This is a genomic window from Microbacterium testaceum StLB037 (assembly GCF_008763945.1).
GTDB lineage: Bacteria > Actinomycetota > Actinomycetes > Actinomycetales > Microbacteriaceae > Microbacterium > Microbacterium testaceum_G.
Genome location: NZ_VTQH01000001.1, coordinates 552,716 through 744,013 on the forward strand (window position 1 = coordinate 552,716; position 191,298 = coordinate 744,013).

The 191,298-nt window shown below is 70.1% G+C and carries 172 protein-coding genes, 1 tRNA gene and 1 riboswitch (1 of these 174 running past the window's edge); of the genes, 82 read left to right on the forward strand and 91 right to left on the reverse strand.

Annotated features, from left to right (window positions below):
* The 7 genes from F9B98_RS02585 to F9B98_RS02615 all read right to left on the reverse strand — a co-directional run.
* On the reverse strand, window positions 1-944 hold the 5' portion of the coding sequence (locus tag F9B98_RS02585) for a thymidine phosphorylase (RefSeq protein ID WP_150952449.1). Its footprint begins 346 nt before the window's first position; only the first 944 of its 1,290 coding nucleotides appear in the window; the start codon lies at window positions 942-944; its stop codon lies off the left edge, out of view.
* Window positions 941-1,342, reverse strand: a complete 402-nt coding sequence (locus tag F9B98_RS02590; RefSeq protein ID WP_013583709.1) for a cytidine deaminase — start codon at window positions 1,340-1,342, stop codon at window positions 941-943. The genes F9B98_RS02585 and F9B98_RS02590 overlap by 4 nt, the downstream gene beginning before the upstream one ends.
* A gap of 36 nt (window positions 1,343-1,378) precedes the next feature.
* Window positions 1,379-2,656 (reverse strand): ABC transporter permease, encoded by a 1,278-nt coding sequence (locus F9B98_RS02595; RefSeq protein WP_150952452.1) that lies wholly within the window; start codon window positions 2,654-2,656, stop codon window positions 1,379-1,381.
* Entirely contained in the window at window positions 2,653-3,981 is a 1,329-nt protein-coding gene (locus F9B98_RS02600; protein WP_150952455.1) for an ABC transporter permease, read from the reverse strand. The genes F9B98_RS02595 and F9B98_RS02600 overlap by 4 nt, the downstream gene beginning before the upstream one ends.
* A complete protein-coding gene (locus F9B98_RS02605) occupies window positions 3,978-5,495 on the reverse strand; it encodes an ABC transporter ATP-binding protein (protein ID WP_150952458.1) in 1,518 nt (505 codons plus the stop codon). Before F9B98_RS02605 ends, F9B98_RS02600 begins: the two co-directional genes overlap by 4 nt.
* A 153-nt stretch (window positions 5,496-5,648) precedes the next feature.
* Window positions 5,649-6,722, reverse strand: coding sequence for a BMP family lipoprotein (locus F9B98_RS02610; RefSeq protein ID WP_150955783.1), 1,074 nt, complete (start codon window positions 6,720-6,722; stop codon window positions 5,649-5,651).
* 259 nt (window positions 6,723-6,981) lie between these two features.
* Entirely contained in the window at window positions 6,982-8,100 is a 1,119-nt protein-coding gene (locus tag F9B98_RS02615; protein ID WP_150952460.1) for a mannose-1-phosphate guanylyltransferase, read from the reverse strand.
* 224 nt (window positions 8,101-8,324) lie between these two features.
* Here F9B98_RS02615 and sdhC point away from each other — a divergent pair, with 224 nt between their 5' ends.
* The 7 genes from sdhC (at window position 8,325) to trpS (ending at window position 15,372) form a co-directional block, all read left to right on the forward strand.
* A complete protein-coding gene (gene sdhC, locus F9B98_RS02620) occupies window positions 8,325-8,759 on the forward strand; it encodes a succinate dehydrogenase, cytochrome b556 subunit (RefSeq protein WP_013583715.1) in 435 nt (144 codons plus the stop codon).
* On the forward strand, window positions 8,759-9,217 hold the full coding sequence (locus F9B98_RS02625) for a succinate dehydrogenase hydrophobic membrane anchor subunit (RefSeq protein WP_150952463.1): 459 nt from the start codon (window positions 8,759-8,761) through the stop codon (window positions 9,215-9,217). Before sdhC ends, F9B98_RS02625 begins: the two co-directional genes overlap by 1 nt.
* Window positions 9,218-9,263: 46 nt before the next feature.
* Window positions 9,264-11,093, forward strand: a complete 1,830-nt coding sequence (sdhA, locus tag F9B98_RS02630; RefSeq protein WP_150952466.1) for a succinate dehydrogenase flavoprotein subunit — start codon at window positions 9,264-9,266, stop codon at window positions 11,091-11,093.
* A gap of 1 nt (window position 11,094) precedes the next feature.
* Window positions 11,095-11,880 (forward strand): succinate dehydrogenase iron-sulfur subunit, encoded by a 786-nt coding sequence (locus tag F9B98_RS02635; protein ID WP_116536175.1) that lies wholly within the window; start codon window positions 11,095-11,097, stop codon window positions 11,878-11,880.
* Window positions 11,881-12,136: 256 nt separating this feature from the next.
* On the forward strand, window positions 12,137-13,336 hold the full coding sequence (locus F9B98_RS02640) for a YihY/virulence factor BrkB family protein (RefSeq protein ID WP_150952469.1): 1,200 nt from the start codon (window positions 12,137-12,139) through the stop codon (window positions 13,334-13,336).
* A gap of 86 nt (window positions 13,337-13,422) precedes the next feature.
* Window positions 13,423-14,271 carry an exodeoxyribonuclease III gene (locus F9B98_RS02645; protein ID WP_150952472.1) on the forward strand — a complete coding sequence of 283 codons (849 nt, stop codon included), beginning with the start codon at window positions 13,423-13,425 and terminating at the stop codon, window positions 14,269-14,271.
* A gap of 96 nt (window positions 14,272-14,367) precedes the next feature.
* On the forward strand, window positions 14,368-15,372 hold the full coding sequence (gene trpS, locus F9B98_RS02650) for a tryptophan--tRNA ligase (protein WP_150952475.1): 1,005 nt from the start codon (window positions 14,368-14,370) through the stop codon (window positions 15,370-15,372).
* 446 nt (window positions 15,373-15,818) lie between these two features.
* On the opposite strand, the gene F9B98_RS16065 is transcribed toward trpS, so the two are convergent.
* Window positions 15,819-16,091, reverse strand: coding sequence for a DUF559 domain-containing protein (locus F9B98_RS16065; RefSeq protein WP_225310197.1), 273 nt, complete (start codon window positions 16,089-16,091; stop codon window positions 15,819-15,821).
* Window positions 16,092-16,811: 720 nt separating this feature from the next.
* Between F9B98_RS16065 and F9B98_RS02660 the strand changes: the two genes are divergently transcribed.
* From F9B98_RS02660 to F9B98_RS02690, 7 genes are all read left to right on the forward strand, one after another.
* Entirely contained in the window at window positions 16,812-17,369 is a 558-nt protein-coding gene (locus F9B98_RS02660; protein WP_150952482.1) for a GNAT family N-acetyltransferase, read from the forward strand.
* A gap of 52 nt (window positions 17,370-17,421) precedes the next feature.
* Window positions 17,422-18,285 carry an Fpg/Nei family DNA glycosylase gene (locus F9B98_RS02665; RefSeq protein ID WP_150952485.1) on the forward strand — a complete coding sequence of 288 codons (864 nt, stop codon included), beginning with the start codon at window positions 17,422-17,424 and terminating at the stop codon, window positions 18,283-18,285.
* Window positions 18,286-18,715: 430 nt separating this feature from the next.
* Entirely contained in the window at window positions 18,716-19,762 is a 1,047-nt protein-coding gene (gene ribD, locus F9B98_RS02670; protein ID WP_150955786.1) for a bifunctional diaminohydroxyphosphoribosylaminopyrimidine deaminase/5-amino-6-(5-phosphoribosylamino)uracil reductase RibD, read from the forward strand.
* A complete protein-coding gene (locus F9B98_RS02675; protein ID WP_150952488.1) occupies window positions 19,762-20,418 on the forward strand; it encodes a riboflavin synthase in 657 nt (218 codons plus the stop codon). The genes ribD and F9B98_RS02675 overlap by 1 nt, the downstream gene beginning before the upstream one ends.
* Window positions 20,415-21,683: a GTP cyclohydrolase II gene (ribA, locus tag F9B98_RS02680; RefSeq protein ID WP_150952491.1), complete on the forward strand. Its 1,269-nt coding sequence runs from the start codon at window positions 20,415-20,417 to the stop codon at window positions 21,681-21,683. The genes F9B98_RS02675 and ribA overlap by 4 nt, the downstream gene beginning before the upstream one ends.
* The gene (gene ribH, locus F9B98_RS02685) at window positions 21,683-22,156 is read left to right on the forward strand and encodes a 6,7-dimethyl-8-ribityllumazine synthase (RefSeq protein ID WP_150952494.1); all 474 of its coding nucleotides are present in this window, start codon (window positions 21,683-21,685) and stop codon (window positions 22,154-22,156) included. The genes ribA and ribH overlap by 1 nt, the downstream gene beginning before the upstream one ends.
* 171 nt (window positions 22,157-22,327) lie before the next feature.
* Entirely contained in the window at window positions 22,328-23,281 is a 954-nt protein-coding gene (locus F9B98_RS02690) for a hypothetical protein (RefSeq protein WP_150952497.1), read from the forward strand.
* 14 nt (window positions 23,282-23,295) lie between these two features.
* On the opposite strand, the gene F9B98_RS02695 is transcribed toward F9B98_RS02690, so the two are convergent.
* The gene (locus tag F9B98_RS02695) at window positions 23,296-25,944 is read right to left on the reverse strand and encodes an MOP flippase family protein (protein ID WP_191966641.1); all 2,649 of its coding nucleotides are present in this window, start codon (window positions 25,942-25,944) and stop codon (window positions 23,296-23,298) included.
* 231 nt (window positions 25,945-26,175) lie between these two features.
* On the opposite strand from F9B98_RS02695, the gene F9B98_RS02700 reads away from it, so the two are divergent.
* Entirely contained in the window at window positions 26,176-26,913 is a 738-nt protein-coding gene (locus tag F9B98_RS02700; protein ID WP_150952503.1) for a hypothetical protein, read from the forward strand.
* Here F9B98_RS02700 and F9B98_RS02705 read toward each other — a convergent pair.
* The 3 genes from F9B98_RS02705 to F9B98_RS02715 form a co-directional block, all read right to left on the reverse strand.
* Window positions 26,865-28,247, reverse strand: coding sequence for an O-antigen ligase family protein (locus tag F9B98_RS02705; protein ID WP_150952506.1), 1,383 nt, complete (start codon window positions 28,245-28,247; stop codon window positions 26,865-26,867). The genes F9B98_RS02700 and F9B98_RS02705 overlap by 49 nt on opposite strands.
* Entirely contained in the window at window positions 28,244-29,434 is a 1,191-nt protein-coding gene (locus F9B98_RS02710; protein ID WP_191966642.1) for a glycosyltransferase, read from the reverse strand. The genes F9B98_RS02705 and F9B98_RS02710 overlap by 4 nt, the downstream gene beginning before the upstream one ends.
* Window positions 29,435-29,723: 289 nt before the next feature.
* Complete coding sequence (locus F9B98_RS02715) at window positions 29,724-30,053, reverse strand: DUF4190 domain-containing protein (RefSeq protein WP_150952511.1); 330 nt, start codon at window positions 30,051-30,053, stop codon at window positions 29,724-29,726.
* A 114-nt stretch (window positions 30,054-30,167) separates the two neighbouring features.
* Between F9B98_RS02715 and F9B98_RS02720 the strand changes: the two genes are divergently transcribed.
* The 3 genes from F9B98_RS02720 (at window position 30,168) to F9B98_RS02730 (ending at window position 34,295) form a co-directional block, all read left to right on the forward strand.
* Entirely contained in the window at window positions 30,168-30,521 is a 354-nt protein-coding gene (locus tag F9B98_RS02720) for a Fe-S protein (protein ID WP_150952514.1), read from the forward strand.
* Between the two features lie 201 nt (window positions 30,522-30,722).
* Window positions 30,723-32,174 carry an MFS transporter gene (locus F9B98_RS02725; protein WP_150952516.1) on the forward strand — a complete coding sequence of 484 codons (1,452 nt, stop codon included), beginning with the start codon at window positions 30,723-30,725 and terminating at the stop codon, window positions 32,172-32,174.
* Between the two features lie 255 nt (window positions 32,175-32,429).
* A complete protein-coding gene (locus tag F9B98_RS02730) occupies window positions 32,430-34,295 on the forward strand; it encodes an ABC transporter ATP-binding protein (protein ID WP_150952519.1) in 1,866 nt (621 codons plus the stop codon).
* A gap of 107 nt (window positions 34,296-34,402) precedes the next feature.
* On the opposite strand, the gene F9B98_RS02735 is transcribed toward F9B98_RS02730, so the two are convergent.
* Window positions 34,403-36,298 (reverse strand): phosphoenolpyruvate carboxykinase (GTP), encoded by a 1,896-nt coding sequence (locus F9B98_RS02735; protein WP_150952522.1) that lies wholly within the window; start codon window positions 36,296-36,298, stop codon window positions 34,403-34,405.
* Between the two features lie 118 nt (window positions 36,299-36,416).
* Here F9B98_RS02735 and F9B98_RS02740 point away from each other — a divergent pair, with 118 nt between their 5' ends.
* Window positions 36,417-37,856: an XRE family transcriptional regulator gene (locus F9B98_RS02740; protein ID WP_150952525.1), complete on the forward strand. Its 1,440-nt coding sequence runs from the start codon at window positions 36,417-36,419 to the stop codon at window positions 37,854-37,856.
* A gap of 373 nt (window positions 37,857-38,229) precedes the next feature.
* On the opposite strand, the gene F9B98_RS02745 is transcribed toward F9B98_RS02740, so the two are convergent.
* Both F9B98_RS02745 and F9B98_RS02750 read right to left on the reverse strand, forming a co-directional pair.
* Entirely contained in the window at window positions 38,230-39,702 is a 1,473-nt protein-coding gene (locus F9B98_RS02745) for an NAD-dependent succinate-semialdehyde dehydrogenase (RefSeq protein WP_150952528.1), read from the reverse strand.
* A 238-nt stretch (window positions 39,703-39,940) separates the two neighbouring features.
* Window positions 39,941-41,779, reverse strand: coding sequence for an FAD-dependent monooxygenase (locus F9B98_RS02750; protein WP_150952531.1), 1,839 nt, complete (start codon window positions 41,777-41,779; stop codon window positions 39,941-39,943).
* Between the two features lie 96 nt (window positions 41,780-41,875).
* Here F9B98_RS02750 and F9B98_RS02755 point away from each other — a divergent pair, with 96 nt between their 5' ends.
* Window positions 41,876-42,580 carry an IclR family transcriptional regulator gene (locus F9B98_RS02755; RefSeq protein ID WP_150952534.1) on the forward strand — a complete coding sequence of 235 codons (705 nt, stop codon included), beginning with the start codon at window positions 41,876-41,878 and terminating at the stop codon, window positions 42,578-42,580.
* Between the two features lie 290 nt (window positions 42,581-42,870).
* The gene (locus F9B98_RS02760; protein ID WP_150952536.1) at window positions 42,871-44,529 is read left to right on the forward strand and encodes a thiamine pyrophosphate-binding protein; all 1,659 of its coding nucleotides are present in this window, start codon (window positions 42,871-42,873) and stop codon (window positions 44,527-44,529) included.
* Between the two features lie 165 nt (window positions 44,530-44,694).
* Here F9B98_RS02760 and F9B98_RS02765 read toward each other — a convergent pair whose 3' ends face one another.
* Window positions 44,695-46,077, reverse strand: coding sequence for an MFS transporter (locus tag F9B98_RS02765; protein ID WP_150952538.1), 1,383 nt, complete (start codon window positions 46,075-46,077; stop codon window positions 44,695-44,697).
* 118 nt (window positions 46,078-46,195) lie between these two features.
* Here F9B98_RS02765 and F9B98_RS02770 point away from each other — a divergent pair, with 118 nt between their 5' ends.
* The 6 genes from F9B98_RS02770 to F9B98_RS02795 all read left to right on the forward strand — a co-directional run bounded on the left by F9B98_RS02770 (window position 46,196) and on the right by F9B98_RS02795 (window position 53,217).
* Window positions 46,196-47,917 carry a fumarylacetoacetate hydrolase family protein gene (locus F9B98_RS02770; protein ID WP_150952542.1) on the forward strand — a complete coding sequence of 574 codons (1,722 nt, stop codon included), beginning with the start codon at window positions 46,196-46,198 and terminating at the stop codon, window positions 47,915-47,917.
* On the forward strand, window positions 47,914-48,600 hold the full coding sequence (locus tag F9B98_RS02775; RefSeq protein WP_150952545.1) for a GntR family transcriptional regulator: 687 nt from the start codon (window positions 47,914-47,916) through the stop codon (window positions 48,598-48,600). The genes F9B98_RS02770 and F9B98_RS02775 overlap by 4 nt, the downstream gene beginning before the upstream one ends.
* A 104-nt stretch (window positions 48,601-48,704) precedes the next feature.
* Window positions 48,705-50,225, forward strand: coding sequence for a 5-carboxymethyl-2-hydroxymuconate semialdehyde dehydrogenase (gene hpaE / locus F9B98_RS02780; RefSeq protein WP_150952548.1), 1,521 nt, complete (start codon window positions 48,705-48,707; stop codon window positions 50,223-50,225).
* A 173-nt stretch (window positions 50,226-50,398) separates the two neighbouring features.
* The gene (hpaD, locus tag F9B98_RS02785) at window positions 50,399-51,553 is read left to right on the forward strand and encodes a 3,4-dihydroxyphenylacetate 2,3-dioxygenase (protein WP_150952551.1); all 1,155 of its coding nucleotides are present in this window, start codon (window positions 50,399-50,401) and stop codon (window positions 51,551-51,553) included.
* Between the two features lie 93 nt (window positions 51,554-51,646).
* Complete coding sequence (locus F9B98_RS02790) at window positions 51,647-52,432, forward strand: fumarylacetoacetate hydrolase family protein (RefSeq protein ID WP_150952554.1); 786 nt, start codon at window positions 51,647-51,649, stop codon at window positions 52,430-52,432.
* Entirely contained in the window at window positions 52,417-53,217 is an 801-nt protein-coding gene (locus tag F9B98_RS02795; RefSeq protein WP_150952557.1) for an HpcH/HpaI aldolase family protein, read from the forward strand. Before F9B98_RS02790 ends, F9B98_RS02795 begins: the two co-directional genes overlap by 16 nt.
* Window positions 53,218-53,272: 55 nt before the next feature.
* Here F9B98_RS02795 and F9B98_RS02800 read toward each other — a convergent pair whose 3' ends face one another.
* The 3 genes from F9B98_RS02800 to glyA form a co-directional block, all read right to left on the reverse strand.
* Window positions 53,273-53,758: a cytochrome C5 gene (locus tag F9B98_RS02800; protein WP_150952560.1), complete on the reverse strand. Its 486-nt coding sequence runs from the start codon at window positions 53,756-53,758 to the stop codon at window positions 53,273-53,275.
* 90 nt (window positions 53,759-53,848) lie between these two features.
* Complete coding sequence (locus F9B98_RS02805; RefSeq protein WP_150952563.1) at window positions 53,849-54,733, reverse strand: bifunctional methylenetetrahydrofolate dehydrogenase/methenyltetrahydrofolate cyclohydrolase; 885 nt, start codon at window positions 54,731-54,733, stop codon at window positions 53,849-53,851.
* A gap of 93 nt (window positions 54,734-54,826) precedes the next feature.
* Window positions 54,827-56,101, reverse strand: coding sequence for a serine hydroxymethyltransferase (glyA, locus tag F9B98_RS02810; protein ID WP_150952565.1), 1,275 nt, complete (start codon window positions 56,099-56,101; stop codon window positions 54,827-54,829).
* Between the two features lie 57 nt (window positions 56,102-56,158).
* A riboswitch (ZMP/ZTP riboswitch) is annotated at window positions 56,159-56,244 on the reverse strand.
* 126 nt (window positions 56,245-56,370) lie between these two features.
* Here glyA and F9B98_RS02815 point away from each other — a divergent pair.
* From F9B98_RS02815 to F9B98_RS02825, 3 genes are all read left to right on the forward strand, one after another.
* Window positions 56,371-56,757 (forward strand): YrdB family protein, encoded by a 387-nt coding sequence (locus F9B98_RS02815; protein ID WP_150952573.1) that lies wholly within the window; start codon window positions 56,371-56,373, stop codon window positions 56,755-56,757.
* Window positions 56,754-58,151 carry an FAD-binding oxidoreductase gene (locus F9B98_RS02820; RefSeq protein ID WP_150952575.1) on the forward strand — a complete coding sequence of 466 codons (1,398 nt, stop codon included), beginning with the start codon at window positions 56,754-56,756 and terminating at the stop codon, window positions 58,149-58,151. The genes F9B98_RS02815 and F9B98_RS02820 overlap by 4 nt, the downstream gene beginning before the upstream one ends.
* Before the next feature lie 124 nt (window positions 58,152-58,275).
* Window positions 58,276-59,676, forward strand: a complete 1,401-nt coding sequence (locus F9B98_RS02825) for a L,D-transpeptidase family protein (RefSeq protein WP_150952577.1) — start codon at window positions 58,276-58,278, stop codon at window positions 59,674-59,676.
* 269 nt (window positions 59,677-59,945) lie between these two features.
* On the opposite strand, the gene F9B98_RS02830 is transcribed toward F9B98_RS02825, so the two are convergent.
* Complete coding sequence (locus tag F9B98_RS02830) at window positions 59,946-62,165, reverse strand: NADP-dependent isocitrate dehydrogenase (protein ID WP_150952579.1); 2,220 nt, start codon at window positions 62,163-62,165, stop codon at window positions 59,946-59,948.
* 183 nt (window positions 62,166-62,348) lie between these two features.
* Here F9B98_RS02830 and F9B98_RS02835 point away from each other — a divergent pair, with 183 nt between their 5' ends.
* Window positions 62,349-62,801: a GNAT family N-acetyltransferase gene (locus F9B98_RS02835; RefSeq protein ID WP_150952581.1), complete on the forward strand. Its 453-nt coding sequence runs from the start codon at window positions 62,349-62,351 to the stop codon at window positions 62,799-62,801.
* Between the two features lie 177 nt (window positions 62,802-62,978).
* On the opposite strand, the gene F9B98_RS02840 is transcribed toward F9B98_RS02835, so the two are convergent.
* The 10 genes from F9B98_RS02840 to F9B98_RS02885 all read right to left on the reverse strand — a co-directional run bounded on the left by F9B98_RS02840 (window position 62,979) and on the right by F9B98_RS02885 (window position 76,482).
* Entirely contained in the window at window positions 62,979-64,796 is a 1,818-nt protein-coding gene (locus F9B98_RS02840) for an ABC transporter ATP-binding protein (protein ID WP_150952584.1), read from the reverse strand.
* Window positions 64,793-66,649, reverse strand: a complete 1,857-nt coding sequence (locus F9B98_RS02845) for an ABC transporter ATP-binding protein (protein ID WP_150952587.1) — start codon at window positions 66,647-66,649, stop codon at window positions 64,793-64,795. Before F9B98_RS02845 ends, F9B98_RS02840 begins: the two co-directional genes overlap by 4 nt.
* Window positions 66,650-66,946: 297 nt before the next feature.
* Complete coding sequence (locus F9B98_RS02850; protein WP_150952590.1) at window positions 66,947-67,444, reverse strand: methylated-DNA--[protein]-cysteine S-methyltransferase; 498 nt, start codon at window positions 67,442-67,444, stop codon at window positions 66,947-66,949.
* Window positions 67,441-69,042, reverse strand: coding sequence for an AlkA N-terminal domain-containing protein (locus F9B98_RS02855; protein WP_225310198.1), 1,602 nt, complete (start codon window positions 69,040-69,042; stop codon window positions 67,441-67,443). The genes F9B98_RS02850 and F9B98_RS02855 overlap by 4 nt, the downstream gene beginning before the upstream one ends.
* 127 nt (window positions 69,043-69,169) lie before the next feature.
* Complete coding sequence (locus F9B98_RS02860; protein WP_150952593.1) at window positions 69,170-71,173, reverse strand: hypothetical protein; 2,004 nt, start codon at window positions 71,171-71,173, stop codon at window positions 69,170-69,172.
* Window positions 71,174-71,264: 91 nt separating this feature from the next.
* Window positions 71,265-72,332, reverse strand: coding sequence for a glycosidase (locus F9B98_RS02865; RefSeq protein WP_150952596.1), 1,068 nt, complete (start codon window positions 72,330-72,332; stop codon window positions 71,265-71,267).
* A 2-nt stretch (window positions 72,333-72,334) separates the two neighbouring features.
* Window positions 72,335-73,162: a carbohydrate ABC transporter permease gene (locus F9B98_RS02870; protein ID WP_150952599.1), complete on the reverse strand. Its 828-nt coding sequence runs from the start codon at window positions 73,160-73,162 to the stop codon at window positions 72,335-72,337.
* The gene (locus tag F9B98_RS02875) at window positions 73,159-74,133 is read right to left on the reverse strand and encodes a carbohydrate ABC transporter permease (RefSeq protein WP_150952603.1); all 975 of its coding nucleotides are present in this window, start codon (window positions 74,131-74,133) and stop codon (window positions 73,159-73,161) included. Before F9B98_RS02875 ends, F9B98_RS02870 begins: the two co-directional genes overlap by 4 nt.
* A gap of 1 nt (window position 74,134) precedes the next feature.
* Complete coding sequence (locus F9B98_RS02880) at window positions 74,135-75,418, reverse strand: extracellular solute-binding protein (RefSeq protein ID WP_150952605.1); 1,284 nt, start codon at window positions 75,416-75,418, stop codon at window positions 74,135-74,137.
* A 38-nt stretch (window positions 75,419-75,456) separates the two neighbouring features.
* Window positions 75,457-76,482 carry a LacI family DNA-binding transcriptional regulator gene (locus F9B98_RS02885; protein ID WP_150952608.1) on the reverse strand — a complete coding sequence of 342 codons (1,026 nt, stop codon included), beginning with the start codon at window positions 76,480-76,482 and terminating at the stop codon, window positions 75,457-75,459.
* Window positions 76,483-76,842: 360 nt separating this feature from the next.
* Between F9B98_RS02885 and F9B98_RS02890 the strand changes: the two genes are divergently transcribed.
* Complete coding sequence (locus F9B98_RS02890) at window positions 76,843-78,270, forward strand: dihydrolipoyl dehydrogenase family protein (RefSeq protein ID WP_150952611.1); 1,428 nt, start codon at window positions 76,843-76,845, stop codon at window positions 78,268-78,270.
* Between the two features lie 191 nt (window positions 78,271-78,461).
* Window positions 78,462-78,983, forward strand: coding sequence for a DUF1697 domain-containing protein (locus F9B98_RS02895; RefSeq protein ID WP_150952614.1), 522 nt, complete (start codon window positions 78,462-78,464; stop codon window positions 78,981-78,983).
* 503 nt (window positions 78,984-79,486) lie between these two features.
* On the opposite strand, the gene purH is transcribed toward F9B98_RS02895, so the two are convergent.
* The 9 genes from purH to F9B98_RS02940 form a co-directional block, all read right to left on the reverse strand.
* Complete coding sequence (gene purH, locus F9B98_RS02900; protein ID WP_150952617.1) at window positions 79,487-81,097, reverse strand: bifunctional phosphoribosylaminoimidazolecarboxamide formyltransferase/IMP cyclohydrolase; 1,611 nt, start codon at window positions 81,095-81,097, stop codon at window positions 79,487-79,489.
* Window positions 81,098-81,162: 65 nt separating this feature from the next.
* Entirely contained in the window at window positions 81,163-81,762 is a 600-nt protein-coding gene (gene purN / locus F9B98_RS02905; RefSeq protein ID WP_150952619.1) for a phosphoribosylglycinamide formyltransferase, read from the reverse strand.
* Window positions 81,763-81,885: 123 nt separating this feature from the next.
* Window positions 81,886-83,481 (reverse strand): DUF6350 family protein, encoded by a 1,596-nt coding sequence (locus tag F9B98_RS02910; protein WP_191966643.1) that lies wholly within the window; start codon window positions 83,479-83,481, stop codon window positions 81,886-81,888.
* A gap of 40 nt (window positions 83,482-83,521) precedes the next feature.
* Entirely contained in the window at window positions 83,522-84,301 is a 780-nt protein-coding gene (locus F9B98_RS02915; protein WP_150952623.1) for a sirohydrochlorin chelatase, read from the reverse strand.
* On the reverse strand, window positions 84,298-85,437 hold the full coding sequence (locus tag F9B98_RS02920) for a uroporphyrinogen-III synthase (RefSeq protein ID WP_150952625.1): 1,140 nt from the start codon (window positions 85,435-85,437) through the stop codon (window positions 84,298-84,300). Before F9B98_RS02920 ends, F9B98_RS02915 begins: the two co-directional genes overlap by 4 nt.
* A complete protein-coding gene (gene cobA, locus F9B98_RS02925; protein ID WP_150952628.1) occupies window positions 85,434-86,681 on the reverse strand; it encodes a uroporphyrinogen-III C-methyltransferase in 1,248 nt (415 codons plus the stop codon). Before cobA ends, F9B98_RS02920 begins: the two co-directional genes overlap by 4 nt.
* Window positions 86,678-87,166 carry a nitrite reductase small subunit NirD gene (nirD, locus tag F9B98_RS02930; protein WP_150952631.1) on the reverse strand — a complete coding sequence of 163 codons (489 nt, stop codon included), beginning with the start codon at window positions 87,164-87,166 and terminating at the stop codon, window positions 86,678-86,680. Before nirD ends, cobA begins: the two co-directional genes overlap by 4 nt.
* Window positions 87,163-89,742, reverse strand: coding sequence for a nitrite reductase large subunit NirB (gene nirB, locus F9B98_RS02935; RefSeq protein WP_150955789.1), 2,580 nt, complete (start codon window positions 89,740-89,742; stop codon window positions 87,163-87,165). Before nirB ends, nirD begins: the two co-directional genes overlap by 4 nt.
* A gap of 307 nt (window positions 89,743-90,049) precedes the next feature.
* Complete coding sequence (locus F9B98_RS02940; protein ID WP_150952634.1) at window positions 90,050-90,487, reverse strand: nitroreductase family deazaflavin-dependent oxidoreductase; 438 nt, start codon at window positions 90,485-90,487, stop codon at window positions 90,050-90,052.
* A 64-nt stretch (window positions 90,488-90,551) separates the two neighbouring features.
* Here F9B98_RS02940 and F9B98_RS02945 point away from each other — a divergent pair, with 64 nt between their 5' ends.
* On the forward strand, window positions 90,552-92,003 hold the full coding sequence (locus tag F9B98_RS02945) for an NCS2 family permease (RefSeq protein ID WP_150952637.1): 1,452 nt from the start codon (window positions 90,552-90,554) through the stop codon (window positions 92,001-92,003).
* 337 nt (window positions 92,004-92,340) lie between these two features.
* Here the strand turns inward: F9B98_RS02945 and sucD are convergent, their stop codons facing one another.
* The 3 genes from sucD to F9B98_RS15835 all read right to left on the reverse strand — a co-directional run bounded on the left by sucD (window position 92,341) and on the right by F9B98_RS15835 (window position 95,042).
* The gene (gene sucD, locus F9B98_RS02950; protein ID WP_150952640.1) at window positions 92,341-93,243 is read right to left on the reverse strand and encodes a succinate--CoA ligase subunit alpha; all 903 of its coding nucleotides are present in this window, start codon (window positions 93,241-93,243) and stop codon (window positions 92,341-92,343) included.
* Window positions 93,244-93,262: 19 nt separating this feature from the next.
* A complete protein-coding gene (gene sucC, locus F9B98_RS02955) occupies window positions 93,263-94,426 on the reverse strand; it encodes an ADP-forming succinate--CoA ligase subunit beta (protein ID WP_103206613.1) in 1,164 nt (387 codons plus the stop codon).
* A gap of 166 nt (window positions 94,427-94,592) precedes the next feature.
* Window positions 94,593-95,042, reverse strand: a complete 450-nt coding sequence (locus tag F9B98_RS15835; protein ID WP_191966644.1) for a MarR family transcriptional regulator — start codon at window positions 95,040-95,042, stop codon at window positions 94,593-94,595.
* A gap of 99 nt (window positions 95,043-95,141) precedes the next feature.
* On the opposite strand from F9B98_RS15835, the gene F9B98_RS02960 reads away from it, so the two are divergent.
* Window positions 95,142-96,023 (forward strand): bacteriorhodopsin, encoded by an 882-nt coding sequence (locus tag F9B98_RS02960; RefSeq protein WP_191966645.1) that lies wholly within the window; start codon window positions 95,142-95,144, stop codon window positions 96,021-96,023.
* A gap of 187 nt (window positions 96,024-96,210) precedes the next feature.
* Here the strand turns inward: F9B98_RS02960 and F9B98_RS02965 are convergent, their stop codons facing one another.
* Window positions 96,211-96,795 (reverse strand): hypothetical protein, encoded by a 585-nt coding sequence (locus tag F9B98_RS02965; protein WP_150952645.1) that lies wholly within the window; start codon window positions 96,793-96,795, stop codon window positions 96,211-96,213.
* Window positions 96,796-96,923: 128 nt separating this feature from the next.
* Here F9B98_RS02965 and F9B98_RS02970 point away from each other — a divergent pair, with 128 nt between their 5' ends.
* Both F9B98_RS02970 and F9B98_RS02975 read left to right on the forward strand, forming a co-directional pair.
* Window positions 96,924-98,237 carry a hypothetical protein gene (locus F9B98_RS02970; RefSeq protein WP_150952648.1) on the forward strand — a complete coding sequence of 438 codons (1,314 nt, stop codon included), beginning with the start codon at window positions 96,924-96,926 and terminating at the stop codon, window positions 98,235-98,237.
* On the forward strand, window positions 98,237-98,722 hold the full coding sequence (locus tag F9B98_RS02975) for a hypothetical protein (RefSeq protein WP_150952651.1): 486 nt from the start codon (window positions 98,237-98,239) through the stop codon (window positions 98,720-98,722). Before F9B98_RS02970 ends, F9B98_RS02975 begins: the two co-directional genes overlap by 1 nt.
* Window positions 98,723-98,724: 2 nt before the next feature.
* Here F9B98_RS02975 and F9B98_RS02980 read toward each other — a convergent pair whose 3' ends face one another.
* Both F9B98_RS02980 and F9B98_RS02985 read right to left on the reverse strand, forming a co-directional pair.
* A complete protein-coding gene (locus F9B98_RS02980; protein WP_150952654.1) occupies window positions 98,725-99,327 on the reverse strand; it encodes a DNA-binding response regulator in 603 nt (200 codons plus the stop codon).
* Window positions 99,324-100,505, reverse strand: a complete 1,182-nt coding sequence (locus F9B98_RS02985; protein WP_225310199.1) for a sensor histidine kinase — start codon at window positions 100,503-100,505, stop codon at window positions 99,324-99,326. The genes F9B98_RS02980 and F9B98_RS02985 overlap by 4 nt, the downstream gene beginning before the upstream one ends.
* Before the next feature lie 152 nt (window positions 100,506-100,657).
* On the opposite strand from F9B98_RS02985, the gene F9B98_RS02990 reads away from it, so the two are divergent.
* Window positions 100,658-101,158, forward strand: coding sequence for a small multidrug efflux protein (locus tag F9B98_RS02990; RefSeq protein WP_150952660.1), 501 nt, complete (start codon window positions 100,658-100,660; stop codon window positions 101,156-101,158).
* Here the strand turns inward: F9B98_RS02990 and F9B98_RS02995 are convergent.
* On the reverse strand, window positions 101,130-101,693 hold the full coding sequence (locus F9B98_RS02995; protein ID WP_150952663.1) for a hypothetical protein: 564 nt from the start codon (window positions 101,691-101,693) through the stop codon (window positions 101,130-101,132). The two genes, F9B98_RS02990 and F9B98_RS02995, sit on opposite strands and share 29 nt — an antisense overlap.
* 78 nt (window positions 101,694-101,771) lie before the next feature.
* Between F9B98_RS02995 and F9B98_RS03000 the strand changes: the two genes are divergently transcribed.
* The 5 genes from F9B98_RS03000 (at window position 101,772) to F9B98_RS03020 (ending at window position 104,534) form a co-directional block, all read left to right on the forward strand.
* Complete coding sequence (locus F9B98_RS03000; protein ID WP_150952667.1) at window positions 101,772-102,353, forward strand: helix-turn-helix domain-containing protein; 582 nt, start codon at window positions 101,772-101,774, stop codon at window positions 102,351-102,353.
* 66 nt (window positions 102,354-102,419) lie between these two features.
* Window positions 102,420-102,761, forward strand: coding sequence for a hypothetical protein (locus F9B98_RS03005; RefSeq protein WP_150952669.1), 342 nt, complete (start codon window positions 102,420-102,422; stop codon window positions 102,759-102,761).
* Complete coding sequence (locus tag F9B98_RS03010) at window positions 102,758-103,027, forward strand: DUF1653 domain-containing protein (RefSeq protein WP_150952672.1); 270 nt, start codon at window positions 102,758-102,760, stop codon at window positions 103,025-103,027. The genes F9B98_RS03005 and F9B98_RS03010 overlap by 4 nt, the downstream gene beginning before the upstream one ends.
* A 59-nt stretch (window positions 103,028-103,086) precedes the next feature.
* Window positions 103,087-103,329, forward strand: coding sequence for a hypothetical protein (locus tag F9B98_RS03015; protein WP_150952675.1), 243 nt, complete (start codon window positions 103,087-103,089; stop codon window positions 103,327-103,329).
* Window positions 103,330-103,622: 293 nt separating this feature from the next.
* Window positions 103,623-104,534 (forward strand): Ltp family lipoprotein, encoded by a 912-nt coding sequence (locus F9B98_RS03020; protein ID WP_191966646.1) that lies wholly within the window; start codon window positions 103,623-103,625, stop codon window positions 104,532-104,534.
* Window positions 104,535-104,651: 117 nt separating this feature from the next.
* Here the strand turns inward: F9B98_RS03020 and F9B98_RS03025 are convergent, their stop codons facing one another.
* Complete coding sequence (locus tag F9B98_RS03025) at window positions 104,652-105,401, reverse strand: alpha/beta fold hydrolase (RefSeq protein WP_225310200.1); 750 nt, start codon at window positions 105,399-105,401, stop codon at window positions 104,652-104,654.
* A 113-nt stretch (window positions 105,402-105,514) separates the two neighbouring features.
* On the opposite strand from F9B98_RS03025, the gene F9B98_RS03030 reads away from it, so the two are divergent.
* Window positions 105,515-106,117: a hypothetical protein gene (locus F9B98_RS03030; protein WP_150952681.1), complete on the forward strand. Its 603-nt coding sequence runs from the start codon at window positions 105,515-105,517 to the stop codon at window positions 106,115-106,117.
* A gap of 90 nt (window positions 106,118-106,207) precedes the next feature.
* On the opposite strand, the gene F9B98_RS03035 is transcribed toward F9B98_RS03030, so the two are convergent.
* The gene (locus F9B98_RS03035; protein WP_150952684.1) at window positions 106,208-106,501 is read right to left on the reverse strand and encodes a VOC family protein; all 294 of its coding nucleotides are present in this window, start codon (window positions 106,499-106,501) and stop codon (window positions 106,208-106,210) included.
* 171 nt (window positions 106,502-106,672) lie between these two features.
* Here F9B98_RS03035 and F9B98_RS03040 point away from each other — a divergent pair, with 171 nt between their 5' ends.
* Window positions 106,673-107,074, forward strand: a complete 402-nt coding sequence (locus F9B98_RS03040) for an aldehyde dehydrogenase (protein WP_225310201.1) — start codon at window positions 106,673-106,675, stop codon at window positions 107,072-107,074.
* A 47-nt stretch (window positions 107,075-107,121) separates the two neighbouring features.
* Here F9B98_RS03040 and F9B98_RS03045 read toward each other — a convergent pair whose 3' ends face one another.
* Window positions 107,122-107,379 (reverse strand): nuclease, encoded by a 258-nt coding sequence (locus F9B98_RS03045; RefSeq protein WP_150952688.1) that lies wholly within the window; start codon window positions 107,377-107,379, stop codon window positions 107,122-107,124.
* Between the two features lie 164 nt (window positions 107,380-107,543).
* On the reverse strand, window positions 107,544-108,413 hold the full coding sequence (locus F9B98_RS03050; protein ID WP_150952691.1) for a hypothetical protein: 870 nt from the start codon (window positions 108,411-108,413) through the stop codon (window positions 107,544-107,546).
* Between the two features lie 849 nt (window positions 108,414-109,262).
* On the opposite strand from F9B98_RS03050, the gene F9B98_RS03055 reads away from it, so the two are divergent.
* From F9B98_RS03055 to F9B98_RS03080, 6 genes are all read left to right on the forward strand, one after another.
* Window positions 109,263-110,582, forward strand: coding sequence for an RNA-directed DNA polymerase (locus tag F9B98_RS03055; protein ID WP_225310277.1), 1,320 nt, complete (start codon window positions 109,263-109,265; stop codon window positions 110,580-110,582).
* Window positions 110,554-111,102: a hypothetical protein gene (locus F9B98_RS03060; protein ID WP_150952698.1), complete on the forward strand. Its 549-nt coding sequence runs from the start codon at window positions 110,554-110,556 to the stop codon at window positions 111,100-111,102. Before F9B98_RS03055 ends, F9B98_RS03060 begins: the two co-directional genes overlap by 29 nt.
* A gap of 248 nt (window positions 111,103-111,350) precedes the next feature.
* Window positions 111,351-112,730, forward strand: a complete 1,380-nt coding sequence (locus F9B98_RS03065) for an MFS transporter (RefSeq protein WP_150952702.1) — start codon at window positions 111,351-111,353, stop codon at window positions 112,728-112,730.
* A gap of 4 nt (window positions 112,731-112,734) precedes the next feature.
* Window positions 112,735-114,918 (forward strand): molybdopterin oxidoreductase family protein, encoded by a 2,184-nt coding sequence (locus F9B98_RS03070; protein WP_150952705.1) that lies wholly within the window; start codon window positions 112,735-112,737, stop codon window positions 114,916-114,918.
* Window positions 114,911-116,476 carry an FAD-dependent oxidoreductase gene (locus tag F9B98_RS03075; RefSeq protein ID WP_150952708.1) on the forward strand — a complete coding sequence of 522 codons (1,566 nt, stop codon included), beginning with the start codon at window positions 114,911-114,913 and terminating at the stop codon, window positions 116,474-116,476. The genes F9B98_RS03070 and F9B98_RS03075 overlap by 8 nt, the downstream gene beginning before the upstream one ends.
* A gap of 193 nt (window positions 116,477-116,669) precedes the next feature.
* A complete protein-coding gene (locus F9B98_RS03080; protein WP_150952711.1) occupies window positions 116,670-117,302 on the forward strand; it encodes a LysE family translocator in 633 nt (210 codons plus the stop codon).
* A gap of 142 nt (window positions 117,303-117,444) precedes the next feature.
* Here the strand turns inward: F9B98_RS03080 and F9B98_RS03085 are convergent, their stop codons facing one another.
* Window positions 117,445-118,920: an FAD-dependent oxidoreductase gene (locus F9B98_RS03085; protein ID WP_150952714.1), complete on the reverse strand. Its 1,476-nt coding sequence runs from the start codon at window positions 118,918-118,920 to the stop codon at window positions 117,445-117,447.
* 167 nt (window positions 118,921-119,087) lie between these two features.
* Between F9B98_RS03085 and F9B98_RS03090 the strand changes: the two genes are divergently transcribed.
* From F9B98_RS03090 to F9B98_RS03105, 4 genes are all read left to right on the forward strand, one after another.
* The gene (locus F9B98_RS03090) at window positions 119,088-119,756 is read left to right on the forward strand and encodes a TetR/AcrR family transcriptional regulator (RefSeq protein WP_150952717.1); all 669 of its coding nucleotides are present in this window, start codon (window positions 119,088-119,090) and stop codon (window positions 119,754-119,756) included.
* A 148-nt stretch (window positions 119,757-119,904) separates the two neighbouring features.
* On the forward strand, window positions 119,905-121,146 hold the full coding sequence (locus F9B98_RS03095) for an acyl-CoA dehydrogenase family protein (protein WP_150952721.1): 1,242 nt from the start codon (window positions 119,905-119,907) through the stop codon (window positions 121,144-121,146).
* A gap of 147 nt (window positions 121,147-121,293) precedes the next feature.
* A complete protein-coding gene (locus F9B98_RS03100) occupies window positions 121,294-122,472 on the forward strand; it encodes an AI-2E family transporter (RefSeq protein ID WP_150952724.1) in 1,179 nt (392 codons plus the stop codon).
* Window positions 122,473-122,476: 4 nt separating this feature from the next.
* Window positions 122,477-123,520: an ATP-dependent DNA ligase gene (locus F9B98_RS03105; protein WP_191966647.1), complete on the forward strand. Its 1,044-nt coding sequence runs from the start codon at window positions 122,477-122,479 to the stop codon at window positions 123,518-123,520.
* A gap of 738 nt (window positions 123,521-124,258) precedes the next feature.
* On the opposite strand, the gene F9B98_RS03110 is transcribed toward F9B98_RS03105, so the two are convergent.
* Window positions 124,259-125,536 (reverse strand): MFS transporter, encoded by a 1,278-nt coding sequence (locus tag F9B98_RS03110; RefSeq protein WP_191966648.1) that lies wholly within the window; start codon window positions 125,534-125,536, stop codon window positions 124,259-124,261.
* Window positions 125,537-125,591: 55 nt separating this feature from the next.
* Between F9B98_RS03110 and F9B98_RS03115 the strand changes: the two genes are divergently transcribed.
* Window positions 125,592-126,542 (forward strand): DUF5937 family protein, encoded by a 951-nt coding sequence (locus F9B98_RS03115; protein ID WP_150952729.1) that lies wholly within the window; start codon window positions 125,592-125,594, stop codon window positions 126,540-126,542.
* On the opposite strand, the gene ligD (F9B98_RS03120) is transcribed toward F9B98_RS03115, so the two are convergent.
* A complete protein-coding gene (ligD, locus tag F9B98_RS03120) occupies window positions 126,539-127,564 on the reverse strand; it encodes a non-homologous end-joining DNA ligase (RefSeq protein ID WP_150952732.1) in 1,026 nt (341 codons plus the stop codon). The genes F9B98_RS03115 and ligD (F9B98_RS03120) overlap by 4 nt on opposite strands.
* A 308-nt stretch (window positions 127,565-127,872) precedes the next feature.
* Here ligD (F9B98_RS03120) and F9B98_RS03125 point away from each other — a divergent pair, with 308 nt between their 5' ends.
* Complete coding sequence (locus F9B98_RS03125) at window positions 127,873-128,499, forward strand: DUF1684 domain-containing protein (RefSeq protein WP_150952734.1); 627 nt, start codon at window positions 127,873-127,875, stop codon at window positions 128,497-128,499.
* Between the two features lie 55 nt (window positions 128,500-128,554).
* Here F9B98_RS03125 and F9B98_RS03130 read toward each other — a convergent pair whose 3' ends face one another.
* From F9B98_RS03130 to F9B98_RS03140, 3 genes are all read right to left on the reverse strand, one after another.
* The gene (locus F9B98_RS03130; RefSeq protein ID WP_150952737.1) at window positions 128,555-129,649 is read right to left on the reverse strand and encodes an SseB family protein; all 1,095 of its coding nucleotides are present in this window, start codon (window positions 129,647-129,649) and stop codon (window positions 128,555-128,557) included.
* 419 nt (window positions 129,650-130,068) lie between these two features.
* Complete coding sequence (locus F9B98_RS03135) at window positions 130,069-132,504, reverse strand: ATP-dependent helicase (protein ID WP_150952742.1); 2,436 nt, start codon at window positions 132,502-132,504, stop codon at window positions 130,069-130,071.
* 267 nt (window positions 132,505-132,771) lie between these two features.
* A complete protein-coding gene (locus F9B98_RS03140) occupies window positions 132,772-133,248 on the reverse strand; it encodes a general stress protein (RefSeq protein ID WP_150952745.1) in 477 nt (158 codons plus the stop codon).
* 140 nt (window positions 133,249-133,388) lie between these two features.
* Here F9B98_RS03140 and F9B98_RS03145 point away from each other — a divergent pair, with 140 nt between their 5' ends.
* Window positions 133,389-133,796 carry a YccF domain-containing protein gene (locus F9B98_RS03145; RefSeq protein ID WP_150952748.1) on the forward strand — a complete coding sequence of 136 codons (408 nt, stop codon included), beginning with the start codon at window positions 133,389-133,391 and terminating at the stop codon, window positions 133,794-133,796.
* Window positions 133,797-133,799: 3 nt separating this feature from the next.
* Here the strand turns inward: F9B98_RS03145 and F9B98_RS03150 are convergent, their stop codons facing one another.
* Window positions 133,800-134,738, reverse strand: coding sequence for a hypothetical protein (locus F9B98_RS03150; protein ID WP_150952751.1), 939 nt, complete (start codon window positions 134,736-134,738; stop codon window positions 133,800-133,802).
* A 145-nt stretch (window positions 134,739-134,883) separates the two neighbouring features.
* On the reverse strand, window positions 134,884-135,252 hold the full coding sequence (locus tag F9B98_RS03155) for a VOC family protein (RefSeq protein ID WP_150952754.1): 369 nt from the start codon (window positions 135,250-135,252) through the stop codon (window positions 134,884-134,886).
* 54 nt (window positions 135,253-135,306) lie between these two features.
* Between F9B98_RS03155 and F9B98_RS03160 the strand changes: the two genes are divergently transcribed.
* The 9 genes from F9B98_RS03160 (at window position 135,307) to F9B98_RS03200 (ending at window position 139,870) form a co-directional block, all read left to right on the forward strand.
* A complete protein-coding gene (locus F9B98_RS03160) occupies window positions 135,307-135,744 on the forward strand; it encodes a MarR family winged helix-turn-helix transcriptional regulator (RefSeq protein ID WP_150952757.1) in 438 nt (145 codons plus the stop codon).
* A 172-nt stretch (window positions 135,745-135,916) separates the two neighbouring features.
* Window positions 135,917-136,822 (forward strand): DMT family transporter, encoded by a 906-nt coding sequence (locus tag F9B98_RS03165; protein WP_150952761.1) that lies wholly within the window; start codon window positions 135,917-135,919, stop codon window positions 136,820-136,822.
* On the forward strand, window positions 136,803-137,507 hold the full coding sequence (locus tag F9B98_RS03170; RefSeq protein ID WP_150952764.1) for a GntR family transcriptional regulator: 705 nt from the start codon (window positions 136,803-136,805) through the stop codon (window positions 137,505-137,507). Before F9B98_RS03165 ends, F9B98_RS03170 begins: the two co-directional genes overlap by 20 nt.
* Window positions 137,508-137,599: 92 nt before the next feature.
* Window positions 137,600-137,672, forward strand: a tRNA-Met gene (locus F9B98_RS03175).
* Window positions 137,673-137,724: 52 nt separating this feature from the next.
* The gene (locus F9B98_RS03180) at window positions 137,725-138,195 is read left to right on the forward strand and encodes a helix-turn-helix domain-containing protein (RefSeq protein WP_225310202.1); all 471 of its coding nucleotides are present in this window, start codon (window positions 137,725-137,727) and stop codon (window positions 138,193-138,195) included.
* Window positions 138,192-138,608: an antitoxin gene (locus F9B98_RS03185; protein ID WP_150952767.1), complete on the forward strand. Its 417-nt coding sequence runs from the start codon at window positions 138,192-138,194 to the stop codon at window positions 138,606-138,608. Before F9B98_RS03180 ends, F9B98_RS03185 begins: the two co-directional genes overlap by 4 nt.
* Window positions 138,609-138,719: 111 nt before the next feature.
* Window positions 138,720-138,944: an RNA-binding S4 domain-containing protein gene (locus F9B98_RS03190; protein WP_150952770.1), complete on the forward strand. Its 225-nt coding sequence runs from the start codon at window positions 138,720-138,722 to the stop codon at window positions 138,942-138,944.
* Between the two features lie 20 nt (window positions 138,945-138,964).
* Complete coding sequence (locus F9B98_RS03195; protein WP_150952773.1) at window positions 138,965-139,423, forward strand: hypothetical protein; 459 nt, start codon at window positions 138,965-138,967, stop codon at window positions 139,421-139,423.
* A gap of 45 nt (window positions 139,424-139,468) precedes the next feature.
* Complete coding sequence (locus tag F9B98_RS03200) at window positions 139,469-139,870, forward strand: nuclear transport factor 2 family protein (protein WP_150952776.1); 402 nt, start codon at window positions 139,469-139,471, stop codon at window positions 139,868-139,870.
* A gap of 123 nt (window positions 139,871-139,993) precedes the next feature.
* Here F9B98_RS03200 and F9B98_RS03205 read toward each other — a convergent pair whose 3' ends face one another.
* The 3 genes from F9B98_RS03205 to ykgO form a co-directional block, all read right to left on the reverse strand.
* Window positions 139,994-140,290 carry a hypothetical protein gene (locus F9B98_RS03205; RefSeq protein WP_150952779.1) on the reverse strand — a complete coding sequence of 99 codons (297 nt, stop codon included), beginning with the start codon at window positions 140,288-140,290 and terminating at the stop codon, window positions 139,994-139,996.
* Entirely contained in the window at window positions 140,287-140,595 is a 309-nt protein-coding gene (locus F9B98_RS03210) for an ArsR/SmtB family transcription factor (RefSeq protein ID WP_150952782.1), read from the reverse strand. The genes F9B98_RS03205 and F9B98_RS03210 overlap by 4 nt, the downstream gene beginning before the upstream one ends.
* A gap of 91 nt (window positions 140,596-140,686) precedes the next feature.
* Window positions 140,687-140,809 (reverse strand): type B 50S ribosomal protein L36, encoded by a 123-nt coding sequence (gene ykgO / locus F9B98_RS03215; RefSeq protein ID WP_056226526.1) that lies wholly within the window; start codon window positions 140,807-140,809, stop codon window positions 140,687-140,689.
* Window positions 140,810-140,888: 79 nt separating this feature from the next.
* Between ykgO and F9B98_RS03220 the strand changes: the two genes are divergently transcribed.
* From F9B98_RS03220 to F9B98_RS03230, 3 genes are read left to right on the forward strand one after another with little or no spacing between them, the layout of a single operon-like run.
* Complete coding sequence (locus F9B98_RS03220) at window positions 140,889-141,884, forward strand: GTP-binding protein (protein ID WP_150952785.1); 996 nt, start codon at window positions 140,889-140,891, stop codon at window positions 141,882-141,884.
* Between the two features lie 49 nt (window positions 141,885-141,933).
* The gene (locus F9B98_RS03225) at window positions 141,934-142,143 is read left to right on the forward strand and encodes a hypothetical protein (protein ID WP_150952788.1); all 210 of its coding nucleotides are present in this window, start codon (window positions 141,934-141,936) and stop codon (window positions 142,141-142,143) included.
* On the forward strand, window positions 142,140-142,973 hold the full coding sequence (locus F9B98_RS03230) for a DUF72 domain-containing protein (RefSeq protein ID WP_150952791.1): 834 nt from the start codon (window positions 142,140-142,142) through the stop codon (window positions 142,971-142,973). The genes F9B98_RS03225 and F9B98_RS03230 overlap by 4 nt, the downstream gene beginning before the upstream one ends.
* 13 nt (window positions 142,974-142,986) lie before the next feature.
* Here the strand turns inward: F9B98_RS03230 and F9B98_RS03235 are convergent, their stop codons facing one another.
* The 4 genes from F9B98_RS03235 to F9B98_RS03250 all read right to left on the reverse strand — a co-directional run bounded on the left by F9B98_RS03235 (window position 142,987) and on the right by F9B98_RS03250 (window position 147,442).
* On the reverse strand, window positions 142,987-144,075 hold the full coding sequence (locus F9B98_RS03235; RefSeq protein ID WP_150952794.1) for an ABC transporter permease: 1,089 nt from the start codon (window positions 144,073-144,075) through the stop codon (window positions 142,987-142,989).
* Complete coding sequence (locus F9B98_RS03240) at window positions 144,072-145,124, reverse strand: ABC transporter ATP-binding protein (protein WP_150952797.1); 1,053 nt, start codon at window positions 145,122-145,124, stop codon at window positions 144,072-144,074. Before F9B98_RS03240 ends, F9B98_RS03235 begins: the two co-directional genes overlap by 4 nt.
* Before the next feature lie 132 nt (window positions 145,125-145,256).
* Window positions 145,257-146,186 (reverse strand): NAD(P)/FAD-dependent oxidoreductase, encoded by a 930-nt coding sequence (locus F9B98_RS03245; RefSeq protein ID WP_150952800.1) that lies wholly within the window; start codon window positions 146,184-146,186, stop codon window positions 145,257-145,259.
* A 266-nt stretch (window positions 146,187-146,452) separates the two neighbouring features.
* Window positions 146,453-147,442: a glycerophosphodiester phosphodiesterase family protein gene (locus tag F9B98_RS03250; RefSeq protein WP_150952803.1), complete on the reverse strand. Its 990-nt coding sequence runs from the start codon at window positions 147,440-147,442 to the stop codon at window positions 146,453-146,455.
* 142 nt (window positions 147,443-147,584) lie between these two features.
* Between F9B98_RS03250 and F9B98_RS03255 the strand changes: the two genes are divergently transcribed.
* Window positions 147,585-148,457 carry a Bax inhibitor-1/YccA family membrane protein gene (locus F9B98_RS03255; protein WP_150952806.1) on the forward strand — a complete coding sequence of 291 codons (873 nt, stop codon included), beginning with the start codon at window positions 147,585-147,587 and terminating at the stop codon, window positions 148,455-148,457.
* 221 nt (window positions 148,458-148,678) lie between these two features.
* The gene (gene ligD, locus F9B98_RS03260) at window positions 148,679-149,911 is read left to right on the forward strand and encodes a non-homologous end-joining DNA ligase (protein ID WP_150952808.1); all 1,233 of its coding nucleotides are present in this window, start codon (window positions 148,679-148,681) and stop codon (window positions 149,909-149,911) included.
* A gap of 155 nt (window positions 149,912-150,066) precedes the next feature.
* On the opposite strand, the gene F9B98_RS03265 is transcribed toward ligD (F9B98_RS03260), so the two are convergent.
* The 8 genes from F9B98_RS03265 to guaB form a co-directional block, all read right to left on the reverse strand.
* Entirely contained in the window at window positions 150,067-151,434 is a 1,368-nt protein-coding gene (locus tag F9B98_RS03265) for a glycosyltransferase (RefSeq protein ID WP_150952813.1), read from the reverse strand.
* A gap of 446 nt (window positions 151,435-151,880) precedes the next feature.
* Window positions 151,881-153,461, reverse strand: a complete 1,581-nt coding sequence (gene guaA / locus F9B98_RS03270; RefSeq protein ID WP_150952816.1) for a glutamine-hydrolyzing GMP synthase — start codon at window positions 153,459-153,461, stop codon at window positions 151,881-151,883.
* The gene (locus F9B98_RS03275; RefSeq protein WP_150952818.1) at window positions 153,458-153,979 is read right to left on the reverse strand and encodes a DUF3817 domain-containing protein; all 522 of its coding nucleotides are present in this window, start codon (window positions 153,977-153,979) and stop codon (window positions 153,458-153,460) included. The genes guaA and F9B98_RS03275 overlap by 4 nt, the downstream gene beginning before the upstream one ends.
* 10 nt (window positions 153,980-153,989) lie before the next feature.
* Window positions 153,990-154,859 (reverse strand): SURF1 family protein, encoded by an 870-nt coding sequence (locus F9B98_RS03280; RefSeq protein WP_150952821.1) that lies wholly within the window; start codon window positions 154,857-154,859, stop codon window positions 153,990-153,992.
* Window positions 154,860-154,872: 13 nt separating this feature from the next.
* Window positions 154,873-155,988: a GuaB3 family IMP dehydrogenase-related protein gene (locus F9B98_RS03285; RefSeq protein ID WP_150955804.1), complete on the reverse strand. Its 1,116-nt coding sequence runs from the start codon at window positions 155,986-155,988 to the stop codon at window positions 154,873-154,875.
* 15 nt (window positions 155,989-156,003) lie between these two features.
* Window positions 156,004-156,696, reverse strand: a complete 693-nt coding sequence (locus F9B98_RS03290) for a TMEM175 family protein (protein WP_150952824.1) — start codon at window positions 156,694-156,696, stop codon at window positions 156,004-156,006.
* A gap of 31 nt (window positions 156,697-156,727) precedes the next feature.
* Window positions 156,728-158,416: an ABC-F family ATP-binding cassette domain-containing protein gene (locus tag F9B98_RS03295; protein WP_150952829.1), complete on the reverse strand. Its 1,689-nt coding sequence runs from the start codon at window positions 158,414-158,416 to the stop codon at window positions 156,728-156,730.
* 208 nt (window positions 158,417-158,624) lie between these two features.
* Complete coding sequence (gene guaB / locus F9B98_RS03300; protein WP_150952833.1) at window positions 158,625-160,127, reverse strand: IMP dehydrogenase; 1,503 nt, start codon at window positions 160,125-160,127, stop codon at window positions 158,625-158,627.
* 344 nt (window positions 160,128-160,471) lie between these two features.
* On the opposite strand from guaB, the gene F9B98_RS03305 reads away from it, so the two are divergent.
* The 4 genes from F9B98_RS03305 to F9B98_RS03320 are packed head-to-tail and all read left to right on the forward strand — an operon-like array spanning window position 160,472 to window position 164,459.
* Window positions 160,472-161,761, forward strand: a complete 1,290-nt coding sequence (locus F9B98_RS03305; protein WP_150952837.1) for an ABC transporter permease subunit — start codon at window positions 160,472-160,474, stop codon at window positions 161,759-161,761.
* A 7-nt stretch (window positions 161,762-161,768) separates the two neighbouring features.
* A complete protein-coding gene (locus F9B98_RS03310) occupies window positions 161,769-162,752 on the forward strand; it encodes a branched-chain amino acid ABC transporter permease (RefSeq protein WP_150952840.1) in 984 nt (327 codons plus the stop codon).
* A gap of 13 nt (window positions 162,753-162,765) precedes the next feature.
* Window positions 162,766-163,740 carry an ABC transporter ATP-binding protein gene (locus F9B98_RS03315; protein ID WP_150955807.1) on the forward strand — a complete coding sequence of 325 codons (975 nt, stop codon included), beginning with the start codon at window positions 162,766-162,768 and terminating at the stop codon, window positions 163,738-163,740.
* Complete coding sequence (locus F9B98_RS03320) at window positions 163,737-164,459, forward strand: ABC transporter ATP-binding protein (RefSeq protein ID WP_056226465.1); 723 nt, start codon at window positions 163,737-163,739, stop codon at window positions 164,457-164,459. Before F9B98_RS03315 ends, F9B98_RS03320 begins: the two co-directional genes overlap by 4 nt.
* Before the next feature lie 550 nt (window positions 164,460-165,009).
* On the opposite strand, the gene F9B98_RS03325 is transcribed toward F9B98_RS03320, so the two are convergent.
* The 3 genes from F9B98_RS03325 to groES all read right to left on the reverse strand — a co-directional run bounded on the left by F9B98_RS03325 (window position 165,010) and on the right by groES (window position 167,905).
* Entirely contained in the window at window positions 165,010-166,359 is a 1,350-nt protein-coding gene (locus F9B98_RS03325; protein ID WP_150952843.1) for an ABC transporter substrate-binding protein, read from the reverse strand.
* Between the two features lie 167 nt (window positions 166,360-166,526).
* The gene (gene rarD / locus F9B98_RS03330) at window positions 166,527-167,468 is read right to left on the reverse strand and encodes an EamA family transporter RarD (RefSeq protein WP_150952846.1); all 942 of its coding nucleotides are present in this window, start codon (window positions 167,466-167,468) and stop codon (window positions 166,527-166,529) included.
* Window positions 167,469-167,608: 140 nt separating this feature from the next.
* Complete coding sequence (groES, locus tag F9B98_RS03335) at window positions 167,609-167,905, reverse strand: co-chaperone GroES (protein ID WP_039394204.1); 297 nt, start codon at window positions 167,903-167,905, stop codon at window positions 167,609-167,611.
* 350 nt (window positions 167,906-168,255) lie between these two features.
* Here groES and F9B98_RS03340 point away from each other — a divergent pair, with 350 nt between their 5' ends.
* From F9B98_RS03340 to F9B98_RS03355, 4 genes are all read left to right on the forward strand, one after another.
* Window positions 168,256-170,196, forward strand: a complete 1,941-nt coding sequence (locus F9B98_RS03340; RefSeq protein WP_150952851.1) for an Hsp70 family protein — start codon at window positions 168,256-168,258, stop codon at window positions 170,194-170,196.
* A gap of 28 nt (window positions 170,197-170,224) precedes the next feature.
* Entirely contained in the window at window positions 170,225-172,774 is a 2,550-nt protein-coding gene (locus tag F9B98_RS03345) for a helix-turn-helix transcriptional regulator (RefSeq protein WP_191966649.1), read from the forward strand.
* A 115-nt stretch (window positions 172,775-172,889) separates the two neighbouring features.
* A complete protein-coding gene (locus tag F9B98_RS03350) occupies window positions 172,890-173,630 on the forward strand; it encodes an IniB N-terminal domain-containing protein (protein WP_150952857.1) in 741 nt (246 codons plus the stop codon).
* On the forward strand, window positions 173,617-174,321 hold the full coding sequence (locus tag F9B98_RS03355; protein ID WP_150952860.1) for a hypothetical protein: 705 nt from the start codon (window positions 173,617-173,619) through the stop codon (window positions 174,319-174,321). The genes F9B98_RS03350 and F9B98_RS03355 overlap by 14 nt, the downstream gene beginning before the upstream one ends.
* Here the strand turns inward: F9B98_RS03355 and F9B98_RS03360 are convergent.
* From F9B98_RS03360 to F9B98_RS03375, 4 genes are all read right to left on the reverse strand, one after another.
* On the reverse strand, window positions 174,253-175,809 hold the full coding sequence (locus tag F9B98_RS03360) for a dynamin family protein (RefSeq protein ID WP_150952863.1): 1,557 nt from the start codon (window positions 175,807-175,809) through the stop codon (window positions 174,253-174,255). The two genes, F9B98_RS03355 and F9B98_RS03360, sit on opposite strands and share 69 nt — an antisense overlap.
* Window positions 175,806-177,737 (reverse strand): dynamin family protein, encoded by a 1,932-nt coding sequence (locus F9B98_RS03365; protein ID WP_225310203.1) that lies wholly within the window; start codon window positions 177,735-177,737, stop codon window positions 175,806-175,808. Before F9B98_RS03365 ends, F9B98_RS03360 begins: the two co-directional genes overlap by 4 nt.
* Window positions 177,738-177,863: 126 nt before the next feature.
* Window positions 177,864-178,709 carry a hypothetical protein gene (locus F9B98_RS03370; protein WP_150952866.1) on the reverse strand — a complete coding sequence of 282 codons (846 nt, stop codon included), beginning with the start codon at window positions 178,707-178,709 and terminating at the stop codon, window positions 177,864-177,866.
* Between the two features lie 29 nt (window positions 178,710-178,738).
* Entirely contained in the window at window positions 178,739-179,581 is an 843-nt protein-coding gene (locus F9B98_RS03375; RefSeq protein WP_150952869.1) for a hypothetical protein, read from the reverse strand.
* 219 nt (window positions 179,582-179,800) lie between these two features.
* Between F9B98_RS03375 and F9B98_RS03380 the strand changes: the two genes are divergently transcribed.
* Window positions 179,801-180,988 carry a class I SAM-dependent methyltransferase gene (locus F9B98_RS03380; protein WP_150952872.1) on the forward strand — a complete coding sequence of 396 codons (1,188 nt, stop codon included), beginning with the start codon at window positions 179,801-179,803 and terminating at the stop codon, window positions 180,986-180,988.
* Between the two features lie 9 nt (window positions 180,989-180,997).
* Here the strand turns inward: F9B98_RS03380 and F9B98_RS03385 are convergent, their stop codons facing one another.
* From F9B98_RS03385 to tsaB, 4 genes are read right to left on the reverse strand one after another with little or no spacing between them, the layout of a single operon-like run.
* Window positions 180,998-181,477: a hypothetical protein gene (locus F9B98_RS03385; protein ID WP_150952875.1), complete on the reverse strand. Its 480-nt coding sequence runs from the start codon at window positions 181,475-181,477 to the stop codon at window positions 180,998-181,000.
* Window positions 181,474-182,574 (reverse strand): tRNA (adenosine(37)-N6)-threonylcarbamoyltransferase complex transferase subunit TsaD, encoded by a 1,101-nt coding sequence (gene tsaD / locus F9B98_RS03390; protein WP_191966650.1) that lies wholly within the window; start codon window positions 182,572-182,574, stop codon window positions 181,474-181,476. The genes F9B98_RS03385 and tsaD overlap by 4 nt, the downstream gene beginning before the upstream one ends.
* A complete protein-coding gene (gene rimI, locus F9B98_RS03395) occupies window positions 182,574-183,119 on the reverse strand; it encodes a ribosomal protein S18-alanine N-acetyltransferase (RefSeq protein WP_150952880.1) in 546 nt (181 codons plus the stop codon). The genes tsaD and rimI overlap by 1 nt, the downstream gene beginning before the upstream one ends.
* Window positions 183,119-183,751 (reverse strand): tRNA (adenosine(37)-N6)-threonylcarbamoyltransferase complex dimerization subunit type 1 TsaB, encoded by a 633-nt coding sequence (gene tsaB / locus F9B98_RS03400; protein ID WP_150952883.1) that lies wholly within the window; start codon window positions 183,749-183,751, stop codon window positions 183,119-183,121. The genes rimI and tsaB overlap by 1 nt, the downstream gene beginning before the upstream one ends.
* A 65-nt stretch (window positions 183,752-183,816) precedes the next feature.
* Between tsaB and F9B98_RS03405 the strand changes: the two genes are divergently transcribed.
* Complete coding sequence (locus F9B98_RS03405; RefSeq protein ID WP_150952886.1) at window positions 183,817-184,776, forward strand: alpha/beta fold hydrolase; 960 nt, start codon at window positions 183,817-183,819, stop codon at window positions 184,774-184,776.
* Here F9B98_RS03405 and tsaE read toward each other — a convergent pair.
* The 7 genes from tsaE to F9B98_RS16075 form a co-directional block, all read right to left on the reverse strand.
* Window positions 184,754-185,257, reverse strand: coding sequence for a tRNA (adenosine(37)-N6)-threonylcarbamoyltransferase complex ATPase subunit type 1 TsaE (gene tsaE / locus F9B98_RS03410; RefSeq protein ID WP_412177023.1), 504 nt, complete (start codon window positions 185,255-185,257; stop codon window positions 184,754-184,756). The two genes, F9B98_RS03405 and tsaE, sit on opposite strands and share 23 nt — an antisense overlap.
* Window positions 185,254-186,375, reverse strand: a complete 1,122-nt coding sequence (gene alr, locus F9B98_RS03415) for an alanine racemase (RefSeq protein ID WP_191966651.1) — start codon at window positions 186,373-186,375, stop codon at window positions 185,254-185,256. Before alr ends, tsaE begins: the two co-directional genes overlap by 4 nt.
* Window positions 186,372-186,779: a holo-ACP synthase gene (locus F9B98_RS03420; RefSeq protein ID WP_150952890.1), complete on the reverse strand. Its 408-nt coding sequence runs from the start codon at window positions 186,777-186,779 to the stop codon at window positions 186,372-186,374. Before F9B98_RS03420 ends, alr begins: the two co-directional genes overlap by 4 nt.
* A 103-nt stretch (window positions 186,780-186,882) precedes the next feature.
* A complete protein-coding gene (gene glmS, locus F9B98_RS03425; RefSeq protein ID WP_150952893.1) occupies window positions 186,883-188,733 on the reverse strand; it encodes a glutamine--fructose-6-phosphate transaminase (isomerizing) in 1,851 nt (616 codons plus the stop codon).
* A 10-nt stretch (window positions 188,734-188,743) separates the two neighbouring features.
* Window positions 188,744-189,781, reverse strand: coding sequence for an HTTM domain-containing protein (locus F9B98_RS03430; RefSeq protein ID WP_150952897.1), 1,038 nt, complete (start codon window positions 189,779-189,781; stop codon window positions 188,744-188,746).
* Window positions 189,778-190,587 carry a DUF5819 family protein gene (locus F9B98_RS03435; protein ID WP_150952900.1) on the reverse strand — a complete coding sequence of 270 codons (810 nt, stop codon included), beginning with the start codon at window positions 190,585-190,587 and terminating at the stop codon, window positions 189,778-189,780. Before F9B98_RS03435 ends, F9B98_RS03430 begins: the two co-directional genes overlap by 4 nt.
* Window positions 190,588-190,589: 2 nt before the next feature.
* The coding region (locus tag F9B98_RS16075) for an LPXTG cell wall anchor domain-containing protein (protein ID WP_225310204.1) at window positions 190,590-191,298 on the reverse strand (709 nt) is incomplete at its 5' end.

Below are 191,298 nucleotides of genomic sequence, written 5' to 3' on the forward strand. Positions count from 1 at the left end.
TGCGCACGGATCATCCGGTTCCAGACGTCCATCGCGCGGCCGTCCTTCAGCGCGGCCTCGACGTCGGCGTCGGGCTTGCCCGCCAGCGTGAGCATCTCGCGGGCGAGCGCGACCGTCAGCTCGACGACGTCGGCGGGGCCTCCGCCGGCGAGCACCTCGACCGATTCGCGCACCTCGTTGGCGTTGCCGATCGCGAGCCCCAGCGGGGTGTTCATGTCGGTCAGCAGCGCGGTGGTGTTCACGCCCGAGTCGGTGCCGAGGGCGACCATCGTCTCGGCGAGCTCGCGCGCGCGGTCGATGTCCTGCATGAAGGCGCCCGAGCCGAACTTCACGTCGAGCACGAGCGAGTCGGTGCCCTCGGCGATCTTCTTCGACATGATGCTCGAGGCGATCAGCGGGATCGCCTCGACCGTGCCGGTGACGTCGCGCAGTGCGTAGAGCTTCTTGTCGGCGGGGGCCAGGCCCGTACCGGCGGCGCAGATGACCGCGCCCACGTCGCGCAGCTGCGCCATGATCTCGTCGTTCGACAGCGCCGCGCGCCAGCCGGGGATCGACTCGAGCTTGTCGAGCGTGCCGCCGGTGTGGCCGAGTCCGCGACCCGAGAGCTGCGGCACCGCGACGCCGAAGGCCGCGACCAGCGGGGCCAGCGGCAGGGTGATCTTGTCGCCCACGCCACCGGTCGAGTGCTTGTCTACGGTGACCTTGCCGAGCGAGCCGAAGTCCATCCGCTCGCCCGAGGCGATCATCGCGTCGGTGAGCACGCGGATCTGATCCCGGCCCAGGCCGTTCAACAGGACCGCCATCGTGAACGCCGACATCTGCGCGTCCATCACGTAGCCGCGGGTGTAGGCGTCGACCAGCCAGCGGATCTCGCCCTCGGTGATGGCGCGTCCGTCGCGCTGGGCGCGGATGATGTCGACGGCGTCGTACTGCTCGGCGCTCATCGTGCCGCCTCCTCGAGGTCGCGGGGGCCGAAGGCGTCGGGCAGCACCTCGTCGATGGTCCGGATGCCGCTGACGGTCTCGAGCAGCATGCCCGGGATGGCGTGCTCGAACAGCAGCTGACGGCAGCGGCCGCACGGCATGAGCGTGCGCCCCTCCCCGTCGACGCAGACGAAGGCCACGAGCTGGCCGCCCCCGCTCATGTGCAGGTCGGACACCAGTCCGCACTCGGCGCACAGCGTCACGCCGTAGGAGGCGTTCTCGACGTTGCACCCCGAGACGATGCGCCCGTCGGCGACGAGCGCTGCGGCGCCCACCTTGAAGCGCGAGTAGGGCGCGTACGCGCGGTGCATGGCATCCGTGGCGGCCGAACGGAGTTCGTCCCAGTCGATGTCGGTCATCGTGGAGTGGTGGATCCTCTCGTGAAGGGAAGGGGGTCAGCCCTTGATGTAGGGCTTTCCGGCAGCCGCGGGGCCCCGGATCTGTCCGGCGAAGCCCGCCACCGCGATGATCGTCACGACGTAGGGCAGCATGAGCATGAACTCGCTGGGGATGGGGGTGCGCAGCACGGTCAGCAGGTTCTGCAGGTTGGTCGCGAAGCCGAACAGCAGCGCGGCGAGGGTCGCGCGGATCGGGTCCCACCGGCCGAAGATGACGGCGGCGAGGGCGATGAAGCCGAGGCCCGCGGTCATCTCCTTGGTGAACTGCCCCACCGACACGAGGGTGAAGTACGCGCCGCCGATGCCGGCGATGGCGCCCGCGAGCGAGACGTTCCAGAAGCGGCTCGAGTTGACCTTGATGCCGACGGTGTCGGCGGCCTGCGGGTGCTCGCCCACGGCGCGCAGGCGCAGGCCCCAGCGCGTGCGGTACAGGCCCCACGCCACGACGGCGACCACGGCGTACATCAGGTAGACGATGAAGGTCTGGTTGAACAGCACCGGTCCGATGATCGGGATATCGCCGAGCAGCGGGATCTCGATGCGCGGGAAGCGCTCCGGGCGGTTCAGCACGTCCTCGTTCGGCACGAGCAGCGCGCCGTAGAGGAAGCCCGTGAGGCCGGTCACGAGCACGTTGAGCACGACACCGACGATCACCTGGTCGACGAGGTACTTGATCGAGAACGCCGCGAGCACGAATGCCACCAGGACGCCGCCGACCATGGCCGCGACGAGTCCGAGGAAGGGGTTGCGGGTGAGGGATGCCACGAGCGCGGCGCTGAACGCCCCGAACAGGAACTGGCCCTCGATGGCGACGTTCACGACGCCGACCCGCTCGCCGATGACACCGCCCAGCGCGCCGAAGATCAGCGGCACCGACAGCGAGACCGCACCGAACAGCAGACCGGTGACCGGCACGAGCCCGTCGGCGGCGGCCCACACGAGGAACGCGAACACGGCCAGCGCCCCGAAGGCCACCGGCAACCACAAGGGGGTGCGGCGGTAGCTCACGGCGTCCCAGACCGACCACGCCGTCAGCAGCACGAGCAGCACGAGCACGCTCCAGCTCGTGACCGCGGTGGGCACCGCGACGGTGCCGAGGTCGATGTCCGACGCCGGGTCGCCGAGGCGGAAGCTGCTCTGGCCGTCGCGCGGGACGAGGGCGAACAGCAGCGCGAGCAGGACGGTCACGACCACCAGGCTCACGGCCAGCTTGATGTGGCGCACGCGCACCGTGGTCAGCTGGATCGCGTCATCCGCGAGATGCGTCGCGGTCATGCCGCCACCGCCTTCTTGGCCGCCTTGGCCCGGTCCTTGGCCGCGCGCTCGGCCTCGCTCTTGGGGAGGAAGAAGATCGTGCGCACCAGCGGCGGGGCCGCGATGAACAGCACGATGAGGGCCTGCACGACGAGCACGATGTCGACGGGGATGCCCTGCGACGCCTGCATCGTGAACGAGCCCGACTTGAGGGCACCGAACAGGATGCCGGCGGCGAACACGCCCCACGGACGACTGCGGCCGAGCAGGGCCACGGTGATGGCGTCGAAGCCGATGCCCGAGTCGATGAGACCGTCGAAGCCCGTGGTCACCGCGCCCTGGATCTGGTTCATGCCGGCCAGGCCCGCGAGGCCTCCGGCGAACAGCATCGCGTAGACGTACATGCGGGGCACCGAGATGCCCGCCGCGCGTGCGGCGTGCGGGTTCTCGCCGACGGCGCGCAGGCGGAAGCCGAGGCTCGAGCGCTCCATGAGCCACCACACGAACACCGTCGCCGCGATCACGAGCACGAAGCCGAGGTCGAGGAGCGGGAACTGGGGTCCGAACAGCTCGGGGAACTGGGCGCCCGCCGGAGTCGCCGACGAGATCGGCTGGTCACCCGCGGGACGCTGCAGCAGGCCGGGGGTACGCACCATCCACGTCACCAGGTAGTAGGCGACGTAGTTGAGCATGATCGTGAGGATGACCTCGTGCGCCCCGGTGCGGGCCTTGAGCAGACCCACGATGCCGCCCCACAGCGCTCCGCCGGCGATGCCGACGATGAGCGTCAGCGGGAGCTGAATGATCATGGGCAGGTCGAGGTTGAAGGTGATCAGACCGGCGAACGCGCAGGCGATGAGGATCTGACCGCGCCCACCGATGTTGAACAGGCCCACGCGGAAGGCGAGGGCGACGCCGAGACCGGCGGCGATCAACGGGGCCGCGAACCCGAGCGTGTTCGTGAGCGGGCGGATCTGCGCGCCGAAGTCGGAGACACGGGAGTTGAACACCGCACCGCGGAACAGCGCCTCGTATCCGCCGTAGACGGAGTTCCAGATCGCGGCCAGCATGTCGCCGGGACGGGCGAAGAAATAGCCCGCGGTCACGCGCACCTGGTCGTTCGTGGCGGCCATCAGGATGCCGCCCACGATCATCGCCGCGACCACGGCCAGCACCGTGGTGATCCACGACGAACGCAGCAGCTCGGTGAGGAACTGGTTCGTGCGCGGCGGGGCGGGCGTCTCGGCCGGGGTGTGACCGGTCAGCGGACCCGATGCGGTCGGCAGCTGCTCGGGCGGGAGACCGGAGTCCCCGTTCGCACCCGTGCTCGGGATGTGGCCGCTCACGCTGTCTCCTCCGCGGGCTGCTCGCCCGCCATCATGAGCCCGAGGACCTCGCGCGGGGTGTCCCCCGGGACGATTCCCACGATGCCGCCGCGGTACATCACCGCGATGCGGTCGCCGAGGGCGGCGATCTCGTCGAGCTCGGTCGACACGACGATCACGGGCACGCCCGCATCGCGCGCGGCGACGATCTGCTTGTGGATGAATTCGATGGAGCCGACGTCGACGCCACGGGTGGGCTGGGCGGCGACGAAGAGCTTCAGGGGCCGGCTCATCTCGCGGGCGATGACGACCTTCTGCTGGTTGCCGCCCGAGAGGGTGCCGACGGGGGTGGATGCCGACTGCGTGCGGATGTCGTACTCGGCGATGCGGTCGCGGGCGAACGAGTTGAGCGCTGCGCGCTTGATCGTCCCGCCGGAAACGAAGGCGGAGTCGGAGGACCGGTCGAGGATGAGGTTCTCGGCGACGGAGAACCCGCCGACCAGGCCGTCTTCCTTGCGGTCTTCGGGAACGAAGCCGACGCCCGCGTCAAGGATGGCGCGCACGCTCTTGCCGACGAGGTCGGTGCCGTCGAGGTCGACGGTTCCGCTCACGCCGTCGGCGAGACCCACGATGGCCTCGACGAGCTCGGTCTGGCCGTTGCCCTGCACGCCTGCGATCGCGACGATCTCGCCGGGGCGCACGTCGAGATCGACGCCGTCGACGACGACGGTCCCCTCGGGCGTGACGACGCGGAGGTCGCGGATGGACAGACCTCCGGATGCCGCGGCCTTCGGGGCTTCCTTCACGACGGTGAGCTCGACGGCGCGGCCGACCATGAGGGAGGCGAGTTCACCGTTGCTCGCGGTGGGCTCCGCCTCGCCGACGATCTTGCCCAGGCGGACCACGGTGATGCGGTCGGCCACCTCGCGCACCTCGCGGAGCTTGTGCGTGATGAAGACGATCGAGGTGCCCTCGTCGCGCAGCTGCCGCATGATGCCCATGAGCTCGTCGGTCTCCTGCGGAGTGAGCACGGCCGTGGGCTCGTCGAACACGAGCACCTTGGCATCCCGAGACAGAGCCTTGATGATCTCGACGCGCTGCTGCACTCCCACGGGCAGGTCGCCCACGAGGGCGTCGGGGTCGACCTCGAAGCCGAAGCGCTGCGCGACGTCGCGCACATGCTGGCGGGCGGCGTTCAGGTCGAGCGCACCCAGCGCCTTGGTGCTCTCGTGGCCGAGCATGACGTTCTCGGCGACGGTGAAGACGGGGATGAGCATGAAGTGCTGGTGCACCATGCCGATTCCCGCGGCCATGGCGTCGCCCGGGCCGCGGAAGCGCTGGACGACGTCGTCCAGCAGGATCTCGCCCTCATCGGCCTGGTAGAGGCCGTAGAGGACGTTCATGAGTGTGGATTTACCGGCACCGTTCTCTCCGAGGAGAGCGTGGATCTCACCAGGCTGGACGACCAGATCGATGTGGTCGTTCGCAACCAGGGACCCGAACCGCTTGGTGATACCGCGGAGCTCGAGCTTCATGCTGTGCACCCTATTCGAAGACGTTGAGAAGACGGAAAGAAACCGCGGTCGCTCGGACTGCTGGTCCGAGTGACCGCGGCTGATTCCCTGGGGCCTCACGGCCGCGGTCGCCCGGACTCGACATCCGGGCGACCGCGGCTTCGCGAGCGCTGCTTACGGCGAGCTGGGCGAGGTGACCTTGAGCGAGCCGGAGACGATCTGCTCGCGCAGAGCCGACAGCTCGTCCTGCAGACCGGCGGGCAGCGTGAACTTCGAGTTGAAGTCGGCCAGGCCGACGCCGTCGTTCTCGAGCGTGCCGACGTAGGGGGTCACGTCGAAGTCGCCCTTGGCGGCCTGCGTCACCGAGTCGTAGACGGCGCTGTCGATGCGCTTGAGGACCGACGTCAGAACCAGGTCGGCCACGTTCGGGTCGGCCTTGGCGAGGTCGGAGTCCACACCGAGCATGACGCTCTTCGAACCGCTGTCGCGGATCGCGTCGGCCGCGCTGCTGTAGATCGGGCCACCGACGGGCAGGAGCACGTCGACACCCTGGTCGAGCAGACCCTGAGCGGCCTGCTTGGCCGCGTCGTTGGCGGCGAAGCCACCGGTGAACGAACCGTTCTGGGCGGCGACGTCCCATCCGAAGGTCTGGACGCTCGCGCCCTTGTCCTCGTCGTACTTCTTCACGCCGTCGACGAAGCCGTCCATGAAGATGGTGACGGGCGGGATCGGGATGCCACCGACGGTGCCGACCTTGTTGACACCGTTCTCCGCCGAGTAGGCGGCGGCGGCGTAACCTCCGAGGTATGCGGCCTGGACGGTGTCGAACAGCAGCGGCTTGATGTTCGGGGCGTCGGTCTTGCCGTCGTTGTCGGTGTCGGCACGGTCGTCGATGATCGCGTACTGCAGGTTGGGGTTCGCCTTGGCGGAGGCCACGGTGTCGGCGCTCAGCTTGAAGCCGACCGCGACGATGAAGGTGCAGCCCTCGGCGACGAGGTTCTCGAGGTTGGGGGCGTAGTCGTTCGCCGAGCTGGACTCGACCTCGATCGCCTTGACGCCGAGCTCGCTCGCCGCCTTGTCGATGCCCTCCTTGGCCGACTGGTTGAACGAGCGGTCGTTCCAGCCGCCGTCATCCGAGATGATGCAAGGGGTGAAGCCCTCGACGATGTCTCCCCCGGCGGCAGCGGTCGAGCCGGTGCTCTCGGGCGCAGCGCCGCAACCGGCGAGCAGCACGGCGGCGCCGATCATGGCGAGACCGCTGACGACGGCCTTCTTCGTGGTCTTCACGAATGGTCCTCCAAGACGGATGCCCCCAACGGGTTCGGGGGACGATCCCGTCACGTTACCTACTGTGTCGCCGGGCTTGCGCCCCGGGAGCCCCCGCGCGGGCCAATGGTTACAAAGACGCAATCTCGCGTCACGCCCCCGCCACACGCGCGGACAGGAAGAGACCGGATGCCATGAGGTATGGCATCCGGTCTCAGAACTCGTCAGGGGGTACGCGATGTCAGAGGACGTCGCCCCGCCCGGTCAGCTTGAGGGCGTCCACGACGCCCTTCACGCGCTGGGCGTTCTCGCTCGTGGTGACCAGCAGAGCGTCGGGGGTGTCGACCACGACGATGTCGCGGACGCCGATCAGGCTGATGACGCGCTTGGTCTGCGAGACGACGATGCCGCTCGATGCGTCGGAGAGCACGCGCGCATCTTCGCCGAGGATGGCGAGCTCGTTGCGTCCGCCCGAGGAGTTGAGCTTGGACAGGCTCGCGAAGTCCCCGACGTCGTCCCAGTCGAAGTGGCCGGGGATCACAGCGAGCCGGCCCTTCTCGGCGGCCGGTTCGGCGACGGAGTAGTCGATGGCGATCTTCTTCAGGCCCGGCCAGATGCGGTCGACCGCGGGGCCGCGGCGGTCGCGGTCGTCCCACGCCTCGGCGAGCTCGAGCAGGCCCGCGTGCAGCTCGGGCTCGTTGACGGCGAGTTCGGCGAGCAGGACGTCGGCGCGCGTGATGAACATGCCCGCGTTCCACAGGTAGGCGCGGTCCGCGAAGTACTGCTTCGCGGTGTCGAGATCGGGCTTCTCGACGAAGCGCTCGACCATGTAGGCCTCGGGGGCGCCGTCGACGATGAGCTCGTCGGCCTGCTTGATGTAGCCGAATCCGACCGACGGTTCGGCGGGCTGGATGCCGATCGTGCAGATGTAGCCCTCGCGGGCGACCGCGACGGCCTGACGCACGGCGAACTCGAACTGACGGGTCTGGCGGATGACGTGGTCGGCCGCGAACGAGCCGATGATGACGTCGGGCTCGCGGCGGACGAGGATCGCGGCGGCGAGGCCGATTGCCGCCGAGGAGTCGCGCGGCTCCGATTCGAGGAAGACGTTGTGGTCGGGAACGCCCGGCAGCTCGCGCTCGACCGCGGCGCGGTGGGCACGGCCGGTCACGACCGCGATGCGCCCGTCGCCGGAGAGCGGGGCGAGCCGGTCCCACGTGTCGCGCAGCAGCGTCTGCCCCGACCCGGTCAGGTCGTGCAGGAACTTGGGCGCGTCCGCGCGGGAAAGGGGCCACAGGCGGCTGCCGATCCCTCCGGCGGGGATCACGGCGTAGAAGTCGTCGATAGCGGGGTCTGCCATGCTTGCGACCCTATCGGTCGCGCCTGCGGGTACCCTCACGCCCCGAGGCCGAGCGGGGGTGAACGCGCGGGGTGAACCGACCCCCGAGATATCTCGATATCGAGAGAGTCTTAGGCGGCCCTAATCCCCGCCGTTCATAGCCCGGACGTAGTATTCATTGGCGCCCGTGTGACGCTCGGGGCCCGTGCGAGGCCCCACACCGTGTTCGATCAGGGAGGACGACCGTGTCAGCACCAGCACGCGCCACGCCGTCGGTGAAAGAGACCACCTCGAAGAGGCCGCGCGGCACTCTCTACCGGGGCCGCGAGGGAATGTGGTCGTGGGTGCTTCACCGCATCACCGGTGTGGCCATCTTCTTCTTCCTCCTGGTGCACATCCTCGACACGGCGCTCATCCGCGTCTCGCCCGAGGCCTACGACGCCGTCATCGGCACCTACAAGAACCCGATCATGGGCCTCGGCGAGGTGGCCCTGGTCGGCGCCATCGCTTACCACGCCTTCAACGGCCTGCGCATCATCCTCGTGGACTTCTGGCCGTGGGCCACGCGTCACCAGCGTCAGCTGTGGTGGGGCGTGCTGGGCCTCTGGGTCGTCACGATGCTCGGGTTCACCCCGCGCCACCTGATCAACGTCTTCAGCGCCGTCACCGGGAGCCACTGATGTCCGTCGCCCAAGAAGCCGCCACGATCCCCGCCCCTCGCACGCCCAGCGTGCGCAAGAAGGGCTCCAACCTCGAGAAGTGGGGCTGGATCTACATGCGCGCCTCCGGCGTGCTGTTGATCGTCCTGATCTTCGGCCACCTCTTCGTCAACCTCATGACGGGCGACGGCATCCACCAGATCGACTTCGCCTTCGTCGCGGGCAAGCTCTCCACGCCGTTCTGGCAGTGGTGGGACGTCCTGATGCTGTGGCTGGCTCTCATCCACGGTGCCAACGGCATGCGCACGATCGTCAACGACTACGTCGGCAACGCCACCGTCCGCAAGATCCTCATCGGGTCGCTGTGGGCGTCGGCCGGATTCCTCATCCTGCTCGGCACGCTCGTCGTCTTCACCTTCGACCCCTGCCTCGGCGTGACCGAGAGCAGCTCCCTGTGGGACGTGTGCCAGTCGGCCTGAGCCGGCGGCACCCCTTCTTTCCCCTGACAGCAGAGGCATTGCACACGTGAGCACTCAGACCGCTTCGGACTCGATCGTCAAGGACGGCGTCCACTACCACCAGTTCGACGTCGTCATCGTCGGCGCCGGCGGCGCCGGCATGCGCGCGGCCATCGAGGCCGGCCCCGGCGCGAAGACCGCCGTCATCTCCAAGCTCTACCCCACGCGTTCGCACACCGGTGCGGCGCAGGGCGGCATGGCCGCGGCCCTCGCCAACGTCGAAGAGGACTCCTGGGAGTGGCACACCTTCGACACCATCAAGGGCGGCGACTACCTCGTCGATCAGGATGCCGCGGAGATCCTCGCCAAAGAGGCCATCGACGCCGTCATCGACCTCGAGAACATGGGCCTGCCGTTCAACCGCACGCCCGAGGGCAAGATCGACCAGCGCCGCTTCGGCGGGCACACCGCCGACCACGGTAAGACCCCCGTGCGCCGCGCGTGCTACGCCGCCGACCGCACCGGCCACATGATCCTGCAGACGCTGTTCCAGAACTGCGTCAAGCTCGGCATCAACTTCTTCAACGAGTTCTACGTGCTCGACCTCGTCACCGTGAAGGACGCCGCGGGCAAGACGCAGGTCGCCGGTGTCGTCGCCTACGACCTGGCCACGGGCGAGCTGCACGTGTTCCAGTCGAAGGCCGTCATCTTCGCGACCGGCGGCTTCGGCAAGATCTTCAAGACCACCTCCAACGCCCACACCCTCACCGGTGACGGCGTCGGCATCGTGTGGCGCAAGGGACTGCCGCTGGAGGACATGGAGTTCTTCCAGTTCCACCCGACCGGCCTCGCCGGTCTCGGCATCCTGTTGACCGAGGGTGCACGCGGTGAGGGCGCGATCCTGCGCAACGCCAGCGGTGAGCGCTTCATGGAGCGCTACGCCCCGACCATCAAAGACCTCGCGCCCCGCGACATCGTCGCCCGCTGCATGGTTCAAGAGGTCGCCGAGGGCCGCGGTGCCGGCCCCCACCGCGACTACGTGCTGCTGGACTGCACGCACCTGGGCGCCGAGGTGCTCGAGACCAAGCTCCCCGACATCACCGAGTTCGCCCGCACGTACCTGGGCGTCGACCCGGTGGTCGAGCCGGTGCCGGTCATGCCGACCGCGCACTACGCCATGGGCGGCATCCCCACCAACATCAAGGCAGAGGTCCTCGCCGACAACGACACCGTCGTCCCCGGTCTGTACGCCGCCGGCGAGTGCGCGTGCGTCTCTGTGCACGGCTCGAACCGCCTCGGCACCAACTCGCTGCTCGACATCAACGTCTTCGGCAAGCGCGCCGGCCGCAACGCCGTCGAGTACGTCAAGACCGCCGACTTCGTGCCGCTGCCCGAAGACCCCGCCGCCGAGGTGCGTGGCCTCATCGAGAGCTTGCGCAACAACAGCGGCACCGAGCGCATCGCGGTCCTCCGCAAGACGCTGCAGGACGAGATGGACAAGGGCGCGCAGGTCTTCCGCACGCACGAGTCCCTCGCCCACGTCATGGACGTGATCGCCGACCTGCGCGAGCGCTATAAGAACATCCACGTCGACGACAAGGGCAAGCGCTTCAACACCGACCTGCTCGAGGCCGTCGAGCTGGGCTTCCTGCTCGACCTCGCCGAGGTCGTCGTCTACTCGGCGCAGAACCGCGAAGAGAGCCGTGGCGGTCACATGCGCGACGACTTCCCCACGCGCGACGACGAGAACTACATGCAGCACACGATGGCGTACCTGTCGGGAGACCCCCACTCGTCGCACCCGGCCGACCACATCGAACTCGGCTGGAAGCCCGTCGTGTTCACCAAGAACGAGGCCGGGGAGCTGCGCTACCCGCCGCTGGAGAGGAAGTACTGAGATGGCATCCACCGTCATCGAGCAGGTCGATACCTCGGAAGAGGTCGAGCAGACTCCCGAGGACACCGGCATCCAGTCGTTCCTCGTCACCTTCAACATCCGCCGCTTCGACCCCGAGGTCGACGACGAGCCGCGCTGGGTCGACTACGACGTGGAGCTGTACTCCACCGACCGCGTGCTCGACGCCCTGCACAAGATCAAGTGGGAGGTCGACGGCTCGCTGTCGTTCCGCCGCTCGTGCGCGCACGGCATCTGCGGTTCCGACGCGATGCGCATCAACGGCCGCAACCGCCTGGCCTGCAAGACGCTGATCAAGGATCTCGACATCTCGCAGCCGATCTACGTCGAGGCGATCAAGGGCCTGCCCCTCGAGAAGGACCTCATCGTCGACATGGAGCCGTTCTTCGCCTCCTACCGCGAGGTGCAGCCCTTCCTCATCTCGAACTCGAAGCCCGAGGCCGGCAAGGAGCGCGTGCAGTCGATCGTCGACCGCGAGGTCTTCGACGACACCACCAAGTGCATCCTGTGCGCCGCGTGCACCTCGTCGTGCCCCGTGTTCTGGACCGACGGGCAGTACTTCGGCCCGGCCGCGATCGTCAACGCGCACCGCTTCATCTTCGACTCGCGCGACGACGCGGGCGATGTGCGCCTCGACATCCTCAACGACAAAGAGGGCGTGTGGCGCTGCCGCACCACCTTCAACTGCACCGAGGCATGCCCCCGCGGCATCGAGGTCACAAAGGCCATCGCCGAGGTCAAGCAGGCCGTCCTGCGCGGCGGTCGCTGACCCCACTCCCTCGAACGGCGGGTGCGCTCCGGCGCCCCGCCGTTCGGCGTTCCCGGGGCGCGCCCGGTCTGCGGAGCTGTCGGCGCTCGAGGTCCCCTCCGTGCTCCCGCTCGCAGAGACACACGTTTCTCGCAGACCTCGCCCGGAAAGATGCGAGTTTCGCGTCGTTCTCCGAGATTCCGGATGCCACGACCCCGCGCGACCCGCATCGGACGCGACGACGGGGCCCCGGCATCCGGTCATCTAGGCTTTCCGGGTGACCGAGACCTCTGCCGATCCGCGTCCGCTGCCCGCGGTGCGCGCCGACGACACGTCTCTGCGCGAGCGGCTCGCGGAGGCGCAGACCGCGGTTCGGGAGCGACTCGACCAGCCCCTCGCACGCGCGCAGCGCATCGCGCAGTGGTTCCCCATCCGGGTGTGGCGCCACTTCCTGCAGCACAACGGCTTCCTGCTGGCGGCGGGCATGAGCTACCAGGGCCTGTTCGCGGTGTTCTCCGCGCTGTACCTCGCCTTCGCGGGCGTCGGGATCTGGTTGGGCGGCAGCAGGGCCGCCGTCGACGGACTCATCCGCATCGTCAACAGCTACATCCCCGCGCTCATCAGCGAGAACGGGCTGGTCTCGCGCGAGCAGGTCGAAACCGCCACGCAGGAGAGCGGGCGCCTGCTCACCATCACCGGCGTCGTGGCCGTCATCGTCGTCATCTGGACGGCGATCGGCTTCGTCACCTTCACGCGACGTGCTGTGCGCGACACCTTCGGCCTGCCGTTCGACACGCGCAACTACGTCATGCTCAAGGCCCGCGACTTCGTGGCGTCGGTGCTGTTCGGCATCTCGCTGCTCATCGGCGCGCTGCTCGGGTCGATCACGACGGGAGCCGTCGATCTCGTCTTCGGGCTCATCGGCTGGGACCGCGAGACGCTGGGATGGTCGGTGGGGGCCCGCGTCGTCTCGCTGGTCGTCGCTTTCGGGGTGAACACGGTGGCCCTCGCCTCGCTGTTCCGGTTCCTCACCGGGACGAGCCTCACCTGGCGGCGCACCTGGCCCGGTGCCGTGGTGGGCGCGACGGGGATGGTCGTGCTGCAGATCGGTGCGGGCTTCCTGTTCGTCTACTCGCCGTCCAACCCGCTGCTGTCGACGTTCACGGTGCTCATCGGCTTCCTGCTGTGGTTCCGCTTCATCGGCATCGTGATCCTCGTCTCGGCGGCCTGGATCGCCGTTGCCGCGGGCGATCGAGACGTCCCCCTGCGCTCGCCCGAAGACCGCCGGGCGATGGAGCAGGCCGCGCTCGTCATCGCCGCCCAGGTGGGTCTGCGCGAAGCCGAGAAGGCGCTCGCACTGTCGCGATGGCCGTTGCGCTGGCGGGCGAAGCGCCGGGTGATCGCCGCCCGGAAGACCCTCGCGCGCGCCGAGGCCGACGTCCCCGCCCCGCGCCGGACGTCGCTGCTGCCCGACTGAGCGGGTTCGATGTCTCCCGCGAGCCTCCCGCCGGTGCGCTCGGGGACGGCGGGCTCGATGTCGGAGGCCGCGGATAGGCTCGTCGGGTGGCTCGTTCCGTGCGTATCGTCTCCGTCAACGTCAATGGCATCCGTGCCGCCGTCCGCAAGGGCATGCTCGAATGGCTCGACGCCTCCGGCGCCGACATCGTCGCCCTGCAAGAGGTGCGGGCGACCGCAGAGCAGCTCGCCGAGGCCCTCCCCGGGTGGCAGATCGTCAACGACGAGGCCCTCGCGAAAGGGCGCGCGGGCGTGGCGATCATCAGTCGGCTGCCCGGAGTCGAGACCCGTACGCACCTCGGCCCCGAGCCGCTCGACGCATCCGGCCGCTGGATCGAGACCGACTTCGACATCGACGGCGAGGCCGTCACCATCGTCAGCGCCTACGTGCACAGCGGCGAGGTCGACACCCCCAAGCAGGACGCGAAGTGGCTGTTCCTCGACGCGATGGAGCGCCGCCTCGCCGAGTTGAGCGCCTCGACCGAGCTGGCCCTCGTCACGGGCGACCTGAACGTCGGCCACCGCGAACTCGACATCAAGAACTGGCGCGGCAACCGCAAGAACGCCGGGTTCCTGCCGCGCGAGCGTGCCTACTTCGACCGCTTCTTCGGCCCCGCGGGCGAGAAGGTCGAGGGCGTCGACGGCTCGATCGGCACTGGTCTCGGCTGGGTCGACGTGGGCCGGCGCGCGATGGGCGAGGTCGAGGGTCCGTACACGTTCTGGTCGATGCGCGGTAAGGCGTTCGACACCGACAGTGGCTGGCGGATCGACTATCACGTCGCCACGCCCGCCCTCGCCGAGCGCGTGAGCGCGTACCGGGTCGACCGCGCCCCGTCGTACGACACCCGGTGGAGCGACCACTCCCCCGTGATCGTCGACTACACGCTGGGGCGCTGACGCCGGAGGCTCTCCGAGGGCGGCGGCGCGTCCGGCTGCAGGCGGGCGGCGCGCCGGCGGCGGGTGTGCGCCGCCGGCGCGGCCTAGGATCGTACGGTGACCACCGAGCGCCTCTATTCCGGAATGCAGCCCTCCGCCGACAGCCTTCAGATCGGCAACTACATCGGGGCTCTCCTGCAGTGGCGCGACCTCCAGGACGAGTACGACGCCTTCTTCTCGGTCGTCGACCTGCACGCCCTGACGCAGCCCGGCGACCCCGCCGAGCGCCGCGAGAAGACCCGCCGCACCGCCGCCCAGTACATCGCCGCCGGCATCGAGCCCTCGCGCTCCACGCTGTACGTGCAGTCGCACGTGCCCGCGCACGCCGAGCTGCAGTGGGTGCTCTCGACCCTCACGGGCTTCGGCGAGGCCGGGCGCATGACGCAGTTCAAGGACAAGTCGGCCCGCTACGGCACGGATGCCACCAACGTCGGACTCTTCACCTACCCGGTGCTGATGGCCGCCGACATCCTGCTGTACCAGACCGACGTCGTGCCCGTCGGCGACGACCAGAAGCAGCACATCGAGCTCACGCGGGATCTCGCGGAGCGCTTCAACCAGCGTTTCGGTGAGACCTTCACGGTGCCCGAGCCGGTGATCCAGCGCGAGACCGCCCGCATCTTCGACCTGCAGAACCCGACGTCGAAGATGTCGAAGTCGGCCGAGTCCGACGCGGGCGTGCTGTGGCTGCTCGACGACCCGAAGGTCAGCGCGAAGAAGATCATGCGCGCGGTGACCGACTCCGAGGGCGCCGTGCGCTTCGACCGCGACGAGAAGCCGGGCGTATCGAACCTGCTCGTGATCTACTCGGCCCTCACCGGCCGCGAGATCACCTCGATCGAGGACGAGTACGCGGGCCGCGGCTACGGCGACTTCAAGAAGGGCCTCGCCGACGTCGTCGTCAACGAGTTCGAGCCGGTGCGCACGCGCGCCCTCGAGCTGCTCGACGACCCCGCCGAGCTCGACCGGGTGCTGGCCGTGAACGCGGGCAAAGCGGCATCCGTCGCCGAGACGACCCTCGCCGACGTCTACGACCGCATTGGCCTGCTCCGCCGCGGCTGACCCTTCCGCTCTCCGGCGCCCGCACGACTCGCCGAGTCGTGCGGGCGTCGTCGTCCGTGCGGTGACCGATGTGTCCGGGGTGCCGGGGGCGTCGGGCGTCGGCACTTCGGCGTGCACAACTCCTGCAGATGCCGCTGGGGCGCCGCTCGAACCGACCCACACGCACGATGTGCAGGAGTTATGCGCGCCGGGGCGGCGGCCGGGTGTCCGGTACCCACGCGCCCTGGCCCGCACAACTCCTGCAGATCAGGCCATACGAGGGCCGACCCGGGCACCCACCGCGACATCGCAGGAGTTGTGCACGCCGACCTGCGCCGGGCCCCCGCACCCCACCGCGCACAACTCCTGCAGATCAAGCCATACGAGGGCCGACCCCGGGCACCCACCGCGACATTGCAGGAGTTATGTACGCACGGGAGGGGGTCGCGGCCGCTCCGACCGTCAGATCAGCGCAGGAGTCGAGTCTTGAGCCCGGCGATCGCGGCTCGAACGCTGTCCGGCTTGTACAGGATCTCCTCCGCGATGAAGCGGAGGGTGAGGTAGCCCGCCGCCGCGGCAGCACGATCGCGGCGGCGATCCTCGCGCTGTGCGTCCCACGAGGAGTGGTGCGTCTTGCTGTCGCATTCGATGATCAGCCACTTCTCCACGACGAAGTCGACTCGACCGACGAGCGGGATGGAGACCTGTGCTTCCCAACACAGTCCGAGGCTGCGGAGCATGAGCCGGACCATCGTCTCCGGCCCGGACTCTGCGGAGGGATCGACGAGCCGCCGCAGAGATCGGAAGCGACGCGGCAGACGTCGAAAGACATCACCCACCTCGTTCTCCCGGATCAGCCCCGCGTACCACGCGCTGTCGAGGGATGCGACCAGGCTCCGTGGCGGCTGACACGAAGCGGATTGCACGAGCGCCTCGAGCAGAGGTGCACACGTCGCGCGTACCGCTGCCGAGCTCGAACGCCAGTGTCCTCGGACGTCAGGGCTGCGCGCCGGGAGGCGGCTGGCGTCACGCTCGAACTGCACGTGCAGATGGTCGGCATCGTGAGCGAAGACGCCTCGTGCTCTGAGCAGGGAGAGGCAGTCGAGCCGACCTCCGTACCCGACCGCACACACCACGTCCTTCGGCGAATCGGCCGGCAGGTAGTGGTCGCGGCGGGGGCGGAGCAGCTGTCCGGCCGCGACGGCCCTCGCGATGTGTGCGCGCGTGAGGCCTTGAGCACGGAGGTCGCGGGAGGAAGCGGAAACGGCGGACATGGGTCGAGACTTCCGCCTCGAAGGGGGCACGAACGGGCGGGAAAGACATCTGGGGATAACTCGTCTGCATGAACGACCGTGCGCAACTCCTGCAGATCTGGGCGCATGAGGGCTCATCCGGGCGGCGATCGCGGGATTGCAGGAGTTGTGCCCGATGCCGGGCGCGGCCGCGGGTAGCGTGGCGGAATGGAACCGGAGATCCTGCGGACCACCCGTCTCGAGCTGTCGGCCCCGCACGAGGGAGACATCGCCGCGATCCACGCAGAGTGCCAGGATGCCGACATCCAACGCTTCACGACGGTCCCCTCGCCATACCTCCCCGCCGACGCCGAGGCCTTCGTCGAGCTGACGCGCGGCTGGTGGGCCGAGGGGTCGGAGGCGACCTGGGCGATCCGCCTCGAGGGGAGTCTGGTCGGCATGGCGGGGCTCGCGAAGCTGCCGAGCGGCGGCCCGGAGCTCGGGTACTGGGTGTCGGCGCACGTTCGAGGGCAGGGTGTCGCGACCGAGGCGGCCCGCGCCGTCGTCGACTGGGGCTTCGCCGAGGACCGGCCCGCTGTGCAGCGCATCGAGTGGCGCGCGGTCGTCGGCAACGTCGGGTCGGCTCGCGTGGCCCGAGCGCTGGGCTTCCGCTACGAGGGACTGCTGCGGCAAGCGGGCGTCAACTCGCTCGGGCGCTCCGACATGTGGGTGGGCGGGCTGTTGCGCACCGACGACCGCGACCCGCAGCCCTGGCCCGTCCTCTAGGCCGGATGCAAGGCCCCGACCCGATGTCGGAGGTCGGTGGCACCATGGGCCCATGCCGGAGATGCCAGAAGTCGAAGGGCTCGTCGAGTTCCTGCGTGGGCGAGTGGCGGGACTGCGCGTCGACAAAGCCACCGTGTCGGCGATCAACGCTCTCAAGACGTACGACCCGCCCCTGACCGACCTCATCGGGGCGCAGGTCGTCGCCGTCGACCGGCATGGCAAGTTCGTCGATCTGGCGACCGACGGCGGGATCCATCTCGTGTTCCACCTCGCCAAGGCGGGGTGGCTGCGGTGGTACGACGCGCTTCCGGCCACGCTCATCAAGCCCGGGAAGACGCCTATCGCACTGCGCGTCGGGTTCGACGACGGCTCGGGCTTCGACCTCACCGAGGCGGGCACCAAGAAGTCGCTGGCGGTGTACGCGGTGACCGACCCCGCGGAGGTGCCCGGTATCGCCCGTCTCGGTCCCGACCCCCTGGGTGACGAGTTCGGTCGCACAGAGTTCGGGGCGCTGCTCGCCGGGCGTCGTACCCAGATCAAGGGCGTCCTCCGAGATCAATCGATCATCGCCGGCGTCGGCAACGCCTACTCCGACGAGATCCTCCACGCGGCCAAGATGTCGCCCTACGCCCTGGCTGCGAATCTGTCCGACGCCGAGGTCGATCATCTCTTCACCGCGATGACGACCACCCTGACCGAGGCGGTCGCCGCAGCCCGGGGCAAGCCGCCCGCCGAATTGAAAGACGCGAAGAGGCGGGGCATGCGGGTGCACGGGCGCCGCGGCGAAGCCTGTCCGGTGTGCGGTGACGAGGTGCGCAGCGTCTTCTTCGCCGACAACTCCCTCGAGTACTGCCCGACCTGCCAGACGGGCGGCAAGCTGCTCGCCGACCGCCGCCTGTCCCGGCTGCTGAAGTGAGGCTGGGTCGCCCACGGCCTCGGGCGGGCCCGGCGCGCGGCTGAGCCCGACGCGCGAGCCGCGGTACGCACGCGAGGCCGGACCGCCCGGACGGCCGACCCGCGAGGGCGTCGTGAATGCGCAAAAACAGGACGAAACGTCTCCGCGTGACAAGGAATGAAATCGCGCGACGCGCGTTGGATAGACTCCGAAGAGCAAAACGTGCTCCGGGGTCGGTGAGAATCCGAACCGGCGGTGATAGTCCGCGAACCCTTCCCTCTCGGGGGTGGGGCTGATCCGGTGGAATTCCGGGACCGACGGTGATGCGAGGGGTTTCCGTCGCTAGTCCGGATAGGAGGCAGCACGGACGGCGCATTTGCGCTTTCCCGCTGGCCCTGCCCCGATCCGCGGGAAGGACAGGGAATTGGCATCCGCCGTCGAGATCGACGCCATGCGGCGAGCGCTCCAGCTCGCCCGGCGCGGCCCGCGCGGGCTCAATCCCCAGGTGGGCGCCGTCATCCTCTCCGCCGACGGCCATGTCCTCGCCGAGGGGTACCACCGCGGCGCCGGCACCGCCCACGCCGAGGTCGACGCCCTCTCGCAGCTGACTCCGGATGCCACGCGTGGCGCCACCGCCGTCGTGACCCTCGAGCCCTGCAATCACACCGGGCGGACGGGCCCGTGCGCCGTCGCGCTCATCGACGCCGGCGTCGCGCGCGTCGTCTACGCCCTGGACGACCCCACCGACGCCGCGTCGGGCGGCGCCGACCGGCTTCGGGCGGCCGGCGTCGACGTCGAGGCGGGCCCCGAAGCGGATGCCGCCGAGCATCTCGTGCGCGACTGGACGCACCTCCAGCGCACGGGCCGCCCGCACGTGACTGTCAAGTGGGCGCAGAGCCTCGACGGTCGCGCCGCTGCCGACGACGGCACCAGCCAGTGGATCACCGGTCCCTCCGCACGCCGCGACGTGCACGCGCGACGCGCGCAGGCCGACGCGATCGTCGCCGGCACCGGCACCGTGCGCTCCGACGACCCGGCGCTCACCGCCCGCGCCGACGACGGTTCGCTCCTCGAGGGCCAGCCGACGCCCGTGATCATCGGCGAGAGCGAAACGGCTTCGGATGCCGCTGTGCGCCGCCACCCGCGCGACCCCCTGTTCTATGCGACCCACGACCTGCGCGCGGTGCTCGCCGACCTCGCCGAACAGGGCGTGCAGCGGGTCTTCGTCGAGGGCGGTCCGACCCTCGCGAGCGCTTTCGTGCGCGAGGGTCTCGCGGACGAGCTGCTCGTGTACATCGCCCCCGTCCTGCTCGGCGGCTCACGCCTCGCCCTCGGCGACGTGGGTGTTCCGAGCATCGACGCGGCGCGGCGGCTGGCCGTGGCATCCGTCACCCCCCTCGGTGACGATCTGCTGATCGTCGCCGCACCCGCGGGAGCCTCGCCCCGAAGCCCCGAGACTGTGCCCGCGGCCGCGGGAGAGAACGAAGGAGACGCCTGATGTTCACCGGAATCGTCGAAGAGATCGGCGCCGTCACCGCCGTGGAGCCCTCGGGTGACGGCGTGCGACTGACGGTGCGCGCCCCGCTGTCGGTGTCGGACGCCGGGCACGGCGACTCGATCTCGGTCAGCGGCGTCTGCCTGACGGTCGTGGATCAGGGCGAGGACTGGTTCACCGCCGACGTCATGAAGCAGACGCTGGACATGTCGACCCTCGCCGACGTGGCCCCCGGCCGCTCCGTCAACCTCGAGCGCGCCACTGCCGCCCACGGGCGCCTCGGCGGTCACATCGTGCAGGGGCACATCGACGGCACCGGCGTGGTCCGCGAGGTGCGGCCGGGCGCGCAGTGGAGCGTCGTGCGCGTCGGCATCCCGTCTCATCTCGCCCCGCTCGTGGTCGACAAGGGCTCGATCGCGATCGACGGGGTCTCGCTCACCGTCAGTGCCGTCAGCGCAGCCTCCGAGACCGAGCCGTGGCTGGAGGTCTCGCTGATCCCCGAGACGCTCGAGGCCACGACCCTCGGCCGGGCCGAAGCGGGCACGCCCGTGAATCTCGAGACCGACATCCTGGCCCGTCATGTCCAGCGCATGCTCGCCTTCCGCACGACAGAGAATCCCGCGGTGACCGCCGCACAGACCGAGAGGGGCTCCGTATGAGCCTGTCCACCATCCCCGAGGCCCTCGAGGCCCTGCGTCAAGGCCGACCGATCCTGGTCGCCGACGACGAAAACCGCGAGAACGAGGGCGACGTCATCCTGTCCGCCCAGTTGGCGACCCCTGAGGCTCTCGCGTGGACGGTCCGCTGGTCGAGCGGATACGTCTGCGCCCCCATGCCCGCCGAATGGGCCGACCGGCTCGAGCTGCCGCCTATGGTGGCGGTGAACGAGGACGCCCGCGGCACCGCCTACACGGTGAGCGTCGATGCCGCGTCGGGTGTGACCACCGGCATCAGTGCCGCCGACCGCGCGCGAACCCTCAACGTGCTGTCCGACCCCGAATCGGTTCCGACCAGTCTCATCCGCCCCGGGCACGTGCTTCCGCTGCGCGCCGTCGACGGCGGCGTCCGCGAGCGCGCCGGCCACACCGAGGCAGCGGTCGACCTCATGCGTCTCGCCGGACTCGAGCCCGTCGGAGCGATCGCCGAGGTCGTCGCCGAGGACGGCAGCATGATGCGTCTGCCCGGACTCTTCGAGCTCGGCGAGCGCGACGGCATCCCGGTCATCACGATCGAACAGCTCATCGGCTACCTCGACGAGACCGACCCGCTGCCGGCCACCGCCCCCGCGCGGCGCCGCGTGAGTCTGCGCGCCGAGTCGAACGTGCCCACCTCGCACGGGACGTTCCGCTTCCTCGCCTACAAGGACCGCGTCACCGGTACCGACCACCTCGCCGTCGTGTCGGGCGACCTCACGGAGCAGGCGCCGCTCGTGCGCGTGCACTCGGAGTGCCTGACCGGTGAGGCGTTCGGCTCGCTCAAGTGCGAGTGCGGCCCGCAGCTCGACGCCGCCCTCGACACGATCGACCGAGACGGCGGGATCGTGATCTACATGCGGGGTCACGAGGGTCGCGGCATCGGCCTGATCAACAAGCTGCGGGCGTACAACCTGCAGGAGCGGGGCCTCGACACCGTCGACGCCAACCTCGCGCTCGGCCTCCCCGCCGACGCACGCGATTACGCTGCCGCCGCTGGCATCCTCACCGACCTCGGGGTCGAGAAGGTCCGACTGCTCACGAACAACACCGATAAGGTCGCGCAGTTGCGCGGCTTCGGCCTCGACGTCGTCGAGCAGGTCCCCCTGCTGGTGGGTGTCGGACCGAACAACCACCAGTACCTCGAGACGAAGCGCGATCGAATGGGTCACATCATCGCCGAGGACGACCTGCGCGACGCCCTCGCGCACATGAAGGAAGAGAGCGCCTGATGGCCGGTAGTGGAGCACCCGAGACCGGCGGCGTCGACGCGTCGGGTCTGAACGTCGTCGTCATCGCCGGCACCTGGCACGAGGTGATCACGAACGGTCTGGTCGCCGGGGCGAAGAGGGTTCTGGATGCCACGGGCGCCACGTACCGCGTCGTGCGCGTGCCCGGTTCGTTCGAGCTGCCCGTGGCCGCTCGCGCGGCCTTCGACGGCGGAGCGGATGCCGTGGTCGCCCTGGGCGTGATCATCCGCGGCGGCACGCCGCACTTCGAGTTCGTCTCGTCGGCCGCGACCGACGGCCTGACCCGCGTCGCCCTCGACGCCGGCAAGCCGGTCGGCTTCGGCGTGCTCACCCTCGATGACGAGCAGCAGGGTCTGGACCGGGCGGGTCTGGAAGGGTCGAAGGAGGACAAGGGCGAGGAGGCCGCGGATGCCGCGATCCGCACCGCCCTCGTGCTGCGGGAGCTGCGCGGCTGACGTCGCCGGCGCAATCGCATCGCGCACGGTCGAGGATGCGTGCGCGGACGCCTCGACTCACCCCCGGGATCACCGGTCCGCCGTCTTCACCCCGGATAACGCAACTTTTCACCCGCGGATGTCGAACTGCGCCCCGGCTTCGCATGAGGTAAGCCGAGTCAGACTCGATCCGTGAACGATCCTCTCAGCGCTCCCGTCCTCCACGTCGTGCTCCGTACGACGCCCAGCGAGAACCGTAAGAACCGCCCTTCGTGGTACAGCAAAGACCGGTGCATCGCGTCACTTTTCGCGGCGGTGGACCGGGCTCGCGAGGCGGGTCTCGACGTGCGCGTGACCGCGGCGATCGATGTCTCTTCAGGCCGCCCTCTGCCCGGCTCAACGGCGCACCTTCTTCACCGAGCGGACGCCTTTCTCGCTGTCAGGGGCGGCACGGCCGCCAAGTCGTGGCGACCGGTCGTGCGGGCGGTCCGCTCGCAGATCCGGCCCGCCGACGCGGACCTGGTCTATTTCGTCGAGGACGACCACCTCCACCATCCCGATGCTCTCCAGCTCCTGGTCGACGGCACCGCCGATTACCGGCTTCTCTACGCGCTGGAGTCGGAGCACGGCGCGATCAGTCAGATTCGTCCGGGGTGGGCTCACGTCCCGGGAGGGACGTCGAGTTTCGCCGTGACGGGCCGCGCCTTCCGTTCGGACTTCCGCCGGCACCTCTTGATGTCATGCGGTGGCGGCGCATGGGACGAGCTCTCATGGCGCGCGCTCGGATCGCACGCCACACCACCGGGCGTCGAGTACATCCTGGCCCCTTTTCATCGGAGCTCGAAGTGGACGCGTCCGTGGGGGCTCAGACCCCTCCGGCACGCGGTGTTCCGGGCGTTGAGCCTTCTTCTCGCGCGCGGGCGCCGCAGGTCGATCGAGCTGCGGACGCCCATTCGAGCCACCCACTGCGAAAGCATCATGCTTGCGGGAGAGGAGGACTGGGGTGCTCTCGCCCGCTCGCTCGACTTGACGAGCGGCACGAGACCCCGACCCGGCGAAGCGGACGCCGCGGGGAAGATCCTCCTCAGAACCCGAGCCCGTGACGCACACACCGTCCTCGCTGCCCTTCTCGCCGAACCTCGCTGATCATGAGGGGCTGATCACGAGGGGTCGATGACGGGGAGCAAGCGCTCCGCGATGGCTCGCCAACCAAACCGCTCCGCCGCGACCTCTCTGGCGGCCCGACGCCGATCGAGGTAGCGCGTGTCCCCCGCCACTGTCTCGACCGCCTTGGCGAGTTCGGCCACGCTCGCCGCCGGCGAGAGGACGACGCCCCCGGCCTCGGTCCTCACGATCTCGGGGATGCCGCCTCGGGCGACGGTGACCACCGGCGTCCCGACGATCATCGCGTCCAAGAGAACCATGCCGAAAGGTTCGTCCCACTGACAGGGATAGAGGAAAACGTCGGCCTGCGCCAATTCCTCGGTCATGACGTCGGGCGGGACGAACCCGTGGACGTTCACCGCACTGCCGGGGTGGGCTGCCGAGACCTCCGCGGCGAGTGCGCGGAGTGCGCGGGTGTAAGCCGACTCCCCCACCGCTGCACCGGGCGCTTTCCCTCCATAGATATCGAGCACCACCGCGCGGCGTCGAGCGAGCTCGGAAACCGTCTGCACCGCTTGGAGTGCCCCCTTCTCCGGGATCAGACGACCGGCGAAGGCGATCCGGAGGAGATTCCCGACTTCGTGCCACAGGGGAACGGCGTCAGGCACCGTCGCCCCGTTCGGAACGACAACGGTCGCGGTGATTCCGAGATGTGCGCGCGCCTGAGCAGCCAAGTGCTCGCTGCAGAAGACCCACGCATCGACGGCCGACAAGAGCTCTTCCGTGGAGCCTCGCGGCCACCTCCGGCCGCGGATCCGACCGACCGCACCGATCGGGTCGTTGTGCATATGCAGGACGATCCGACCACGGTACCCGGCGCGCCGGAGCGCCAGCGCGTACCCCGGCTCGTTGTGCAGATGCACCGCACGGGACCGACAGACCAGGGGTGCCAGCCACCAAGCCCAGATGCGGCCCCCCATCGTCGCCACGCGGACGATGCCGTCCGGGTTCCGGCGCACGAGTGCCGCCGCCCCTCGGGCGGCGATTCGGACGAGCGCGTCGATAAGGTCGAAAAGCCGCAGGCGCACCCGCGGAACCCTTCCATGAAAGCGCATGTGTCCTCGGGGGCAGAAGACCCCGACTTCGAGTCCCTCGGGCATGACCGAATAAGCGTTGCGCACCCAGGAAGCGACGGCGCCGCCCGTCCCATCGAACCGCTCGTCGGCGGGCAGGACGACCGCGACGTCGAGCTGAGGAGCCCGGACACCCCTGCGACGAACGGCCTGCACCATCTCACCGACGGTTCGGTCGGGGCAGAGCACGAGGGACACGACGAAGGCCCCGATGCCCGCAGCGACCTGAGCCGAGAGACGGACGGCCGTCGGAAGCGACTCCGCAGACCAGCCGACGACCATCACGGCCACCGCCGGCGGAATGGCGAGCAGGATCGGCGTCGACGTCGCCCGAAGGTAGGCGCGTACCGGTGTGGCAACGACGTGGTTGAGGCATACATAGCCCAGCCCGTAACTGACCACGGCCATGACCACCAACGACCATGCGGCACCGTCGACGCCCCAGAAAAGCGTCATCAGCAGAATCAGCGGCACATTCACGACGGTGCGGCCCATGTTCAGGTACACACCGAGGCGAAGCTTGTCGGTGCCCGCCAGAAGGGAGCCGACGGGGTAGCCGAGTGAACGGATGGCTCCGGCGATGGCGAGGACGCCCAGCACGGGTCCGAAAGCCGCCCACTTCTCGCCGTAGACGACCGTCATGACGTCGCGGGCGGTCAAGCTCACGCAGACCAACGCGGGGATATTGAGTACCCCAACGAGCGTCAGTAGCTTGAGGTATGCCTCTCTCACACGTGTTCGATCGTCTTGAATGATCGCGAAATAGGGGAACAGGACGCGCGTCAGGATCGGGCTCACGCGCCCCGCCAAACTCACCCCCAGGGTGAAAGCGAGGTTGAAACCGCCGAGTGCGGCCGTGCTCACGAATCGGCCCGTCGCGATCGTGGCGAGTGTGTTGCCGACGTAATTCAACACGCCGTCGGTCGACTGCCAGACGCCATAACGCAGGAAGCGGCGCAGTTCGGAGAACCGGAAGTGCAGGCGGATTCGCGCCACCCGTCTGCCCGCGAGGACGAAGACGGCCGTCCGTGCTGCGGATGCAAGGACGAGAGCGGCAGCCGCGCTCATCCCACCCCACCCCGCAAGGGCGAGCAGAAGAGCGGAGGTCAGGGAGACAACGGCGAAAGCCACGTCGGCCAGACCGAGCGGCCGGAAATCGAGGCGCTTCTCCAGCACAGCGCGATGCGCTTGTCCCGCCGCGGTGAAGACGAACGCCAGCGCACTCACCACGACCAGGGGTGCTGCAGACGGCGCGCCGAACAGCGACGCGATCGGCGCGGACACGGCCCACACGATGATCAGCCCGACGAGGGCGAGCGACAGGTTCGCCCAATGCACGCTCGCGAGTTCACGCGAGGTGACCCGACGACGCTGGATGAGCGCCGCGGTGAGTCCGAGACCCACGAAGACCTCGAGAAATGAGGAGAAGATCAGGACCGTCGAGACCAGTCCCATCTGTTCGATGTCGAGAATCCGCGCGAGGAGCAACATCATGACGAGTTGCGCGACAGAGGTGGACAGGACCGATATCGCCGTCCAGCTCGTGGCGGTCGTGGCGCGCGCAGCTGTCACTCGAGACCTCCGGGTGCGAGAGAGAGAAAGGGTCGACAGCGATCGCGACGTCGCTTCACGACGTTCTCAGTGAAACAGTGGTGTCCCGCGTCTCTCGGGCCGCCTGTTACGTTCCCACCCGTGCATGCACGAAAGATCACCAACGCTGTTCGCAAACGCCTCCGCATCGCGAGCTGGCGCGTCACGGCCTCGGCCCGCCGTCGGCCTGTGACCGGTGAGGCGCCGGCTGTCGTGAGCCTCACCTCTTTCGGCCATCGCATCTCGACGGTGTTCGCGACCATCGAGTCCATCGGAGCGGGCTCAGTGCGCCCGCAGAGGCTGATTCTCTGGCTGTCGAACGGCGACCTGCAGGAGGGTGTTCCTCGCGAACTCCGCGCGCTATGTCGACGCGGCCTCGAGATCCGTGGATGCGAAGACTTCGGCGCGCACAAGAAGTATTACCCGTACGCGACCTCGCTCCCCGTCCACGAGTTGCCCTTGGTCACCGCCGATGACGACGTCTTGTACCCGCGCCGCTGGCTCGAGATCCTGCTCGAACGTCACAGGGAGTACCCCGACAGCACGATCGGCTACCGAGGCGAGGTCATGCGATTCTGCGACGACGGCACAGTCGCCCCCTACCGTACTTGGCACCTGAGCACGACAGCCGCCCCCGACCTCCGCCTTGTTCTGAACGGCGTCGGCGGCGTCCTCTATCCGTCCGCCGTCATCGAGGAAGCGCGCGCCTACGGCACACGGTTCTTAGAGGAGTGCCCCCGCGGGGACGACCTCTGGCTGCATCGCGCGACACTGCGAACCGGGCTGTTCCCTCGTCAGGTCTTCGACGCGCCCGTCCACCACCCGGCAGTTCCGGGCTCGCAACGATCTGCTCTCATGGCGACCAACGTCCCCTCGGGCAACGACGAGCAGATCCGTCTGACCTACCGCGACGCCGACCTCGACCGGATGCGCGAACCTGGGACCACGTAGGGTTCGTGTCCCGCCTCGCCGCCCGAGACGGCTACCAGGGTTGCGAACAGGCTGAACCACGTGAGCCACCCGAGTGAATCGATCGCGTCGATGCGCAGAGGGGTCTCTGCGATGCTGCACCCCAGGAGAACGAGGATCGCGAAGAACGCGGTCCGCCGCCCGCGGCCCCGGAAACGGAAAGATCCGAACAGTGCCGTTCCGATGATCGTGAGAAAGGCGGCAAGAGAGATGAGACCCGAGGTCGTCATCGTGCTCACCAGTTCGTTGTGACCGTGGTAGGTCGGGGATCCATGGTCGAACAGGGCGAAGTGGCCACCGATCCCGTAATAGCCCAAGCCCTGACCGAAAAGCAGGGACTCCGTCGAGGTTCCCCACGTTGCGCGGGAGATCATCCAGATCGAGCCCCGTTGGGTGAAGGCCTGCGGGTCGTTGGTCGTGAGCGGCACCCACATCCCCAGTGCGAGCAGCGCGCCCGCACCCAGAAGGCCGATGATGCCCGACAAGAGGCGATCGCGAACGCACGCCATCACCAGAGCGATCACGAGGGCACCCGCGATACCGACGAGCGTGCTTCGACTGCCCGTCAGTACGAGGAAGAACCCCATGAGCCCGAATGCCGCCAGGCGTGTCCCCACTCTGCGGAAGAGGAAGACGAACGGCATCGTCACGCCAAGAGCCATCCCGAGGACGTTGCTCTGTCCGAACGGGCCGGCCAGCAGCTGGGTACCGATGATCGCCTTTTCCTGGAGGACGATGTCCGCGGCCGGCATCCACGCCTTGCCGGAAGGCAGGAGGGCGAGCGAGATGGCGACGATCACCATGCCGGCGATCCCCAGGAGACGGAGGTCTTCCAGCTGCGGCTGAATGGACCAGATCGTGAGCGCCAGGAGGAGGGCGATCCTCGACCCGGACCGCACCTCACCGCCCGAGGCGGCCAAGTTCGCGAACGCGATCGAGGCGAAGAAGAAGCCCATCGCCACGAGTGGCCACAGTGGCCGGACTCGGATCGGGTCCCGAAGAAGATTCCAGAGGACGATGCTCAAACAGCCGAAGACGCAGGCGGGCAGCCCGATGCTCTGCACCTGCGCTCCGAGAGCGGTTTCGGCAATCCGTCCTGTCGACATCCGGTCGGCCGGAAGGCGCTCGGCGACGATCAGGCTGACGAGCGGGCCCGCCGCGCACCACCAGGCGCCAAGCAGGAGGACGACAGCGAGCTGTATGCGGCGCGTTCGAGCGAAGGTACCGTCCGAGGGTGACACGCCGGCGTTGGCGCCCGTTTCCCTGCGCCCGTATCGCCGAAACCCCGCAGTGGCGGTATGCGCTGGAGCCGTCATGCGTGCTGCCGCGCGTCCGCGAGGAGGTCCCGGAAGAGCAGGCCCGTCGTCTCGGGCCGGTGAGAGCGGAGGACCGCAGTACCGACTCGCGACAGCTCATGGCACAGCGCGTCGTCCCGCAGAAGCATGGAGATGCGCCTGCGCATCGTCGAGGCGTCGTCGGCAATCGTCAGGGCTGGTCGAAGGGTCGACAAGCCGCGCGCGCCGACGGTCGTCGTGACGACGGGAAGTCCGTGGGCGATCGGCGGGCCGATCTTCATGTTGACACCGCTCCCGGAGAAGATCGGGTTGACGAAGATCCGGGCCCGCTCGTAGACCGTCGCGGGGTCATCGACCTCCCCGAGGAACACGACGCCCGGCGTCTGCTCGAGGTGCCCCCGCAGCAGGGGACTCGCCCGTCGTCCCGCCACGACGAGGCGCGTCGACGAATCGCCCCCGTGCAGCGCGGCGAACACTTCGTCGACGAACCAGCGGAGGCCCTGCTCGGTGTGAGACGAGTCCAGAGCGCCCACGAAGCCGATTGAGCGATCCGGCAGGGGAAGGTCGCGTGCGTGAGGCGCGACGGTGTCGAAGGTCGGGGGAATGACCGACACCGGAACGCCGACCCGCGCGTACGCTTCTCCGTCTGCGGGCGAGATGACAGCGGCCGCGATGACTCCCCTCCACAAGCTCCGTTCACGCAGTGCTCGATCGATCCGGCGGCTCTCGCCGCGCAGATACAGCCGCTTCGCACCGGTCGCATGCTCGGCAAGGGACTGGTAATAGGCCGCTTCGTCGTTGTGACTGCGCAGAAGGATGGGAACGTCCCCCACCGCGGAAGCGAACCGCTGCGCGGCGGGCAGCGTCCATTCATGGCTCGCCAGGACGGCATCCACTCGACCCTGCGCCGCACGGATGACCTCGGTGACGACGCCGGACGAAACGGATCGCGAACTCAGCTGGAAGGGGTGCAGGGGATCACGCAAGGTGGACGCAACGAACCCCCGACGCGGAACGAATGTCGCGGATGCCACGAGTTCGGACGTCCTCTCCTGGTCCTCCGCCGGGACCGCTTCGCGGTGGAACGCCACGAGATGTACGACGATGCCGGCCGCGGAGAGGGCTCTCAACTCCCCGAGGAGTTCCAGCCGGCCCCCGCTCGTGACAGGGTGGACGGCGTCGTCGGAGACGAAAACGATCTGGGGCACCTGTTCCTCCGGACTCGCGCGCTCAGGCGTGCGCGCACCGCTCAGGCTTTCACCGGACGCGAAGGTTCTCCGCGGACGGGACCACGATTTCGCCCGTCAGCACGAGGAGTTCATCCTCGCGGATGCCCCGATCCGCACCGCGCTCGTTCTGCGGGAGCTGCGCGGCTGACGTCGCCGGCGCAATCGCATCGCGCGCTCGCCGGGGCATCCGCCCGAGCGAGCGCGCGACGTCAATTCGTCCGCGGGTGAGGCCTTCGGGATGGCGTTCCCACCCTCGTGTCGTGCTCCGTCAGTTGCAGGTGATCGTCTGGCCCGCGATCTCGTAAGTGCCGGGTCCGAGCTCGGCGCACTGCCCGAGCGCGGCGGTGGCTCCGCCAACGACGACCACCATGACGACGATCGACAGGATCAGGAAGACGGCGCCGACGATGATGGCCGCGACGGCGGGCCCGTTGCGAACACCGGCCTTCCGACTCTTCACGAGGGCGACGATCCCGAGGATCAGGCCGATGAGATTCGCCGGGAACGCGACGACGAGAGCGATGATGCCGAGCGTGCGCCCGGGGATGCTGGTAGTGGTCGCCGGCGGGACGGCCTGCGGGTAGGTGGTCTCGGACATGAAATCCCCTTTCCTGGGAGTTATCGGGGAACACATATTGATCGGCTGAACGCCCTCCCGCAGTGAGGCCCCCCTTGCTGGCGGGTGAAGCCCGGCCTGCTTACCCTGACCGGTATGGAGATTCTGCGGAACGTCGTCATCCTGATCCACCTCGTCGGCTTCGCCGTCCTCTTCGGGGCCTGGGTCGTCGAGGCCGTCGGACGCCGCGTACGCGTCACCGCGTTGATGAACTACGCGCTCGTCATCTCCCTCGTGACCGGACTCGCGCTCTCGGCGCCGTGGGGCCTCGACCACGACCTCAACTACGCCAAGATCGGCATCAAGCTCGTCGTGCTGCTGATCATCGGCGCACTGCTGGGCATCGGTTCGGCTCGACAGAAGCGCAACGGGTCGCTGTCCCCGGCGATCTTCTGGCCCATCGGCATCCTGACCCTGCTGAACGCCGGCCTCGCGGTGGTCTGGCGCTGACGGCGGGTGCCGGCGGCGTGGAACGACGACGTTCGGCGCGCACTCAGCGCACGCATAGACTGGAGGGTCTAGAACGCCCCTCACTCGGGGACGTTCCCGGTGCTCCTTCGCGCACCCGCTCACACACACCCCCGTGATCGCGGCGCGCCACCGCTGCGCCCCATCCCGGACGCGATTGATCGACCTTCTCGTCAGGCAGTCATGACCACCTCATCCCCCTCCACCCGATCCGCCGCGGCTCCCGCGAACCCCCGTTCGCGCGTCATCACCGCGAGCCTCATCGGCACCACGATCGAGTTCTACGACTTCTACGCGTACGCCACGGCCGCGGTCCTCGTCTTCCCCGTCCTCTTCTTCCCGACCGGCAACGAGACCACCTCGCTCCTGCTGTCGTTCAGCGTCTTCGGCGCGGCGATGGTCGCGCGCCCCCTCGGGGCGATCGTCTTCGGCCACTTCGGCGACCGTTTCGGTCGCAAGGCCACCCTCGTGGCATCCCTTCTCACGATGGGTGTCGCGACCTTCCTCATCGGGTGCCTCCCGACCTTCAACGAGATCGGCGTCTGGGCCGCGGTGTTGCTGCTGATCATGCGCCTCGCGCAGGGCTTCGCCCTCGGCGGCGAGTGGTCGGGCGCGGCGCTGGTCGCCACCGAGAACGCCCCGAAGGGCAAGCGCGCCCTGTTCGGCACGTTCCCGCAGCTGGGCGCCCCGATCGGCTTCATCATCGCCAACACGGTGTTCCTCGTGATCAACTTCGCGCTGCCGCACCCCGACGGTACGGCCCAGCGCTCCGCGGAGTTCCTGACCTGGGGCTGGCGCGTGCCGTTCCTGTTCTCGGCGATCATGGTTATCGTCGGCCTCTACGTGCGCCTGAAGCTCGTCGAGAGCGAGTCGTTCGCGAAGGCCGAGAAGAGCGGCGCGATCCGCAAGTTCCCGCTCGGCGAGGTCATCCGCCGCAACTGGAAGCAGCTGATCCTCGGCACGTTCATCATGCTGGCGACCTACGTGCTCTTCTACCTCATGACGAGCTTCACGCTGTCGTACGGAACCAAGCCCACCGCGGAGGTCGCGGCCGCCGCGGCAGAGAAGGCCGGAACCGCGTTCGACGCCGCCACGTACGTGCCCGGTCTCGGCTTCGGCTACACCGACTTCGTGATCATGCAGATCATCGGCGTGGTTTTCTTCGGCGTGTTCACGATGCTCTCGGGCCCGGTGGCCGACGCGATCGGCCGCAAGCGTCTGTTGATCGGCGTGACCATCGCGATCATCGTGTTCGGTCTGCTGTTCTCGGTGTTCCTGCTGCCCGCGGCCGACCCGAAGTTCACAGGAGCCCTCGTGCAGGCGTTCCTGGTGTTCGGATTCCTCCTCATGGGTGCGACCTTCGGTCCCATGGGCGCGGTGCTGCCGGAGTTGTTCCCGACCAACACGCGCTACACCGGCTCGGCCATCTCGTACAACGTCTCGTCGATCCTGGGCGCCGCCCTCGCGCCCATCGTCGCGGTCGCGCTGTGGGCCGCCGGCGACGGCAGCCCCTGGCTCGTCGGCGTCTACCTCTCGGTGATGGGTGTGCTGACCCTCATCGCCCTGGTGCTCTCGCCCGAGACGAAGGACGTCGACTACGACGACAACATCGCCGCCGGAGCGACCGCGCCGTAACGCGTTCGGTTCTGAGACACCGGATGCCACGGGGCCTGCGCCTCGTGGCATCCGGTGTTTCCGGGGCCGGGGTCGGCGGCGGCGCGGCCTGGGGCCGGGCTCCGGTGGTTTCGCGGCGGGGGACGGGCGCGGCGGCCTCGGAACGACCTGGGGCACCGATTTCTCCGGAGTTTCGCACGCCGTCGAACGGACCGGCCGGCGGTGTCGGTGGTGCGGGGTACGGTCGAAGCACCCCATTCTTCTCCCGAGGTGAGCATGTCGTTTCCCGCTCCCGCGCGCGGTCGGCGCGGCCGCCGCGTGCCCGAGGGCCCGCGCGCGTCGTTCCGTCAGCTGGTTCCGTTCCTCCTCGAGCACAGGCGCACGCTCGCGGTCGTGGCGGTGCTCAGCATCCTCGGTGCCGCCGCCACCCTCGCTCAGCCGCTGCTGGTCGGCGAGGTCATCTCGCGCGTGCAGAACGCCGTTCCCCTCGGCGCTCTGGTGTGGCTCCTGGTCGCGTTCGTCGTGTTGTCGTCGGTCATCTCGGGTTTCCAGCACTATCTGCTGCAGCGCACCGGTACCGCCGTCGTCTTCTCGAGCCGGCGGCGGCTCATCTCGCGCATCCTGCGCCTGCCCATCAGCGAGTTCGACGCACGCCGGACGGGCGACCTCGTCTCGCGCGTGGGCACCGACACGACGCTGCTGTACGCGGTGCTCACGCAGGGATTCGCGGATGCCGTGGGCAACGCCCTCATCCTCGTCGGCGCGGTCATCGCGATGGCGTTCATCGACCCGCTGCTGCTCGTGCTCATCGTGGTGGTCGTGGGCGCCTCGCTCGCGGTGGTCGTGCTGCTGAGCACGCGCATCCGCTCGGCATCCGCGGTCCAACAGGCCAAGGTCGGCGAGCTGTCGTCGGGCGTCGAGCGGGCGGTGGGCTCGATCCGCACCATCCGCGCATCGGGCGCCACCGATCGTGAGATCGCCGCCGTGACCGAGAACGCCACCGCCGCCTACGCCGCGGGAGTGCGCATCGCGCGCGTCTCGGCGCTCATCGTGCCGATCGCGTTCGTGGCGCTGCAGGTGTCGCTGCTCGTCGTGCTCGGCGTCGGCGGGTACCGCGTGGCATCCGGGGCCATCGATGTCGCGTCCCTCGTCACGTTCGTGATCTTCCTGTTCCTGCTCGTCCAGCCCCTCGCCTCGGCCATCGGGGCCATCACCTCGGTGAACCAGGCGTTGGGAGCGCTCGGGCGCATCCAGGAGGTGCTCGACCTGCCCCTCGAGGACCAGGACGACCGGCCGTCGACGGCGATCACGACCACCGACGCCCCGGCGATCGAGTTCCGCGAGGTGCGCTTCCGCTACCCCGACCACGTCGTTCGGGCGCGCGAGGCCGCGGCGCAAGAAGCGCGTTCGGTGCTCGCCCAGGTGCACCTGGGCGCCGGAGACGCAGAACCCCCGCACGACCACGAGGTGCTGCGCGGGGTGTCGTTCACCGTTCCGCGCGGAGCGCGCGTGGCCCTCGTCGGCCCGTCGGGTGCGGGCAAGAGCACCATCCTCTCGCTCGTCGAACGGTTCTATGACCCCACGAGCGGCACCATCCTCATCGACGGGACCGACGCGCGCGACCTCGCCCGCGACGACCTGCGCGCGCGGTTCGGTTACGTCGAACAGGACGCCCCGACCCTGGCCGGCACGATCGCCGACAACCTCCGACTCGCCTCCCCCGATGCCACCGACGACGCCTGCGAGCGGGTGCTGCGCGCCGTGAACCTCGGCGACGTGCTCGAGCGCAATGCCCTCGGGGTCGACGCCCCCGCGGGCGAGGACGGCGTCATGCTGTCGGGCGGCGAGCGTCAGCGCCTGGCGATCGCGCGGGCGTTGCTGGCCGCTCCCCCGGTGCTGCTGCTCGATGAGTCGACCTCATCGCTCGACGGGGTCAACGAGCAACGCATGCGCGAAGCCATCGACGCCGTGGCGACCGACCGCACGCTGCTGGTCATCGCACACCGTTTGTCGACCGTCGTCGACAGCGACATGATCGTCGTGCTCGAGGACGGCCGAGTGGTGGGGCAGGGCACGCACAGCGAGCTCGTGGCATCCACCCCGCTCTACCGCGACCTCGCCAAGCACCAGCTGCTGGTCTGAACAACCTCGCACGGACGCACCGACGCCCCTCCCGCGCGCCAAGAACGGGAGGGGCGTCGATTCGAGGGTCCGCCGGCCGCGCCGAACGGCGCGGGGGCGAACCGGTCTCAGGACCGCTGCAGGCGGTAGCGCAGCGCGGCGAGCTCGGCACGCAGCGCGGCCGGCAGGTGCGAGCCGAAGGTGTCGTAGAACTCCTCGGTCAGGTCGGCCTCGGCGAGCCACGACGCGCGGTCGATCGAGAACAGTTCCTCGAGGTCGGCGGCGGGCAGGTCGAGACCCGTCAGCTCGAGGTCCTCGATCTTCGGGAGACGGCCGATGGGGCTGTCGACGGCGTCGACCTGTCCGTCCACGCGGCGAATGATCCAGTCGATCACGCGGGCGTTGTCGCCGAATCCGGGCCACAAGAACCGGCCGTCGTCGCCCTTGCGGAACCAGTTGACCTGGAAGATGCGGGGCGCACGGTCGAAGCGCAGCTTCTGGCCGACCTTCAACCAGTGTCCGAAGTAGTCGCCCATGTTGTAGCCGCAGAAGGGCAGCATCGCGAAGGGGTCTCGACGGAGCTCGCCGACGGTGCCCTCCTGCGCCGCGGTCTTCTCGCTCGACACGGTCGAGCCGATGAACACACCGTGCGACCAGTCGGTGGCCTCGACGACCAGCGGGACGTTGGTCGCGCGGCGGCCGCCGAACAGGATCGCGTCGAGGGGCACGCCCTCGGGTGCCTCCCAGTCCTCGGCGATCTGCGGGCACTGCGCGGCACCCACCGTGAACCGCGAGTTGGGGTGCGCGGCCGGGCGGCCCGCCGTGGGCGTCCAGGGCTTGCCCTCCCAGTCGATGAGGTGCGGGGGCGCCTCGTCGGTCAGGCCCTCCCACCACACGTCGCCGTCGGGGCGGAGCGCGACGTTGGTGAAGATCGTGTTGCCCCACAGGGTCTCGATCGCCGTGACGTTGGTCGACTCGCCGGTGCCGGGGGCGACGCCGAAGAAGCCCGCCTCGGGGTTGATGGCCCACAGGCGGCCGTCCTCGCCGGGGCGGATCCACGTGATGTCGTCGCCGAGGGTCTCGACGCGCCAGCCGGGGATCGTCGGACGCAGCATGGCGAGGTTGGTCTTGCCGCAGGCCGAGGGGAACGCGGCGGCCACGTGGTACGCCTTGCCCTTCGGGTCGATGACGCGGATGAGGAGCATGTGCTCGGCGAGCCAGCCCTCGTCGCGGCCGATGACCGAGGCGATGCGCAGCGCGAAGCACTTCTTCGCGAGGATCGCGTTGCCGCCGTAGCCCGAGCCGAACGACCACACCTCGAGGGTGTCGGGGAAGTGGACGATGTACTTCTCGTCGTTGCAGGGCCATGCGACGTCTTCCTGGCCCGGCGCGAGGGGCGCACCGACCGAGTGGACGGTCTTGACCCACGGGGCCCCGTTCGCGATCTGCTGGGTGACCGCGGTGCCGACGCGCGTCATGACGCCGATGGATGCCACGGCGTAGGCGCTGTCGGTGATCTGCACGCCGATGTGGCTGAGGGGCCCGCCCACCGCGCCCATCGAGAAAGGCACGACGTACATCGTGCGACCGCGCATCGAGCCCTCGAAGACGCCATTCAGCGTCTCGCGGATCTCGGCGGGGGCGATCCAGTTGTTCGTGGGGCCGGCGTCCTCTTCGCGGTTCGACGCGATGAAGGTGCGCGACTCGAGGCGTGCGACGTCGCCGGGGTGCGAGCGGGCGAGGTACGAGCCGGGGCGCCACTCGGGGTTGAGCTTGATGAGCTTGCCCTCGTCGACCATCTCGTGCAGCAGGGTGTCGTTCTCGGCAGCCGAGCCGTCGACCCAGTGGATGCGGTCGGGCTGGGTGAGGGCGGCGACCTGATCGACCCACGCGATGAGCGCGGCGAGACCGGGGCCCTCGACGGCGGGGCGGTCGCCGTGACCGGCGCGCTGCACGCGGCCGGAGCGGGCCGTGGTGGGCGCTGCGTTGCGCGGAGTGGAGCTGAAGATGTCGGCGAGTGCCATGTCGTTCTCCTCGCTTGAGAGCGAAATCGGTGGTCTTCCCCCATGGTGCGCCGAGCGACAGGGTTCTTTCGGACAAATGCGCCGTTAAAAACCCTCAATCTTTCGATATGGTCAAGGAATGGCATCGTCGTTCGAACTCACGACCCTCGGGCACCGCATCCGTCACCATCGACTCGCCCGCGGCTACACCCTGGACGAGCTCGGTGCGATGGTCGGGGTCGCCGGCAGCCAGCTCAGCCTCATCGAGAACGGCAAACGCGAGCCGAAACTCTCCCTTCTGCAAGAGATCGCCCGCGCCACCGAGACCGAGGTCACCGAGCTGCTCTCGCGCGAACCGCCGAACCGGCGCGCCGCTCTCGAGATCGAGCTCGAGCGGGCCCAGACCAGTCCGTTCTTCCGTCAGCTCGGCATCCCTCCCGTCAAAGTCACCAAGGGAACCAGCGACGACACGATCGAGGCCCTGCTGGGACTCCACCGCGAATTGCAGCGTCGCGAGCGCGAGACGATCGCGAGCCCGGAGGAGGCGCGCCGGGCCAATACCGAGCTGCGCCTGCGCATGCGCGAGAAGTCGAACCACCTGCCCGAGATCGAGAAGCTGGCCGAGAAGCAGCTCAAGGCAGCGGGCCACTCCATCGGGGCGCTCACGCACCGCACCGTGAGCATCATGGCCGAGCAGCTGGGCTTCGAGCTGATCTACGTCAGCGACCTGCCCCACTCGGCTCGCTCGGTCACCGACCTCGAGAACGGCCGCATCTACCTGCCCCCGGCGTCGATCCCCGGCGGACACGGCCTGCGCTCGATGGCGCTGCAGGCCATGGCGCACCGCCTGCTCGGGCACCGCCCGCCCACCGACTACGCCGACTTCCTGCAGCAGCGTCTCGAGATCAACTACTACGCCGCGTGCTGCCTCATGCCCGAGACGAGTTCGGTCGCCTTCCTCACGCAGGCGAAGAAGGACCGCAACCTCGCCGTCGAGGACTTCCGCGACGCCTTCGGCGTGACGCACGAGGCCGCCGCGATGCGCATGAGCAATCTGATGACGGCTCATCTCGGCATCCGTCTGCACTTCATGCGGGTGGACGGCGACGGCGCCATCTCGCGCGTCTACGAGAACGACGACCTCCCCCTGCCGACCGACGTCACCGGCTCGGTGGAGGGGCAGATCGTCTGCAAGAAGTTCTCGGCGCGCTCGGCCTTCGACGAGCACAACCGCACCACCGAGCACTACCAGTACACCGACACCCCGGCCGGCACCTACTGGTGCTCGACCCAGACGGGGAGCACGTCCAACGGCGACTTCTCCATCACCGTCGGCGTGCCCTTCGACGACGCGCGGTGGTTCCGGGGCCGCGAGACCACGAAGCGTGGAATCTCGCACTGCCCCGACGATTCGTGCTGCCGCCGGCCCGACGCCGAGGCGGCGGAACGCTGGGCGGGCAAGGCCTGGCCGAGCGCCCGCGTGCACCAGTACATGTTCTCGCCGCTTCCACGGGGCATGTTCCCGGGCGTCGACGACGCCGAGGTCTTCGCCTTCCTCGACCGTCACGCCGACGGCTGACGCCGGTCCACAGGGGATGTCGGCACCCCTGCCCACGTCGACACGATGCAGGGTTTTCGGTCGCCGAGCGCTTCCCCGGGGGTCGGATCGGCGACCGGGACCGTGATCTCCTGCGTTGTGTCGCGGAACGGTGAGCGCCGCGGATGGCGCGAACCGGGCACGCCGAGCAACGCGGGGCTGTGACATCCGCCCGCTTTCGCCGACATGACGCAGGACTTCGGCTCGACCGGGACTCTCAACGGGTCGGACGGGCCACCGGCGAACCGGATCTCCTGCGCTGTGTCGCGGGGTCGGCGACGCAACGACGGATGCCACGACCCCGGGCCCTCGTGGGGCGCCGGGGTCGTGGCATCCGGTGTCTGGTCCTGCCCGATCAGGCGTAGGGGTTGGCCGTCAGCGTGTACTTGGTCTGCAGGTACTCGTGGATGCCCTCGTCGCCGCCCTCGCGGCCGAGGCCGGACTGCTTCCACCCACCGAAGGGGGCCGCGGCGTTGGAGACGACGCCGACGTTGAGGCCCATCATCCCGGTCTCGAGCTTGTCGATCATGCGCTGACCGCGCGCGAGCGACTCGGTGAACACGTACGAGACGAGGCCGTACTCGGTGTCGTTCGCGAGGCGGACGGCGTCGTCTTCGTCGTCGAAGGGGATGATCGCGAGCACGGGTCCGAAGATCTCCTCGCGGAGGATGTCGCTGCCCGGCTGGACGCCCGCCACGACCGTGGGCTCGAAGAACGTGCCGGGGCCGTCGATGGGCGATCCGCCCGTGGTCACGGTCGCGCCGCGCTCGACGGCATCCCCCACGAGGGTCTTCGCCTTGTCGACCGCGCGGTCGTCGATGAGGGGTCCGATCTGCACGCCCTCCTCGGTGCCGCGGCCGATCTTCATGCCCTGCACGCGCTCGGTGACCCGTCGGGTGAACTCCTCGACGACGCTGCGCTGCACGATGAAGCGGTTAGCGGCGGTGCAGGCCTGGCCGATGTTGCGGAACTTCGCGAGTATCGCGCCCTCGACCGCCTTGTCGAGGTCGGCGTCGTCGAACACCACGAAGGGGGCGTTGCCGCCCAGCTCCATCGAGGTGCGCAGCACGCCGGGCGCGGCCTGCTGCAGGAGTTTTACGCCGACCGGGGTCGAGCCCGTGAACGAGAGCTTGCGCAGGCGCGGGTCGGAGATGATGCGCTCCGACACCGGGCCGGTGTTCGTGGTGGTGACGACGTTGACGACACCGGCGGGCAGGCCCGCGTCCTGCAGGATCTGCGCGAAGAACAGCGTGGTGAGCGGCGTGAGCGTCGCGGGCTTGATGACGACCGTGCAGCCGGCGGCGAGCGCGGGCGCGATCTTGCGGGTGGCCATCGCGAGGGGGAAGTTCCACGGGGTGATCAGGTAGCACGGGCCCACGGGGTGCTGCGAGACGATCATGCGACCGGTGCCCTCGGGGTTGGCGCCGTAACGGCCCTGGGTGTGCGCGGTGACCTCGCTGAACCAGCGGAGGAACTCCCCGCCGTAGCCGACCTCTCCGCGGGCCTCGGCGAGGGGCTTGCCCATCTCGAGCGTCATGAGCAGCGCGATGTCTTCCTTGCGCTCCTGCAGCAGGTCGAACGCGCGGCGGAGGATCTCAGCCCGCTCGCGCGACGGGGTGGCCGCCCACGACGGGAACGCGTCGGCCGCGGCATCCATCGCCGCGATGCCGTCGTCGACGCTCGCGTCGGCGATCTCGTGGATGACCTCGCCCGTGGAGGGGTCGTTGACCGCGACGGTCTTGCCGCCGGCGGCGGCGCGCCACTCCCCGTTGATCAGCAGGCCGGTCGGTACGGATGCCAGCAGCTCGCTCTCGCGCGAATCGGTCATGAATCCTCCTGGATCGATGCGGGGGTGTCCCGCCCATTCTTCTCAGCACGCGGGCGCGTGCCGATATACGTGATGTACAACGGGGCCGGTGTGGTCGCCGCGGTGGCCGGTGGGGCGCGTCCAGCGCTCACCCCGCCTGATAAACGCTCGCTGCACCGGGAAACACCCTCGGCGCGCGTTTGTCAGTGCCGCGAGCGTTTATCGGCGGGAGAGGGGGCGGATGCCGCGCGTCACCGGATCAGCGGACCGTCGCCGCCTCCGCCATCACCCCGGCGAAGAAGCGCTCGAGGCCGGCCGGGTCGGTCAGCGGCAACACCTGGGCGACGTACTGGTCGGGGCGCACGACCACGACGGCTCCCCCGACGCCGATCTCGCGCTCGGCGAAGATGTCGGCACTCGTCCACGCCGAGGGGGCGGCGGCGAAGACCTTCTCGAGGTCGGTGAGGCCGAGGGGCCCCGAGCGCGGACGGAAGAGCGCGGGCACGTCGACCACGTCCTCCCAGCGACCGGGGTACACCGCCTTCACGTCGAACACCGCATCGAGGTCGGCGCCCTCGGGGGTGAAACGCTCGACGATGGCCCGCGCGGCCTCGGCCCATTCCCGGAGCGCCGAGCCGTCGGCATCCGCGAAGGCATACACACGCCAGCGGCCGTCGGCTCTCGCGTGGTGACCGAGGTGCACGGAGTTGCCGTCGCACACCCGCACGACCTCGACGCTCTTGAAGCGCTTGCCGACGGGGAATCCGGATGCCAGCTCCTGGGCCGCATCCGCCGCGACGATCTGCGACGGGGCGTAGTGCGTGCCGAAACCGGACGGGAACTCCGCGGTGGCGAGGTAGTAGGTCGCGAGCTCGTCGGGGTCGGTGATCTCGTCGGGCTTGCGGGCCATGAGCGACGACCACTCGCGGTCGAAGTCGATGAGCTGCTGGGCGACCGGGCGCCGCTCGGCGTCGTAGGTGCGCAGCAGCGCCTCGGGAGCCAGCCCCGTGAGCACGTGCCCGAGCTTCCAGCCGAGGTTGAAGCCGTCCTGCATCGAGACGTTCATGCCCTGCCCGGCCTTCGCGCTGTGGGTGTGGCACGCGTCGCCGGTGAGGAAGACCCGGGGGTTCTCGAGATCGTCGACGAACTGATCGGTCACCCGGTGGCCCACCTCGTAGACGCTGTGCCAGGCGACCTGCTTCACGTCGATCGAGTAGGGGTGGAGGATCTCGTTCGCCCGGCGGATCACCTCGTCGATCGGGGTCTGCCTTACCCGGTGATCGTCGTCGGCCGCGACCTCGCCGAGGTCGATGTACATGCGGCTGAGGTAGCCGCCCTCGCGCGGGATGTGCAGGATGTTGCCCGCCGCCGCGTTGATCGCGCACTTGATGCGCCAGTCGGGGAAGTCGGTCTCGACCAGGACGTCCATCACGCCCCAGGCGTGGCGGGCCGCGGCCCCGACGTGGGTGCGGCCGATCGCCTGGCGCACGCCGCTGCGAGCGCCGTCGCACCCGGCGACGTATCCGGCTCGGATGGTGCGCTCCCCCTCGTCGGTGCGGACCCGCACCTCGACGTGGTCGTCGCGCACCTCCAGTCCGAGGAACTCGACGCCGTAGTCGGGGGTGATGCGCGCGGGCCCGTGCGCCGCCGCCTCGGCGAAGTAGTCGAGCACGCGCGCCTGGTTGACGATGAGGTGCGGGAACTCGCTGATCTTGAAGCCGTAGTCCTCGGTGCGGGTCGTGCGCACGATCCGGTCGGGGTTCTCGGGGTCGGGTGCCCAGAAGTTCATCCAGCCGATGTTGTACGCCTCGGCGGTGATGCGGTCGGCGAAGCCGAAAGCCTGGAACGTCTCGACGCTGCGGGGCTGGATGCCGTCGGCCTGACCGAGGGCGAGGCGCCCGTCCCGCTTCTCGATGAGGCGCGTGGTGAGCTGCGAGAACTGCGACATCTGCGCGGCGAGCAGCATGCCGGCGGGTCCGGAGCCCACGATGAGCACGTCGACCTCGTCGGGGAGGCGATCGGGCCGGTCGATCCCCGTGCCCGCGGCGTTCTGCACGCGCGGGTCGCCCGAGACGTAGCCGTGGTGGTGGAACTGCATCGTTTCTCCTGACGTCGATGTCGGGTTGCGGCCTCGGCGGGCGCATTCTATATTCGAACACACCGTTCTGCTATCGAACGAAAGGCTAACCGACCGATGCCCCCACGGCAAGACGCTCCGCCCGCCTCGCAGACGCTCAGTCGTGGCATCCGCCTCCTCGAAGTGCTCGCTGACGCCCGCGCTCCCCTGACGATCGACGACCTCGCCGCTCGCGTCGAGTTGCACCGCTCGGTCGCCTATCGCCTGCTGCGCACGCTCGAAGACCACGGTCTGGTGACGCGGGATGCCGCGGGCGCGGTGCGCTTGGGAACGGGACTGGCCGCTCTGGCCGCGGGCGTCGCCGCCGACCTGCAGGCCGAGGCCCTGCCCGAACTCACCGCGGCCGCGAACGACCTCGGTATGACGTGCTTCCTCGTCGTTCTCGATCACGACGAGTGCGTGACCCTCGCGAGCGTCGAGCCCCGCCACACGGTGACCGCCGTGGCGCAGCGGCCGGGGTCACGGCATCCGGTCACCCGGGGTGCTCCCGGCCGCGCGATCCTCGCGCAGCTCCCGCCGCGCCGGTGGCCCGACGAGGTCGATGCCCGACTCGCAGCGGAGGTGGCGGAGGCCGCCGAGCGCGGGTGGGCGACCAGCCACGACGAGGTGATCCCGACGCTGCGCGCGGTGGCGGTGCCCCTGCAGGTGCAGGGCCGCGAGCCCGCCGCGGTCGCCGCCGTGCACGTGGCCACCGACCTCGACGACGCCGCGATCGCCGCACGGCTCGAGGCCGCGGCATGCGCGATCCGGGGGGCGCTGTAGGGCGGATCCGCGCCCGGCGCACCGCCCGGGACCCGCGCCAGGTCCTCCGCCCACGCCCGAAACTGGCCGAGACCGCATCTCGCTGACGACTCCGCGTCAGCCTGCACCCGACGTGTCAGCGAGATGCCGTCTCGCGCCCCGAGAAGTCGACCCGGCGGGCAGCACCCCTATACTCGATCCCGTCAGGCGCACGAAGCCGTGCGTCGCTGCTCGAAAAAAGGGCACGTAGCGGGGTTCCCGCGAGACACATACGGCATCCCTCCGTCCTGTCTCGAAAGGCTTTCCTCGTCATGCCCACCGTCTCCGCGCACGTCGCGCACACCCTCGCCCGCCACATCGACACCGTCTTCGGCGTCATGGGCAACGGCAACGCCTACTTCCTCGACGCCCTCGGGCGCGAGACCCCGTCAGGCTTCGTCGCCGTCCGGCACGAGGCCGCGGGAGTCGTCGCCGCCGACGCGCACTACCGCGCGTGCGGGCGCCTCGCCGCCGCCACCGCCACCTACGGCGCGGGCTTCACCAACACCCTCACGGCGCTCGCCGAGGCCGTCCAGGCGCGCACGCCCCTCGTGCTCATCGTCGGCGACGAGCCCACCTCGGGCCCCCGCCCCTGGGGCGTCGACCAGATCGCCCTCGCCGCCGCCGTCGGCGCGCGCACCTATACCGTCGGCCACCGCGACGCCGCCGCGACGATCGTCATCGCCGTCGAGCACGCCCTCACTTACCGCCTGCCCGTCGTCCTCGGCATCCCATACGACGTCGCCACCCGCGAGGCCGGTTCGATCCCGGATGCCGAGGCCCCCGGGGCCGCGCCCGAGGTCACGCCGGAGCACCCCCCTCTCGGCGCCTTCGCCGACGCCGTCATCGACCAGATCGCCGACGCGCTGGCCTCGGCCGAGCGCCCGCTGCTGCTGGGCGGACGCGGCGCGTGGCTGGCCGGCGCGGGGGCGGCCCTCGACGACCTCGCCGCGACCGCCGGAGCGCTGACCACCACCAGCGCCCTGGGCCGCGGCCTGTTCTCGGACCTCGCGCGCGATCTCGGCGTCGCGGGAGGGTTCGGTGCACCCGGCGCAATGGAGCTCGTCCGCGAGGCCGACGTCGCCGTCGTGTTCGGGGCGGGCCTGAACCAGTTCACGATGCGCTTCGGGGAGCTCTTCGCCCCCGGCACGCGCGTCTTCCAGGTCGATCTCGCGCCGACCGCGACGCACCCGAGCATCGGCGGATACGTGCGGGGGGATGCCGCGGACGTCGCCACCGAGATCACGCGACGCCTGCGTCGACGCGGCGTGGCCGGGTCGACCTGGGGTCGGGGCCTCGACCTCGTCGCCGCCCGCCGCCAGCCCGAGGGCCAGGGGCTCGGCCCGGACGGGCGCCTGGACCCGCGCACGGCCGCCGCCCGCATCGCGGAACTCCTGCCCGACGACCGCGTGGTCGTGTCCGACGGCGGGCACTTCCTCGGCTGGTCGAACATGTACTGGCCGGTGGCCTCGCCCGACCGCATGATCATGGTCGGAACGGCGTACCAGTCGATCGGCCTCGGCTTCCCGAGCGTTCCCGGGGCCGCGGTGGCCCGCCCCGACTCGACGATCGTGCTCACCACCGGCGACGGCGGCGGACTCATGGCCCTCGCCGACCTCGAGACGGCGGTCCGGGTCGCGGGTGGCCGCGGCATCGCGGTGGTCTGGAACGACGCGCAGTACGGCGCCGAAGTGCTCAACTACGGCCTCAAGGGCCTGCACCCCGACCCCATGCTGATCCCCCAGGTCGACTTCGCCGCGGTCGCGCGCGGGTTCGGCGCCGAGGGCGTGGTGGTCGAGTCGGTCGACGACCTCGAGGCGCTGGCATCCTGGGTCGCACGTGCGCCTGCCGAGCGGCGATTCCTGCTGCTCGACCTCCGCGTCAGTGCGGCGGTCGTGGCGCCGTACTGGGAGGAGATCGCGGCGCGCTGACCGCGGCGGCCGGTGCCGCGCTCCGGGGATTTCTCCGGGACCCCGGGGTTTCCGCCGCCGGAGCCGCCCACAGCACCGCTGTCGCCCCGATCCTCCGGAGCCCGGCCCGCCCGCGCACGCCGAACGGCCCCGCCGCACCGCAGCGCGACGGGGCCGTGCTCGAGCTCAGACCTTCGACAGCCCGCGGACCGGGCTCACCTCCTGCTCGGCCTCGTGGTCGGGACCGAGGGGGATGCCGCTGCGGTCGCGCAGCAGCAGCGTGGCGATGGCGCCGAGCACGACCATGCCGGCCAGATACCACGTGACCGACATCGTCGACCCGGTCTCGCGCACCAGAGTCTCGGCGATCGTCGGCGCGAACGCCCCGCCGAGGATCGCGCCGAGGGCGTACGAGATCGACACACCCGAGAAGCGGATGGATGCCGGGAACAGCTCGGCGTAGAGCGCCGCCTGGGGTCCGTAGGTGAGGCCGAGGCCCACGGTCAGCACGATCAGGCCCAGCGTGAGAAGGCCGATGTTCGCGGTGCTGACCAGGGGGAACAGCAGGAAGACGCCCACCAGCAGCGCCGCCCAGCCGATGAGGTAGGTCGTACGGCGCCCGATGAGGTCGCCGATCCATCCGCCGATCCAGGTGAACACGAGCCACGACACCGCCGAGAGTGTCACCGCGCCGAGCACGTCGGCGGTCGCCAGGCCCACCGGCCCGTCGGGGTTGGTGGCGTAGCGCTGGATGTATCCGCCGGTGGTCATGTAGCCCACGGCGTTGTTGCCGGCGAAGACGAACGCGGCGATGATCACGAGCAGCGAGTGCTTGCGGAACAGCTGCACGATCGGCATCCGGGTCTGCTCTTTGCGCTCGGCGAGCTCGACGAACACGGGGCTCTCTTCGACCTTCTTGCGCACGTAGTAGCCGACGAGAATCAGCACGAACGACAGCAGGAACGGCACGCGCCACCCCCACGCGAAGAAGGCGTCTCCCGGGGCGATCACGGCCATGAGGCCGAGCATGCCGCTGGCGAGCAGCAGGCCGAGGGGCACGCCCAGCTGGGGCGAGGCGCCGAAGAGACTGCGCTTGGTCTTGGGGGCGTGCTCGACGGCCATGAGCACCGCGCCGCCCCACTCGCCGCCGGCCGAGATGCCCTGCAGCACGCGCAGCAGGATCAGCAGCACCGGGGCGGCGACGCCGATGACCTCGTAGGTCGGCAGCACACCGATGAGGGTGGTCGAGGCGCCCATCATGATGAGGGTCAGCATGAGCACCACGCGGCGGCCGTACTTGTCGCCGAGGTGCCCGGCGAGGAAGGCGCCGAGCGGGCGGAACAAGAAGCTCAGACCCACCGTCAGGAACGACAGGATCTGCGCGATTCCGGGGCCGGCGGGCGCGAAGAACAGCTGGCCGAAGACGAGGCCGGCGGCCGAGGCGTAGAGGAAGAAGTCGTACCACTCGACGGTGGTGCCGACAACGGTGGCGAAGACCACGCGGCGGCGGTCCTTCGGGGTGGAGATGGTGCCGGTGGGCGTGAAACCCTGCGGCTGAGAGCGGGACATGGGGACTCCTTCGAGACGTCATCGTCAGGCCCCGGGACGTCGTCGTCGGCGACGAGGCGCGGTGTTGCTGGGGCGTTCGTCATCGTATACGATTTCAAATACGACGCAAGGGAGCTTCATGAACGACACCACCGACCCCCGGTTCACCGTCCTCGGTGCACGCCCGGGCAAGATCGTGGCCGTCCACCTCGCCTACGGCTCGCGCGCCGACCAGCGCGGTCGGCGACCGGCCGCCCCGTCGTACTTCTTCAAGCCGTCGAGCTCCATGGCCCCCTCGGGCGCCGAGATCGAGCGCCCCGCGGGCACCGAACTCCTCGCCTTCGAGGGCGAGATCGCGCTCGTCATCGGCGACCCCGCGCGATGGGTGACTCCGGATGCCGCGTGGTCGCACGTGGCATCCGTCACCGCCGCCAATGACTTCGGTCTCTACGACCTGCGCGCGAACGACAAGGGCTCGAACGTCCGCTCCAAGGGCGGCGACGGATACACCCCGCTCGGCCCCGCGCTCATCGACGCCCGCGAGGTCGATCCCACCGCCCTGCGCCTGCGCACGTGGGTGAACGGCGACCTCGTGCAGGACGACTCCACGGCGGGCCTCATCTTCCCCCTCGCCCAGATCGTCGCCGACCTGTCGCAGCACTTCACCCTCGAGACCGGCGACGTGATCCTCACGGGCACCCCCGCCGGTTCGTCGGTGGTCGTCCCGGGAGATCTCGTGGAGGTGCAGGTGGATGCCGGCGCCCGCTCGACCGGCCGACTCCGCACGACCGTGACCCAGGGCGCGCAGTCCTTCAACCCTGCGATCGGCTCGCTGCCGGCGGTGGACGACACCCAGCGCACCGAGGCGTGGGGCTCGGCCGAGGCGGCCGCCGCCGCTGGGACTGCCACGAGAACAGGCGATGTCACCGCGACAGGCGAGAACCCGGCGCATCCCCCTGTTCCCGTCGCATCCCCTGTTCTCGTGACGGAGGCCCCGGCGCCCCACACCGCGCCGAGAACAGGCGATGTCACCGCGACAGGCGAAAACCCGGCGCATCCCCCTGTTCCCGACGCATCCCCTGTTCTCGGGACGGAGGCCCCGGCGCCCCACACCGTCGACGCCGCTGACACCGACGGGGAAGCGACGGAGGCGGCGACCGATACCCTCGCCCTCTCCCCCGCCCTGCGCGCCAAGCTCGAGCGCGTTCCCGTCGCCGCGCTCAGCGGGCAGCTGCGCAAGCGCGGCCTGAACGACGTCACGATCGACGGCGTGCACCCACTCACCCCGGGCAGCCGCTTCGTCGGCACGGCGCGGACGCTGCGCTTCGTCCCCCACCGCGAAGACCTCTTCGCCTCGCACGGCGGCGGGCAGAACGCCCAGAAGCGTGCCTTCGACGAGGTCGGCGAGGGCGAGGTCATCGTCATCGAGGCCAGAGGTGAGACCGGTTCGGGCACGCTCGGCGACATCCTCGCGATCCGCGCGCACGCCCGGAAGGCCGCAGCGATCGTCACCGATGGCGGGGTCCGCGACGCCGAGGCCGTGGCCGCGGTAGGCATCCCCGTGTTCACCGCGGGTCCCCACCCGGCCGTCCTCGGCCGCCGCCACGTGCCGTGGGAGACCGACGTCGCCGTCGGCTGCGGCGGCACGACCATCGAGCCCGGCGACATCCTCGTCGGCGACGGCGACGGCGTGATCGTCATCCCGCCCGCGATCGCCGAAGAGGTGGTCGACGCCGCCCTCGCGCAAGAGGCCGAGGATGCCTGGATCGCCGAGCAGGTGGCATCCGGTCACCCGATCAAGGGACTGTTCCCGATGAACGCGGAATGGCGCGCTCGCTACGAGAGCGAGGTCACCCGATGAGCGACGTCACCGCGAGCAGGAGCAAGTCGCAGCAGGCCTATCACTGGATCAAGCAGCGCATCGCCTCGCAGGACTTCACCCCCGGCTACCGCCTGGTGCTCGGCTCGATCGCCGGCGAGCTCGGCATGAGCGTCGTGCCGGTGCGCGAGGCGATCCGCCAGCTCGAGGCCGAGGGCCTGGTCATGTTTGAGCGCAACGTCGGAGCACGCGTGTCGATGGTCGACGACACCGCGTACCGCTTCAGCATGCAGGCCCTCAGCCTGCTCGAAGGCGCCGCGACCGCCCTGTCGGCTCGCGCGCTCACCGCCGACGACGTGCGCCGTGCCCGCCAGGTCAACGAGCTCATGGTCGAGACGCTCGAGCACTTCGACCCGCGCGCCTTCACCGCACTGAACCAGGAGTTCCACGCGATCCTCTTCGAGAAGTGCGCAAACCCGCGGCTGCTCGAGCTCGTCGAGGCGGAGTGGGCGCGCCTCGGGCACCTGCGCGACTCGACGTTCAGCTTCGTGCCGGGCCGTGCGGCGGAATCGGTGCGCGAGCACGAGAACATCCTCGTGCTCATCGAGAACGGCGCCCCGCTCGGCGAGATCGAGAAAGTCTCGCGCCGCCACCGCTCGGCCACCCTCGACGCCTACATGGTCCACGAGCACCCCGACGAAGTGCTCGGCCTGCCCGCTTTCTGACCTCGATATTCGATTCCGGATGCCATGACCCCGCGCCCCGACGACATCGCCGTCGCGGATCGCCCGGCGCCTGGCATCCACCCCTCTTCACCGAAGGAGCACCCATGACCACCCCGCTCACCACCGCCCGCCGCGTTCCGGCCGATCTGCCCGAGCGCATCCAGCACTACATCGGCGGATCGTTCGTCGACTCGGTCGACGGCGACACGTTCGACGTGCTCGACCCGGTGACCAATCAGACCTACCTGCGGGCCGCCGCCGGCAAGAAGGCCGACATCGACCTCGCCGTCGCCGCCGCGCGGAAGGCTTTCACCGAGGGACCCTGGCCCCGCATGGTGGCGCGCGAGCGCTCGCGCGTGCTGCACCGCATCGCCGACATCGTCGAGTCGCGCGACGAGCGCCTCGCCGAGCTCGAGTCGTTCGACTCGGGCCTGCCGATCACGCAGGCGCTCGGGCAGGCCCGGCGTGCGGCCGAGAACTTCCGCTTCTTCGCCGACCTGATCGTGGCGCAGACCGACGACGCCTTCAAGGTGCCCGGCCGCCAGCTCAACTACGTCAACCGCAAGCCGATCGGGGTCGCGGGCCTCATCACGCCGTGGAACACCCCCTTCATGCTCGAGTCGTGGAAGCTCGGCCCCGCTCTTGCCACCGGCAACACCGTGGTGCTGAAGCCCGCGGAGTTCACCCCCCTGTCGGCCTCCCTGTGGGCGGGCATCTTCGAAGAGGCGGGCCTGCCCGAGGGCGTGTTCAACCTCGTCAACGGCCTCGGCGAAGACGCCGGCGACGCGCTCGTGAAGCACCCCGAGGTGCCGCTCATCTCCTTCACCGGCGAGAGCTCGACGGGCCAGCTGATCTTCGCCAACGCCGCGCCCTTCCTGAAGGGCCTGTCGATGGAGCTGGGCGGCAAGAGCCCGGCCATCGTGTTCGCCGACGCGGATCTGGATGCCGCGATCGACGCCACGATCTTCGGCGTCTTCTCACTCAACGGCGAGCGCTGCACCGCGGGCAGCCGCATCCTCGTGCAGCGCGAGGTGTACGACGAGTTCGTCGAGCGCTACGCCGCCCAAGCCGACCGCGTGAAGGTCGGCTACCCCGACGACCCCGAGACCGAGGTCGGCGCCCTCGTGCACCCCGAGCACTACGCGAAGGTCATGTCGTACGTCGAGCTCGGCAAGACCGAGGGGCGCCTGGTGGCCGGCGGCGGCCGGCCCGCGGAATTCGACGAGGGCAACTTCGTGCGCCCCACGGTCTTCGCCGACGTCGCGCCCGACGCGCGCATCTTCCAGGAGGAGATCTTCGGCCCCGTCGTGGCCATCACCCCCTTCGACACCGACGAGGAAGCCCTGGCCCTCGCGAACAACACGAGGTACGGCCTGGCCGCCTACGTCTGGACCAACGACCTCAAGCGCGCGCACCTGTTCGCGCAGAACGTCGAGGCCGGCATGGTGTGGCTGAACTCCAACAACGTCCGCGACCTGCGCACCCCCTTCGGCGGCGTGAAGGCCTCGGGCCTCGGTCACGAGGGCGGCTACCGCTCGATCGACTTCTACACCGACCAACAGGCCGTGCACATCACGCTCGGCCCCGCTCACAACCCCACCTTCGGCAAGGCGCAGGCGCACTGAGCCCCGCGCCCGCGCCACGGCACACGTGCCCTGCGCACAGGCGGCCCAGATCACGTGACCTCGGCGAGATCACCCGTCATGACACGTCGTCTCGCCGACATCACATGATCTGGACGCCCTCCTCCACTACACACCACCCACAGACGCCGATACACACGCAAGGACGCGACCCCATGGCAAAGCACACCGAAGAACAGAAGACCTCCTCCGGGTTCTGGGTGACCGAAGAAGCACCGATCCACTCGGACGACCCCATCCCCACGCCCACCTCTCCCGCGCCCGACATCCTGCGCTGCGCGTACATGGAGCTCGTGGTGACCGACCTCGCGGCATCCCGTGTCTTCTATGTCGACATCCTCGGCCTGCACATCACCGAAGAGAACGACGAGGCGATCTACCTCCGCTCGACCGAGGAGTTCATCCACCACAACCTCGTGCTGCGCCAGGGCCCGGTCGCGGCCGTCGCCGCCTTCTCGTACCGGGTGCGCAGCGCGGACGACCTCGACAAGGCCGTCGCGTTCTACACCGAGCTCGGCTGCGACGTGCGCCGCGAACCGAACGGGTTCACGAAGGGCATCGGCGACTCGGTGCGCGTGGTCGACCCCCTCGGCTTCCCGTACGAGTTCTTCTTCGACACCGAGCACCAGGAGCGCCTGTCGTGGCGCTACGACCTGTACTCCCCCGGCGAGCTCGTGCGCCTCGACCACTTCAACCAGATCACCCCCGACGTGCCCCGCGCGGTGAACTTCATGCAGTCGCTCGGCTTCCGCGTGACCGAGGACATCCAGGACGATGAGGGGACCGTCTACGCGGCCTGGATGCGCCGCAAGCCCACCGTGCACGACACCGCCATGACCGGCGGCGACGGACCCCGCATGCACCACGTGTGCTTCGCCACGCACGAGAAGCACAACATCCTCGCCATCTGCGACAAGCTCGGCGCCCTCCGCCGATCGGATGCCATCGAGCGCGGCCCCGGCCGCCACGGCGTCTCGAACGCGTTCTACCTGTACCTGCGCGACCCCGACGGTCACCGCGTCGAGATCTACACGCAGGACTACTACACCGGCGACCCCGACAACCCGGTCATCACGTGGGACGTGCACGACAACCAGCGCCGCGACTGGTGGGGCAACCCCGTCGTGCCGTCGTGGTACACCGAGGGTTCGCTCGTTCTCGACCTCGATGGCACCCCGCAGCCGGTGCGCGCCCGCACCGACTCGAGCGAGATGGCCGTGACCATCGGCGCCGACGGCTTCAGCTACACGCGCGCCCCCGAGCCCGCGGCATCCGCCCCGGCCGAGTTCAAGCTCGGCAACCAGCTCTGACCCACCCCCTTTCGCGTGAGGCGCCAAGATCTGTCGCCTGGGACCCCTCCGAAGCGACAGATTTTGGCGCCTCACGCGGCTCGAAAGGAACGCATGCTCACCGACGCACAGATCGACGTCATTGCGGCCGAGCTCGCCGAGGCCGACCGCACGCACGCGGTCATCCCGCGCATCACGGCGAGATTCCCGGATGCCACGGTCGACGACTCCTACCGGATCCAGGGTCGCTGGCGCGATACGCAGCTCGCCGCGGGCCGCACCCTCGTCGGGCGCAAGATCGGCCTGACCTCGAAGGCGATGCAGCAGGCGACCGGCATCACCGAGCCCGACTACGGCGTGATGTTCGACGACACCGTCTATCGCTCGGGCGACGAGATCCCGGTCGCCCTGTTCTCGAACGTGCGCATCGAGGTCGAGCTGGCCTTCGTGCTGAAGACCCCGCTCGAGGGCCCCGACTGCACGCTGGAGGACGCCCTCGCCGCGATCGACTACGCCGTGCCTGCGCTCGAGGTGCTCAACTCGCACATCGAGCTCGAGGGTCGCACAATCGTCGACACGATCAGCGACAATGCCGCCTACGGCGCGATGGTGCTCGGCGATGTACACAAGCGCCCCGACGAAATCGACCTGCGGTGGGTTCCGGGCGTGCTCAGCCGCAACGGCGAGATCGAAGAAACCGGCGTCGCCGCGGGCGTCCTCGGCCACCCGGCGACCGGGGTGGCGTGGCTGGCGAACACCTTCCACCAGCACGGCGCGCGCCTGGAGGCGGGCGAGGTCATCCTGGCAGGATCGTTCACGCGCCCGATGTGGGTGTCGCAGGGCGATGACGTGCTGTGCGATTACGGACCGATGGGAACGATCTCGTGCCGCTTCGTCTGACCCCGACCTTCCGCGCCGCCCTCGCGGCATCCGACCGCCCCCTCGCCGGCATGTGGGTGTGCTCGGGCAACGCCACGATCACCGAGGTCGCCGCGGGCTCGGGCCTCGACTGGCTGCTGCTCGACATGGAGCACTCCGCGACCTCGCTCGAGGCGGTGCTGACCCAGCTGCAGGTCGCCGCCGCCTACCCGGTCACCCCGGTCGTGCGCGTGCCGTGGAACGACCCCGTGATGATCAAGCGGGTGCTCGACCTGGGCGCGCAGAACCTCATCGTTCCCATGATCTCGACCGCCGACGAGGCCCGTGCCGCGGTCGCCGCCACGCGGTACCCGCCGCAGGGCGTGCGCGGTGTCGGCAGTGCGCTGGCCCGCAGCGCCCGCTGGAACCGCGTCGACGACTACCTCGCCGACGCCGCCGAGCACGTCTCGCTCACGGTGCAGATCGAGACGACGACGGGCGTCGACAACGCCGCCGAGATCGCCGCGGTCGAGGGAGTGGATGCCGTCTTCGTGGGCCCCAGCGACCTCTCGGCGTCGATGAGCCTGCTCGGCCAGCAGTCGCACCCCGACGTCGTCGCGGCGGTGCACCGTGTGTTTCAAGCGGCTCGGGATGCCGGGACCCCGGTCGGCGTGAACGCCTTCGACCCCGCGGTGGCCGAGGCCTACCTCGACGCCGGTGCCGATTTCGTGGCGGTCGGCGCCGACGTGGCTCTGCTGGCCCGGGCGTCCGAGGCGCTCGCGGCGCGGTTCGTCACCGCCCGCACGGAGCAGCGCGACAGCTACTGACCTGGACGACGACGGGCCGGACGATCGCTCGCCCGGCCCGTCGTCGTTTCGAGGGTCAGTCCTCGTCTTCGTCGTCTTCCTCGTCGTCGTCGCCGATGATCTCGATGTCCTCGACCTCGAGCTCGGGCGTGAGCTGCACGTGCACGAGAGCGTCGGGGAACGAGGTCTGACCGGCGAAGACCACGATGATCGCGTCGGCGAACACGCCCACGCCGATCGCCTCGAGGTCGGTGCGCAGGTCGACGTCGGCATCCAGCTCGTCGTCGTCGAGGGCGTCCTCGATGTCGCTCGAGATCTCCTCGACGATCGCGCGCCAGCGCTCCTCGCTGACCGAGAGCACGTCCTTGAGGTTGCTCATGATCGCGTCGAGGTCGGGCGCCTCGTCCTCGTCGACCTCGGGGTCGAGGTCGACCTCCACCTCGACGCCGGCGGCATCCAGGTGTCCGGAACCGATGACGCTGTCTTCGTCGATCTGGGCGTCGTCGAGCAGGCCGCTCTCGGTGACGCGGCGGAGGAGGTCGTTCAGCACGGACTCAGTCATGAGAAAACCTTGCCACGTCGCGCGCCCGTGCGCCTCCCCATTGCGTGCGACGCTCCGTCTGTTCAGCCCGCGGCACGCCGCGGTTCACCCTCAGACGGATGCCGCCCGCTCGGCCGCCTCGACCACGTTGGTCATGAGCAGGGCCACGGTCATCGGCCCGACCCCGCCCGGGTTGGGCGAGACGAAGCCGGCGACGTCGGCGACGTCGGGGTGCACGTCGCCGTGCACACGCGACTTTCCGGTCTCGGGGTCGGTCTCGCGCGTGACGCCCACGTCGAGCACCGCGGCGCCCGGCTTGACGTCTTCCGCGCGCACGATGTGCTTCACACCCGCGGCGGCGACGATGACGTCGGCCTCGCGCAGGTGCTTCGCCAGGTCGGCGGTGCCGGTGTGGGTGAGGGTGACGGTCGCGTTGATCTCACGACGGGTCAGCAGCAGCCCGATCGAGCGGCCGATCGTGACGCCGCGGCCGACGACGACGACCTCTTTGCCCGTCAGGTCGTAGTCGTTGCGAAGCAGCAGCTCGATGACCCCGCGCGGCGTGCACGGCAGCGGCGTGTGGATCGGGGCGTTGACGTTGAGCACGAGACGCCCGAGGTTCGTGGGGTGCAGGCCGTCGGCATCCTTCGCGGGATCGATCCGTTCGAGGATCGCGTCGGTGTCGATGTGCTTCGGCAGCGGCAGCTGCACGATGTAACCGTGGCACTCGGGGTCGGCGTTGAGCCGGTCGATGACGGCCTCGACCTCTTCCTGCGTGGCCTCGGCGGGCAGCTCGACCTGGATCGAGTTCATGCCGATCGCCTCGGACTGCTTGTGCTTCATGCCGACGTACAGCTGCGAGGCGGGGTCGGCGCCCACGAGCACCGTCGCGATGCCCGGGACGACGCCCTTCGCGCGTAGGGCTGCGACGCGCTCGGTCAGCTCCGCCTTGATCGCCGCCGACGCGGCCTTACCGTCGAGAATCGTCGCCGTCATGGCATCCCTCGTTCTGAATCCGTCATTCGTGTCGAGCCGTGCAGGTCGCCCGCCGGAACGGGGCCGCCGCAGCAGCCCCGCCCCGGCCCGGGCTCACTGCTGCAGGTCGGGGTACAGCGGGAAGGCGTCGGCGAGCTTCGCGACGCGCGCGCGCAGGGCCTCGACGTCGGCGCCGGGGATCAGCGCGAGCGCGATGATGTCGGCCACCTCGGTGAACTCGGTGTCGCCGAAGCCGCGGGTCGCGAGCGCCGGGGTGCCGATGCGCAGGCCCGAGGTCACCATCGGCGGACGCGGGTCGTTCGGAACGGCGTTGCGGTTGACCGTGATGTGGATGTCGTGCAGCAGATCTTCGGCCTGCTTGCCGTCGATCTCGGCCTCGCGCAGGTCGACGAGCACGAGGTGCACGTCGGTGCCGCCCGAGCGCACGGCGATGCCGGCGTTCTTCACGTCGTCCTGGGTGAGGCGGTCGGCGAGGATCGACGCGCCCCGCAGGGTGCGCTCCTGGCGCTCCGTGAACTCCGGCGTCATCGCGAGCTTGAACGCCGTGGCCTTCGCGGCGATGACGTGCATAAGCGGACCGCCCTGCTGGCCGGGGAAGACCGCGGTGTTGATCTTCTTCGCGATGTCGGCGTCGTTGGTGAGGATGAGGCCCGAGCGGGGGCCGCCGATCGTCTTGTGCACCGTGGTCGAGACGACGTGCGCGTGCGGGATCGGCGAGGGGTGCACGCCCGCGGCGACCAGGCCGGCGAAGTGCGCCATGTCGACCCACAGCAGAGCGCCCACCTCATCGGCGATCGCGCGGAACGCCGCGAAGTCGAGCTGGCGCGGGTAGGCCGACCAGCCGGCGATGATGACCTTCGGCTTGTGCTCGACGGCGAGGCGACGCACCTCGTCCATGTCGATGACGCTGGTCTCGGGGTCGACGCCGTAGGCGACGATGTCGTAGAGACGGCCGGAGAAGTTGATCTTCATGCCGTGCGTCAGGTGACCGCCCTGGTCGAGGGCGAGGCCGAGCAGCGTGTCGCCGGGGCGCGCGATCGCGTGCAGCACGGCGGCGTTGGCCGAGGCACCGGAGTGCGGCTGGACGTTGGCGTACTCGGCGCCGAACAGCTGCTTCGCGCGCTCGATCGCGAGCGACTCGGCGACGTCGACCTCTTCGCAGCCGCCGTAGTACCGGCGACCGGGGTAGCCCTCGGCGTACTTGTTGGTGAGCACCGAGCCCTGCGACTGCAGCACCGAGACGGGAACGAAGTTCTCCGACGCGATCATCTCGAGGAAGCCGCGCTGGCGGTTGAGTTCGCGCTCGAGGACCTCGGCGATCTCGGGGTCGACCTCCGACAGAGGGGCGTTGAAGTACGGATCGGTCATGCGATCTCCTTGACGATGGTTCCGGATGCCGCGGGCTCGGCGAGCCCGCAGTGTTACCGCATCGACCCAGGCGTGCGGTCGAATACCGTCAAGCGGTCGCTCCCCGGTGGTGTCCCACCTCAACGCCAGTCGCGACGGTGCCACTTTAGCGGGAAAACCCTCCCGCGACCCGCGTGTCCCGGCATCCACCGTTCCTCCACAGGAACGCGATCGGCTCGACGGTGAGGGATCCCGGATGCCGTGTCCCGGTGCCCGCGTAAAATGGCGGGGTGACCGACTCCCGCAACGTCCGCGCCCAGGCGCCTCTCGCTCCCGGCATGCGCCCCCGGCCGTCGGCGCTGGAGATCGGCAGCGTCGTCTGCGGCCTGTTCGCCTTCGTGACCCTCGCCATCTGGGGCTTCCTCGCCTGGCCGTTCCCCTGGAACATCGTCGCGGGCATCGGCGCCCCGGCCCTGGCGATCCTCGTGTGGGCCCTGTTCGTCTCGCCGCGGGCCGTGCTCGCGGTGCACCCGTTCGTGCGCGCCCTGGTCGAGCTGTTTGTCTACGCGGCCGCCACGGTCGCCTGGTGGAGCATGGGCCAGGCGTGGATCGGCCTGGTCTTCGCGATCGTCGCCGTCGTCCTCGGCGCGCTGAACGGCCGACGGCGTCTGGCATGACCGTCGACGGCGCGACGGGGTCCGCGCCTTCGCGCGAGCACGTTCTCGCGCTGCTCCGGGCCGAGCTCGGCGCGCGCCTCGACACCGCCCCCGCCGCCCTCGAGGCGGCCCGCGCCGACAAGTCGGGCCACGCGGCCGAGGGCCTCCCCCTCGCGGTGGTGCACGCGGCATCCATTGCCGATGTCCAAGCGGTCATGCGCATCGCCACCGCCACCCGCACGCCCGTCGTCCCGCGCGGAGCCGGCACCGGACTCGCGGGTGGAGCCAACACCGGCGGCGGCGAGATCAGCCTCTCGGTGCGCGGCATGGACCGCGTGCTCGAGGTCCGCGCCGACGACCTGCTGGCCGTGGTCGAACCCGGCATTCTGAACGCCGACCTCAACGCGCAGCTCGAACCGCACGGCGTGTGGTGGGCGCCCGATCCCGCGAGCCGGGCGATCTCGACCGTCGGCGGCAACATCGCCACCGGCGCCGGGGGCCTGCTGTGTGCGAAGTACGGTGTCGTGCGCGATGCGGTGCTCGGGGTCGACGTCGTGCTCGCCGACGGGCGCCTCATGCATTTCGGTCACCGCAGCGTGAAGGGCGTGACCGGCCTCGACCTGACCTCGCTCGTCATCGGGTCGGAGGGCACGCTCGGGGTCGTCGTGGGTGCCACCCTCAAGCTCCGCCGACTCGTCGAGGGCGAGCGCGTGACCCTTACGGCCCTGTTCGAGGGCGTGCGGGCCGCAGCCGTCGCCTCCGCCGCCGTCACGGCATCCGGAATCCAGCCCGCGATCATGGAATTGATGGATGCCACGAGCCTCGCGGCCGCGCATCGCCTGCTGTCCCTGCCGGCCCCTCCCGTCGGCGCCGCGCAGCTGACCATCCAGACCGACGGGCCCGTCGCCGCCGACGAGGCCGCCGCGATCGCCGAGGTTCTGCGCGCAGCGGGTGGCGCCGTCGCCGTGGCCGCGGACGCCGCCGAGGGCGAGGCGCTCCTGGCCGTCCGCCGCGCGATGCACCCCGCGATGGAGACGCTCGGCACCGCTCTCATCGAGGACGTGTCGGTTCCCCGCAGCGCTCTGCCCGACATGTTCGACGAGATCGCGCGGATCGAGCGGCAGTTCGGTCTCGTCATCCCCGCTGTCGCGCACGCGGGGGACGGCAACCTGCACCCCAACTTCGTCTTCGAGGGGCCCGACGTGCCGCCCGTGGTCTGGGAGGCCGCCGAGGAACTGTTCCGCGCCGCCCTCTCCCTCGGTGGGACGCTCACCGGCGAGCACGGGATCGGGGTGCTCAAGCGTCGATGGCTCGCCGACGAACTGGGCGACGACCAGTGGCGGCTGCAGCGTGACATCGCGCGGGTCTTCGACCCGCTCGGCATCCTGAATCCGGGCAAGGTCTTCGAGCCGTGAGCGCGTTCCGCGGCCGTCCTGGCCGTGTCGCGCCGTCGCCGTGATCAGACCGTGATAGATCTCGCGGGCAATGCCCACCCGGCCCCTCTACCATGAGAAGACTGACTATCGGGGGGTTTGACTTATGACCGACGGCGCACCTGGCACCGACGGCGCGACGTACGCCTGGGCTCCGCCCGAGCCCGTGAAGCGCAAGAACCGCTCCGGCCTGTGGATCGGCATCCCCGCCGGTGCGACGGCCGTGGCGCTCATCGCCGCTTCGCTTGTGCTGATCGCCCCGGGCGCGTCGGTCGCGGGCGTTCAGATCGGCGGTCTGACCGCCGGCGCCGCCGCCCAGGCCATCACGAACCGCCTCGCCGAGACGAAGGTCACCGTCGATTCGCCCGCCGGCTCGGTCACCGTTACCGGTGCCGACCTCGGCGCGACCGTCGACGCCTCGGCCCTCGCCGACAAGGCGTTCGCCGACAACCCCATGTGGAAGCCCGCGTCGTGGTTCCCCGAGGGCACCGGCGTGCAGGTGCAGGTGAACGCCGACGAGGCCGCCACCGCCCTGAAGAACGGCGCACCCGGCACCTACCGGGCCCCCGTCGACGCGACCATCGCCTACGACGCCGGTTCGCAGGCCTACGTCTCCACCCCCGCCGAGGCGGGCGAGGGCATCGACGTCGCCGCCGTGACCGCCGCACTGCAGTCCGCCTTCGACGCCGGTCAGACCACCACGACCGTCGATGCCGCCCTCGTGCCCGTCGACGCCCCCGTCTCGACCGACGACGCGAACGCGGCGGTGGCCAGCCTCAACGGCATCCTGGATTCCGTCGGCTTCTACGTCGGCGAGGAGCGCACCGTCGCCGTCGATCGCGCGACCGCCGCGTCGTGGCTCACGATCACCCCCGACGGCAAGGGCGACTTCGCCGTCTCGGCCGACCAGGCCGCGATCCAGTCCGCCGTCGAGGGCCTCCCCGGAGCCGTCGACCGCGCCGCCGTCAACGCCGACGTGATCGTCGACACCGGCGGAGAGGTCATCAAGGCCATCACCGAGGGCCAGACGGGCCGCTCGCTCGGCGACACGAGCGGGGTGGCCGCCGCCTTCGCGAAGCAGCTCGCCGAGGGCAACGGGCGCTACGCCCTGCCCGTCACCGAGACGCCGTTCGAGACCACGAAGACCGAGCGTCGCATCGACGTCAACCTCAGCACCCAGACCACGACCCTCTGGCAGAACGGCCAGGTGTACCGCACGTACACCATCTCGTCGGGCGCGGGCGACCACGCCACCCACACCGGCAACTTCCGCATCGGTTGGAAGACCCCGATGCAGGACATGGGCTGCGTGCCCGGGTACGACTACTGCACCAAGGACGTCCCCTGGGTCGCCTACTTCAACGGCGACGAGGGCTTCCACGGCACCTACTGGCACAACAACTTCGGCACCCCGATGAGCCACGGCTGCATCAACATGACGATCCCGCAGGCCAAGGAGCTCTACGACTGGGCCTACCGCGGCACGGAGGTCTCGGTCCACTACTGAGCCCGGGTTCCTGAGAGGGGCGGATGCTTCGGCATCCGCCCCTCTCTCTTTTTCCGCCCGCGTGAGTCGCCGAAATCTGTCGCTTCGCGAGGCGTCCAGGCGACACATCTTGGCGACTCACGCGGGCTCCGGCGGGCCGGTTCGGAGCGCACGTGAGAGCTCGAGAGGTGTCGCCTCCGGCGCTGCACAGCGACACCTCGTGACCCCTCACGCAGGCAACAAAGAAGGGGCGGATGCCGTGTGGCATCCGCCCCTTCCGGGTTTCGGGATCAGCGCAGGGCGTCGACCACCGCGTTCAGCGTGGCCGAGGGGCGCATGACCTTCTCGACGAGCTCGGTGTTCGGGCGGTAGTACCCGCCGATCTCGGCGTGGTGGCCCTGGACGGCGTTGAGCTCGGCGACGATCGTCTGCTCCTCCGCGGCCAGCTTCTCGGCGACCGGGGCGAAGACGGCGGCAAGGTCGGCGTCCGTCGTCTGCTGCGCCAGCTCCTGCGCCCAGTACAGGGCGAGGTAGAAGTGGCTGCCGCGGTTGTCGATCGTGCCGAGGGCACGGCCGGGCGACTTGTCGTTCTCAAGGAACGTGCCGGTCGCGGCATCCAGCGTCTGCGCGAGCACTCGCGCGCGGTCGTTGCCGGTCGTGTCGGCCAGGTGCTCGAGCGAGGCCGCCAGGGCGAAGAACTCACCCAGCGAGTCCCAGCGGAGGTAGTCCTCCTCGACGAGCTGCTGCACGTGCTTGGGGGCCGAGCCGCCGGCGCCGGTCTCGAACAGGCCACCGCCCGCGAGGAGCGGGACGATCGAGAGCATCTTGGCGCTCGTGCCGACCTCGAGGATCGGGAACAGGTCGGTGAGGTAGTCGCGCAGCACGTTGCCGGTGACCGAGATCGTGTCCTCGCCACGACGGATGCGCTCGAGCGAGTACGTGGTCGCCTCGGCGGGCGCGAGGATCTCGATCGTGAGGCCCTCGGTGTCGTGGTCGGCGAGGTACTCGTGCACCTTCGCGATGAGGTTGCGGTCGTGCGCGCGGGTCTCGTCGAGCCAGAACACGGCCGGCACACCGGTGGCGCGGGCGCGGGTGACGGCGAGCTTCACCCAGTCGCGCACCGCGACATCCTTGGTCTGGGTCGCGCGCCAGATGTCGCCCGTGTTCACCTCGTGCTCGAGCAGCACGTCGCCGTTCGAGGCGACGACCTGCACGCGGCCGGGGGCGGCGATCTCGAACGTCTTGTCGTGGCTGCCGTACTCCTCGGCCGCCTGGGCCATGAGACCGACGTTTGGCACCGAGCCGATGGTGGCCGGGTCGAGGGGGCCGTGGGCGATGACATCCTCGATGGTCGCCTGGTACACACCGGCATACGACGAGTCGGGGATGACCGCGAGGGTGTCGTCCTCTCCCCCGTCGGCACCCCACAGCTTGCCGCCGTTGCGGATGAGTGCGGGCATCGACGCGTCGACGATGACGTCGCTCGGCACGTGCAGGTTCGTGATGCCCTTGTCGCTGTTGACGTACGACAGACGGGGGCCGGATGCCAGGGCCTCACGGATCTCGGAGGCGATGGCGTCGCCGCCCTCGACGTTCGACAGACCCGCGAGGATCGAGCCGAGTCCGTCGTTGGGAGTGAGGCCGGCCGTCGCGAGGGCGTCGCCGTGGCGGTCGAACACGTCGGCGAAGAACGCCTTGACGACGTGACCGAAGATGATCGGGTCGCTGACCTTCATCATCGTGGCCTTCAGGTGCACCGAGTAGAGCACGTCGTCGGCCTTCGCCTGCGCCAACGTGTCGGCGAGGAACGCGTCGAGCGCTGCGGCCGAGAGGAAGGTGGCATCCACGATCTCGCCCTGGAGGACCTTCAGCCCCTCCTTCAGCGTGGTGGTGGTGCCGTCGGCGGCGACGTGCTGGATCGTGAGGACGCCGTCGTCGGAAAGGACGACCGACTTCTCGTTCGAACGGAAGTCGTCGTGGCCCAGGGTCGCGACACGGGTCTTCGAGCCCTCACCGAACGCCTTGTTGCGGTGCGGGTGCTTCTTGGCGTAGTTCTTCACCGCGAGCGGGGCGCGGCGGTCGCTGTTGCCCTCGCGCAGCACGGGGTTCACGGCGGAACCCTTGATGCGGTCGTAGCGCGCGCGCACGTCCTTGTCTTCGACGCTCGTCGCCTCGTCGGGGTAGTCGGGGATGTCGTAGCCCTGCGACTGAAGCTCCGCGATCGCGGCCTTCAGCTGCGGGATGGATGCCGAGATGTTAGGCAGCTTGATGATGTTCGCCTCGGGGAGCGTGGCGAGTCCGCCGAGCTCGGCGAGGGCGTCGCCGACCTGCTGCTCGGGCGTGAGGCGCTGCGGAAAGGCCGCGAGGATGCGGCCGGCGAGCGAGATGTCGCGGGTTTCGACGTCGACACCCGCCTGCTTCGTGACGGCCTGCACGATGGGCAGGAACGACGCGGTGGCGAGAGCCGGCGCCTCGTCGGTGTACGTGTAGATGATGGTGGAATCGGGCACGTCAGATCTCTCCGTAGAGGCGGCCAGGGTTGCGATTCAGCCTATCGCACGTGGGCAAAGTCTCTTGATGTCGAGATAGTTCGCGGCATCCGTTTCCCGTCTTCTCCGAGCCGACAGCCCCGGCAAACGCATGCGCGGACATGCGATCTTGGGTCGAGGTGTCGGTGCCGCTAGCCTGTGAGCATGGCTGACCTGCGTCTCGTCGAACTGTCCGCCGCCACGATCGTGGCCGTGAACACCCTGTCGCTCAAGCCCGGGCAGGAGCAGTTCCTCGCTCCGGTCAGCTACGGCATCGCCGCGACCGTCAGCAACCCGCAGACGTCGTGGCAGCGCGTCGTGCTCGACGGCGACGAGGTCGTCGGCTTCGTCAGCGCCAACTTCGACCCCGACGCCCACGAGGAGCACTTCCGCTCCGTGCTGTGGCGCATCAACGTCGACGCCGACGAGCAGGGCCGCGGCGTGGGCAGCTACGCCATCGCCGCCGTGCTCGAAGAGGCCCGTGGCCGCGGCATGGACCACGTCGACGTGATCTACGAGCCCGGCGTCGGCGGTCCCGAGGCGTTCTTCCAGCGCGTAGGCTTCCAGCCCGTCGGCGAGACGGAGTACGGCGAGATCATCGCCCGCGTCAACGTCTGACGCGTTCCGGGTGCGCCCGGTTGCGCGCGGTTGCGTCGGTGGGCTCTGCGGGCAGCGCGCACCGAGCTGCCTCTGACTTGCGGTTCCGCGTCGAATGGCATCCACGTCTGCTCTTCGGGCGCGGGGAAGACGGATGCCACGCCCCCGGGGAGCGTGGCATCCGGTGTTCGCGGTGGATCAGACGAGCGACTCGCGCCAGGCCGCGTGCAGCTGGGCGAACTTGCCCGTGCCGGCGATCAGGGCATCGGGGGTGTCGTCCTCGATGATGCGCCCGTGCTCCATGACCAGCACCCGGTCGGCGATGGCGACCGTGGACAGGCGGTGCGCGATGATGATCGCCGTGCGGTCGGCGAGCAGGGTCTGCAGCGCGTTCTGGATCTGACGCTCGCTGGGGATGTCGAGCGAGGCCGTGGCTTCGTCGAGGATCAGCACGGCCGGGTCGGCGAGGAACGCGCGCGCGAACGAGATCAGCTGGCGCTGACCCGCCGAGACGCGGCCTCCGCGCTTGTTCACGTCGGTGTCGTAGCCGTCGGGCAGCTTCGAGATGAAGCTGTCGGCGCCGACCGCGCGCGCTGCGGCGCGGATCTCGTCCATCGTGGCGTCGGGCTTGCCGAGCGCGATGTTGTCGGCCACGGTCCCGCTGAACAGGTAGGCCTCCTGCGTGACCATCACGATCGCGCGGCGAAGATCCTTCGGGTGCAGGCGGCGCAGGTCGACGCCGTCGAGCGTGACCGCCCCCTTCGACGGGTCGTAGAAACGCGACACGAGCTTCGCGAGCGTCGACTTGCCCGCACCCGTGGTGCCCACCAGCGCGACGGTCTGACCGGCGGGGAGGTCGAGGGAGAAGTGCGGCAGGATGACCCGGTCGTCGGAATAGCCGAAGGTCACGTCGTCGAAGCGCACGTGGCCCTTTGCGGTCCACAGGTCGATGGGGTCGGTCGGGTCGGGAACCGTCGGCTCCTCCTCGAGCACGCCCGAGACCTTCTCGAGCGCCGCCGTCGCCGACTGGTACGAGTTCAGGAAGAACGCGACCTCCTGCAGCGGCGAGAAGAAGTTGCGCACGTAGAGGACGGCGGCCGTGAGCACACCGATCTCGAGCGGTCCGGCGATGACGCGACCGCCGCCCCACAGCAGCACGACGGCCACCGAGACCGCAGCGACGGCCATGATGCCCGGCTCGAAGGTTCCGAACAGCTTGATCGAGCGCATGTTGACGTCGCGGTAGTCGGCGGCGAGCTTTCCGAACTCCTCGTCGTTGCGCGGCTCTTTGCGGAAGGCCTTGACGGCGCGGATGCCGGTCATGGACTCGACGAACTTCACGATCACCTGCGCACTGATCACGCGCGACTCGCGGTAGATGACCTGCGAGCGCGAGTAGAACCAGCGCATGAGCAGGTACATCGGGATGCCCATCACGGTCAGGATCAGACCCGACTGCCAATCGATGAGGAACAGCGCACCGAGGGTGAACAGACCGTACAGAACGCCGGACACCAACTCGTTCAGGCCGCCATCCAGCAACTCGCGGATGGTGTCGAGGTCGCTCGTCTGGCGCGAGATGATGCGGCCCGACGTGTACGACTCGTGGAACTCGAGGCTGAGCTTCTGCGTGTGCAGGAAGATGCGCTTGCGCAGGTCGAGCATGACGGCCTGCGTGAGGCGCGCGGCGACGACGACGTACCACCCGATGAGGACGGCGCCACCGATGCCCGCGAGCAGGTACACGCCGACCACGCCGATGGTCGGCATCCAATCCGAGCGTTCGATGACGGCGGGCAGGGCGTTGTCGATTCCGAAGGCGATCAGGGCCGGGCCCGCGACGCGCAGCGCGGTCGAGACCACGAGGACGGCACCGGCGAGGATCAGCTGCCAGCGCAGCGGCGAGACGAGCGAGCCGAGCAACCGCAGCGAACGCCGACGGATGGAGCGGCTCTCGTCGCGCGTGTAGTCGGAGCGGTCTTCGCCGCTGGTCCCGGAGACGGTGGCGGTGCTCATCGGGTCGCCTCCTTCTCAGTGAGGGCGTCGTCGGTGAGGACGGGGATCGCCCCCGTCCGGGCTTCGCGCTCGGCCTCTTCGAGGCTCGAGATGACGTAGCGGTAGTGGTCGCTCTGCCGGAGCAGATCGGAGTGCGTGCCGACCGCGGTGATGCGGCCGTCCTCGAGCAACGCGACCCTGTCGGCGAGCGTGACCGTCGAGGGACGGTGCGCCACGACGAGGGCGGTGGTCTCGCTGAGCACCTCGCGCAGGGCGTCCTCGACGAGGGCCTCGGTGTCGACGTCGAGCGCCGACAGGGGGTCGTCGAGCACGAGCACGGCCGGGCGCGCGGCGACCGCACGGGCGAGGGCGAGGCGCTGACGCTGACCACCGGAGAGGCTGAGCCCCTCTTCCCCGATGACGGTGTCGAGTCCGTCGGGCAGGTCGTAGACGAACTGCGCCTGAGCGACCTGCAGCGCTTCGCGCAGGATCTCCTCGGCCTCGTCCGACCCGGGCGTGAGGTCTTCACGGCCCAGCAACACGTTGTCGCGCACCGTCTGCGAGAACAGGGTCGCGTCCTCGAACGCCATGCCCACATGACGGCGCAGCTCCGCGAGCGTGAGGTCGCGCACGTCGACACCGTCGATCAGCACGCGACCGCCCGTGACGTCGTAGAGGCGTCCCGGCAGGGTCGTGAGCGTGGTCTTGCCCGAGCCGGTCAGGCCCACGAGCGCCATGGTCTCGCCCGGGTGCAGCACCAGGTCGACGCCGTCGAGCAGATCGCGCTCGGTGTCCGCGGCATCCTGGTAGCGGAAATGCGCGTTCTCGAACGTGAGCTCTCCGCGGGGCTCGGCGATGGTGCGGGGGTTCTCGGGATCGACGATGGTGTTCTGCTCGTCGAACACCTCGAAGATGCGGTCGGTCGCCGTGCGCGCGTCGAGCAGGAACGAGAAGAGGAAGCCGATCGACTCCATCGGCCAACGCAGCACCGTCGCCATCGCGAAGAACGCGACCAGCTCGGGCACCTGCAGCTGTCCGAGCTGCGTGAGCACGATGCCCGCCCCCAGGCACACCGCGAACGCGATGTCGGGCAGCAGCACCAGCCAGAACCAGATCCAACCGACCGCGCGGGCCTTGTCGATCTCGGTCTCGCGCAGGGACTCGGCCTGACGCGTGAACTTCTTCAGGGCGTGCGCACCCCGACCGAACGCCTTGAGCACCCGGATGCCGTGGACGCTCTCTTCCACGGAGGTGGCGAGGTCGCCGGCCTGGTCCTGGCTCTGACGCGTGAGCGCACCGTAGCGCTTCTCGAAGCGGAACCCGACGTAGATCACCGGGGCCGAGGTGACGAGGAAGAGCGCGCCGAGCAGCCAGTGCCAGCGGAACAGCAGCACGGCGCCGATGACGATCGTGAGCATGTTGACCACGAGCAGGATCACGCCGAACGCCAACCACCGGCGGAGCATGCTGATGTCCTGCATCATGCGCGAGAGCAACTGGCCCGACTGCCACCGGTCGTGGAAGGCGACCGGCAGGCGCTGCAGGCGGGAGTAAAACGACTGGCGCAGGTCGTACTCGACCTTGGTGGCGGGCGCGAGAACGAACCAGCGACGCAGCCACACCATCGCGGCCTCGGCGAGGCCGAGCCCGAGCACCGCGAGCGAGCCCCACACCAGGGCCGTGGGGTCGAGCGAGGCGATGGGACCGGCGACGATCTGCTCGAGCACCAGGGGGATCGCGAGGGCGAGAAGGCTGGCGACGAGCGCGGTGACGGCACCCGCGATGAGACGCGGGAGCACGGGTCTGGCGATGGGGAGGAGCCGCGCGAGCGCGCGCGGTGTGGAGAGGCGGGGCGGGGTGGAAGAGGGAGTCATGATCCTCGTGGGGTCGAAGCGGGCGCCGGGATCGGGCGCGGAGAGGGATGCCAGGGGCGCGACGAAGCTCGTCGGTCGGGGCTGTGCGGGGGCGCCGGAGCGCGAACGCGGGGCCCTACGGGCGTCGGCCGGGGCGCGCGGCGACGGAGGGCGCAGCGACGGCCGGGGCGACGGGGGCGTCGGTCTGGTCCATGGCATCCTCCTTGTTCGGTGAAGCGTCCGCCGGGGGGACGGCAGCCCTCCAGAGTATCCCTGTGAGAACGCTGGGGGCAAGAGTGTCTTCGATAAGGCCGCTGATCAGACGGCGGATTCACGAGCCAGCAGGCTCTCTTTCACCCGCGTTCCCCACGCGAAGCCGCCCATCGTTCCGTCCCCGCGGAGGACGCGGTGGCAGGGGACGAAGAGCGCGACGGCGTTGCGCGCGCAGATGGACGCCGCCGCGCGCACGGCCGTCGGAGACCCGAGCGCCGTGGCGAAACCGGTATAGGTGAGGGGGATTCCCGGGGTGATGGCGCGCAGGGCCTCCCACCCGGCGAGCTGGAGGGGGGTCCCCCGCTGAGCGACGGCGACGGAGTCGATGGCCCCGATCTCGCCCGCGTAGTACGCGTGCACGGCGTCAGCCGCCGCCGTCCGCCCCGCCTGGATCTCGGCGGGGCGGCGGTCGGGCCGGAGCCGCGCGAGCACGGACGCGGGGTCGTCGGTCCACCCCGAGACGATCACCCGGTCGGACTCATCGGCGAGGATCGCGAAAGGGCCGTCGGGGGTGTCGATGAACTGCAGGGTGGCGGCGCTCATGCGGGATTCTCGCTCTCGGTTTCGGGTGTGGAGGTGAGCAGGACGTCGGCGCGCACGCTCGCACCTCGCCGACGAGTGGGCGACGCGGCGACCGCGGCGGCCGTCTCGGCGGGGGCCCGCCAGGCCTGGGTGACCGGGGCGGCGTACCAGTAGTGGGCCATGGCGTAGCTGCGCCACGGCGCGAGGCGCTCCGACCAGGCGGTGAAGCCCGCCGGATCGGAGGGAAGCCCCAGGGCCGCGGCGCCGGCGCGGGCGGCGACGTCTCCCGGAAGCAGGACGTCCGGGTCGCCGAGCACCCGCATGCGCACGTAATCGGCGGTCCACGGGCCGATCCCCCGCATGGCCAGGAGGCGCTCGCGCTGCTCTCGGCCGTCGTCGCCCGCACTCAGTTCGAGGCTGCCGTCGGCCAGGGCCCCGGCCGCCTCGACGATCGCCCGCATGCGCGCCGCCGGCCCGCGCAGGACCTCGAGTCCGCGCTCGGCGATCACCGCTGCCGAGGGGAAGAGCATGCGGGGCTCCGGACCGACCGCGGTCGGCTCGCCGAGCTCGGCGGTCAGTCGCCCCTGCATCGTGCGGGCCGAAGCCACGCTGATCTGCTGCCCGATCATGGCGCGCAGCAGCATCTCGCCGGCGTCGATCGCACCGGGGACGCGCACCCCGGGGATCGCCGCCACCGCCGGGGCGAGCTCGGGATGCCGCGCCAGGGCCTCGTCGATCGCGATCGGATCGGCGTCGAGGTCGAACAGGCGCCTCACGCGCGAGATGAGCGTGCCCAGGTCGGCCAGCGCGGTGAGCCGTGCGCGCAAGCGCAGGCGTCCGTCGTCGGCGAGGCGCACCTCGAACCACGCCGGTCCGCCGGCCAGACGCACCACGCGCGCGAACGACCGGTCGTCGCCGTCTTCGACCCCGGGGATCGCGTGCGCCCGCATCCAACCGAAGAGGCCGGTGGTGTCGATCGGCCCGCGCACGGGCAGAGCGAGATCGATCTCGCCCGCCGACGCCTCGACCCCCGAGTCGGGCGAGCGGCGTGCGCGCAGGTCGCGCGGCGGCATCCCGAACACCTCCCCGATCGTGTCGGTGAACTGGCGGATGCTCGAGAACCCGGCCGAGAAGGCGACGTCGGCGGAGGACAGGTCGGTTCCCACGAGCAGCGCGCGAGCGGTGTGGGCGCGGTGCGCACGGGCGAGAGCGAGGGGGCCGGCGCCGAGTTCCGCGGTGAGCAGACGCGTGAGGTGACGCGACGAATACCCCAGGCGACGTGCCAGCCCGGGCACACCCTCGCGGTCGACGACGCCGTCGGCGATGAGACGCATCGCGCGCGCGGCGACGTCGGAGCGGACGTCCCACAGGGGGGAGCCGGGCGCCGCCTCGGGCAGGCACCGCTTGCACGCGCGATAGCCCGCTTCGTGCGCCGCGGCGGAGGTGGCGTAGAACGTGACGTTCTCTTCTTTGGGCGTGCGCGCGGGACAGCTCGGCCGGCAGTAGATGCGCGTGGACCGCACCGCCGTCACGAACTGCCCGTCGAAGCGGCGGTCGCGCGATTGGATGACGCGATAGCGCTCGGCGAAGCCCGGGAGCGGAGCGACGGTGGTGGTCATGGCATCCACCCTGCCATCGACCTCCGACATCGGCTGGCGGAAATCGGACACGGCCGTGACCCGTGCTGCGCCACCCTCGACGCCCTCGCGCCGGCCGAGACCCCGAAGGGCTCGGCCGGCGCGGGACTCAGCCCTCCGCGACGGCGAACCCGCCTGCGGGCAGGACGACCGTCACCACTCCCGGGGTCGCGGTTGTCCGCAGCAGGGAGCCCTGGTCGTCGTAGACCCTCACCGTCGAGGGCACGCCCTCGGTGCCGATCGACGTGCGTTGCGGCGCGATCGCACTCGAGTGCACCAGCTCGCTGCGGGCGTCTCCGCCCAGGACGAGTCGCGAGATCCACGGCCGCACGATCAGTCCGTCGAGGGTCAGCGCGCCGCTCTGCGCGGTCACCCGCACGTCGGAGCCCGACACCGGGGCGGTCAAGCTGGCGGGCAGCAGGGCCCCCGGCGTGGGCGAGATGCCCTGCGCCGGGCCGGTGACCGAGAGCACCCCGCCCCCGCGCCACGTGGACAGCGACTTCTCCCCCGGTTCCGTCAGAATCACCGGCTCGATCCACCGGCGCGTGTCCGACGGCCCGAGGTCCCAGCTCGCGCTCTGACGCGGCTGCAGGGTAAGGCCGTCACCCGACCAGCTCGACTCGCCCGTCCACGAGGACTCCGGCGTGAACACGGTTCCGTCGGTGCGCACGGCGTCCTCGGCCTCGACGTACGACAGGCCCACGCGGCTCTCAACCGAGGTCAGGGCCGTCGCCCGCTCCGCCACCGCGGGGTGGGCGTCGAGGGCGAGCGCGGTGAGCAGGCCGTGGATGGTCGACTCGGCGCCGCTGTTGCGGTTGACCGTGCCGTCGGGCTGGAGGCCGTCGAAGGTGACGCCGGTCGCGGGGTCGTACATCCGCGCTCCGGCGTGATTGGCCCCGAAGAACCAGGCGGCCTGCATCCCCGCGAGTTCCGCGAATGCGGCGGACCCGGTCGTGTCGGCGAGCGCGAGCAGCGACTGCACACGCGAGTCCGCCCCGTAGGCGATCTGCACGCGGTCGGTCGGGCTGGGATACCAGCCGTTGTCGGGCCCGCCGGCGGTGAGGAGCGTCGTCGTGAAGCCCGTGGCATCCGCGATCGCCGGCTTCACCAACGCTTCGTCGTCGAACAGGTCGCCGGCCTCGGCGAGCGCGGCGGGCATCTGCGAGCCCCACGCGTGCCACATCGCGGGCGACTGCGCCCACGGCAGGATGGCGCCGTACGGCCACTGGCGGGTGTTCCCGGATGCCATGGCCGCCACGCCCTCGGCGAGCTGACGCGCCGCGGTGGCGGAGGTGTCGTCACCGGCGCGCCCGGCCGCGGTGAGTCCGAGGACCGCTTCGGCCGTGGCATCCGCCCCGTCGACGATCAGCCACGCGGGAACCTTCTTGCCGTCGGACTCGACGTACTGCCCGTACTTCGACAGCGCGTCGCGCTCGATGGCGCCGCGCGAGAGCGCGAGGCGGTCCTTGAGGAACGACGCGAACGCGGGGTCGTCGTCGGCGAATGCCGCGTACCCCTCGCCGAGGGCCCAGACCGTGCGGGCGGTCCAGTAGCTGGGTCCGGAATCGGACGGATCGGGCAGCTCGACGGGCTCGGCCGAGGGGTTGAGCTCTCCGTCGGGCTGCATCCACAGCACGACGTTGCCCGCCGAGGGTCCCTCGGTCGTCTGGTGGTAGGCCACGGTGCGCAGCAGCTCGTACGCCTTCTGGCGGCTGTCGGCGTCGCCGGTCAGCTCCCAGTGCCGCGTGTAGACCACGGCCGCGCGGGTGTTGTCGTCGGCGTTGTACGCGCCCTGGCCCCAGTCGCCGGTCGCGGCATCGAGCGGACCGCCGCCCACGCGCTGGAACGTGCCGCCGTCGCGCGCGTCGGCATAGGTCCAGGGGGCGAGCAGGGTCGGCTCCTCGGTCTGCCGGTAGGTCGAGTGACCGGCCACATCGGCGGGCGGTGTCGCCTCGTCGAGCAGGAAGTCGAGGTGCTCGAGGTTCGTCAGGGCACCGGATGCCGTGGCGGCGGGCGCCGGAGCGGGGGCGGCCGCAGCGGCCGTGGTCAGCGGGACGGCGAGGGCGGCGGTGCCCAGGACGGCCGTCAGTCGCGCACTCCATCGTGCGTTCATGGGAGGGGGATCCTTTCGATGGGTCGGGTGCGCGGCCCCGGCCGACGCGGCCCCGGCGAAGGGACCCGCGCCGACCGGAGCCGCGCCGTACTCAGTCGGTGCGCTCGAGAAGGGCGACGCCGATCTTCGAGTCGGCCATGCCGTAGAACACGAAGTGACGGCCGTCGATCTCCTCGATCGCGGTCGGGAACACGACGTTGGGCACGATGCCGCTGCGCTCGTCGTCGGTCTCGGGAGCCAGCAGCGGCTCGGGCGTGCGCGCGATCACGCGGCTGGGGTCAGCGGCATCCAGGATCAAGGCCCCGGCGGCGTAGTTGACCTTCTGCTGCTGCGAGAACGCGCTGTCGATCACGCCGGTCACCCCGTGGTGCAGAACGAGCCACCCCTCGGGGATGCGCAGCGGCGGCGGACCGCCACCGATCTTGACCTCTTCGAAGGGGTACTGCGGCCCCGCGACGAAGCGATGCTGCTCCCACAGGGCGAGCGTCGAGAGGTCGTCGCGGACCGCGGCGAGGGGAACGTAGCTGATCCAGATCGACTGCCGCTGATCCTCGACGCCCGCGGGCACGCGCACGCCCTGACCGGGCTTCGTCTCGCCGAGATCCCACATCGGACGGTGCAGCACCGCGAGCGACTCGGTGCCGTCGGGCGCCGTGACGGGCTCGGGGAAGAACACCGTGTCCTTGTTGTGGAACAGGTTGAGGTCCATGTCGAGGTCGTCCTGGTAGCGGAACATCGCGGGCCCCAGGCGCTTCCACTCGCGCAGGTCCTCCGAGACGGCGACGGCCGTGCGGGGTCCGAGCGGGCCGTACGCGACGTACGTCATCACGTGCAGGCCCAACGCCTCGATCCACGTGGTGCGGGGGTCTTCGGTGCCGGCGTTGCCGACTCCGCGCTCCCACCCGCGATCGGGCTGCAGCACGACGCCCTCGCGCTCGACCGAGACCGGCACGCCGTCCTCGATCACGACGCGGGCGATGCCCACGCGCGAGACGTTGCCCTCCGCGACCAGGCGGGGCAACAGGTACAGCTGTCCGTCGGGGCCGCGACCGGATGCCGGGTTGAGCACGCCCTCGGCCTCGTCGGCGTTGCCGGGCTCAGGGGTCATCACCACCCCGACGCGCGTGAGGCGGTAGGGGACGGGGGATTCGGGGGTCATTGTCATCCTTTCACTCCGGATCCGAGGTCGTTCGAGGTGAAGTAGCGCTGGAAGATCAGGAACAGCGCCACCGCGGGAGCGGCGAGCACGACGGCGCCGGCCATCATGGCGCCGAAGGGATTGGTGGTGGATGCCGCGATGTTGGAGATGAAGTTGGCCAGGGACACCGCCAGGGGCTGCATCGTGGCGTCCTTCGTGATGAGGAACGGCCAGAGGAATTCGTTCCACGGACCGATGAAGGTCAGGAGCACCGCCGTCAGAAGAGCCGGGCGCACCAGCGGCAACGCGACGCTCCACAGCAGCCGGAACTCGTTCGCCCCGTCGATGCGGGCGGCGTCGAAGAGCTCCTTGGGCAGTTGCAGGAAGTACTGGCGGAAGATGACCACGGCCGTGGAGTTGATGAAGAACGGCAGGATCATGCCCAGGTAGCTGTCGCTCAGGCCGTAGTCGCGAGCGATCATGACGTAGAGCGGGATCATCAGCAGCTGGAACGGGATCACCTGTACCAGCAGCACGAGCGCGAAGGTCGCGGAGCGCCCCCGCCAGGTCAGCACCGCGAGCGCGTACCCGGCGAGCACGCCGAACACGATCGTGCCGAGGATCACGCCCCCGGTGAAGATCCCCGAATTCGCCAGTCCCTGCAGCAGGTTGATGCGCCCGTCGATCGCGGTGTAGTTCTCCACCGTCAGGTTCGACGGGTTCGGGAAAGCTCCCGCAATCGAGGTGTCGGGATTCGTCTGCAAGGATCCCGCGATCATGTAATAGAAGGGGAACAGGAAGGCGAGCGCGCCGACGGTCAGGACGCCGTACGTGACGATCTTGCTTCTCATGATTCCTCCCTTCCGACGAACCGGCGCTGCAGCAGCGCGATGACGAGTACGAAGATGATGAGCACCACGCCGATGGCCGCGGCCACGTCGGGGTTCTGCTGCTCGATGCCCTTCTGGTAGATCAGGAGCACGGGCGACGTGGACGCGCCGTTGGGTCCGCCGCCGCTCGTGAGCAGGTAGGGCTCGGTGAAGAGGTTCGCGCCCGTGATCGTCGACAGCAGCACCACGAGGAAGGTCGCCGGTCGCACCCCGGGCACGGTGACCGCGAAGAACTGGCGGATGCGCCCGCCCCCGTCGACCGCGACCGACTCGTACAGCTCGCGCTGCACGTTCTGCAGGGCCGCGAGGTACAGCAGGATGTAGAACCCCAGCCCCTTCCACGTGACGAACAGCGCGATCGTGGGCATCGCCAGCGCGGAGTTGACCAGCCACGACGGGTTCGGCGCGAGAGGCCCGAGCACGTTGTTGACCAGGCCCGTGTTCGAGAACAGGAACAGCCACACGGCGACGACGGCGACGGATGCCGTGACGTAGGGCACGTAGAAGGCGACGCGGAAGAACGTGCGCGCGCGCACCACCCTGTCGAGCGCCGTCGCGAGCAGGATCGACAGCACCACGGTCAGCGGCACGTTGATCAGGAGGAAGACACCGACGTTGCCGAAGGCCCGCCAGACAGCGGGATCGGTGAGGGCGGTGACGTAGTTGTCGAGCCCGACGAAGGGCCGGTCGACCTGCGCGCCCGGGGCGGTGAAGAAGTAGTCGTGGAACGACATCCACACCGCGAAGATGATCGGGTACGCGAAGACGACCCCGATGAAGATCAGGTACGGGGCGGAGAACAGGATGCCGAGTGGCTGCGCTCCGAACGGGCGGCGCCGCGTCTTCGTGGTGTTCTCCGCGCCGCCCCGACGGCCCGACCGCCCGGGGTCGCCCCCGGTGCGGCCGGCCGTGCCGGCGACGGACGTGGTCATGTCACTTCCCCGCCGCGAGCTGGTCGATCTGGGTCTTGGCATCCGTCAAGAAGGTCTTGACGTCGCCCTCGCCGAAGATGACGGCCTTGGAGTAGCCGTCGCGGAAGGCCTGCCAGATCTCCACGGAGTTCTGCACGTTCGGCACCTCGACGGTGCGAGCGGCCTGGTCCCCGAACTGCTGGTACGAGGGGTTGGCCGAGAAGTAGTCGGCGTAGGTCGTGGTGAGGTCGGTGCGCAGCGGCATCTGGCCGGTCTCTTCGAGCCAGGTACCGTCCTGCTCCTCGCTGGTGGCGAATTTCAGCACCTCCCACGCGGTGGCCTTGTTCTCGCACGCGGTGAACAGGCCGACGTTCTTCGCGTCGCTGAAGGTCCACGTGTCGCTGGCGGCGGTGCCGTTCTCGGTCGGCACGGGCACCGAGCCCCAGTTCACCTTGTCCTTGTAGACCGAGATGGCCCAGGGCCCGACGATCGCCATGGCGGCTTGACCGTCGGCGAACGCGTCGCCCTGGTACTGCTCGTTGCCGGCCAGCTGGTCGCTGTAGATCGTGCGCCAGAAGTCGGCGACCGCTTCGCCGTTCGCGTCGTCGAAGGTCGCCTGGCCGTCCTCGACCAGCTGCTTTCCGCCCGTCTGCGCGGCGTAGAGCGGGTAGAAGTCGAACCACGACTGGAAGAACTCGCTCGTGGGCGCCGGGTTGATCGCGTACGGCGCGACTCCTGCCGACTTCAGCGTCTGCGCGGTCTGGAGGAAGTCGGCGTACGTCGACAGCTTCGGGTTCTCGGCGTCGAGCCCGGCCTGGGCGAAAAGGTCCTTGTTGTAGAAGATCATGACCGGGTTGCTCTTCCACGGCAGCTGGTAGAAGCCGCCGTCTTCGGAGCGATACTGGTCGGCGAGGTCGCCGCTACGGTCGGTGATGTACTGCTCGCCGTCGGGGAAGTCCGACAGGTTGACCAGGCCGCCCTGCTTCTGGAAGCCGGGGACGGCCGCGGGCGAGGTGTTGAAGATGAGGCACGGGGCGTTGCCGGCGGTGATCGCCGCGCCGATGACCTCTTCGCTCGACGACCCGGCGGGGATCTCCTGCGCGGTGATCTGCTGGTCGGGGTTGGCGTCGTTCCACGCCTTGACCATCTGCTCGCCCCACGCGATCTCGGCGTCGTTGTTGGAGTACCAGATGGTGATGGGGCCCTTGGCATCCATGCCCGAGCTGGCTCCTCCCCCGCCGCTGCAGGCGGACAGTGCCAGGACGCCGGTGGCGGCGAGGGCTGTGGTCAGAATGCGTCGTCGCATGTCTTCCTCCTTGTGTGTGCGGGATCCCCCGCGGTGCGTCAGACGGTCGGCGGCGCCCCGGTCGAGGCGCGGACGATGAGTCGGGGATCGGGGAGCTGCCGGGATTCCGGCGCCGCTCCCGCGATGGCGGCCAGCAGAGCGCGTGCCGCGGCGGCTCCCCACCCGCGGGCGTCGGTCGCGACGCTGGTCAGCGCGGGGTAGAGGTGACGGCCGATCTCGGCGTCGTCGAATCCCGTGATCGACAGGTCGCGGGGCACGACGAGGCCGCGGCGCTGCGCGCGACCGAGGCCGGCGATCGCCATGTTGTCGTTCGAGTAGACGATCGCGGTCGGGGGCGTGTCGGCGTCGAGCAGCGCGTCCGTGGCCCGGGCGCCGTCGGCGGCGCTGAAGTCGGTCGCGACGACACGGGACCGGATGCCACGGGCCTCGGCCGCCGCCTCGAAGGCCGCCGTACGGCTGCGGCCGTGGAGCATCGCGGTCGGGCCCGCCACGTGGGCGATGTCGGTGTGACCGAGGTCGGCGAGGTGGTCGACCGCGAGGCGGATACCGGCGCCGTCGTCCACCGCGACCGAGGTGAAGGGGCTGTCGACATCGGGGACGCCGAGAGTCACGGCGGCGATGCCGAGTTCGGCGACGAGGGCGACGCGCGGGTCGCCCGCGCGCAGGTCGGAGAGGATGACGCCGTCGACACGGCGGTCGGCGACGAGCCCGCGATAGGTCTCGTCCTCGTGGCGCCCGGGGGTGGCCGCGGCCAGCACGAGCACCTGGCCCGACATCGAGAACTCGTCTTCGACCCCGGCGATGAACGAGGGGAAGAAGGGGTCGGCGGCGATGACGTCGGGACTGCGGCCGATGACGAGTCCGCACGCGAAGGCGCGGCCGACGCTCAGCGACCGCGCCCGCAGGCTCGGGCTGAAACCCATGTCGGCGGCGACCGAGAGGATGCGCTCGCGCGTATCGGGGGCGACGCCGGCGCGACCGTTCAGCGCGAACGACACGAGGCCCTTGCTCACGCCGGCGCGCCGCGCGACGTCGGCGATGGTGGGTCGCGTGTCGTTCGTCATCCGTCACTCCGTCGTGTCGCGGGCACCGGGCCGTTCTAAACCGGTTCAGTGCCTCGACTCTAAACCGGTTCAGAAGACGTGGTCAAGGGCTTGCAGGAACCGCCCAGACTGCGCTGGAGTAGGGACCTCTGTGCTCGCGCGTCCGGGCGGGGCGCGTCCCGGGCTTCATTCCCGCGGACCTGTCTCCCGCAGGATCACGACCCCGGCCCACACGACGAGGGCCAGGACGATCACGAGGAACCCGAGGAAGACGGGCACGAGCGGCAACACGTGCGCGCCCTGTTGGAGGCGCTGCGCGGGGTGTGATGGGCGTCTCGCAACCCCCGCCCGATGTCGGTGGTCCTGAGTACCGTGGGCTCCATGAGCGAACGCGAATACGACCTCATCGTCATCGGTGCCGGCCCCGTCGGCGAGAACGTGGCCGACCGCGCCGTGCAGGCCGGACTCACCGCCGCCATCGTCGAGTCCGAGCTCGTGGGCGGAGAGTGCTCCTACTGGGCCTGCATGCCGTCCAAGGCGCTCCTGCGCAGCGCCGCCGCCCTGCGGGCTGCGCGCGATGTCGACGGGGCGAAGCAGGCCGTCACGGGCGAGCTCGACGTCGCCGCGGTGCTCCGCCGCCGCGACACCATGACCAGCAACTACGACGACTCGGGTCAGGTCGAGTGGCTGCAGGGCGCGGGCATCGACCTCGTGCGCGGCCACGGCGCACTCACAGGCGAGAAGACCGTCCGCGTGACGGCGGCCGACGGCTCGACGATCGACCTCGTCGCTCGCCACGCGGTCGCGGTGTGCACGGGGTCGGCGGCCCTGCTGCCCGACATCCCCGGTCTCGCCGACATCTCGCCCTGGACCAGCCGTGAAGCCACCGCGGTCGAGCAGATCCCCGCATCTCTCGCGATCATCGGCGGGGGCGTCGTGGGCGCCGAGATGGCCACCGCCTTCCAGAGCCTCGGCACCGAGGTCACGATCATCGCGCGCTCGGGCCTTCTCGGCGGCAACGAGCCGTTCGCGGGCGAGCTCGTCGCAGACTCCCTGCGCGAGCGCGGTGTCACGGTCAAGACGGGGGCGGATGCCGTGTCCGCCCGCCGCGACGACGACGGGCGCGCGGTGCTCGAGTTGTCCGACGGCACCACGGTCACCGCCGCGGAGGTGCTCGTCGCCACCGGTCGCACCCCTCGCACGCAGGATCTCGGGCTGGATGCCGTGGGCCTCACGGCCGGGGAGTGGCTCGACGTCGACGACACCCTGCTCGTCCGCGGCTTCGACTGGCTCTACGCCGTCGGCGACGTCAACCACCGCGCGTTGCTCACCCACCAGGGCAAGTACCAGGCGCGCGCTGCCGGAGACGTCATCGCCGCCCGCGCGAAGGGCGACGAGGTCGACGACGCTCCCTGGGGCGCCCATGTCGCGACCGCCGATCATGACGCGGTCCCCCAGGTGACCTTCACCGACCCCGAGGTCGCCTCGGTCGGCCTCACCGCGAAGAAGGCCGAGGAGAAGGGACTGAACGTCAAGGTGCTCGACTACGACCTCGCGAGCATCGCCGGCTCGAGCGAGCAGTCCGATGCCTACGTCGGAAAAGCCCGTGCGATCGTCGACCTCGACCGTGGCGTGCTCGTCGGCGCGACCTTCGTGGGTCCCGACATCGCCGAGCTGCTGCACTCCGCCACCATCGCGATCGTCGGGGAGGTGCCGGTGAAGCGCTTGTGGCACGCCGTGCCGTCGTACCCGACGGTCAGCGAGGTGTGGCTGCGCCTTCTCGAGACCCTGGGCCGCGACTCCGCCTGAGACCCTTCGCCGGCGCCGGTCAGCGCTTGCTCGGGTGAGACACGGCGCCCCTCGCCGCGTCTCATCCGACGGTGCGTCGTGCCCGGCTGGACTAGGTGAGACGCGGACCTCCTCGCCGCGTCCCACCGGCGGGGCGTCGCGCTCCGCTGACCGCGTCCCGCGCGGGGGCACCCGCGGCGTAGAGTCGCCCCATGCCCCGTACGGTCGCCCTGATCCGTGGTGTCGGCGGACCCACGGCGATGAAGATGCCCGCGTTGCGCGAGGTCCTGGCATCTGCGGGTCTCGGTGAGGTCGAGACCCTGCAGGTCGCCGGCAACGTCGTGCTCGACGACGGCGGGCGCTCCCCCGACGAGACCGCCGCCGCGGTGCGCGACGCCGTGCGCGGGGCGTTCGGGTTCGACCTCCCGGTGATCGTGCGGTCCCACGCCGAGCTGGCGGACGCCCACGCGCGGAACCCCTTCGCCGATGCCGCCGAGGGACGGTGGGTGCAGACGGTGTTCCTGGACGATCCGCCGCCCGCGGGGGCGACGTTCGAGGTGCCGGCCGAGTGCCCCGAGCAGGCCGTGCTCGACGGACGGGAGGTGTTCGTGCGCTATCCCGAGGGCATCGGCGGCTCGAAGCTGCAGGCCGGCTGGTTCGAGAAGCGCCTCGGCGTCACGGGCACCGCGCGCAACCTCAACACGGTGGCCAAGCTCCTCGCGATGAGCGCCTGACGCCGCCCCGCGCCCCGCGCCCTCACCCCGGTAGGCGCGCGGCCCCCCGCCCGCGCCCCCACCCCCGCGCGATAAACGCTTCCTGCACTGATAAACGCCGGGGGACGGCGTTTCCCGGTGCAGCGAGCGTTTATCAGGGCACTCAGCCGACCCCGCCCCACCCCGGCGCCCCCGCCCCCACCCGCGCCCCCCACACCGCGCAATAAACGCTTCCTGCACTGATAAACGCCGGGGGACGGCGTTTCCCGGTGCAGCGAGCGTTTATCACGGCCCTCAGCCGACCCCGCCCCACCCCGGCGCCCTCGCACAGCCCACAGCCGACCCCACCCCACGCCGGCGCGCTCGCTGGCGCCCACCCCCGCGCGATAAACGCTTCCTGCACTGATAAACGCCGGGGGACGGCGTTTCTCAGCGCAGCGAGCGTTGATCAGCGCGCAGGAACCACCCCAACGCCGAGCCGCCCCCGCGACCGAGGTCACGAGGGCGGCACGCAGCACGACGGCTCAGTGGAAGAAGTGGCGCTCTCCCGTGAAGAACATGGTCACCCCGGCGGCGCGCGCGGCGTCGATGACCTCGGCATCCCGCACCGAACCGCCGGGCTGGATGATCGCCGAGATGCCCGCGTCGATCAGCACCTGGGGGCCGTCGGCGAAGGGGAAGAAGGCATCGGATGCCGCGATCGAGCCGTGAGCACGATCACCGGCGCGCTCGACCGCGAGGCGGCACGAGTCGACGCGGTTGACCTGGCCCATGCCGATGCCGACGGTGGCCGACCCCTGGGCGAGCACGATCGCGTTCGACTTGACGGCGCGGCACGACTTCCACGCGAAGATGAGGCTCTCCATGTCGGCGTCGGCGGGGCGCTCGCCCGAGACGAGCTCCCAATTTTTGGCGACCGACTCGATGTCGTCGGGGAAGCGGTCGGCGTCCTGCAGCAGCAGACCCCCCGAGACCAGGCGCACGTCCATGCGCTCCTGCTGCCAGTCGGCGGGCAGGCGCAGCACGCGCAGGTTCTTCTTGAGCTTGAACACCTCGAGCGCCTCGGGCTCGAAGTCGGGGGCGATGATGACCTCGGTGAAGATGTCGCGCAGGTTCTCGGCCATCTTGAGCGTCACCGTGCGGTTCGCGGCGATCACGCCGCCGAACGCCGACACGGGGTCGCACTCGTGCGCGCGCAGGTGCGCCGAGGCGATCGGGTCGAGGGCGTTGGGGGCGGCGACGGCGATGCCGCAGGGGTTCGCGTGCTTGATGATCGCGACGGCGGGCTTGACCATGTCGAAGGCGGCGCGCAGGGCCGCGTCGGCGTCGACGTAGTTGTTGTACGACATCTCCTTGCCCTGCAACTGCGTGGCCTGGGCGATGCCGTGTCCGCCCACGCGCGTGTAGATCGCCGCGCGCTGGTGCGAATTCTCGCCGTAGCGCAGGGTCGACAGGCGCTCGGCCTGGATCGTCAGGTGCGCGGGCAGGTCGATGTCGTCGGCGAGGGTGCCCTCGGCGAACCAGGTCGACACGGCGGTGTCGTACGCGGCCGTGTGCGAGAAGGCGCGGGCGGCGAGCTCGCGGCGCTGCACGAGGTTCGTGCCGCCCTGCGACTGCAGGGCCTCGATGATGGCGGGGTACGACTCGGGCGAGACGACGATCGCGACGTTCGCGTGGTTCTTCGCCGACGCGCGCACCATCGCGGGGCCGCCGATGTCGATCTGCTCCACCACGTCGTCGCCCTGGGCACCGGATGCCACGGTCTCGACGAACGGGTAGAGGTTCACGACCACGAGCTCGAAGGGGCGGATGCCGAGCTGGTCGAGCTGCGCCTCGTGCGAGGCCAGGCGCAGGTCGGCGAGCAGACCGGCGTGGACGCTCGGGTGGAGCGTCTTGACGCGCCCGTCGAGCGACTCGGGGAAGCCGGTGACGGCCGAGACGTCGGTGACGTCGTACCCGACGTCGCGCAGCAGGGTGGCGGAGCCGCCGGTCGAGACGATCTCGACGCCCGCGGCGGCGAGGGCCGCGCCGAGCTCGAGCAGACCGGTCTTGTCGCTCACCGACACCAGCGCGCGGCGGATCGGGACGACGTCGCGGGGGCGGTAGTCGGCGGGGTCGTGGCGGGGTCCGGCCATGGCGTGCGGCTCCTGTGTCTCGAGTCGGGTTCGGATGCGCGACGGGCCGGCGCCCGTCGAGCGGGTCAGGCGGTTCGGGATGCCGTGGCGGCGAGGTCGAGCTCGCCCTCGGCGATGCGACGGACGACGTCGATGAGCAGACGGCGTTCGACGGGCTTGATGCGCTCGTGCAGCGAGGCCTCGTCGTCACCGGGCAGCACCGGGATGCGCTCCTGAGCCAGGATCGGGCCGGTGTCGACGCCGGAGTCGACGACGATGACGCTCGCCCCGGTCTGGTCGACGCCCGCGGCGAGGGCGTCGCGCACCCCGTGAGCTCCGGGGAACTCGGGCAGGTACGCCGGGTGCGTGTTGATGATGCGCGGCTCCCACGCGGCGACGAGGTCCGCCGGGAGCAGGCGCATCATGCCGCTGAGCACGACGAGGTCGGGGTTCCACACCGCGAGCTGTGCCCCGAGTTCGGCGCCCCACTCCTCGCGCGACGCGAACGCGTTGAAGGGGACGAGGAAGGTCGGGATGCCGAAGTGCTCGGCGTGCGCGAAGCCGTCGGCCTCGCGATCGGCACCGACCGCGACCACGCGCGCGGGAAAGTCGGGGGCGGAGGCCGCCTCGAGCAGGGCGCGGAGGTTCGAGCCGGTGCCGGAGATGAGAACGGCGACCGTGAGCACGCGCTCAGTCTACGCAGGTGCGTCCGCGCGCGCGGGCCGGTCGGGGGCGTCGGGACCCGGGATGCCGCGATCGGGCGAGCCCGTCGAGCGACGGGGTCGCGTCGGGTCGGGGCCGCCCCGGTCTCAGCGGGTGCCGTCGGGCTCGCCGCCGTGCTCCGACCAGGCCGCGCGGATCCGCGCCCGCACCTCGTCGTCGCTGAGCTCTCCGACCGGGTCGTCGCCGGCGGTGCCCGCCGCCCGCGCGCCGAGGGGCGACGTCGACACAGACCCCGCGGAGGTGGACGGCCCGGAAAGGGACGCCGTACTCCCCCGCACCCCCAGCGCGGTATCGGTCGCCACGGCATCCGGCTCGCGGTACGAGCTCGGCCACACGTCGTGCGAGATGCCCGCTCCGACGGGCGTGCCGGTCGGGGTCGGGCCCGTCCAGTGCTCGTCGCGGTCGAAGGGCCTCTGCTCGCGCGCCGCGAACGAGAAGGGGCGGTCATCGCGCTCCTCGTATCGGTCGTCGTCGTCCACGCCCGCACCGAACCGCGGGCTGAGCAGCAGGATCGCCAAGCCCACGAGCACCTCGAGACCGAGGGTCAGGGCGAGCGGACCGGGCTGCGGACCCGTGTCGGCGAGCCGGCCGGGCCCGATCGAACCCGACGAGACGACGGCGGCGAGCGCGCCCATGCCACCGGTCAGCGCGGCGACGGCGACGGCGAGCACCAGCCGGGGCCCGAGGGGCTCGGGGCCGGTGGTGAGCGGCATCCGGGATCGAAGGATCCACCCGGTCACCGCGCCCACGGCGATCGGCAGCAGCACGAGCAGCAGCAGCCACGACGACGTCGAGTCGGGCACCGCACCGAGCACCGGGATGCCGGGGAGCGCGCCGACCTGCGTCGCGGCCGGGGTGACCGCGGTGTCGGTGCCGAGGGCGAAGCCGGGGCCGGCGGCGAACGACATCGCCCAGAGCACGAGCGTGGGGAGGTAGAGGAGCTGTCCGAGCGCGATGACGGTGGCCCCGATGCCGTCGGCGTTGCTCGCCTGGTAGAGGCCGATGACCTGCGAGGCGCGGGCGATGAGACCGGCCGTGACGATGACTGCGCCCACGGCGATGAGTCCGAGGGTGGCGATCGCGAGTCCGCGCAGGGCCAGTCCGGGCACGGGTGCCCAGGCCCTCGGCATCCGCTCGATCCATCCGCGCACGGCGTCGACCGGTCCGTCATCGCCCACGCGCCACGCGCCGACGATGGCGCCGACGAGCGCGGGGACGCAGAAGATGAGCGAGGGCAGCAGGATCGCCAGCCAGGTCTCGGATGCCACGAGGGAAGCCTGCGAGGTCAGCACGATGCCCGCGGAGAGCGCCGCGAACACGAGCGAGCCCGAGACCCATCCGGTGAGGCCGGAGCCCGCCTCGGCGGCTCGGGATCCGGAACGGGCGGCGAACAGGCCGGTGAAGGCGGCGAAGGCGAGGGGCGCGAGCGAGAGCGTGAAGGTCGCGAAGCTCGGGTCGATGCCGGTGGCGGCGAGGTAGGTGTCGGGCAGCGTGATGGTCACCGGCACGAGGTGGCCGAGGTGCCAGACCGCGGCCGACGCGGGCCACAGCGCGCTCCAGTCGGGGTTGCCGACGCCGAACACCCAGAGCAGCGTGAGGGGCGCGAGCACGACGGCGATGCCCCCCGCGGCCGCCAGGACGGCGTCGAGGGCGGCGAGCAGGGCGATGAGGAGGCGATGCATGGGCGAGAGGAACCCTACCCGCGCCGCCCCAGCCCGCCTCTCAGGCGCGGCGGCGAGCGCCCGAGACGAGCCCGCGCACCGCGGCGAGCAGCCCTCGGGGAGAGGACCCCGCCGCCGTCGACGGGTCCGGCGTCGACGCGACCCGGCTGCCGCGCGCCGCGGCCCACCGCTCCCACACGACCGTCGCCAGCCGCGGGTCCGCACCGATCGGGGCGGTGGTCAGGTCGGCATCCGCTTTCTCGATCACGCGTGAGAAGTGCCCCGGGGCGAGGACGTAGCTCGCCGCGACCGTCCGTCGCCCGGCCGAGCGTGCGGCCTGCACAGCGTCGAGGATGCGGGGATCGGATGCCGCGGCGTACGCCGTCACGACGGGTCCGGCGACCCCGGCCTCGGTCATGAGCTCCGCCATGCGTTCGACGTCGACCACGGCGCCCGGGCGGGTCGATCCCGCCGCGGCGAGCACGACGGTGTCGTCCGCCCCGGCCCCCGCCTCGCGCACGCGGTCGACGAGGATCTCGGCGAGCACCGGGTGCGGCCCGAGGGCCGGGGCGACCGGCAGCCCGTCGGCGGCCTCCACCAGGTCGACCTCGGTGTGGTAGCCGGTCGACAGCAGCAGCGGCACGATCACGATGTCGTCGGTCCGCTCGCGCGCTTCGGCGACCACGTCGGTGACGTACGGACCGTGCACGTCGACGTAGGCCTCGAGCACCTCGACCCCCTCGGGAGCGGTGGAGCGCAGCACCTCGAGGAGCTCGCGCACGACCACGCGCCCCTCTTCGAACCGGGTGCCGTGGGCGCAGGCGATGAGTACCGCGGTCATGAGTCCTCCTCGTCGATCACGTCGAGCCGGTAGCCGCGCTTGTAGACCGTGCGGATCAGGTCGGCTCCCCCGAGCGCTTCGCGGGTTCGGGCCACGGCGACCTCGACCGCGTGGCCGCTGGCCTCGGCGCTCGACAGCGCCGCCACCAGATCCGCCCGCGACACGACCGCTCCGGGGTGACGCGCGAGAGCGCGCAGGATCTCGACGCCCGTGCGCGGCAGCGGGGTGAACTCCCCGTCGAGCACGATCCCCGACGACCGGATGCCGAGCACCCCGGCCGTCGTGCGGATCACGGCCGCGTCCGCGCCGCCGTAGTGCGTGACCACCGCGCGCACGAGCGCGCCCAGGCGCCCGCGGTCGGGAACCAGCGGAACGATCCCGGCCTCGAGCAGGGGGCCCGCCGTGATCGGACCGACCGCCGCGACGAGCACGCGTCCGTCTCGTGCACGGGATGCCACCCCGTCGAGCGCCTCGGCCCGTTCGGCGGCGAGGATCCACTCGCGGGCCGCGGGAGCCGAGGTGAACAGCACGGCGTCGATCTCGCCGCGGGCGACCTGCCGGGTCGAGGCGGCGACCGCCTCGGGGTCGGGCGGCGGGCCCCAGCGGTAGATGGTGAGGCTGGTGACGCGTGCCCCCGCCTGCTCGAACGCCTCGTCGAGGCCGTCGGCCCCGGAGCCGTGGTGCTGCACGGCGACGTGGAGACCCGCGATGCCCTCGGCGACGAGAAAGTCGCGCAGCTCCGCCGAGGTCTCGCTCTCGGCGACCCAGTCGGCCTCGAAACCCGCCTGTTGGATCGCCCCGCGCGCCTTGGGTCCGCGCGCGACGATCCGCGCTCGGTCCATCACCGTGCTCAGCTCGTCGTGCAGGCCCGCCTCGTCGGCGGTCTCCATCCACCCGCGGAAGCCGACGCCGGTGGTGGCGACGACCACGTCGGGAGGATCGGTGACCAGGTGTCGGGTCTGCGCGATGAGCTCCTCGTCGTCGACGTGCGGGATGATCGTCAGCGCCGGCGCGACGCGCACGCGCGCGCCGTGCCGCTCGAGCGCGGCCGACAGCTCCCCCGACCGCCGGTCGACGGGAAGCAGCACGGTGCACCCCTGGAGCACCGTGCTGATCGTCCGCGCGGGTGCGGTCACCCGATGCCCTCCCCGTGCGCCGCGACCGCGGCCGGCGCGGCGGTCGGCAGCAGCAGGTCGGCCCGCGCCACCTCGCCGAAGACGAGCACCGCGGGGTTGGCGAGGCGGTGGGTCTCGGCGTCCTGGATCGCCGTCCCGAGCGTCGTGCGGATCGTGCGCTGAGCGGGCGTGTGGCCGTTCTCGACGAAGGCCACCGGCCGCGTCTCGGGGGCGCCGGCGGCGTGGGCGGCGGCGACGAAGCGCGGCAGGGCGCTGACGCCCATCAACGCGACGACGGTCGCGGTGTCGTCGCGGAGCGCGGCGAGGGTCGCTTCACTCGGGGTGTCCTGACCGTTCACAACGTGCAGGGTACCGGCGACGCCGCGGTGCGTCACGGGCACACCCGCCGCCGAGGGCACGGCGATCGCGCTCGAGATGCCGGGCACGACCTCGACCGCGATCCCAGCCTCGCGGCACGCGAAGACCTCCTCGCCGCCGCGGCCGTAGACGAACGGGTCGCCGCCCTTGAGCCGGACGACCCGCAGTCCCTTCGCGGCACGGTCGACGATCAGAGCGTTGATCTCGTGCTGCGGCACGGGGTGGTGGTGGGGGCGCTTGCCCACGTCGATCAACTCGACGTCGTCGCCGAGTTCGGCGAGCACGCCGGTGGGTCCGAGTCGGTCGTGCACGACCACGTCGGCCTCGGCCAGTAGAGCGCGGGCCCGCACGGTCAGGAGGTCGATGGGGCCGGGGCCGCCGCCGACGAGCGCCACGCTCCCCACGAGCGGGCGACGTCGACGGCGGAGCGGGAGGGCGCCTTCGGCGAGGCGCTGGGCGATGGCGTCGCGCACGGCGACACTGCGGCGGGGGTCGGCGCCGGCGGTCGAGACGACCCCGACCATGACGTCGCCGCTGGTGGTCTCGGCGGCCAGGCGCGCGGTGCCCTTGCCGCCGTGGCCCGCGTTGACGCACCACACGCGGCGGGCTTCGGCTGCCTCGACGACGGCGGCGTCGACGGATGCCGCGCCCGTGGCCGTGTGGCAGAACCAGGCGTCGTCGAGGTCGGTGTCGGCGAAGGCGCGCGCCCGCCACTCGATGTCGCCCACGGCGGCGAGCGCGGCGAGCCCGGGCGTCACGACGGGCGCGACGACCCGCACCCGGGCGCCGGCGGCCCGCAGCCGCGCGATGCGCTTCTCGGCGACGGAGCCGCCGCCCACGCACACGACGAGCTTGTCGGTGAGGTCGAGTCCTGCGAGAGCGATCATCGGGCGTCTCCTTCTGCGGGGTCGGCGTGCGCGGGGTCGGCGTGCGTGCTGCCCGCCGGCCCCGAGCCGGTCACGAGCTTCACGAACACGTCGCCCTCGGCCACGGTCACCGGGTGCACGGCCACGGCCAGGGGCTCCTTGCCCTGCGTGTCGAGGCACGCTCCCGTTCGCAGGTCGAACACCTGCTTGTACATGGGCGAGGCGACGGTGGGCACTCCCCCGCGGTCGCCGACGATCCCGCGCGAGAGCACCGCAGCCCCGCTGAACGGGTCGATCTGGTCGGTCGCGAAGATGCGGCCGTCGAACGTGCGGAACAGCGCGATCTGCCGGTCGCCGAGGAGGGCAGCGGCCCCACGCTCGACGAGCAGATCGTCGACGCGGCAGACGCGGGTCCAGCCCCGTGCCGCCGGCCCATCGGGAGCGCCGGTCGAGTCCGACGTCACGGCCGGGGTCCCGGCATCCGGAGTCGTCTGCACGAGAGTCATGACCGCACCGCCAGCGTCGTGCCGCCGATGAGCACCGCGCCCGACGCGCGTTCCTCAGCCGTGGCGGGTCGGGCCTGGCCGCGCTCGGCGACGTAGGCGAGCGAGGGGTCGGCCTTCTCGGGGGCGTTGACGAAGCTCTGGAAGCGCTTGAGCTTCTCGGGGTCGGCGAGGGTGGCGGCCCACTCGTCCTCGTAGGCGTCGATGTGGGATGCCATGGCCCGGTCGAGATCGTCGGCGATGCCGAGCGTGTCGTCGAACACGACGCCCTTGAGCGCCTCGAGGCCGCCCTCGTACTCGCCGGCCCACGGCGCGGTGCGCTGCAGCCGGTCGGCGGTACGGATGTAGAACATGAGGAACCGGTCGATCGCCCGCAGCAGCCCCTCGTCGTCGAGGCCCTCGGCGAACAGCTCCGCGTGGCGCGGGCTGAAGCCGCCGTTGCCGCCGACGTAGAGGTTCCAGCCGGCTTCGGTCGCGATCACTCCGATGTCCTTGCCGCGGGCCTCGGCGCACTCGCGCGCGCAACCCGAGACGCCGAACTTGAGCTTGTGCGGCGAGCGCAGACCCCGATAGCGCAGCTCGAGCTGCACGGCCATGCCCACCGAGTCCTGCACGCCGTAGCGGCACCAGGTCGACCCGACGCACGACTTCACCGTGCGCAGCGACTTGCCGTAGGCGTGGCCGGATTCGAAGCCGGCGTCGACGAGGCGCTTCCAGATGTCGGGCAGCTGGTCGAGGCGCGCGCCGAACAGGTCGATCCGCTGGCCGCCGGTGATCTTCGTGTAGAGCCCGAAGTCGCGCGCGACCTCGCCGATCACCACGAGGCCCTCGGGCGTGATCTCACCGCCCGGAATGCGCGGGACGACGCTGTAGCTGCCGTCGCGCTGGATGTTGGCCATCACGTGGTCGTTGGTGTCCTGCATGGTCGCGAGTTCACCGTCGAGCACGTGCCCCGAGTAGAGGCTCGCGAGGATGCTCGCGAGGGCCGGCTTGCAGATGTCGCAGCCGCGCCCCGTGCCGAAGCGCTCGACGATCGAGGTGAAGGTGCGCAGCCCCGAGACCCGGACGGCGTCGAACAGCTGCGCCCGGGTGAACGAGAAGTGCTCGCACAGTCCGTTCGAGACTTCTTTTCCGGATGCCGCGAGCTCGGTCGCCACGAGCTTCTTCACGAGCGTGAAGCACGAGCCGCACGCCGCTCCCGCCTTGGTGCAGGCCTTGACCTCGGCGGCATCCGCGCACTGGTGCTCGGTGACGGCCTCGCGCACCGTCCCGGCGGTGACGCCGTTGCACGAGCACACGATCGCGTCGGCGGGCAGGTCGCCCTGCGGGGCCGGGGCGAGATCGGAGGGCATGAGGTACGCCGCGGGGTCGCCGCCGAGCGCGCGACCGACGAGCGGACGCAGGGAGGTGTATGCCGAGGCGTCGCCGACCAGGATGCCGCCGAGAAGCGTCTGCGCGTCATCGCTCAGCACGAGCTTCTTGTAGACGCCCGACACCGGGTCGGCGTAGGTGACGTCGAGGGCGTTCGGCGTCTCGGCGAACGCGTCGCCGAAGCTCGCGACCTCGACGCCGGAGAGCTTGAGCTTGGCCGAGGTGTCGAAGCCGGGGAAGGCCGCCTCGCCGCCGAGCAGGCGGGTCGCGGCGACCTCGGCCATCGCGTAGCCGGGCGCGACGAGCCCGATGCACTGCCCGTCGAAGCTCGCGACCTCGCCGATCGCCATGATCGCGGGGTCGGACGTGTCGCAGCCCTCGTCGATCACGACGCCGCCGCGGGCGTCGACCCGCAGCTCCGCCGCACGGGCGAGTTCGTCACGGGGCCGCACGCCGACCGTGAAGACCACGATGTCGACGGCCTCCCACGTGCCGTCGCGCAGCTCGAGGCCGCACACGGCGCCGGTCTTGTCGGCATCCACCCGGGTCGTCACCGAGCTCGTGCGCACCTCGATGCCGCGCGCTTCGATGAGCCGCTGCAGCGTGCGCGCCCCGCCCAGATCGAGCTGAGCCGACATGAGGCGCTCGTTCGACTGCAGCACGAACGGCGAGACGCCCTCGGCCTGCAACGCTCCCGCCGCCTCGAGTCCGAGCAGACCGCCGCCGACGACCGCGCCGCGCAGGGGGCGACCGAGCTGCGCCGAGCGCTTCGCGACCCAGGCGCGCATGCCGGCGACGTCGTCGAGCGTGCGGTAGACGAAGCAGCCGCGGTGGTCGAAGCCGTCGAGGGCGAGGCGCGCGGCGTACGAGCCGGTCGCCAGCACGAGGCGGTCGTACGCGTGCGTCGACCCGCCGGCGGTGGTGACCGTGCGCTGTGCGCGGTCGATCTTCGTCACGCGGGCGTCGGTCTCGACACGCACCCGCTCGTGGTCGAGCACGGCGGGGTCGAGGGCCAGATCGTCGGGCGTCTTGCCGCTGAAGATGCCGGTCAGACCGACCCGGTCGTACGGGCCGCGGGCCTCGTCGCCGAGCACCGTGATCGACCAGCGGCCGTCGGTGTCGCGGCTGGTGAGGCTTTCGACGAAGCGGTGGGCCACCATCCCCGCACCCACGACCACGACGGATCCGGATGGAGCGGGGTGGAGCATGCCGTCACGGTACGCGGCGGAGTTTGCCGCGGCGTCAGCGGCAGGTTTCGTTCCGGTTGCGGGGTGCGAGCGGGCCATGCCCCGACGCTAAGCAGCCGAGGTTTCCCCCGCCCGCGCCCCGGCGTTACCCCCGGCGAACGTTTCTCTCACGCGGCGGCGAAGTACGTGTGAGGTTTGGGTCAGGCATCCGCAGCCCTCGCGCGAAGCGCGCCCAGCCCCCACCCGTCGAGTGTCCGAGACACACGGACGAACTCTCCCGAGGTCCGGGTGTCGTGAACACTCACGTCGATGAGCGAACCGCGAAGACTTACTCGACCGGCTCCAGCACGAACAGCTCGATCCGGCGGTCGGTCTTCTTCTGGTACTCGTCGTAGTCGGGCCAGACCTCGGTCGCGTAGCCCCACCACTCGTCGCGCTCGGCGCCCTCGGCCTGGTGGGCAACGTACTCCTTCTTCACGTCGCCGTCCTGCAGGGCGACGCAGGGGTTCTTCACGAGGTTGTAGAACCACGCGGGGTGCTCGGGAGCGCCCCCCTTGGATGCCACGACCGCGTACTTTCCGTCGTGCTCGACGCGCATGAGGGCGGTCTTGCGCAGGCCGCCCGTTTTGGCGCCGACGGTGGTGAGGACGATGATGGGTACGCCCCGCAGTTCGGCGGACTCTTTGCCCCCCGTGGCTTCGAAGGTCTCCGCCTGCTGACGGGCCCATTCGCTGGTGCTGGGTAGATACTCTCCTGAGAGTGACATAGCTCACACGATACGTCGGCGTCTTCCCCTCCGGTCTAGCCCCTCCCCTTTTTCTGGAGCCTTCATGAGCGCTTCTGCTCCCGAGACCACGGCCGTCCCCGAACCGAAGAACCGCTTCGACCGGTTCTTCGAGATCACCGCCCGCGGCTCGACCGTCGGCGGAGAGATCCGCGGCGGCGTCGTCACCTTCGTCACGATGGCGTACATCGTCATCCTCAACCCGATCATCCTGTCGGGCACCCCCGACGTCGCGGGCAACGCCCTCGGGTTCTCGCAGGTCGCCGCGGTCACCGCCCTCACCGCGGGCGTCATGACGATGCTCTTCGGCCTGGTCACGCGCCTGCCGTTCGCCTTCGCCGCAGGCCTGGGCATCAACTCGTTCCTCGCGGTCGGCATCGTGGGTCAGGTCACCTGGCCCGAGGCGATGGGGCTCGTGGTGATCAACGGCCTCATCATCGTGCTGCTCGCGGTCACGGGCCTGCGCCGAATGATCTTCGAGGCCGTGCCCCTCGCGCTCAAGACGGCGATCACGGTCGGCATCGGTCTGTTCATCGCGTTCATCGGCTTCGTCGACAGCGGCCTGGTCACCTCGACCGGGCTCAGCTCGCCTCCGGTCGGCCTCGGCGTGGGCGGCTCGATCACCACGATCCCCACCGCCCTGTTCGTGCTGACCCTGGTCATCACCGCCGTGCTGCTCGTGCGTAAGGTCAAGGCCGCGCTGCTGATCGGTCTGCTCTCGGGCACCGTCATCGCGGTGATCGTCCAAGCCGTCACGGGCCTCGGCGCCAAGGCCGACGGCAACCCCGGCGGCTGGGGCCTGAGCGTTCCCACCCTCCCCGCGCAGTGGGTGAGCCTTCCCGACCTGTCACTCGTCGGGCAGGTCGACCTGGTCGGATCCTTCGGCCGAATCGGCGTGCTCGCGGCGCTCATGCTCGTCTTCACGCTCGTGTTCACGAACTTCTTCGACGCCATGGGCACCATGACCGGCCTCTCCCGCGAAGCGGGCCTCGCCGCCCCCGACGGCACCTTCCCGCGTCTGCGCTCGGCGCTGGTGATCGAGGGAATCGGCGCCGTGGCGGGTGGAGCGACCTCGTCGTCGTCGAACACCGTCTTCATCGAGTCGGGCTCGGGCATCGGCGAGGGGGCCCGCACGGGCCTTGCGAACGTCGTCACCGGCGGTCTGTTCCTGCTCGCGATGTTCTTCACCCCGCTGACGAGCATCGTCCCCACCGAGATCGCCGCCGCGGCCCTGGTCATCGTCGGCGCGCTGATGATGGCGCAGATCCGCCACGTCGACCTCAGCGACATGTCGGTGCTCATCCCGGTGTTCCTCACCGTCACCGTGATGCCCCTGACCTACTCCATCGCCAACGGTATCGGCGCGGGCTTCGTCAGCTGGGTGCTCATCCAGGCCCTGTCCGGTCGCGCACGCCGCGTCAGCCCGCTGCTGTGGATCGTCGCCGCCGGCTTCGTGGTCTTCTTCGCCCGCGGTCCGGTCGAGGCGCTGCTCGGCTGAGCTCGCGAGCTTTTCGGGGCCCGGATGCCATGGCATCCGGGCCCCTCTTCCGTCGCTGCCGAGGGGCGGGCTCGCCCACGTGCGCGAGGCCCGCGCCCGGCCGACGCCACGCGCCCCGCACCCGGCCGCCGTCGCGCGCCCCGCGCCTGGCCCGCGTCGAGATCACGCAGGTTCGCCGAGATGACCCGCATTCAGCGCGAATGGCGGGTCATCTCGCGAAAGCCCCGTCATCTCGTCGTCCCACCAGCCCCGCGGCCCGCCGCCCCACACCGCACCCTGCGTTCGGACACGCGAAAGGGCCCGGATGCCATGGCATCCGGGCCCTGAAAGCGAAACGTCAGAGCGCTTCGATGATCTCGCGCATCAGCGAAGCGGCCTCGGACGGCGTCTTGCCGACCTTGACGCCGGCGGCCTCGAGGGCCTCCTTCTTCGCCTGGGCGGTACCGGCCGAGCCCGAGACGATGGCGCCGGCGTGGCCCATGGTCTTGCCCTCGGGGGCGGTGAAGCCGGCGACGTAGCCGACGACCGGCTTGGTGACGTTGGCCTTGATGAAGTCGGCGGCGCGCTCCTCGGCGTCTCCACCGATCTCGCCGATCATGACGATGGCCTTGGTCTCGGGGTCGGCCTCGAACGCCGCGAGGGCGTCGATGTGCGTGGTGCCGATGACCGGGTCGCCGCCGATGCCGATAGCGGTCGAGAAGCCGAGGTCGCGCAGCTCGAACATCATCTGGTAGGTCAGGGTGCCCGACTTCGACACGAGGCCGATGGGTCCCTTGCCGGTGATGTTCGCGGGGGTGATGCCCACGAGCGCCTCGCCGGGCGTGATGATGCCGGGGCAGTTCGGGCCGATGATGCGGGTCTTCTCGCCCTTGGCCTTCGAGTACGCCCACGCCTCGGCGGTGTCGCCGACGGGCACGCCCTCGGTGATCACGACGAGCAGCGGGATCTCGGCGTCGATGGCCTCGACCATCGCGTCCTTCGTGAAGGCCGGGGGCACGAACGCGATCGAGACGTCGGCGCCGGTCTCGCGGATGGCCTCTTCGACCGATGCGAAGACGGGGAGCTCGACGTCGTTGCCCGACGCGTCCTTGTGCGAGACCGTGGTGCCGGCCTTGCGGGCGTTCACGCCACCGACGACCTGCGTACCCGCCTTGAGCATGAGGGCGGTGTGCTTGGTGCCCTCACCGCCGGTGATGCCCTGGACGATGACCTTGGAGTCCTTGTTGAGGTAGATCGACATGATTCTGTTTCCCTATCCCTTACGCGTTGGCCAGTTCGGCGGCCTTGTCGGCGCCCTCGTCCATACCGGCGGCGAGGGTGACGAGCGGGTGGTTGGCGGCGGCGAGGATCTGGCGACCCTCTTCGACCTGGTTGCCGTCGAGGCGCACGACGAGCGGCTTGGTCGCGGCGTCTCCGAGGATCTCGAGGGCCTTGACGATGCCCTCGGCCACGGCGACGCACGAGGTGATGCCGCCGAAGACGTTGACGAAGACGCTCTTGACCTGCTCGTCACCGAGGATGACGTCGAGGCCCGCGGCCATGACGGTCGCCGAGGCGCCGCCACCGATGTCGAGGAAGTTGGCGGGCTTGACGCCGTTGTGCTTCTCACCGGCGTACGCGACGACGTCGAGGGTCGACATGACCAGACCCGCGCCGTTGCCGATGATGCCGACCTGACCGTCGAGCTTGACGTAGTTGAGGTCGTGCTGCTTGGCCTTGGCCTCGAGCGGGTCGGCGGCGTCCTTGTCTTCGAGCGCCTCGTGGTCGGGGTGACGGAAGCCGGCGTTCTCGTCGAGCGAGACCTTGCCGTCGAGGGCGATGATGTCGCCGTCCTCGCTCTGGATGAGGGGGTTCACCTCGACGAGCGTGGCGTCCTCGCCCTTGTAGACGTTGAAGAGCTTGACGAAGACGTCGGCCACCTTGGGGGCCAGCTCGTCGTCGAACTTCGCGGCCTTGGCGATCTCGAGGGCCTTCTCGGGCGTGATGCCCTCGATCGGGTCGACCTCGATGCGCGCGAGCGCCTCGGGACGCTCGACGGCGAGCTCTTCGATCTCCATGCCGCCCTCGACGCTCGAGAGGGAGAGATAGGACCGGTTGGCGCGGTCGAGCAGCACCGAGAAGTAGAACTCCTTGGCGATGCGGGCGCCGGCGGCGACCATGACGCGCTTGACGACGTGACCCTTGATGTCGAGGCCGAGGATGGCCTGGGCCGCCTCGAACGCCTCGTCGGGGTTCTTCGCGACCTTCACGCCGCCGGCCTTGCCGCGGCCTCCGGTCTTGACCTGAGCCTTGACGACGACGACACCGCCGAGCTTCTCCGCGGCCGCCTTCGCCTCCTCAGGGGTGTCGGCGATGATGCCGGCGAGTACCGGCACCTCGTACTTTTCGAACAGGTCACGTGCCTGGTACTCGTAGAGATCCACGGACAATCCTTCGCTGGGCGATCGGTGGTGGGAGGCGGCGAACTCTCTCGATATCGAGAGATCTTCGCCAGTGGACCACCCTACTAGACGGGGATGAATCACTCCGACGTTCACCCCTTCGATGGGAGGGAGTTCCCGGATGCCGGGACCCCGACCGCCCTGTCCGTCAGAGGTCCAGCGCGGGGTCGATCTCCGCTTCGAGGCGACTCGTGATCAGTTCCGCAGCGCGAGCCAACGCCTGTTGCTCCTCGACGTCGAGCGAATCGAGCAGCGCGGAGACGGCATCCATTCGCCGCTCCAGAGCGTCCATCACCAGCTGGCGACCGGGCGTCGTCAAGGTGATCTCGCTCTCTCGGCGGTTCTGGGCACTCGTGGCACGGGTGAGCAGACCCTTCGTCACAAGACGCTCGATCATGCGCGTGACCGTGGGTGCCGACACGTCCATCGCCTCCGCAATGTCGACCTGTCGCACACGCTCGACGCGATGGACGAGAGCGAGCACGCGCCACTGCGGCAGCGTCACGGTTTCGAGCGTCGGTCCGAGCGAACGCAGGGTGAGTCCCAGCATCGCCCGCGTTCCCCGGGCAACGGAGGCGGCGGCATCGGGGTACTGCACAGAATCCTCCTCGGCGCCAGGGGCGGAATGCACCGACCCTACCTCGCTATAAATCGGGAGCAACAGTTGCCCTTCTGCAACTTTCGAAATCGAGGAACTATGAACACCAATGCTCTGTGGGACGTCACGCTTACCGACGGTCAGCATTCACTCGTCTTCTACGCGCTTTCCGTCGCCGGGCTCGCCCTCTTCGCCTTCGCCCTGCGGTCATTCACGACGCAGCACGAGGTGTCGGTGCGTTACCGACCGGCGATCATCGCGGGCATGTGCGTGGCCGCCGTCGCCTTCCTTTCGTACGTCGTCCTCGTGCTGAAGTTCGACGCTGGGTACACGCAGACGAGTGAGGGATGGGTCGCCACCTCGAATGCGGTTCTGAGCTGGGCGCCGCGCTACTTCGACTGGACCGTCACCGTCCCCCTGCTCGTCACCGAGTTGATCGCTGTCTCGACGCTCGTCGGCTCCACCGCTTCGCGATACCGGACCATCGGCGTCTCCCTCGCCGTGGGCATGATCGTGACGGGCTTCATCGGCGGAGTCGCGATCGATGACGGCACGAATCTCGGTGCCCTGTGGATCTGGGGCACGCTCAGCGCCCTGTGCATGGTGGGGCTGTACGTGATGTTCATCTTCATGATGATGCGTGCCCGTCGAGACATGGCCGGGTCCTCAGCCCTTCCGACCTTCAACCTCACCATCGCGCTGCTCTGCGTGATCTGGTTCGCGTACCCCATCGTGTTCGCGTTGCAGGGGTTCACCGTCACCTCCGGAAGCTACGTGACGGCGCAGGTGCTGCTGAGCGTGGCAGACATCATCGCCAAGATCGGCTTCGGCGCCCTGATCCACAAGATCGCAAAGCAGCGCACAGCCGAGGACATCGCCGCGGGCATCGACACCGGTCACACAGGTCCGATCTGGATGAACGGCGAGCAGGTCGCGGGCCCCCGCGCCGGACGCCAGAACCCGCGCACCGGTCGGCGCTGATCCGCGGCCTGGGGATCGGCTGCTCCCCCGGCTTCAGCCCGGCGTCGCGCAGGCCCGCCGCGAAAGTCGCCTCCATCCGCTCCAACCACCCCGGCCGGTCCGCTGCCTCCAGGTCCGACAGACGCACATCGCTCAGCCCCCGTCGATGCTGGCGCTGGTCGGAGGGGGCATGGGCATCACCCTCACGTCATTTCTCGTCGTAGCGACAGGTGACCGTACCCGTGCCCGAGCTCTCTTCGACGACGACCTTCTCGTTCCAGAGGATCTGGCAGCTGACGCTCTGATCCGCCGCGTCGGCGGGCGCGGTGATTGTGATCTCCGCCCATGAACCCGAGGTGTTGAATTGAGCACGCCCCTCGGGGCCCCACTGAAGCGTTCGCTGCTCGGTGGCGTTCGCGAAGGTGACCGTGTTGTCCTCGGGACCCGTGCCCCTCAACTCGACGCTCGCAACGCCGAGACCGGCGATTGTCACAGCGAAGACGACGATCAGGACCACGTCCACGATCAGAGCGGCCAGCGTCGAGACCAGGGCCGCGCGTCCTCGCGCCTTCTGCCCCGGCTGTCGACGTGCACGTACCGCGAGCACGATGCCCGATACGGCGAGCACCAGCGCGATCGCAGGCAGCACGACCAGTCCCGGGCGGGCGAGGTAGGGCACCACCAGCAATCCGGCGACGATGGCGGCCGCAATGCCGACGATGAGAGCCGCAACAGTCTGACGCCGGCCCGTCGACCGAACACCGGAGACCCGTGTCGCGGCCTCGTTCGACATGGTGACCTCCGTGAATGTCGGGGACGGGTTACGTCATGACGACGCCTCGATATCCGCGAGGCATGTGCCTACTCTAATAAGGGGCGCAATTTCACGTCCTTCGATCAACCGAGCCAGCGGGGGATGTAATGGCTGACTACGGCGATTTGACGACCATCATCGGGCAGATGAAACGTGCCGCCATCGACTGCTGGATGGCGGATCAGGATTTCTTCCCCACGTGGGGGTACGAAGAGACCTACACGAAATGGCATTTCGCCCCCTACCAGTATTTCCGCCCTGCCGCGGACGGTTCTGGCGGCGGCGACGGGGTGGGCTACGACGTCTCGTGCGCTGACGCGTTCGACGGCATCCGCTCCTCCATCGACAGCGTCGTCTCGAAGTGGCACGGCCTGCCCGACGGTGCGGAGGCGAGGGCGTATGCCGACGCGGGACGTATCACCGCCTCGCTCCTCGGCAGCAACGGTGCGGGGTCCTCCGTGCAGAACAGCGGGAGCATCTCGACGTCGTCGGGCACCATTCAGGACGTCGTCGTCGGGAATATGGAGGGAGCGTTCCGACGACCGTTCCTGAGCAAGTACTTCACGGCATTCTCGAGCGTTCAGAACGGCTTGGGGCAGGCTGCGGTCATCCTTGCGGCTAACTACGCCGCCCAGCAGGCGATGTGGGGCGCAGTGAAAGCCGATGTCGCGACGATCTGCGACAACGCTCGCCTCGCCTGGGAGAAGCAGGCGGCAGAAGAATCGGCCGCGAACACGACATTTCAGCTACAAGTCGTGGGCGCCGTCGTCACGGCCGTGGCTGCGGTCGTGACCGCACCGGCCGGACTGACCGGCGCGGTGGCGGGTTTGAGCGCGACATCGGCAGGCATCAGCATGGCTCTGTCCGAGGTCGCCAGAGACGGCATCGACATCGGCGGCGAGTCTTACGAGGACATTCTCGCCTCGCTCAGCGACGCGCTGGACAAACTGAACACCACGATCACCGCGCAGGAGAAGATCCTCAACGATGCGATGCAAGAGGCCATCGCGGCGATGACCTCGGACGCCCAGAACTACAACCTCGACGCATTCCAGCTCGGGGAGTACCCGCTCGGCGACGGATCGATGCGGATGGATGCGACGGACGCCGGCATCGTGTCGGACAACATGCGCTTGGTGCACGAGGAACTCGCCGAAGCGGCGTCGGCCATCGGGACGGGACCGGCGTCGAGCCCGACGCCCCGCAGCGCCGGGATCGGCGTCGCCCCCACCGGGACCCACGCGGCAGCCAGTCAGTTGCACGGCATCACGTCGAACTACCTGCAGGACACCCGTGACGAGTACGAGAGAGGGCACCGGCTCTTCGACGCCACCGTCGCCGACTTCTTCGCCACCGACGCGGCGGCACGCCAGACGGTGCAGCAGTTGCTCGCCGACGAAGCACTGACAGGACAGTCTTGATGAGCGATCTTACGAGCAGGGTCTTGGGGCCGATCGATCTCGACGGCGGCCCCGGTGGCGGGGCGATGGAGTGCGATGTGCCCTTCGGATCTCGCCTCGTCCCGACCCGTCTCGAGATCGATTACCCGGGTCGCCTCAGCCAGAAGATGATCGAGGACCTCGACATCGTGTTGGAGCACCTCGACATTCCCGACCGCCTGGCGCGCGAGGCCATCGCCCGTGCGGTGCTGCGCGACGGCACCGCGCCGCACAGCCTCTTCACCTCTTGGGCGGGCCGGACCGCCGTCGGCACCGAAGACGTGGACTCTTTCGTCGCCGCTCTGCGACCGATGCACATGCTCATCACCCCTGACGGCGGCCGGGTGAATCGCGATCGCGTCGTCCTACGCTACGGGCTCGACGGGGCGACGGACGAGGTGACGGTGCGCCTTCCCTCTTCCCCCACCGGTCCTGAGATCGATCGAACGCTCCGCCGCGCCGGCTGACCTCAGATCCATCCCCTCTCCCGCGCGTGAATCGTCGCCTGCTGGCGACTCGCGAGCCCCAGCTTGCCCAGGACCGACGACACGTGGTTCCGCACCGTCCCCGCCGACAGGTGCAGCGACGCCGCGATCTCCGCCACCGTCTGCCCCCTCGCCCCCGCGCGCAGCACGTCGAGCTCGCGGTCGGTGAGCGGACTCCGCTCGTCGCTCAGCGCGTCTGCCGCGACCTCGGGGTCGACATACCTCCGCCCCGCCGCGACCTCGCGGATCACCGCCGCCACGTCATCCGCGGGCCTCGATTTGGGAAGGAACCCGCTGACCCCGGCGCCCAGCGCGCGCCGCAGCACTCCGGGCCGCGCGTGCCGCGTGACGATCACACAGCGAGACGGCACGCTCCGCAGGATCTTCGCGGCCGTGTCGACGCCGTCGAGCCCGGGCATCTCGAGATCCAGCAGGCACACGTCGGGCGTCAGCCGCTGCGCCTCGGCCACGGCGCTCTCTCCGTCGCGGCATTCGGCCACCACCTCCAGGTCATCCTCCAGCCGCAGCAGGGCGGCGAGCGCCGTGCGGATCATGTCCTCGTCGTCGGCGATGAGTACGCGGATCACGCGGATACCTCCTCGGGCACTCGAACCGTCACGCGGAACCGGTCGCCGAGGCGGGTGGCATCCACTGTCCCTCCCACCGAACCCACGCGTTCGGCGATCCCCGACAGTCCCGCGCCGTCGCCGACCGGAGACGCAGCCCTCCGCGCGTCGTTCTCGACGGTCAGCACCCACGCTCCCTCGTGACGCGCGAGGGAGAGGGATGCCGACACCCCACCGCCGTGCTTGAGCACATTCGTCGTGGACTCGCGGACGACCGGCCCGAGCACATCCGCCGGTGCGCGATCGGCCGCGGTGTCGACCAGCAGGTCGACGGTCAGCCCGGCAGCACGCAGCAGATCGGCGGCGTTGGCGAGTTCGTCGGGCAGGGGCACCCCGCGGAACCGCGCGGCCAGGTCTCGCGTGCCGCGTCGCGCCTCGTCGACGCTCACACGCGCCGCGCGGACCTGTTCGGCCGCGGCATCCGGATCGCGTCCCATCATCTTCTCGGCGAGCTCGAGCTGCAGCGCGATCACCTGCAGATGGTGGCCCTGCAGATCGTGCAGGTCTCCGGCGAGGCGCAGGCGTTCTTGCGCTGCGGCGAGACGTCCCTCGGCGCGGCGGGCGCGGTCGAGCTCTCGCACGATATCCCACCACCAGAGCGAGGTCGCGGTCAGCGGAGCGAGCATCGCGGCGAACAGGGGCAGGGCGAACGTGAGGGTGAGGTAGCCGTCGGGACTCAGCCGCGTCGCCTCGATCACCCACACCGCCACGATGGCGACGAGCACCAGCGCGACGAGCCGCACGCGAATGCCACCCCGCCACCGCACCGTGCACAGCGCCTGCGCCGCGAGGGCGATTGCGACGAGTAGCGACCCGGCACCGACACCGAGCACAACCGCCGACGCGACCCCCAGCAGCACGAGCGGCCACACGGGCCTGCGCGCGGAGTCGTCGCCGTCGTCGAGGGGCTCCCGCCGGTAGTGGATGAGAAGAAGAACTCCGGATGCCACCGACCCGGCGGCCCCGATCAGCACGAGGACGACGTCGAGCGGCGTGCCCCGCAGCACGACCACGAACGCCCAGAGGAACACGGCGAAGACGTGGAGGAACATCACGGATGCGGCGGTGTACCACCAGGTGACGCGGACGTCGCGGGCGTACGTCGCCGCGGGACTGCGGACGGGTGCGGGGGCGCTCACACCCGCCACTGTACGGGCGTGACATTCGTCACGGGTGGGCCGCCACATCCTCCCGCTCGCTCGTGACACCGCGACACTGCCGCCGGAAGCCGCTCGCCGATGGGATGGAATCACCGCGGAACACGCCGCGACCTCATCCCCCAGGAGTCCTCATGTCGAACCCCGTCTCCGACCTCATCCTCGATTTCCAGGGCCTCGTCGCCGACGTGCCCGACCTCGTCCAGCCGCTCATCGTCGCCCTCGCCGGGGCCGTGCCGTTCATCGAGGGTGAGGGGGCGGCGGCTATCGGCATCCTGGGCGGCATCCCTCCCGTGGTCGCGGCGCTAGCTGGGGCGATCGGCAACCTTCTGTGCGTGGCGGTCGTCGTCATGGCGTCGTCGCGCGTCCGCACCGCCGTCACCACGCGTCGCGGAGCCGTCGAGAAGCCCACCTCCGCCCGCCGGGCGAAGTTCGAGAAGGCCTACCACCGGTACGGAACGCCGGGTGTGAGCCTGCTCGGCCCCCTGCTGCTGCCGACGCAGTTCACCGCTGCGGCCCTCACGTCCACCGGCGTGCCCCCGATGCGTGTGCTCGCCTGGCAGGCCGCCGCGATCGTGCTGTGGACGACCGTGATCACGCTGATCATCACGGGTGTGATCCGCGCGGTGGCGTGAGGCTGTCGTTCGCCTCGACCGGGCCGAGCGGGCGCATCAGCCGCCTTGCTGGGCGCGAGGCGCGCCACCATCCGTACAGCACGCAGGTGCCCGTGACGACCGCACTGATCGGGGTGAAAGGTGTCGCCAGCAGGAACCCGCTTTCTGTCGGCGCGCTGAAAACCGCGATAACCGAAGGCCCGACGAGCAGACCGAAGACGCTCCACACCACCACGTGGAACGCGACCGACCGCCGCCTCCGCATCGAACGAGCGCACAGCCAGGCCAGGGGCATGCCGGTCAGCATCACGAGCAAGGCCACGCTGCCGCCGATGAGCGCGGTCCAGAGCATCGACTGAGCGACACCGACGGCACCGGTGGCCAGGTCGCTCGCCGTGTCGCTGACCCCGACGATGGCCGTCACGGCGACTGCGCTGAGAAGCAGAACCATGAAGAGCAGCAGAGCGTGCCCGGCGCCGCTCAAGACGTCCGACCACGTCGCGGTCATCGGGGCGTCGGGATCGTGCGCGCGGCCGTGGTCGTCGTTATCCCCCATTCCGCGAGCCTAGGGCGGTGAGGTTCCCGCGATCCATCGTGCGACTGGTGTCATCGTTTTAGATAACAGGGGGCGGACATGAGCATCGTGAACTCGCTGCGCAGGGCGCGTAAGCGCTCGGGCGCGAGCCTTCGGAGCGTGGCCTTGCTGTCCGGAGTCGGGGCCAACAACCTCAGCGCGATCGAGAACGGCCAGCGTGAGCCGACCTCGTCGACAGTGGATCGACTCGCCGTCACGATGGGAATCGATTGGATTCCGTTCGAAGCCCACGGCCGCACACCCGCCGCCATCGCGGCCGATCAGATCACCCGTGCCGAAGACGAAGGGCGGCATGCGCAGGCATACCGCCGCTTCATTCAACTCGCCGACGATCTGGCCTCCGCCGACCCCGTGGCGCGGGTACTCCTCTCCGCGGAGCAGCCGGACGAGTCATCCTCACGATGGCTCGACGCAGTCGCCGCGGTCGTGGAACTGCGCCTCCACGAAGTTCACGCTCCGGTTCCGACGTGGGCGAAAGAGCGTTCGGGTCGACCGGATGCCGTGTGGCACCCTCAACGCGGTTCACGCGCGCTTACCCTGACCGCAGATCACGAGCAGGTTCCCGAGGAATTCCTTCGAAGAGGGGTCGCAATCGAGCGAGGGGAGTTGCTCAGTGTGTAAGAGCCACCCTTCCCGCCGGTCGACATCGAGCAACCTGCTGCCCGCTCCCGTGGCTAGGCTCGACACATGACTTGCTCCGCTCGCCCCACCTTCACCGAGATCCACGAGTGGGTGACCGAGTACGAGAAGCACGACAGCGTCGCTCACGCCACGGTGCACGTCCTCCGCCAGGACGACCCCGAACACCTCGAGTCGGGCATGGTCGCGATCCACCTCAATCACGGGCCCGCGTCCATCTCGCTGAACGTCAACTGCGAGCGGCAGTGGACGGCCGCCCTCTCGGAGCGCTCGGGAGAGTTCCCCCTCTCCGGCTCGCACCTCGTCGCCCTCGGCGAGGAGCTGTACACGACGGGCAAGCTCTGCGAGTACCTGCAGGCGCGCACCGACGAGGCCGCCGTAAAGTCGTGACGCACACCGAGCTGCCGCATATCGAACCCGGTATCTACGAGCACTTCAAGGGCCAGCGCTACGAGGTCTACGGCATCGCACGCCACTCCGAGACCGAAGAGGTCTTCGTCTCGTACCGCACGCTCTACGGCGACCACTCCCTGTGGGTGCGCCCGATCGCGATGTTCACCGAGGTCGTCGAGCGCGACGGGTACTCGGGGCCGCGGTTCCGGCGCGTTGGCTCGCCTCCCGCGGGCGATCGACCGGATGACGCGCGCCAGAAGTGACTAAGCCGGCGCGGCCCAAGATCGTCTGCATATGCGGTTCGGCTCGATTCGCCGAGTACATGCGCGTAACGAACCGCGAGTTGACGCTCACCGGCGTCATCGTGCTGGCGCCCGCCGAGGTCGACGGGCCGGTCGATGACGAGCAGAAGGCCATTCTCGACGAACTGCATCTGCGGAAGATCGACCTCGCTGACGAAGTGCACATCGTGAACCCCGGCGGCTACATCGGCAGCTCCACGCGTCGCGAGATCGCCTACGCCCGCGCGGCGGGCAAGTCCGTAAGTTCCACGGACCCCCTGTGATCTCAAAGCGCTCGACCGGGAGGCCGACGGGCGGCGAAGCCAGCAGGTCCTGACCCGCCTACTCCCTCGCTCTGCGGTCTAGGCAGCTGCAAACGATTCACATAGCGAATTCATCAGCACTACGGCATAATCACGAGAGCGAGCGTGGGGGGCGCGTTTCGTGGATGCCGCTGGGGCGGTCTCTTCGTTCACTTTTCCCGGATACAAACGTGCGCGCTCGGTCGTACGTCCTTCAGTCGATGACGCGCTGAGCGCGGATGCGTTCGCGCACATCTCAGAACCGAAGGAACCCGATGAACGACAACAACCCGACTTACGCCGCTGGCTGGTACGCCGACGTCAACGCCCCCGGCACCGAGCGTTATTACGACGGCGCCGCGTGGACCGAGCATTCCCGTCCGGCATCCGCTCACGCTGCGGCAGAACCGACTCCCGTGGCCGTTCAGAATTCCTCGGCAAAGGCGCCGTGGTTCAAGCGTAAAGCGATTGTCATCCCGGTCGGCGTTCTCGCCGGGCTCATCGTTCTGGGCAGCATCGGCTCGGCTATGGGTGGCGGAAAGCGCGAACCCGTCGAGGCCGCCGAGAAGGAGGTCGTCGTGGCCGCGCCGGTGACCGAGGAGGTCGCTGCCGCCGAGGTTTCGGTCCCTGAAACGACCGGCCTGACCGCCAAAGAGGCGGCTGCCCTCATCGAGAACGCAGGCCTCGAGTTCGAATTCTCCGCCGACAAAGGTGTGGTCATCGACCGGGACAACTGGACGGTTCTCAGCACCACGCCCGCTTCGGGAACGACCGCAAAAGCCGGCGACACCATTGTGGTGAACGTCGAGAAGAAGGCGGCTGCTGCCGCACCCGCTCCTGCGCCTGCTGAGCCGGCCAAGCCGTCGATGACCACCGCACAGTCGAGCGCCGTGCGCTCGGCCGAGTCCTACCTCAAGTTCAAGGGCTTCTCGCGCGCAGGCCTCACCGAACAGCTGACCAGTGAATATGGTGAGGGATTCGCGGCGGAGGATGCGGAATTCGCCATTGCATACATCGAGTCGGCCGGAAAGGTCGATTGGAATGAGCAGGCTGTGAAGTCGGCGAAGTCTTACCTCGACTTCAAGGGCTTCTCGCGCGATGGACTCTTCGACCAGCTGACGAGCGAGTACGGCGAGAAGTTCACCGCGGACCAGGCGAACTTCGCTCTTTCGGCCGTCGGACTGTGACCCGGCGCGGAGGGGTGGGCGCGGGCGCCACCCCTCCGCGTTCCCCTTCGTTTGCATGGCGACAGAACCGACGCAGTCGGCGGCACCGACACAGAGCGAATATCGCAACAGTGACCCTCAGCCCGCCTTTCCTTCGAACGCCCGGATCAATTCGCCCGACGTCCCCGCAGCGGTGAACTGCGCGAGGTGACGATGCCCCTCGATGGCCACCACCTCCCCCGCCGCAGCACGCCCACCGAGCCGGTCCGCCCAGGTCTGACGCGCGATCGGATCGCTCCCCCCGCGCATCACGAGCAGCGGAACGCCCACCAGCCGCACCCGATCCTCGAGCGGGTACCGCAGCATGTGCCGCGCCTGCCGCAGATACCAGACCGGCCCACACCGCACGTAGTCGGCGAACACGATCCCGTTCGGTCGGGGCGGCTCGAGCGCCGAGTCCCGCGCCAGCAGGGCCGCCTGCCACAGCAGCCCGCGTCGCCGGTCGTCGGTCACGGGCCCGAACGCGACGACCCCGCGCGCCAGGTCTGGACGCCGGATCGCCAACTCGACGACCCACTGGCTCCCCATCGAATGCCCCACGAGCACCGCGTCGCCCACGCCCAACTCGTCGAGCACGACACCGAGAGCGTCGACCATGTCCCGGATGCCAGGACTCCGGGCCGGCTTCGGCAGGCCGCCGAAGCCGGGCAGATCGATCGAGTGGACTTCGGCATCCGTCGACAATTCCTCGTGCAGAGGTCGCAGGTAGCGGTGCGACATCCCGATCCCGTGGATGAGGACGTACACCGGGCGCCCGGGCCTGCGGGTCGAGCACGAGCGGAAGACGAGGTCACCGACCGTGTGATCGGAGATGTCGAGGCGGGGCACGGTGGCCACCGTACGGCGGATCGGCGGCGACGCGATCGAGGGTTGCGAACCCCTCGCTCGCCGGGTGACGTGACCAGCACGTGCGACGTCCGACCGCGTGGGAGAGTGACGACGTGAAACTGTATTCCGACTTCGCCGCGCAGCGGGTCCGCCAGATGACCGCCGACGTGATCGCACTGGCGCTCATCACGGTAAGCATCGCCACCGGCATCATCGTGTTCTCGACGGTGAATCAGCTCGCGCAATTCGGCGTGCAGATGCAGAACGCGGGCACCGACTTCCGCACCTCGATGACCGATGTCGGCGACCGGCTCGGTGGCGTCCCTCTCATCGGCGAGGGGATCAGCGCTCCGTTCGACACGGCGAGCTCCGCGGGCAACACCCTGGCCGCGGCAGGTCAGACCCAGCAAGACCTCGTCCTGCAGGCGGCCATCGCGCTCGGTGTCGGAGTGGCCGCCCTCCCGATCCTGATCGTCCTACTGGTCTGGCTCATCCCGCGCCTTCGCTTCATCTCGCGGGCGACGCGCACCCGCGCCCTCCTGCGCGCAGGCCTCACGACCGACCTCCTCGCCCTACGCGCGCTCACCCACCAGAACGTGCGCACCATCGCGAAGGTCGACGCTGACGCGGTGAGTGCCTGGCGACGCGGCGACCCCGCCGTCATGCAGCGCCTTGCCGGGCTGGAGCTGAGGTCTGTCGGCATCCGGGCTCGATGAGACGCGAGCAAGCCGACACGCTCAGCTCTCGACAACGAGGAGCACCTGAAACCCGTCGGGGTCGGCGAACGCCAGGGCGTGCGTCTGCCCTTAGGGGTTCGAGGGCGTGACCTCTCGGCCGGCGAGGCGACCCGCGAGCTGTTTTCGCTCCGCCTCATCCTCGAGATAGAGAACGAGCACCGTCTCGGGGTCGGGTGTCGGCGCCGAGGGACCGCCGCCGGATGTGAACTCCAGATGCGCGCCGCTCTCGGAGAGGTCGAGAAACACCCCGACGTACCCCGCGTGATCGTGGAAGTCGCCGAGGACGGGGAGACCCACCCCATCGCTGTAGAACCGGACGATCTCATCGAGCCGGTCGGTGTGACGCGCGAAACGGACCTTCATGCGCCCAATGGTTGCAGCCGGGCTTCTCGGATTGCTCGCATTCTTCACCACCTGATCAACTCACCCAGAGCCCTGTCGCAGGGCGACCTCTCGCGCGTAGCATCGCCGGTACGCCGGAGTCCCTCCGCGGCATCCGGTCCCTCCGAACCGACGAGAACACGGGAGATCCAGATGGACACGATGGCGATGATGAAGTCGATGGACATGGGCGAGATGACCATGGACATGGATGCCATGCAGGAATGCATGCAGTCGCTCAACGCGTGCGCGATGGCTGCGGCCATGTGCGCCGGTAGCGACATGATGCACGGCGCCGAGATGGCGAAGTGCTGCGCCATGTGCTCGAACATGGTCGAGATGGCTCAGGCGACGATGCACATGATGATGCGTCCGGCCGGCATGAACATGGATGTGATGAGCGCCATGATGACCGCCTGCATGACCATGGGCAAGGCGTGCGCCGCCGAGTGCCGCGCCCACGGCGACATGGACGAGATGTGCCGCTACTGCGCCATGGCCTGCGACGACATGGTCATGAAGTGCGAGGCCATGATGGCTTCGATGAGCGCCTGAGTTCTCTTCTTCGCGCGGCCGCTGACGTTCCGTCGGCGGCCGCTCGGCTATGCGGCGCGCGCGGTCGTTATGATCGCGGACGCGCTGAGCAGTTCGGCGACCGGGTGGTACGCCACCGGCTCCCCCACCGCGATGTCGACGGCCGGGCCGACGATTCGCAGCTGCACCGTACTGCCGTTCAGCAGGGCGACCGTCGCGGTCGAGCCGTGGGCCTCGATGACGAGGCCGTCCCACCACGCAGACGGGTTCGAGGCTGCCATGCAGCGCTGGATCGGGTGGACTGTCGACGAGATCGTGCGGGACATGGCTTCACCTGCCTTCGGAGTGGTTGGTGTGATGAAGCTACGGGATGCCGCGGGGGTGAGCGATCTGGGGCGTAGTGGGGCGTAACGAGAGCACTCGACGAGATCTGACGTGGAATGCTCGCAACCCCTAGGCCAGCGTCACGCGCCTGGCTCGGCAGCCGTCATCAGGATTTCTCGACGCTCCGCAGCTGCGAACCCACAAGGTACTGGCCCTCTGGACTCTGTTTCCGGAAAGCGACGACCGCCCGCAAATCCGTGAAGAATTGGGCGGTGGGCCCGTACTCGAGAGAGACGTCGCGAATCACAATGCACGACCCATCGTTGCTCAGGGAGCTGCCCGCGAGACACGGAACTCTCTTGTCAATGATCGTTAGCCACGTGTCCGATTGCTCTGTGGGTTCTTGGAACGCCGCGAAGTAGCGCCTGGCGGTCATGGGTGGCGAGAACGCTGTAAATTCTGTCGACACCCGCGCACAGTCGCGCCCACATACGGACGCAGCGTGACGCCTCGCTTCTTCCAGCACCGGCAGAACTATCGCCTGCCTCCACCCGTGGTTCCTGGACTCCTCCTCGAGCAGTTCCTCCGCGCCACTCCACGCAGACCACACGTTGTTGCTGATCGCAGCGGCCCGTTCTGGATCTATCCGGTCGGCAACACTCATAAGAAGAAACGCCGCAACCTGGAGCTGTCGCTGTGCAGACTTAGGCCTGATGCCCTCGCGAATCAGCTGACCAGGCACCATGCTGAGCGCGTTAGCGAAAACCTCGAGCGGTTCGACGTCCCTCAAGAGAGATATCCAAGGCCTATCCTCCCAGCGATCATCTGTGTCTGCATGGAGTAAAACACCCACCGCAAGCGTGGGATTGCCGTGACCACGGACGCAATCAGAGTGCTCCCAAAAATAGTCCAGGTCGACCGGGGAGGGCGTTTCGCCGAACTCGTCGAACCGTTCGATGAGCAGCGTGAGTCGTTGCTGATCGCCAAGCGCTTCAGGGAGAACCCGCGCAGCGACGGTCGGGTTATTGCGTACCATCGTCGAAAGATTCTCGCGGTCCATAAGAGAGCGCGCGGAGCACGGCCAGCGGCGTTCCATTCGCGGACCCAGTCATGGCTTGAGTTAGTAAAAATTGAGTTAGTCGCGACTACGACGACGTCGACGTCCGCGTAAGCAGACGCGTTCAAAACGGCGTCCTGGACGAGTCGCTTTCCCACCGTCCGCCGTCGCCCCTTTGACTCTAGCCACCAACGCTCGCGAACGGTTCCACCGTTTTCCGAGGGCGAGCGGAATGAAAATTCCATGTCACGTCCGCCGTCGGCGGCGTGCACGCCCTGGGTTGTCCCGGATCGCCAGGTCATATCGACCGCGCCCATGTCCGACAACAGACCCCAGAGCAGCTCCTCCAGCCTTTCCCCAATTAGCCGCGACCAGTCAAGGTTCGTCGCGAGCGGATCTACGCGGGTGTTCTTCGCCCCGTCGCCGTCTTCGCTCATCGAATCGAACCCCCTCCCCTGTCGATGATGTCATGGGGGACACCCCAGTCGCCGCCTACGAAATTGCACTACTTCCAGCAACTTCAAACATTCAACCCCCATGCCTCAGCGCCCTGCTCGACCGCATGGCCACCCAGGAAGCCCGACACGACGCAGCTCCTCGCACTGCACAGGTCACTAGGATGCCCTCGGAGGAAGAATGAAAATTGACGCCGCGGTCGTCAAGAAGCTCGGGATCAGCGAAGCCGCAAAGCGAGTCGTGAGCGTGCCCCTTGACCGTCTCCCGCTCCTCATCTCGGAAAGATGCTTCGAAGGACGAGAGGGCAGACTTTCTCGGGACGTCGCGTCGGCGTACTCATCCGGCACCTCCGTTTCATCTGAGACGTTCAGCATGCCGCGAAAGGGCTTCGGCCCCCGTCCTGTCACCTTGCTCTCGACGCGAGACCGGATTGTTTACGACGCCCTAGTGCACGAACTTCGCAGGGGCTTACCCGCCGAATCCCGTTCACCCGAAAATTGGGCCGCTTTCCGCGCCTTTGGCAAGTCGACAGGTAGGGGCTCCGCCAAGTACATAGTAAGTCTCGACATTGCTTCCATGTACGAATACGTCGATCACGCGGTATTACGACGAGAACTACTCGTTCAGACGATGGACGTCGCACATGTGGAAGCGACCGTAGGGCTTCTCGGCGAAGCGTTTGGCGCGGGCCGGGGATTACCGCAAATGACATCGTCAAGCGACATCCTGGCTGACGCTTATCTCGCGATTCTGGAACGCTCTCTGCGTCGTCACGGCTATCCCCTATCTCGCTATGCGGACGATTTTCGGGTATTGGCAGCGGATTGGGCGACAGCCAACCACATTATCGAACAGGCAGCGGAAGTTGCCCGCAGCATTGGGCTGGTTTTGTCTGCAGAGAAGACCTCTATTAAAAAGGCATCAAAATTTGCCGACGAAGATGCTGAGCTTCAGCGCGTTCTCAACAAATATTTCGCGGCAGCACAGGCGGATCTAGAATCATTCGACGACTTGATGGACTGGTACGTGGAGCCCCGCGAGGCGGAACCTCTCGACGAGGAGTCCGCTATGGAGGAGGCTTTCCATCGGGTCTTGCGTGATTGGAACCGTGGTGGAACCGCCTCGGGTATACCCAGCCAGTTGGTAGCCAAAGCGTTGCGGAGTCTCCGAAACGCCGCAAACCGCATGAGCAACAAAGGATTGACGCAACTAGTTTTCATCGATCCCTTGAAGCTCAGCAGCGTGATTCTCTATCTTCGCGCCCGGCCGGAAGAAGTAGCGCATAACTGGCGGACGGCGAGGAAACTCGCAGAGATGAAGCGCCAAAGCCCCTGGGCGAAACTTTGGCTCCTCACTTACTGTTCCGAACTTCCCTATCTACCCGACAATCGGAACGCACGGTTTTTGCGAGGCTGGGCGAAGTTGCAATTGAAAGACGGTCACGAAGTAGTGCGCGCCGAAGCAGCATGGACCCTGGCCTCCTGGGGTTTCATGTCAGAGCGCCGCATCGCCGAGTTGTTTGGATCCGCCACCTCGATCAGCCGCCCCGGCATAGCTGCCGCTTGGGGCCGTACGGGCGCTTCTGCCGCAGGGAGTCTGAGCATGGCGATCAAAGGCGCATCCCCCCTTTACTCCGACGCTTTCGAATGGGGGGGCGAGGTACGTGCCAGCGTACTTGAGCGAACCAGCTGAGGCGGCGCTTTGGGCGATCGCGAATCTCGACCCCAGTCAGCTTCATCCTGAGTTGATCGTCCTGCGTTCGGCGTCCATCGTAGAGAATTACGTCGACAAGTTGCTCGGAATGCTGACAGCCGAGTACCTGGAAGGCGAGAGCGCATTTCAAACAGCACTGAGACAGATCACACGGGAACGGCTAAGCCAAAGCTGGAACGGTCGCCGGGAATGGTTACGCGACTCATTTGAAATAGCTGTGCAGAGTGAAACGGAGGAACAGAACTTCCTACTATTAACGCAACTTCGAAATACGCTGGCACATGGACCGGAGTCCCTCACCGGCCTGCAGCGAGCGAAGCTTACCGAGCAGCTGAACCTAGAACGAGAATTTCGGAACAAGCTAGCGGTCATAGTCGACGGGCCGAAGGTTCGCGTCTCTGTAACCACTGCCTCGAGGGCGATAAGTGTCAGTAATGGTTACGTCCGTGCGCTCGACGAGGTTGCGCGCCCCGTCCTGATGGCGCGACGCCTTTTTTAGCATCCCCTGACCGGTTCTGGAAAGCCCGCTGCACGGGCGGCCAGTGGCCTCGCAGATAAGCACAAGCCCGCCCCGTGTAACGCCCACGTAAACTCCCCCTCTCCCCGCTCCCCCTCCCCCGGTGAGCCACTCGTTACCTCCCCGCCCCCGACGACGCGGTCCCGGGTAATCCCTCCTCCCTACGCTGGCGGCACGTCCCGCCCATGCGGGGCGCTGCACCTCCCCCGCATCGCCCACCGGAGGACTCCGTGACCGTCACCGACCCGCGCCCCGAAACCGCCCACGCGCCCGCAGCCGACAGCACTCTGAAGCACCGCCCCGGCCGCTGGATCGACAGCTGGAACCCCGAAGACACCACCCAGTGGAACACCGAGGGCAAGGCCATCGCCGCCCGCAACCTGCGGTGGTCGATCTTCGCTGAGTTCCTCGGGTTCGTCGTCTGGCAGCTGTGGTCGGTCGTCGTCGTGTCGCTGCCGGCGGCGGGCTTCCAGCTGTCGACCGGTGAGATCTTCTGGCTCATCTCCATGCCGAGCCTCGTCGGCGCGACGCTGCGCATCCCCTACACGTTCATGGTTCCGCGCTTCGGCGGCCGCAACTGGACGATCGTCTCGGCCGGCCTCCTGCTCATCCCGAGCATCGGACTCGCCATCGCGGTCAGCAACCCCGCGACCCCCTTCGGCGTCCTCCTGCTCATCGCGGCCCTCGCCGGCTTCGGCGGCGGGAACTTCGCCAGCTCGATGTCCAACATCACCTTCTTCTACCCGGCCGCGCAGAAGGGCTGGGCGCTCGGACTCAACGCCGCCGGCGGCAACCTCGGCGCCTCGGTCGCCCAGTTCGTCGTGCCCATCGTCATTACCGTCGGCGCTGCCGCGACCCTCAACCTGCCCCTCGCGGGCCTCATCTGGGTGCCGCTGATCCTCGTCGCGATGGTCGGCGCCTATTTCCGCATGGACAACCTCTCCGCCGCCAAGGCCGACATCGCGGCATCCCTCGCCGCTCTGAAAGAGCCGCACCTGTGGATCCTCGCCGTCCTCTACATCGGAACCTTCGGCTCGTTCATCGGCTTCGCCGGCGTCTTCCCCAAGCTGCTCGCCGACACCTTCCCCGAATTCAAGGGCATCGCGATCGGCACGGCGACCGTCACCCTCGCCTTCCTCGGCGCCCTCGTCGGCTCGCTCGCCCGGCCCTACGGCGGCAAGCTCGCCGACCGCTTCGGCGGCACGGTCATCACGATCGGCGCGTTCACGGTGATGGGTCTCGGCATCCTGAGCGTGATCCTCACCCTGCCGATGCAGAACTTCGCCGTCTTCCTGCTCTGCTTCCTCGTGCTGTTCGCGGCGGCGGGCATCGGCAACGGCTCGACGTACCGCATGATCCCGACGATCTTCGCCCTCAAGGCCAACGGCGGTATCGGCGCGCAGCGCAAGGCCGCCGCGGCCCTCGGCCTCATCTCGGCGATCGGCGCGTACGGCGGCTTCTTCATTCCGCAGCTGCTCGGCTTCTCGAAGACGACGTTCGGTTCGTACACCCCCGCCCTCGGCTGGTTCGCCCTCGCGTACGTCGCGTTCCTCGCCCTGACCGCCGGCGTGTACCTGCGGATGTCGAAGAAGACCGGCACCCGGATCTGACGCCATGAGCTCCGCCGACACCCACTGCCCGTACTGCGCACTGCAGTGCGCCATGACCGTCACGCACGACAGCACCACGACGGTTGAGGGCCGCGATTTCCCGACGAACCGGGGCGGACTGTGCGCAAAGGGCTGGACGTCGGCGGAGCTTCTGGCATCCCCCCACAGACTCCGGATGCCATTGATCCGCCGAACCGACGGAACTCTCGCCGAGACGACGTGGGATGAGGCACTGGATGCCGTGGCTCGAGCCTTCCGCTCGACGCGCGAGACCCACGGGCCCGACGCGAACGCCATCTTCGGCGGCGGCGGACTCACCAACGAGAAGGCCTACCAGCTCGGCAAGTTCGCCCGCGTCGCCCTCGGCACCTCGCGCATCGATTACAACGGCCGCTTCTGCATGTCGTCGGCGGCAGCGGCATCCAACCGCGCTTTCGGCATGGACCGCGGCCTCCCCTTCCCGGTCACCGACCTCGACGACGCCTCGACGATCCTGCTGCTCGGATCGAACGTCGCCGCGACCATGCCGCCCTTCCTCGCCCACCTCGCCGGGGCTCGAGCCGCGGGCGGACTCATCGTCGTCGACCCGCGCCGCTCGGCCACCGCGCGCCTCACGGAAGACGGCGCCGGCACGCACCTGCAGGCGGCTCCCGGAACTGACCTTCCGCTCCTGCTCGGCCTCATGCACATCGCTATCGCCGAGGGCCTCGCCGAGCGCGCCTATATAGAGGAGCGCACGAGCGGGTTCGACGCCCTGCGCCGCAGCGTTTCGCCCTGGTGGCCGGAACGGACTTCCGCGACGACCGGCGTCCCGGTCGCAGACCTCAAGGCCACCGCGCGTCGCCTCGCCGCGGGACGCGCCTTCATCCTCACCGGACGCGGCGTCGAACAGCACGTCGACGGCACCGCCACCGCGACCGCCGCGATCAACCTCGCGCTCGTGCTCGGTCTCGTGGGCAGCGAGGGCTCGGGCTACGGCACCCTCACCGGCCAGGGCAACGGACAGGGCGGACGCGAGCACGGCCAGAAGGCCGACCAGCTCCCCGGATACCGCTCCATCCGCGACCCCGAAGCCCGCCGCCATGTCGCCGGGGTGTGGGGCGTCGAGCCGGATGAGATTCCGGATGCCGGCATCCCGGCCACCGCTCTGCTCGGCGAGCTGGGTGGGCCGGTGAAGACGCTGCTGGTCGCGGGCTCGAACGTGGTCGTCTCGGCGCCCGACGTCGAGGCCGTCCGCGAGCGGCTGAAGGCCCTCCACACCCTCATCGTCTGCGACTTCTTCCTCTCCGAGACCGCGGAACTCGCCGACGTCGTGCTCCCCGTGCTGCAGTGGGCCGAGGAGGAGGGCACGATGACCTCGCTCGAGGGACGGGTGATCCGCCGTCGGCGCGCGCTACCCGGACCCGAGGGAGCCCGCAGCGAGCTGTGGATCATGGCCGAGATCGCGCGGCGTCTGGGAGCGGCATCCACGTGGTCGATCGATCCGGCCGAGGTCTTCGACGAGCTCGCCCGCGCATCGGAGGGTGGCGTCGCCGACTACTCCGGCCTGTCGCACGCGCTGCTCGACACCGGCATCGAGGCGTACTGGCCGTACCGCTCGTCGAGCACACCGCGCCCCTTCACCCAGCGCTTCGCCCACGCCGACGGCCGCGCGCGTCTCGTGCCGGTGGACGCCACTCCCCCGACGCCCACCGACCGCGGCGGCGAGCTGACCCTCGTCACCGGCCGCTACCTGCAGCAGTACCAGTCGGGCACGCAGACCCGCCGCGTGACCGAGCTGAACAGCGCCCGCCCCGAGGCGCGGCTGGAAATTCACCCCTCTACGGCGTCTCGGCTCGGCATCCGCGAGGGAGTCCTCGTCGCCGTCTCGAACGAGCGCGGCACCGTGCGCGCGCGGGCGAGCGTGACCACGGAGATCCGCCACGACACGCTGTTCCTGCCGTTCCACTACGCGGGCGAGGGATGCGCCAATCGGCTCACCGAAGCCATCGTCGACCCGACCTCGGCCATGCCCGAGTTCAAGCGCACGCGGGTTCGGATCGAGGCGATCCCGGATGCCGTGCCCCCAGCGGCCCGTCACGTTGCGGCCGCGCCGGTCGTCGTGGCGGAGCACCCGGGGGTCGCGCCCGCGCTCGTCGGCGTCGCGCAACTCCGGATCTCGAACACCGAGGAGGAGACCCATGGCTGAGCGTGTGGTGCTGGTGGGCTACGGCCCCGTCGGGGCGCGGCTGGTCGAGGGGCTCCTGCCCGCGGTGCGCGAGGGGCGGGTCGACCTCACTGTCGTCGGCGCCGAGCCGCACGACGTGTACAACCGGGTGCTCCTTGCCGAATATGCCGTCGGACGCATGGAGCGCGACGCGCTCGACATGAGCGACCGCCGCGTCGCCGAAGACGCGGGAGTGACGTTCGCGCTGGGAACGACGGTGGTCGGCATCGACCGCGACCTCCGGGTGGTGCGCCTGCACGATGGCATCCGGATTCCCTACGACCGGCTCGTGCTCGCCACGGGTGCGCGGGCGAACGTGCCGACGCTCGCCGGGCTCGAGCGGGCGCAGCGGCACCGATCCGCACGGCCGACCGATCCCTCCGCCCTCGACCAGGGCACCGCGCCGCTCCCCCGCGGCGTCGTGGCCCTACGCGATCTCGCCGACGCGGAGCACGTGCGCGCGGCGGTCTCGGCCGGTCAGCGCATCGTCGTGCTCGGCGCGGGAGTGCTCGGCATGGAGCTCGCCCTGGCCGCGGCCGAAGCGGGTGCCGAGGTCGTCGTCGCATACCACTCCGCGGCCCCGATGAACCGGACGCTGGACGAGAACGGCGGCAAAGTGCTCGCCGCCGCGGCGAGCGCGGTGGGCGTCGAGATGATGCACCACGCGCGTGCCGAGAGCATCGTGCAGCGCTACGACGACCATGGCCAGGCCTGGTTCGACGGGCTCGTGTGCGCCGACGGCAAGGTGCTCGCGGGCGACCTGCTGGTGCTGTCGTGCGGGGTCGGGGCGCGGGCGGAGTTGGCATCCATCGCGGGTCTCGCCACCTCGGCCGGCGTGCTCGTCGACGCAGCGTCGCGCTCGTGGACCGACCCGAACGTCTTCGCCATCGGCGACTGCGCGCACGTCGCCGATCCCGCCGAGGCCGACGCCGACGGCCGCGTGCCGGGAGGGCCGAGCGGACTCGTGGGCCCCGGCTGGCGACAGGCCGACCGGCTCGCTGCGCTGTTATCGACGGGGGTCGACGTGCCCACGCCCGTCGAGCGACCGGGCGTCGTGATGCTCAAGGCCGAGCGCATCGACGTGGTCGCCGGAGGCGCTGTCGAGGCCGATCCTTTCTCGCACGCTCCCGGATGCCACGGCCCCCAGGTCACGCTCTGGGCCGACCCCGCGCGCGGCGCCTACGTGAAGCTCGTCACGGTCGAGGGGGTGCTGACCGGCTTCGTGGCGGTCGGGATGCCGCGGACCGGGGCCGAGTTGACGCTGCTCTTCGAACGCGGGTCGGAGCTGCCCGCCGACCGCTCGTCGCTGCTGCGCCTCGACGCTCCGGACGCCGGCATGGCCGTTGTGGCCGACCCCTTCGCCGCGGATGCGACCGTGTGCTGGTGCAACGGGGTGAGCGCGGGGGCGATCCGCGAGGCGGTGTCGGCCGGGGAGCCCACGGTCGCGTGCGTGAAGGCCGCGACCCGCGCCGGCACGGGCTGCGGCGGGTGCGTCGGCCGGATCAGCGAGCTGCTGGCGCGCGAGGCCGTGCCGGCCTGAGGCTGCGGGGCGCCACTTCCGGCGGCGGGTCGCGGCTTGCGCCCGCGGCCGGGCCAAACTCCTGAGAAACCGCGCGACCACCCACCCTGAGCACGTCCGCGGCCACCGGCATCCTGAATCTCAGGAGTTGCACCCGCCGGCCCGCCGCCTCGCGCGGCACGACTCCGAAACGCGACGGCAGTACAGTTCACGCATGCCTCCGATCGAGAACCTGCTGGCGTTCGTCGCTGCGGCCTTCGTGCTCATTGTGATCCCGGGCCCGGGGGTGCTGTTCGTGATCGGCCGGTCCATCGCGCTCGGCCGACGCGCGGGCCTGCTCAGCGTGCTCGGAAACTCGATCGGCAACATCCCCGCCATCCTCGCCACGGCCTTCGGCGTCGGCGCGCTCGTCGCTTCGTCGATCGTGGCGTTCACGGTGCTGAAGATCGTCGGGGCGGCCTACTTGGTGTGGCTGGGTATCCAAGCGATCCGCCACCGTCGCGATCACGTCGCCGGACCCGCGCCCGCGCCCACGTCGCGCTGGACGCTCCTGCGTCAGGGCTTCGTCGTCGGCGTCACGAACCCCAAGACGATCGCGTTCTTCGTCGCCGTGCTGCCCCAGTTCGTCGACCCGCACGCCGGGGCCGTGTGGCTGCAGCTTCTCGCGCTCGGCCTCATCTTCCAGGCGCTGGCCGTGCTGTGCGACTCGGTCTGGGCCATCGCCGCCGGCACTGCGCGCACGTGGTTCGCGGGTTCGCCGAAGCGTCTGTCCGCGCTGTCGGGAACCGGCGGCTTCATGATGATCGGCCTCGGCGGCGCGCTCGCGCTGACCGGCGCGAAGAGCTGACGAGGCGCGCAAGCCCGAGGTCTCGGCCCTGGCGGCACGCGCGCGCGGGGTTCCGAGACGGCACCTGCCCTGACAACCCTGCGTCACGCTGCAACGGATTCGTCAGCGAGATGCAGTCTCGGCGCGAAGGAGCCGCCCCGACTCAGCGCACGCCCAGGTCTGCGGATGCCGCGCCCTCGAGCCGCGTCCCGTCCGGCGCGTAGCGCGAGCCGTCGACGGGGCTGTCCCACGAGCGTTCCGCGTCGTTCCAGGTCAGCGGGGCCGGGGCGACCACCGCGCGCGTCTGCCCCTCGATCGTCGAGACGGCCGCGGTGCGCAGCCCCTGCCGCGACACGACACCCGCGCCCTCGGCGGGGCGCTTGACCGGCGCGGGAGCCGCCGCGGCGAACGCCCCCGCCGCCACGCCCACGCGCCGCCCCGCCTCGCCGATCCCCCGGCCGAGGTCGGCGGGAACCGTCATGCGCGTGCCGATCGTGCGCATCCACTGCGGTCGGTCGCCGCGCGAGACCCCGCGGATCTCGTCGCTCAACCGCATCGCCGCGGCGGGCGCGTTGGTCAGGCCCCACCCCGCGTAACCGGTGGCGAAACGAAGGCGCCCGAGGCCTCTCGGCATCCCTCCCACAAACGGCACGAGGTTGTGCGACTGGTAGTCCTGGCCCGACCAGCGGGCGAGCTCCGCGCCGACCGGGAGCGTGCGGCGGGCCCAGGCGGCGAGCCCCTCGGCGAGCGCGACCTCCGAGGGCGCCGAGCCGACCGGATGCCGTGCCCCGGTCACAAGCAGAACGCCGCGCCCGAACGACGACGGTGCCGCGACGACGCTGCGCCCGTCGGTGCCGACCTCGCTCCACATGCCGCCGGGGGCTTCGGCATCCCCCTCCATCTCGAACGCGATCGCCCACGAACGCAGCGCGCGGGTCTTGAGGTCGTACAGGCCGCGGCGCGTGATGGGCGTGCCGGTGGCGAGCACGACGGTGTCGCCGAAGATCGTGCCGTGGTCGGTGTCGACGCGGCCGGCGGGCAGGGCGCGCACATCGGTCACACGGACGCCCGTGTGCAGGGTGGCTCCGGCCGCGACGGCGGCTTCGGCGAGGGAGCGAGAGAATGCGACGGGGTCGAGGGCGAGCTGGTCGTCGAGGGCCAGGGCGCGCACGGGGGTGCGGCCGCCGAGGTCTGCGGGGGCGTCTTCGCGAACGGGGAGGCCCGCTTCGCGCGCGGCATCGCGGACGGCGTCGAGAGCGGCATCGGTCGCGAGCCCCCGACCGAAGGTGAAGGCCGTGCGGCGATCGGCGGCGGCGCCGGCGCGCTCGGCGAGCCAGTCCAGACCGGCGCGGTTCGACTCGACGTACACCTTCACGAGGCCGGCGGGGTGGTGCGCGCGCAGCGCCGCGAGGGTCGTCCCCTGCAGAAGGGATGCCATCCCCACCGCCGCCCCGGTCGCCCCCTGCCCCACGTGCCCGGCGTCGACGATCGCGACATCGACTCCCGCCTCCGTGAGCAGGACGGCGGTCGACAAGCCGGTTATTCCGGCGCCGATGATCACGACATCGTGGCGGGCGTCGGGTTCGAACGGCGTCCCGTCGACGGGCGTCTGGTCACGGAGCCACAGGGAGGAGGTCATGCGTTCATCCCATCGCGGGCGCGGGGGTCCCGGCATCCGGTTGCCTCCGCCGCCGGAATCGTCTACCCCCGCGTGAGGGGTCGGGAACTGTCGCCCAGGGCCGCTCCCGGCGACATTTTCCGACCCTTCACGCGAGTGACGGTGCCCCCCGTCGATAGGCTCAGGGCGTGACCGACAGCGCTGCGCCCTCGAGCCGAACGGCCGTCGTGTCCGCGGCGATCGACCTCTTCGTCGAGCACGGATACGATCAGACCTCGGTCGAGCAGATCGCGCAGGCCGCGGGGGTGTCGCGGTCGACGTTCTTCCGGCAGTTCGGCGGTAAAGAGGACGTCGTGTTCGCCGACCACGAGGTGCTGCTGACCGAGACGCGCGCGTACCTCGCGCAGCCGCACGATGATCCGTGGGCGGCGGTCAGCGAGGCGTGCATGCGGGTGTTCCGGCACTTCGCCGCCGACCCCGAGGTGGCGCGGCGCCGGTACGCGATCGTGCGGCAGGTTCCGGGGCTCCGGGATCGCGAGATCGTGACGGTCTTCCGATACGAGCGTCTGTTCGACGAGTACCTGCGCGAAGCGCTCCCCGGTCTCGACCCCCTGGACGCCGTGGGCTTCGCGGCCTCGGTCACAGCCGTGCACAACCACGTGCTGCGGCGGCTGATGCGGGGCGCGCGGGTGCCGGCATCCGTTCTCCGTCGTGCGCTCGACGACGTGCTGCGCCGGTACGGCGTGCACCCCGGCGGTGACGACGCGGCCGGCGACGACCTGATCGTCGCGGCGTTCCCGCGGCGCATGCCCGCCGCGGAGGTCACGCGGCGCCTGCGCGGGGCGCTCGGCGACTGAGCTCCGGCGCGCGGCCGCACCGCCTGTGGATCGAGTGTCCAAGACACCCGGACGCCCCGGAGAATCGTCCGCATGTTCGGGACACTCATCGCGTGTGACCTGCCAGAACGCGTGACACTGAGTCCCAGAATGAGCGATACTGGGACCCATGACCATCGACGCCGATGCCCGCACGCTCCCCGGAGAGCGCGTCGCCCACTACGACCTGCTGGGCCGCCGCGACACCGACTACTACGCGGTGTTCGCCGACATCCCCGACGCCGACCGCGCGATCTGGGACACCGCCAAGGCCTTCGCCGACGAGGTCGGCACCCGCATGCAGGGCGAGTGGGATGCCGCGAGCTACCCGATCGACCTGGTGAAGCGCATGGGCGAGCTCGAGCTGTTCACCGATGGCATCGAGCACGACGAGCTCCCGTACACCTCGCCCCTGGCCGCGGGCCTGGTCAACATGGAGGTTTCTCGCCACGACGGCTCCCTCGCCACGGCCCTCGCCGTGCAGGGCGGGCTCGCGCTGCGGACGCTGGCGTTCTACGGCTCGCCCGAGCAGCAGCAGCGTTGGCTGAAGCCCCTCGCCGACGGCACCGTGCTCGGCGCCTTCGCGCTGACCGAGCCCGACCACGGTTCCGACTCCGTCTCTCTCGAGACCACCGCGACGCGCACCGACGACGGCTGGTCGCTCAGCGGCACGAAGAAGTGGATCGGCAACGGCGCCTCCGGCGGCATCACCTTCGTGTGGGCTCGCGTCGAGGACGAGGGCGCCGACGATCACGGGAACGTCCGCTGCTTCCTCGTCGAGCAGGACACCCCGGGTTACACGGGCACCGTCATCACCGGGAAGGTGTCGCTCCGCGGCATCCATCAGGCCCATATCGCGATGGACGACGTGCGTCCTCCCGCGGATGCCGTGCTGCCCGGCACCCATACCTTCAAGGACGCATCGGTCGTGCTGTTCGCCACCCGCTCGGGCGTCGCGTGGTCGGCGCTCGGCCACGCGACCGCCTGCTACGAGATCGCGCGGACATATGCCACCGAGCGCATGCAGTTCGGAAGGCCCCTCGCGAAGTTCCAGATGGTGCAGGAGCGTCTCGCGCAGATGCTCGACGAACTGACCGCGATGCAGCTGTACTGCCGCCGCCTCGCCGATCTCGAGTCGTCGGGCGGCCTGCGCCCCACCCAGGCGTCGCTGGCGAAGTACCACAACACCCGCGCCGCGCGCCGGGTCGCCGCGATCGCCCGCGATCTGCTCGGCGGCAACGGCATCCTGCTCGAGAACGGCGTCATGCAGCACATGGCCGACATCGAGGCGATCCACACATACGAGGGCACCGAGAGCGTCCAGGCACTCCTGCTCGGTCGCGACATCACGGGCATGAGCGCGTTCGTCTGATCCCGGATGCCGGGCTCCCGGCGCACCGGCCATCTCACGGTCGGAGCCCGCGGAACGACGGGGTTTCCGGCATCCCCCGCCCTATCCGGCGGCGCTGCGACGCGCAACCTCCGCGGCCATGTCGGAGGCCCCCGCTACCGTGTGAGCATGGGCCTGTTCTCTCGTCACCCCGCGCCGCGCGACGCCGTCAACTCGGTCGCCCAGGCGGTCCAGACCCCGCCGAAGAGCCTGTGGGCCGATGGCTTCGGGCGGCTCGCCGTGCGCGCCGTGCAGATCATCGTCGTGGTGCTGCTGGTCGCGGGTCTCATCTGGGGCATCCGGCAGGTGACCCTCGTCATCATTCCGCTCATCCTGGCGCTCATCTTCGCCTCGGCCTTCGGCCCGGTGACCATGTGGATGCGGCGCAAGGGCGTGCCCGCGGTGATCGCGACGTTGCTGACGCTGTTGGCCGTCGTCGTGGTGCTGACCGCCCTGGGCTGGCTCGTCGTCAACGCCGTGATCAACCAGTGGCCCACGCTCAGCTCTCAGGCCGTCGAGGGCTTCCAACAGGCCCAGGACTGGTACCACACGCTGCCCTTCGCCATCTCGCAGGACCAGGTGAATCAGGCCGTCCAGGGCATCCAGGGCTTCCTGACCAGCTCCGACTTCGGCACGAGCGCCCTCGCCGGCGTCAGCGCCGTGGCTTCGTTCGCGACGGGCTTCGTGTTGATGGTCGTCATCCTGTTCTTCTTCCTCAAAGACGGACCCCGCATGTGGGAGTTCGTCCTGCGCCCCTTCCACGGCGGCGACTACGACCGGGCGCGCCGCATCGGCGACAAGACGGTGACCGTCCTCGGCTCGTACGTCCGCGGCACCGCCTCCGTCGCGGCCGTCGACGCGATCGGCATCTACATCGGTCTGCTGATCCTGCAGGTGCCCCTGGCCCTGCCGCTCGCCGTCCTCGTCTTCCTGCTCGCGTTCATCCCGATCGTGGGTGCCGTCACCGCCGGCATCCTGGCCGCGCTGGTGGCGCTCGTGACCAACGGATGGGTCGTCGCCCTGATCGTCGTCGGCGTCGTCGTGCTCGTGAACCAGCTCGAGGGCAACTTGCTGCAGCCCGTCCTTATGGGGCGCACGATGAAGCTGCACTCGTTCGTCGTGCTGGTGGTGCTGGCCGGCGGTACCGCGATCGGCGGCATCCTGGGCACCCTCCTCGCCGTCCCGCTGACAGCGGTGGTGTGGGGCATCATCAGCGTCTGGAACGGCGACGACAAGCCCGCCGAGTGGGCGCGCCGCAAGAAGCGCCGCAACCCCGTGCCGCTGGCCGGGGGCGAGAGCAAGGACTGATCCCGTGGGCTACGACATCCCCGCACCGATGCTGGCGAAGTCGGTGCCTCAGGTTCCCGAGCACGCCAAGGTCGAGGGCGGGTTCAGCTACGAGCCCAAGTGGGACGGCTTCCGCGCCCTGGTGTCGTGGGACGGCACCGACGTCGAGATCGGCAGCCGGGGCGCGAAGCCGTTGACCCGGTACTTCCCGGAGCTGGTCGCGGCATTCGCCGAGATCCTGCCTGAGCCGTGCCTCATCGACGGTGAGGTGGTCGTCGCGCGCGGAGAGCCCGGCGACCAGCGCCTCGATTGGGAAGCCCTGTCGCAGCGTATCCACCCCGCGGCGTCTCGCGTGAACATGCTCGCGGGAGAGACGCCGGCGATGTTCATCGCCTTCGACCTGCTCGCCCGCGGCGACCGCGACCTGCAGAACGAGCCGTTCTCCGAGCGGCGCACGCAACTCGAAGACCTGCTGGGCGATGTTCCCCACCCCGTGCACGTCACGCGGACGACGGACGACCCCGATCTCGCACGCCGGTGGCTCGCGGAGTTCGAGGGCGCGGGCCTCGACGGCGTGATCGCCAAGCCCCTCGCCCAGCCCTACGCGCCGAACAAGCGCACGATGTTCAAGATCAAGCACGCCCGCACCGCCGACGTGGTCGCTCTCGGCTACCGCATCCACAAGTCGGGCGAGGGCGTGGGTTCGCTGCTCGTCGGCCTTTACGACGACGAGGGCCGCCTTCACGGCGTCGGCGGCGTCTCGGCGTGGACCGACAAGAAGCGGCGCGAGCTCATCGACGAACTCGCCCCGTTGGTGGAACGCGACGCCGACGGCGAGGCCGTCGTCGGCGAGACCGACCGCTCGCGCTTCTCGGCGTCGAAGGACGTATCGTTCGTGCGCCTGCGCCCCGAGCTCGTGCTCGAGGTGCGCTACGACCAGCTCGAGGGCATGCGCTTCCGCCACGCCGTGCAGTTCGATCGCTGGCGCCCCGACCGCGACGCCCGCTCCTGCACCTTCGCGCAGCTCGAGACGGTGTCGTCGTACGACCTGGGCGACGTCCTGGACTGACTCTGGCGGTAGGCCGGGGGCATGGCATCCGCCCCCGCTCGTGGTCGGCGCGCCCGCGGATCCGCTCGCGCCGCCGCCCGCAACGAGAACAGGGGATGCCACGGGAACAGGCCGAAATCCGCGCAAACCCCCTGTCCTCAGCGCACTCCCCTGTCCCGGTGACGCGCCGATCCCGAGCAACCCCGCCCCGCGCCCACCCGACGCGGCTCCGCGCCCCGTCCGGCGCCGCGCCGCGCCGCCACCCGCCACCCGCCACCCGCCACCCGCCACCCGCCACGAGAACAGGGGATGCCACGAGAACAGGCCGAAACCCGCGCAAACCCCCTGTCCTCAGCGCACTCCCCTGTCCCGGTGACGCGCCGATCCCGAGCAACCCCGCCCCGCGCCCACCCGACGCGGCTCCGCGCCCCGTCCGGCGCCGCGCCGCGCCGCCACCCGCCACGAGAACAGGGGATACCACGAGAACAGGCCCAAACCCGCGAAAACCCCCTGTCCTCAGCGCACTCCCCTGTCCCGGTGACGCGCCGACCCCGAGCAACCCCGCCCCGCGCCCACCCGACGCAGCTCCGCGCCCCGTCCGGCGCCGCGCCGCGCCGCCACCCGCCACCCGCCACCCGCCACCCGCAACGAGAACAGGGGATGCCACGGGAACAGGCCGAAACCCGCGCAAACCCCCTGTCCCCGGCGCACTCCCCTGTCCTGGTGACACCGGCCCCGAGGCGTCCGAGCCCCGGGCCCTCAGCGGCGCGACGCGGCCTCCGCCCGCCGGGCGATCACGACGACACCCCCGGCCGCCACGGCGAACATCGCAGCCAGGATCGCCCACCCAGCCCCGCCCAGGTCGATCGCTGTCAGCGTCACCACGGCGGGCGCGATCATCGACCCCACCGCGTATCCCGTGCCGTAGACGCCCTGGTAGCTACCCATGCGCTCCTGAGGAGCGAGGTCGAAGCTCAGGTTCCAGCCCGCCGCGCTCGAGGTGATCTCGGCGAGCGAGTGCACGACGGCCGCGGCCAGCAGCACGAGGATCACCAGCGTCACCGGCCCCCACCCCTCGCCTTCGACCCATCCGGCTCCCGCCCACAGCGCGCACGCGGCGACCATGAGCCACCCCGCCCGTGTCATCGCGCGTCCTGCGCCGGCGAAGGTTCCGGTTCCGCGGCTCATGCGCACCTGCAACAGCACGACGACGATCGTGTTGACCAGCAGCAGCGGGCTCACCACGACGTCGGGCGCGATCGTGTGCGCGACGACCCACAGCGGCACGGCGATCTCGAAGACCCCGAATTGGATGCCGAATACCCCCATGAGTGCGGTCAACCACAGGAAGCGCGGGTCGCGGTACGGACTCCGCGGGTTCGTCGTCGCTGTGGTCGACGAGGATTCGGCATCCGGAGTCTGCCGCTGGACATCGACGCGGTGCGGGTCCAGTCCCGCCACGAGGAAGGCCACGACGAGGAAGAGCGCGCCGGCGATCGTCATCGTGAGCTGGAACGCGAAGGCCGTGCCGAGGGCGAGGGGGATGGCGGCGAGCGCCGTGCCGACCCCGATGCCGATGTTGGTCACCGTGCGCATCGTGGCGCGGATGCGGACGCGATCCCGGCCGAGGAAAGCGCGCCCCACGGCCGCGGAGCGAACGCTCTGGCCACCGCGCTGGGCCAACAGCACGAGAGAGGCGACGACGACCAGCGTCGGGAGGTCGCGCACGAAGAGGTATCCCATCAGCCCCACGCTCTGCACGAGGTGCAGGACGACGAGCATGCGCCGCGCGCTGAGGCGGTCGGAGAGGTGCCCGAAGGTGAGGGAGCTCGCGACACCGACCGCGCCGGCGATCGTGAGTCCGATGCCGACCGTGACCGGCTCGAGGCCCACGATGAGAGTGAGGTAGAGCGTGGTCAGGGTGAAGAACGCGCCGCGCGCGAGGGTGTCGACCAGGGTGATGGTGAGCAGGCGACGCAGGGTCGTGTCGGTCTGCATGAGGGTTTTCAGGGGGACGGTCGGGGTCGTGCTGGTCACGGCTCCATTCGACCCGGGCGCTCGGCGCGGTTCAACGGATGTAGCGTGGGGCTTCATGATCCGATACGAACTGGATGCCGCCGACATCTCGGCGATCCGCTTCGGCATCTCACCCCTGTCCGAACTCGGGCTCGGTCTGCGCGCCTTCGCGCAGCCGGACGGCTTCCCGCTGCAGCGACCGTGGCTCGAGAGGATCGCCCCCGTGCGTCCGCTGCTCGACCTCGAGGTGCTGCTCTCGCTCGTCAACGACCGCACGTGGACCGCCGACTTCGTGAACCCCCGACCGGCGTCCCCGCTGACCTCGCTCGACGATGAGCTCGCCGCCCTGGGGCGCATCTCCCGCGCGCACTTCCTCACCGACCTCGAGCGCGTGCACGGCGAGGTGCCCGCGGTGTTCCGCGGCCGGCACGACCTCGTTCTCACACGTCTGCAGCGCGCCCTCGCCACCGCGTGGGACCTGTGCTTCGCCCCGCACTGGGCGCGTATGAGCACCGTGCTGCGCGCCGACATCGCCTACCGCGGACGTATCGCCGCGCAGGCCGGAATGGGCACGGTGCTCAACGGACTGTCGGATGCCGCCCGCTACGACGGCCGCCACCTCGACGTGCGGCTCTGGAACCCCGAGATCCGCCGTCGCCCGGTGCAGGGCGACGGGCTCACGCTCGTCCCCTCGATCTTCACCGTCCGCGTCTCGACTCCCATCGACGACGATCTCCCGCCGACGGTGATGTACCCCGCTCGCGGCCAGGGGGCCATGTGGTCGACGAGCGGGCAGCCCGAGCCCGACGCCGTGTCCGACCTGCTCGGGCGGACGCGCGCGACGCTGCTCGCGGCGCTGGGCGAGCCGGCGTCCTCGACCGATCTCGCCCTGCGCCTCGGGGTGTCGACCTCGGCGATCAACCAGCACCTGCGCGTGATGGAGCGGGCGGGCCTGCTCAACCGCGCTCGCTACGGGCGTGCGGTGCTGTACTACCGCAGCGCCGCGGGCGACGCGCTGACGCCTTAGGCGTCCGGGTTCTTCGCCCGGGAGGGCTGCACGCGCGGAGGCTCGCCCGGCATCTTCGGGAACTCCGGCGGGAACGGCAGCTCGCCCAGGCCGTTGTCGACGTCACGCTGCCACCACTCCAACAGAGTGTCGATACGGCCGGGCGCCTCGGCGAACCCCGCCCACGGATCGCCGATGGATGCCAACCGCTCGGGCACCGAGCGCACGGTGAACGCGAGCGGGTCGAGGTCGTCGAGCTCGTCCCAGCTCACCGGCGTCGACACGGTCGCGGTGGGCAGGGCTCGCGGCGAGTAGGCACCGGCCATCGTCCGGTCGCGGTTCGCCTGGTTGAAGTCGACGAAGATGCGCTCACCCCGCTCCTCCTTCCACCAGCTGGTGGTCACGGCATCCGGCATCCGTCGTTCCAACTCTCGGGCCGCCGCGATGACCGCATGCCGCACGTCGAGGAACTCGTGGGTGGGCTCGATCGGGCAGAAGACGTGCAGGCCGCGGTTGCCGCTGGTCTTGATCCAGGCCTCGAGGCCCGCTTCGCGCAGGACCGTCCGCAGCTCGTGCGCGGCGGTGACGGCCTCGGCGATGCCCGTGCCCGGCTGCGGATCGAGGTCGATACGCAGTTCGACCGGGTGGTCGGCGTCGCTCGCGAGCGAGGCCCAGGGGTGGAACACGATCGTGTTCATCTGCGCCGCCCAGACCGCCGACGCGATCTCGCCGAGGAAGAGCTGCGGATGCCGGCGCCCACTGTTGTACGTCACGGTCACGGCCTCGACGAAGTCGGGAGCGCCCTTCGGCGGGTTCTTCGAGAAGAACGCCTCGCCGCCCACGCCCTCGGGGAAGCGCTCGAGCGACACCGGCCGGTGCCCGTTCGCCGCGATGAAGGGGTCGGCGACGGCGATCAGGTACTCGGCCAGCTCGCGCTTGGTGATGCCCACCTCGGGCCACAGCACGCGATCGGGGTTCGAGATCCCCACCTCGCGGTCGCCCGCGGGGCCGGGCACGGTCAGCGTGATGCGGGGGGATGCCATGACCCGACGCTAGTGCGCGGCCCGGGGTCGTGTCTGCCCCTTGCCGGCGCCCGGGTGGGGCGATGCCCGGGTGGTGGGGCGCGCTTCGTGGCCCCGGGGCGCTCGGGTGGGGAGCCGCACCCGCACCGGGGCGCGTCCCGTGGCCCCGGGGCGCTCGGGTGAGGGGCCGCCCCCGCACCGGGGCGCGCCCCGTGGCCCCGGGGCGTAGGCCGTGGACCCGGGGCCACCCGCACGCGCCACCCCGACGCGCGGCGAGCCGCGTGTCCAGCCCGAGTGCTGGCATCCGGCCGCCGTTTACGCTCGAGAACATGACCACCGCAGCCGCCCGGACCGCCCTCGACATCGCTGACTGGCGCCGCCGCGTCTTCGCGCTGTACGACGCGGTGCGCGAAGCCGACGACCCCGAAGACGCCCACGAGCTGTGGCGCATCGAGCGTGACGCTCTCTTCGCCGATCACCCCGCCACTCCCCTGTTGCCGGAGCAGCGCGAGGGCTTCGTCGGTCTTCCGCTCGCGCCCTACGACGCGGCGTGGAGATTCGAGGTGCCCCTGCTCGACGCCGACGAGGCCTCATTCGTCGCCACGACCGGAACCGACGGCGAGGTCGGCTTCGAGCGCATCGGCCGCGTCGAGCTTCCCGACACCGGATCGCTCGACGTGTGGCGGCTGACCTCGTACGGGGGCGGGTTGTTCGTGCCGGTTCGGGATGCCGCGGCCGGACGCCCCGGCGGCACATACGGCGGCGGACGCTACCTGCTCGATACGATCAAGGGCGCCGACCTCGGCCGCGGGGCCGCCCCCGACAGCCTCGTCATCGACTTCAACTTCGCGTACAACCCCTCGTGCGCGTACGACCCGATGTGGGCCTGCCCGCTGGCCCCGGCGGGCAACGTGCTGCCGGTGTCCGTACCGGTCGGCGAGTTGTACGGGGTCTGACAGAACGACGGCGGGCCGCCCCCGAGAGGGAGCGGCCCGCCGTTTCGTCATCGGGTCAGGCGGTGGGCTCGGCTCCCTCGTCCGCCAGGGCGATCACCGGGGCGAGCTCGTCGCGGTCGATGCGAATCCAGGGACCGGCCGGATCGATCAGGATGCCGGTGAGCCCGGCGTCCCCGGCCAGCGCCTTCGCCAGCTGTGTGCGCTGGATGGGCAGCGGCTGGTCGCCACGGCCGAGAGCGAGAAGCTCCAGGGGGTGCGTGAAGACCTCGAGGAAGCGCTCTCCCACCGCGGAGCGCGACTCGGCGACGCCGATGGGGCCGCCCTCCTCGGAGCGGTTCACGCCGATCCACAGGGGCGCCTCGGCGACGATCGCCTCGACGATCGTGGATGCCGTGGAGTCGTCGCGCGTCTCGCACAGCGCGGTCTTGATGCGCAGTTCGGGATCGACCTCGGCGACCATGCGCTCGAGGAGCGCCTTGGGCAGCACCGCGCGGTTCGGCTGGGAGGCGGGGTCGAGGATGATGCCCGCGTACGGTCCGGCCAGCACGTGCCGCAGCAGCGCCATGACGGGCTGACCCATCGCGGAGGTGTCGCGATCGCCGTCGGCGTCGACGCTGGCGCGCAGGGCCATGCCCCCGCTGTACGCGAGGACGAGCTGCTCGTCGCCGTTGTTGGCGACGGCGAGAGGCAGGTCCTTGCCCTCGGCGAGGAGAGCGCGAGCGTCGCCCTTCACGCGGAGGAAGACGTGTCCCTGCAGCAGCTGCCGCGCGATGTTGAGCAGCTGAGCGGGCTCGGGCTGACCCTCGATCTCGGCGAGGGCATTGCCCAGCAGGACGTTGTCGCGGAGCCCCGGCACCGTCTCGGGAGCTTCGGGGGCCTCCATCGGTCCCGGCTGGCGGGCCGACGGGCGGGCCGCTGCCGGCGGAGCCGTCGAGGGATCGGGCGCGTCGGGGGCGGCACCCACCCCGCGGAACGACGACATCGAGATGCCCACGGTGGGAGCGGCCTCGGCCGGAACCTCTGCGGCGGGAGCGGCGTCGCTCGGGCCGGCGGGATCGACGGGCTGTTCGCCCGGCTCGATGGTGGTGTCGGGGCGGTCGGCCGATACGTCGTCGGAATCGGACTTCTTGCGGCGCGAGAAGAGAGCCATTGTTTCAGCCTAGCCGGGGCACTCCCCCGCGCGGTCCGCGGGACGCGCTCCGCGGGGTGGGCTGGCCGCGACCCGCGGGCGCGGCGCCCAGCGCGCTCCGCGCCTGCGGTGGGCGCCGCGCCTGCGGTGGGCGCCGCGCCTGTGACGCCGGCGGACCCACATGCCGGTTTGGGGCGGGAGATTCCGTTTGGGGCGCGATCTTTCACGCCCCGAACGGAAGAACGCGCCCCAAACCGGGAAATGCGCCCCACACCGCAAAACAGGCCCCACACCGGGAGGCTCCGGCACCCGGCCCGTCGCCGCGACCCCACCGGCACGCGCTTCGCCGGTTTGGGGCGGGAGATTCCGTCCGGGGCGCGCTTTTCCCCGCCCCGAACGGAAGAACGCGCCCCAAACCGGGGCTCCCCGGCGCCCGGCCCCTAGAGCTTCGTGATCGGCGCGATCTTGACGAGCAGCTTCTTGGGCCCGACGGTGTCGAAGCGCACGTGCGCCACGCGCTTCGCGCCCTCGCCGGTCACGGCGTCGACACGACCCTCGCCGAAGTCGTCGTGGCGGATGCGGTCACCCGACGCGAGCTGCATGTCGCCGTTGTCACGCACCTTCGCCGGAATGCGGTTGGGGAACTTGCTCGGGTCGGCCGGCGCGCGCTTGGGCAGCGGAACGAGGTCGTCGCCGTAGCGGTTTCCCCCTCCGGGCTGGCCGGGGCGGCGTCCGCCTCGGGCGTTGAGGGCGCGCGACTGCGAGCCGCCTCGACCGTTGACGTCTCCGGGCGACTGCCGCCAGTCGATGAGGTCGGCAGGGATCTCCTGCAGGAACCGGCTGGGCATCGCCACCGTGACCTCGCCGAACTGCGCGCGCGTCATCGCGAGCGAGACGTGCAGGCGCTTGCGGGCGCGCGTGATGCCGACGTAGAACAACCGGCGCTCCTCCTGCGGACCGCCCGGCTCGTTCGCCGAGATGCGGTGCGGCAGCAGATCTTCCTCGACGCCGGTGAGGAACACCGCGTCGTACTCGAGGCCCTTGGCCGTGTGCAGGGTCATCAGCGACACCGAGCCCGACGCGTCGTCGAGGTCGTCGGCATCGGCCACGAGGGTGACCTCGGTCAGGAAGTCGATGATCGTGCCCTCGGGGTTGTTGCGCGCGAATTCGCGCGTCACCGCGACGAGCTCGTCGAGGTTCTCGAGGCGCGCCTCGTCTTGAGGGTCTTTGCTCGCGCGCAGGGCGTCGAAGTAGCCGCTCTTGTTCAGCAGCAGCGTGAGGCCTTCGGTGACCGAGGTGGAGGGGGCGAGCTCTCCGGATGCCGGGAGCATGATCGCCGTGGCTTCGGTGAGCACCGCGTCGAGCTGATCGATGGCCTTCTGCAGCTTGGGGCCGACGCCGATCTGGGCCGAATTGGCCAGGGCATCGCGGAAGGTGATGTCGTGCTCGGCGGCGTAGCGGGCGATGGCCGTCTCGGTGACGTCGCCGATCCCGCGGCGCGGGCGGTTGAGGATGCGCCGGAGGGCCATCGAGTCGGCGGGGTTGGCGACCGCGATGAGGTACGCGAGCGCGTCTTTGATCTCGGCGCGCTCGTAGAACTTGGTGCCGCCCATGATCTTGTACGGCACGGCGGAACGGATGAAGATCTCTTCCAGCGCGCGGGACTGCGAGTTGGTGCGGTAGAACACCGCGACGCCCGAGTACGGCAGCCCCTTCTTGTGCAGCGCCTCGATCTCGTCGGCGACGAACTGGGCCTCGTCATGCTGCGAGTAGCCGGTGAAGCCGATGATCGGGTCGCCCGCACCGACGTCGGTCCACAGCTTCTTGTCTTTGCGGTCGAAGTTGTTCGCGATGACGGCGTTGGCGGCCGACAGGATGTTCTGCGTCGACCGGTAGTTCTGCTCGAGCAGCACGACCTTGGCACCCGGGTAGTCGCGCTCGAACTCGCTGATGTTGCGGATGTCGGCACCGCGGAACGCGTAGATCGACTGGTCGGAGTCGCCGACGACGGTGAGCGAGGCGGCGTCTTCGCCCGCGGGCTCGGCGTCGAAGATCATCATGCCGCCGGACGAGAACGGCTCGGCGTCGGACCCCGGAGGACGGGTGAGCTCGTGGATGAGCGCGTACTGCGCGTGGTTGGTGTCTTGGTACTCGTCGACCAGGATGTGCCGGAACCGCTTGCGATAGCGATCGGCGACCTGCGGGAACGCGCGGAACAGGTAGACGGTCTGGGCGATGAGGTCGTCGAAGTCGAACGCGTTGGCGCGCTGCAGCTCGCGCTGGTACGAGCCGAAGATCTCGACGAACACACGCTCGGCCGGGTCGCTCATGTTGGCGGACCGCGCGTAGGACTCGGCATCCGCCAGCTCGTTCTTCAGCTTCGAGATGCGGCTCTGCGTGCCCGCCGGGGTGAGGCCGAACGAGTCGCCCTCGTGCTCTTTGACGAGTCGCTTGATGAGGGCGCGCGAGTCGCCGGAGTCGTAGATGGTGAACGACTTGGTGAAACCGAACTGCTCGGCCTCGCGGCGCAGGATGCGCACGCACGCCGAGTGGAAGGTCGAGATCCACATGCCGTCGGCCTTCTGCCCGATGAGCTGGTGGACGCGCTCGCGCATCTCGCCGGCGGCCTTATTCGTGAAGGTGATCGCGAGGATCTGGCTGGGGTAGGCCTCGCGCGTGCGCAGGAGCGAGGCGATGCGGCGCGTGAGCACGCTCGTCTTGCCCGAACCGGCGCCCGCGACGATGAGCAGCGCCTGGCCGCGGTAGGTCACGGCCTCGCGCTGCGGACCGTTCAGCCCCTCGAGGAGATCGGCGTCGGGTCGGGCCGACGAGGGCGCGGGGCCGTCGAAGATGAGGGGCGTGGAGGCATCGGTCATGGCGGGTCAAGTCTAGGCGGGGCCTCCGACATCGGTCCCGGCCCGCCTCAGACCCGGCCGCGCACCTGTCGCCAGGTGGCCCCGGGGCCACCTCCACCGCCCCGGGGCCACGGCGCGCGCCCCAGAACTGCCACTGCCCCCGGGCGGCAGGCCACCGGGCAGCAACCAAGCCCCAGACCCCGACCCGAAACCAGGCCCCGAACCCCAGCCCGGAACCGACCCCCAGACCCGGGCCGCAGGCCTCCGGCCCGAGACCCGCAGCCCCGCCTACGCCCGCGCTTCGCCCGCCGCACCCGACGACAGCAGCGACTGCGCGCGCGAGAAGTGCTCGGCATCCACGGTCACATCCCACCGCTCGGCCTCGAAGCCCTGAACCGACGAGAAATCGCGGCGGCCACCCGTGAAGGCGTGCCCGGCGAAACCGAAGACCGCGCCCCACACCGCACCGAGCACGAGGCCCAGCAGCACGAAACCGAGGAAGCCGTTGACGCTGAGCAGGCCGATCAGCACGCCGATCATCAGACCGAACCAGGCTCCGGACGCGGCTCCCAGGCCCGCGGCGCGACCGCGCGTAAGGCGTCCCGTCACCTGCTCGACGATGCGCACGCCGGTCCCCACGATCGCGGTGTGCTCGACGGGGAAGCCCGCGTCGGACAAGCGGTCGACGGCCGCCTGGGCGCCGGTGTAGTCGCTGAAGCTCGACAGGACGCGTCGTTCGGGCGTGGCACGGGTGATGTCGGACATGGCGGTTCCCTTCGCTCGGTGGCCTCACGCTAACGGCGCCGAGTGCACGCGGCGGGGCGGTTGCGCGCCGGGCTCGCCCGGGTTAGCGGCGCAGAGTCAAACCCCGGATGCCACACAGCCGACGCCGCGATGATGTTTCCATGCGCCTGATCCTCAACGTCCTCTGGCTCGTCCTCTCGGGCTTCTGGCTCTTCCTCGGCTACCTCGCCGCGGGGGTCGTGCTGTGCATCCTCATCATCACGATCCCGTGGGGCATCGCGTCGTTCCGCATCGGCCTGTACGCCCTGTGGCCGTTCGGTCGCGAGATCGTCGCGAAGCGGTCGGCGGGCGTGGGCTCGTTCCTCGGCAACGTCGTGTGGGTGATCCTCGCGGGGTGGTGGCTGGCCCTGGGCCACATCTTCACCGGGCTGCTGCTGTGCGTGACGATCATCGGCATCCCTCTGGGGATCGCGAACTTCAAGCTGGTTCCGGTCTCGCTCATGCCCCTCGGCAAAGAGGTGCGCGAGATCGGTCGCGGCGGACCGTTCGATCAGTCCCTCGGCCGCTGACGCTCAGCGCGCCGAGCGCACGTACACGCGGCGCGGCAGGGCGAGCAGGATGCCGACCACCACGGCGATCCCGCCGATCACGGCTGTGGCGGTGAGGACCTCGAGGGGGAACGCCCCTTCACGCGGCCCGGTGAAGCGCGCGAGATCCCAGGGCAGCACGCCGATCTGCTCGTTCCACGAGCGCAGGGCGTCGCGGGCGCCCATCGTCGCGATCGTCGCGGCGGGAAGCGCGTAACCGACGCCGATGCCGGCGATCGCGACACCCGCGGCACGGCGTCGACCGAGCTGAGCCGAGAGGGACCAGCCGGCCACGACGAACACCCACGCGACGAGGGCGAAGGCGACCGCGAGATAGACGATGCGCACCCACGGCTGCGCCCAGAGCGTCGACCAGATCCCCTCGGGCCCGCCGAGCGACACGGCCAGCAGCGCCACGACGCAGCGCAGAACGAGAGCGCCGCCCACCGCGGCGATGATCGGCCAGGGTGAGCGGCGAGCGAGGAGCAGACGCACGGCGACGGCGAACACGAGCCAGCCGGCGACCGCGATGAGCATGCCCCACAGCCCGTCGCGCGGCGTCTGCACCACCCGCGTCAGCACGAGCAGCGCCCCGGGCACGAGGATCATGAGCCAACGGTCGAGCGGCAGCAGGCCCAGGCTCGACTCGCGCGCCCGCCAGGGCCGGGTCGAGGCGATCCACGAGGCGCGCGCGGCGGCGGCGCCGGGGCGGCGGACCAGCCGCGTGCGGGCGGCGATCGCGCCGATCAACAGCCAGACGACCCCGCCGGCGAGCAGCACGCGCGCGACCCATTCCGTGACGGGGTCGATCTCCATCTGCTCGCGTGCGAACGGATCCACCAGAACGGCGAGAACCGTGCCGACGGCGAGGAGGATCGCGACGATGCTCAGAGCCAGGATGCCTCGCCCCGCCGTCGTCGCCATGCACCTACGTTACCCGCCCGCTTCGGGCCTCCCGAACAGCCGGCGGCGAGCGCCGGGACGGGTGAACTCGCGGGGCGCCGGAGTGCCGGCATCCGGTGGACGAAAAGCGATTCCGGATGCCGGGACCCCGCCGCCCCGGCCGTATTCACGCCCGGTCGTGCACGGTGACGTGATAGCCGTCGGGGTCGGAGAAGGTGAAGGTGCGGCCGAAGGGTCCGTCGATCGGGTCCGTCACGATGCGGTGGCCGTCGGCGGCGAGCGCGTCGTGCATCTGCTGCACCTCGGTGCCGTGCAGCCACAGGGCGACGCCGACTCCGGGCTGGGCGACGCCCGTCAGATCAGTGCCGGGAGCGAGGTCGCGCAGTGCGAAGGCGATCGGCGCCGTGTCGAAGACGACCGCGTGGGGCGGTCCGGCGGGCGAACGGCGCAGGCCGAGGTACTTCTCGTAGAAGGCGTGCGAGGCGGCGAGGTCGCGCACCTGCAGTGAGATGAAGTCGGGTCCGGTGACGGGCATGGCGTGCTCCTTTGTGTCAGTTATCTGACATAGAGTGTATGTCAGAATACTGACATGGCGCAAGAGACGATCGATCTGAACACGTCACTCGGATACCTCGTGAAAGAGGCGGCGAGCGCCCTGCGCGCCGCAATGGAAGACGTGCTGCGCCCGCTCGACATGACAATCACGCACTACTCCTGCCTCGAGCTGCTCGCCCAGCGGCCGGGGCTGTCGAACTCCGAGCTCGCGCGCGGCGCCTTCGTCACGCGGCAGTCCATGAACGTGTTGCTGCAGAGCCTCGAGCGCGACGGGATCGTCGAACGCCCCGATGCCCCGCCGGTCGGCAAGACCCTCCCCACCCGCCTCACCGCGAAGGGACGGCGCTCCCTCGACGCCGCGAGCGCGGCCGTGCGCTCCGTCGAGAAACGCATGCTGAGCGGAATGACGGATGCCGAGCAGACCGCCGCCCTGCACGCCCTGCGGTCGATGGTGGCGGCGCTGCGCGGCTGAGGGGGGCGCCGCCTGCCCCGAGCACAACGGCGGGGCGCGCCAGCGGCACGCCGCTCTCGCGCCCACCCTCCCCGGCGTGTCGGGCAGACCGTCCGCCGTTGTGCACAGCCCGGCGGCGGCCCGGTCCGGCGCGTGGCCGCGGGCGGGGCGCGGATTGTGTAACAATCTGTCCATGCTACCCGCCCTCGCGATCCTCGCCGCGGCGCTGTGCTTCTCCACCACGGGCACGGCGCAGGCCGTCGCGAGCGTCGACGCCTCCCCCCTCGCGGTCGGGGCGGCCCGGATCGTGGTGGGTGGCGGCATCCTGGGCCTGCTCGCCCTGGCTCAGCGCTCGCCCGCGCGTACGGGCAGCGGATCTGCAGCGTCCACCGCGGCGCTGATCGCCGTCGGTGCCGTCGGCGTGCTCGCCTATCAGCCCCTCTTCTTCCTCGGCACGCGCGAGAACGGCGTCGCGATCGGCACAGTCGTCGCCCTCGGGTCGGCGCCCATCGCGACGGGAATCGTGGATGCCATCCGCCTCCGCCGCGCCCCGTCACCGCGCTGGATGCTCGCGACCGCCATCGCCTTGCTCGGGGTGTTCCTCGTCTCGGGCGTGACGGGCGGTGCGACCGCCCTCGCCCCCGGCGGGCTGCTCGCCTCGGCGGGAGCGGGAATGTCGTACGCCCTCTATACGGTGTGCGGCAAGGCGCTGATCGAGAGGGGGTGGAACTCCACGCGCGTGATGGGCGCAGTGTTCGGCGTGGCCGCCGTCGCGAGCCTGCCCGTGCTCCTGCTCGCGGGCACGTCCTGGCTGCTCACGCCGAACGGTCTGGCGCTCGCCCTCTGGCTCGGGGTGGTGACCACGGCGATCGCCTACCTGCTCTTCGGGTGGGGTCTCGCGCGCCTCAGCGCTGTCACCGTGTCGACCCTGACCCTCGCCGAGCCCCTCGCCGCGACCCTGCTGGGCCTGTTCGTGCTGCGCGAGCAGCTCACGCTCGTCAGCGGCATCGGCCTGGCGCTCATCGCGGTGGGCCTCGCCGTGGTGTCGGTTCCGTCACGTCGGCGCGAGGAGGTTCCGGATGCCACGGCCCGCGCGTGACGTGAACGACGGCTCCGCGTCGGGAAGGGGCGGGACGCACCCGCGCCGCCGTGAAGTGCCCACTCCCGGCCCCCGCACCGCGGACGCCGTCGCCGCCGCCGTGCGCGCCGGCATCCTGTCGGGCGAGCTCGCCCCCGGCACCCCGCTGCGCGAGGAGGAGTTGAGCGCCGCCCACGGCGTCTCACGCCACACCGCGCGCACGGCCCTGGCGACTCTCACCGCCGAGCGCCTCGCAACCGCCGAGCCCTACCGCGGGGTGCGGGTGTCGCTGCTCGACGATGACGCTCTCGTCGCCCTGCAGCAGCTGCGCTGCGCCCTCGAGACCGAGGCTCTGCGGATCGTACGCGATCGTGGCATCCGCCCCTCCGGTGTCGACACCGCGCTCGGCGATCTCGCCGCCGCCGAGGCAGCGGGCGACTGGGCGGGCACGCTCGACGCTCACGCTCGCGTGCACCTCGCGCTCGTCGAGGCGTCCGGTTCGCCGCGCATCGCCGAGGAGTACCGCCGGCTCGACGGCGAGATGCGCCTGCTGCTCACGCACGTGCGGCCCGCCTACGCGCACGGGGCCCTGACGGCGGAACACCGCGCGTACGTCGAAGAGTCACTCCGCGACCCCGAGCGGGTCGTCCGCGCGCACCTCGAGCACTCGACGCGGGCGATCATCGACGGGCGGTCCGGGCGCTGATCGAGGCCCCACCGCCACACGGCGACACATCCCGTCACCTCGCGCAACGCCCCTTCGTCGCTCGCGCGCCCCGGGTTAGCGTGGGGGCACATCGCGGCGATCCGGGCGGTCCCGGGCCTCGGCTCATAACCGAAGGCGTGGCGGGTTCGACTCCCGCCGTCGCGTCGACGCGTCTCGGGCCCACCCAGTCGGTACGATATATCACGGAGGTATACCCGTGACCCGACGCTTCGACCGCAGCCGCGCGTCGCACCTCGTGCGAGCTGCGCGCCTCGACCGCAAGATGTCTCAGGCAGATCTGGCGCGAGCCGCCGGGATGAGCCAGCCCAATGTGGCGGCCATCGAGAACGGGACCAGAAACCCCAGCGACGACGCCTTCGAGCGCCTGCTACGGGCCGCCGACTACCGACCCAGCCTGGCCGTCGAAGAGAACGCCGAGGCGATCGTCGAGGCCGGGCGGCGACATGGACTCCGCGACATCCGCGTCTTCGGTTCGGTCGCGACCGGCGCCGATCACTTCGCGTCGGACATCGACCTTCTCGCCCGCGTCGACAGTGGCCGCGGGTATTTCGACATCGCCGCCTTCGTGAACGCCGTCGAAGAGCTCACGGGGTTCACCGTGGACGTCATCGTCGACGACGAGCACCGACCCGCCTTCCTCGACTCGACGGCGATGGCCGCGCTGTGACGGACTCCGAGGCGCAACCCGCCGCGCGCTTCCGGCGCGCGCCGAGGGCGCAGCAGTCCCCGGCGCCCCACTCCCGCGCGAACTTCCTCGAGAGCGTCGACGCAATCGAGGCTTTCCTTGGCCACGCGACACGCGGCGGGAGAAGCGCTTTCCAGCGCACCTCGCCCCCCTACGCCTCCGGCTCGATGGCGATCATCCGGGCCGCTGCTCTCTTCGAGACCGACGAGTTCGCGCCGTTCGTCCGAGACACCCCTGCAGAAGTTGTCGCCGCTCTCCGAACGATGCGCAGCATCGCCTCCCACGCGGGCTCCCGCGCGATGAACGACGATCTCTTCTGGGTCACGCTGACGAGCGAACTGCCTCCGCACATCACCGAATGGCGACGGGCGGGCGAGGAATCAGAGTCCGATTGACCTTCTGGGCTTTGGCCTCCCGGCGGGTGATGCCCATGTATGACGTCCCCACGCGGTGAAGCAGCATTTCCGACCCGGCGCCCGCCTCCTGACTGCTGTCACACTGGAGGCATGACCTCCCCCGCGCCCAAGGACGTGCCCGTCGGCAGTGAGGGCATCCGCCTCGGCCCGTTCATGAAGTTCGCCGGCATTCTCGACTCGGGCGGAGACGTCAAGGAGGCCATCATCGACGGCTACGTCGAGGTCAACGGAGAGGTCGACCGCCGCCGCGGGCGCCAACTGCAGGTGGGCGACGTGGTGACGTTCGAGGGGCGCTCCTTCCGCGTCCAGCTCTGACGCGGCTCGACAGTGACGCGATGAGCCGTCTCTCGATCATCTCCGGCGGAGCCGGCGACAACCACGCGCTCATCAGCCCGCTCACCGCGTCCACCGCCGGCGAGGTGTGGTGCTTCATTCCCGGACCCCACAACCGGTTCACGGTAGCCACCGACACCGCCTTGCTCGGCGAGCAGACGATCGATCTGGAAACCATCACCGTGACCACGCGCCACCTCGACGACGGGGAATCGGAGTCACCGGAGTTCCTCACGGATCTGCTCCGGCCCGTGCCCCTTCGAGGAGTTGCCGCGGACGCGACGATCACGATCGTGGAGCCGGAGAGCGGACCCCTGTCCGTCGAGATGCTGCTTCCGGCGGAGATCGTCGCCGTTCTTCTCGACGGAACCGACCACGATGTCGATGCCGTTCTCGTGTCGACCTTCACCGCGGGGCGCGCTGTGTTCACGCCTGACGTCGTCCGGGTCCAGGTGCGATGAGCGTCAGCGCTTGCGCACACTCCTCCCCTCCGAAAGCCTGAGCCCATGGAGAATCGCGAGGATGCCGCCGCCGCCGCTGAAGACTGGATCGCTCGTTACGTCCGCGCGTGGTCGACGAACGACCCGGACGACATCCGCTCCCTCTTCACGAAGGACGCCGAGTACCGCGACGGACCGTCGACCCCTCCCTGGGTGGGTCGCGACGCGATCGTCGACGCGTGGCTCGCTCAGAAGGACGAACCTGGTTCGTGGTCGTTCACACACGAACTCGTCGCCGTCGACGGCGACATCGCCGTGATCCGCGGGTGGACGGACTATCCCGACGCCACTGCGAAAGCGAGGCACTACGACAACCTGATGGTCATCCGACTCGCCGAAGACGGCCGTGCCGCACTCTTCACCGATTGGTGGGTCGCGTCGAAGGCATCCGCTTCGACCCCGTCGTGACGTTCGAAGGGCGCTCCTTCCGCGTCCAGAACCGACCCCGACCAACCTGAGAGGCCCGCCACCCCGGACGGGGAAGCGGGCCTCGAGACATCCCGCGCTCGTGACACGGGATGCCGCTCGAGCTCAGTGCTCGTCGTAGTGATCGGTGTGCAGCGCGTGGCGGTGGCCGTCGTGCACGTAGTCGGCGTGGTCGTCGTGCTGCACCTTCTCGTGGCCGCAGTCGTCGCCGTGGCGGTGCTCGTCGACGCCGTGCTCGGCCTTGGACTCGTGCTCGTCGTAGTGGTCGCCGTGCAGTGCGTGGTGGTGCGTGCCGTGCACGTAGTCGACGTGGTCGCCGTGCTCGATCTTCTGATGGCCGCAGTCGTCGCCGTGCGCGTGCTCGTCGACGGAGTGCTCGGCGTGGGTCTCAGCAGTGCTCATTGTTCGTTCCCCTTGTCGGTCGGTTCGGTGACGTGGGCGATCGCGTCGAGCACGACGTGAGCGACGTGCTGGTCGGCGAGGGCATATCGGATCTCTTTGCCCTCGCGTTCCGAGCTCACCAGGCCCGACTGCCGCAGAGTGCGCAGGTGTTGCGACACCAGCGGCTGCGACAGGCCGGCCAGCTCCGCGAGCGCGCCGACCGTGAGCGGTTCGCGGCTCAGCAACCAGACGAGCGCCAGACGCGACTCGTTGCCGAGAACCTTGAACAGCTCGGCGGCTTCGTCGAGCCCCGCGACCTTGTCCACGGCATCCACAACACCACACACATGCACGGATTGCAATGTGTTCACCTATTCGGGAACGGTTCTCGTTTCCGTTATCGCGGCAGGGCGGCGATCACCCCTGTCGTCCCTTGAATCGCGGGTTGAGCTTGTTGATCACGAACACCTTGCCGCGACGGCGCACGACCTGCGCACCGGGCTGCTTCTTGAGGGACTTGATCGACGCGCGGACCTTCATGGCATCCTCCTTGTTGATAAGCGTTATCAATAACAAGCTAGAGTGTCCTCACTCCCCGGACAAATGAGAGGTGGATGCCATGCCCCGCACGATCGCCATCATGGGCGTGTGCGCCCCCGAGCGCCGCACCTACGCCGAGCGCACCGCTGTCGCGCTGTCGCGGCCCCTTCACCTGCTGCGCTACGCCGACCTGCGCGTCTCGCACGCCCTGCCGCTCCCCCGACCGCGGGCGACGGACACCGTGTCGGTGGTCGACCTCGGTACCGACGTCGACCTCGTCCACGCCATCGCGGCGCGCGGTGGATGCGAGGTCGAGGCTGTATGCGTGGTCGACGCTCGTCACATGATCGGCGACCTGCTCGACGACGCCGCCCTGTCGGCATCCGCGGGCCCGGGCGACACCCGTGGCGACGTCGGAGCGCGAGCGCGTCAGGCGGTGCTCGCCCTCGAGCTGGCCACCCGCATCGTCTGGGTGAACTGGGAGCAGGTGCCGACCCCGGCACTCGCGGTGCAGATGGCGCTTGCCTCGCACCTGAACCCCGCAGCGGTCGTGCGCTTGTCGCGCGACCCGGTGACCGACCTTCGCTCCGCCGCGACCCACGAGGGCGAGATCCTCGAGCGCGCCGGATGGGTGCGCGCCCTGAACGGCGAGCACGACCCCTACATGCACGACAACCGCGTGATGACCGTCCGTTACGAGCAGCTGCGACCGTTCCACCCCGCCCGACTTTCGGCAGCGCTCGATCGGCTCGACGACGGCGCCGCCGGACGCCTGATCCGCTCGGCCGGATTCTGCCGCCTGGCGTCTCGCCCCGGCATCCTGGCCCGCTGGGAGCACGTCGGATCCGCTATGTGGATCGAACCGCTCGGAGCCGACGACGGCCGGATGGGCCTCGGCCAGGAGATCGTCTTCACCGGGCTCGACATGTCGGCGCCGAAGCTCGCGCACGTGCTCGATCAGGCTTCCCTGACCGACGACGAGCTCGCGGCCGGACCCTCGGCGTGGATGACCTTCGACGACCCGCTTCCGGCGTGGCCCACGGTGGATTCTCCGATCCCGGATGCCACGGACTGAGCGTGTCAAGCCGGTCGCTCCCGGAGGGGTCAGGGAGCACGGTGGGGACATGAGCACTCCTGACATCCCCAACCGCCACGCCGACGACGCCCGCGCCGATTCGGCCGCCCCCACCGACGCCGTGACCGACGAGGTCCGCGAAGACGCCGCCGAGGCCGAGGAGAACGTGAACCTCGACGATCACACCGGCGACGCGCTCAAGGGCGACGCCGCTCCCGCCGACGACCCCGGGTTCCCCGCCGCCGAGGGCCACGCCTGACCTCGGCGTACGTCGGCATCTCGGGGTGGCGCTACCCGAGATGGCGGGGCGACTTCTACCCGAAGGGCCTCGCGCAGCGCCGTGAGCTCGAGTACGTCGGTCAGCGGATGCCGAGCGCCGAGCTGAACGGCTCGTTCTACTCGCTGCAACGCCCGTCGAGCTACGTGCGGTGGCGGAGCGAGGTCCCCGACGACTTCGTCTTCGCGGTCAAGGGATCCCGCTACGTCACGCACATGCTGCGCCTCGTCGGCGTGCACACCGCGCTGGCCAACTTCTTCGCCTCCGGAGTGCTGGCCCTGGGTCCCGCGCTCGGCCCCCTCCTCTGGCAGCTCCCGGAGCGGGTCGGTTTCGACGCCGACATCCTGGACGGCTTCCTCGCGCAGCTCCCCCGGACGACGGGGGAAGCCCTCGAACTCGCCCGGCAGCACGACGAGCGCCTGGACGGCCGCGACTGGCTCGAGATCGACGCCGACGTCCCGCTGCGACACGCGTTGGAACCCCGGTCGGCCGACTTCGCCGACCCGCGCGCCGCAGAGATCCTCCGCGCGCACGACGTTTCGCTGGTGCTCGCCGACACGGCCGGACGGTGGCCCGCGTTCGAGGCCGTGACCGCCGACCACGTCTACGTGCGCCTCCACGGCTCGCGGGAGCTTTACGCCAGCGGCTACACCCCCGAGGAGCTGGACGCGTGGGCGACGCGCATCCGCGGGTGGCTCGACGGCTCGTCGTCCCCCGACGGGCAGCCGAGGGACGTCTACGTGTACTTCGACAACGATGCGCGTGGCCGAGCGCCATGGGACGCCGTGGCGCTCGCCGACCGCCTGCGCTGACGGGACCGGCCCCCTAGGCGATGCGCGTTCCCGGCGGCAAGCGCTTCGCGGGCGTGCGCGTGCGGGCGATGCCCCACGCGAGCAGCCCCCCCGCCAGCAGCAGCTGGAAGAACAGCCCCACGAACCAACTCGGGGTCGTGCCCGCGATCCGCTCCTCGGTGGTCTGGAGGTCGTTGGGGTAGGTCCCGCGTGTCTGCGTGCACCCGTCGTACGAGATGTTCTCTTCGGGCGCCAGCTGCGTCGAGCGGACCCCCGAGGCGATCTGCGAGAACAGATCGGTCGGGGTGCCGTTCTCATACGTCGGCGGGGTCGCGTCGGCGAGGATGACGAACGGGTTGGCCGCGAGGATCCACCACACCCGATCGAAACGGGGCTGCTCGGAGACGTAGGTCGACTCCACGCAGGGCAGGTCCTCGTACCGGGGGCAGTTCGTGGACGTGGACGGGGAGCTGAAATCGCACCCGAGGGGAACGGCATCCCAGTCGACGTCGCGTGTGACGGTCGTGGTCTCGGTGCGCAGCGCCGCCCCGCCCAGCCCGAACGCGATGAGTGTCCCCACCGTCAACGCCGCGACGATGAGATACGTCGACGCGACGGAGAAGATCGGTCGGGCGATGACCGCGCTCAGGCCCACCCCGATGGCGGCGACGACGCCGACCTCGATGATCAGAACGAGCAGCGAGGTGAGGATCACGCCGGGGTTGAGCGCTCCCGCCAGGGTGGCGACGACCAGGAAGGGCGACGCCACGACGAGGAAGGCCAGCCCCGAGATCCACGCGGCGAGGAACTTGCCGATCACGATCTCGCTCGTGGTGACGAGCGTGACCTGGACGGGGGCGAGCGTCGCGGCATCCCGATCGCCGTTCACCGCGCTTCCGCTCAGGGTCGGTGAGACGAGCAGGGTCAGCAGCAGCACGAGCATGATGACGAGCGAGAAGAACCACTCGCTGCCGCCCGTCGTGAGCGAGAACGCGGCGAACGACAGGCTCAGCAGTGCGATCAGGATGACGGCGAAGATCCCGAGCAGCACGTACCACCCCACCGAGCGGACACGCTGCCGTAGCTCGATGCCGATGATCGTGCGAAGGCGATGCAGGTTCACGAGGTGCTCCCGTCGTCGGTGCGATCGGCATCCGTCGCAGGAGGCGCCCACGAACCGGGCGGGGACGCGGCACCCGGACCCGCCGGATCGACGGGCGCGGGCCCGGCCGGCGGCGAGGCGTCGGCCTTCAGATCGAGGAACGCGTGCTCGAGATCGCCCACCGCCGGGGCGAATTCGACGATGGGGAGCCCCGCGCTCACGAGCGAGCGCAACCCCGCGACCGCTGCCGCCTCGTCGGCGAACGGCACGAGGACGTCGCGCCGGTCGACCCGCACATCGCCGGTCGTGCGCCCGAGGGCGGCCGCGACGTCACCGCGTACCGACTCCGTCGACCGCGCGAGGTCCGCGGCGACGCGGACACGCCACACCCGTACACGGGTCGCCGCGGCCGCCACGCGATCGGTGCCCACGGTCCGCCCGTCGACCATGAACACGGCGTCGTCGACGACCTCTTCGAGCTCGGCGAGCACGTGGCTCGAGATGAGAATGGTGCGCCCCTCGGCGGCGAGTCGCCGCAGCAGCACGCGCAGCGCGATGCGCGCCTGGGGGTCGAGGCCCGACGCCGGCTCGTCGAGCAGCAGCACTCGCGGGTCGTGCACGAGCGCACGCGCGAGCGCGAGGCGCTGCTTCTGACCGCGCGACAGCACGCGAGCGGGAGAGGCGGCGAGCGCACCGAGGTCGACGAGCTCGAGCAGGTGGTCGGCCCGGGCCCGCGCGTCCTCGCGCGACAGGTCGTACAGCTGCGCGGTGGCCACCAGGACCTCGCGCGAGGTGAGACTCGGCCAGGCGCCCAGGGAGTCCGGCATCCATCCGAGAAGACGCCGCGCCCCGGCGGGATCGGCCACGGGGTCGATGCCGCCGATGCGCATCTCGCCGGCGTCGGGTTGCAGGAGCGAGGCGAGCATGAGCATGAGCGTCGTCTTGCCCGAACCGTTCGGCCCGACGAGACCGGTCACCCGCCCGGGCAGCGCCGTGAAGGTCACCTGCTGCACGGCGTGCACCGCGCCGAAGGACCGTTTGACTCCTGCGACGTCGATACCGGCATCCATAGCCTCACCATAGGGCGAGCCTCCGACACCGCCCCGGCCCCACCGCGGTCGATCGGCCGGCAGACGCCGAGGATTCCGCGGCTCACCGGGAATCCTCCCGCGATCGCCGCCCGCGCGTGTCTCTCTTCAGGGTCAGGATGCCGCGAGCGCCCGCCCCAGCGCATCGCCCGAGGCCCACGCGGTGCGCACGGCGGCGCTGTCGCCCCACGCGTCACCGCAGGCGGAGAGCCCCGGCGAGCGGAAGAACGGTCGCCCCGTCGTCTCGGCGGGTCGCGCGAAGGTCCAGCGATGCGCGTGCGTGGCCACGGGCTCGGCGTCGATGCGCAGAAGTCGCCGGGTCGCGGCGAGCACGGGCGCGATCGCGGCGTCGGGGTCGTCGAGGTGCTGCCGGGCGCGATCGGCGGTCGTGTGCACCACGAGCACGGGAGCACCGTCACCGCGGCGGTCGCCGTCGTCGGCGAGGAACGAGACGTCGGCGTCGCCGTCGGCGAAGGCGCCGTGCAGATCGGCATCCCACTGCCGCTCGTCCCAGCGCAGGACGACGGCGATCACGGGTTCCCAGTCCTGCGCGCCGCCGGGCGCTTCGCCCGTGAGGCGCGCGGCTTGAGGTGCGGGCATCGCGAGCACGACCTCGCCCGCCGCCTCCCCGTCGACGCGGAACGGCTCCACCCGCTCGACGACGCGCTCCGAAACCATTTCCAGCCCCTCCGCGAGGTCCAGGGCGAGTGAGCGCAGCCCCGCCGGGGCCGCCCACCGCATGGGTCCGGGCTTGGGGGTCTGCCCGCCGTCGGCGTCGATGACCTGGAACGTGTCGGTCCACGGCCGCGCGAGGCCGCGCTCCTCCCAGTCGGCGACGACATGGCCGAAGCCCTCCACCTCGCCGACCACGAAGTACGACGCGCCCAGGTCGACCGCTCGCCCATCGATCGTGCGGCTCGACAGGCGCCCGCCCACTCGGCGCCCGCGATCGAGCACGCGCACCGAGCGCCCGGCATCCTGGACCGCCCGCGCGCACGCGAGGCCCGAGATCCCGCCGCCGACCACCGTCACATCCGTCGTCATGCGGCCATCCTGTCGGGTGGGCGGGCGGTGGGGGCCGGGGTTGCGGTGGCCGGGGGCCGGGGTGCGGGGCGGGCCGGGCTCCGGGGGAATTCGAATCCGCCGGGTCAGTCCGCCTCGAATCGCGCCGCCCGCGCCCCGATCCTCCGGAGCCCGGCACCGAGCCACCCCACCACCGAGCCAGCCCGGCACCGGCCCACCCGGGGACGAACCACACCCACCACCGGCCCACCCTGGCCCCGAACCACGCCCGGCACCGGGCACGCCCGTCAGCCCGTGCGCCGCCCGAAGAAGCCGACCCCCAGATCGGGGTGGTCCACGAACACCCCGTCCAGCTCGGCGTCGCGCAGCACGGCCCACTCGCTCCGCCAGTCGCCGAACGCCCCGTCACCCCCCGGCCCCCGATACGCCGGCAGCACGAAGGCGTTCTCGGGACGGCAGGTCCACGTGTACACCCGCAGCCCGCGCTCCTGCGCCTCGCGGACGAAGCGCGCCGGCCCGCGCGCCACCCCCCGCACATCGGGCGCGAGCACCGACCGCTTGTCGGGGCTGATGCCCTGCACCTCCCCCGCCAGCGTGTCGAGTCCGCGGGCGGTGAGCATCGCGGCGTACGGCGCCGCGTCCGCCCCGTCGCGCTCCCGCAGGTCCCACGGGACTCCCTCGCTCTCGATGAGCTGCACGAGCGGAATCCGGATGCCGCGTGCTCGCAGCCGCGCCAGGACCAGGGGCTCGAACGACTCGATGACGAGTGCGTCCTCGGCATCCCGCCATCCGGCTGCGCGCAGCTCGGTGTCGACGAGCTCGGCCATGTCGAAACCCCGCCGGGCGAAGAACGCCGCGTGCTTGATCTCGAGGACCACGCCCACCCCTCCCTCGCGGGCGAGGTCGAGCACGTCGCGGAGCATCAGCAGCGGCTCGGTGTCGTCGTGCGTCGCGCTGTCGGGGCGCAGGGTCGGGATCCGCTCCCGGCAGCGGAGCGTCCGCAGCTCGTCCGCGGTGAAATCCTCGGTGAACCAGCCGGTCAACCGTTCGCCGTCGACGAGCTTCGAGGTGCGGCGGCCGGCGTACTCCGGGCGCGCGGAGACGTCGGTGGTGCCGGAGATCTCGTTCTCATGCCGCACGACGAGCACCCCGTCTTTCGAGGGGACGACATCGGGCTCGATGGCATCCACCCCCTCCGCGATCGCCCGCAGGTACGAGCTGCGGGAGTGCTCGGGCAGGTAGCCGGGGGCACCGCGGTGACCGATGACGACAGGCACGTCGACACGGTAGCGAAACAGGGTGAACCGCAGGTGCGCTCAGAGCAGAATCCCAGTCAGCACAAGGATTCTCGACCCGCGCTCGGCTAGTGTTGTTCCACAGCACGGTGCTGTGATCACCATCTTTGGAGTGTGAGTTCCCGTGGCCCTCAACAACCCGGCATTCAACAACCCGGCGTTCCAGGACCCTCGAGCCGGTGGCGCCCAGACGCGCTACAGCCCGCCCCCGGCCGTCGATCCTGCCGCCGCCGCAACGATCGAAGGCGCCTACGCGGCCCCGTCGGCGAGCGCCGTCGACACCGGCCGCATGACGGTCGAAGACACCGTCATGAAGACGCTGGCCTTGTTCGGCATCCTCGTCGTGACCGCCGTCGTCGGCTGGATCTGGACGATGGCCGGCGTCAGCGCCGCCAACCCCAACCCCAGCGCCGCCCCGATGATCATCGGTGCCCTGGTCGGCTTCGTGCTGGCCATGGTCGCGACGTTCAAGAAGAAGCCCTCCGTCCCCGTCTTCATCGCCTACGCGGCGTTCGAGGGTCTGTTCGTCGGTGGCATCTCGGCCTTCTTCGAGTTCATCTTCCCCGGCATCGTCCTGCAGGCGACGCTCGGCACCCTGTCGGTCGTCGGTGTGACGCTCGCCCTGTTCGCGAGCGGCAAGATCCGCGCCTCGGCTCGCGCCACCAAGATCTTCATGATCGCGATGGTCGGCTACCTCGTCTTCAGCCTGGTCAACCTCGGCCTCATGCTGTTCAACGTCCCGATCGCCGGTGGCGCCTTCGGCCTGCGCAGCACGGTCGAGATCTTCGGCATCCCGCTCGGTGTCATCATCGGCGTCTTCGTGGTCATCCTGGCCGCGTACTCGCTGGTGCTCGACTTCGACCAGATCCAGCGCGGCGTGCGCAACGGCGCCGCTCGGGTCTACGGCTGGGTCGGCGCCTTCGGCATCATGGTCACCGTCGTGTGGCTGTACGTCGAGATCCTTCGCATGATCGCGATCCTCCGCGGCAACAACTGACGCACTGTCTCTCACGAAGGGCCGTCCCGTTCCCGGGGCGGCCCTTCGTCGTGGGGTTCCCGGCATCCGGTGTGCCCCTCTTCTCCCTCGCTGTCGAGTGTCCGAAACACCCGGACACCGCGATCACGTCCGGGGTTCTCGCACACCCAACGGCGCGCCACGCCCCGCACCCCGCCCGCAAGGGGTGCGAACCCCGGATGCCGCGGCGCTAGCCTCGCGCCATGAGTCCCGCGAAGACCCCGCCCGAGATCCTCGACATCGACGGCCACGAGGTGCGCGTCACCAGCCCCGACCGCGTCGTGTTCCCCGAGCCGGGCCTCACCAAGCTCGACCTCGTTCGCTACTATCTCGCCGTCGCCGAAGGGGCCCTCCGCGGAGCCGGCGGACGCCCCATGGTGCTCAAGCGGTTCTCGAAGGGCCTCGACCAGGAGCCCTTCTTCCAGAAGCGCGTTCCCGAGAACCACCCCGACTTCGTCGACACCGCGACCCTGCGCTACGCCTCGGGCACCTCAGCAGAGGAGACGGTGATCCGGGATGCCGCGGGCCTGGCGTGGGTCGTCAACCTCGGCTGCCTCGACCTCAACCCGCACCCCGTCCGCGCCGAAGACCTCGATCACCCCGACGAGCTCCGCGTCGACCTCGACCCCATGCCCGGTGTCGACTGGGCGCAGATCGTCGATGTCGCCTTCATCGCTCGCGAGGTGCTTGAGGATCACGGACTCGTCGGGTGGCCGAAGACCTCCGGCTCGCGGGGCCTGCACATCCTCGTGCGCATTTGCCCCGAGTGGGACTACGCCGACGTGCGCCTGGCTGCCGAAACCCTCGCTCGGGAGGTCGGGAACCGCGCGCCGGGACTTGCGACCGCCCGCTGGTGGAAGGAGGAACGCGGCGAGAGCGTCTTCGTCGACTTCAACCAGAACGCGAAGGATCGCACGGTCGCCTCGGCCTACTCGATCCGCGCGCTGGCCGACGCCCGCGTCTCGACTCCCCTGACCTGGGACGAGGTCCGCGACCGCCGCCCCGAGGAATTCACCGTCCTCACCGTGCCGGAGCGCTTCCGCACGATCGGCGATCCGCACGCCGGCATCGACGACGCCGTGGGCTCGCTCGACGCCCTCCTCGCCCTGGCCGCGGAGCTCGGACCCGCCGAGAAGCCCCCGCGCGGGTCCGACGGTTCGGGCCGCCGCACCTCGACCATGCCGCTGATCGAGGTCGCACGGACGAAGACCAAGCCCGAGGCCCTCGACGCCCTCGAGACCTGGAAGCAACGGCATCCCGAAGCATCGGCGCAGCTCCACCCCGCCGACGTGCTCGTCGACGGCATGCGCGGCTCGAGCTCGCTCTGGTACCGCGTGCGCGTGAATCTGCAGCACATCCCGGATGCCGAGCGCCCGGCGCAGGGAGATCTGATCGCCGACTACGACCCCTGGGCCGGCCGCTCCGCCCCCGCCTGAGCGCCCACCGGAGCACGACGCAGGAGATCGGTCCGCTGCCCCGGGCGGGGTGGTGCGCTGAGCCCCGCGCGGGCGCGGTTCTCCTGCGACCCGGTCGCCGGCGCCTGTCGACGACCGGACCTCGACACGCCGAACCGGCCCACGGCGTCACGGGGTCAGCGTCGCCGCAGTCGCGCCAGAGCCTCACGGCACGCGTCGGCGAGGGTCTGCATCGCCCGGGCCGGGGTGAGCGCGGCCGCGGCAGCCAGGGCTTCCGCCGACAGACGTTCGCGCAGTCCGTCGTCCGTCAGCACGCGGCGCAGCGCTTCGACGAGCGCATCCTCATCGCCGTCCGAAACCAGGATGCCGCCACCCCCAGCCAACATGTCGCGCGGGCCGTACCGGATGTCCCAGGCGATCACGGGCGTCCCGTGCGCCAGCGCTTCGGCGAGGGCGAGCCCCTGCCCCTCGAAGGCGGAGATCGTCAGGTAGACCGTCGCTCGGTCGAGCACAGCGCCCGGCTCGGTGGTCAGCCCCGGCAACGAGACGGCGTGCTCGAGTCCGCGCTCGGCGACGAGTGCCTCGAGCGCCCCACGCTGGGCGCCCTCGCCCCACAGCTCGAGTCGGGCGTGGGGCACATCGGCGAGTACGCGGGCGAAGGCCTCGACCGCCCGGTCGAGACGCTTGCCGGGGGCGAGCCGCCCCAGGACGACGACGAGGCCGCGCTCCCGCTGCGACGCCGGCGCCACGGCATCCGGAGCCTCCACCCCGTGGGGTGCGACCACGTCGTTCGCGGCGGTGCCGAAGCGGGCGCGCACGTCGTCGCGCTGGTACGCGGTCGGCCACAGCACGGCGTCGAAGCGGGGGGCGATCTCGAACCACCGGGTCCACAGCGGGTTCAGGTCGGAGTCGGCGCGGAAAGGCGGTTCGAGGTGGATCGTGTGCACCGTGTGGAGGATCCGCGTGTCATCGTCGCCCCAGCCCGCGATGAGCTCGCCGAGCTGCCGCGACTCGCAGATGACGACGATCGGCCGGTCGTTCTGAGCGCGGAGTCCCGCGGCGACGTGGTCGAGCCACGCGCGATAGAGCGCTCCGAATCCGTCGATGACGCCGACGGGCTCGCCCGCCGTGTCGCGGACGACCACGGGCGCGGTCGCGAGGTGCCAGTCGGGGTCGATGACGCTCGGCAGCGAGACGGTCCCGCCCGCGACGTCGCGGTAGTCGAGCGAGGGGTCGGCGTGTCCGTCGTGAGCCGCCTCGCGCAGCCAATCGGCCGCTCCCCCGGCGGGTGCGACGGCCTCATCGAACAGGTTGCGGAAGGTCTCGGATGCCACGACCGCCCCGCGCTCCACGAAGGTCGACCGGTGCCCGGCGTGTGCGTCGACCGCACCCGGATCCACCGTCAGCAGCAGCGTCTCGGCTCCGGCCCCTATCATCTGACGAGCCCGCGCGAGGGTGGCGATCGTGTACCCGCCGTCGAGGTCGGGGACCAGCCGGCTCGAGAGGATGAGGTACCACGCGTCGGGGAAGTCGCCGGAAGTCACGCCCCCATCCTCCCCCACCCGCCGCTCGCCCCGCGGCGCGCCCGGGGCGGGGTGCCCCTGCCCGTGCCCTTCGGGGCGTGGGAAGTGGCCCCGGGGCGCCAACAATGGCCCCGGGGCCACGTCGCGACACGGTTTGGGGCGCGTTCTACCGTTCGGGGCGTGGTTTTCCCCGCCCCAAACGGACGATCACGCCCCGAACCCCTGCCTGCCGGCCCGGGCAGGCGGAGCCCGCACGCCGCCGCGCACGCAAGGCGAAGTGACACGCCCTCCTGAGTCGATCGGGGGAGGGGCCCTCCCCATGCCTCCGCGTCGATGCAGAGCGCCGCCGGCGCCGGACGGCGAAGGGGCATCGTCTTCGAGTCGATCGGGGTGGGGGCCCCGCTCTCGACTCGAAGGCGATGCCCCGAAGCCGGCCGCCGACGGCGGCGCGGGAGCAGACTAGACGCCTACTCCCACTCGATCGTCCCCGGCGGCTTCGACGTCACGTCGAGAACCACGCGGTTGACGTCCTTCACCTCGTTGGTGATGCGGTTCGAGATCTTCGACAGCACGTCGTAGGGCAGGCGCGTCCAGTCGGCCGTCATCGCGTCTTCGCTCGAGACGGGGCGCAGCACGATGGGGTGGCCGTAGGTGCGGCCGTCGCCCTGGACGCCGACCGAGCGCACGTCGGCGAGCAGCACGACGGGGCACTGCCAGATCTCGTTGTCGAGGCCCGCCTTGGTCAGCTCGGCGCGGGCGATGGCGTCGGCCTCACGCAGGATCTCGAGACGGTCAGCGGTGACCTCGCCCACGATGCGGATGCCAAGACCGGGCCCCGGAAAGGGCTGACGGCCCACGATGGCTTCGGGCAGGCCGAGCTCGCGTCCGATGGCGCGGACCTCGTCCTTGAAGAGCGTACGCAGCGGCTCGACGAGCTCGAACTGCAGGTCTTCGGGCAGGCCGCCGACGTTGTGGTGGCTCTTGATGTTGGCGGTGCCGGCTCCCCCGCCGGACTCGACGACATCGGGGTACAGCGTGCCCTGCACGAGGAAGCGCACCTGCTCCCCCTCGGCCTTCGCCTCGGCGACGAGGTCGGCCTGCACCTTCTCGAACGCGCGGATGAATTCGCGGCCGATGATCTTTCGCTTCTGCTCGGGGTCGCTGACACCGGCGAGGGCGTTCAGGAACGTCTCCCGCGCGTCGACCGTAATGAGCTTCACGCCGGTGGAGGCGACGTAGTCGTTCTCGACCTGCTCGCGCTCGCCCTGGCGGAGCAGCCCGTGGTCGACGAAGACGGCGATCAGCTGGTCGCCGACGGCCTCGTGCACGAGCGCGGTCGACACGGCGGAGTCGACGCCACCGGACAGGGCCGAGATGACGCGGCCGGTGCCGACCTGCTGGCGGATGCGCTCCACCTGTTCGGCGATCACGTTGCCGCTGTTCCAGTCGGCGGGGAGGCCCGCAGCCTTGTGCAGGAAGTTCTCGAGCACGTGCTGGCCGTGGTCGGAGTGCTTCACCTCGGGGTGCCACTGCACGCCGTACATGCGGCGGGCGTCGTTGGCGAACGCGGCGACCGGGGTGTGGGCGGTGCGGGCGAGCACCTCGAAGCCGTCGGGGGCGCGCGAGACCTGGTCGCCGTGGCTCATCCACACGTTCTGCTCGGCGGGCTGCCCCTCGAGCAGCGTGCCCTCGGTGACGACCGTGGCATCCGTCGCTCCGTACTCGCGGAGGCCGGTGTTCGCGACCTCTCCACCGAGCGCCTTGGCCATGACCTGGAAGCCGTAGCAGATGCCGAGGGTGGGCACGTCGAGGTCGAAGACGCCGGTGTCGAGGCTGGGTGCGCCCTCTTCGTACACCGAGGAGGGACCGCCCGACAGGATGATGCCGACGGGGTTCTTGGCCGCGATCTCTTCGGCCGAGGCGGTGTGCGGCACGATCTCGCTGTAGACGCCGGCCTCGCGGACGCGGCGGGCGATCAGCTGCGCGTACTGGGCGCCGAAGTCGACGACGAGGACGGGGCGCTGGGACGTTTCGGTCTGTTCGGTCACCGGTTGCCTTCCGGGGCGGGAACGGGAGCGGAGGCCTGGGTGGCTTCGCGCTCGGCGAGGTAGGCGCGCACGCGACGGGCGGTGCGCACCTCGAGGATGAAGGAGAGGAACGGCACCACGCCACCGAGGGCGAGGAAGACGAACCGACGGAACGGCCACCGCATCAGGCTCCACACGCGGAAGCAGGAGATGAGGTAGACGACGTAGAACCACCCGTGGGCGACCAGGATCGCCAGGGACACGTTCACCCCGTCGCCGGTCGACAGGATCGAGCATCCGTTGCCGCCGGGCACGAAGAGCGAGAACCACTGGCAGTCGGGGCCGGGCACGGCATCCGCGAACCACAGGAAGCCGCCGGATCCGCCGAGGAACAGCTCCACGTGAATGGGCGTGTACTTCAGGACCATCTCGGCGACCAGCAGGAGCAGGCCGATACCCGTGATGATCGAGCAGATCTGGTAGAACTTCAGGGCTCCGCGGATCGCCGGGAACGAGGCGAGCTTGGGGGCGCGGGGCATGGATGCCAGTCTAGTCGCGGGATTCCGCCGTGCCCGCCGCGAGGGCCTCGGACTGTTCGTCCTCGAGATCTTCGACTTCCTTCTCCCAGGCGTCGCGCGCGAGCCGGTACCAGAGGTAGAGCGCGAAGCCGGCGAAGATCGCCCACTCGGCGGCGTAGAAGATGTTCAGCCAGTTGACCCGGGAGCGTTCGTCGGGCGCCGGGGAGGCGATGGCGTCGAGGGGTCCGATCGCCGTCTGCGAGGCGATGTACTGCCGGTAGACGTCGAGGTTCTCGGTGTCGTGCCACCGCCCGAGCAGCATGGCCGGCGACATCTTCACGAGCGTCAAGGGGTCGACGTTGGACGGCGGGATCGACGCCCCCTCGTCGGAGATCAGGCGTCCGGTCACCGTCACCACCGCGGTGGGGTCGGCCTCCGCCTCGGCGCGCAGCTCGTCGGCGGCGGCGTTGGCCTGGTCGAGGCTGCTCGTCCACCCGGTCGCGACGGCGATCGACGTCGGCTGCGCCGCACCCGCGACACGCAGCTGGCCCGTCACCCAGTACCCCTGGACGTCGTTGTTGTAGCGCGAGGAGACGACGATGAAGTCGGATGCCACCCAGGTGCCGCTCGTTTCGACGCGCTGCCCCACGAGGGGCTCGGCGAGGTAGTCGCCCGGCTGCACGACGTCGGCGAGGGGGCGCACGACCTCGGTCTGCCCCGGCTCGGGCGGAGAGGTGTCGACCGCCCGGCCGAGCTGCCACTGGCCGAGCCACGCGAGCACGCCCGCCACGAGGAGCGAGAACGCGAGCAGCGCGATCCAGCGCGGACGCAACATGACCTCCCGCAGCGTCGGCGGGAAGATCTGCGGCGGGGCCGGCTCGGTCGTGGGGGTGGAGGTCATGAAGCTTTCTCGGTCAGTGCCCGTACGGGGCGACGACGACCTCGACGCGCTGGAACTCCTTGAGATCGGAGTATCCGGTGGTGGCCATCGACTTCTTGAGGGCCCCGATCAGGTTGGCCGTGCCGTCGGCGACGGGAGCGGGTCCGTAGAGCACCTGCTCGAGAGGGCCGACGCGGTCGACCTCGACGCGGCGTCCGCGCGGGAGCTCGGGGTGGTGCGCCTCGGGGCCCCAGTGGTACCCGCGGCCGGGAGCGTCGGTCGCTCGAGCGAGCGCGACACCGAGCATGACGGCGTCGGCGCCCATCGCGAGGGCCTTCACGATGTCTCCGGAGGTCCCCACCCCGCCGTCGGCGATCACGTGCACGTAGCGTCCACCCGACTCGTCGAGGTAGTCGCGACGCGCGCCGGCGACGTCGGCCACGGCCGTGGCCATGGGAGCGTGCAGGCCGAGGGTGGCGCGCGTGGTCGAGGCCGCTCCCCCGCCGAATCCGACGAGGACGCCCGCGGCGCCGGTGCGCATGAGGTGGAGGGCCGCCGTGTAGGTGGCCGCCCCGCCCACGATCACGGGGACGTCGAGGTCGTAGATGAACTTCTTGAGGTTCAGCGGCTCGACGTTCTTCGACACGTGCTCGGCCGACACCGTGGTGCCGCGGATCACGAACAGGTCGACGCCTGCGGCGACGACGGTCTCGTACAGGTCCTGCGTGCGCTGGGGCGTGAGGGCCCCCGCGACGGTGACGCCCGCGGCGCGCACCTCGGCGAGACGGTCGCGGACGAGCTCGGGCTTGATGGGCTCGGAGTACAGCTCCTGCATGCGACGCGTGGCGTCGGCATCCGGCAGGGTCGCGATCTCGGCGAGCAGCGGCTCGGGGTCGTCGTACCGCGTCCAGAGCCCCTCGAGGTCGAGCACGCCGAGGCCGCCGAGACGACCGAGCTCGATCGCGGTGCGCGGGCTGACCACGGAGTCCATCGGGGCGCCGAGCACCGGGATCTCGAAGGGGAACGCGTCGATCGTCCACGCGGTCGAGACGTCTTCGGGGTTGCGCGTGCGCCGCGACGGCACGACGGCGATGTCGTCGAAGGTGTACGCGCGGCGGGCGCGCTTGGCGCGGCCGAGATCGATCTCCATGGTCACCCCCTCAGCCTACCCGCGCCCCCGGACATCGCCGTCGGCCGGATCGGGGCGCGGATCGGCCTGCGCAGGCGACGCGGGCGCCTCGGGGTCGTCGCCCCCGCGCAGGACGCGGGTGAGGAGGCCGTCGAAGGCGAACAGAAGGAACCCGAGGGAACCGATCACGGGGCTGAGCACCATCGCCGCCGCACTGAGGATGACGGCGCTCAAGCTCGCGCGCCCCAGACGCTTCGCGTCGGCCGGGGTGAGATCGGCGATCGCGCCGGAACGCACCGCCCAGGCCCACTGCAGCCACCCCATGACGATCGCGAGGAAGAAGTTGACCGGCAGCAGCACGCGACCGAGCAGCAGGTCCGAGTGCATGGTGTCCAGCGACGAGGTGAAGGGGACCAGCACCACCAGCAGCAGCCGCAGGTTGTTGATCCACATGCCGGTGTCGTCGATGCGCACGATCCACTCGAACTGGCGGACGTGCGTCATCCACATCACGCACAGGATGAGAAAGCTGATGACGAACGAGAACAGCGGGTGCGCCAGGTCGAGCAGGCTGCCGGCGAGTTGGGCGTCGGTGGTGGGCGAGCCCAGCGACTGGTCGGTCAACCCGAGGACCAGGAGGGTCGCCGCGATCGCGAAGACGCCGTCGGTGAAGGCCTCGGTCCGGCGCGCCGACAGCGATGCCGCGGGGTGGCTGCGTCGTCGGATCATGCGCACAGCGTAGCCGCGCCACCCCGGGGCGTCACCGGCCGCGGACGACCCGCTTCTCGTCCCACACCGGCTCGGCGGCCTCGTACACCTCGCCGTCCGACCCGAACACGAGGAACCGGTCGAACGATCGCGCGAACCACCGGTCGTGGGTCACGGCCAGCACGGTCCCCTCGAACCGCGAGAGCGCGTCTTCCAGCGCCTCGGCCGAGGCGAGGTCGAGGTTGTCGGTCGGTTCGTCGAGCAACAGCAACGTCGTCCCCGACAGCTCCAGCAGCAGCACCTGGAACCGCGCCTGCTGCCCGCCGCTCAACGTGTCGAACGGCTGCTGCGCCTGCGCGATGAGACCGTACCGGTCCAGGGCGGAGCTCGCGGCATCCCTCGGCATCCCGGCTCGCTCGTCGTCCCCGCGGTGGAGCAGGTCCAGGAGGGTTCTGCCGACGAATTCCGGATGCCGATGCGTCTGGGCGAACCACCCGGGGACGACCCGCGCGCCCAGGACGGCGCGACCGGAGTGGGCGACCCGATCGAGTCCCGCTCCCACGGTCGTCACGTGCCCGAGGCGCGTGTCGGGATCGCTGCCGCCACCGGCCAGAAGCCGGAGGAAGTGCGACTTTCCCGACCCGTTCGAGCCGAGCACCGCGACCCGGTCGCCGAACCACACCTCGAGGTCGAACGGCTTCATGAGACCGGTGAGCTCGAGTCGCTCGGCGATCACCGCGCGCTTGCCGGTACGCGCCCCCCGCAGGCGCAGCTGCAGGTCCTGCTCCGGCGGTCGCTCCTCGGGCGGCCCGGCCTGCTCGAACTTCGACAGGCGGGTCACCGCCGCTTGATACCGCGAGGCGAAACCGTCGTTGGCGGCCGCGGCCACCTTGATGCGCGCGACCAGCGCGCGCAGCTTCTCGTGCTCCTCGTCCCAGCGGCGGCGCAGCTCTTCGAGCCGGGCCATGCGGTCCTCACGCGCGGCACCGTACGTGCCGAACCCTCCGCCGTGCACCCACGCGGTGCTCCCCGCAGCCCCGGTCTCCAGCGTGACGATGCGGTCGGCGGCGCGCGCGAGCAGCTCGCGATCGTGCGAGACGAGGAGCACCGTCTTGGCCGTCGACCGCAGCTGCTCCTCGAGCCAGCGCTTGCCCGGGACGTCGAGGTAGTTGTCGGGCTCGTCGAGGAGCAGCACGTCGTCGGGTCCGCGCAGCAGCGCCTCGAGTGCGAGCCGCTTCTGCTCACCGCCCGACAGCGTCGACAGCTCCCGGAACCGCGCGCGTTCGTAGGGCAGTCCGAGCGCGGCCGTCGTGCAGGTGTCCCAGACCGTCTCGTGCTCGTACCCTCCGGCATCCGCGTAATCGGCGAGGGCGGCGGCGTACCGCATCTGCGTGTCGAGGTCGTCCTGTTCGATGAGGGCGTTCTCGGAGGCCTCGAGGTCGAGCGCCGCGAGGCGGATACGCGTCGGCGACACCGACACGAGGAGATCGTGCACCGTCTCGCCCTCGCGGCCGTGCCCGATGAACTGGTCCATCACCCCGAGCGAGCCGCCCATCGACACCACTCCCCCGTGCGCCCGCTCGTCGCCGCGGATGATGCGCAGGAGAGTGGACTTGCCCGCCCCGTTGGGGCCGACCAACGCGGTGGTCGCCCCTTCCCCCACGCGGAAGGTCACCTCGTCGAGGAGGGGCCTCCCGTCGGGAAGCGTGAACGAGACGGCGGTGAGGTCGAGGTATCCCATGGCGAGTTCCGGATCGGCCGCGCGCGGCGGCGGAGGCGACGATCGGGTGCGCAGCCCCGCATCGGCCCGCAGCGGGCGAGCCGGCCAGCTTATCGGCATCCGGATGCCAGGCACCAGGCGAACACCCGGGCTCCGGTGCCCGCGCCGAATGGCGGTGGCGGCGGAACGACGAAGAGCCGGGCACTCGGCCCGGCCCTTCGATACGACGCTACTTCTTGTAGTTCGGCGCCTCGACGACGATCTGCACGTCGTGCGGGTGCGACTCTTTGAGTCCCGCCGAGGTGATGCGGACGAACTTGCCCTTGGCCTTCAGCTCTTCGACGGTGCGCGCACCCACGTAGAACATCGACTGACGCAGGCCCCCGATGAGCTGGTACGCCACGGCGGCGACGGGCCCGCGGTACGGGACCTGACCCTCGATGCCCTCGGGGATGAGCTTGTCGTCGCTGGGCACGTCGGCCTGGAAGTAGCGGTCCTTCGAGTACGACGTCTTCTTGCCGCGCGTCTGCAGAGCGCCGAGGGAGCCCATGCCGCGGTACTGCTTGAACTGCTTGCCGCCCTGGAAGACGATCTCGCCCGGCGACTCGTCGGTTCCGGCGAGCAGCGAGCCGAGCATGACGGTGTCGGCACCGGCGACGAGCGCCTTGGCGATGTCGCCCGAGTACTGCAGGCCGCCGTCGGCGATCACCGGCACGCCCGCGGGGATCGCGGCCTTCGCGGCCTCGTAGATCGCGGTGACCTGGGGCACGCCCACGCCCGCCACGACGCGCGTGGTGCAGATCGAACCCGGACCGACGCCGACCTTCACGGCATCCACTCCCGCATCGATGAGCGCCTGCGCGCCCTCGCGCGTGGCGACGTTGCCGCCGATGACGTCGATGTGCGCGAACGACTCGTCGGCCTTGATGCGGCGCACGATGTCGATCACGCCGGCCGACTGACCGTTCGCGGTGTCGACGACGAGCACGTCGACACCCGCGTCGCGCAAGGCCTCGGCGCGCTGCCAGGCGTCGCCGAAGAAGCCGATGGCCGCGCCGACACGCAGGCGCCCCTGGTCGTCCTTGGTGGCGAGAGGGTACTTCTCGCTCTTGTCGAAGTCCTTGATCGTGATGAGGCCGGCGAGCTTGCCCTCGTCGTCGACGAGCGGGAGCTTCTCGACGCGGTGCTTGGCGAAGGTCGCGATGACGTCGTTGGCGTGGATGCCGACGTGCCCGGTGATCAGACCGTCCTTGGTCATGACGTCCTTGACCTTGGTCGTCTGGCGCTCGAAGCCCGAGACGAAGCGCATGTCGCGGTTGGTGATGATCCCGACGAGGACGCCGTCGGCGTCCACCACCGGCAGACCCGAGATGCGGTACTGCGCGCACATCGCGTCGACCTCGGCCACCGTGGCCTCGGGGTTCGTGGTGATGGGGTTGGACACCATGCCCGACTCGCTGCGCTTGACCTGGTCGACGATGCCCGCCTGGTCCTCGATCGACAGGTTGCGGTGCACGATGCCGATGCCGCCCTGGCGCGCGATCGCGATCGCCATGCGGGCCTCGGTGACGGTGTCCATCGCGCTCGAGAGCAGGGGCGTGGCCACCGTGATGCGCCGGCTCAGGCGCGACGACGTGTCGGCCTCGCTCGGGATGACGTCGGTGTGGCCGGGAAGCAGCAACACGTCGTCGTAGGTCAGTCCGATGAACCCGAACGGGTCGTGCTGCTCCATGAATCCTCCTGCGCGCGCGGCGCCTGCTCGAAAAGGGACGTCGTCGGCCGGGGCGCGTGCGGCGCTCCGCCTGAAAGTGTAAGCGTCGCCGGATCCTCTTTTCTTCCCCGCCCGCGCGATATACCCCACCGCGCGACCTTCGCTCTACCCCCATTCCGCATTCTCGACAGCGCCGGAACTGCACAACGCACAGCGAATGCATCGCATCCAGGTATCGTTCTCGCATCGACTGCTGCGATGGAAACAACGCGGCAATATTCCCGGACTACGGTGTCCGGGCGGCGACGGACCACGTCGTCGAACGACCAGGAGGTTTCGTGACCACTCGGCAAGCATCCCCACGGATGCCTCGCCGTCGACGCTCGATCCTGACGCTGTTGTCAGGACTCTTCGCTGCCGCCCTGGTGCTCGGGTTCGCCCCGGCATCGACGGCAGCCGTCAACGATGAGGATCTTCCCTACTCGATCACGGTGAACGTGCGCTCCGAAGGCGAGCCCGTCGCTCAAGCGAAGGTGACCGCGACAGACGGTTCCTTCACGGGCGAGGCGACGACGGACGAGCGCGGTCGCGCGACGATCAAGGTCCCCACCAAGGAAGGGTCCTGGACGGTGGACCTCGACCGGAACTCGCTTCCGTCGAGTGTGAGCGTCCCGGACGGCCAGGAGTTCGAGCGGCAGGTGCAGTTCGGCAGCTCCAGCACCGTCTCGAGCAACTTCACCCTCGGTGCCGCGGAACGTCAGACGGTCGGCTTCATGGACCAGTTGCTCTCGCGCACCGTGAACGGCCTCAACTTCGGCCTCATGCTCGCTCTCGCCGCGATCGGCCTCTCGCTCGTGTTCGGCACGACGGGCCTGTCGAACTTCGCCCACGGCGAGATGGTGACCTTCGGGGCCATCGCCGCGCTCTTCCTGAGCGCGGGCACCGGGTGGTCGATCTGGATTGCCATCCCGCTCGCGGTGATCCTCTCGGGGGTCTTCGGACTGGCGATGGATGCCGGGATCTGGAGGCCTCTGCGCAGGAAGGGCCTCGGCATCGTTCAGCTCATGATCGTCTCGATCGGTCTGTCGCTGGCGCTGCGCTACGTCTTCCAGATCTTCATCGGCGGTGGCACCCAGCAGCTTCCGGGAGCATCGAGCGACATCATCCCGGGCCTCGGGTCGATCCGCATCAGCGTCACCGACCTCACCAGCATGGGCATCTCGATCGTCGTGATCGCCGCCTTCGCCTGGTTCCTCACCCGCACACGACTCGGCCGGGCCACCCGCGCCGTGTCCGACAACCCCTCGCTCGCCGCGGCGAGCGGCATCGACGTCGACAACGTCGTGCGCATGGTCTGGATCCTGTCGTCGGCGCTGGCCGGTCTCGCCGGTGTCCTGTGGGCCTACTTCCGCCCGGGCATCCGCTGGGACATGGGTTCCGGCATCCTGCTGCTCATGTTCGCCGCCGTCGTGCTCGGCGGACTCGGTACCGCGTTCGGCGCCCTCATCGGCTCGATCGTGGTCGGCCTCCTCGTCGAGGTGTCCACCCTGTGGATCCCCTCCGACATGAAGTATGTGGGCGCCCTCGTCGTGCTCATCGTCATCCTCCTCTTCCGGCCGCAGGGCATCCTCGGTCGCCGAGAGCGAATCGGGTAGGTAAACCATGGACTTCCTGCAGATCCTCTCGAACACGGCCTCGCAGATCCTCGCGCCGGCCACGTTCGGTTACGCCCTCGCGGCCATCGGCCTGTCGATGCACTTCGGCTTCGCCGGTCTTCTCAACATGGGCGTCGCCGGCTTCATGGCCATCGGCGCGTACGGCTTCGCGATCTCGATCCTGACGTTCGGCCTCGCCTGGCCGCTCGCCGCCCTGATCGGGTTCGCCGCGGCCGTCGTGTTCGCGCTCATCATGGGCATCCCGACGCTGCGACTGCGTGGCGACTACCTCGCCATCGTCACGATCGCGGCCGCCGAGATCCTCCGCCTGGTGTTCCTCACCTCGACCTTCCGTGGCGTCACGGGCTCGGCCGACGGTCTGTTCAACTTCCAGTCGGGTTGGCGCGGCGAGAACAACCCGCTCCCCGCGGGCGACTACGGCTTCGGCCCGTGGACGTACAACGCCAACCGCTGGTACGTCATCATCCTCGGCCTGCTCGCCGTCGTGGTCGCCGTCCTCCTGGTCTGGATGCTCATGCGCAGCCCCTGGGGTCGTGTCATCCGCGGCATCCGTGAAGACGAGGACGCCGTGCGCGCGCTCGGCAAGAACGTCTTCGCCTTCAAGATGCAGGCTCTCGTCATCGGCGGTGTGATCATCGCCGCGGGCGGCATCATCACGGCGATGGACACGAACGTGAACCCGAACGTGTACGTCACCTCGCAGACGTTCTTCGTCTACACGGCGTTGCTGCTCGGTGGGGCCGCGACGATCTTCGGCCCGGTGCTCGGCGCCGTGCTGTTCTGGGTCGTGCGCGCGTTCCTGTCGAACCTGCTGCCGGCGCTGTCCTCGATCGGACTGCTGCCGTTCCTCACCGCCGACCAGTCCCAGATGCTCGTCTTCGTCATCGTCGGCGTCGCGCTCATGCTGCTCGTGATCTTCCGCCCCCAGGGCATCCTGGGCAGCAAGAAGGAGATGACCTTTGTCCGATGAGTCCACGCCGGTCGTGCCCAGCGCTCCCGCGCAACGGGTGAAGGCGACCGGACTGCACAAGGGCGAGATCGCCCCCGGCGTCGCGAAGGTCGATCCGATCATCGTCGCCGACAACGTCCGCCGCGATTTCGGCGGCAACACCGCCGTCGACGTGAAGCACCTCGAGATCCCGCGCAATGCCATCACGGCATTAATCGGGCCCAACGGTGCCGGCAAGACGACGCTGTTCAACCTGCTCACCGGCTTCGACAAGCCGAACAGCGGTCAGTGGTCGTTCGACGGCCGCAACCTGGCCGGCATCCCGGCGTTCAAGGCGGCCCGCATGGGCCAGGTGCGCACGTTCCAGCTCACCAAGGCGCTGGGGCTTCTCACCGTGCTCGAGAACATGAAGCTGGGCGCGACCAAGCAGAAGGGAGAGGGCCTGCTCTCGAGCATCCTCCCCTTCGTCTGGCGCAAGCAGGAGTCCGACAACGACGCCAAAGCGCGCGAGCTGCTCAAGCGCTTCAAGCTCGACTCCAAGGAGTCGGACTTCGCCGCCTCGCTGTCGGGCGGTCAGCGCAAGCTCCTCGAGATGGCGCGGGCGCTCATGAGCGACCCGACGCTCGTGATGCTCGACGAGCCGATGGCCGGCGTCAACCCCGCGCTGACGCAGTCGCTGCTCGATCACATCCTCGACCTCAAAGACCTGGGGATGACCGTGCTCTTCGTCGAGCACGACATGCACATGGTCCGCCACATCGCCGACTGGGTCGTCGTGATGGCCGAGGGCAAGATCGTGGCCGAGGGCCCGCCCGACACCGTCATGAAGGACCAGGCCGTGATCGACGCCTACCTCGGCGCCCACCAGGACGTCGACCTCGGCGTCGTCACCGGCCGCCACGAGGGCACGGTCGACTCGGCCGCCGCCGCCGAGCTGCTCGAGACCGCGCAGCAGGTCGACGCCGCGATCGACGCCGAGTCGACGCACGAGAAGGAGGACGGTCGATGACCGCCAACGTTGTCGAGCTCCGCGACGTGCACGCCGGGTACCTCCCGGGCGTGAACATCCTCAACGGCGCCAACCTCACCGCAGCCCCCGGCGAGCTCATCGGCATCATCGGCCCGAACGGCGCCGGCAAGTCGACCATGCTCAAGGCGATCTTCGGTCAGGTCAAGGTGCGCTCGGGCTCGGTCCTGCTGCAGGGCGAGGAGATCACGGGCCTGCGGGCCAACAAGCTCGTCGCCAAGGGAGTCGGGTTCGTCCCCCAGACGAACAACGTCTTCCCGAGCCTCACGATCGCCGAGAACCTGCAGATGGGTCTCTACCAGCGGCCGAAGGGGTTCAACGAGCGCGTCGACTTCGTCACGAGCATCTTCCCCGACCTCGCCAAGCGCCTGAAGCAGCGGGCCGGCTCGCTGTCGGGCGGTGAGCGCCAGATGGTCGCCATGGGCCGTGCGCTCATGATGGACCCCAAGGTGCTGCTGCTGGATGAGCCGTCGGCCGGCCTCTCGCCGGTGCGTCAGGACGAGGCCTTCATCCGCGTCTCCGAAATCAACAAGGCCGGCGTGACCTGCATCATGGTGGAGCAGAACGCCCGCCGCTGCCTGCAGATCTGCGACCGCGGCTACGTGCTCGACCAGGGCCGCGACGCCTACACCGGCACCGGTCGCGAGCTCATGGACGACCCGGCCGTGATCGGCCTGTACCTGGGCACGCTCGGCACCTGAGCCGCCCGCCGGAAGGCCCGAGTCCCTTTGGGGGCTCGGGCCTTCCGCGTTGTTGGCGTGGCCCCTCCGCCCCCGCGCCGATCTTGCAGAACAGCACTTCGCTCGCAGATTCCGCGGCCGATGCTGCGAGCTCCGCGACATTCTGCGAGCTGACGACTGGCCCCGGATGCCACGACCCCGGCACCCCGATTCGCCGCACGCACGGCAGCCGGGGGTCCCGGCATCCCTCCCCCGTCACGGGACGCGCAGAAGGGCTCTTCCTCGCGGATTCCGCGGCCGGTACTGCGAGCTACGCGCCATTCTGCGAGCTGACGAAGGGCTCCGGATGCCAGGACCCCGGCGCCCGGGTTCGCCGCGCGCACGGCAAACCGGTGTCCCCGCACCCCACCGAGCTCGCAGAACGGCATTCCCCTCGCAGATTCCACGGCCGACACTGCGAGCTCCGCGTCACTCTGCGAGCTTCGCGACGGCCCCGGATGCCAGACCCCGCGCCCGGGGACATGGGAAAGGCCCCGGGACCGAAGTCCCGGGGCCTTTCAGAGAGAACCGATCAACCGGCGCGGAGCCAGCTGTAGTTGTTGTCGTCGCCGTACTCGAAGACACCGATGGTGGCCTGCGTCGGGTCGCCCACGTCGTTGAACGTGATCGGGCCCGAGACGCCGTCGTAGTCGGCCTCGCCGCCGCCGACGATGATGTCGGCGCACTCGGCGTAGCTGGTGCACTTCGTGCCGTTGCCCGAACCGCCCGAGACCGCCTGCATGTTCGCGGCCACGTCGGGACCGGCAGCCGAGCCCGCCTTCAGCGCCGCGAGGGCGAGGAGGACGACCGAGTCGTACGACTCGGGGGCGTAGGTGTAGTCCTCGAGCTTGGCGTTGCCCTTGCCCGTCCAGAACGAGTCCAGCGTGCTGCGGAACGTCGCCGTCGAGTCGGGGTCGACGCTGGGGTAGGTGCCCTTGGCGCCGGTGAGGGTGCCGTTGGGGAACTGCGAACCGAAGTTCTTCAGGTTGCCGTCGACGAAGAACAGCTTGTCCTTGGCGAAGCTCGCGGTCAGGTCGGGAATGATCGTCGAGACCTCGTCGAACGTGATCAGGGCGATCGCGTCGGGCTTCTGGGCCAGGACGTCCTCGATCTGCGCCGAGAAGTTCGTGTCACCGGTGTTGTAGAGGCTGGTGGCCACGACGGATCCGCCGGCACCCTCGAACGCCTTCTTGGTGAAGCACGCGAGGCCGGTGCCGTACGAGTCGTTCAGCACGATCATGCCGAGGGTCTCGTTGCCCTCGGAGGCGATCAGGTTGCCGAGGACCTCGCCCTGGAGCACGTCCGAGGGAGCGGTCCGCCAGTACAGGCCCTTGTCGTTGTAGCCGGTGAAGGCCGCCGAGGTGTTGGCCGGCGAGATCTGCACGGCGTTGGCCGCGATGACCTGGTCGATGAATTGCAGCGACGTGCCCGACGAGGCGGCGCCGACGATGGCCGTGGCCCCGGCGCCCAGCAGGCGCGGGATCTCGGTCTCGTAGGCCTTGTTGTCGGTGTCACCCGAGTCGCCCTGGATGAGGTTGATGTTCACGCCCTTGTTGGCGGCGTTGATGTCGGATGCCGCGAGCTCGGTGCCCGCGATCTCGGGCGGGCCGAGGAAGGCGAGGTTACCGGTGACGGGCAGGGCCGTACCGATGTTGTAGGTGAGGTCCTTGGCGGGGCCGGTCGAGCTCGACGAGTACTCCGGAGTGTACGAGGCCGGTTCGGCGGCGTTGCAGTCGATCGGGAAGTCGCCTCCACCGGCGGCATTGCCGGAGTCGGACGGAGTGCTGGTACCGGTACAACCGGCGAGGACGAGCGCGGAGACGCCGACCACGGCGAAACCGCCGATGATCTTCGCCGCACGCGAACGGGAGAGGACACTCATATGGGTGCTCCTTGGTGAGGTGGAACCGCGCGGATAACCCGCTCGGATTGTGACAAACCTAATGGCGCACTTGTGGCCGTGATGTTGCAATGTGTTAACGGTCGATTACGCGACCCAATCGTTACTTTTCCGCGGCAAGAGCGGGCCGAGAAACGAAAAGAATTCGCTCAGACCGGCTCGGAAACGTCCGCCTCGACGCGGCGATGGCGGCGCGAGGCGACGACGGAGTCCACGCTCAGGATCGCCAGCGCCGCCCAGACGAGGGCGAAGCCGATCCAGCGCTCGGGGGTCATCGGCTCGTGCAGCACCCATACGCCGATGATGAACTGGATGATCGGCGCGACGAACTGCAGCAGGCCGATCACCGTGAGCGGCACGCGTCGCGCCCCCGACGCGAACAGAAGCAGGGGCACGGCGGTGACGGCTCCCGCCAGCAGGAGCAGGACCGTGTGCAGGACGCCGGCGGTACCGAGCGTGATGCCGGTGAGATTCGCGACGAAGACGAGCTGGATCGCCGCGACCGGCAGAAGCCAGAGCGACTCGAGGGTCAGTCCGCTCACGGCATCCACCGCCGGTCCGATCTGTTTCTTGACGAGGCCGTAGAAGCCGAACGAGAAGGCGAGGGTCAGGGCGATCCACGGAAACGCGCCGTAGCCGATGACGATCACGACGACCGCGACCACGGCGAGGCCGATCGCGATCCAGGGGATGTGGCGCAGGCGCTCGCGCAGGACGATGACCCCGAGCAGCACGGTCACGATCGGGTTGATGAAGTACCCGAGGCTGGTCTCGAGGACGCGGTCGGACAGCGCGCCGAACAGGTAGGTCTGCCAGTTGACGTAGATCAGGACGCCGGCCACTGCCGTGAGACCCATCAGCCGGGGCTGGCGCACGATCGACAGGAACGGCCGCCACATGCGCATCACCGACAGCAGCAGCAGGCAGAAGACGAACGCGAGGATGATGCGCCACGCCACGACCTCGAACGGGCCCGTGGGCCGCAGCTGCAGGAAGTAGAGCGGCAGGACGCCCCAGAGCAGGTAGGCACCGAGGGCGTACAGCGCACCGCGGGCGCTTCCGCCGGTCGGAGCGGAAGGCGCGGGAGTCACCGGTTCAGCCTACGCGGGCCCCGACGACGCCCGTCGGTCGGGCATCGCGTCTTTTCTGCCACACCGGGCCGTGCGGACGCCGGATACGACGAAGGTCCCGGATGCCATGGCATCCGGGACCTTCAGACGATCTCACTCGATCAGCGGACGACGACCGCCAGGACGTCGCGAGCCGAGAGCACGAGGTACTCGTCGGCGCCGAACTTGACCTCGGTGCCGCCGTACTTGCTGTAGAGCACGCGGTCGCCGACGGCGACGTCGAGGGGGACGCGGTTGCCGTTGTCGTCGATGCGGCCGGGGCCGACGGCGACGACTTCGCCCTCCTGCGGCTTCTCCTTGGCGGTGTCGGGGATGACGAGACCACTCGCGGTGGTCTGCTCAGCCTCGACCTGCTTGATGACGATGCGGTCCTCGAGCGGCTTGATGGAAACCGACACGGTCTACCTCTTCTTTCTCGTTACAGAAGACTTGTCAGCACTCACGCGGGGAGAGTGCTAATTCGAGTGTAGAGAAGCGCTGGCACTCATGCAACGCGAGTGCCAGAACCGATCGCCGGCGGCGGCCAGCGGGAGGTGGCCGCGCAGTATCTCACAGATACGCCGACGAGTCAGCAGAAGTCACCCGCCCTTTCATCCTCTTCTGTGTTGTGCCACACTCGTGGCACCAGCGCCGGACACGTACAGGGGGTATGTTCCGGCTACACGAACGGGCTCGTCGCTGAGCCCAAAAGAATCGGGGGATTCAGGGGTGCTTCGGCGTCCCTGTGCGCCTTCGGGGGGTCGAACCAATGGCAACGCCGTACTACCTGGCGATCGATGTCGGAACCAGCAGGACGGCAGCTGCCGTCGCGCGCTTCACCGCAGAAGGAGAGCTCGCCGCGACCCCGTTGTCGCTCGGGCGCAACGCCGACAACACCCCGACGACGGTCTTCGTCGCCGACAGCGGGCTCCTCTTCGGAGACGCGGCCGAACGCCGCGGCACCGCGCAACCGGAGCGCCTGATCCGCGAGTTCAAACGCCGCATCGGCGACGACGTGCCGATCGTCACCGCCGATCGCCGGTTCTCGCCGCAGGACCTCTACGCCCTGATGGTCGGGTGGGTCATCGGAACCGCCGTCGAGCGCGAGGGCGAGCACCCCGCCGGCATCGCGGTGTCGGTCCCCGTCACCTGGGGCGAGTACCGCACCCGTCTCGTGCAGGACGCCATCGGCCGCCTGGGCTGGGCCGACGTCCAGGTCATCACCGAGCCCGAGGCCGCGGCCCGCCACTACGAGTCGACGCATCCCCTCGACATCGGCCGCGCACTCGCGGTCTACGACTTCGGCGGCGGCACGTTCGACACCGTCATCCTGCAGAAGACCATCGACGGCCGCGTCGACTTCATCGGTGCTCCGGTCGGCATCCCCGACCTGGGCGGTGCCGACTTCGACGACATCGTCCTGCGCCACACCGTCCGCGCCGCGGGCATCCCCGCCTCGGACATGGCGGGAGTCGCCACCGATCCCGGCCTGCGCATGGCGCTGGCCTCGCTGCGTCGCGAGTGCGTCGAGGCGAAGGAATCGCTGTCGTTCGACGGCGAGGCCGTCGTTCCGGTGCTGGTCGGCGGCGGCCACGGAGCCGTCCGTCTGACGCGCGCCGAGTTCGAGGACATGATCGAGCCCGAGATCGAACGCACGATCGAGGTGCTCGAGATCGCCCTCGAGCAGTCGGGCCTCACCCCCGACGACCTCGACGCGATCCTGCTCACCGGCGGCACCTCGCGCATTCCCCGCGTGGCTCAGCTGCTGTCGGAGCGCTTCGACCGGCCGATCGCCGTTGATGCGGACCCGAAGGCCATCATCGCCCTCGGTGCCGCTCGCGTCGCCGCCGGCGTCGCTGTCGGCGAGCTCACGCCCGTTCTGCTCAGCGAGCCGGCCGCCGCGGTCGAGGACGACGACCATGAGAACGACGACGATGACGACTCGACCGACGAGCTCGGCTTCAGACCCACGCGGGCGGAGAAGCGGGCGCCCTGGTTTCACCGCGTCCCGGCCACCGCGTACGTCGCGGCGGGAGTGACCGCGCTGGCCGTCGGCGTGGGAGTCGTCAGCATTCCCGCGATGGGCGTCGGCATCTTCGCGCGTTCGGCCGTCACCTCGCAGCCTCTCGCCGCGGAGGAGGCCGTGGTCCTCTTCGAGCCGCTGAACATGCCGTCGTCGCCGCCCGCGAGCATCGCGGCGCCCGACATCGTCCCGGTCTCGGAGCAGGTCGCCGCTCCCGAAGCAGCCGCTCCCGAGCAGCCCGGTGCGTCGAAGAGCAGCGAGCCGCGTCAGCGCACCCCGCAGAGACTGACCCCGCGCACCGCCGAGGAGCGGAGCCCGTCGACGGCCCCGCAGCAGCAGTCGAACGGTGGCGGCAACGGTGGCGGTGGCGGGTCGGCCCCGACCAACAACCAGTCCCCCGCTCAGCAGCAGCAGCAGCCGACGACGAACCCGCCGTCCGAGAGCTCGTCGCCGAGCGCGTCGACCAGCCCGCCGTCGACCGAGCCCGTCGTCGAGCCCTCGCCGTCCGACACCGGCAGCACCGCGCCGTCGACGGAACCGACGACGACCCAGGAGCCGACGACCCCGCCTGCCGAGACGTCGCCCCCGGCGACCGACCCGCCGGCCGAGACGACGGCCCCCTCGGAGCAGCCGCAGGAGACGACGTCGCCTGACCCGACCGCCTCCGCGTCAGACGTCCCCGCCTGATCCGCGGCCGTCGGAACGAGACACGTCGATGTCGATCTCGAACACTTCCACCGATGCGATGAACGGCGACGTCGAGACGTTGCTGCTGCCTCGCGTCGCCCGTACCCTCCTCGACGCCTACGTCGGCGCGGCCGCGCCCACACCTCTCGCGGTGATCGGTACGGCCGGCGCGGGCAAGTCCCGGGTGCTGCGTCACCTCATGGCGTCCCTGCGCGATGCGGGGCACAGCCCCGTCGCCCTCACGCACCCGGGTGACCTCCCCTCCACCCCCGGGGCGGTGGTCGTCGTCGACGACGCGCACCTGGTGGACGACGCTCTGCTCGGCTCCCTCGCCGAGCGGCTGCGCGACGGCAGCGCGACGGTCCTGCTCTCGAGCCGGCCCGATCCTGCCTCCGCCGTGCTGCGCGCGCTCATCGACGACATCGAGCGGCACCAGCCGCCCCTCCTGCTCGGACACGTCTCGATGGCCGACGCTCTCGCGCACTTCGGCGAGACGCCGCAGGGCGCGGCGCGTGAATGCTTCTCGCTCCTGTTCGAGGTCACTGGCGGCCTCGCCTGGCTCACCGCCGAGGCGCTGCGCCTGCACGGGGAGGGGATGTGCGAGGGGCGGTGCGACCGCGACGAGATCGCGCGCTCGCTGTACGACCTCGTCTCGCACCGCATCGACTCCCTCGGCCCCTCGCTCCGACTCGCGGTCGAGGCGCTGTGTCTCGACGAGCGCTACGCCCTGGACGGCGGCTCGGCGGAGGCGTGCGCGGCGGGATACGACGCCGGCCTCCTCGAGCGCGGCGGACGCACCGTCCCGCTCGTGCGCGAAGCCGTCCGCGCCCGCCTCACCCCCGACCGCCTGCTGAGCCTGTACTCGGCGCGGCTCGTCACCGACGCCTCCTCGGTGCAGGCGCTGCTGGGCGGCGCGACGGACGAGCGCGTGGCATCCGCTCTCCTCGCCGACGCCGACCGTGAACTGGCCCGGGACCCCCGTCGAGCCGCGGAGCTGTACGCGGCGGCCGATCGGGCCGGAGCCGACCCCCGCGTCGTGGCGCTGCGGCGTGCCCGAGCGGCCTGGGCGACGGGCGACGTCGACGGCGCCGGCTCCTTCGTCGATCGCCTGCTCTCAGGGCCGGACGCCCCCGGCGACGACGCCCTCGACATGGCCGCCGCCGTCTGGGCGATGCGCGGCGACATGGGGCTCGGGTCGCAGGTCTACGCCGGCGGTACCCCGCAGACGCCCGAAAGCCGCGCGAAGTGGCTCATCGCCGCGGTCGGCGCGGGCCACGCCGATCCGGCGGACTCCCCCGTCGGTGCCCCGTCGCGGTCGATTCCCACGGCGCACGGCGTGTCACTGGAACTGCTGTCGCGGGGCCTGCGCTCCTCGATCGCGGCGACCGCCGACGGCGGGCTGCAGGACCTCGTCCGCGCGAGCGAGATGTACACGGCATCCGGGTCCGATCAGCCCCTCCCCGAACTCCCCGCCGTCCTGGCGGCCCTGGTCGCCCTGCACCTGGGCGAAGCCGCGGTGGCGCAGCGCGCCCTCGACGGCGCCATCGCGGGCCGGCAGGGCGGGGACTGGGCTGTTCCCCGCCTCCTGCTCTGGCGCGCGTGGGTGGCTCTGCAGTGCGAGCACGCCGCCGAGGCCGACGCCGCTCTGCGCGCCGCCACGGCGGGTGGGCGCACGCTCTCCGCGCGCGACCGGCTGCTCGCCGACGCCGTCGAGCTCGGCCTCGTGCGGCGCAACGGCCAGCCGTCCGAACTGGCTCCCGTGTGGCACCGCGCCCAGGACTCCCTGCTGCGCGTGCAGATCGACCTGTTCACGCTCGTCCCGCTCGGCGAATTCGCCCTCGCGGCGGCGAAGCTCGGCGAATACCCCGCCGTGCGCCGACAGGTCGAGCAGGCCGAGCGCCTCCTCGACGACCTCGGGCAGCCGGCTCTGTGGGCGACGAGCCTGCAGTGGTCCGCCCTGCACGCGAGCATCCTGCTGGGCAGTCCCGACGAGCTCACCGTGCACGCCCGCGCTCTGCGCTCCGCCGCCGAGCACTCCCCCCTCGCCGCCCGCCTCGCGCGCGCCGGCCGGGTGTGGACCGAGGTGCTCACCGGGGCCATCGACGCCGACGCCATCGAAGAGGCCGCCGCGGGGCTGGCCTCGTGCGGCTTCGCCTGGGACGGTGCCCGCCTGGCCAGCCACGGAGCGAGCAAGTCCACCGATCGGCGCGTCATCGCCCGACTGCTCGCGTGCGCGCGTCAGCTGCACCCGCGCGAGCGCACCGAGGCCCCGGCCGCGCCGGCGGCCGTGCCCGAGACGGGACCGGTGGCCACGGCATCCGTGGTGCGTCCCGTCGAAACCGGCGGGGGCGTTCTCAGCGAACGCGAGCGCGAGGTGGCGGCGCTGGTGCTCCAGGGCAAGACGTACGCCGAGATCGGCGAGACCATCTTCATCTCGCCGCGCACCGCCGAGCATCACATCGCCCGCATCCGTCGGCGCCTGGGCGCGACCTCGCGTTCCGACCTCATGACGCGCCTGCGCATGGCCCTCGACGATGACCCGCGCACGCCGGTCTCAGCGACCGAACGCGCGGGCTGACGGTGGGCCGGCGAACCCCCTATGACCCGTCCCGCGCTATGGGGGTTCCCCCCGACGCGCGGACACACCCCCTCGACATACCGTCGAACCAAGGAACAACCGTGAGGAGACCCCAATGAGCGTCACGCTGGCGACCATGGCAGATGCGTTGATCGAGTTCATCCTGAGCCTCCTGCGCGACCCGCAGGCTGCGGCCGAGTTCGAGGAGGACCCGGAGGGCGCGATGGCGGCCCGTGGGCTGAGCAACGTCTCCTATGCGGACGTGTGCTCGGTGGCCCCGGTCATCGCCGAGAAGCCCTCGGTGGCCCCGAACCCGACGCCGGCACCGGTCCACTACGACCGTCCGGACCACAGCCCCGTCGTGCGGGAGATCAAGACGATCACCAACTCGCTGCAGTACACCCACATCGACGATCGCGACACGATCATCGACCAGTCCGTCAACCAGAACATCTGGGCGCTCGGCGACGTCAACCAGACCTTCGGCAACGAAGCCGTCGTCGCCTCGGGCGACAAGGCCATCGCCGCCGGCAACGACGTCGACCAGGACACCACCCTCGACAACTCGACCAACATCGACGCGGGCAACGACGTCAACATCGGCAACGAAGAGACGAACACCGACATCGACGGTTCGTACAACGAGACGACCGAGAACACCGAGACCACGGACAACTCCACGGACATCGACCTGACCGACTCGGCCAACGACTCGTCCACGGACGTCGCGGTGGGCGACTCGTTCAACGACACCACCGACACGACGATCGACACCACCGTCGACGAGGACACCACCGTCGTGTTCGACTCCGGCAACGACGTCATCATCGAAGACACGGCGGATGACACCCTCTGACGCGCCTTCGGAACGGCGGGTGGGCTCTCAGGAGCTCACCCGCCGTTCCGGTGCGCCCGCACCGTCGGCCCCTCAGGCTCAGACGCGCCGGTCGCCCGCGCCCCCGCCCTCCGAGCCCGCCGCCAAGCCGGCGAAGCCCGAGCGTCCCGCCCTGCACGACAAGGCCGCTGCCCCCGTCATGGTCAAGATGCCGCCCCCGGCGGCGGTGCGCCTGGCGCAGATCTGCTGGGTGCTCAGCCTGGTGGTGGGCGCGATCGCCGTGGGCTACCTCTTCGTGATCCGGCAGTCGATCGACCCCGACATCGAGGCGATCGTGCGCGAGGTCGACGCCTCGCGGCCGTCGGAGACGATCAGCTCCGCCGCCGACATCGTGTTCTGGTGCGTGTTCGGCGCCATGGTCGCCGTGCTGCTCGTGCAGATCACGGTGCTGGTGTCGTTCAACAACCGCCGCGACAACGCGCGGTGGTGGATGCTCGGCATCCTGCTGTTCCTGGCGGTGACCGTTCTCGCGGCGCGCCAGTTCGTCGCGGTAGGAGACCGCGGCATCCCCCTCGACCGCCTGCTGTTGATTCAGCTGGGTCTGTCGGCGTTGGGGCTGCTCTTCTGCATCATCCCCGCCGCTCTACGCTGGACCGCGCGAAAGCACGACGTCCGACGCGGCCCCGCCGGGAATCCCGCTCCCGAGCTCTGAGGTCGAAGCGGCGTCCGACCCCGAACCGAAGAGGTCGGATGCCGCTCCCTCGACGCTGCGGACGACTCCGCGGCACAGTTCGGCCGTGTGCCGATCGGTGAGCGGCGACTCCGCGATCGAACGCCAGTGCGTCAGCAGGCCGTCGATGCGCTCGCGCTGCGCGGCGGGGTCGGCGTCGTCCCCGAGCCCCAGACGACGAGCGGGGGCCAGCCCCCCACCGCCCACGATCCGCTCGGCCTCGGCCAGGGTGTCGGCGTCGAGGGCGGGCGGGGACGTGCGCAGCTCCGCCATGAGCGAGAGCTCGCGCAGGTCGTGGCTCTGGGCGGTCAGGCGCTCGATCGCCGAGAGCAGTTCCGCCGTGTGCGGCCGCGGGCGCTCGCGCACGAGACGCTCGACGCTGTGCAGGATGCCGCGTGCCTTCAGGGCGAAGGCGCGGCCGCGGAACTGGTCCTCGACGAAGCGCTGCACCTCGGTCAGGCCGCTCTGCTGCACGAGGCGATCCGACAGAGCCGACGACGTGGTGGCGCCGCCTCGGATGAGGGCCGCCGCCAGGCGCACGCCGAACAGCCCGAAGCGCCGCAGCAGCCCGCGACGGATGTCGACGCTGAGGGCGGTGTCGTCGGTGGCGCGGATGAAACGGTCGACGGTCAGGAGCAGGCGATCGCGGGCCGCGCGGTCCATCATCGCGATGTGACGCAGCGCGATGAACTCGCTCTCGCGCAGCGTGCGCCCGCCCTCGGCCAGGAGGCCGGCCACGGGCACCACGTCGAGGGCGAGTGAGCGGAGCTCTCCGTCGCGGCGGTAGCGGTCGGCGATCTTGGCCGCCGACAGCAGGGAGTCGATGCGCCCCGAGCCGATCTCGTCGGCGCGCGAGAGCGCGGCCAGGGCGTTGACGGTCTGAGACTCCCCCGCGGCGGTGTCGCGGAACGCCTCGAGGAACTTGAGGTCTTCGGCGTGGACGTGGCGCAGGAGGTAGATGATGGCATCCGCCGCCGTCGGGGTGTCCTTCGGGATGAAGAAGTCCGTAGAGCGCGCCGAGTTCTCGGTGGTGAGGGAGGCGATGCCGGGGGTGTCGATCAGCACGGTCGAGCGCAGACTCTCGCTCGGCCACGCGACGTCGATCCACGCCACCTCTTCGGCGGTGTAGCCGCCCATGTCGAGCACGAGGCGACCCTCGTCGCGGCGGACGGGACGCGAGATGCGCCGCCCGTCGTGCATGCGAAGGTCGACGCGCGCGGTGGCCCCGTAGCGGTACCAGGTGATCGTGCGCGTGCACTCGCCCGCGTCGGTGGGGGCGATCCGTTCGCCGATGAGGGCGTTGAGCAGGGTGGACTTGCCGGCCTTGACGATCCCGGCCACCGCGAGCCGCAGGGGCTCGCGCAGGCGTCCGCGGAACGACTCCAGCACCTCCACGGCTGCCGCGTCGTCGGCGTAGACGGCGAGCGCCTCGTCGACGATGCGGGCGACCTCGGGCAGACCGCCGCTCATCGGGTGACCGCCGCGCGAGCCGGACGTGCCGCCTCGAGCTCTCCGGCGGGGATACGGCCGCGCAGCGCGTCGATGTCGCGCAGCTGCGCGTGCAGCTGCTGGATGCGCTTGTCACGGTCGGCGGTGTAGCTGGCGGCGGCCTGCTTGGCCACGAGCACCGAGTCGGACAGCGAGCGGTGCAGCTCGTCGGCGATGGCGCCGAAGTGGTCGCGAGCGGTGCGCTGCACGAGGCGCAAGCGGTCCTTGAGCTGTTTGCCGACCTGGAAGACGGTGTCTTCGATGTGGCGGCGCAAGAGGTTCTTCGCCTCGTTCTGGCGGCGCAGCAGGCGCGAGGACATGTCCTCGCGGAAGGCCCGGCGTCCCACCAGCACACCGGCCAGGAGCGAGAGCGGGTTGATGAGCGACAGTCCCACGATGCTGGTCGCAAGACCCACCATGAGCACGCCGCCGTACGAGCCGCGCACGCCGATGTAGATCTTCTCAGCGGCGCCCATCTTGCCGTCGTCGAGGTGCTGCAGCTCCTCGACCGGGTCGAGGAGTCCGTCGGTGCCGGCGACGTCGATCAGCGGGATCGACTCCTCGCCCATGCGGAACTCGTCGGCGACCTGCTCGGCGAGCCACTGCGAGCGCTCGTTCGTCCAGACGAAGGTCTCGGACACCGCGGCGTTCACGCGCTGATCGACCCACTCGGCGATCTGGTCCCAGATGGGGCCGGGGTCGCCCTCGTCGATCGCGGCCTCGCCCTCGCGCTGCACCTTGCGCAGGCGGTCGCGCAGGTCGTGCTCGGTGTCGCTGATGAGATCGGCGATCCCGTCGGAGAGGGTGACCTGCCACCGGGAGGTGCGGCTGCGGAAGTCGTCGGCCTTGGCCTTGGCGTCTTCGAGGCGCGCGATCATGCCCGGGGTGTCCTCGGGGTGCTCGAGCGCGTTCAGCTCGGTCTTGACGGTGAGCGACAGCTGGTCGGTGACCGTCTTGAGGTCGTGGACGGCGGCGCGGCGGTTGAGGTCTTCGGCCTTGCCCAGCACGTCGCGGCGCAGGTGCGCCACGAGCTCGGGGAAGCCGGACTCGTCGTTGAGTTCGCGGTCCTGCTGCTCGGCGGCGAGCAGGCGCAGGTCGCTGGACACGGCGAAGACGGGGACGTCGTCGATGTCGACGCCGAGTTCGTTCAGGTGCTTCTCGTCGACGCGCTGGATGTCGCGCCACTGCGGGTACAGGTCGGTCTTGGACAGCACCGCAGCCACGTTGGGCGAGATGCGCATGGCGTGCCGAAGGAACTGGATCTCGGGCTCGGTGTACTCCTGCGAGGCGTCCGACACCAGCAGCACGGCGTGGGCGGTCGTGAGCGCGGCCAGGGTGGCGAGCGAGCGCGTGGACTCGAGCCCGCCGACACCGGGAGAGTCGACGATGCGCAGGCCGCCCTTGAGGATCTCGCGGGGCAGCAGCACCTCGGCGCCGACGACGTCGCCCTCCTGCTCGTCGTCCGCTCGCGAGGTGACGTAGTCGGAGAGGCGCTCGAAGGGGATGTCGACGCGACGGATCTCGTGCGACTCCCCGCTCTCGCGGCGCACGAGCACCGTGGCCGAGGGTTCTTCGGCATACCCCACCGAGGTGGGCACCGACGTGGCGATGTCGTCGTCGACGGCACACGCGGGGGCGTTGATGAGGGCGTTGACGAGCTTGCTCTTACCCTGCTTGAACTGCCCCACGATCACCACGCGCACGTGCGGGTCGGACAGGCGCGAGCGGGTGTTACCGAGCTTCTCGACGAGGTCTTCGCGGCCGACCGCGCCCGAATACGCCCGCGCCCGATCCACCAGGGCGGCCAGTTCGGCCGGCGAGGGAGGCGGATTCTTCTTCCCCGCGGGGGCAGCGCCCGGGGCGGAGCCCGTCGGGGCCGGGGACGTGGTGGGCTGGGCCGGTGCGGACACGCGGGGAACCTCTCGGTCGTGCTGACGCCTCGTCGGCGTCGAAGAATGAAGGAACGACGATAGCCCCGGGCGGGAAATCCCCGCCCAGGGCTACCGATCAGACGTTTCCGTCGATGCAGATCTCGCTTACGCGTCGAGGTCGGCGTCGGGGAGCTGGACGTCGACGACCTCGGAGTTGCCCGAACCCCAGATGACGTCAGCGTTGATGGTCCAGTTCTCGGACTCGGTCGTGCTGAAGTCCTCGTTGAACGAGTCCGTCAGGTCGACGTTCAGCGACGAGTCGTTGTACGAGCCGTCGATGTTCCAGTCCTGCGAGGAGTCGGTGAGCTCGACCGAGATGTCGGTCGTGTTGCCCACGTTCGTCCACTCGGTGACCGAGGTGGTGTTGTTCATGTTGATGTCACCGTCGGCGGTGATGTTGGTCGACGCGTCCAGCGAACGCGAGATCGTGACGTCGCCACCGGCGGCCACCGAGCCCGCACCCGACGCGGAGACGGCGCTGTTCGCGAAGCCCTGCGTCAGGTCGCCTCCGGCGACGTTCTGGTTGACCGACTGGTCGAGGATCGTCGCCTGGCTGTGGATGGAGACGTCGCCGCCACCGAAGCCGCTGAAGCCCGCGAAGCCCGTGTTGTACTCGCGAACGCCCGCGTTGATCGAGTTGTCCTCGCTCGACTCGTCCCAGTAGGAGTTGTTCGAGTCGATCGTCACGACGGCGTCGATCGAGTTGTCGGAGTTGTCCGAGTTGTCGTTGCCCGAGCCGTCGATGTCCCAGTCGGTGTTACCCGAGTCGACGTTGCCCGAGTCGGTGATCGTCGTGTCGGAGGTGTTGGTCTCCTCGAACGAGTTGTCGACGTTGCCGACGTTGTCGAGGTCCACCGCCAGGTTGGTGCTGTTGTTGGTCGTGTCCGTGTTTCCGACGTTGACCCAACCCTCGTTGCCGGAGTCGGTCACGTCACCGATGTTCCACACCATGATGTCTATTCCTTAATTCTTGAAGCGGCTCAGGCCAGGGGCAGGTTGAGGTCGGCGGTGTTGAAGCTGTCGACGACGGCGGTGATGTCGACGGTGACGTCGATGTCGCTCTCGAACACGTCGGAGGTGTTGAACGAGCCGTCGACGGTGTAGTTCTCCGAGAGGTCGTTGAACGAGTCGGTGACGTCGATGACCGTCGAGTTGTCGGTGTACGAGTAGTCCAGGTTGTACTCGTTCATCGAGTCCGTGATCGTGGTGACCGTGGTCTCGTTGCCGATGTTGATGTCGCCGCCCGCGTCGATGGTGGTCGACTGGTCGACGTCGTAGCTCCAGTTGACGTCGCCGCCGGCCGCGATCGAACCCTCGCCCGAAGCGGAGACGGCCGAGTTCGCGAAGCCCTGGTCGACGGCGCCCTCGGCCGCGATGTTCTGGTTGACCGACTGGTCGAGGACCGTGGAGCTGCTCCAGATCTCGGTGTGGCCCGAACCGGCGGCCGCAGCCGACGAGGTGCCCACGCCCGAGAAGCCGGTGTTGTACTCGCGCACACCCGCGTTGACGGAGTTGTCGGTGGTCGAGGCGTCGGTGAACTCGTTGTACGAGCCCTCGGTCCAGTCGATGCCGATCGAGTTGTCCGAGTTGTCGGAGTTGTCGTTGCCCGAGTCGGTGATGACGGTCGACTCGTTGTTCGAACCCTCGTTGAACGAGCCGTCGACGCCGATGGTGGTGTCGTTGGTGACCGTCTCGTTGTTGGTCTCGTTGAACGAGTCCTGGACGCCGAGGTCGGTGTTGACCGAGTTGTCTTCGTTGACCTCGTTGAGCGAGTCCGCGATGACCGTGTTGAGCGAGTTGTTGATGTCGCCGGTGGTAGGCATTTCTTCCATCCCATTTCCCGGGCCGCGGCCCGCAGGTGCTGTCTGTCCTTTGAGATTAGGAACGGCCCGCAGATCCGACATCGGGGACCTCCCCGGTATCGCGTACGGGGTACCCCGGGGTTCGGAGGGGGGAGGAGGGGGGTGGGGTACGGGGCAGGACCCCGTGCGCGCTCCCGGTGGACCTCGTCGACACCCTGCCCCGCGCCTAGGCTGGAAGGTGTGGATGCCGCCGAACTCACCGCCCTGCTGACCCCCGAGGGCCTGCGTCTGCTCGACGAGGTGGGCCCCCTCGACTCCGTCGACGAGGCTGCCCGGGCGGTCTCGCGCCTGCGCGCCGCGGGCCACTCCCCCGACCTCGTGTCGGCCGTCGTGGGGCAGGCGCGGCTGCGCGTGCGCGCGACAGCGAAGTTCGGGCCGTTCGCCGAGCGCATGCTGTTCACGCGCGCGGGACTCGAGCAGGCCACGCGCCTGTCGATCGCCGCCCGGCACGCGGGCCGCTTCCGCGCGGCGGGGATCCAGCGGGTCGGCGACCTCGGGTGCGGGATCGGCGGTGACGCCCTCGGGCTGGCGGGCCTCGGCATCCGGGTGCATGCCGTCGACGCCGACGAGGTGACCGCCGCGATCGCCGCCTACAACCTCGCCCCCTTCGGCGATGCGGCGACGGTGCAGCACGCGCGCGCCGAGGACGTGGATCTGAACGGGATGGATGCCGTGTGGCTCGACCCCGCGCGCCGTACGGCGGGCCACTCCGAGACGCGGCAGGTGTCGTCGGCCGAGTGGTCGCCGTCGCTCGAGTGGGTGTTCGAGCTGCTGCGGACCACCCCCGGCGGCGTCAAGCTCGGGCCGGGGTTCGACCGCACGCGTATTCCCGACGACCTCGAGGCGCAGTGGATCAGCGCCGACGGCTCGACGATCGAGCTCGTGCTCTGGGCCGGTTCCCTCGCCCGCGAGGGCGTCCGCCGCGCCGCGCTCGTCGTGCGCGGCGACGATGCATGGGAGCTCACCGCCCCCGCCGACAGCCCGGACGTGGACGAGCGCGAGCTCGGGGAGTTCGTGCACGAGCCCGACGGCGCCGTCATCCGCGCGCGACTGATCGGCGAGGTGGGACGAGCCCTGGATGCCGGCATGCTCGCGCCCGGCATCGCCTACCTCACCTCGGACGCGGCGGTGACGAGCCCGTTCGTGTCGTCGTTCCGCGTGCGCGAGCACCTGCCGGCCGACCCCAAGAAGCTCGCCCAGGCGCTGCGCGCACGGGGCATCGGGACGCTGGAGATCAAGAAGCGCGGCGTCGACGTCGATCCGGCGGTGCTGCGCAAGAAGCTCGCGCTCCGCGGCGACGCCTCGGCGACGCTGATCCTCACGCGCGTGGGGCCGAAGCGCCTCGCGCTGCTGGCCGACCGGGTCTGAGGGCCCGGGTCAGCCGACGGCGAGCTGCGAGAAGCCCCAGACCAGCCAGCCCGCGCTGAACCCCACCGCGAGCAGGGACAGCGCCAGGGCCCAGACGGCCACCGACGTGCTGTCGTGGCGACGGCGCAGGGAGACGATCGACAGGACCGCCGCGACGACTCCGAGCGGCAGCAGCCAGCCGGTGAACAGCGCCGCGACCAGGGCGAGGATCGCGACGCCCAGGGCCCAGGGCGCCACAGACCGCGGTGCGGGCGGCACCGGGGGGATGTAGGGAATCAAGTGGTCGCCGAACGCGGCCATCTCGAGCTGAGCGGTCGGCAGTCGTCCGTCGGCGTCGTCGCCCGCCTCGGCGGTCGTCAGCTCGGGCGTCGTCATCTCCGAACCCGCGGTCCGCACGTCGGCGGGCAGGGGCGGGACGGGGGGAAGTCCCGTCGCGACCTCGGCGTCCTCCTTGCGCGCGCGGCGCGTCGGCGGCTGTGCGTCGCTCACGGCGTAGTCCCCGCTCGCGGCGCCGGGGTGTCGGCATCCGGGTCCTCCGCCACCTGGATCTCGGTGACGGGGAGCGTCGAATCGGCCCCGAAGGCCAGGGTCGAGGGGCGGCGACCCGACGAGATTAGCTCGGCGGCGAGGGCCGCGATCATCGCGCCGTTGTCGGTGCACAGGCGCAGGGGCGGGATGCGCACGGCCACGCCCGCGGCCGCGGCGCGCTCGAGAGCGACGTCGCGCAGACGCTTGTTGGCGATGACGCCTCCGCCGAGCAGCAGGCGCGGGACGCCGTGGCGCGCGCACGCGTCGAGGGCCTTGGTCACGAGCACGTCGACGACGGCCTCGCGGAACGAGGCGGCGACATCGGCGACCGGGACCGGCTCCCCCGCGGCCTCGTGCTGCTCGACCCAGCGCGCCACGGCCGTCTTCAGACCCGAGAACGAGAAGTCGTAGCGGTGGGATGCCATGTCGGAGGCCCGCGAGAGCCCGCGCGGGAAGCGGATCGCGGTGGGGTCGCCGTCGGCCGCCGCCCGGTCGATCTCGGGGCCGCCGGGGTACGGCAGCTTCAGCAGGCGTGCGACCTTGTCGAAGGCTTCGCCGGCCGCGTCGTCCATCGTCTCGCCGAGGAGCTCGACGTCGCTGGTCAGGTCGCGCACGAGCAGCAGGGAGGTGTGTCCGCCGCTGACCAGGAGCGCCACGGTGGGGTACTCGAGCTCGCCCGCCTCGGCGTCGAGGATGTCGGCCGCGATGTGGCCGACCAGATGGTTCACCGCGTACAGCGGCTTATCGAGCGCGACGGCGAGCCCCTTGGCTGCTCCCACCCCCACCATCAGCGCACCGGCCAGGCCGGGGCCGCTGGTCACGGCCACGGCGTCGAGATCGGCGAGGGTGACGCCGGCCTCGGCGAGGGCCGCGTCGATCGAGGGCTGCAGCGCCTCGAGGTGGGCGCGGGCGGCGACCTCGGGCACGACCCCGCCATAGCGGGCGTGCTCGTCCATGCTCGAGGCGATCGTGTTGCTGAGCAGCTGCCTGCCGCGCACGATCCCGATGCCGGTCTCGTCGCAACTGGTCTCGATGCCGAGCACGAGAGGCGCGTCCATCAGCACCAGCCCTTTCCGGAGGTGGTCGGTGTCGCGGGCGTCCGAGTCGGATCCCCGGATGCCGGGATGCCCGCGGCCTCGGTCCGTCGCGCGACCCAGCCGCGCAGGTCGAGCTGCATGACGATCGCGTCGACGTCGTCGGGTTGGTAGTAGCGCGGGCGGCGGCCGACCTCGGCGAAGCCCTCGGAGAGGTACAGCTTCTGCGCGACGGGGTTGTCGGCGCGAACCTCGAGGAACACCTCGTGCACCTCGCGGCGCGCGGCCTCCTCGAGCAGGGCCCTCAGCAGGGCCCGACCCCGCCCGCGACCCCGTGCGGCCTCGGAGATGGTGATCGTCTGGATGTCGGCGTCCCGAGCCCCGCGCACCGCGCGCAGCCCCGCGTAACCGACGAGGTGCCCCGCCTCTTCGACGACGACGTACCAGCCGTGGGGCGATGCGAGCTCTTCGCGCATCATCGCCGGACTCCACGCGTCGGTCGGGAACGAGGCGTGCTCGAGAGCCATGATGCCGTCGAGGTCGGCGACGGTGGCCGTGCGCGTGGTCATCAGCTCACCCGCTTCGGGGCGTGCGCGGCGACCACGTCGGGGCTGCGCAGATACAGCGGCTCGGAACCCGCGAGCGTACGACCGGCGTCGAGGGCGCGCGCCGCGGCGAGCGCGATCATCGCCGCAGACACGGTCGTGGCCTCGTAGCGACGGGCGCCGGCGTCGTCGAGCCGCGCGTCCAGGTCGTCGCGCGGGGTCAGCTGAGCGTCCGACACCCGCACGGGGAGCCCGTCGTCGTCGAGTCCCTCGTAGATGCTGTACGCGAATTCCTTGCGTCGCGCGTCGGTGACGACGGCGAAGCGACCGGTGTCGGTTCCCGTCAGCGCGTCGGAGAGCAACCGCCCGAGCGCGATGCCGTCGTGGCTCGGAACGGGGACGGCCGGGATGCCGCGCCCGAGGGCGTACACGCGCGCGGTGGCGATCCCCACCCGCAGGCCGGTGAAAGGCCCGGGGCCCATGCCGATCGCGACGTGGGTGGGGGCGGGCGCACCGACGGTCGCGCGGCGCAGCAGGTCGCCGATCACCTCGGCGTGGCCGAGCGGGTTGGCGCTCTGCTCGTCGGCGAGCACCTCCCCGTCGCGGGCGATCGCGGCGACGGCGGTACCGAGGGACGTGTCGATGCCGAGAATCACGCTTCCAGGGTATCCGGCCGCTCCGGCGCGGCATCCGATCCCCCCGTCCGCTCCGAAGAAGAGGCATGGATGTCAGCGACCTCGGCCTGCGCCGCGTCGTCGTCCCCACCGGGGCGGGACCGTTGGCCGTGCACGCGGGTCGGCGCTCCGGGAGTCCGGTGGCCACGGTCCTTCTGCACGGCGCGGCGGGGTCGTGGCGCACGTGGGGCCCGATGATCGCGGCATCCGACGACCTGCGTCTGCCCCTGTCGGACATCGTCGCAATCGACCTGCCGGGGTGGGGGGACTCGCCCGGCCCCGTCCCGCAACCGGCCGAGATCGCCGTGGCGGTGGCCGCCGTCGCCCGCGCGCTCGGGTATCCGCGCTGGCGGGTGGTGGGGCACTCGCTCGGCGGGGTCATCGCCCTCGACGTCGCCGCGCGGTTCCCTCGCGAGACGGTGGCGGTGGGGGTGGTCTCGCCCAGCGGCGCCGGGGCGCGCGCCATCGCGCGTCGACCGGTGCGCGGTGCCGCGCGGTTGCCGTGGTTGGCGGGGATGGTTCTCGCGATGCGCCTCCTACGGGGCCTCGGCCCCCTCGCCCGCCCGCTGCTGCGCCTGCTGCGACGCACGGGCCTGCTGCGCCGGCTCGCACGGCCGCTCTTCCGTCATCCGGAGCGCATCGGCCGCTCGGTGACCGACGACCTCGCCGACGAGATCCGCCCCGCGGCCTTCCTCGCCGCCGCGCACCTCTCCCGCACGCACGACGACGGCGTGTGGCGCCGGATCTCCTGTCCGGTGCGCTCGGTGCGGGGCTCGCACGACGTCTTCGTCGCCGAGCGCGACGCGCAGGAGTGGGCACGGCTGATGCGCGACTACGACGATCGCGTGCTCGCGGACAGCGGGCACTTCGCCCACGTCGAGCAGCCGGTCGAGACCCTGCGCGGGCTGCGCGAGGTCTGGGCCGCGGATCGCGCGCCCGTCATCCGGCCCGACGGCGGACGCCGCGCCCCGCGACGACCTTCGATCAGGGGCGACGCGAGATCGTGACCCTCCGGGGGGCGTCGGCGTCGAGCTCTACCGTGTGCACGGCGATCTCGCCGCACGCGTTGTCGACCCCGCGGCCCCCGACCTGGCGGTCGATCTCGATCTCCCACCACGTGTCGGCGAGGTACTCGGCCACGCCCCGACCCCACTCCACGATGACGGCGGAATGCGCGACGTCGATGTCGAGATCGTCGAGTTCGACGGCGGCCCCGAGCCGGTAGGCGTCCACGTGCACCAGAGGCGTCCCTCCGACGAGCGAGGGGTGGGTGCGGGCGATCACGAACGTGGGGCTCTGAACGGGACCCCGGATGCCGAGACCCTCGCCGATCCCTCGAGTGAGGGTGGTCTTGCCCGCGCCCAGGGGGCCGGTCAGCACCACCACGTCCCCGGGAGCCAGGGCCTTGCCGATGCGGCGCCCCAGCTCCTCCATGTCGACCGGTCCCTCGATGACCCGCTCGCCGAGCAGAGCGTCCGGAACACTCACGCGCGCACCTCCCGCCGGGGCACGCGCGCACCCACGCGCGTGACGATCTCGTAGTCGATGGTGTCGGCGGCATCCGCCCAGTCCCGCGCCGCGGGCACGCCCAGCGTCGGATCGCCGAAGAGCACGACCTCGTCGCCGACCGCGACGGGGTGGTCGCCCACGTCGACGACGAACTGGTCCATCGCGATGCGACCCGCGACCTCGAACCGACGGCCGTTGATCGTGACGGGCCCGCGCCCCGACGCCTGCCGCGGCACCCCGTCGGCGTAGCCGAGCGGCACCAGCGCGAGGGTCGTCTCGCGGTCGGTGCGGTGGACGTAGCCGTACGAGACCCCGGTGCCCGCCGGAACGCGCCGCACCGCCGCGACCGCTCCGCGCAGCGTCATCGCCGGGCGCAGGCCCAGGTCGGCCGAGGACCGGTCGTCGAACGGAGAGATGCCGTACAGCCCGATGCCGATCCGCACGCACCCCAGGCGCGTCTCGGGCAGGGCGATGGCGGCGTTCGTGGCGGCGAGATGGCGCAGCGGCGGATTGAGCCCCACGGAGGCGGCGAGGATCACACCCTCTTCGAAGCGCGCGAGGGCGGCGCGGTCGTCGTCGGCACTCGTGTTCGACAGGTGCGAGAAGAGCCCGACCACGCGCAGGCGGCCGATGCGCTCGAGACGCGCGGCCTCCGAGAACACCATGCGCCAGTCGGCCGGCGCGATGCCGTTGCGCGAGAGCCCGGTCTCGATCTTCAGGTGGACCGCCGCGGGCCGCTCGCCCTGCGCCGCCTCGCCCGCGCGCAGCAGCTGGTCGATGTCGGAGATGCCGAGCTCGATGTCTTCGCGCACGGCCTCGACGAACGAGGCGCCCGGTGCGTGCAGCCACGCGAATACCGGGGCGGTGATGCCGGCGCGGCGCAGGGCCAGCGCCTCGTCGATGTCGGACACGCCGATGCGCGTCGCTCCCCCGCGCAGCGCCGCGAGGGCCGCGCGATGCGCTCCGTGCCCGTACCCCCCGGCCTTGACGACCGCGATGATCTCGCACCCCGTGAGCGCGCGCAGGTGCCGCACGTTCTCGGTGATCGCGTCGACGTCGATCACCGCTTCGCGCAGCACGCCCGGTGCCATCGTCATGCGTCGTCCTCTCGAGTGGGGAAGATTCCGGATGCCGATGCCCCGGCGCCCGGGCCGGATTCGGCGATGACGTACGCCGTCGCGAGTCCCGCGTCGTGCGACATCGACAGGTGCAGGGCCGTGATCCCCCGCCGAGCGACCGTGTCCGCGGTCTCGCCGCGGAGCGAGAACACCGGGCGACCCGACGCCTCCGAGGTGACCTCGATGTCGGTCCAGTGCACGCCGTCCGAGCCGCCGAGCGCCTTGATCAGGGCTTCCTTCGCCGCGTAGCGCGCGGCGAGCGAGCGGGGCTTGAGCGCGCGCTCTGCCACCGAGAACAGGCGGGGAAGCAGCCGCGGCGTGCGCTCGAGGTGCTCCTCGAATCGCGGAACGTCGACGAGATCGACGCCGATACCGACGATCATGCGCCCTCCCCTCCTGGCATCCCTCTATTCTGCCGGTGCCCGACGACACCGGGACGACGAAGGGGCCGGATGCCATGGCATCCGGCCCCTTCTCGAAACCTGCTTACTCGACCGTCACCGACTTCGCGAGGTTGCGCGGCTGGTCGACGTCGAGGCCCTTCGCCTCGGCGAGGCCCATGGCGAAGATGTGGAGCGGAACAACGGCCAGGAGCGGCTCGAAGAGGGGCGCCGCGAGGGGGATGCGCAGAACCTCGTCGGCGGCGGGGAGCACCGCGACATCGCCCTCTTCGGCGATCGCGATGACGCGGGCGCCGCGGGCGCGGATCTCCTCGATGTTCGAGACGACCTTCTTGTGCATCTCGCCCGAGCCGCGCGGGCTGGGCACGACGACGAAGACCGGCTGACCGGGCTCGATCAGCGCGATGGGGCCGTGCTTGAGCTCTCCGGCGGCGAAGCCCTCGGCGTGGATGTAGGCCAGCTCCTTGAGCTTGAGCGCACCCTCGAGGGCGATCGGGTAGCCGACGTTGCGGCCGAGGAACAGCACCGAGCGGGTGTCGGCCATCCAGTGCGCGAGCTGCTCGATCCGGGGCTGCTCGGTCTCGAGGACGCGGGCGATCTTGCCGGGCACGGCCTCGAGCTCGGTCACGGCCTCGACCGCGGCCATGGGGTCGACCGCGCCGCGCACGCGCCCCACGTGCAGGGCGAGCAGGTACAGGGCGGTGATCTGCGCGACGAACGCCTTCGTCGAGGCCACGGCGACCTCGGGTCCGGCGTGGGTGTAGACGATCGCGTCGGACTCGCGCGGGATCGTCGCCCCCTGGGTGTTGCAGATCGACAGCGTCTTGGCGCCGCGCGAGCGCGCATACTTAACGGCCATGAGCGTGTCCATGGTCTCGCCCGACTGGCTGATCGAGACGACCAGCGTGCGAGGGGTGAGCACGGGGTTGCGGTAGCGGAACTCGTGCGCCAGCTCGACGTCGACGGGCACGCGGGTCCACGTCTCGAGCGCGTACTTGCCGACCATCCCCGCGTAGGCGGCCGTCCCGCACGCGATGACGAGGATGCGGTCGATGTCGGCGAGGAAGTCGTCCATCCCCTCGAGCTCCGGGATCTCGACCCGGCCCTCGTGGATGCGACCGCGCAGGGTGTTGGCGACGGCCTCGGGCTCTTCCGAGACCTCTTTGGCCATGAACGACGACCAGCCGCCCTTCTCGGCGGCGGAGGCGTCCCACGTCACCTCGAAGGCCTCGACCTCGACGGGCGCGCCCGAGAAGTCGGTGACCTCGACACCCTCGGGGGTGATCGCCACGATCTCGTCCTGGCCGATTGCCAGCGCGTTGCGCGTGTGCTCGACGAAGGCGGCGACGTCGGAGCCGAGGAAGTTCTCGCCCTCTCCCAGGCCGATCACGAGCGGCGAGTTGCGGCGCGCGCCGACGACGAGGCCCGGGTGGTCCTCGTGCATCGCGAGCAGCGTGTACGCACCCTCGAGGCGCGACACGACCGAGCGGAATGCCTGCACGAGATCCTTCGTGCGCGCGTACTCGCGGCCGATCATGACCGCCGCGACCTCGGTGTCGGTCTCGCTGCGGAAGGCGAAGCCGTCGCCCACGAGCTCGCTCTTGAGCTCGGCGAAGTTCTCGATGATGCCGTTGTGGATGACGGCGAGCTTGTCGTCGTCGGCCAGGTGCGGGTGGGCGTTCGCGTCGGTGGGACCGCCGTGCGTCGCCCAGCGGGTGTGACCGATGCCCGTCGTCCCGTTGGGCATGGGCCGGGAGTCGAGGTCATCGCGCAGCACGGCGAGCTTGCCCGCGCGCTTGCGCATGTCGAGCTGGCCGTCACCGTCGATCACGGCGATGCCGGCGGAGTCGTACCCCCGGTACTCCAGACGCGACAGACCCGCCAGAAGGATGTCCTGGCTCTGCCGAGGACCCACGTAACCGATGATTCCGCACATAGGGTCGAGTCTACGTGGCGGGGCTGAGCAAACCCCTTCGCAGCGACCCGAGGCGCGCCCCCACCCGCAGCCACGACCCGTCGCGTACCAGCAGCAGATCGAGGGCGATCATCGCGAGCGAGAACGGCCACAGCCCCAGCAGGATCGCGATGCTCAGGTGCATGCCGGTGATCAGGAACACCGCGGCGTAGCGCGTGGGCTTCCAGAGGATCAGCGCCGGGAACAGCATCTGCACCCACAGGGCCGCCCAGGTCGCCAGGGCCACCACCGGCGCCGACTGCCACGCGAGCTGGCTCAGCGCCGGCAGCACGTGGAACTGGTCGATGCTCAGCGCGTAGTAGATCGCCGTCCCGTTGAGCCACTCCTCGCCCTGGAACTTCAACACGCTCGAGACGAAGTAGACGAGCAGGATCTGGAAGACGCAGAGGATGAGCACCGTGTTGTGGGCCCAGTTCCCCAGCCACGGCGGCACCCATCCCGGCATCCGTCCCGAAAGGCGGGAGGGCCGGATGCCGCGTCGTCGACGCAACCACGCATCCACCGAGAAATGCTGGCTGAGGTCGGCGAAGACCACGAAGAGCAGCACGATCCGGATGAGGGTGTCGCCGCCGTTGCCGAGGAGGGTGCTGTTGGTCGACAGGCCCACCCAGAGCAGCAGGAGGACCGGGGTGACCCACCGCGTCTTCAGGCCCACCACGAAGAGCAGGGCCAGCACGATCAGCGCGTGGAAAGAGATCTCGAAGACGACCGCGTTGTCCTTCGGGAAGAACAGTCGCAGCGGGTCCCACCAGCCGCGTCGATTCGCCTCGGGGTCGACCCACCAGGCGCCCGCGCCCCACAGGTAGTGCCGGTCGGCGTAGCTGGGCAGGAGCACGATGAGCATCGAGACGCCGAACAGCACGCGGAGGATCGAGAAGCCGATCGTCGAGTGCTTGCGCTCGGTGAGCCAGCCCTGCAGGCGGTCCCACAACGCCGCGGGGGCGAGGCGCTCCCGCAGGGTCGGCTTCTCGACGGGTCGTGCCGCGTCGACGGGTGCCAGGGGGTTCATCTTCCGGTGTACCTCTCGATGACCTCGTCGTAGATGTCGCGCACCTCGTCCGACGGGGCGACCGCCGGCTGCCGCCACCCGAAGGTCGTGTACGACACGTCCGTCTGACGCTCGGTGTCGAAGCGGTGCAGGAAGTCGTTCGGCCGGTCGTGCTCGATGCGCCAGCGCACGCGCTCCACGTCGCGGTCGAAGTACGCGGTGCCGAACGCCGAGGCGAAGCGGACGAGCATGTAGTCGTAGCGCAGGTAGCTCACCAGCGCCGATCGGCTCCCTCCCAGGCCGTCGATCTCCTCGAGCAGCGCCGACGGGTCCATCGGCGCGTACGCCCCGTCGTTCGTCCGGCGGATGAACGTGTTGCGGACCCGGTCGCGCTGGTCGGAACTCAGTGCCTGGTAGCGCGTGAGGTAGGCCTGAGCGGCGTTGAAGCTGTTCTTCGAGATACGGGAGGGGGTCGGGATGCCGCGAGCCGACGTGAACTCCATGTCGGTGACGTCGACCCACTCGCTGCGCTGGAGGACACCGTCCTCGCGCCACTGCACCTGCACCTGCAGGGAGCGGTTGACCTTCATGATGTTCGGAGCGAAGACGTTCCACCGCTGGGAGAAGTACGGCGAGAACGCGGTCGACACGGCGGGACGCGTCGGGCTCGAGGGAATGGTGAACGACACCGCCACGAAGGCGTAGCCGAGGACGATGGCGAGGGTCATGGCGGCGGCGACCGCCGCCATGACCCCGCCCGACCGCCGGGCGGAGGAAGGCCCCTCCGACACCCCCGCTTCGGGGGCCTCCTCCGCCGTGGTGGTCATCGTCAGCGCTGCTCTCCGCTGGCGCTCCGTCGACGCAGGGTCCACAGAGCAGCACCAGCCAGGATCAGCGCCGCCGCGATGCCGCCGGTGAGAGGACCGTTCAGGTCCATACCGGTGGCCGGGAGGGACTTTCCGCCCCCACCGCCGCTCGCGACGACGGGTTGGGCCGTCACCGTGAAGGCGGTGTTCTCCCGCTCGGCCGGGAGTTCACCCGAGACCGAACCGCGGACTTCCACGCGGTGAGCACCGAGCTGGAAGTCGGCGCCGACCGCGAAGGTCATGCGCGCCGAGCCCGAGGCGTCAGCGATCACCGGAGTGAGGTCGAACGGGGTGGAGTTCACCGTGGCCGAGATCGTCTCGCCGGGCTGGAAGCCCGAGAGGATCACGGTCTGGGTCACGCCGGTGCCCCGGACGATCTGCGTGAGAGAGACATCGGCGCGGGCCAGGGTGGTCACGCCACCGTCGGTCGCGTCGCTGTCCGTTGCGTCGGCGTCAGTCGCGTCGGCGGCGTCTGCCGCGTCGGTGGCGTCTGCCGCGTCGGCGTCGGCGACATCAGCTGCGTCGGCGTCGGCGTCGGCGTCGGCGTCGGCGACATCCGTCGCGTCAGCGTCGGTCGCGTCAGCGTCGGTCGCGTCAGCGTCCATGGCGTCGGCGTCCGTCGCGTCCGCGTCGATCGCGTCGATGTCGAGCTGGTCCAGCGCGTCAGCGATG

Excerpts from the sequence above, each read along its gene's own strand:
- F9B98_RS03375 (WP_150952869.1), bottom strand. The coding sequence starts at position 179,581 with ATGCCTACCACCGGCGACATCAACAACTCGCTCAACACGGTCATCGCG.
- F9B98_RS03320 (WP_056226465.1), top strand. The coding sequence starts at position 163,737 with ATGACCGCCAACGTTGTCGAGCTCCGCGACGTGCACGCCGGGTACCTC.
- F9B98_RS03000 (WP_150952667.1), top strand. The coding sequence starts at position 101,772 with ATGAGCATCGTGAACTCGCTGCGCAGGGCGCGTAAGCGCTCGGGCGCG.
- F9B98_RS03085 (WP_150952714.1), bottom strand. The coding sequence starts at position 118,920 with ATGACCTCCTCCCTGTGGCTCCGTGACCAGACGCCCGTCGACGGGACG.
- F9B98_RS03095 (WP_150952721.1), top strand. The coding sequence starts at position 119,905 with ATGACCATCGACGCCGATGCCCGCACGCTCCCCGGAGAGCGCGTCGCC.
- F9B98_RS03285 (WP_150955804.1), bottom strand. The coding sequence starts at position 155,988 with ATGGAGATCGATCTCGGCCGCGCCAAGCGCGCCCGCCGCGCGTACACC.
- F9B98_RS02615 (WP_150952460.1), bottom strand. The coding sequence starts at position 8,100 with ATGGCAGACCCCGCTATCGACGACTTCTACGCCGTGATCCCCGCCGGA.
- F9B98_RS02890 (WP_150952611.1), top strand. The coding sequence starts at position 76,843 with ATGAGCGAACGCGAATACGACCTCATCGTCATCGGTGCCGGCCCCGTC.
- purH (WP_150952617.1), bottom strand. The coding sequence starts at position 81,097 with ATGGCCGGACCCCGCCACGACCCCGCCGACTACCGCCCCCGCGACGTC.
- F9B98_RS03130 (WP_150952737.1), bottom strand. The coding sequence starts at position 129,649 with ATGGCTCTCTTCTCGCGCCGCAAGAAGTCCGATTCCGACGACGTATCG.
- F9B98_RS03310 (WP_150952840.1), top strand. The coding sequence starts at position 161,769 with ATGGACTTCCTGCAGATCCTCTCGAACACGGCCTCGCAGATCCTCGCG.
- F9B98_RS03020 (WP_191966646.1), top strand. The coding sequence starts at position 103,623 with ATGAACGACAACAACCCGACTTACGCCGCTGGCTGGTACGCCGACGTC.
- F9B98_RS02990 (WP_150952660.1), top strand. The coding sequence starts at position 100,658 with ATGTCGAACCCCGTCTCCGACCTCATCCTCGATTTCCAGGGCCTCGTC.
- F9B98_RS02790 (WP_150952554.1), top strand. The coding sequence starts at position 51,647 with ATGCTCACCGACGCACAGATCGACGTCATTGCGGCCGAGCTCGCCGAG.
- F9B98_RS02845 (WP_150952587.1), bottom strand. The coding sequence starts at position 66,649 with ATGACTCCCTCTTCCACCCCGCCCCGCCTCTCCACACCGCGCGCGCTC.
- cobA (WP_150952628.1), bottom strand. The coding sequence starts at position 86,681 with ATGATCGCTCTCGCAGGACTCGACCTCACCGACAAGCTCGTCGTGTGC.
- F9B98_RS02590 (WP_013583709.1), bottom strand. The coding sequence starts at position 1,342 with ATGACCGACATCGACTGGGACGAACTCCGTTCGGCCGCCACGGATGCC.
- ribA (WP_150952491.1), top strand. The coding sequence starts at position 20,415 with ATGAGCCTGTCCACCATCCCCGAGGCCCTCGAGGCCCTGCGTCAAGGC.
- F9B98_RS03125 (WP_150952734.1), top strand. The coding sequence starts at position 127,873 with ATGACCACCGCAGCCGCCCGGACCGCCCTCGACATCGCTGACTGGCGC.
- F9B98_RS03295 (WP_150952829.1), bottom strand. The coding sequence starts at position 158,416 with ATGGGATACCTCGACCTCACCGCCGTCTCGTTCACGCTTCCCGACGGG.
- sucD (WP_150952640.1), bottom strand. The coding sequence starts at position 93,243 with ATGTCGATCTACCTCAACAAGGACTCCAAGGTCATCGTCCAGGGCATC.
- nirD (WP_150952631.1), bottom strand. The coding sequence starts at position 87,166 with ATGACTCTCGTGCAGACGACTCCGGATGCCGGGACCCCGGCCGTGACG.
- F9B98_RS02895 (WP_150952614.1), top strand. The coding sequence starts at position 78,462 with ATGCCCCGTACGGTCGCCCTGATCCGTGGTGTCGGCGGACCCACGGCG.
- F9B98_RS03220 (WP_150952785.1), top strand. The coding sequence starts at position 140,889 with ATGCCCCGCACGATCGCCATCATGGGCGTGTGCGCCCCCGAGCGCCGC.
- F9B98_RS03370 (WP_150952866.1), bottom strand. The coding sequence starts at position 178,709 with ATGGTGTGGAACATCGGTGACGTGACCGACTCCGGCAACGAGGGTTGG.
- F9B98_RS02870 (WP_150952599.1), bottom strand. The coding sequence starts at position 73,162 with ATGAGAAGCAAGATCGTCACGTACGGCGTCCTGACCGTCGGCGCGCTC.
- rimI (WP_150952880.1), bottom strand. The coding sequence starts at position 183,119 with ATGACCACGCGCACGGCCACCGTCGCCGACCTCGACGGCATCATGGCT.
- F9B98_RS03290 (WP_150952824.1), bottom strand. The coding sequence starts at position 156,696 with ATGATCCGACGACGCAGCCACCCCGCGGCATCGCTGTCGGCGCGCCGG.
- nirB (WP_150955789.1), bottom strand. The coding sequence starts at position 89,742 with ATGCTCCACCCCGCTCCATCCGGATCCGTCGTGGTCGTGGGTGCGGGG.
- ligD (WP_150952732.1), bottom strand. The coding sequence starts at position 127,564 with ATGGCATCCCCCCGCATCACGCTGACCGTGCCCGGCCCCGCGGGCGAC.
- F9B98_RS02750 (WP_150952531.1), bottom strand. The coding sequence starts at position 41,779 with ATGCAGTTCCACCACCACGGCTACGTCTCGGGCGACCCGCGCGTGCAG.
- F9B98_RS02970 (WP_150952648.1), top strand. The coding sequence starts at position 96,924 with ATGGCTGACTACGGCGATTTGACGACCATCATCGGGCAGATGAAACGT.
- ribD (WP_150955786.1), top strand. The coding sequence starts at position 18,716 with ATGCGGCGAGCGCTCCAGCTCGCCCGGCGCGGCCCGCGCGGGCTCAAT.
- ykgO (WP_056226526.1), bottom strand. The coding sequence starts at position 140,809 with ATGAAGGTCCGCGCGTCGATCAAGTCCCTCAAGAAGCAGCCCGGTGCG.
- F9B98_RS02755 (WP_150952534.1), top strand. The coding sequence starts at position 41,876 with ATGCCCCCACGGCAAGACGCTCCGCCCGCCTCGCAGACGCTCAGTCGT.
- F9B98_RS03155 (WP_150952754.1), bottom strand. The coding sequence starts at position 135,252 with ATGCCCGTCACCGGACCCGACTTCATCTCACTGCAGGTGCGCGACCTC.
- F9B98_RS02805 (WP_150952563.1), bottom strand. The coding sequence starts at position 54,733 with ATGACGGCGACGATTCTCGACGGTAAGGCCGCGTCGGCGGCGATCAAG.
- F9B98_RS02885 (WP_150952608.1), bottom strand. The coding sequence starts at position 76,482 with ATGACGAACGACACGCGACCCACCATCGCCGACGTCGCGCGGCGCGCC.
- F9B98_RS03245 (WP_150952800.1), bottom strand. The coding sequence starts at position 146,186 with ATGACGACGGATGTGACGGTGGTCGGCGGCGGGATCTCGGGCCTCGCG.
- F9B98_RS03190 (WP_150952770.1), top strand. The coding sequence starts at position 138,720 with ATGACCTCCCCCGCGCCCAAGGACGTGCCCGTCGGCAGTGAGGGCATC.
- F9B98_RS03170 (WP_150952764.1), top strand. The coding sequence starts at position 136,803 with ATGCCACGGCCCGCGCGTGACGTGAACGACGGCTCCGCGTCGGGAAGG.
- F9B98_RS03195 (WP_150952773.1), top strand. The coding sequence starts at position 138,965 with ATGAGCCGTCTCTCGATCATCTCCGGCGGAGCCGGCGACAACCACGCG.
- F9B98_RS02910 (WP_191966643.1), bottom strand. The coding sequence starts at position 83,481 with ATGCATCGCCTCCTCATCGCCCTGCTCGCCGCCCTCGACGCCGTCCTG.
- F9B98_RS02965 (WP_150952645.1), bottom strand. The coding sequence starts at position 96,795 with ATGTCGAACGAGGCCGCGACACGGGTCTCCGGTGTTCGGTCGACGGGC.
- F9B98_RS02720 (WP_150952514.1), top strand. The coding sequence starts at position 30,168 with ATGGAGATTCTGCGGAACGTCGTCATCCTGATCCACCTCGTCGGCTTC.
- F9B98_RS02800 (WP_150952560.1), bottom strand. The coding sequence starts at position 53,758 with ATGACTGAGTCCGTGCTGAACGACCTCCTCCGCCGCGTCACCGAGAGC.
- F9B98_RS02865 (WP_150952596.1), bottom strand. The coding sequence starts at position 72,332 with ATGACCCCCGAATCCCCCGTCCCCTACCGCCTCACGCGCGTCGGGGTG.
- F9B98_RS03050 (WP_150952691.1), bottom strand. The coding sequence starts at position 108,413 with ATGGTACGCAATAACCCGACCGTCGCTGCGCGGGTTCTCCCTGAAGCG.
- F9B98_RS16065 (WP_225310197.1), bottom strand. The coding sequence starts at position 16,091 with ATGCTCCGCAGCCTCGGACTGTGTTGGGAAGCACAGGTCTCCATCCCG.
- hpaD (WP_150952551.1), top strand. The coding sequence starts at position 50,399 with ATGGCAAAGCACACCGAAGAACAGAAGACCTCCTCCGGGTTCTGGGTG.
- F9B98_RS02875 (WP_150952603.1), bottom strand. The coding sequence starts at position 74,133 with ATGACCACGTCCGTCGCCGGCACGGCCGGCCGCACCGGGGGCGACCCC.
- F9B98_RS03240 (WP_150952797.1), bottom strand. The coding sequence starts at position 145,124 with ATGGATGCCGGTATCGACGTCGCAGGAGTCAAACGGTCCTTCGGCGCG.
- F9B98_RS03435 (WP_150952900.1), bottom strand. The coding sequence starts at position 190,587 with ATGACCACCACGGCGGAGGAGGCCCCCGAAGCGGGGGTGTCGGAGGGG.
- F9B98_RS02605 (WP_150952458.1), bottom strand. The coding sequence starts at position 5,495 with ATGAAGCTCGAGCTCCGCGGTATCACCAAGCGGTTCGGGTCCCTGGTT.
- ribH (WP_150952494.1), top strand. The coding sequence starts at position 21,683 with ATGGCCGGTAGTGGAGCACCCGAGACCGGCGGCGTCGACGCGTCGGGT.
- F9B98_RS03135 (WP_150952742.1), bottom strand. The coding sequence starts at position 132,504 with ATGACCGATGCCTCCACGCCCCTCATCTTCGACGGCCCCGCGCCCTCG.
- F9B98_RS02850 (WP_150952590.1), bottom strand. The coding sequence starts at position 67,444 with ATGAGCGCCGCCACCCTGCAGTTCATCGACACCCCCGACGGCCCTTTC.
- F9B98_RS03100 (WP_150952724.1), top strand. The coding sequence starts at position 121,294 with ATGGGCCTGTTCTCTCGTCACCCCGCGCCGCGCGACGCCGTCAACTCG.
- F9B98_RS02760 (WP_150952536.1), top strand. The coding sequence starts at position 42,871 with ATGCCCACCGTCTCCGCGCACGTCGCGCACACCCTCGCCCGCCACATC.
- F9B98_RS02915 (WP_150952623.1), bottom strand. The coding sequence starts at position 84,301 with ATGACCGCGGTACTCATCGCCTGCGCCCACGGCACCCGGTTCGAAGAG.
- F9B98_RS02740 (WP_150952525.1), top strand. The coding sequence starts at position 36,417 with ATGGCATCGTCGTTCGAACTCACGACCCTCGGGCACCGCATCCGTCAC.
- F9B98_RS02595 (WP_150952452.1), bottom strand. The coding sequence starts at position 2,656 with ATGACCGCGACGCATCTCGCGGATGACGCGATCCAGCTGACCACGGTG.
- guaB (WP_150952833.1), bottom strand. The coding sequence starts at position 160,127 with ATGGAGCAGCACGACCCGTTCGGGTTCATCGGACTGACCTACGACGAC.
- F9B98_RS02940 (WP_150952634.1), bottom strand. The coding sequence starts at position 90,487 with ATGTCACTCTCAGGAGAGTATCTACCCAGCACCAGCGAATGGGCCCGT.
- F9B98_RS02730 (WP_150952519.1), top strand. The coding sequence starts at position 32,430 with ATGTCGTTTCCCGCTCCCGCGCGCGGTCGGCGCGGCCGCCGCGTGCCC.
- F9B98_RS03205 (WP_150952779.1), bottom strand. The coding sequence starts at position 140,290 with ATGAGCACTGCTGAGACCCACGCCGAGCACTCCGTCGACGAGCACGCG.
- F9B98_RS03035 (WP_150952684.1), bottom strand. The coding sequence starts at position 106,501 with ATGAAGGTCCGTTTCGCGCGTCACACCGACCGGCTCGATGAGATCGTC.
- F9B98_RS03140 (WP_150952745.1), bottom strand. The coding sequence starts at position 133,248 with ATGTCCGACATCACCCGTGCCACGCCCGAACGACGCGTCCTGTCGAGC.
- F9B98_RS02825 (WP_150952577.1), top strand. The coding sequence starts at position 58,276 with ATGACCGACGGCGCACCTGGCACCGACGGCGCGACGTACGCCTGGGCT.
- alr (WP_191966651.1), bottom strand. The coding sequence starts at position 186,375 with ATGACGATGGCACCGGGCGTGCTGCGCGAAGCGGTGATCGACGTCGAC.
- F9B98_RS03340 (WP_150952851.1), top strand. The coding sequence starts at position 168,256 with ATGGCAACGCCGTACTACCTGGCGATCGATGTCGGAACCAGCAGGACG.
- F9B98_RS02770 (WP_150952542.1), top strand. The coding sequence starts at position 46,196 with ATGAACGACACCACCGACCCCCGGTTCACCGTCCTCGGTGCACGCCCG.
- F9B98_RS02945 (WP_150952637.1), top strand. The coding sequence starts at position 90,552 with ATGAGCGCTTCTGCTCCCGAGACCACGGCCGTCCCCGAACCGAAGAAC.
- F9B98_RS03345 (WP_191966649.1), top strand. The coding sequence starts at position 170,225 with ATGTCGATCTCGAACACTTCCACCGATGCGATGAACGGCGACGTCGAG.
- glyA (WP_150952565.1), bottom strand. The coding sequence starts at position 56,101 with ATGACCGATCCGTACTTCAACGCCCCTCTGTCGGAGGTCGACCCCGAG.
- F9B98_RS02820 (WP_150952575.1), top strand. The coding sequence starts at position 56,754 with ATGACCGTCGACGGCGCGACGGGGTCCGCGCCTTCGCGCGAGCACGTT.
- F9B98_RS02610 (WP_150955783.1), bottom strand. The coding sequence starts at position 6,722 with ATGATCGGCGCCGCCGTGCTGCTCGCCGGTTGCGGCGCTGCGCCCGAG.
- glmS (WP_150952893.1), bottom strand. The coding sequence starts at position 188,733 with ATGTGCGGAATCATCGGTTACGTGGGTCCTCGGCAGAGCCAGGACATC.
- F9B98_RS03045 (WP_150952688.1), bottom strand. The coding sequence starts at position 107,379 with ATGTCCCGCACGATCTCGTCGACAGTCCACCCGATCCAGCGCTGCATG.
- F9B98_RS02835 (WP_150952581.1), top strand. The coding sequence starts at position 62,349 with ATGGCTGACCTGCGTCTCGTCGAACTGTCCGCCGCCACGATCGTGGCC.
- F9B98_RS03325 (WP_150952843.1), bottom strand. The coding sequence starts at position 166,359 with ATGAGTGTCCTCTCCCGTTCGCGTGCGGCGAAGATCATCGGCGGTTTC.
- F9B98_RS03040 (WP_225310201.1), top strand. The coding sequence starts at position 106,673 with ATGGACACGATGGCGATGATGAAGTCGATGGACATGGGCGAGATGACC.
- F9B98_RS03275 (WP_150952818.1), bottom strand. The coding sequence starts at position 153,979 with ATGCCCCGCGCCCCCAAGCTCGCCTCGTTCCCGGCGATCCGCGGAGCC.
- F9B98_RS03200 (WP_150952776.1), top strand. The coding sequence starts at position 139,469 with ATGGAGAATCGCGAGGATGCCGCCGCCGCCGCTGAAGACTGGATCGCT.
- F9B98_RS02745 (WP_150952528.1), bottom strand. The coding sequence starts at position 39,702 with ATGACCGATTCGCGCGAGAGCGAGCTGCTGGCATCCGTACCGACCGGC.
- F9B98_RS03225 (WP_150952788.1), top strand. The coding sequence starts at position 141,934 with ATGAGCACTCCTGACATCCCCAACCGCCACGCCGACGACGCCCGCGCC.
- F9B98_RS03305 (WP_150952837.1), top strand. The coding sequence starts at position 160,472 with ATGCCTCGCCGTCGACGCTCGATCCTGACGCTGTTGTCAGGACTCTTC.
- F9B98_RS03075 (WP_150952708.1), top strand. The coding sequence starts at position 114,911 with ATGGCTGAGCGTGTGGTGCTGGTGGGCTACGGCCCCGTCGGGGCGCGG.
- F9B98_RS03015 (WP_150952675.1), top strand. The coding sequence starts at position 103,087 with ATGCGCGTAACGAACCGCGAGTTGACGCTCACCGGCGTCATCGTGCTG.
- F9B98_RS03360 (WP_150952863.1), bottom strand. The coding sequence starts at position 175,809 with ATGAGCGGCGGTCTGCCCGAGGTCGCCCGCATCGTCGACGAGGCGCTC.
- F9B98_RS02775 (WP_150952545.1), top strand. The coding sequence starts at position 47,914 with ATGAGCGACGTCACCGCGAGCAGGAGCAAGTCGCAGCAGGCCTATCAC.
- F9B98_RS02840 (WP_150952584.1), bottom strand. The coding sequence starts at position 64,796 with ATGAGCACCGCCACCGTCTCCGGGACCAGCGGCGAAGACCGCTCCGAC.
- F9B98_RS02960 (WP_191966645.1), top strand. The coding sequence starts at position 95,142 with ATGAACACCAATGCTCTGTGGGACGTCACGCTTACCGACGGTCAGCAT.
- ligD (WP_150952808.1), top strand. The coding sequence starts at position 148,679 with ATGAGTCCCGCGAAGACCCCGCCCGAGATCCTCGACATCGACGGCCAC.
- F9B98_RS03115 (WP_150952729.1), top strand. The coding sequence starts at position 125,592 with ATGATCCGATACGAACTGGATGCCGCCGACATCTCGGCGATCCGCTTC.
- F9B98_RS03355 (WP_150952860.1), top strand. The coding sequence starts at position 173,617 with ATGACACCCTCTGACGCGCCTTCGGAACGGCGGGTGGGCTCTCAGGAG.
- F9B98_RS02995 (WP_150952663.1), bottom strand. The coding sequence starts at position 101,693 with ATGGGGGATAACGACGACCACGGCCGCGCGCACGATCCCGACGCCCCG.
- F9B98_RS02665 (WP_150952485.1), top strand. The coding sequence starts at position 17,422 with ATGCCGGAGATGCCAGAAGTCGAAGGGCTCGTCGAGTTCCTGCGTGGG.
- tsaD (WP_191966650.1), bottom strand. The coding sequence starts at position 182,574 with ATGGACGCGCCTCTCGTGCTCGGCATCGAGACCAGTTGCGACGAGACC.
- F9B98_RS02765 (WP_150952538.1), bottom strand. The coding sequence starts at position 46,077 with ATGTCCCGCTCTCAGCCGCAGGGTTTCACGCCCACCGGCACCATCTCC.
- F9B98_RS03160 (WP_150952757.1), top strand. The coding sequence starts at position 135,307 with ATGGCGCAAGAGACGATCGATCTGAACACGTCACTCGGATACCTCGTG.
- F9B98_RS02675 (WP_150952488.1), top strand. The coding sequence starts at position 19,762 with ATGTTCACCGGAATCGTCGAAGAGATCGGCGCCGTCACCGCCGTGGAG.
- F9B98_RS03405 (WP_150952886.1), top strand. The coding sequence starts at position 183,817 with ATGGATGTCAGCGACCTCGGCCTGCGCCGCGTCGTCGTCCCCACCGGG.
- F9B98_RS03280 (WP_150952821.1), bottom strand. The coding sequence starts at position 154,859 with ATGACCTCCACCCCCACGACCGAGCCGGCCCCGCCGCAGATCTTCCCG.
- F9B98_RS02635 (WP_116536175.1), top strand. The coding sequence starts at position 11,095 with ATGGCATCCACCGTCATCGAGCAGGTCGATACCTCGGAAGAGGTCGAG.
- F9B98_RS03150 (WP_150952751.1), bottom strand. The coding sequence starts at position 134,738 with ATGGCGACGACGGCGGGGCGAGGCATCCTGGCTCTGAGCATCGTCGCG.
- F9B98_RS03430 (WP_150952897.1), bottom strand. The coding sequence starts at position 189,781 with ATGAACCCCCTGGCACCCGTCGACGCGGCACGACCCGTCGAGAAGCCG.
- F9B98_RS02855 (WP_225310198.1), bottom strand. The coding sequence starts at position 69,042 with ATGACCACCACCGTCGCTCCGCTCCCGGGCTTCGCCGAGCGCTATCGC.
- F9B98_RS03420 (WP_150952890.1), bottom strand. The coding sequence starts at position 186,779 with ATGATCGTCGGTATCGGCGTCGATCTCGTCGACGTTCCGCGATTCGAG.
- F9B98_RS03055 (WP_225310277.1), top strand. The coding sequence starts at position 109,263 with ATGCCGCGAAAGGGCTTCGGCCCCCGTCCTGTCACCTTGCTCTCGACG.
- F9B98_RS02880 (WP_150952605.1), bottom strand. The coding sequence starts at position 75,418 with ATGCGACGACGCATTCTGACCACAGCCCTCGCCGCCACCGGCGTCCTG.
- F9B98_RS02735 (WP_150952522.1), bottom strand. The coding sequence starts at position 36,298 with ATGGCACTCGCCGACATCTTCAGCTCCACTCCGCGCAACGCAGCGCCC.
- F9B98_RS02715 (WP_150952511.1), bottom strand. The coding sequence starts at position 30,053 with ATGTCCGAGACCACCTACCCGCAGGCCGTCCCGCCGGCGACCACTACC.
- F9B98_RS02725 (WP_150952516.1), top strand. The coding sequence starts at position 30,723 with ATGACCACCTCATCCCCCTCCACCCGATCCGCCGCGGCTCCCGCGAAC.
- F9B98_RS03350 (WP_150952857.1), top strand. The coding sequence starts at position 172,890 with ATGAGCGTCACGCTGGCGACCATGGCAGATGCGTTGATCGAGTTCATC.
- F9B98_RS03005 (WP_150952669.1), top strand. The coding sequence starts at position 102,420 with ATGACTTGCTCCGCTCGCCCCACCTTCACCGAGATCCACGAGTGGGTG.
- F9B98_RS02660 (WP_150952482.1), top strand. The coding sequence starts at position 16,812 with ATGGAACCGGAGATCCTGCGGACCACCCGTCTCGAGCTGTCGGCCCCG.
- F9B98_RS02705 (WP_150952506.1), bottom strand. The coding sequence starts at position 28,247 with ATGACGGCTCCAGCGCATACCGCCACTGCGGGGTTTCGGCGATACGGG.
- hpaE (WP_150952548.1), top strand. The coding sequence starts at position 48,705 with ATGACCACCCCGCTCACCACCGCCCGCCGCGTTCCGGCCGATCTGCCC.
- F9B98_RS03165 (WP_150952761.1), top strand. The coding sequence starts at position 135,917 with ATGCTACCCGCCCTCGCGATCCTCGCCGCGGCGCTGTGCTTCTCCACC.
- F9B98_RS02975 (WP_150952651.1), top strand. The coding sequence starts at position 98,237 with ATGAGCGATCTTACGAGCAGGGTCTTGGGGCCGATCGATCTCGACGGC.
- F9B98_RS03070 (WP_150952705.1), top strand. The coding sequence starts at position 112,735 with ATGAGCTCCGCCGACACCCACTGCCCGTACTGCGCACTGCAGTGCGCC.
- F9B98_RS02860 (WP_150952593.1), bottom strand. The coding sequence starts at position 71,173 with ATGAACGCACGATGGAGTGCGCGACTGACGGCCGTCCTGGGCACCGCC.
- F9B98_RS03145 (WP_150952748.1), top strand. The coding sequence starts at position 133,389 with ATGCGCCTGATCCTCAACGTCCTCTGGCTCGTCCTCTCGGGCTTCTGG.
- F9B98_RS02625 (WP_150952463.1), top strand. The coding sequence starts at position 8,759 with ATGTCCGTCGCCCAAGAAGCCGCCACGATCCCCGCCCCTCGCACGCCC.
- F9B98_RS03080 (WP_150952711.1), top strand. The coding sequence starts at position 116,670 with ATGCCTCCGATCGAGAACCTGCTGGCGTTCGTCGCTGCGGCCTTCGTG.